This window comes from Egicoccus sp. AB-alg6-2, assembly GCF_041821025.1.
Lineage (GTDB): Bacteria > Actinomycetota > Nitriliruptoria > Nitriliruptorales > Nitriliruptoraceae > Egicoccus.
This window is the reverse complement of sequence record NZ_JBGUAY010000001.1, coordinates 1-226894: the sequence shown is the minus strand read 5'-3', so window position 1 is coordinate 226894 and position 226894 is coordinate 1. Positions and strand designations below refer to the sequence as shown.

Genomic DNA, 226894 nt, shown 5'->3' with positions numbered 1-226894 from the left:
CTGATGGTCGCGCTGACCGTCTACGACCTGCTCAGCGACGAGGACCTGTTGCAGGGCCGGCTCGTACTCGGGACCGGCACGATCGACGCCGACGGCCGCGTCGGCCCGGTCGGAGGCGTTCCCGAGAAGATGCTGGCCGCCGCCGCGTACGGAGCGGACGTCGTCCTGGTGCCCGAGTCGCAGTTCGAACAGGCCATGACCACCGCGCCGGACGACCTGACCGTGATCGGCGTGGCCACCATGGACGACGCGCTCGCTGCCCTCCGCGACACCGCAGGGGACTGACGCGTCAGACGGTCGCCGTCGCGGCCTCGGCGTTCGCAGCGCTCGCCGCGCAGCGGGCGACGAAGGTCCCGAGCAACTGCATCCCGGCGCTGGTGAGCACGGACTCGGGATGGAACTGCACCCCTTCGAGCTCGAGCTCGCGGTGCCGCAGACCCATGATCAGCCCGTCCGACGTCTCGGCCGTGACCTTCAGCACCGGCGGCAGGCTGTCGCGGTCGACGACCAGCGAGTGGTACCGCGTCGCGTCGAAGGGCACCGGCAGGTCCGCGAGCACGCCCTCACGGCGGTGGTAGATGAGACTGGTCTTGCCGTGCACCAGCACGGGGGCGCGCACGATGCGTCCGCCGTAGACCTCGCCGATGCACTGGTGCCCCAGGCACACCCCCAGGAGCGGGCGGCGGCCCGCGACGTGACGAACCACGTCGTTGGAGAGACCGGCGTCGGCCGGGGTCCCCGGGCCGGGCGAGATGACCACGCCGTCGGGCAGGTCGGCGTCGAGTTCGTCGAGCGTGAACGCGTCGTTGCGCACCACCTCGACGTCTGCGCCGAGTTCACCCAGCTCCTGCACGAGGTTGTAGGTGAAGGAGTCGTAGTTGTCGACCACCAGCAGCCGGGGGCGCGGCGCGGTTCCACCCATGTCGGTCACCTTCCCGCCAGTTGGCGTCGCAGTTCGTCGCGGTCGAGGTCGCCGGCGCTGGTCTCGGGAAGCCGGTCCACGGCGATCACGCGATCAGGAACGGCCACGGGGTCGAGAAGATTCCGGCAGTGCTCCACCATGGCGTCGCTGTGCACCCGCCCGCGCCGGCGCGGCACGACCGCGCCGAACAGCAGGTCACCCACCGTCACCACGCCCGCTCGCGCGACGGCGGGGTGCCGGCTGAGCGCCGCCTCGACGTGGCGGGGCGAGACGAACTGGCCCTCGCGCTTGACGACCTCCTCGACGCGACCGACGTGGGTGAAGACCCCGTCGGCGTCGACCGTCGCCAGGTCACCGGTGACCAGCCACCCGTCCACGAAGGTGGCCCGGCTGAGCTCGTCACGATCGAGGTAGCCCTGCGCCACCTGCGGCCCGTGCACGAGCAGCATGCCCGGCGTGTCCGGCGGGAGCACGCGTCCGAGGTCGTCCGGGTCGACGACCACGGCCACGGTGCCGGTCACCGGAAGGCCGATGGTGCCGAACGTCGCCCGGCCGTAGACCGGCTGCGCATGGGTGAGGGGGGCGGCCTCGGCGAGGCCGTACCCCTCCCGTACGCGCGCCCCGCCGGTGCGCCGCTCGACCTCGGCGGCCAAGCCCGGGTCCAGCGGCGCGCCGCCGGCGACACACACCCGCAGCGACGTCAGGTCGCGCCGTACGGCGTCGCGGTCGGCCAGCAGGGCGTGGAGACGGGCCGGCACGGTGGGGAACAGCGTCGGCTTCTCGCGTTCGATGATCCGGGCCAGCTCACCCGGTTCGGGGCGGTCCACCAGGACCAGCGTTGCCGCCGACAGCAGGCCCGCCAGCAGGCCGAGGGTCAGCGGCAGGACCTCGTGCAACGGATCGGCGACCAGCACGCGCTCGCGTCCCGCTTGGACGTCGGGAACCCACAGGCGGGCCTGGAACGCGTTGGCGACGAGGTTCGCGTGGCTGAGCACGACCCCCCGCAGGTCCTCGCCACGCGCCCGGTAGACGTAGGCGGCCTCGGCGTCGGCGGCGACGACCGGCGGCAGTGGCGTCGACGCGTCCTCGAGGAGCAGGTCCGCGAGGGTGACGTGGTCACCGCCACCACGGACCGGACGGCGGGGCAGACGGATGCGCCGCGTGCGTGCCGGCCACTCGCCGCCGGTGACGCACACCGCGACCGGCGGCAGCGCGACGTGCTGCCGCAGCTCGTGCAGGAGCCGGGGGGCTCCCACCGCGGCGTCGACCCGGGCGTCCTCGGCGACCGCACGCAGCCGCTCCGCGGGCAAGGCGGGTGACACGGGGATCACCACGGCGCCGAGGCGCCACAGCGCGAGCAACAGCACGGGCGCGGCAGCGGAGTTGTGCAGTCCGACCAGCACGCGGCTGCCGACCCCGAGGCCCCGCCCGGCGAGCCGGCTCGCCACCGCTTCGACCCGCTCGCGCAGGGTGACGAAGTCGATGGTCGCACCGTCGGCGATCAGGGCCGGCGTGGAGGGGAAGTCGCGGGCCGCGTCGTCGAGCAGGCGGGGCAGGGCCACCGCCGGCAGGCGATACGTCGGCGGCACGCCCGGCGGGTAGGCCTCGAGCCAGGGGCGCTCGAGCGACGCCGGGTCCGGCGGTCCGGCCACCGCGGACTCCTGGAACGGAAAATGGGACGACGAGCCCCGAAGTGTAGGGCCAGACGCGGCTAGCGTGTGCCCGGCCCATCGTCAGGACCGCCGTGAACGCCGCTCCCTCCGCGCTGCGCGACCTGCGTGCCGAGGTCGACGTCGCACTGGAGGTGGCACTCGGCGATCGCCTGGCGCGCCTGCCCGAGTACCACCCCTCGCTCGCGCCGGTCGGGGACGAGCTGCGGTCATTTGTCCGGGGTGGCAAGCGGATCCGGCCGGTCCTGCTGCTCCTCGGGCACGCCGCCGCGGGTGGCGAGGGCAACGCCCGCGTGATGGGGCCCGCCATCGCGCTCGAGCTGTTGCACACCTGCGCGCTCGCGCACGACGACGTGATCGATCGCGCCGACAGCCGCCGGGGCGAGGCGACCGTGCACCGCGTCTTCGAACGGATGCATCGCGACGCCGGATGGGACGGCGACGCCCGGGCCTATGGTGAGGCGGTGGCGATCCTGCTCGGCGACCTCGCGTTCGTCCTCGCCGACGAGCTGTTCCTTGCCGCCGAGGTCGCACCCGAGCGGCTCCTCGCCGCGTTCGGCACGTTCACGCGCCTCCGCGAGGAGGTGATGGCCGGCCAGTACCTCGACCTGTGGGCCGCCACCAGCCGCACCACCGACCGCGCCCTCGCCGAGCGCATCGCGGCCATGAAGTCGGGCTGGTACTCGGTCGCCCGGCCGCTGGAGGTGGGCGCCGTCCTCGGTGGCGCGGACGACGGGCTCGTGGCCGGGCTGGCGCGCTTCGGGGACCCGCTGGGGCGCGCGTTCCAGGTCCGCGACGACCTGCTCGGCGTCTTCGGCGAGACGGCCGAGACCGGCAAGTCGACCCTCGGCGACCTCGCCGAGGGCAAGCGCACCCTGCTGATCGCCGAGGCGGCCGCCCGGCTCGACGCGGACGCCTGGCGCTGGCTGGATGCCGCGCTCGGCGATCCGAACCTCGACGAGGCCCGCGCCGACGACGTGCGCGACGCCCTCGAGGCGTCGGGTGCCCGCGCCGCGGCCGAGGCCTACGTCGCCGACCAGGTCGCGGCCAGCCTCGCCGAGCTCGAGCGCCTGCCCCTGCCCGAATCCACGGCCGTCGCGCTCCGGTCGCTCGCCGACTACCTCGGTGCCCGTACCAGCTGAACCGCCGCCCCCAGCGTCGGGTCCTCGAGTCGCTGCTCGACCCACGGGAACACCGTCGTGAACAGGATCACGACCACGACGGCGATCAGCACGACCAGCAGCGTCGCGCGGAGCCACCTGGGCATCCGCCCGCCATCAGCGTCACGAGGCAAGAGGTTCCTCCACCAGTTCTCCCCAGGCGATCAGGCGCTGGGCCGCGCTGAAGCGCGGATGACAGGTCGTCAGGGTGATGGTCGGCGCTTCGGTCCCCCATGCGCCGTCCCCGATGACCCAGATGTCGGTCGGCGCGACCACCCGCTGCTCGCGATAGGCGTAGACCCACTCCTGACCCGACCGGTCGACGACGTGGATCGTGTCGCCCTCGGCGAGCTCGTCCAACGCCCAGAACGGGCGCCCGTAGGTCGTCCGGTGTCCGGCGATGGCGAGGTTGCCCGGGTCGCCCGGGGCGGCCGACTGGGGATAGTGGCCGGGTCCGAGACGCAGGTGGTCGAGCGTCACGTCACCGACGACGTAGAGGACGTCGTCGGCGACGACGCGCTGTCCGTCGCGCTCGAACCACATCGCCAGGAACGCCTCGCCGGTGTCGACGGGCTCGGCCTCACCCTCGCCGTCGCCGTCGCCGGGCAGCGTGGTCACACCCTGTTCGGGGACCTCGAACCCGCCGCCGACCGACACGCCGTCGCCGGCGTCGTCGACGTCACCGGGCTCGGCCTGCGGCGACTCCCACGCTTCGGCGAGTTCGCGCTGCGAGGCGTTGGCGGACAGGTCCGTGAACCACAACAGGTACACGACGTACAGCAACACGACGGCGCCCGAGACGACCAGCGTCCAGCCGAGCCCACGAGCGATGCGTATCACCGGTGTCCCTCGTCGAATTGCGTCCCCGGCGGGCGCACCCGGCCGAAACCGAAAGGGTAGCCAGCACGCCCGGTAGGCTGCCGCGCGCATGCCGTCCGTCAGCCGAGGCCTTTTCGATGCCGCAGAGCAAGCACCGCCGCAAGGGACGCAACCGTCCGCGGGCGTATCAGACCAGCCCGCCGGCGAAGAATCCCGCGCCCTCCGCGCCGTGGGTGCCCAAGGTCGGTGTCGGACTGCTCGTCGCTGGCGTCGCGGTCATCCTGCTGGCGTATCTGCCGACCGCCCAGGACTGGCTGGCGACGGTGCCGCCGCTGTACGGCAACTGGGGCCTGGTGGTCGGATTCGCGTTGCTGATCGCGGGCTTCGGGTTCCTCGTCCGCTGGCGCTGACTGCCGGCGGGTCGCGCGCGTTTCCCCAGGTCAGGGGCAAAATCGGGGAGATATCCCCAGTTTTCCCCTGTCCGCACGTCCACATCCTGTGGATAACAGTCGGATGGGTCGAACGTCCCTCCACACGGTTTTCCACAGGGTCGTGGACAACCGCCCGGCCGCGACGGGGCTACGGTCGTGGTTGCCGTCACTGGGCGCGTGCGCGAACGATGCACCGGAGGAAGGGGCGCGAATGCCGGTCTACGAGTACGCCTGCGCCGACTGTGGACAGCACACCGAGCGGCTGCTGCCCTACGCGCGTGCGGCCGACCCGGGACCCTGCCCGGACTGTGCCGGGCCTCTCGAACGCCGCTTCAGTCGCGTGGCCGTCCGCCTCAACGCCTGGGGCTTCTCGCGTACCGACGGTTTCGTGCCCGATCGCCCCGGTCGCGGGGACTTCCGGACCGTCGCCGAACGCGCCGATCGCATCGCCGAGGGCGGTGGCTAGTTGAGGATCTCGGTGCGCTCGTGCATGCGCTGGCCGCAGTGGCTCGGTGCGCGCGACGTGCCCCGCACGATCAGCAGCACCTCGGTGCCGCACTCCTCGCACCAGAACAGGGTGCGTTCGCCCGCAGCGACGGGCGTGGCGACGACGTCCTCGGCCGGCATGCCGGGCGCCTTGGCGTCCTGACCCAGCGCCCGCAGGGAACCGAGCAGCCAGGTCAGCAGGACCCAACCGAGCAGCGGGGCGAAGACCCACCGCCATCCGAAGAGCACGCCGACCGCGACCGCCAACCCGGCGGCGGGGATCAACAGCAACAGCACGTGGCGACCTCGTTGGCGACGACCTCGCACCAGTGTGCCCGACCGTCAATGGGTGGCGCGCCACTCGTCGGACCAGGCGTCCTCGCCGAGGTGCCAGCGACTCGTGCGGTGCACGAGGGCGTGCAGGCTCGCGACCAGGCCGGTGTCGGAGCGGACCTCGATGAGGTACGCACCGGTGCGTTTGGTGCGATGGCGCTCGTGGCCCTCGGCAACCAGGCGGTCGCCCGGCGCCGCTGACGCGAGGAACTGCACGTCGACGCTGAGGGCGACGGCCAGCCGACCCCACGAGTTCGACGCGACGGCGAACGCGACGTCCCCGAGCCCGAACCCGACGCCCCCGTGCAACCAGCCGGCGAAGTTGCGGTGCTGGTCGGTGACGGTCAACCCGACCCGGGCCCAGCCGCCGCCCCAGTCCTCGAGCTCTGCCCCCAGGCGGCCCGCGAACTCGTCGCTGTGCCACAGCTGGTCGAGGTCGGCCCGGTTCGGGATCGACTGGGCGTCGGGGTCTGAGGTCATCGCTCAGCCGAGGCGTTCGATGATGGTGGCGTTGGCCATGCCACCGCCTTCGCACATCGTCTGCAGGCCGAAGCGGCCGCCGGTCTGCTCGAGCACGTGCAGCAGCGTGGTGGTCAGCTTGGCGCCCGAGGCCCCCAACGGGTGGCCGTTGGCGATCGCGCCACCGTTGACGTTGACCTTGTCGAGGTCGGCTCCGGTCTCCTGCTGCCAGGCGAGCACGACCGGCGCGAAGGCCTCGTTGACCTCGAAGGCGTCGATGTCGTCGACGGTCATCCCGGCGCGCTGCAGCACCTGCTGCGTGGCGGGGATCACCCCGGTGAGCATGAAGATCGGGTCGTCGCCGGCGACGGCCATCGTGTGGATGCGCGCGCGTGGGGTGAGCCCGAGTGCCTCCGCCCGACTGCGCTCCATCACGAGGACGGCGGCCGCGCCGTCGGAGATCTGGGACGCGCCCCCGGCGGTGACCACCCACTGGATCTGTGGGAACCGCTCGGCGAGACCGTCGTCGTGGAACGCGGGGCGCAGACCGGCCAGCGATTCGGGCGTGGAATCGGGGCGAATCCCCTCGTCGGCCGTCATGGTCTCGCCGGTCGGGCCCTCGCCGCGGTCGACGGCGACCGGCAGCAACTCGGCCTCGAAGCGACCGTCGGCGGTCGCCGCCGCGGCACGCTGGTGTGAATGCGCCGAGAAGGCGTCGAGATCCTCGCGCGACAGGCCCCACTTGGCCGCGATCAGCTCGGCCGAGATGCCCTGGTTGACCAACCCTTCGGGGTAGCGCTCGAGCAGTCGCCGCCCGAACGGGTCCTGGCCCATGGTGGACGAGAACATCGGCACCTTCGACATGACCTCGACCCCGCAGGCGACGGCGACGTCGTAGCTGCCGGCGAGGACACCCTGGGCGGCGAAGTGCAGGGCCTGCTGCGACGAGCCGCATTGGCGGTCGATCGTGGTCGCGGGCACCGCCTCGGGGAAGCCGGCCGCCAGGACGGCGTTGCGGGCGACGTTGAAGGCCTGCGCACCCGCTTGCGACACGCAACCGGCGATCACGTCGTCGATCTCGGCGGCGTCGATCCCGGCACGGGCCACCAATCCACGCAGCGTCTCGGCCAGCAGGTCCACCGGATGCCAGCCGGAGAGCGCGCCGCCGGGCTTGCCACGCCCGACCGGGGTCCGGACCGCCTCGACGATCACTGCTTCACGCATGTGCATGCCTCCTGCCGGCTGACGGCCTCCCGCCGTGCGTCGAGGCTACCCCGCACGGCGACCCAAAACGGAACGCGGAGGTCCGATCCGTTCCGTCACGGCAGCAGCGCCACGCTCGCGCCGCCCCGCCGCGGATCTCCGGCGCGGGCCCCGTCGGGTCCCGCGACATGGGTGCCGCCGAAGTACAGGTCGGACACGCGCCAGACGTTGACCTCGCGCTCGGTGGCGAGCTCCGCGATGGCCGCCTCCGCGAAGCCGGGCTCCACCTGCACGACGGCGCCGTCCCAGTGGATGCGAGGAGCGCGGACCGCGGCCTCGACGTCGAAGCCGTGGTCGACGAGGTTGACCACCACCTGGGTCATCGCGGTGCGGATGCGTTCTGACCCGCCGCTGCCCAACGCCAGTGGCGGCGCATCAGGCCGGTACAGCAGCGAGGGGGCCATCATCGAACCGACCCGGCGACCAGCCGGGTGCCGCAGCCTCGGGGGCTGCGCGCCGACGCGCAGGTGCGGGTTGAGGTCGGACTCGCCCGTGATGTTGTTCGCCATCACCCCGGTGTCGCCGAGGATCACGCCGCTGCAGCTGCCGTTGGACGTGGTCATCGAAGCCAGGTTGCCCTCGGCATCGCAGACGCTGACGTGCGTCGTCCCCTTGACGGCGGTCGGGGACGTGTGGTGGCGCCACACGTCGTCGAAGACCTCGGCGAGGTCGCGGAGGCGCCGGCCGCTGCCGAAGGCCGCCGGCTCGCGGGTGTCCAGCAGTTGCAGGCCGCGACCGATGAGCGTGCCGCCGAGCGAGGGCAGCGGGTTGGTCACCAGCACCGCGTCGCGATAGGCGACCGAGAGCGGTTCGCGCTCGACGACCTCGTACGCGCGCAGGTCCTCGGCGCTGAGCAGGCCGCCGTTGGCGGCCATGTCGGCAGCGATCGCCGCGGCGATGGGTGCGTCGGCGAACCCTGCGGTCGTGCCGGCCGCGACGGCATCGAGGAAGTCGGCCAGCTTCTGGTTGCGGACGGCTTCGTCGCCCGCCAGGCGCCGCCCATCGGGACGAAAACGTCGTGCGCCCTCCGGCGACCGGGTCAGGATCGGTTCGAGCAGGTGCACGACCGCGGTCTGACCGGGGCCGAGCACCACGCCGTCGGCTGCCATCCGGCGCGCGGGCTCGACGACCCGAGCCAACGGCAACCGCCCCAACCGGTGGTGGACGTGCAGGTAACCGGCGAGGCACCCCGGCACGGCGACCGAACCGTGACCGACGTGGAAGACCTGGTCCGCGGCGCCGAACCGCAGCGTGACCGCGTCCAGCCGCGGCTCCACCTCGTCGTCGACGCCGCGGCCGGGCGTGTCGACGAAGAAGTCGAACAGCACCTCCTCGCCCGCCGCGGTGTGCGCCAGCAGGAACCCGCCGCCACCGAGACTGCTCAGGCACGGCTCGACCACCGCGGCCGCCAGTCCCGCTGCGACCGCCGCGTCGAACGCGTTCCCGCCCGCCTCGAGGACGTGCGCGGCGGCCGCGACCGTCTCGGTGTGGCCGGCCGCGACGACCCCGAGCGGCGGCGTGGTCGCGGTACCGATGGCGGTGCTCCCGATCCTGGAGGGCAGCGCAGCCTGCCATGCTCGTCCGACGACCGGTGCCTTCCGCCCGGACCGAACAGGAGCTCCACCATGGCCGACCAGGACATCGTCGACCTGTTGCTCGCCGATCACCGTGAGTTCCGCGAGCTGTTCGACGAACTCGCCCGCAGCGAGGACGACTTCAAGCAGGAGCTGTTCCACTACCTCGTCGCCCGCCTCGCCAGCCACGAGGCCGCCGAGGAGTCCGTGGTCCACCCGGCGTTGCGTGACGACGTGCCCGGAGGCGAGGACGTCGCCGTCGAGGTGCTGCGCGAAGAGGCCGAGGCCGAGAAACTGCTGCACCGCATGACGAAGATGGACATCCCGAGCGAGGAGTTCACGACCGCGCTCGCACAGCTCGACCGCGACGTCTCGGCCCACGCCGAGCACGAAGAACGCGAGGAGTTCCCGCGATTGCGCGAGCACCTCGACGCGGAGCACCGACGCAAGATGGGTGCGGCCTTCGTCACGCTGCGCGAACACGGGCCGACGCGACCGCACCCCAACACGCCACAGGCCCCGGAGGTCCGCGCCGCCGTCGGACCCCTGGCAGGCGTGTTCGACCGTGCCCGCGACAAGGCTCGCGAGGTGTTCGGGAAGTCTTGACGACGGTTGCCGGCTACAGAGCGTTAGCCTTTCTATACTTTGCTCGCAAGCGGTCGCAATGTCGCGTGCGAGGAGATGTCCGTGCCCAACCCCTTCGAGGATGCCACCGTCGACGGGGCACTGGATCCTGCCGCGAACCCGTTCCGGCCCGGCATGGGACGTGTGCCACCCGACTTCGGCGGTCGTGAACCGGCCCTGCGGCGCGCCAAGGTCGTCGTCGACCGGCTCGCCCGGCCGTCGGCACCGCAGCTGGTGCTCTACCGCGGGGTGCGGGGCGTCGGAAAGACCGCCCTGCTCGCCTACGTGCGTCTGCAGGCCGCGCAGCGCGGCGTGCACACCATCGCGATGGAGGCCGACCGCGGTGACCCCGACCTCGTCGCCGCCCGCGAGACCCTGCGGCGGGGCGCAGCGGCGCTCGTCGAACGGGCCGACGACGCCCTGGTGCGACGCTGCGGCGGCCTGCGACGTGCCAGGGACGGCAGCGTCGAGGCCAAGGGAAGCGGCACGCCGGCCGCCACCGTCGAGCGCCTCGTCGCCGACCTCGGCCTGCTGGCCGCCGGACTCGGTCAAGGGGTGCTGCTCACCGTCGACGAGGTACAGGAGGCCGAGCAGACCCTGCTCAAGCCGCTCCTGCGAGCCGCGCACCTCGCCTCGCAGGAGGACCGGCCCCTGGGCGTGTTGCTCTCCGGTCTGCCGTCGGCTGCCGAGACCCTGTTCGACGAGGGCCAGACCTACACCGAACGGCTCGAACGACTCGAGCTCGGCCTCCTCGACCGCGAAGGCACCGTCGAGGCGATCCGCCGGCCGTTCGAACGCGAGGCCGACGTCCTCGTCGACGACCACGTCCTCGATCATGTCCACGACGAGTCCGGCGGCTACCCCTGGTTCGTGCAGCTGTGGGGCGCCGCGCTGTGGGACGTCGCCCGCCATCCGCAGTGCGTCGACCTCGAGGACGCCCGTGCCGCCGGCGTCGAGGTGCACGAGCGCGTCCAGGCGTTCTTCGCCGACCGCTGGCGTCGTGTCCCGTCGGGCCGTGGGGCGTTGCTCGCGGTGGCGCTGGCCGAACAGGGCGGTGATGCGGAGATGGGCGACCTGACCGAGGTGCTGGACCTGACCCACCAGGCGCTCTCGCCCGCCAGACGAGACCTCGTCGAGCGCGGTCTGTGCTGGTCGCCCGGCCGGGGGCGCCTCGCCTTCACGGTGCCCGGATTCGCCGAGTGGGTCACCCGGACGCGGCCGGACCTCGGATGAGCGGCCCGTCGGTGCTGTGGCTGCACCCGGCCCGGGTCCCCGCGAGCGTCCCGGCGGTTCGCATGGCGGTCGCCGACTGGGCTCGGGCGACGGGCGTCGACACGGATGTCGAGCACGACCTGCTGGTCGTCGTGACCGAACTGTCGGCCAATGCGGTCCGACACGGCCGCGGCGCGCGGTTCGAGACGCAGGTGTCGGTCCTCGGCGACGCGCTGCAGGTACGTGTCACCGATGCCGGCGGCGCCGCACCGGCCATGCCCCCCGTACCCGGCGGCACCCTGTCCGAGCACGGACGGGGGCTGGCACTGGTGCGGGCCATGGTCGATCGGTTCAGCTGGCGGGCCGACGAACGGGGCACGCGGGTCGAGGCCCTGCTGCCCGCCGTGCCCCGTCCACCGACCAGCGTCGACGTCGCTACCCTTCGCGACGTTCCGGGCCCGTAGCTCAGTTGGCAGAGCGCTGCCTTTGCAAGGCAGATGTCGTCGGTTCGATTCCGATCGGGTCCACCCTGCGTCGCGTCACCGCCGACCGTCGTTGTCGCGGTTGGTGCGCCCGCAGGCGCGTTCCCGTCATCGCGCAGCACCCATAGGCAAGTAACCACTTGCCTGCAAGTCGTGGCTTGCGTACGGTGCGCCCATGGCTGACGTGTTCGACGCTCTCGGTGCCCCCGCTCGACGGGCCATCATGGACGTGTTGTCAGCGCGCGACGACCAGACGTTGTTCGAGATCGTGAACCGCCTGCTGGTGGACCACGACGTGGACCTCACGAGACAGGCCATCTCGCAGCACCTACAGGTGCTCGAGGAGGCCGGACTGGTGCGCTCCCGACGTGAAGGTCGTTACCGGTTCCACACCCTCGAGATCGGCCCGCTGCGAGACGCAATGGCCCGATGGCTGAACAAGGAGTGACGATGCGCATCAACCTCGCGAGCATCTTCGTCGACGATCAGGCCGAAGCCCTCGCCTTCTACACCGACATCCTCGGGTTCGAGCCCCGGTCCGACATCCCGCTCGGCAACGGTGACCGCTGGTTGACGGTCGGCACACCGGGCGAGCCGTCGGTGGAGCTGCTCCTCGAGCCGTCCTCGCACCCGGCGGTGAAGCCGTTCCGGGACGCCCTGGCCGCAGACGGAATCCCCGCCACGCTCTTCGCGGTGGACGACGTACGGGCTGAGCACGACCGGCTCGTCGCGGCCGGCGTCGTGTTCACCCAGCCGCCGACCGAATTCGGGCCCGTCACGACCGCCGTGTTCGACGACACCTGCGGCAACCTCATCAGCATCGCCCAGCAACACTGACGCGTCACGCGGCGTGACGGGTCAGCGCTCGACCGGTGCGGGCAGCAGGCGATCGAGCAGCTGCTGATCGGGGATCAGTCCGGCAGGTCCGAAGCGCCGGGCGGCCTCGACGAACGGCGGCGCGCAGTCGGCGAGTTCGCGGAAGATTGCGCGTGCGTCGTCCTCGCGCCCAGCGAGACCGAGCACGATGGCACGCCACATCAGCATGTCCGGCTCCTCGCTGGGGTCTTCCTCACGCATCCGATCGAGGTCCACGACGGCGGCGTCCGCCTCGCCGTTCAGCGCCCGCTCGAACGCCGCGACCACCCGGTGGTAGCGGCTGCTCTGGTCCACCAACCGGTGCAGCTCCCGCAGCGGGTCGGGGTGGTCATCGACCCGCAGGTTGACCACCATGTCCCGCCATGGTCGACCCGTCCGCTGCTCGCGGACCACGAGCACGGCCGCCGAACGTCGACCGCGGAAGTCACCGCCCGCCGACTCCGCGGCGTGCAACGCGGCCATGAGGCGCCGTGCCAACGACCCCGTCGTCGCTTCGAACGCCTCCACCATCGCGTCCCAGACCGCCGAGGACGTGACCATGTTCGCCAGGGCGCAGCAGTCCTCGCCGATGCGGTGTCCCGCCGCGGCCACGCAGTCCTCGCCGGTGTAGACGTCCATGCCACCGTCGGCGTCGACCATCGCGACCTGGCGGCGACCCGGGTGGGGATCCACGCTGCGCAGCGCAGCGAGCACCTCGGGCGCGGTGAGACCGCCCCGCAGCATGTCCAGCCCCAGCTCGCCGTACATCGGCTCGCCCATGGACTGGGTCGCGATGACGCCGTAGCCGGGCAGGGCCCATGGCACGCTGGCGCCGACGGCGAGCGCCTGTGTCTGGGTGGCGACACCCATCTGCCCGGTCCGGGGATCGCGGGCGACGATCGAGTAGGTCACGATGAACAGGCCTTGTGGAGGTCGGGTGTCGTGGCACGTTCGTAGCCGTCCCGGCCGTCGTATGCCGCCACGGACCCTGCCCGGAGAGGCAGGCGACCGCCCGGGGAGCGCGACGCGACCGGCGGGGCAGCGGCGTAGCCTCGTGCCGCGCCGCTGCCGACGAACCAGGGCCGAGGGACCGATGACCGACCTGCGTGACCAGCCGATACCGCGCCGCGACGCGTTCGCGTACTGGCGGACGATGCCGACCCGCTGGCACGACAACGACCACTACGGGCACGTCAACAACGTCGTCTACTACGCCTGGTTCGACACGACCGTCAACGGCTACCTGATCGAGAACAGCGGCGTCGACACCCGTGACCTCGACGCGGTCGGGCTGGTGGTCGAGACCGGCTGCCGCTACCTGCGCCCGGTCTCGTTTCCCGACGAGCTCGAGATCGGCCTCGCCGTCGAACGCCTCGGGTCGAGCAGCGTGACGTACCGGCTGGCCGTCTTCGCCGCCTCGTCCGATGCGGCGGTGGCACTGGGCCGCTTCACCCACGTCTACGTCGATCGCGTCTCCGGCCGACCTTCCGCCGTTCCCGCCCCGGTCCGTGACACGCTCGCGCCGCTGCTGTCGACCTGAACCAGTCGCGGATGGCGGCCGGTCGTTCCACGTCGCTCGGGATGGTGGCACCGCGGCCGGGACCGCGCACCTGCGGCTGGGCGCGGCCGCGTCACGTTGTGCGCCCGCAACCCCAGACCTGAGGAGGTCCCATGGCGAACCTGTGGTTCCTGGACGGCGACGAGCATGCGATCGCGATCTCGGAGCAGGCCGAGGCCGGCGACTTCGTCGTCCGCCGCGTCGGCGCACTGCTGGAGGTCGGCGAGATCGCCGACGGCGACGAGCCGCAGGTGGCCTGGTTCGGCGAGGTCGAGCAGGCACTGCTGCCGGCGATGGACGCCGTCGAGACCGCCGAGGAGCGGCGTGGACCGCTGCAACGCATCCCCGACGACGGCGACCTCCGCGCCGCCATCGAGGGCATCGAATCGGCCGAGCGCACCCGCGGGGGCTGATCGGGGCCGAACCCTTGGATTCGACCCGCCGGCGCGGCAGGATGCGCCGGCGGGTCGCGTCGTGCGGGGGACGATCGACGCCCGATCCCCCGACCGCACGAGGACGTCGCCGTGGACCCCTACGTCCCGATCGCCGCGGGCATGCGGGGCGTGTGGCACGGGCTCCGACTCGACGTCCGCGCCATCGGCTACCACCACATTCCGGGTACCGGCGGAGCCATCCTCGCCAGCAACCACATCTCGTACCTCGACTTCTGTTTCGTCGCGCTGGCGCCGCCACGCCCTCGTCGCCGTGTGCGCTTCCTCGCCCGCCATGACCTGTTCCGCGGTCGCGTGGTCGGGCCGGCGCTGCGGGCCATGGGCCAGATCCCGGTCGACACGCACGGTGACCCGATCACCGCGTTCGCCCAGGCCGAGCAGGCGCTGCGACGAGGTGAACTTCTCGGCATCCACCCCGAGGGCACCATCAGCCCCTCGTTCGTGCCGCGCCGCGCCCGGACCGGAGCGGTCCGGCTGGCACGACGCACCGGCGCGCCGATCGTGCCGGTTGCCGTCTGGGGCAGTCAACGGTTGCTGACCAAGTGGCAGCCTCGCCGGCTGCGACCGGGCGTGTGCGTCACCGTCCGCTACGGCGCCCCCTGGCACCCGCCGGCCGACATGGCGCCGGCGCGAGCCAGCGCGGAACTGATGCGCCGCATCGACGAACTGCTCGTCGTCGAGCAGGCCGGCTACCCGCAGCGTCCGCGCAGCGCGGCCGACCGCTGGTGGGTGCCGGCGCACCTCGGGGGCCGTGCACCGACGCCCGAGGAGGCGGATGCCCGGCTGCGTCGGCAGGTCGAGGAACGGCGCGTCCACCGCCGCGGCGCCACGGCACGCTGACGTCGCCGGTCAGTCCCACGCGACCGGTCGCAGCGGCTCGCTCGCGGGCGCCTCGAGGACGGCGCCGTCGGGGGCGAACCGGGAGCCGTGGCAGCCGCAGTCCCAGGTCTGTTCCTCGCGGTTCCACCGCACCAGGCAGCCGAGGTGGGTGCACGTTGCGGACACCGCGTGCACCGTCCCGTCGTGGGTGCGGGCGACCGCCGTCGGGGTGGTACCGCGCCGGACCAGCCGACCTTCGCCGGGTTCGAGCGGCAGGTCGCTGACGGGGCGGGCACGGACCCGGTCCCCGACGAACAGGCCACCCACCCGCAGGTTCGCGCGCAGGATCTGCTTCCAGCCGGCCGGGGGCTCGACGCGGCCGGTGTCGAAGGCGCCCGCGAACGGGTCGCGACCCTCCTTGATGCGGGTGACCATGGCCTCGGCCGCCGCGGTGCCGAAGGCCAGGCCCCACTTGCCGAAGCCGGTCGCCGTCCACAGCCCCTCGCCCGGCAGCGGCCCGACGTAGGGACGCCCGTCGGCGGGCATCTGGTCCTGCGCCATCCAGGCGTGATCGACGTCGGTGACCCGAAAGTGGTCGCGGACCCAGGTCTCGAGCCCGTCTCGGCGGCCCTGCAACGCCTCGCTCGCGGCCGTCGGCTCGCTCATGCCGACCGCGATCAGGTGTTCACCGGAACGCGCGGTGCGGCTCGAGCGGATCGACCAGGTGCGCTCCTCCTGGAACAGGTACATCCCGCGCGGCACCGGACCGTCCAACCGGGCGGAGATCCCGACGGCCGACATCGCCTTGGTGCGGCCGAACAGGATCCGGGCGTCGCGGTGCGCCGGCAGACGGGTCGCGATCACGACGTGGTCGGTACGCACCTCGGCCTGGTCGGTCAGGACGCGCCAGCGGCGCGCACCGCGCTGCTGGGGCACGACGTCGACCACGCGCGACTGCTCGTGCACGGCGCCGCCCAGCGCGAGCACGGCAGCCGCGAGACCCTGGCAGTACAGCACCGCATGCAACTGCCGCTGGTCGGGCATGGTGAGGCAGGGACGGCCGGCGAACGGGACCTCGTCCGGCGCCGGACCGAGCTCGACCTGCAGACCGGCCTCGCGCGACGCTGCCGCCTCGCGCTCGAGTCCGCCCACCTTGTCGTCGGTGAGTGCGACGAGGTGGGCCGGCACCTCCTCCCGGTCGCAGGCGATACCGAAGGTCTCGACCAGCCGGTCGAACACCTCGATGCCACGCACGTTCGCCCGCGCGTAGTGCCGGGCCGCGTCCGCGCCCACCTCGTCGCGCAGCCGGGCGAGCCGGGTCTCGTTCTGCGCGGTGAGCTTCCCCGTCGTACCGCCGGTCGTTCCAGCCGCCAGGGCGCGGGCCTCGAGCAGGACCACGCGCAGCCCCGCCTCCGCGGCGAGCAGCGCCGTCGTCAGTCCGACGATGCCGCCACCGACCACGGTCACGTCGGCATCGGCCAGACCCACCAGCGACACCAGGGCAGGCGCCTCGGCGGTGTCCCGCCAGTAGGCCCGGTCGGCAGGTGGCTGTTCGGCGTCCATCGATCGCGCTCCGGGTCCGGCGGCACAGGAAGCCACCTCAGCCGGGCGGGTGCCGCCGTGCACCGCGCGGACCCGGCCGGCCGAGCGAGGCCGTTCGTTCCGCCGTGCGGCGTTCGGGACGCACCCGTGGCCCATTGGACACATGACCGGCTCACCTTGACGCAGTTCGTGCGCCAAGGTGGAGGCAACGTCGTCGAGGCCCGAAGGTTTGGCATGTCCCGAGAGCTGACCTGCTGCAACGACACCTACGTGCGCGGCCCCGATGCGGTGTGGCGCTATCGGTGGGGTGACCCGGTGCCCGGGGCGACCGACCTGACGCTCGCGGACGTCTTCGCGATCCACCTCGGCCCCAACGACAACGTGCCGATGCGCAAGCTCAGCGAGGACGAGGTCGCCTGGGTGAAGGGCGAGGCGACCGATCTCGACAACGTCCTGGTCCGCCCGCCACGCAACGGCCGTTCGGCGGGCGTGGGGGACCTCGTGGTCGGGATGCAGGCCCCCGAGCTGCACGTGCTGACCATGCTCACCGTCGCCGACATCGGACAACTGGCGGGCGTCTCCAAGGCCACCATCGACAGCTACCGCTACCGCGGCTACCTGCCGGAGCCACAGGCCACCCGCGGACGCACCCCGCTGTGGGCGCGGCCGGTCATCCGCCACTGGCTGGACCACCGGCCCGGCTGCGGTTGGCGCACCGACCTGTACGGGCCGACGTTGACCGCCGAACCCGCGGGCTGACGCACGCACTTCCGCTGAGTTTTTTTCGAGCCGAGGATCCTGAGCATGGCCAATCAACACCTGGTACGCGCCCTGGTCGCCCGTGACGACGCGCCCCGTGTCCGTCGCGAACTGATCGACGAACTCGACCTGCCCGCCGACCACATCACCCTCACCGAACCCGAGGCGGCCGACTACCGCGACGAGGGCCCCGACCACGAGGTCGGACGCCTGGCCGAGGTCGGACGCCGTCGTCTGTGGATCGGCGCACTCGCCGGTGCCGCACTCGCGCTCGTCGTCGTCCTCGTGATCCCACCGCTGCGGGACTTCCTGCCCTTCAGCCTGATCCTGCTCTTCGGTGGCGCCTGGGGCGGCGCGATCGCGTTCACGGCGCGTGGGATGCAGGTCGGCAAACGCGAGGACGACCTCGGCGAGCGCATCCACCACGTCGGCGACGACGACGCGCGCCAGTTGCGCCTCGTCACCGTCAGCGTCGACCGGGACCGCGAACGTGTCGTCGAGGTGCTCCAGCGGCTTGGTGCGACCCTGCTCGACGCGAACCACCCGAAGGTCGGCCAGGGCCCGGACTCGCGCCCCGCCAACCCCGGCCAGGGTCCCCACAGCGGCGACGAACGCGACTGAATGCGGCGCCGCCCCACCCTGTCGGGACGCGCGGACACTTGCCCGACCGTAACCGGAGGCGCACCCTGGTCGCGCGACCAGAAAGTCGGCCGGGCCACCTCCTCCCGGCCGCGCTCCGCCGGGCACAGGCTTCAGGTGTTGGTCAGACTCGGCGCAGACGGGGGAGTGACGATGACGACCATGAAGTCCGGGCAGGATCTGCTGCACGTCCTCGCGCGTGACCACCGCCGCTTCGACGAGCGGTGTCGCTCCTTCCTCGACGCGCCGACGCGACGCGGCGAACGCCTGCTGCGGGGCCTCGCCATCGACCTGCTGGCCCACGAGGCCGTGGAACAACTGCTGCTGCACCCGCTCGTCGCCGACCGCCTCAGCCAGGGGCCACGACTGTCCGCAGCACGGGTCGAGGAAGAGGACCTGCTGGAGCGGCTGTTGATGGGCGCGCTCGACCAGCCCCTGGCATCCGACGCCTTCCGCACCGCCTTCCGCACGGTGCACCGGCACCTGGTCGAGCACACCGATCGCGAGGAGCTCGAGGTCTTCCCGTACGTGCGCCACGTCGTCGAGCGACGGGACCTGCGGGAGCTCGGTCGGCTCTACACGACCCTGATGGTCCGCATCCCGACGCGCATGCAGTGCCGCCTCGAAGCGCGGGACGGACAGGTGCGCCGTCCGCTGCTGCGCATCCGCGACGTCGGCTGCGACGTGATGCGTGAACTCGGGCACGAGCTGCCCGCAGGCGCCGACCCGGGCCGCGATGACCTGCACGCGCCGATCCGCGGCGTACTCATCGACCTCAGCGAGCCACGGGTGTCGACGCTGACGCCTCGAGCCGGTGCAGCCACCGAAGCGTGAGGCCGACGGCGGCACCGGCGTAGACCAACAGGGCCCCGACCTTCATGAGCGCGCCACCGACGCGCTGCTGCTCGAGTGCGAGGCTCCCACCGGCGGCGTACCAGCCGTAGAGCGGTTGCGGCGCGGTGAGCAGGAGCACCCCGAGCCCCGCGCCGACGATCGCGCTGCCCGCCAGCGTCACCACGGCATGCCCGAGGCGGCGGTCGTCGGCCGCCGCACGCGACACCGCCGCCCACAGCAGCACGGCGCTCAGCAGCAACGTGGCGTGTTCGAACACGTGCACCCCTTGATCGCCCAACGCCGCGTCATAGGCGGCAGGGACGTGCCACGCCAGCATCACGGCCATGGCGCCCGCGCCGGCCAGCAGCACCGGCACACCGGGATCGGTGCGCAGCACCGGCAGCGGCCGGCCGCCGCCGCTGGCACCGAGCCACAGACGCCGCAGCGGCGCCGAGGCGGCCAGCAGCGGGGCGGCGAGGAGCACGAGCACCTGGTGCTGGGCCATGTGCCACGCGAAGGAGCGGTCCGCCGCGGCCTCGACGGCGGGGGACAGGGCGAGGAGCACCAGGACCAGTCCGGCCGGGAACATCCAGGCGCCGTCCCGACCGCGGTGGCGACCGCCGCCGGCGGCCTCGCGTTCGTGGCGTGCCCCGCGCAGATGGAGCGCCCCCAGGCCGACGGCGGCGAGCACGAGCGCGGTGTCGGGCAGCATGGTCAGCCGTGCTCGAGCAGGAACGCCGCGATGTCGGCGGCGTCCTCGTCGGTCACGCCGACGTCGGGCATGCCGGTGTCCGCGGCGTGCGCCTGCGGATCCTGGATCCATGCCGCCAGCATCTCGGGCGTGTTGGGGAGCACCCCGGCGATGATGCGCTGCTCGGCCAGGTCGTCGAGCTTCGGGCCGACCCGGCCGCTGGCGCCCCGTACGGCCGCGTGCTGGTGGCAGGCCCCGCAGCCGTAGGCGACGAACGCCTCGCGGCCGTTGTCCGCGTCGCCGAACTCCACGCCGGCGGCCGCACCTGGCCCGGTGGTCCGCTCGCCCCGACCGCCGTCGCAAGCCGAGATCGCCAGTGCTGCGACGACGGCCACGACGACCGGCAACCAACCCGGGGCGCGGGAGGACGCGGACGGGCGCGTGCGTGCACTCATGGGATGGCCCCCTTCGCGCAGGCGTCCACCAACAGGACTCCCGAGCCCTCCAGCAGGATGGCCCCGAGGAAGAACACGTCCAGCGCGATGCCGAACCAGAGGCTGAACCGCACGGAGGGGTCGGTGACGCGCTTCGCCCAACGCAACGACAGCACCAGAGCGACGATGGCCAGCAGGGCGGCGACCAGCGTGACCAGGTGAAGGATCCAGTCGCCGACTTCGCACGCGGCCGGCACGAACAGATACCCGAGCCCGAACCGCAGCGCCCACGCGATGGTCCCACCGAAGATCAGCAGCGTCAGCACCACCCATCCGGGCCGTACCTGCTCGACGTCGGCGGTCGTACGCATCGATCTCACCCCCACCACACGGACACGCCGGCCATCACCAGCACGAGCGAAACGAGCGAGACGGCCGTCGCCCAGGTCCACAGACGCACGACCTCGAGTTCGGCGTCGTGGCCCGTGCGGACGACGCCGCGAACGCCGACGTGCCAGGCCGCCACCCACAGCATCAGGGCGAGCGTGACCAGCAACGTCAGCCCCAACGCGCCGGTGAGCCACCACATCGACCAGTACGCGTGCTCGGCAACGGGCAGGTCGGCGAGCAGGGTGAAGGCCAGGTGGAGCCCGGCGCCGACCGCGGCAGCGATCCCGCCGACCACGAGCAGCACCGTCGCCGCGCCCTTCCCCGCACGCGTGCGGCGCTCGGCGACCGACGCCAGCACACCGGCGGCCAGGGCGAGCCCAGCGGCGACGACCGCCGCGGTGAAGTCGGGCGGATCGACCGCGGCCGGCGGCCACGTCGCCGTCCGCGAACGCAGGTAGATCGCGGCGACGAGGACGGCGCCGACGAGGTGACCGAGCGCGATGACCCCCAGCACGGTGCCCCACCAACCGATGCTGCGCCCGCCCTCGGTGAGCACCCGGAACGTGCGCACCCGCTGTCCCGGCTCGAGCCCGGTGGCGTCAGCGATCTCGTGCTCGCGGACGTCGGGCCGACGAAGGTCGACCTGCGCCTGCGGCCACACCCAGGCGACGATGGAGACCGCGACGCCGACGAGGCCGACCCCGGCGAGCCACCACAGGTCGAACAGCACGCCGATGAGCACCACCAGCAATGCCACGGTCAGCCACAGCGGCCACAGCGAGTGTCCGGGGAGCACCGCCACCGCCGCCGGCCGACCATCGACGACGGTGGTGAGCACGCTCTCGCGCTGGCCCTCCGGCGGCTCGCCGAGCCCGGCGTACCACTCGGTCAGCTCGACGGGGTCCGGGCCGAGGTTCGCGCCCCACCGTGGCTCGGCACTGTGGACCACCGGGATGGTGGCGAAGTTCTCGTTGGGCACCGGTGAGGCCGTGGACCACTCGAGGGTCGGCGCCCCCCACGGATCGTGGCCGGCCGGCGCCCCACGGCGCCAGGCGACGGCGAACGCCACCACGCTGACGCCCACGCCGAGCCCGAGGATGCCCGAGCCGAGGGAGGAAGCCAGGTTCCAGCCTTCCCAGCCGAGGCCTTCCTCGTAGGTCCAGATCCTGCGCACCATGCCGAGGAAGCCGACCACGTGCTGCGGGACGAAGGTGACCAGGAAGCCGACCAGCATGAGCCAGAAACTCACCTGGCCGGCGCGCCGGCTGACATGCCGCCCGGTGACCTTGGGGAACCAGTGGTAGAGACCGGCGAAGACCGGGAAGACGTTGCCGCCGATCAGCACCGAGTGGAAGTGACCGACGACGAAGTAGGTGTCGTGGGCCTGGAAGTTGAACGACACGACGCCGACCATCACGCCCGTGATGCCGCCGAAGACGAAGATGACCAGGAATCCGATGGCGAACAGCGTCGCGGGGTCGAAGTTGGCCCGTCCGGTCCAGAACGCCGCGATGAACGCCAGCACGATCACCCCGCTCGGGATGGCGATCATGAAGCTCGCGGAGCTGAAGAACTGCAGCGCGAGGTGGGGGATGCCGGTCGTGAACATGTGGTGGACCCACAGCCCGAAGCTGACGATCGCGATCGCGAGGAACGAGGCGACGACGAGCCAGCGCATCGGCAGGCGGCGGCGGGTCGCGACGGGAATCACGGTGGCCAGGATGCCCAACGCCGGCAGCAGCTGGATGTAGACCTCGGGATGCCCGAACCACCAGAACAGGTGTTGCCACAGCAGGGGGTCGCCGCCCGCCGTGCCGTCGAAGAACGGTGTTCCGAGCTTGCGTTCGATCTCGAGCAGCAGGCTGGTGACGACCAGCGGCGGGAAGGCGACCAGGATCATCGACGCCGTCGCGAGGTTGGCCCAGGCGAACAGGGGCATGCGCGCCAGCGACATGCCCGGGGCCCGTGAGCGCAGCACCAACGCGATGATCTCGAAGCTCGCGACGATGGCCGAGATCTCGGTCAGGGTGACGCCGAGCAGCCACAGGTCGATGTTGAGGCCGGGGGAGAAGGCCGAGGCGGTGAGTGGCGGGTAGGCGTACCAGCCGCCGTCGGGAGCGGCACCGAAGAAGAAGCTCGACAGCAGCAGCAGGGCGCCGGCGAGGTAGAGCCAGTAGCCGAGCGCGTTGACCCGGGGCATCGGCATGTCGCGCGCCCCGATCTGCAGGGGCAGGAAGTAGATCGCCAGCCCCTCGAGCATCGGCACGGCGAAGAAGAACATCATCAGCGTGCCGTGCATGGTGAACAGCTGGTTGTAGACCTCGGGCGAGAGCACGTCGCTCTCGGCGGTCGCCAGCTGTGCACGCATCAGCAGGGCCATCGCGCCCGCGATGAGGAACATCGCCATCGACGTGACGATGAACCGCAGGCCGACGGTCTTGTGGTTGCACTGGCCCAGCCAGCCCGTGATGCCGGGTTGGCGGTCCCACGTGCGGTCCAGGGTGGCGAGGTCGACCTGTTGCAGGCTCATGTCGGACATGACCGGCCGCTCATTCGAGGCTCATGAGGTAGTCGATGAGCAGGTCGAGTTCCTCGCCGGCGATCTGGGTGCCCGGCATGAGGTTGCCCGGCTTCTGCGCCTGGGGGTCGACGATCCAGCCGCCGAGGTTGCCGCGGTTGTTGGCCAGGATCCCGCCGGCGATCGTGCCGCGCGAGGCGAGGTGGGTCAGGTCGGGACCGATGGCGTTGGCGGCGTTGTGGCCGTCCACGGTGTGGCAGTAGACGCAGGACGAACTGAGGAAGACCTCGCGGCCGCGCACGATGCGGTCCTCGGTCGGGACCTCCTGCGGCCGGGCCTGTTCGTGCAGCCAGACGTCGAAGTCGTCGGGCTCCTCGGCGATCACGTGCACGATCATCTGGGCGTGCGCCAGACCGCAGAACTCGGTGCAGCGGCCCCGGTACCGGCCGGCCTCGTCGGTCTCGAGGACCAGTTCGGTGGTGTGGCCCGGCGTGGCGTCGATCTTGCCGGCCAGCTTCGGCACCCAGAAGCTGTGGATCACGTCGGTCGAGGTGATGCGCACGTGGACCGGCTCGCCGGTCGGGATGTGGATCTCGTTGGCGGTGATCACGCCGTGCTGGGGGTAGTTGATCCGCCACCAGAACTGCTCCGCGACGACCTCGACGACCAGCTCGTCGCCGTCGGTGCCGGGACGATCCGAGACCCGGGCACTCAACGGGACCGTCAGCACGTTGAGCACGAGCAGGACGACCACAGGCAGGGCGATGCCGCCGTAGATCACCAGCCGGCGGCTCACGGCGGGTTCGGTCCCGTCTGCCGTGTCGACCGGTGCGTTCCGACGCGAACGGACGACCGCGACCGCCGCGGTCACCATGGCCGCCACGTAGACCGCCAGCCCCATCCAGAACAGGATCCACCACACGGTGGAGGTGGTCACCGCGGAGCGACCCACCGGTTCGAGCCAGGACTCCGGACCAGCGCATGCCGTCGCCGACAACGCGAGCACGGCCACGACCCCGCGACGGCGGCTCATCCTGCGACCACGGTGACGAGGCCGACCATCTCGCTGCCGTGGATCGTGCAGGTGTAGGTGAAGGTGCCGGCCTCGTCGAAGGTGTGGGCATACGTACCGGTGCCGACCACGACCCCCGAGTCGAACGCACCGGTGGGTTCGCGGTCCGTACCGATGGCCGTCGCGGTGTGCTGGGTCACGCCGGTGTTCTGCCAGATGACGCGACCCCCGACCGGGATCTCGACGGCGGCCGGTTCGAACCGCAACGCCGCGGTCATGGCCACGCTGGCGTCGTCGGCGCCACGGGCGGCACAGGCCGAGGCCGCCACGGTCAGCGGCAGCATGCTCCAGGCGCGACGGCGACGGCGGGTCACGACATCAGCTCGCCGGGGTTGCGCAGGTACTGCGACTTGATCGCCTCGAGCGCGTAGTACATCCACGCGGTCACCGTGGTGGTCGGGTTGGCGCCGGGGTTCTGCGGGAACAGGGCGGCCCCCGTCACGAACACGTTGGGTGCGTCCCACACCTGCCCGTAGCGGTTGGTGACCGAGTTGCCCGGGTCGTCGCCCGCGATGCAGCCGCCCTGGATGTGGGTGGTCTGGTAGCGGCCGATGTTGTAGTCCTCGATCTCGGGCTGGTCGGTGCGTTCGGTCGGCCCCATCTCGTCCATGATCTCGGAGCAGCGCTCGGCGAGGAAGGCGTGCAGACGGCGTTCGTTGTCGGTCCAGTCGAACGTGATGCGCAGCAACGGGCGGCCGAGGAAGTCCGTGAAGTTCGGATCGAGGTCGAACCGGTTCTGTTCGTAGGCGAGGCTGTCGCCCTGGATCGCGAGGGGGATGAAGCTGTCCCAGTTGCGCATGCGGTCCTTGAACGCCTGCCCCCACTCGCGGGGGTCGCCGTCGGCGTTCTCCTCGCCGGTGGTCGCCGCGTGGGGAATTCCCTCGACGTTGCCGATCGGGAGGCGTTCGCCGGCGTACGGAAAGATCTGGGCGCCGCCCACAAAGCCCAGTCCGGTGTGGTCGAAGTTGTCACCCACGTACTCGTAGACGGCGTGCGTGGTGGCGGTGTTGCCCATGAAGGTGTTGAACCGTTCACCTTCGAACATCCCGATGGAGGGCAGCTGCAGGATCTGATGGGTGGCGTTGCGCCCGAGTTGCCCGCGCGCGTTGCCGATGCCGTCGGGGTGGGCGTTGCTGCGTGAGAGCATGAGCAGCCGCACGTTGCTCATCGTGTAGCCGCTCACGAGGATGATCCGCGCCGGCTGGAAGTGCTCGCGCCCATCACGGCCGAGGTAGGTCAGTCCCGTCGCCCGGCCGGTGTTGTCGGTCTCGATGCCGGTCACGTAGCAGTGCGTGCGGATCTCGTAGCGGCCGGTGTCGAAGGCGAGCGGCAGGAAGGTGGTCTGGGGCGACAGCTTGGCGTCGACCTCGCAGCCGTAGCGGGTGCAGTACCCGCAGTACAGGCAGCCGCTACGGGGCTTGCCCGTCATGTCGGTGTAGCCCTGCGACAGGATCGACGACGGTTGCAGGAACGGTCGCAGGCCGAGACGTTCGGCGGCTTCGGCGAACCGACTGCCGGCGCGGGTGGGGGCCAGCGGCGGGAGCGGATAGGGCTGGCTTCGCGGCCCCTCGAACGGATTTCCGCCCTCGAGCAGCTGTCCGTTCAGGTTGCCGGTCTGACCGGACATGCCGGTGTCGATCTCGAACTGGGTGAAGTGCGGTTCGAGGTCGTCGTAGGAGACCGGCCAGTCCTGGTTGCTGTGCCCCTCGGGGAGCGCGTCGGGGCCGTAGCGCTCGGTGTGGTGGGTGAGCCAGTCGTAGTCGGAGGGCAGGAAGCGCCACATCACCGCCGACCAGTGCGTGCCGGCGCCGCCCATGTTGGTGCCGGGATGGAACGCGCCGTACTGGCGCATCGGGAGCGCCGGCGCGGCCGGGTCGGGCCGCCAGGTCCAGCTCTCCTTCTCGATCTCGTGCAGGAGTTCGTGGCGGGAGGTGAACCGCAACTCGTCGTGGTTGTGGGCGAAGTCGGGCCAGGTCCACTTCGCCCCGCCCTTCTCGAGGCTGACGACGCTCAGGCCCTCCGCCGTCAGCTGCTGGGCGGTGATCGCGGCGGTGAAGCCGGCGCCCATGGTGACGACGTCGACCTCGGGGTGTTCGATGGCCACCGGTGGGCTCCTGACGTCAGTCGAGCGGGCCGTTGGGATGCCGCCGGCGGATGGAACCCAGCGCGGCACCACCATGGTCGTGATGGTCGTCCTCGCGGTGCGCGCCGTGCATCATCGGCAGTTGGGCGAGTCCCTGCGGCGGACGGGAGAAGTTGGGGTCGAGCAGCTCCTGGGGGCTGTACCCACGCTGCGAGCCGGGGAAGCCGATGTGCTCCCACCCCACGAGGTCACGGTTGCCGCCGTACACCGGGTCGGCGAGGAACCCCTCGACGACATGACCGCGTACGAGGTCGAAGAAGGTCGACGCCGGCACCTCGTCGAACAGCTCGCCGACGTCGTCGTCCTCGTCGTCCTCGAGCGCCCGGAGCAGGGCGTCCTGGTCGTCGTCACCGAGCTCGGCGAACGCGGATCCGTGCCGCTGCTCCGCCAGGGCGTCCAGACGGGGCAGACCCATGCGGTAGATCTCGCGGGGCGGGATGCCGCTCTGCCAGCCGTAGCGGTCGAGCTGGTCCTCGCGGACCCAGATGACCCCGGGTTCGGGTGGTGGTTCGGTGTCGCCCTCGTAGGTCTGTGCGAATGGCCGCTGCGTGTACGTGCGTTGCGGGTAGCTCTCGTGCGTGGCGAGGAGGCGGTCGATGTACTCGACCGCGCCGGCCTCGACCGCGCCGGGGTCGTCGGCGTCACCGGGAATGACGCGTGCGGCGATGGCCGCGACGATCGCGATCTGCTGGGGGTCGAGGAACCGCCCCAGCCGGTCCCCGGTTGCCGCCTCCGCGACATCGAGCCCGGGCTGCGGAGCGGCCGACGGCCCCTCCTGCGGAACGGCCGGGGTCCCGCGGCCGGTCGTGCAACCCGGGACCACCGCGGCGGTCGCCAGGGTCCCGGTGACCGCCAGGAAGGAGCGTCGGCTCAGCCGGCTCCGTTCCGGGCGTTCGTCGGCCGGATCACGATCCGCGCCGGTCTGGACGCTCGTGGGCAGGGGCCGCTCCTGTTGCGCCACCCGCTCCCCTTCGACCGGAACGACGCTAGGAGCGTGTGACCTGAACTCCTCCTGAAGCCAAGTTCGGTGGGAGGTGATCCTTGATCAGTGCAGTACGTCGAGGTTCACAACTCCTCGTCCGAGAGGCGCGGCCGGTCCGCGTAGTCCTCGCTGATGCGCTTGCCCTGGTCGACGTCGACCCCCTGCGTCTCGGGCAGGTCCTCGCTGGTCGGGCGAGGGAGTACGGCGTCGTCCTCGCTCACGAACGGGTCGGCGTCCTCGATCTCGTCCTGCTCGGCGAGCTCCTCGAGCGTCTCGACCGGGATGAGGTCCTCGCGGGGCGGTTGGTTCTCGGTCAGTCGGTCGGTCTCGTGCGAGGAGCCGCCGTGGATCGGGTCGTGGTCGCTCATGGTGGACCTTTCAGTTCGACAGGACCCCATCCAATCCGGCGTCGTGCTGGTTCGCGTCGGGGTGCTCCGACCGCTCGACCGGCTGACCGACCTCGCCGTGCAGCAGACAGGCGGCCCGATGGCCCTGGCCGACCGGCTGGAGGTCGGGATCGACGACCCCGCACGAGCCGAAGACGTCGGGGCAACGGGTGCGGAAACGGCACCCCGAGGGCGGGTCCATCGGGCTCGGTACCTCGCCGACGAGCCGGACGCGCTGCCGTCGGCGTTCGGCGGCGGGGTCGGGGACCGGTACGGCCGACAACAAAGCGCGCGTGTAGGGGTGCTGCGGTCGGGCGATGACCTGTCGCCGGTCGCCCTCCTCCACGACACGCCCGAGATACATCACGGCGATGCGGTCGGCGACGTGCTGGACGGCCGCGAGGTCGTGGGCGATGAACAGGTAGGTCAGCCCGAGCTCGGCCTGGAGTTCGTCGAGCAGGTTGAGCACCTGCGCCTGGATGGAGACGTCCAGGGCAGCGATCGGTTCGTCGCAGACGAGGAAGTCCGGTTCGACCGCCAGGGCACGCGCGATACCGACCCGCTGACGCTGCCCGCCCGAGAACTCGTGGGGGTAGCGCTCGGCGGTGTCGGGATGAAGCCCGACGCGTTCGAGGAGGTCGCCGATGCGCGTGCGGCGCGCCTGCCGGCCCTGGTGCAGGTCGTGGATGTCGAGCGCCTCGCCGACCGCGTCGCCCACGGTGCGACGCGGATCCAGCGACGCATAGGGATCCTGGAAGATCATCGCCGCCCGTCGCCGGAAGCGGCGGAGGTCCTTGCGCGAGAGCGTGGCGAGGTCGGTGCCGTCGAAGTGCACCGCGCCCGAGGTCGGCTCGATCAGCCGCAGGATGGCCAGCCCGGTGGTCGACTTGCCGCAGCCCGATTCGCCGACCAGGCCCAGGGTCTGGCCGCGCTCGATGGTGAGGCTGATGCCGTCGACGGCACGGACGGCCCTGCCGTGGTCGCGCCGCATGCGGGCGCGACCACCCACGGGGAAGTGGACGTGGAGGTCGTCGACGTGGACGAGCGGGTCACTCACGTCGGCTCCTCGTCGGTTGCGGCGAACGCGGAGGTGCCCAGCGTCGCCGCCTCACGGCGTTCGGTCTCGGCGACCTCGTAGAAGGCGCGGACCCGGTGACCGGGGGCGACCTCCTGCAGCGGCGGGCGCTCGTCGGCGCAGCGGTCGTCGCCGCGGAAAGCACAGCGTGGATGGAAGGCGCACCCCGGCGGCAGTTCGGTCGGCGCCGGCGGCAACCCCGGGATCGAGGTCAACTCCTCGCGGTCGAAGGCGCCCAGGATCGGCAGCGAGCGCAGCAGACCGACCGTGTAGGGGTGGCGCGGGTCGGCGAACAGTTCGTCCACCGGCGCCTCCTCGACGATCTCGCCGGCGTACATCACCAGAACCCGGTCCGCGATCCCGGCGACCACACCGAGGTCGTGGGTGATCCAGATGACCGCCATGCCGAGCTCGTCCTGCAACCGGTCGACGAGTTCGGTGATCTGTGCCTGCGTCGTGACGTCGAGGGCGGTCGTCGCCTCGTCGGCGATCAGCACCTGCGGGTCGCACGAGAGCCCGATGGCGATGACCACCCGTTGCCGCATGCCGCCGCTGAACTGGTGTGGGTAGTCGTCGAGTCGCTTCTCGGCGGCCGGGATGCCGACGGTACGCAGCAACTCGACCGCGCGGTCCCGGGCCTCGGCCTGCGAGACGCCCAGGTGGTGGCGCATGCCCTCGGTCAACTGGCGCCCGATCGCGTGCACCGGGTTGAGCGAGGTCATCGGGTCCTGGAACACGAAGCCGACCTGCCGCCCCCGCACCGACAGCAACTCGCGTTCCGAGAGGGCCAGCAGGTCCTGGCCGGCGAGGTGGGCGGTGCCGGACACCCGCCCGGGCGGCATCGGGATCAGCTTGGTCAGCGCCATCGTGGAGACGGACTTGCCAGACCCCGACTCGCCGACCAGCGCCAGCGTCTCGCCGCGTCGCAGGTCGTAGTCGACCCCGCGGACGACCCGGGCCAGGCCGCGCTTGGTCGCGAACGACACCTCGAGGTCGCGCACGGACAGGACCACCTCGTCGTGGCTCATTCGACCCCCCGCGACTCGATGATCGAACGCTGTTGCGGATCGAGGGCGTCGCGCAGGCCGTCGCCGACGAGGTTGAACGACATCACGGTGAGGAAGATCGCGGCGCCGGGGAAGACCGACAGCCACCAGCCCTGTCGCTGGTAGGACTGCGCGTCGGCGAGCATGTAGCCCCAGGCCGGGTTCGGTGGCTGCACGCCGACGCCGATGTAGCTGAGCGCCGCCTCGGTCAGGATCGCGAACGCCAGGCTCAACGACGCCTGCACGATGATGGGTGCGGCGACGTTGGGCAGGACGTGGCGCATGACGATGCGCCCGTCGCCGGCGCCGAGGGATCGGACCGCCCGCACGTGCAGGTCTTCGCGAACCGAGAGCACGCTGCCCCGAACGACGCGGGCGAAGATCGGGGTGAACACGATGCCGATCGCGATCATGGTGTTGCGCAGGCTGGGGCCCAGTACCGCGACCAGGGCGATGGCGAGCAGGACCACGGGGAAGGAGAACAGCACGTCCATCGTGCGCATCCACAGCGTGTCGATCCAGCCGCCGCGGTAGCCGGCGAGCAGGCCGATCAGCGTTCCCGCCACCAGGGAGATGCCGACCGCGACGGCGCCGACCTGCAGCGACACCCGGGAGCCGATCACGACCCGGCTGTAGATGTCGCGCCCGAGGTTGTCGGTACCGAACCAGTAGGCCGCGGACGGTCCCTCGAAGCGTTGGGCGAGGTTCTGCTCGTTGATGGGGTAGCGCGCCAACTGCGGAGCGAACAAGGCGACCAGCAGCAACGCCAGCAGCAACAGCAGGCCGAACGCGGCCAGCCGGTTGGCGAGCAGCACCGACAGGGTCTGACGCCAGCGCGGGACGCGGGCGGTCGTCGGTGCCTCGAGCACCGTGTCACCCCCGAAACCGCCGGTGCCGGCGTCGACCTGGCTCACGCTCGCCTCCTCACACGCGGATGCGCGGGTCGAGCCGGGCATAGGCCAGGTCGACCAGCAGGTTGATGAGCAGGAAGATGGCCGCGATCAGCAGCACCGCCCCCTGCAGGACCGGATAGTCGCGGCTGAACACCGCATCCAGCGCCTCGCGTCCGAGCCCGGGCCAGGAGAACACGATCTCGACCACGACGATGCCCCCGAGCAGGGTGCCCATCTGCAGGCCGGTCACCGTGATGATCGGGATCCAGGCGTTGCGCAGGACGTGGTGGCGCAACACGTACCGCCACGGCAGGCCCTTGGCGCGCGCCAGCCTGACGTGCTCGGCGTTGAGCGCCTCGAGCATGCTGGAGCGCACGAACCGGGTCAGGATCGCGCCCGTGACGACCCCGGCGGTCAACGACGGCAGGACCAGGCGCTGCAGGCCGGCCGCCGGATCCTCGAGGATCGGGCGGTAGCCGCCGACGGGCAGCCACCCCAGCGTCTGCGCGAACACCAGGATCAGCAGGATCCCGTACCAGAAGTCGGGGACCGACACGCCGATCTGCGCGAACGTGTTGGCGACGTAGTCGGCGGTCTTCCCCTGCCGCACCGCCGAGATGATGCCCGCGGGCAGCGCGATGACGAGCCCGACGAGCAGGGCGCCCAGCGTCAGCGTGGCCGTGGCGGGAAGGCGGGCACCGAGTCGGGTCGTGACCGGCTCCCCGGTGCGGAAGCTCACCCCGAGGTCACCACGCAGCGCGCGGCCCGCCCAGTCGAAGTACTGCACCAGCACGGGCTGGTCCAGGCCGGCGCGTTGCACCAGCGCCTCGTACAGCGCCGGGTCGTAGCGGGTCCCGAGCGCGGCGAGCACCGGGTCGCCCGGCACCAGGTGCATCAGCGCGAAGACCACGATCGAGACGCCGACCAGCGCGACCAGCGCCTGGCCCGTGCGCCGCAGCACGTACCGCCCCACCTGGTGCTCCTGGTCGTGCCGCGGCGAGGGCCCGCGCCCCCGCCGCGGTGGTCGTCAGCGGTTGAGGCGGGTGGTGACGAAGCGGACGGCATCGGGACGCACGTCGTAGTCGCTGACGTCGTGCGACCAGGCCTGGATCACGTCGGGGTTGTAGAAGTAGATGTACGACGCCTGGTCGACGATCAGTTCGGCGGCCTGGTCGTAGATCTCCTTGCGCGCGTCGTCGTCGAGTTCGGCCCGGCCCTCGTCGAGCAGGCGGTCGACCTCGGGGTCGCTGAAGCCCTGGAAGTTGCTGCCGCCCTCGGAGTGGTGTTGGGCGTAGTAGAAGTCGTCGGGGTCGAGGTTGCGCAGCCACCCGAGCATGAAGGCGTCGAAGTCGCCGGCGCCCTGGTCGGCGAGCCACGTCGTGAAGTCCTCGGTGCGGATCTGCACGTCGATGCCGACCTCGCCGAGCTGGCTCTCGATGACCTGTGCCGCGGTGACGGACTCGGGGTGCTCGTTGGAGACCATGAGGTCGATGGACAACCCCTCGACACCGGCCTCGTCGAGCAGACGTTGCGCTTCCTCGGGGTCGTGCCCGAAGGGCGTGTAGTCGTGGTGCCAGAAGCTGCCCTCCGGGATGGCCGTCTCGGTCGGGGTCGCCGCCTCGAAGTGGGTCGCTTCCGCGATGTCCTCCGGATTGAGGGCGAACGCGATGGCGCGACGGACCTCGACCTGGTCGAACGGCTCGCGGTCGTGGTTGAGCGCCATGTACCAGTAGTCGAGGCCCGCGACGCGACCGATGACGACGTCGTCGCCGTTCTCGAGATCGACGACCTGCTCGGGAGGCACCGAGTCGATCCAGTCGACCTCTCCGGTCTCGAGGTTGGTCAGCTTCACGCCCTCGTCGGGGATGATGCGGAACTCGATGCCGTCGAGATGGGGGCCCTCACCCCAGTAGTCGTCGAACGCCTGCAGTTCGATGACGTCAGCGCCCGACGACGTCAGCTGGAACGGTCCCGTCCCGATGACCTCGTCACCGAGCGTCCCCGCTTCGATCTGTTCGGCGGGCACGATCGCCATGCCCTTGAAGCCACCGAGCTGCTCGAGGATGTTGGGCGCCGGCTGTTCGAGGTTGACCGTGACCGTGGCGTCGTCGGTGGCCTCGAAGCTCATCCCCGTCAGGCGCCAGTTGTTGGCCCCCTCCTCGGCGATGTATTCGTAGGTGGCCACCACGTCCTGCGCGTCGAGGGTCGAGCCGTCGTGGAACGTCACCCCCTCGCGGAGGGTGAAGACCCAGGTCAACAGGTCGTCGGAGGTCTCCCACGACTCGGCCAGCGCGGGCTCCATGGTGAGGTCGTCGCCGGGCTGCACCAACGTGTCGTAGACGTTCTCGAAGATCGTGAACGCGAAGCCCGACGTGGTCGTCAACGGGTTGAGCTGATCTGGCTCGCCACCGATCGCGGCGATGAGGGTCCCGCCCTCGGCGGCTGACTCGCCGTCGGCATCGCCCTCGGCGTCCCCGTCGCCGCCGGGATCGGTCGTGTCGGGCTCGGCCCCCGGATCGTCGAGATCGACGCCACCGCCGCCGTCCCCGCATGCGGCGAGCACCAGGGCGATGGCGGCGGTCAGGCTCAGCAGGCGGATACGCACGGGTCCCCTCGATTCCACGGTCGTACGACGACCCTAGGAAGGGCAGGCGCCGCAGCGACCACGGTCGTTCGGGCAGGGGGAGCCTGTGGACAACCTTGTGGGCATGTGGACGAGCGACAGCCGTGAACTTCCACACCTGTGGTCACACCTGTGGAAGTCGTACGCACGTTCGACGGCGGCGCCGGGCCCGCTTACGCGAAAGCCCGGCGACCGTCGGTGCGGTTGCCGGGCTTCGAGCGGGTGGCGTCGGTTCAGACCGAGCGGGGTTCCTCCCACAGGGCCTCGTCGAGCTCTTGGTCACGCTTGCGCTTGAGCGCGACGCCGACACCGGCCAGCACGGCCAGCAGCAGGGCGAACTTGCCCTTGCCTCCGCCGGTCGGCTCGGGCTCCTTGCCGACCCGGGCCTTGGCCTCCTTGCTGACGGCGTCGAAGGTGTCGTGGGCCTGGGCGGTGAGCTGCTTGCCCTTCTTCTCGGCCTGCTTGCGCAGGCCTTCGGCCTTCTTCTCGAGCTTCGCGACCTTCTTGCTGAGCTTCTTCGACGTCTTGGCCATCGTGGGCTCCTTCGCGGGCGCGGATGCGGACTCGTCTGCGTCGAGCCTAGCCATCGGTGCGGTGGGCGCACCCCGGTCGTTGCCGACGTCCGGTCAAGGCGACGCGTAGGGGCCCGCCGACATCGGCGGGCCCCTGCGTCGTGCCGGTGTGGGTCAGTCGACCGCCGTGATGCGGCCCTCCACCTGCGGGTTCACGGGGGAGTTCGCCTCGAGGTAGCCGATGATGTAGTTCTCCAGCGGATCACCCAACAGGACCACGTCGTCCGCGATGTTGGGGTAGCCGTCCCCGCCGAGCGACATGAAGTCGTTCATGGCGATGCGGTAGGTCGCCGAGGCACTGAGGTCGACCGGGGTGCCGTCCTCGTGGTCCACGTGACCCCAGTACTCGACCGACTCGACGACACCACGGGGGAACCCGTTGTTGTCGTCGGGGTCGACCGACGCGTCGATGGAGTACTCGATGCGCAGGCCCGAGACCTGGATGAAGCGCCCGCCGCCGATCTCGCGGACACCGTTGGCGAGGATCGCCTCGAGTGTCGGACCGTCGATCTGGGCCACGGCGACCGTGTTTCCGAACGGCCACACCTCGAGGACGTCTGCCCGCGTGATCTCGTACAGGTCGCCGTCGCGCTGATCGTCCTGGGTCAGGTCAGCGCGCAGGCCGCCCGAGTTCTGGAACGCGAAGTCGATGTCGTCGAGCTGGTCGCGCAGCGCGTCGGTCGCCAGGTTGCCCTGGGCGGACTCGGCCGAACGGGTCGTGCGGGGAATCGCCACCTCGCTGGTACCGACCACCTCCTCGAGGAAGGGTCCGGCCAGCTCCTGGTAGTGCGCCACGATGGCAGCGACCTCGGGGTCGGGGGTGACGTCGCTGCTGACGGCGCGGTTGTCGGCCATCCGGTAGACGACCTCGCCGTCCGCGTCCAGCAGCAGGGTGATCTCGGTGAACATCGTCCCGTACTGGTACGCCGAGGTGACCAGGGGTCCCTCCTCGAAGTCGCAGACGTACGACTCGTGGGTGTGGCCGGTGACCACGACGTCGACCGCCTCGTCGAAGGCGTCGATGATCGGGGCCGCCGCACCTGCGAAGTCCGTGCAGGCGTTGGCTCCGCCGGACTGGCGGCCGCCCTCGTGCATCAGCACGACGATGAGGTCGACGCCCTCGTCCTCGAGTACGGGCACCCAGTCGTTGACGGCTTCGGCTTCCGGCAGGAAGTCGAGACCGACGACACCGTCGGGGTGCACGACGGTCGGGGTGTCCTCGACGACGACGCCGAGGAAGCCGACGTCGAAGCCGCCCATGTCGTAGATCGCGTACGGCTCGGCGAGCGTGTCACCGCTGGCCTCGTCGATCACGTTGGTCGACAGGGTCGTGAACTCCTGGCCCTCGAACGGCTCGCCACCGCGGTAGGAACAGTCGTCCTCGAAGCAGCCACCGGCGGCGCGACGCTCGATCTCGTCACGGCCGCGGTCGAACTCGTGGTTGCCGACCGTCTGGACGTCGAGGCCCATCGCGTTCATGACCTCGACCGTGGGCTCGTCGTAGAACAGGTTCGACAGCACCGGGGTCGCGCCGACGAGGTCACCCGCGTCGACGTGGAGCGTGTTGGGGTGCGCGTCCCGGATCCGGTTGAGATGGGTCGACAGGACGGCCGCGTTGCCGATACGGCCGTGGAAGTCGTTGGTCGCCAGGAAGCGGACCTGCTCGAGGTCGGCGATGTCGAGGGCGCGGTGCACCAGCGACGCCGTCTGCGCCCGGGTCACCGAACGGAGCGGTTCGTAGGTGGTCGTGGTCCGGCCTTCGACGACGTCGACGCGCTCGAGCACGTGGACGTTGCCGGCGTGGTAGCCCGCGACGTCGGTGAAGGGACCGACCTCGGCGGGGCTGAGCCCGAGCCAACGCGCGATGATGGTCGCCGTGTGGTCGCGTCGGATCGCCTCCGCGGGACGGAACGTGCCGTCGCCGTAGCCGAGCACGATGCCCGCCCGCGCCAGCGCGCCGATGGCGCCCTCGTGGGCGATGCCGGCCGTGTCGCTGAAGCCGGCGGGAACCACCGGGTCGAGCTCAAGGGTGCGGGCCATCATCGCGGCCAACTGACCACGGTTGATGCTCTGACCCGGGCGGAAGGTGCCGTCGTCGTAGCCCCGCAACACGCCCATGGCGGCGAGCTCTTCGATGGCCGGTCGGTGAACGTTGTCGTTGGGGACGTCGCTGAATCCAGCGCTCTGCGCCAAGGATGCCGAGGGCAGCAGCGCCAACAGCATCGCGGCCGTGAGCAGGCCGATGAGCGCGATGCGCATCCGGTCGGGGGCGGCCCCGACCAGACTCCGTGCTCGAGAGGTGTTCATACCTGTCCTGTTCGTTTCGAAAACGGTCCGCCCGGATACGCGCCCGAGCGCCACGAGCACTGGCACGACAGGAATCCGACCGACTCCCGCGACCAGTCGGGCAAACCTACTCCCCGCCGGAGCCCGTCAGGCGGGGTGAGCGCGCCGTGACACAACCGACGGTCAGAGTTGCCCGCGGATCTCCCCCGCGGGGAAAGCGGCGGTGTGCACGTTGACATAGGCATCGCCCGCGGCGATCGCCGCTGCCAGCGAGTCGAGCGTGTGGCCCGCCAGTGGACCCACCAGGTCCGCCGCGGTGATGGTCCCGCTGGCGAGCACGCCGTTGGTCCTGCCCGGCAACAACTGTGGCGGCGGGCCGGACGGATACAGCCACACCACGACGGGGCCGTTCTGTCCGGCCGGTGCCAGGTGGATGTGCGCCATGGTGACGTCGTGGAGGTTGGTCACCACCAGCCGGTAGGTCATCGTCGTGCGATCGGCGTTGAATCGCACGATCGCGGTACCTGCGGCATGGCTCTCGACCGCCGGCACCTCGTTCGCGCCGGCGAGCCTGGTGGTGGACGTCTGCGGCGTCCCGGGTCCGGCCGCAGCCAGCGGCAACGGGGCGGCGAGGAGTGTCGCCGCCAGGCTCAGAGACAGCAGCAACGCCAACCGGGTGCGCATGTCGATCCTCCGCGCCGGTGGCCCGCCCCGGGGCCCTCGCTCCACGGTCCGCCGATCGGAGGCTGCTGTCAATGCCGCACGGCGGACATCGTGGTGCCAAGACGAACGAGCGGGTCCCGGGGGACCCGCTCGCCTCGCGGTGCAGTTCGTGTCGTCGGTGGGCCAAGGAGGACTTGAACCTCCGACCTCACCCTTATCAGGGGTGCGCTCTAACCAAGCTGAGCTATTGGCCCGTGCGAATGCGGGGCGACAGGCGCCCCGCGGCGCCGCGAAGCGTACCGATCCGCCCGCGGGGTGGCGAACCCGGGTGGTCCGATCTCAGCGGGGTCCGAACAGGTCGTCGTCACGGTCTGCTGCGGCACGGCGATCACCGTGCTGGGCGCCCTCGTCCACGAAGCCGTCGGTCCAGGACGTGGGCTCGGCGTCGGCGTCGAGCCGGGCCGCCGGCGGGCGGGCCGTGGTGTCGGCGCCCGGTGCCCAACCGAGTCCCGGGCGCTGGGCCGGGTCGTGACGCACCGCCGAGGTGGTGCCCGGTGCGGTCTTGCGTGCTGGACGGGTGCCCTCCTCGACGACTCCGAACGTGAGCCCACCCGTCAGGTCCGCGATGAGGTTGTACAGGAAGGTGAGGAAGACCATGACCGCGGTCTGGACCACCACCCCGAGCAGGCCGAGCAGGATGAAGGCGCGGAACAGGTTGCCGGCATTCACGCCGCAGGCGGTGAAGCCGACGTCCAGCGCGATGGAGCAGGCCTGGTCGACCAGTTGCAGCCGGTCGATGATCATCCAGACGACCACGGCGACGAGCATGCCGACCGCCAACAGCGCCAGGTTGACGACCACGGCGAACTTGAGCACCGACCACGGGTCGATGCGTTTGACGGTCATTCGGCGTCGCGCCACGATCTCGTCCCCTGCAACAGGTCGTTCCCTCGTGCGCGGGCGCAGGAGGTCGTCGGAGCCTACTCCGACGGGGTCTCGGCGTCGGAACCCTCCGTACCGTCCGCGGTCGCCGCCGTGGCGTCGTCCTCGTCGTCGACCACGAGGGCCACCGCGACCACACTGGCGCCGTCACCGGGCTTCATCAGGCTGACGCCCTGCGTCGCGCGACTCATCGGCCGCACGTCCGCCAGCGTCATCCGGATGATCACGCCGGTGTCGCTGACCAGCAGCATCTCGGCCTCGTAGGGCACCACCAGGGCGCCGGCGAGTCCGCCACGCGCCTCGGTGAGCCGCGCCGTACGCACGCCCTGGCCTCCTCGACGCTGGGTCGGATAGTTCACCATCGGCGTGCGCTTGCCGTAGCCGCGGTCGGTGACGACCAACAGGTAGGTGTCGTCGTCGTCGTCCTGATTTCCGACGACCCCCATCGCCAGCACCTCGTCGTCGGGGCCCTTGAGCCGCATGCCGCGGACGCCGGCCGCGCTGCGGCCCATGGTCCGGGCGTCGTCCTCGGCGAAGCGGATGGCGTAGCCCTTGCGGGACACGAGCACCACGTCCTGGTTGCCGTCGGTGATGGCGACGCCGATCAGTTCGTCGTCGTCGCCGAGGTTGATGGCGATCAGTACCGAGCGGGGCGAGTCGAAGGCGTCGAGGCGCGTGCGCTTGACGGTGCCCTGCTTCGTGGCGAACACCAGGTGCCGTTCGCCGGTGAAGTCCTTGAGCGCGAGTACGGCCGCGACGGTCTCGCCCTGCTCGAGCGCGAGGCCCGGGACGTTGGCGACGTACACGCCTTTGGACGCCCGCGACTTCTCGGGCACCTGGTAGGCCTTGATGCGGTAGACGCGCCCGCGGTTGGTGAAGAACAGCAGGTGGTCGTGCGTCGAGCAGGTCAGAAGCGAGGCGACGATGTCGTCCTCCTTCATCTCCGCCCCACGCACGCCCCGACCGCCACGCTTCTGGGTCCGGAACGCGTCGAGCGGGGTGCGCTTGACGTAGCCGGCCCGCGACAGGGTGATCGCCACCTCGCCGACGGGGATCAGGTCCTCGACGGTCATCGCCCCCTCGTCGGGGACGATGCGGGAGCGGCGCTCGTCGGCGAAGCGGTCGCGGACCTCGGACAGCTCGTCCTTGATGATGGCGCGGACGCGGGAGGGGTCCGCGAGGATCTCGCGGAGTTCGGCGATCAGCCGCTGCAGGTCGTCGTACTCGTCCTGGATGCGCTGGCGTTCGAGCGCGGCCAGGCGGCGCAACTGCATGTCGAGGATCGCCTGGGCCTGGATCTCGGACAACTCGAAGCGGGTCTGCAACTCGGCCTTGGCCGCGTCGGCGGACGCACTGCCACGGATCAGCGCGATGATCTCGTCGATGTGGTCGAGCGCGACGAGCAGCCCCTCGAGGACGTGGGCCCGGTCCTCGGCCTTGCGCAGCCGGTAGCGGGTCCGGCGCGTGATCACGTCGACCTGGTGGCTGATGTAGTGGCTCAGCGCCTGGTCGAGCGTGATCGTGCGCGGGATCCCGTCGACGAGGGCGAGGATGTTGGCCCCGAAGGTGTCCTGCAGCTGGGTGTGCTTGTAGAGCTGGTTGAGCACGACCTGCGCGTTGGCGTCCCGCTTGAGGTCGATGACCATGCGCATGCCCTCGCGCGAGGACTCGTCGCGCAGGTCGGCGATGCCGGTCAGGACCTTGGCGTTGACCAGCTGGGCGATCTTCTCGAGCAGCTTGGCCTTGTTCACCATGTAGGGGATCTCGGTGACCACGATGCGCTCACGGTCACGTCCGCGCTCGGGTTCCTCGATGGTGCACACGGCCCGGACCCGGATCGAGCCCTTGCCGGTGGTGTAGGCGTCGTAGGCGCCCTGGTTGCCGAGGATCAGCCCGCCGGTCGGGAAGTCGGGGGCCGGCACGTACTGCATCAGGTCGACGGCCGTCAGCGTCGGGTCGTCGATCAGCGCGATGGTGGCGTCGATCACCTCGCCGAGGTTGTGGGGTGGGATGTTGGTCGCCATGCCGACGGCGATGCCGGTGGACCCGTTGACGAGCAGGTTGGGGAAGCGGGCCGGCAGGACGACCGGTTCCTGTTCGTAGCCGTCGTAGTTGGGCACGAAGTCGACGGTGTCCTCGTCGATGTCGCGCAGCAGCTCCATCGCGAGCCGTGACAGCCGCGACTCGGTGTAGCGCATGGCCGCCGCGGGATCGCCGTCGACCGAACCGAAGTTGCCGTGCCCGTCGATGAGCTCGTAGCGGATGGAGAAGTCCTGCCCCATGCGGACCAGCGCGTCGTAGATCGCCGAGTCGCCGTGGGGGTGGTACTTCTTCATCACGTCGCCGACGGCGGACGCGCACTTGCGGTAGGGCCGGTCCGGGCGCAGCCCGGTCTCGTCCATGGAGTGCAGGATGCGCCGGTGCACCGGCTTGAGCCCGTCACGGGCGTCGGGCAGGGCACGTCCGACGATGACCGACATGGCGTAGTCGAGGTAGGACGAGCGCATCTCGTCCTCGATGACCACCGGCTCGACCCGCGCGGCCAGGATGCTGCCGGACTCGTCGAGCGGGGTGCCGTCCGCGGCCCGGGCGACGGGGTCCCCGGGGGTCGGGCCCGGGGTGCCGATGGGCGTGACCTCGGCCGCCTCGTCCTCGGGGCGGGGGTGGTCGCCGGGGTGGTCACCGGGCGGGAGCGTGGGTCCGTCGGACACGGTGGTCCTCCGTCGGGGTCGTGGACGTCGTCGGGGCGGTGCGGGCGGTGGCGGCCGTTGTCGCGGTCACCGCTCGTCGTCGCCGAACGCGGGATCGTCGGGGTCCGCCGGGGTCCCGTCGGGCCGGTCGGGAGGACCGGGGAACCCGGGTGAGGGCGGCGTGGCGGTGTCGTGGAAGGTTTCGGAGCGGCGGGCGGCAGCCAGGATCAGCAGTCCGGCGATCGCGGCCACGGCGGCGCCGGCGAGCAGCGATCCGCTCGCGTCGAAGCCGAGGAACATGCCGAGGCCGGCCACCGTCGCGAAGCCGATGAAGGCCGCCAGCAGCGCGGCGCGCACGGTGCGGTCCATCAGCGGTTCCCTCCGTCGGCGCCGACGCCCGCGTCGTCGGGCGCGCTGCCGCGACGTCGCAGCGCCGCCACCGCGATGACGGCCAGCCCGGGGACGCCCGCCAGCAGCACCACCAGCAGCAGCCCGGAGACCCCGGCCGGGTCCCCACCCACCAGTTCCGGTGCCGTCGCCACGACCAGCAGCGCCAGCGCGAACACGCCGGCACCCAACCAGGACAGCGCACGCCCCATTCAGACGTCCAGGGTCGCGTACTTGGCGTTGCTCTGGATGAAGTCACGCCGGGACTCGACGTCGTCGCCCATCAGGATCGTGAACATCTCGTCGGCGACGGCGGCGTCGTCCATGGTCACCAGTTTCAGCGTTCGCTTCTCGGGGTCCATCGTGGTCTCCCACAGCTGGTTGGCGTCCATCTCACCGAGCCCCTTGAACCGCTGGACGTCGATCTTCTTGTCCTTGGGCATCTGCGCGAAGATCGCATCACGTTCGGCGTCGGAGAAGGCGTAGAACACCTCCTTCTTGCGCGTCGGATGCGTGATCTGGAACAGGGGCGGCTGGGCCAGGTAGACGTAGCCGGCCTCGATCAGCGGCTTCATGTGCCGGAACAGGAAGGTCAGCAGCAGCGTGCGGATGTGGGCGCCGTCCACGTCCGCGTCGGCCATCAGCACCAGCTTGTGGTAGCGCGCCTTGGCGACGTCGAAGTCGTCGGCGAAGCCGGTGCCCATCGCCGTGATCAGCGCCTGCACCTCGGTGTTGTTGAGGATCTTGGGCAGGCGCGCCTTCTCGACGTTGATGATCTTGCCGCGGATCGGCAGGATCGCCTGGGTCCGGCGGTCGCGGGCCATCTTGGCCGAGCCGCCGGCCGAGTCACCCTCGACGATGTAGAGCTCGGACTCGGCGGGGTCGCGTGACTGGCAGTCGGCGAGCTTGCCCGGCAGCGAGGTCGACTCGAGCAGGGACTTGCGGCGGGTGAGGTCGCGGGCCTTGCGGGCGGCGATGCGTGCCTGCGCCTCGCCCTCGGCCTTCTGCACGATCAGCTTGCCCTCGCTGGGGTGCTCCTCGAGCCATTCGGCGATCCGGGCGTAGGTGGTCGTCTGCACGAACGACTTCACCTCGGTGTTGCCGAGCTTGGTCTTGGTCTGCCCCTCGAACTGCGGGTCGCCGACCTTGACCGACACAATGGCGACGAGGCCGCTGCGCAGGTCGTCGCCGGTGAGCGACTCGACCTCCTTGGAACGCAGCAGGTTCTTGTCCTTGGCCCACCGGTTGATCACCGAGGTGATCGCCGTCCGGAATCCCTCCTCGTGCGTGCCGCCCTCGTGGGTGTTGATCGTGTTGGCGAACGACAGGATCGAGTCGTTGTAGTCGTTGATCCACTGGCAGGCGAGTTCCACCGACTGCGGCCCGTTGGGTCCCTGCTCCTCGGACTCGAAGTGGATGACCGGGTGCAGCCCGTCCTTGGCCTTGGTCGTGCGGATGTGGTCGACGAAGTCGCGCAGGCCGCCGGGGGCGTGGAAGACGCTGACGCGGGGTTCGTCCGCGGCGACGTTCTCGGGCAGTTCGGCCGGGTCGACGGGGCGTTCGTCGGTCAGGGTGATCCGCAGCCCGGCGGTCAGGAACGCGGTGTCGCGCAGACGTCGCGAGATCGTGTCCAGCGAGAACTCGATCTCCTCGAAGACCTCGGGGTCGGGCCAGAACGTGATGGTCGTCCCGGTCGTCGACCCGGCGACCGTGTGCTCGGCCGCGTCGGCGTCTCCGACCCGCTCGACCGGGCCCTGCGGCACGCCCCGCACGTAGGACTGGCGGTACAGGCCGCCGTCCCGTCGGACCTCGGCGACCAGCAGCTTCGACAGGGCGTTGACGACCGAGATGCCGACGCCGTGGAGGCCGCCGGAGACCGCATAGGCCTGCGAGTCGAACTTGCCGCCGGCGTGGAGGACGGTGAGCACGACCTCGAGGGCGGAGCGGCCCTCCTTCTCGTGCATGTCCACCGGGATGCCCGAGCCGTCGTCGCCGATACGCACCCCGCCGTCGGCCAGCAGGCTGACCTCGATGGCGCTGCACCGCCCGGCGAGCGCCTCGTCCACGGAGTTGTCCACGACCTCCCACACCAGGTGGTGGAGGCCGCGGGGGCCGGTGGAGCCGATGTACATGCCGGGACGCTTGCGGACCGCCTCGAGGCCCTCGAGGACGGTGATGTTCTTGGCGCTGTAGTCGCCGTTGCCGGCGCTGGAGGTGGCGGCGGGCACGCCGGACGCAGGGGCAGAAGCCAAGGCAGGAGCCTCTCGTAACGAGAAGAGTGCCGCACACCGACGGGTCGCGGCAGGAATCGGCAGCCTACCAGAGTCGGGTTTGCTCCCAGCGGCGTTGAGACGCGCTGTGGAGCGCCGACCCCCCGGGTTCGTACCCCACCCCGTGGGCACGTCGGCGGGGCGTCAGGCTGCGATCGGTCAGCTGCCGGGTCATGCGCCTTCGAGTTGGTCGACGGTCTTCGGCCAGTCGTCCTTGAGGATGCGGGACAGGCCGCGGTCAGCCAGCAGCTTGCCCTCGGTCTGACAGCGGGGACAGTAGTTGGTCTCGTTGTCGGCGTAGCGGATCCGCTGGACCGGGGTCGCGCACACCGGGCACGGCTCGCCGTACCGCCCGTGGACGGCGAAGTCGGGCCGGAACGCGGTGACGTGGTCGGGGAAGCCGTCGCCGGTCGCCTCGCGCAGGCGAGCGACCCATCGCTGCAGGATCTCGCTGGTCGTCGCGTGCAGCCGTGCCAACTCCTCCTCGGTGAGTTGGTGGGTGCGCTTGACCGGCGAGAGGTGGGCGGCGTGCAGGATCTCGTCGCTGAAGGCGTTGCCGATGCCCGAGAAGCGGCGCGGATCGGTCAGCGCGCGCTTGAGCGTGCGGTTCTCGAGCCGCAGCTGCTCGGCGAATCCTGCCAGGTCGACGGTGATGGGGTCCACGCCCCCGCGGTCGTGCTCCTGCAACGCCGACTCGCCGCGCACGAGGTGCAGCGACGCCCGCTTCTTGGTTCCGGCCTCGGTCAGCACCAGCGTGCCGTCGCCGAGTTCACCGCCGGTGAAGTCGAACGCCGCCATCCCGACCTTGCCCGGCACCTTGGCTCCCGGCTCCCGCCACCGCAGCCGTCCGGCGATCATCAGGTGCAGGACGGCGAACAACCCGGCATCGGCGTCCGCGACGGCGTCCGACGGCGCAGCGTCGTCCTCGAAGGCGAACACGATGCGCTTTCCGAGCCGCCGCAGGCCGATGACCCGACGCCCCTCGACGGCGGACACGGGTGGGTCGAAGGTCTTGAGCAGGGAGAACCCGGTGATGCGGAGCCGCTCGAGGCGCGCCCCGACCACCCGCGGCCGCAGCGCGGCGAGGTAGTCCTCGATGTCGGGCAGTTCGGGCATGGGCGCATCCTGTCCGGCCGGCGCGCCGGACGCAACGCCCGTCAGCGCTGGGCGAGCGAGTCCGCCATCACCTGCACCTGGCGCATCTCCAGCCGACCCGACGCCCGGCCCACGACGGAGCCGTCGCGGTCGATCGCGACCCAGAACGGTGTGCCCGACATGCCGTAGACGTCCGCGATGGTGCTCTCGGCGTCGTCGAGGATGGTCGCGCCGGTGTAGCCCTCGTCGTCGAGCCAGTCGGTGGGTGGCCAGTTCGGCCGGGTGGCATCGAGGCCGGTGATCACCGCCGTGAGCTCCACCTCGTCGGGGAGGTTGCCACCCTCGAGCCACTCGACCAGTTCCGGGAGCTCGGCCTGGCAGGCAGGGCACCACGAGGCGAGGAAGACCAGCAACTGCGGCGCACCGCTGCCGCCGATGGTCACCTCGTCGCCGGCGACCCCTTCGCCCTCGACGACCGGTGCCGGCTGTCCCAGGGCCGGGTCGTTGGCCGGGTCGCCCGCGAAGTCGGGCAGCGGATCCGAGGCGACCTGCGGGCTGCCGGCGAGTTCCTCCACCGAGACCGCCGAGCCGGTGCCCGATGCGGTCATGACCGCGATCAGGACGGCGAGGGCGAGCACGGCGAGACCACCGAGGAGGAGCGGCATCCGCGAGGGTGCGGCCTTGCTCCGGGCGCGCGTCGGCTTCTTCGTGGCGGACATCTGGAAACCTCCCAGGACGAGGTCAGGCCCGCGGATCGCCGGAGCGGGCGATCAGGACGAGCAGGGTGATGGTCACGAAGCCGATGAGGGCCATCGTGGGGATGGTCAGGAACCCGAACTCCTCGACCCAACGGATCGCGCACGGGGCGCTGGGGTCGCACACGCCCGAACCGAGCGCCGGCATGCGCTCGACGGCGACGTGCCAGGCGGCGATACCGGCGCCGATGACCGTCAGCGGCGCGACCGTGGTCCACGCCGCCTGGTCGCGACGGAGCGTCGCGACCCCGAGGACGACCACGAGGGGGTACATCGCGATGCGCTGGTACCAGCACAGGGCGCAGGGCAGGTAGCCGGCCACCTCAGACAGGTACAGCGAACCGCCGGTTGCGACCACCGCGACGGCGGTCGCCAGTGGCAGGGCCAACTCGCGGAGCAGCTCGGGTACACGGCCGCGGACGAGCGCGACGAGACAGGACAGCGACACGCCGATGGCAACCAGGGCGAGCAGCGCCAGGGTTCGTTCGACGACGGCGGTCAGCAAGGGCGTCACGTTCGAGGTGGCAGGCGAGCGAGGAGCGGGCGACGGACAGGGTGCCGGACCGGCGCGGTACGCCGCGAGGGCACAAGGGTCTGCGTCGCCGGGACCTTTGGTCGGCGTCTCGCGGGGTCAGGACTCGGGAGTGGTGCGGCCCTCCAGCGGGCCGACCGTCAACCGCAGTTCGCGGATCGCCTGCTCCCCGAGGATCCTGCGGGCATTCGTGAGCAGTTGGGGCGTCAGGTAGCGCAGTTGCGTGGCCCACACCTGGCTCTCGGCGCGGATCACGAGGGTGCCACCCGCCAGCCGGACCGGTTCGCAGCGGCCGAGCAGTTCCGGCCCCACGATCTCGTCCCAGCGTGTCCAGGCGTTGGCGCCCCGCAGGCGCTCGTCCCAGCCGCGGCGCGACACGAAGGCCTGCAGGCTCTCGCCGATCGGGGTCGGGGCGCTGATTCGCCGGATCCCGTCGGTGTCGGGCTCCGCGACGGTCCACTCGTCGTCCGTCGGCGGCGCCGGGTCGAACGCCCGCCGTTCCTGTTGTGCGCGCTCCCGGGCCTGTCGGGCGCGCTTGCGGGCGTACACGGTCGCGTCACGGTCCTGCCAGCCGGCACGGCGATCGACCGCCATCGGGTCCTGTCGTCCGCTGGCGGGCTTTCGCGGACGGTTCCCGCGGGAGCTCACGGGGTCCCCACCGGGCGCCGTCGCGCCGTCGAGCGGCCGCCCTCGAGCCGGACGTCGATCTTGGCCCCCTCGAGGGGCACGTCCTCCTCGACCGCAGCCGTGACCAGGACCTGGTCGAATCGTTCGCATGCCGCTGCCAGGCGCTTGCGGCGCGTGGTGTCGAGTTCGGCGAAGACGTCGTCGAGCAGGACGATGGGCCGGTCACCGACGTCGGCGAGCACCTCGAACGTCGCCAACTTGAGGGCAAGCGCCAACGACCACGCCTCGCCGTGGCTCGAGTAGCCGCGCGCGGGCAGATCACCGATGTGCAACTCGAGGTCGTCGCGGTGGGGTCCGACGAGGCTGACACCACGCGCCAACTCGTCGCCGGCGACGCGTTCCAACGCAGCGCGCATGGCGATCGCGATCGGTCCGGGGTCGGGGACCACGTCATCACTGCCGGGGTCGCGGTCGAGGTCCCCGGCGGACGACCGGTACGTGAGCCGGATGGGCTCCGGACGGTCGGCGAGGTCCCGGTAGAAGTGGTCCACCGGTCCCGCCAGCGTGCGTACCGCCGCAAGTCGCGCCGCGACGATCTGCGTGCCGTGCTGCACCAGTTGCTCGGTCCACACGTCCAGCGTCGCGGTCGCGGCCTGACGCGCGGATGGTGGCAGGCTGCGTGCCTGCTTCAACAGCTGGTTGCGTTGCCGCAGGGCGCGGTCGTACTCGCTGCGGGCCGCCGCGAACGCCGGCCGCCGCTGCGCCAGCAGCTCGTCGAGGAAACGCCGCCGCTCGGCCGGGTCGCCGCGGATGATGGCGACGTCCTCGGGGGCGAACAGCACGACCCGCAGCACGCCGAGTGCCTCGGCCGCGCGGCGCACGTCGTGGCCGTCCACCTTGGTGCGTGTGCGCCTCCCGGCGCCGAGTTCGAGCTCGAGCGTGCGGCGACGTCCCTCGTCGGTGTGGACCTCGAGACGCACGACGCCGAGGTCGGCACCGGCGCGCACCAGGGGCCCGTCACCGGCGACCCGGTGCGAGGCGCCCGTGGCGGCGCGGTGGACGGCCTCGACCAGGTTGGTCTTGCCCTGGGCGTTGGGCCCGACGAGCACGGTGACGCCGGCGTCGAGCTCCAACGCCACCTCGGCGTAGGACCGTATGTCGCGCAGTTCGAGGCGGCGGAGATGCACGGAGGGAGCGCTCAGCTGACCCGCATCGGCATGAGCAGGTAGGTCAGGTCGTCGACCTGACCGTCGTCGGCATGGGGCCGCAGCACGGCGGGTTTGAGGCCGTCACGGAGTTCGACGCGGATGCGTTCGGTGCCGGTCGCCTCGAGGCCCGACAGCAGGAAACCGGGGTTGAAGGCGATGGTCAGGCCGTCGCCGTCGATCTCGGCCGGCAGCGCCTCGGCGGCGTCGCCCATCTCCTGGTTGCTGGCCTGCAGGTCCACGCTGCCGTCGCCGAACGTCAGGCTCACCGGGGTGTTCGCCTGACCCATGGCCACGATCGAGACCCGCTGCAGCGCCTCGACCAGCGCGGCGCGTTCCACCACGACCGCGGTCTCGTGCGCGTCGGGAAGCAGTGCCCGGTAGTTCGGGAAGGTGCCCTCGATCAACTTCGTGGTCAGGCGCCGATCGCCGAACAGGAACGACACCTGGCCGGCCTCGAGCACCACGGTGACGGCGCCGCCGACCTCGCTGGCGGCCTTCGCCGCCTCCTGGAGCGAGCGTGCCGGGACCAGCGCCGTGCCCTCGACCGCCTGGTCCCAGGTCAGCGAACGCACCGCGAGCCGGTAGCTGTCGGTGGCGGCCGCGGTGAGGGTCTCGCCGGCTGCCTCGAGGTGGACGCCGGTCAGGACGGGCCGACCCTCGTCGGAGGAGGCGGCCCGAGCGACCTGGGACACCAGGCGGGCGAAGGCGTCCGCCTTGACGATGCCCTGCGGGGCGTCCTCGGCCGGCTGGGCCAGCACCGGGAAGTCGTCGGCCTGCATGCCGCGGACGTGGAAGGTGGCCCGGCCGCAGGTGATCTCGACCCGGTCGGGTTCGCCGGTCACCTGCACCGGCGCGTCGGGGAAGCGGGCGACCAGTTGCGCCAGCAGCCGGCCCGGGAGCAGGACGCGGCCGGGCTGGTCGATCTGCACCGGGATGGAGATCTCCGCGGCGACCTCGAGATCGGTGGCACGACAGGTCAACCGTCCGTCGGCGGCCTCGAGCAGCACGCCCGACAGCGCGGGCAAGGTCACCCGGGCCCCCACCGTACGTGTCGCCCACGAAACGGCTTCGGCGAACTCGGCTCGCTCGGCACGCAGCTTCACGCGGCTTCCTCTCTCGAGTGCAGTTGTGCACACCGCTTATGAAAGACGGAAGAGAACATCTCAGATCCGTCTTCGTAATAGGGGGTGTGGATCGTGTGGATGGGGGGTCGTCGGTGCTGGTCAGAGCAGGTTTGCTGGCTGTGGCCGGACTGGGGACGACGACGACGTCCGTCCCCAGGCGGGCGAATCACATCGTGGTGCTTCCACCGACGCACGTCATTGTCCACCACGTGTCCACGACTCGTCCACCAGGAGGCGACCGACCGCGTCCCCAGCTCGTCCACCGCGATGGGCGTCGCGTCCACGACCCGCCCACATACCGTCCCGAGGGTCGTCCACGGGATGTCCACAGCTACCTGTGGAAACTGTGGATGGCTCACGGACGCCGTGCCCGCGTCTTGATGCGGTTGGTGAGCTCCTGCACCTGGTCGTAGATCGCGCGACGCTCCTTCATGAGCCCGGCGATCTTGGACTTCGCGTGCATGACCGTGGTGTGGTCGCGCCCCCCGAACGCCTTGCCGATCCGTGGCAGCGACAGATCGGTGAGCTCACGGGTGAGGTACATCGCGATCTGTCGCGCGGTGACGAGCTGGCGGCTCCGGGAGGGCGAGCACAGGTCCTCGACGGTGAGCGTGAAGTAGTCCGCGACCTCGTCCATGATCAGTTGGACCGAGACCTCCTGCTCACGGTCGTCGGGGAACAGGTCCTTGAGGACCATCTCGGCCATGGCCGAGTCCGCCGAGGAGCGCTGCAGGCTGGCGAAGGCGCTGACCCGGATCAGGGCGCCCTCGAGCTCGCGGATGTTGGACTCGACCTTGGAGGCGATCAGCTCGAGCACCTCGGGCGGCACACCGAGACGGTCCGACTCCGCCTTCTTGCGCAGGATCGCGATGCGGGTCTCGAGATCCGGCGGCTGCACGTCGGTCATGAGTCCCCACTCGAACCGGCTGCGCAGCCGGTCCTCGAGGTGGGGGATCTGCTTCGGTGGCCGGTCGCTGGAGATGACGATCTGCTTCTCGGCGTTGTGCAACGCGTTGAAGGTGTGGAAGAACTCTTCCTGGGTCCGTTCCTTCTGCTCGAGGAACTGGATGTCGTCGATGAGCAGGACGTCCGCCTGCCGGTAGGTCCGCTGGAAGGTCGTGATCCGGTCGTCGCGGATGGCGTTGATGAACTCGTTGGTGAACTGTTCGGTGGTGATGTAGCGCACGCGCAACCGCGGGTACAGGTTGCGGACGTAGTGGCCGATCGCGTGCAGCAGGTGGGTCTTGCCGAGGCCCGCCCCCCCGTAGATGAACAGCGGGTTGTACGACTTGGCCGGAGCCTCGGCCACCGCGTTCGCCGCGGCGTGGGCGAACCGGTTGGACGAGCCGATGACGAAGTCGTCGAACGAGTACTTGGGGTTGAGCTGGGTCTCGGGCTCGACGTCGTCGGCGCGGGGGGCGCGCTCGGGGACCGAGACGATCGGTCCAGCGGGGCGGCCGGGCGCCTGCAGGGGGCGCTGCTCGTCGCCGGCGGTCGGCGCCGGCGGCTCGGCCTGGGGCCGCTCACGCATCGGATCGAGCGAGGGCCTGGGGTCGTCGACGGTGGTCACCGACGCATAGGCCGGCCCGTCGAACTGCTCGGAGGCCGCCGGGGGCGTCTGCTCCGAGGCGCCGGTCGGCGAGCGATCTCCGTCGCCGGTCCCGAGGTGGTCGATCGGTTCGGGCCGCGGCTGCACGGTGATCACGACGTGGAGCGGGCGCCCGGCGGCAGCCGACAACGCCTGACGGATCCGGTCGCCGCAGCGGGTGTCGAGCCACTCGCGCGCGAACGAATGCGGGCTGGCGAGCACGACGGTGTCGTCGCTGAACCCGACCGGTTGCGTCGCGGCGAGCCACTGCCGCTGCGCGGGCGAGGAGACCGTCCCCATCACGGCGTCGAGACTCTGCCCCCAGAGCGTCTCGAGGTCGAGCGTCGAGGGTCGTGACACGCCTGCTCCTGCCGATCGGGTGGCAGACCGCCGGGATCGGCGATCCGAGAGCGACCACCCGTCTCCGTCAGCGGCGCTACACCCCCCGCAGGACGCTGTCCACAACAGCGTCCACAGGTGTGGAAAGCGCAGCTCGCCGGTCGACGTGAAGCAGCCGCGGGGGGAAGGTTCGTCTCGGCTTCGACGACGGCCGGCGCGAGAGATCCCCACGTGGTCGTCGCCTCGACAAGGCGAACGGCTCGGGACCGTACACCGATGGACCGAACCCCCGCAAGGAGTTATCCACACGAGTTCACGACGCACGCCACGCGCGCGCACGACGTGGTCGTTCGGCGCCGTCGCGTGGCCCACCGGACCCGGCCCCCACGCGGCTGGCGCACCAGATCGCGGGGTGCCGGGGCGCGGGCGTCGGCCCGACGGTTGCCCGTGTCCCGGGCGGCCCGGTACGCTGCTCCGACGTCCTGCCTGCACCGATGCGGCTCGCGGTCCATTCTCTCCTCTTTTCGGACCGGACCCGAGTCCCCGCGTGCACCCATCACCGCACCCCAGGGGGGCCGGTCCGTGAAGCGCACCTTTCAGCCCAACAACCGCCGACGCTCGAAGAAGCATGGCTTCCGAGCGCGCATGTCCACGCGCGCCGGACGTGCGATCGTCAAGAACCGTCGGCGTCGTGGTCGCGCGTCGCTGAGCGCCTGATCGTCGTGGTCCCGCTCGCAGTCGACCGGCTGCGCGAGGGACGAGACATCGCAGCGGTCCTCCGCGGCCGGCGCCAGCGTGCCGGCCGCCTCGCCGTGGTCCACGTCCGTACCGAGCGCTCCTCCGGCCCCCCGCGTATCGCGGTCGTGGCCTCACGACGCGTGGGCACGGCCGTTGCGCGCAACCGGGCCAAGCGGCTGTTGCGCGAGGCGTCGCGCCACCTCGTCTGGCGGCCGGGCGTGGATGTCGTCCTCGTCGCACGTTCGACGTGCGCGGTCAGCAGGCTCGCCGACGTGCGCGCGGAACTCGAACAGCTCGCGCGCAACCTCGACGCCCTGGACGCGTCGGCATGACCGCCGCGTCGGCACCGACGGGTTCTGGGCGGCGTTCGCCGCTGGCCGTGGTGCTGCTGGCCGTGGTGGGCCTGTGGCGGGCGACGGCCGCCTTCCGGCAGCCGCGCTGCCGATTCTCCCCCTCGTGCTCGACCTACGCGGTGCAGGCGATCGGTCGTCACGGCGCCCTGCGAGGTGGCTGGCTGGCCGTTCGGCGCCTGGGTCGTTGTCATCCCTGGAACGTGGGCGGGATCGACCCCGTACCCGCGAGGAAGTAGAAGGCTGTGGGCTCGCTCTGGCAAACCGTCCGCGATGGCACCATCGGGGCGCTCGACGCGCTGCTGACTCTGCTCCACGATCTCGTGGAACCGGTCTTCGGCATCCACGCGTGGGGTTGGGCCATCATCGCGCTCACGGTCCTCGTTCGCGTGTTCCTGCTGCCGCTGGCCATCAAGCAGACGCGGAGCATGCGGGCGATGCAGGCGCTTGCGCCACAGCTCAAGGAGATCCAGAAGAAGTACAAGGTCGACCGCGAGCTGATGCGGAAGGACCCTGAGCAGTACAAGGCGAAGCGCCAGAAGCTCAACGAGGAGCAGATGGCGCTCTACCAGCGCGAGGGCGTCAACCCCGCCGCGAGCTGTCTGCCGTTGCTGCTGCAGGCGCCGATCTTCCTGGCGCTGTTCTGGACCCTTCGCCATGCCGGCGAGGTCGGCGGCACGCTGCGGGGGGCCGAGTTCTACTTCTTCACGACCGTCGGTGAGGGCGGCCTGGAGATGATCGTCCGGGACGCGGGCTGGCCCGGCTGGCTGTTGATCGTGCTGATGTCGGGCACGATGTTCTGGTCGCAGAAGCAGATGATGGCCCGCAATGCGGCCCAGATGGCCGACAACCCGATGGCCCAGCAGCAGAAGCTGCTGCTCTACATCATGCCGCTGTTCCTGGCCTTCATCTCCTTCAACTTCCCGCTCGGGATCCTGCTGTACTGGGTCACGACCAACTTCTGGCAGGTGGCACAGCAGGCGATCATCCTGCGTGAGGTCAAGCACGAGGCCGAGACCGGCACGCTGGGCGACCACCCGGGTGGCGAGGCGGCGAAGCGGTCGCCCAAGGCCTCCAAGCCCAAGGGCGGTACGTCGTCGCCCAAGGGCGGGTCGTCCCCGAAGGGTGGGTCTTCCCCGAAGGGCGGATCGACGGCCAAGGGCCGATCCGCGCCGAAGGGCGGGCCCTCGCCGTCGAGCAACGGCAAGCCGTCGGGCGACGCCCGCCCTGACCACGAGACGTCGAATCGGCCCGGATCATCGCGCTCCGACGGTTCGGGCGCAGATGCAGCGGCCTCGAGCGACAAGGACCCGCGTCCGCCGAAGAAGCGCGATCACCTGCCACGTCGCGGTGACCAGCGCGAACGCTGATTGGAGTGTGTCGAATGAGCCGCCGTATCGATTTCCAGGCCGAAACCCTCGAACTGGCGCTGACCGGCGCCGTCGCGGAGCTGCTCGACTGTCCTGAGGACAAGGTCGTGCTGCGGGTCGACGCGCCTGGCGTCGACGATGTCCGGGGCCAGGTGCGACTCGACCTGCGCATCGATGCGCCGCGTCACGTCGACAGCCGCGACGACCGTGGTGACGTCGAGGACGGGTCGGGTGACGAGCCGGAGTTGCTCACCCCCGAGCAACTCGACGAGGAGGCCGACGCCGCGGCGGACTTCCTCGAGGGGCTGCTCGACGCCCTCGAGCTGCCCGGCGACCTCCGCATCCGCGTCCATGGCGACCACGCCGAGGTCGAGGTCGTCGAGATCGGGAGTGGGGCCCTGATCGGACGTCGGGGTCAGACCCTCGAGGCCATCCAGGAGTTGGTGCGCTGCGCCCTGCAGCGCGAGTTCCAGCGTCGCTCCCGCGTCAAGATCGACGCCGAGGGCTACCGCTCCCGCCGGCTGGAGAAGCTCATCGAGAAGGCCGAGGAGGCGATCGACGAGGTGCTCGACACGGGGGAGCCGGTGCGACTCGAGCCGATGGATGTTTTCGAGCGCAAGGCCGTCCACCACCTGGTGGCGGAACGCGAGGGCGTCGCCAGCCGCTCCCAGGGCCGCGAGCCGGCCCGCCGGGTGATCATCGAACTGGACGAGTAGGCCGATGGCGAGCGACACGACGACCCGGGCGCAGCCCGGGTCGTCGTTCCACGTGGAACGTGAGGTCGCTCTTCGCCTGCTGACCAGCGCAAATGCAACAGGATGGCGCCAACGGGGCGATGCGGCCTCGCCGAAGGCCCGGGCACCCCGAAGCGTGGGCCGGAAAGGCGGTTCGGACGCAGCTGAGCCAGGGGAGGGGGTCGTGCGGTAGATGTACGAGGCGGATCCCGCATCGATTTATCGACAAATCAACGCAGAGTCGGCGGTACAAGGTCCGAGGGTTGCGACGGTCTGTCGCTGTGTGCTCTCGCCGAGTCCCGCCCGGCTTTCTGCTCCGGCTCGCGATCGGCCCTGCAGGGGACCATTTTTCCCGCCCCGGATGCCCCATCGAGCCACTCTCCACCGCGCCCCCACCGCCACGTGCGCCCGGTAGAGGCTGGGCTCACCCCGCGTGGAGGCCATGTTCCACGTGGAACGAGGTCTCTCGGTGCGGGTACAGAGGATCTTCATTACCGCGATGTTCCACGTGGAACCACACGCCATCGCCGTTCCACCGGGAACGACGGTGGTCACGCGCTTGGGTAGGGTTCCGCACATGGTCGATTCCACCCCAGCCATGCAGGCAACCGCGCTCGAGGCCTTCGTGGCTGCCGTCGAGGCGTCACCGCACAACCTCGTGTCGCGTCAGGCGCGTCAGGAACTGCGCGCGCGACATCTGGCCGAGTCGATGGCATTCGCGCGGGGCCTTCCCTCGGGTCCGGCACGTGTCCTGGATCTCGGGTCAGGGGGCGGATTTCCGGGCGTGGTCGTGGCGATCGTTCGCCAGGATCTTCGCGTTGCGCTGCTCGACAGCACCACGAAGAAGGTCGAGTTCCTCCGTGGCGTCGTCGCCGAGCTCGAGCTCGACGTCGAGGTGCACCACGGGCGTGCCGAGGACCTCGGCGGGGGGGCCCTGCGAGCCACCTTCGACCTCGTGACCGCGCGTGCGGTCGCACCGCTGGAGCGCCTCGTTCCGTGGGCGTTCCCGTTTCTGCGCGCTGGTGGGCAACTGCACGCCATCAAGGGCGAGCGCTGGGCCCAGGAACTCCGCGAGGCGGAACCCGTTCTGCGACGCCTGGGTGGCCGGGTGCTCGCCACCCCCGCGGAGAACGACGGCGCCGGGATCGGCCCGTCGCCCCGCGTTGTTACGCTCGTGCGCTCGTAGACCAGAGGTGACGTCGGTGGCCTGGAAGTTGGGAAGAAGCCCCGTGCAGCAGCGTGCATCGGAGACGCCGTCGACGGCGACACCCCCACCGGGGCGTGTCCTTCCACCGCCCCCGCGCGACCTCGTCGACGCGGTCACCACACCCCGCGCGCCGGAACCCGGCGAGCAGGCCGGGCGGGCGACGGTGATCTGTGTCGCCAATCAAAAGGGCGGCGTCGGCAAGACGACGACCACGGTGTCCCTGGCCGCCGCCCTCGCGCAACTCGGTGCGTCGGTCCTCGTGGTCGATCTCGACCCCCAGGGCAACGCCACGACGGGGTTCGGGCTGCGCGTGGCCGAGGGCGAGCCCAGCACGTACCAGGTGCTCGTCGACGGAATGGCGGTCCGCGACGCCGTCCAGGCCACCGACGTGCCCGGGCTGGCGGTGCTCCCCTCCTCGCTCGATCTCGCTGGCGCCGAGGTCGAGCTCGTGCCGGCCTTCTCCCGCGAGCTTCGTATGCGCAGAGCGCTCGAAGATGCGCGTTCCTCGTACGACGTCGTGTTCGTCGACTGTCCCCCTTCCCTGGGGCTGTTGACCATCAATGCCCTGGTGGCCGCCGACCAGGTGCTGGTGCCGATCCAGTGCGAGTACTACGCCCTCGAGGGCCTGGGACAGCTCATGCGGACGGTGCAGTTGGTGGGGGACAACCTCAACCGGGACCTCGAGCTCGGTGGTGTGGTGCTGACGATGTTCGACGGGCGCACCAACCTGTCCCAGCAGGTCGTCGAGGAGGTCCGCGGCTACTTCGGAACGCGCGCCTACGCCACCGTCATCCCGCGCACGGTGCGTCTGTCCGAGGCGCCGAGCTTCGGTCAGCCGATCACGGTCTTCGATCCGCACAGCAGGGGTTCGCGCGCCTACCAGCGGCTGGCCCGCGAGGTCGGGGAGCGACTGGGACTGCCGATCGCTCCGGTGGAGGACTCGCCGCTCGACCGACTGCTCGGGGGCGCCGCGCCCGTGCGTTCGACGGCCCAGGAGGAAGTGTGATGTCACGACGTGGTGGTCTCGGCCGCGGGCTGGCGGCCCTCATTCCGCCGGGTGAGGGAGACGCCGAGTCCCGCGCGACTCTGGCCGAGCTCGCGCTCGACCACATCGTCCCCAACCCACGTCAGCCGCGTGACGTGTTCGACGAGGACGAGCTCGCTGGCCTGGCGACCTCGATCGCCGACATGGGCGTGCTGCAGCCGTTGGTCGTGCGACCAAGAAGTGATGGACGGTACGAACTCGTCGCGGGTGAACGCCGCCTGCGCGCGTCCCGTCTCGCCGGACTGGAGCGGGTCCCGGCGGTGGTCCGGCACACCGAGGACGCCGACCTGCTCAAGGAAGCCCTGGTCGAGAACATCCACCGGGTGCAGCTCAACCCGTTGGAGGAAGCCGCCGCCTATCAGCAGCTGCTCGAAGACTTCGGGTTCACCCAGGAAGAGCTGGCCGAGCGCCTCGGCAGGTCACGGCCGGCGGTCAGCAACGCGTTGCGGCTGCTGACCCTGCCGGCGCAGGTGCAGCGTCGCGTCGCCGCGGGCGTCCTCAGCGCTGGGCACGCGAAGGCACTGCTGTCGATCGACGACCCGACCGAGATGGCCCGCGTGGCCGATCGCGTCGTCGCCGAGGGCCTGTCGGTGCGCGCCACCGAGGAACTGGTCCGCCTGCGCTTCCTCGACGAGGACGTCGAGTCGCGCGACACCCGCCGTCGGAGCCGTCGGGTGGTGGCCCCGGGGCTGGTCGAACTGCAGGACGACCTCTCGGACGCGTTGCGCACCCGCGTGAAGATCTCGATGGGCCCCCGCAGTGGCCGGTTGCAGATCGAGTTCGGCTCGGTGGACGACCTGGAGCGGGTGGTCGCGGTGATCGCCCGCGGGCTCGAGGGCGACGGCAGCGGGTTGCCCGCCACGGCGGCCGCCGTCACCAAGGCGCAATCCGCCCGCGGCGACGCCGAACTCGACGCCGTGCTCGACCGCATCGACGACGTCGACACCGAGCCGGCGGAACGCGCCCCGGGTGACGCCTAGCGCTGATCCCCGGCCCCGAGCTCGAGGCGCAGGACGTCACCGTCGTCGGATCCGAGCAGTGCCTCGGTGGCCAGGTCGACGAACAGGCCGTGCTCGGCCACACCCGGCACCAGCGCCAGTTCCACGTCCATGACGGCCGGGTCCTCGATCCCGCCGGGCAGGCGGGCGTCGAGGACGAAGTTGCCGTTGTCGGTGGTGTACGCCGTGCCCGGTGCCTCCTCCCGCGTCCGCACCTCGAAGCCACGTCGCTCGAGCCCGTGGCGGACCGGTCCCAGGGCGAACGGCACCACTTCCACGGGCAGGGGAAAGGCATCCCCGAGGCGGTCGACGAGCTTGTCCGAGGTGGCGATGACCACGAAGCGCGACGCCAGGGACGCGACCACCTTCTCGCGCAGCAACGCGCCTCCGCCGCCCTTGATCAGGTGCAGGTCATGGTCGAGCTCGTCGGCGCCGTCGACGGCGAGGTCGAGCTCGGTGGTCGTCGCCACGTCGAGCAGGCGGATGCCCAACTCCCGGCAGCGGGCCGCCGTGGCCTCGGAGGTGGGCACTCCCGCCACGTCGAGGCGCCGCTCGGCGAGCGCGTCGAGGAAGAAGGCGACCGTGGAGCCGGTGCCGAGGCCGAGGCGCATCCCGTCCTCGACGACCTCGGCGGCGGCGCGCCCCGCGGCGCGTTTGGCAGCACTCAATGTGAACTCCTCGAACCTCGATGACGACCGTGCCGTCGGTGCCGTCGGTGCCGCCGGCGCTCAGCCGCGCCAGTCGTTGAGCAACAGCGGCAACTCGCCGAGACCCTCGAGCACCAGGTCGATCTCGAGGTCGTCGTCCGGCTCCTGCAGGTGACCCCACGGTCCCCGACGCAGCCAGCAGGTGCGCATCCCGAACTCGGTCGCGGGCGCGATGTCGTTGTCGACGCGGTCTCCGACGTAGAGCACGTCACCCGCGTCGTCGGTGTCGAGCGCCCGCAGGACCGCGGCGAAGAAGGCCGGATCGGGCTTCTCGGCGCCCAGTTCCTCGGACGTGGCGAGCAGCTCGGTCGGCAGCGCGAGCCGCCGCAACTGCTCGGTGCGCATGGCGGGCTGGTTGCCGGCCAGGGCGACGGCGAACCCCAGGGCGCGCAACTCCTCGAGGCAGGGACGCACGTCGGGGTACAGGTCCTGCTCCTGCAGGCCACCGAACCGGCGCTCGTGCTCGTCGAGGAACTCCTCCCACTGGATGTTGGGTGCCAGGTGCGGGAAGACCACGTGGTGGTCCTCGCCCTGTGCGATCGCGGCGCCGAGCACCGCCCCGAACGTCAGCGGGGACACGCCGAGCAGGTCGGCCCAGATCGACCACACCCGCGTCTCGTCCACCAGCACCTCGCCGATGTCGAACACGATCGTGCGTGGCGCCGGACCCTCGGGGTCGGGGATGGCCTCGGGATCGAAGTCGAGTTCGCGCAGATGCTCGTCGACGGCATCCGGCGGGGGCACGGCCTTGGGGTCGATCGGGATCTCGGAGGTCGTCATCCGGTCGTGCTCGTGTGGTGCCGGCCGCTGGCCAGGGCGAGGCCGAGCAGGGTCTCGCAGAGCTCGCCGAACGCGATCCCGTCCGCTTCGGCGGCCAACGGCACCAGGGAGGTGTCGGTCAAGCCGGGGCAGGTGTCGAGCTCGAGCACCCACGGCGTACCCCGGTCGTCGACGATCAGGTCGGCCCGGGAGATGTGGCGGGCGCCGATGGCCGCGTAGGCACCGACCGCGGCCTCGGCGCAGGCACGCGCGGCTGCGTCGTCGAGCCGGGCCGGTGCGTGGAACTCGGTCGCGCCCGCGGTGTAGCGGGCCGCGAAGTCGTAGGCGCCCTCCTTGGGCTGGATCTCGACCGCGGGGAGCGCACGCCCGTCGAGGACGGCGACGGCGACCTCGGTTCCCGCGATGAACTGCTCGAGGAGAACCGCGTCCGCGTAGCTGAACGCCCCGACGATGGCCTGCGGCAGTGCTGCGGCGTCGTGCACGATGGTGAGGCCGAGCGAGGAGCCACCGGTGGCCGGCTTGACCACGACCGGCAACCCCAGTGCGTCGGCGACCCGATCGACGACGGCGACGGCGCCCATCTCGCGGAACGCCTGCTGGGTCAGGGTCACGCCGCGGGGGACCTGGAGACCGGCGCGGCGGTACAGCCCCTGGGCGATCGGCTTGTTCCATGCCAGCGAGCTGGCGAGCACGTCGGGACCGGTGTAGGGCAGCCCGACGAGTTCGAGCAGCGCCTGGACCGTGCCGTCCTCGCCGGCGGAGCCGTGGAGCGTGAGCACGGCGGCGTCGAACCCGCCGCGCTCGAGCACCCGCACCAGCTCGCCGTCGACGTCCAGGCGGGTCACCTCGTGGCCGCGGTCGGCGAGCGCGTCGGCGACCCGGCTCCCCGAGCGCAGGCTGACCTCGCGTTCGAGCGAGATGCCGCCCGACAGGACGGCGACGTTCGACGGCACGGGCGACCTCCTGGCGGGTTCAGCCGACGGCGCCGCGGCCCTCGTTGGGGCGCGACGCGGCTGCGGGGGCATGCGCACCGTAGACGGCGCGCACCAGTTCGAGCTCCTCGTGCAACAGCGCACCGAAACGCTCGACGCCCTCGACGATCCGTTCGGGGGAGGGCTGCGAGAAGCACAGCCGCAGTTGGTCGCCGCCCGAGCCGTCGGCGTAGAAGCCCCGTCCCGGCACGTAGGCGACCCGGTGGTTGATCGCCTTCGCGAGCAGGTCCGAGGTGTCGATGCCCGCCGGCACGGTCATCCAGATGTAGAACGCGCCGGATGGACGGGTCCAGGTGACCCCGCCGGGCATGTGCTCGTCGAGGGCGCCGAGCATCGCCTCGGCCTTGTCCTGGTAGACCCCGCGGAACCGCTTGACCTGCTCCCGCCATGGCTGGGTCGCCAGCCAGCGTTCGACGACCATCTGCGTCAGGGTGGCCGGACACAGGTCGGCGGCCTCGCGCAGCAGCACCAGCTTGTCGCGCACGGGGTGCGGCGCGGCGATCCAGCCGGTGCGCACGCCGGGTGCGAACGTCTTGGAGACGGTGCCCACGTAGACGACGCGGTCGGGGACCAGCTGGCGGATCGAGGGCTGGAGGCGGCCGGCGAAATCGAGCAGGCCGTAGGGGTTGTCCTCGAGCACCAGCAGGTCGTACTGCTCAGCGAGCTCGGCCAGCCGATGACGGCGATCGATCGACAACGACACCCCGGCGGGATTCTGGTGGTTGGGGATGGTGTAGACGAACTTCGCCCGCCGCCCCTGGGCCGACAGCTGCCGCAGCAGGTCCTCGAGGGCGTCGACCTGCATGCCCTCGGCGTCCATCGGCACGTGGCGCACGTCGGCCTGGTGGCTGCTGAGCGCCCCGATCCCGCCGACGTAGGTCGGGCCCTCGGCGATCACGATGTCGCCGGGATCGACGAAGCACTTGGCGATCAGTTCAAGGGCCTGCTGGCCTCCGGCGGTGACGACCAGGTCGTCGACGTGGCCGGGCACGTTCTCGTGCGCCATCACCGCGACCAGCTGCTCGCGCAGTTCGGGACGACCCTGGCCGATGCCGTATTGCAGCGCGATCGCACCGCTCTCGCGGATGACCGCCGCCGCCACGGCCTCGGCAGCCTCGAGGTCGAGCGCCTCGACGGCCGGGTTGCCGCCGGCGAACGAGACGATCTCCGGCCGCGCGGTCAGGGCGAACAGGGCCCGGATCGCCGACGCGCTCATGCCCTGGACACGGCTCGCGTAGCGCGCCAGGTAGGGGTCGGTGTCGAGCCGCACACGCCTCTTTCGGATCGTGCACCCACGCTCGGGGGGTGCGTGACCGCATCGCCGGTAGCATCGAGCGTAGCGAGCAGGCGGAACGAACAGGCAGCGGCCATGACCGAGGTGCAACTGGCTCCACCGGCCACCCGCCACGTGGCCGCCGGTGGCTGGCGACGCGCCGTCGTCGGTCTCCTCGTGGGTGGGCTCGCCGGGGCCCTGGCACTGCGGGTCGTCCCACGCGATCCCTGGTCGCATCCGCACCGGAGCTGATTCGAGGTGTCCCGCCGCCTGGTCAGTCTGCACGGCGACGTCGTCGAGGAGCTGCCGGCGCACTGCCGCGAATGCCTGTTCTGGGAGTTGGGTGGGCGTTGTCCCGCCGACGGCCGCTCGGGCGACGGCGCGGCGGACTGGACCCAGCCGCTGACGCGAAAACAGGCCTGGGCGTCGTCGCTGGTCCAGGAGGGGCGCAACCCGGGGCGGGTCGTGAAGGTCGACGACGAGGTGGTGGCACACGCCGTGTTCGGTCCGGCCGACGCGTTCGCGCCCCGTCCCGCGCTGCTCCCGAGGGTGTCGCCGGGTTCGTTGCTGTTGGCGACGGTGTGGGTGCAGCCGCAGTGGCGGGGTCTGGGTCTGGGACGCCTGCTGGTGCAGGCGGCGCTGAAGGAGGCCATCCGCCTCGACATCGGGGCCGTCGAGGCCTACGGCGACCGGCGCTGGCGCGAACGGGCCTGCTATCTGCCGGCGACGTGGCTGCTCCACGAAGGCTTCGAGGTCCACGGCGAACATCCTCGGATCCCCTTGCTGCGCATCGACGCCCGCCGCACCCTCCGGTGGGCCGAGTCGCTCGAACACGCGCTCGAGGAGATGCTCGCGCACCTGCCCCGACGCGTGCGGGCACCCGTCCCCGTGCCGTCACCGGCGGCCCATCCGGCGGCCCGGGACGACGATCCGACGGGGGTACGCTGAGCGGCCGCTTCCGGCGCGCCGACTCCTCGACGTCGCCCTGTCCCACCACCGGTGTTGCGTGCGCGCCTATCGCGACCTGTTCGCCCATCCCGAGGCCCGCTGGCCGCTGATCGCCGCGACCGTCTCCCGGCTCACGCCGGGCATGATGGCGCTGGCGATCGTGCTGATGCTGCGCGGCAGCGGGTACAGCTTCGTGGCCGCCGGCCTCGTCACCTCCGGACACCAGATCGGCGTGGGCATCGGCGCCCCGGTACAGGGGCGCCTCGCCGACCGCATCGGTCAGACCCGGCTGCTGGTGCCCGATGCGGTGCTCTACGCCGCCGGGACCCTCGCACTGGCGCTGCTGGTCGGGCGAGGGGCGCCGGTCGGGGGGCTGGTGGCCGTGACCGTGGTGACCGGCCTGTTCCTGCCGCCGGTCACCGCCTGCTCACGGGTCCTGCTCTCGACGTTGTTCCCGACCGGCAGGATGCGGGAAGCCGCGTTCGCCGTGTCGTCGATCGGGGTCGAGCTCGGTTTCGTGCTGGGCCCGCTGGCGGCCGCCGCCATCGACACGCGGGTCGGTGGCGGCGCGGCGGTGGTCGTCGCGGGCGCCATCGCGATGCTCGGGGGCTTGTCGTACGCCGGCACCGAGACCGTCCGCTCCCTGCCGCCGCGTGCCCATGCCGTCGGGGTCGGCGGTGCCCTGCGCTCGCCCGGTGTCCGGGTGATGGTGGTGGCGTTCGGGTGCATGGCGGTGGTGTTCGGGGTCATCGACATCGTCGTGCCCGCCGTCGCGGAACTCGCAGGAAGCCCCGAGACGGCCGGCGGTCTGCTCGCCGCCATCGCGGGCGGCAGCCTGCTCGGCGGGCTCGTCTACGGGGCCAGGTCGTGGCCGGGGACGCTCGAGCTGCGGTTGCGGGTGCTCGTGGTCGTCCTGGCCAGCGGGTTGGCGTTGCTGCCCCTGGCGCTCGGCTCGACGAGGTCGTTCGCGGTCGCACTGTTCCTCGGCGGCGTCTTCCTCGCCCCCACCACGATCTGTGCCTTCCAACTGATCGACGACCTGGCCCTGGCCGGGACGCAGACCGAGGCGCAGTCGTGGACCCAGTCCGCGGTCGTGTTCGGGGTCGCCGCCGGAGCCGCGCTCTCGGGCGCCGCCGTGGACGTCCAGGGGCCCGCGCTGGCGCTGCTCGCGGGTGCCGGCTGCGTCGCGCTCGGCGCGGTCGTCATCAACGCACGCGCCGGACTGCTGCGCCCACCCGTCGCGGTGCGGTAGCGATCAGGCCGTGGCGCCGACAGGCACGCGCGCGCCGGTCAGGAACCCGACCAGGCCGTCGGCCAGCGCCGCCGCGATGGCGCGCTGGTGGGCCGGATCGGCCAGGGCGCGGCCTTCCTCGGGATGGGTCAGGAAACCGGGCTCGACCAGCACCGCCGGCGCACGAGACTCGCGCAGCAGCGCCGTCGTCGACGGGTGCGTGCGGCAGTTGAGTGTCCCCGTCCCGGCGACGACGTGGTCGAGGGCGAGCTGGGCCAGCAGCCGGCCACGCTCCGACACGGCACCCTCGTGCCCGAAGTAGTAGGCGGCCGCACCATGCGCCGCCGGCGAGGGCATGCCGTTGCAGTGGATCGACAGGATCGCCTCGACGCCCTCCTCGTTGGCGTGCTGGGCCCGCTCGGACGGCGTCGGTGAGGTCGCGGGACCACGGGCCAGGATGACGTGCGCCCCCAGGGCGGCCAGGCGGCCCTCGAGCAGCGCGGCGATCTCCCACGTGACCTGCTGTTCCTCGATCCCGTCGGGGTTCACGAACCCCGGGAGTTCGGGACTGTGGCCGGGATCGATCATGATCCGCACCCCGGCGACCGAGAGGCGCGGTGCCGAACGCAGCCATTCACGCTCGCGGACGGCGTACGCCGGCGCCTCCTGGTGTTGGCGGTACAGCCGGCGCAGCAGGTCGATCGTGTCGGGACCGGCGATGCCGTCGCTGGTGAGCCCGACGTTGAGCTGGAAGTCGCGCACCGCCTCGAAGGTCTGCGAGCCGTACAACCCGTCCTCGTAGCCGGCGTCGAAGCCGAGTTGGTTCAGACGCCGTTGCAGGTCCCGGACGTCGTCGCCCTGCAGGATGGGTCGCGTGACGTAGAGCATGCGGTCGCCGAGCCGGAAGGACGCACCGACCAGGGCGTGCCAGGTGTCCGGGCCGACGATGCCGTCCGCGGGAAGCCCGCGCTGCTGCTGGAAGGCGCGCACCGCCGCGAGCGTCCGCGACGCGAAGACGCCGCTGTCGCCGTCGCAGGGCAGGCCGAGGTCGCCGAGACGTCGCTGCACGTCCTCGACCTCGACACCGGCGGATCCGACCTGGATGAGTTCCATACGCGGGCAGAGCGTAGGGCGTCGGGTGGTGGGCGCGGCCACGTCCACTCGCCTCACACCGGCCGGACCCAGCGGTCCTCGTGCTCGACGAACCCCATGCGGGCGAGATAGCGGCGGTGCAGTCCCGTCGCGCCGACCGCGGTGACCTCGCGGAAGCCGGCCTCGCGCAGCGCGCCCGATTCGCCGTACAGCACCTGTCCGGCCGTGAAGTCCCGGTGCTCGGGCGTGACGTAGTCGAGGTCGAGGTGTCCGACGTCACCGGCGGGCCGTGCGAGCACGACACCCACCGGCGTGGCGTCGCGCAGGACGAGCCACGCCAGGTGGTCGTCGCCGACGCCGGCGAAGTGGGGCTGGGACTCGAGGATGTCGTCGTGGTGGAAGGCCAAAAACCGCTGCAGGAACGCCGCGCGAGGCGCCACGCCGACCACCTCGAAGTAGGCCGCCCCGGCGCGATCGCGCAACAGGCGCGTCAGGTAGTAGACGTTGATGCACACGATCGCGGCGTTGGCGATCACGACCGGTGGTGAATCGATGAGTACGCCGTAGGTGGTGAACACCAGCGAACCGACGAGGTTCACCACGCGCAGCCGCAGCACCGAGGCCATGAGCAGGCTGACGACGATCAGCGCCGACGCCAGGTAGCCGATCAGTTCCACGACGTCTGGCACGGACGGTCCTGTTCAGCAGCAGAGGGCGAGCACGGCGGCTGCCCCGTGCGCGGGCACGGGGCAGCGGGGATGCATTCGGTGCGGAGCGGGGGTGGGCCGTTCTAGCCGACGTAGTCGGCGAGATCGGCGAGGAGCGCGGACTTCGGCTTGGCGCCCACGATGCGCTTGTCGGGCTGGCCGCCCTTGAAGACCATCAGCGTCGGGATGGACATCACGCCGTACTCGCGCGCGGTGCCGGGGTTCTCGTCGACGTTGAGCTTGAGGACCTTCAGCTTCTCGCCGTGCTCGTCGGCGATCTCGTCGACGATCGGACCGACCATGCGGCACGGGCCGCACCACTCGGCCCAGAAGTCGACGAGGACCGGAGCGTCGGCGTCGAGAACCTCGTTCTGCCACTCGCCGTCGGTGACGGGGGTCGCGCCCATGTGCTGCATCCTTGTTCGGTGTGGGAGGTGGGTGTCGTCAGGACGAACGTGTGCGGTCCCGACGCTATTCCGGCCGTGGGGTCCGTCAGCGCGGGTCCTGGGGGGCAACCGCGGTGTGCTCGGCCAGGAACCGTTCGGCGTCGATCGCGGCGCGGCAGCCGGTGCCCGCCGCCGTGATGGCCTGACGGTAGACCTGGTCCATCACGTCGCCGCAGGCGAACACGCCCGGGACGTTGGTCGCCGTCGACGGCTGGTCGACGAGCAGGTAACCCTCCTCGTCGCGGTCGAGCACCCCGTCGAACAGCCAGGTGTTGGGGATGTGCCCGATGGCGAGGAACAGCCCCTCGCACGGGAAGTCGCGGGTGTCGCCGCTGGTCGTGTCGCGCATCAGCACCGAGGAGACCTGTCCGTCGGCGCCCCGGACCTCGGCGATCTCGGCGTTCCAGACGAACTCGATCTTGTCGTTCTTGAAGGCACGCTCCTGCATGATCTTCGAGGCGCGCAGCTCACCGCGGCGGTGGACGACGGAGACCTTGGCGGCGAACTTGGTGAGGAAGATGGCCTCCTCCATGGCGGAGTCCCCACCACCGACGATGACGACGTGCCGGTCCTTGAAGAAGAAGCCGTCGCAGGTGGCGCACGCCGACACGCCCGATCCCCACAGCTCGGTCTCGCCGGGGACGTCGAGACGGCGTGGCTTCGCACCGGTGGCGACGATCAGCGAGCGGGTCGTGATGGTGGCACCCGACGCGGTGGTCAGCGTCTTGAGTGGACCGGCCAGGTCGACGGAGGTGACGTCCTCGGTGACGAAGCGGGTCCCGAACCGCTCCGCCTGCGCCCGCATCTGCAGGATCAGTTCCGGGCCCATGATCCCGTCGGGGAAGCCGGGAAAGTTCTCGACGTCGGTGGTCAGGGTCAGCTGCCCGCCGGTGGGGCCGCCGTCGATGACGCCTTCAATCAACAGCGGCTCGAGGGCGGCACGGGCGGTGTAGAGCGCCGCGGTGAGACCGGCGGGCCCGGAGCCGATGATGACGACGTCGTGGACACGGTCGGAGACGGACATGCGGACAACCTGTGCTCGAGCGGGCGGGAGGTGGGTCACGGCGGACGTGCATGCCGTCCGACCGTTCCCGAGCCTAAACGGCGCTGCCGTCGGCGGCATTCCCCGGCCGTGGGGTGTCGCCGCGCTCGCTCAGGGGCGGGTCGCGAGCACCTCGCAGGTGTCGCGGTCGAGCGCGACGACCTGCGGGCGCGTGTACGTGCCGGTGGCCTCGTCGAGCGTGACCAGGCCGAGCACGACGGCGGACCGGCCCGAGACGGAGGCCAGTTCCACGTAGGCCGGGATCGCGTCGGCGCGTCCGTCGAGATGGGCCTCGGTGCAGCTCGCGGCGGCGGTCCGGTCGTCGGCGGTGACCTCGCCGGCGACGCGGAAGCGCTCGTCGCCCGTGGCGGCGGCGAACGGCGAGTCGCGGATCACCTGGGTCCAGTCGCGGGCCAGCGCGGCGCCGGTGGTCTCGTCGAGCCGACGGGCACCGACCTCCTGCAGTTCGACCGCCAGCAGGATCTCGTCGAGGTCGGCCTCGTCGAGGTCCCGGTCGTCGGCGAAGATGGTGGGTCCGTCCGCGACGGCGCCGTCTGCGGCGGGTGCGTCTCCGAGCGCGGCGTCGCTGGCCTGCTCCTCGGTGGCCTCGTCGCCGGCGTCGTCGGCGTCGGACTCGGGCGCCATCATCGTGCCCGCTTCGCCGTCCTCGGCGCTCTCGAAGGTCTCGGCGCCGCCGGCGGTGTCCTCCGCGGGTGACGCCATGTCGGCGCCCTGGTCGCCCGCGCCCCCCAGGGTGGAGACCCCGACGACGGCGGCCACGGCCACGACCGCGGCGGCGGCCGCACCTGCCAGCCCGGTCCAACGCGGCGCCTGGCGGGCCGCACGTCGCGCCGCGAGGTCGTCGTTGCGGCCGAGCTCGGCGGCCGCGGCCACCCGGGGATCGGCGGCCACCTCGACGGTCGCCGGGGTGAACAGGTCCTGCAACTCGGCGTCGACCGCGGTGCGGAGCCGGTCGGTGAAGCCCTCGGGAAGGGTGGTCGCGGCGATGCCGTCGAGGGCGACGTCGGCGCGACGGGCGGACGCGAGCTGGGCGCGCAGGGCAGCGTCCCGGTCGAGGTCCGCCTCGAAGGCGGCGCGCTCGTCCGGGGGAAGGTCGCCGGACAGGTAGTCGGCGATGCGCTCGGCGGCGTCCACGGGGGGTGGCTTCCTCGGATGCGTACGGGGTGGTCAGGGGTGCCGGTGGGCCGGCTCGTGGTGGTGGGACGTCAGCGTGGCGGCAGTGGTTGCGTCGCGCACGGTCACGCCCCGGTGGGTGGGCCCCTGGTCTGCAGGTCGGAGGGTGCGGGCCGCCCGTCCGCGTCGTCGCGGGGGCGGAACCGCGGCGCATCGCCGCCGGGCGCGTCGGCGTCGCGCAGGAGCTCGCCGAGACGGACCCGGGCGCGGGAGACCCGGCTCTTGACGGTGCCGACGGGCAGGTCGACCGCGGCGGCCGCCTCGGCGTACGACAGGCCCTCGACCGCCACCAGCAGCAGCAGCAGGCGTGACTGCTCGTCGAGCTGGGCGAGCGCGGCCTCGACGGTCATCGCCGTCTCGCGTGCGGCGATGACATCGTCGGCACGCGGCTGGTCGCCGACGGCGGTGATGTCCTCGACCGGGGTCGAGGGACGTCGGGCGTCGTAGCGCACGTGGTCGGTGCAGACGTTGCGCGCGACGCGGTAGAGCCAGGTGGACAGCTTGGCGTCGCCACGGAAGGTGGCGGCTCCGCGTGCCAGGCGTACGAACGTCTCCTGGACCGCGTCCTCCGCATCGGCGGGCGAACCGAGCACGCGCACGCACACCGCGTACACGCGGCGCTGGTAGCGGTGCACGAGTTCGTGGAACGCGGCCTGCCGTTGGCCGTCGGGCAGGCTCGCGTCGGTGAATCGCGCGAGAACGGCCTCGTCGGCCTCGTCGGCGTCGTGGTTCGTCATCGCCTACCCGGGCTCACGACGGACCGAGCAGCTGGATCTCGGCGACCTCGGCGGTGAAGAGACCGCTCGCGTCCGGGGACAGGCCCGAGATCCACAGCATCCAGTAGCGATGGGTGGTCGGGGCGAGCTCGAACGGCTGCGACGCACGGATGTCCGTCTGCGCGACCCGGTGCTGACCCCAGCCGTCGAGTCCCTGCGCCGCGTCGGGAAGCTGATCGGCGGCGTAGATCTCGACGTCGACGCCGCCGCGGACCAACTGCACGACGACCGTGCGTACCTCGACCGGCTCACCGAGGTCGATGACCAGGCCGACGCCGTCCTTGCGCCCCTCGAAGTGCGCGTCGGCGTAGCTCTCGGTCCCCCAGGAGGTCTGCAGGTCGCCGTCGACCGCCAGGGACGCCTCGGCGGCGTTGTCGCCGAGGCCGGGCTCGCTGGGATCGAACACCACCGCGCTCGCGGCCCGCCACTCCACCGCCGCGGACGACGTCCGCGGCTCGGGTGAGCGCATCGCCAGCACGGCGAAGACGGTGACCAGCGTGATCACGACGCTGCCGACCACGGCGGCGACCAGGCGGGTGGTGTACTCGCGCCGGGTGGTCGGTACGGGACCGGAGAAGCGGGCCTCGTCGCCCGAGCCGTCGGGATGCCCCCGCTCGCGGGTGGCGTCGACCAGCGACGCCGTCAGCTCGCTGGGTTTGACCGTCACGAGCTCGCCCAGGACGGCGGCCATGGTGGTGCCGTCGTCGAACCGCTCGCCGCGGTCACGCCGGGTCGCGCGGACCACCACGTCGTCGAGTCCGCGGGGGATGTCGCTGACCAGCTGGCGTGGCGGCATCAGCTCGTAGCTCAGCCGCATCGCCGCGGTGGCCGTCGGCGTGTCGCCGCTGAACGCGGGGCGGCCCGTGAGGCACTCGTACAGGACGACGCCGAGGGCGTAGATGTCTGCCCGGGCGTCGACGTTGGCGTCCTCGAGCTGCTCGGGGGCGACGTAGGCGGCGGTCCCGACCACCGTGCCGGGGCTGGTGAGCGTCGCGTCGGCCCCCGACAACGCCTTGGCGATGCCGAAGTCGGTCACCTTCACGGTGCCGTCGGACGCGAGCAGGATGTTGGCCGGTTTCACGTCGCGGTGCACGAGACCGTGGGCGTGCGCCTCGCCGAGCGCGGCGGCGACCTGCTCGCCGATGGCGGCGACGACCATGGGCTCGAGCTGTCCGTGTTCTCGCAGCACGTCACGCAGGCTCGGCCCGTCCACGTGCTCCATGACGAGGTAGACCAACTCGTCGTCGCGCCCCGTGTCGTAGATCCGCACGGCGTTGGGGTGGTTGAGCTGGGCGGCGGCGCGGGACTCGCGCTCGAACCGCTCCACGACGGTCGGGTCGGTCGCGTGGTGGGGGTGCAGCAGCTTGACCGCGACCGAACGCGACAGGTTCTCGTCGAAGGCGCGCCACACGATCGCCGCGCCGCCCGAGGCGATGGGTTCCTCGAGGTGGTAGCGGCCGCCCACGTGGGAGCGGTCGGGCCACGGGCGGTGCTCGCCGTCGGCGACGGCGTTCGGGGGGATCGCGGTCGACACGTCGTCGAACGACTCGGCACCCATCAACGTGGGCGCGTCGTCGTCGGACGTCGCCGGGCCGGCGCGTTCCGGGAACTCCTCTACCAAGAACCCTTCTCCACGGACCTGTTCCAGGGCAGCCGGGGTCGATACCGGTCGCCGACCGCGTACTGGTGGGGACCGGACTGTACGCGCCACCGTGTCAACCGTCGGCTGCGATTGCGTCGCCGCTCGATGACCCCGTACAGGTGGGCCGTAACGTGCGGTATCCGCACGTCACCGGCGGTGGGCGTCCACCGGATCGACGACCTCGAGCCGGGGCCGGGGTGGCCGCCGCCGCCGCACGGCGCCGGCGAGCAGCAACAGCAGCACCGCCGCACCCGTGGCGGCCAGCGCCGGACCCGAGATGGCCGCCGACCGCACGGACAGGGTGGTCCGTTCGAGCGTGTGGGTGCCGGTCGGGTCGGTGACGCGGACGGCGACGCTGAACGTTCCCGTCGACAGCGCCTGCGTCCGGAACGACACCGTCTGCGCCGCGCCTTCACTGAGCACGATCGTCTCCGAGCGCTGCCCGTCCGGCCACAGCAGTCGTCCCTGCGAAGCGACTTCCACCCGGACGGCGATCGGTCCACCGCGGGTGCGTTGCAACGTGACCGGGATCTGCCCCGTGTCCGAGGTCAGCGTGACCCGCGAGCCACTGGCGACGACCACGTCACCGAAGGTCTCCTCGACCGTCCGGTGCACGTCGCGGACCAGGGCCTCGGCCTCGCCCCGGGCACCGTCGAGGTACCACCTCGACGTGGCACGCAGCAGCGCGTCCCGCAGTTCCGCCGGTCGTCGGCCGCCGATCGTGTTCGCGCCTTCTGGCAGTGCGCTGCCGACGGCACCGAGCTCGACGGCGGCGGCCTCGAGGCCGCCGGCGAACACGGGGTCGAGCATCGCGGTGGGTGTCTCGGCCAGTTGCAGCGGGTCGACGTTGCGGCGTCCGAGCGCCGCCTGCTGGCTCGGCGTGGTCAGCAGCAGCCAGGACGCGTCGTCGAGGTGGTGCAGGAGCCGGTCGGCGTACTCGGCGCTCGGTGCCCACGTGTCGGGCGGCAGCAGGAGCAGGCTGCGCCCGCTGATCGTGGGGTTCTGGAACCACAGTTGCGCGGTCTCGGCGACGATGCGTTGCACGTCGGCGACCGGCCCGTTCCCCGACGGCGGGGCCGCCAGCGTGGCGCTGATCCGGCCGTCGGCCACGATGCCGGTGAACAGCCGTCCCGACGCTGACCGCAGCTGGTTGAGGGCCGTGAACGGGTCCGCGGCCCCGGTGTCGACCGCGTTCGGCGGGAGCAGGATCTGCTCGCCGGGGACCAGATCGAGCACCTCGGGGGCCAGGGGACCACCCGCGAGGTGGGTGGCGGCGTCCGGCGCCCGGTCGAGCAGCGAGGCCAGGCGCCGGCGACCCTCCACGGCGGCCTCGGCGCCCAGGCTCCGCAGCTCACCGCCGTGCCGGGTCAGTCCCGTGATGTCGGCGTCGGCGTAGGTGCCGGTCACCGGCGCGAAGGTCACGTCGCGGCCCAGCGCCCGCAACCGCTGCAGCGTGGCACGTGCCAGTTCCGCGGGCGGGTCCTCCGGATCGACCTGGCGCGTCTCGGCCGAACCGTCGGACTGGCGCCCCACCGCCGTGAAGCCGTCGGCGCGGTCGCGCAGGTCCTCCAGCAGGTGCACGGCCGGCGCGAGGACGACCGGGGCATCGGGATTGCGCTCGAGGGTGCGCATCAGGACGTCGAGCCGGCCACCCGGTTCGACGGGCTGATCGACGTTGAGCGGGTAGTTGCCCTTGGCGCCGCGCCAGGGGCGGTCGTCGACGGGCCACACGAAACTGGTCAGCAGCGGTTCGGTGACGGGCCGGTCGAGCCACACCACGGCGGTGTCCGCCTGCGCCAGCACCTCGGTCCCCCGCAGGACGGCGACGGTCAGCGGGTGGACCCCGCCACCGCCCCACGTGACGTCGTCGGGCCCGAACCGGGCCGACACCCCCGCGATCGAGCCGGGGGCGACGGCGTCACCCTCGCGCAGGAGCCCGTCGTACAGGACCTGCTGGGGGTCGGTGTCGGGACGGCCGTCGAGGGCGCGCTGCAGCGCGGCGCGCGAGGTGACGGGTGCGTGCAGCTGGATCACCAGCCGCAGCCGGTCCAGTGGGGTCCGGGCGGCGTTCTCGACGAGGACGCGGATCGTGAGGTCCTCGACCGCCTGGGGCTGCATGCGCGGGTCGAGCTCGCTGGTGTCCACGACCGCCGTGCCCGGCCCCAGGACGCCGACCAGCTCCGAGATGACGAGACGCACGGCCCCGGACGCGGTCTCGGACACCGGGTCGTCGGTCGGTTCCTCGGTCTGGGCCGGCGCGGGAACGGCGACGGCGAGGCACAACCCGACCACGGCCAGCACGGCACCGGTACGCCGGGCACCGGCCCGTGAACGACCGACACGGGGCCGCGGGCGCCGGCCGCGGCCCTCCCGGAATCTCACCGGTCGGCCCCGAGATCGAACGAACGGACCGGCTGGACCAGCGCCGGCGTGGTCGCGGCGGCCTTCTCGACCAGCTTGCGCTCGTTGCGGTGGGCCAGACGCACGATGGCGATGTCGGCCGGGACCCATTCCACGTGTTCCGCCTCGTCGTCGCGGGCACCTGCGGCCTGACCATCCCACCACATGAAGAAGTAGTGGACGAACTTGTGGTAGCGGACCTGGTCGGGTCGCCAGACGAACCAGTAGTCGATGGTGCCGAGCAGTGGGCCGATGATGGCGCCGTGCCCGGTCTCCTCGCGCACCTCGCGGAGCGCGGCCTCCTCGTCGGTCTCGCCCGCTTCGATGCCGCCCTTGGGTAGCGTCCACTGCGGCTTGCCGGCCGCGTTGCGTCTTGCGATGAGCAGAACCCAACGCCGGCCGTCTGGCCGGTCGTCGCAGACCACGCCACCCGCCGAGGTGGCGTGTCGCGTCGGATACCTGGGCATGGATCGAGGGTAGCGAGCAACGACTCGGGCCGGCCGGCTCCAGCACGGCACAGGAGACAGCATGCGGGCGTTGGTCCAGCGCGTCAGCGAGGCGTGGGTGACGTCGGCCGCCGATCGGGGCGGACCGGTCGAGGAGGTGGGCCGCATCGGTGCGGGCCTGCTGGTGCTGCTCGGCGTCACGCACGACGACGACGCCGACACGGCCCGCCGGCTCGCGGACAAGCTGTGGCACCTGCGGATCTTCGAGGACGCCGACGGGGCCATGAACCGCAGTGCCGCCGAGACCGGGGCGGGGGTGCTCGTGGTGAGCCAGTTCACCCTGTACGGCGATGCACGCAAGGGCCGCCGCCCCTCGTTCGTGGCCGCGGCGCGACCCGAGCACGCCGAGCCGATGGTCGACACCGTCGTCGATCGACTGCGTGAGCTCGGCGCGGACGTCGCCACCGGCCGGTTCCGGACCGCCATGCAGGTCGGTCTCGTCAACGACGGCCCCGTGACGCTTTTGGTCGAGATCTGACCCGCGACCTCCCGTCGTAGCGTCCGCGGGGCGCATGACCGGCCACGTCCGGCTCCCAACGCTCAAGGCGGGCGCGGCGGTGGTCGATCATCCGGCGAGGCACTCGTCTGCCGCCCGTCCCGTGTCCACGCGCTCGAAGGCGACCCGTCGTGCCAACCGTCGACGACTACCTGCGTCTGCTGGTCGAAGCAGGCGGCTCCGACCTGCACCTCAAGGCCGGCGGCCCCGCCTTCATCCGGGTCGACGGCGAGCTGCATCCCGTCGCGCAGCTCCCGAAGCTGTCGCCGGACGACACCCTGCAGATGGCGGCGCACATGATGGACGCCCGCGTCCGCGCCGTGTTCGACCAGGAGCGCGAGGCCGACTTCGCCTACGCCATCCCCGGGCTCGGTCGCTTCCGCGTCAACGCCTTCCGGCAGCGGGGGTCGGTCGGCCTGGTGTGCCGGCGCGTGCTGCCGGGTTCGGCGGACTTCTCCGCGCTCGGGTTGCCGGCGGCGGTGCGGAAGCTGGCCGAGGAGCATCGCGGACTGGTGCTGGTCACGGGCCCGACCGGGTCGGGCAAGACGACCACGACGGCCGCCATGCTCGGGCACATCAACGCCAACCGTCGCTGCCACGTCGTGACGCTGGAGGACCCGATCGAGGTGGTCCACGCGGACCGGCTGGCGATCATCGATCAGCGCGAGATCGGCGTGGACACGACCGACTTCGTCACCGGCATGAAGGCCGTATCCCGCCAGGACCCCGACGTCATCTTCATCGGCGAGATGCGCGACCTCGAGACGGTCACGGCGGCGCTGCAGGCCGCCGAGACCGGCCACCTCGTGATCTCGACCCTCCACACCACCGATGCGCGCGAGACCATCAACCGCGTCGTCGACCTGTTCCCGAAGGAGCAGCAGCACCAGGCGAGGCTGTCGCTCGGCAACTCGCTCAAGGGCATCGTCTGCCAGCGGCTGGTCCCGCGGGCCAGCGGGAGCGGGCGCATCGCGGTGGTCGAGACGATGGTGATGACCTCGCGCATCTTCGAGTTCGTCACGGATCCCGCCCAGCTGCCGCGCCTCGAGGAGGCGATCGCCGAGGGCGCGTACTACGGCATGCAGACCTTCGACCAGCACCTGCTGCAGCTGTTCGCCGACGGCGAGGTGTCGCTGCGGGACGCGTTGGCCGCCGCCACGAACCCGCACGACTTCCGCGTCTCCCTACGCGGGCTCGGCCTCGCCACCGCCTGACCCGCGTTCGGCGGTCGGGCCCACCGGGACCGGGTCCGCCGCGTGGGCGACGAGCGCGACGTGCAGGTTCCGCCCGGCCTCCTCGCCGGCGTCGAGCACCTCGAGGTCCCCGCCGGGACCGGCCACGTGGGCGTGCACGGTCGTCAGCCGCAGGCGTCGCTGGAACCAGTTCGCGGTGCGGCTCGCGGCCTGGACCTTCACCACCGGAGCGATGCCGGTCGTGATCGACAGCGCACCCCGCCGTGAGGCGACGATCCGGTCGGTGAGTGCATGGCCGAGGTGTCGGTGCTCGACGATGCCGAGCAGCGCCGCGAGCGGGAGCAGTACCACGACGCCGACACGCGCCCAGCCCGGCGCCACGAACGGCACGAACGGGACCTCGTTCCACGTCCACACCAGGGCGACGAGCACCAGCGGCGGGCGCAGCCACCGGAACACGACCCGGCGGCGCGCCTGCGAGGGATGCGCGACCAGATCGGGGACCCGCGGTACGCCGGGGAGGACCGCGCCGACGAAGGCGTCGACCGCAGCGTCGGCGAGCAGTGGCACCGTGACGCGGCGGTCGGCGTCACCGGACCCACCGGCCGAGTGGATCCGGACGGTCGCGTAGCCGAGCAGGCGCCGGAGCCAGTTGCGCTGGATCTCGATCAGTTGCACGCGGCGCAGGGGCACGACCGAGTCGCGCGTCGCCAACAGTCCTCGGCTGATGTGGAGGTCGTCACCGACACGGGTGACGCGGAAGTTGGCATCCTGCAACACGCCGACCACGACGGCGGCGACGACCGCCAGCACGAGGACGGCCGCCGCCAGCAGCAGGCCGGCCTGCAGCGTCAGGTCCGCCCATCCGGGCCGGCCCCCGACACCGTTCTCCACGAGCCGCTCGAACACGTCGTCGAGGAACTGGCTGAACACCTCGCCGGCGAACTGCAGGGCACCGGCGATGACCGCCGGGAAGAACAGCAGCCGCCCGCCCGTCACGGCGGCCAGAGCGACGTGCGTCAAGGGAACGGCCAGGACCTCGTGCTGCGTGGGGACGGCCGGCTCGTCGCCCGCGACGTCGTCCGATCCGGCGCCCCGGGTCGTGCCGCTGACGCGCGCCTTGCCCTCGCGGATGGCGTCGCGCAGCGCGACGGCTTCGTCGTCCTCGATCACCCGCAGGTCCACCTCGACCTCCGCGGAACTCCCGGCCGTCTCGACCCGCAGGGCCGCGAGCCCGAGCAGGCGCTGCACCGGGCCGCGGTCGATCTCGACCTGCTGGACGCGGGCGACGTCCAGCGACCGTGCGCTTCGGCTGAGCACCCCCTCCTCCACGCGCAGGACCTCCCCGTCGAAGGAGAAGCTGAACCGCTGCCACGCGAGATAGCGGTAGCCGAGCCCGACGAGCCCGGCGGTGCCGAGCACGCCGATGCTCACCAGGCGGCCGGCGCCGAGGGTGGCGATGACGGGGAAGGCGAGTACCTGGAGCAACTGGCGCAGGTTCACCCCGAGCAGAACCGACGCCGGATGCAGCCGCCTGGGCCGGACCCACCGGCCGACGTCCGTGCCGGGTCGGTCGCCGGTCGCGTGACCCCGCGTCGACGCCGCGCCCGGTGGAGGTGGGGGTACCGCCGGTGGAGGTGGGGGGACTGCAGGAGGCGGTGGTGGCGGTGACGGCGGATCAGACGGCATCGCGCAGCTCGCCTTCGTGCTCGCCGACCGCCGCCGCCGCCCGCGCGAGCAGCTCGATGCGGACCTTGGGAGCGTCGGCCGCCGCGATGCCGGGGAGGCCGGCGCTGCCGGAGGCCGAGGCGGTCGTGACCTGCAGGCTGGCCAGTCCGAGCAGGCGGTCGAGAGGACCCTGGATGACGTCGATCTGCTGGATCCGGAAGTAGGGCACGGCCTGGTGGCGGTGCACCACGACGCCGTGGTGCAGCTCGAGGGCGAGGTCGGTCAGTCGCCAGCGCCACCGCCGGTACTTGGCGCGGGGCCACCAGGCGACCGCCAGCAGGAACAGGAGCACGGCGACGCCCGTGGCCACCAACCCCCAGCGTCCGACGACGAGCGGGGCGACGACCGCAGGGATGCCGAGCGGCAGCAGTACCGCGAGCCCGTTGCCGGCACGCCACACCTGCACCACGCGGGGGTCGAGCGCACGTTCCCGCTCGTCCATGGGGACGCGTGGGGCCGGACCGGCGTGCGGCGTGGGAGACGGGCGCGGCGGGTCGACGGGCGGCCGTGGGCTCCCGGGCGGGGTGACGTCTTCGTGCGGCACGCGTGCTCCGTCGGCAGGCGAGGTCGCGACCTGGCGGCCGCACCGTACTGGTCGGTCCGCCTGACAGCCCTCGCCACGATGCGATGCGGCGACGCAGGCTGGGTCGCCCGCCGCCGGGCCGCGTAGCCTGCGCAACCCCGTGTTCCCCGCCGACGAGCCGTTCCCACCGTGTCCGATGATCTCACCCGCGAGCAGGCGGCCCAACTGGGGCGCCTCGTCGACGTGCACCCCGAGGCCCGCGAGCTCGGCGAACGGTTCGCCGCAGCGGGCCACGAGCTGCACCTCGTCGGTGGCACGGTGCGCGACACGCTCCTGGCCGGTGGCGATCCCGGCGCGCTCGCCGAGGTCGACCTCGACTTCGCCACCTCGGCACCACCGGCCACCACCGAAGCCATCGTGCGGCCGTGGGCGACGGCGGTCTGGCTCACCGGGGCGGAGTTCGGCACCGTGTCGTGCCAGCGTGAGCAGGACGACCGCCCGACCCGCAAGATCGAGATCACGACCTACCGCAGTGATGCCTACCGGCGGGGGTCGCGTCACCCGCAGGTGCGGTTCGGCGACGACATCGAGGCCGACCTGGCGCGGCGTGACCTGACCGTCAACGCGATGGCGGTGCGGGTACCCGACTTCGCGTTCGTGGATCCCCACGGGGGTCTGCGGGACCTGCGCCGTCGGCTGCTGCGCACCCCCGTCGAGCCCGCGACCTCGTTCGGTGACGACCCGCTGCGGATGGTGCGTCTGGCACGTTTCGCCGCGGTGCTCGACGCGGAGGCCGCGCCCGAGGCGGTGGAGGCCGCGACGCGGATGGCCGACGAGCTCGCCACCGTCTCGGCCGAGCGCGTCCGGGACGAGCTCGTGAAGCTGATGACCGGCGCGGCGCCCCGCGCCGGCATCGAGCTGCTGGTGCGGACCGGGCTCGCGCGGCACGTACTGCCCGAGTTGGAGCTCCTCGAGGCGTGCCACGACCCGCAGCATCGCCACAAGGACGTCTATGCGCACACCCTCGCGGTCGTGGAGAACGCGATGGCGCTCGAGCGGTCCGGGCCCGACTTCGTGCTGAGGTTCGCCGCGTTGCTGCACGACATCGGCAAGCCCGACACCAAGGAGCTGCACGGCGACGGCACCGTGAGCTTCCACCACCACGACGTCGTCGGCGCCCGCATGACGCGACACCGCATGCGCGAGTTGCGGTTCGACAAGGACACCACGAAGGCCGTCAGCGAGCTGGTGCGGATGCACCTGCGGTTCCACACCTACAAGATGGGGTGGACCGACGCGGCGGTGCGGCGCTACGTGCGTGACGCCGGCGACCTGCTCGACCGACTCAATGCGCTGACCCGGGCCGACGTCACGACGGGCAACCCGAAGAAGGCGGCCCGCATCCAACGGCGGGTGGACGACCTCGAGGAACGCATCGTCGAGTTGCGCGAGCAGGAGGAACTCGACGCGATGCGGCCGCCGGTCGACGGCAACCGGATCATGCAGCACCTCGGCATCCGGCCCGGCCCCGTCGTCGGCCAGGCGTGGGCGATGCTGCTCGAGGAACGGCTCGAACGGGGGCCGATGACCGAGGACGAGGCGCTCGCCGTGCTCGACGCGTGGTGGACGGCGCATCCGGATCGTCCCGACGTCGACGGCGGATGACGGCGCCCCTGCCGCCGAGCTGGCGCGACGTCGACGACCGGCCAGCCGCCGTCCCCGACGTGCCCGGGAGCGACGCCGAGGCGTTCTATCTTCCGATCGGCGAGTTCCAGGGCGGCGAGTACCGCCGCAACGCCTTCGCCGCCGGCACCGCCGAGGAGGTCGAGGCGCTGTGGCGCCTGGCCGCGCTGACGCCCGGTCATCGGGTCCTCGACGTCGGGTGCGGTGACGGTCGGCACCTGCGCGCGCTCGCGTCCCGGGGCATCGTCGGCACGGGGGTCGACGTCTCGCCCGCGCTGATCGACGCCGCCCGCGCGGCCACGCCGGGGGACGCGCTGGAGTGGCTGGTCGGTGACGCCCGCCGCCTCGACGCTGCCCTCGGTGATCGGCGTGGTGGCTACGACGTCGCCTGGTCGCTGTGTCAGGGGGGCCTGGGAACGTCGCCGGTCACCGATCCCGAGGTGCTGCGGGGGCTCGCGGCGATGGTGCGTGCGGGCGGGCTGGTGGTCGCGACCTTCTTCTCGGCGCTGTTCGCGGCACGCCATCTCGCGCCGGGCGACGCCTTCGACCCGGTCCACCTCGTGCACCACCAGCGCGCCGAGGTCCGCGGCCCCGACCACGCCCGTGCCACGTTCCCGCTGTGGACGGTCAGCTATACGGTGCGCGACGTGGTCCGGTTGTTCGCCGCCGCGGGCCTCGCCGTCGTCGAGGTCCGTGGGGTCGAGCCCGGCGCCTACGGGCGGCGGAGGCCCGGTGAGGTGGGGCTCGACGACCCCGAGCTGCTCGTCGTCGGTCGTCGCGGACCCGCGACGCGGGGCGTCGACGCGAGCGCGTGACCGTCGGGTCCGAGCCGTGTCACAGACGCGTGCGCAGATCGGGCCACCGCCGGACGACGCGCCGGCGCACGGCCGAGCGTGGCAGTGGCCCCCAGGTCCGGCTGTCGGTCGAGGCACGGGGGTGGTCACCACGGACGTCGACGCCGCCGGCCTCCACCGCGTGGACCCGCTTCACGACGAGGTGGCCGCGCTCGTCGGGATCGCGGACGACGACCACGTGTCCGGGACGGACCGGAGCGAGGGCGGGCAGGGTGACGACGCGATCACCCGGCCACAGCGCCGGCAGCATGGAGGGCCCACGCACGACCAGGACGGACCGGTTCGCGGCCAGGACCGCGAGGTAGGTGGCGGTGGCCACGATGGTGGCGGCCGCCGTCGGCCTGTTGCGAAAGAGTCGCAATTGTGGCGTTGTGGGGCGTTTGGCGGCCATGTTGCCTCGTCCGTCCGTCTCGATCGCCGGCACGGGCCGGCAGGACACAGGACTACGCTGCTGCACACCGACACGTCAACCCCGACCCGACGCCAGGAGCCCGCATGCTGACGACGTTGCTCCATGCACTCAACCCCGTCCGCGACCTGCGGACGGTCGACGCCCACTGCGATCTGATGTGCGGCGTGTACAACCCGGCGCAGGCGCGCATCGAGGCCGAATCGGTCCATGAGATCGCCAAGAAGTACCAGGACTCCGACGACGAGGTCTTCCGGCAGCGCTGCGTGCTCATCAAGGAGGAGCGCGCCGACCTCGTGAAGCACCACCTGTGGGTGCTGTGGACGGACTATTTCAAGCCCAACCACGTCGAGGAGTATCCCCAGCTGCACCAGCTGTTCTGGGAGGCCACCAAGGCCGCCGGCGACGCGAAGAAGACCATGGACCCGCAGGCCGGCGCCGACCTGCTGGCAAAGATCGACCAGATCGCGGACATCTTCTGGGCCACCAAGGGGGGAAAGCCCGACTGGATGACCAGCTGACCCGCTGACGTACCACCGACACACCGACGGGACCCCGCGAGCGGGGTCCCGTCGCCGTTTCGCCCGGTGGCGCTCAGGCCGGCGCGGACACGTCCAGGCCGAGGTGGTGGGCGTGGAAGGCCAGCACGTCGGCACGCTCGTCGAGCAGCTTGCCGACCGGCTTGCCGGCGCCGTGTCCAGCCGAGGTGTCGACCCGCAACAGGATGGGCGCGCCACCGCCGTCGGCGTGCTGCAGGGCAGCGGCGAACTTGTACGAGTGCAGCGGAACCACCCGGTCGTCGGTGTCGCCGGTGGTGATCAGCGTCGGCGGATAGGCCCGGCCCTCCTCGATGTTGTGGTAGGGCGAGTAACGCAGCACCACCTCGAGGTCGTGGGGGTCGTCGGGGTCGCCGTAGTCGGAGATCCAGGCCCACCCGATCGTGAAGCGGTGGAACCGCGTCAGGTCGAGCACGCCGACCTCCGGCACCGCGCTGCCGAACGCGTCGGGCTCCTGGGTGATACACGCGCCCACGAGCAGCCCGCCGTTGGAGCGCCCCTCGATGCCGAGGTGGTCGGGAGCCGACCAGACCGCAGCGGGATCGGTGTCCTCGGTCAGCGCGACGGCGGCCACCTCGTCCCGCCGGCGCCCGGTCAACCAGGCCGCACACGCCAGGGCGTCGTCGAAGACGTGCTGCTTGTGCTCGCGCCGACCGTCGTCGTGCCAGCTGCGGCCGTACTCGCCACCGCCGCGTAGACAGGCGACGGCGAGCAGCCCACCCGCCTCGACCCACGCCCGCCATCCCGGCCGGTGCATCGGCGTGACCGAGATGTCGAAGCCGCCGTAGCCCCACAGCACCGTGGGGACCGTGCCGGTGGGCGCGACGTCTTCCCGGTGGACCAGGAACAGCGGGACGGCCACCCCGTCGTGCAGGATCTGCAGTTGCTCCGTGACGATCGGAACGGGATGGATGGTCGCCGGGGTTCCGACGGGCTCGGGGGTCTGGGTCATGGCACCGGTGGTGAGGTCGTGGTACAGCACCCGCGCCGGTGCGTCGAAGGTCTCGTAGGTGAGATCGATGCTCGTACGACGCCGGCCGCCGGCGACCTGCATGACCGTGCCGGGGCCGGGAAGGTCGACGTCGTGGAGGTGTTCCCCGGTGCGGGCGTCGTGGACCGCCACACGGGCGGTCGCATGCCGCAGGCGGCGGCACACGAGCCAGGCGTCGTCGTCGGGCGTGGCACCGCCGACCAGCTCCGCGCCCTCGAGCCGCTCGACGCCCTCCGCCACCACCTCCTCGAACACCGGTGCGTCGTCGGTCGTGGGACCGGCGGCGTCGTCGCGGTGGGATGCCAACGGGACGGCGACGATGCGCCCGAGCGGTGCGTCGTGATCCGTGCTCAGCAGCAACCGGTCGTCGAGCACCCCGAGGACGTGGTAGGCGGCGTCGCCGCGGTCGAGCACCGGTCGGACCTCGCCGATCGCGGTGCCGTCGATCGCGGCGACGTGGATGCGCGTCTCGGGGTTGGTCCCGTGGCTGACGGTCAGCAGCAGCCAGCGGCCGTCGTGCGACACCTGCGGATGGAACATCCACTCGGGCTGGTCGGGACGGCGGTGCAGGACGACGTCCGACGCCGCGTCCTCGCCGAGGCGGTGCAGGCGCAACTGCTGGTCGCGGTTGGCCGCCGCGTGCTCCTCGCCGGCGGCGGGCGGCACGAACGCGCCGTAGAGGAAGCCGGAGCCGTCGGGCAGCCAGGCCGCCGTCGAGAACTTGGCCCACTCGACGACATCGTCGTGCACGCGGCCGCTCGCCGTGTCGGCCACCCGCCACGTCAGCCAGTCGGACCCGGCGTCGGAGCGCGCGAACGCGAGCCGCTCGCCGTCGTCGGAGACGGCGAGGTCGCTCAACGAGGCGGTGCCGTCCTCGGTCCAGTCGTTGGGGTCGACCAGCACCTGCCACCCCTCGGTGGGCGGGGCCTCGCCGCCGGCCCCGGGCGCACACCACAGCACGTCCTGGTCCTGCAGGCCGTCGTTGCGCAGCTGGAACCAGGTGGTTCCGCGGCGCCAGGGAGCGCCCCGACGGGGGTGGTCCCAGAGCTCGCCGAGTCGGGACCGGAACGCGGCGCGCGCCGGAAGCTGCTCGAGGTGGGCGAAGGTGGCCCGGTTCTGGGCCTCGACCCATGCGGCCACCTCGTGCGACGCGGACGCCTCGAGCCAGCGGTACGGGTCGGCGACGGCACGGCCGTGCAGGTCCTCGACGACGTCGTCGCGGTGGGTGGGGGGCGGTGGGCTGCTCGGCACGGCGGGTCCTCGTGTGGTCCGTCGACGGACCGGGGACGCTAGCGAGCGCGCCGCACCCCCTGGCCGTACGCTTCGCGGATCGTGCCGCGGCGTGGTGCCGCGGCCCGGGCAGGAGCCAGCCACCGGTGCGCAAGGGCCGGATCGACTACCGCATGCAGCGCCGTTCGGCGCTGCGGGCCGTCGCCGCGGGCACGCGCTCCCGTGAGGACGTCTGCGACGCGCACCCCGACCTGTTGCGTGCCGGCACCCACATCGGCACGCCGCTGGACGACGCCTGCCCCGTCTGTGACGCGACCGAGCTGCGGCACGTGCACTACGTCTTCGACGGCCGGACGCCGAAGTCGCAGGGCGGGCGGGCCGTGCCCCGCGAGGCGCTGGCCCGGCAACAGGAACGCTACGGCGACCTCGACGTCTACACCGTCGAGGTGTGCATCGCCTGCCACTGGCACCATCTCGTCGAGTCGTTCCTGCTGCTCGCCCGAGACCCGGACTCCGCTACCTCGGGCTGAACAGGCCGAGAACGACCAGCGCGAGCCCGACCAGCACGACCGCCGACGTGTCGAACACGTACCAGCCGCTCACCACCAGGATGGCGCCGGCGGTCAGCAGTGCGGGGCCGGCGATCCGGGCCGCGTCCGCGGCGGCCTCCTCGTCCTCGCTGCCGCCGACCACCAGCCGGCCGGCCCGGTCGACGTGCCCGCCGCGCGGTGCGTCGTACCAGCCGGGCGCCGTCCCGCCCGAGGCGAGGACCTCGAGCATCACGTCCTCGGGCAGCCCTCGCACGAGATCGCCCCACGCCAGGGTCAGCTCCGCCCGCAACTCGTCGCGCCAGTCGGGAGCCACGAGGACACGGACCCCGCCGGGTTCGGTGCGCGTCTCGAAGGCGATCCTGCGTTGGGTGAGCATGGCCTCGATCTTCGCGGCCATGGCGGCGTGGAAGGTGCCGAGCGGCGCGGTCGGACCCACCGGTTCGGCGACGAGGACGGCCTCTGGATCCGCGACGAGGTCGACCCCACACGCGGCGCAGCGGCGTGCGTGGGGTTCGTACTCGTCTCGGCAGCGGGGACAGTGCATCGGTGCAAGGCTACGACCCCGGCGACCTCGAGGGAGCACCGGCCGTGACCGAGCGCATCTACAGCACGCGGCAGTACGAGCGCGAGACGACCGCGACGGTCGTGGACGTCGACCGCGACGACGGCCGCGTCCTGCTCGACCGCACCGTCTTCTACCCGGGTGGCGGTGGCCAGCCGCACGACGTCGGTGACCTGTGGATCGGCGACGACCGGCTGCGGGTCGTCCGGGTCGGCGACGACGGACGGGGCGTCTGGCACTGGCTCGATCCGGGGGACGGACTGCCGGGAGCGGGCCAGCAACTGTCCGCGCGGGTGGACTGGGACCGTCGGTACCGCCTGATGCGCACCCACACCGCCATGCACGCGCTGTGCGGCGTGGTCTGGAGCCGGTTCGCCAGCCCGGTGACCGGCGGCAACATGGAGCCGGGGGAGGGACGCCTCGACTTCGAGCTGCCCGCCTGGGATCCCGAGGACCGCGACCCGCTCGAGGACGAACTCAACCGCCAGCTCCTCGCCGCGCGACCGGTCGAGGTGTCGTTCCTTCCGCGGGACGACGCGGACCGGGATCCGTCGCTGATCCGGACGAAGGTGTCGCTGCTGCCGTCCTCGCTGCGGCAGGTGCGGGTGGTCGACATCGTCGGTCTGGACCGTCAGGCCGACGGCGGGACCCACGTGGCCGACACCACCGAGGTCGGCCGGATCCGGATCGTGAAGGTGGAGTCGAAGGGCAAGGGTTTCCGCCGCATCCGCCTGCGTCTCGACGACGCGTGACCCGAGCGCTCGGCTACTCCTCCTCGTCGCCGAGGTCGGGCAGCACGAACCGGTCGGCGGGAAGTTCCTGCGGCGCGACCGTCGCCGTGTCGCAGTCGGGACAGCGCGATTCCCAGGGGCGGGCCTGCCGGCGGCAGTCCGGGCACACCCGGACGTCGAGGTCGAGGTGCAGGCCGGGCGCACCAGGCAGGGCGTCGTCCTCGTCGTCCTGCTTCTTCGGATCGAGGAATGGCATCCAGGACTCCTTCCCGGGTGGTCCGGACGGGGCCGTCAACGCAGGACGCGTCGCAGCACCAGCACGTCGTCGGCGTAGCCGCCGGGACTGCGGTCGGCGACCCACTCCAACTCCGTCACCGGACACCGGTGGACCTGGCGACCGAGGCCGTCCGTCCGACCGGCCGCCAGGTGGCCCCGCAGATAGTCCTGTGCCACCCGACCACTGAGGACGTTGAGGACCTCGCAACGACACGATTCCATCGAATTCGTTCCTTCCCGAGGCCGAAACGGGCGTCAGAGCCGGCAATCGGCCGATGGGGGGGTCGCTGTCAACGTCAGAGGCGCGTCCAGGTGGCCGCCGAAGATAGCTCTGAAACCGCATGGCGTCTGGTCCGGGTCTGCCCGGATCATGCGCGTCGACCGGCGAGAGCCGGCGACCCGGTGCGCCAGGGAGTGTGCCGGTGGACGAGCCCGTCGCGAGCACTCGCGGCGGGCCCTTCATGCAGAGGAACTCGATTGGCACGCACCGTACTCACCGGTGCCGTGATCGCGTTGCTGGCGGCCGGACTGGCCGTCGTCGGGGGCGCGCTCGGCATCACCACGCTCTGGCCGGTCCTGCTGGCCGTGGCGATCGGCCTGGCCGGCGGTCGGACGACGGCGGGCCGCGTGGTCGCCTACGTCACCGGCGCCGCCGCCTCGTTCGTCGCGATGGCCGTCACCGCCGGCGTGCTGCCGGCGCTGCCCGCAGCCACGGCCGTCGTGGTGGTGGTGGCCATCCTGGTGCTGACCGCGATCGCCGCGGTGACGGGCGACCGGGTGCCGCTGTGGGCCGGTCTGGCCGGGTACGCCGCCTTCGCCGCCTTCTACGAGCCGCTCTTCGCGGCTCGTCCCACCGCCTTCCTCGCCGAAGCGCCGGTGGCGCTCGTCACCGTCCTGCTCGCGACCGCGCTCGGCGCGATGGCGACCATGCTGGTCGACCTGCTCACCTCCAACGTCTCGGACGACCGCGTCGTCGCCGACGACCTCGCCGACGGAAAGGTCGTCTGATGCGCATGTTCCGACGCGTCCTCACCCTCGGGATCGTGGCCGGCATGGTCGTGATCCCCGCCAGCCTCCCCGCACTCGCCCAGACGGGCCGTGCCGCCGACGTCACGCACCGCCAGTCGGTGCTCACCGAGGTCTCGCCGACCGGCGCCGTGAAGTCCTCGCGGGTCTTCACCCAGCTCACCGTCGCCGGTGACGGCGACGTCGAGGTGGCGCTGCCGGCACAGGCGACCCGTGGACTGCGCAACCTCGACGGCTTCGGCAAGCCGCGTGTCGACGGCGACCAGGTGGTCTACCGCCTCGCCGCCACGCGCGACGGCGCCTCCGAGCGCAGCGTCGCCGACAACACCGCGGAGCTGCCCGTCAGCCTCGAGATCGCCTACGAACTCGACGGTGCGCCGATCGAGCCGCGTGACCTCGTCGGGAAGACCGGGACCGTGACGGTGACCTACACCGTCCGCAACAACACCGCCGAGCCCACCGAGATCCGCTACTTCGACGGTCGTCAGCGCGAGCGCTTCGAGACCGTCGACGTCGCCGTACCGATGGTCGGCTCGCTGTCGACGACGCTGGACCCCCGGTTCGTCGACATCAAGGCGCCAGGGGCCTCGATCGCCGGTGACGGCCGGGGTTCGACGGTCGTGCAGTGGTCCCTGCTGCTGTTCTCGCCGCTCGGTTCCGAGGAACAGTCGGTCAGCTACACCGCCCACGTCAGTGACGCGCTGGTGCCCGAGGCCGTCGCGCAGATCCTGCCGGTGGACTCCAAGTCGTTCGGTTCACTGCGCTCGACCGCAGCCTCCTACAAGGGTGCCGTCGAGTCGACCCGCACCCTGACGATCAACGGTGTACTCATCGACGGCAACGTGCAGTTGCTCGCCGACGGGGCCGCCAAGCTGCTGGACGGCCTCGGCCAGCTCGCCGACGGTGCGACCCAGCTCGCCGACGGCCTGAACGAGACGGCGGCGCCCGGTGCGCGTCAGCTCGCCGACGGCACCACGACCGCCCGGGACGGCAGCCGTGAGCTCGCCAACGGTCTGAGCGCCCTCGGTGCCGGTGCCGGGCAGCTCGCGGACGGTTCCACGCAGCTGCGGGCCGGTGGCTCGAAGCTCGCCGGTGGGCTCACCGAGCTCGCCGCCGGCGCCGGGACGGCGAAGGACGGTGCCGACCGCATCGCGGGCGGGCTCGCCGACGCGAATGCGGCCTTCGAGGCCCGCATCCTGCCCGGTGCGGCCGCGATCAACGGCGGCCTGGCACAGATCGGTGCCGGGATGGAACAGCTCGGCGCCGGCACGGCACAGGCGGCCCCCGCGGTCGCCGGCCTGCCGCAGATCGCCGACGGGGTCGGGACCTTCGCCGGCTCGATCTACGCCGGCGCGGACGCCTGCGACCTCGCCAAGGTCCAGGCCGGCCAGTGCGGCCTGCTCGGCTCGCTGCAGGTCGCCAACGCGCTGCTGCAGCAGGCACTCCCCGGCCTGACCCAGGCCTGCACCGCCAACCCGGCGCTCGCGCCTGCCTGCCAGGCGGTCGGTGGCGCGCAGCAGATCGTGGGCGGCTCGACGACGAAGCTGACGGCCGGCAAGCCGGCTGCGGACCAGCTCGTCGCCGGCGCCGCGGCCCTCAAGGGCCTGGTGCCACTGCTGGAGGCGTACGCCACCAACTTCGGCACGGCCGACGCCCCGGGCCCGCTGCTCAAGGGCGTCCGCGATCTCTCCGCGGGTGCTGCGCAGCTCGATGCCGGTCTGAAGCAGTTCCAGTCCGACGCGATGGCGCCGCTGGTCGCGGGCAGCAGCCAGCTCGCCCAGGGCCTTCCCGCCCTGGCGGCGGGGGCGCAGGCGGCGAGCAAGGGCGCCTCGGACCTCTCCGACGGACTCGGCAAGTTCGACGACGGCACCCAGCAGCTCGCTGCGGGCGCGGGGAAGGCGGTCGACGGGGCCACCCGTCTCGCCGACGGCCTCGTGCAGATCGACGACGGCGCCAACCAGTTGGCGGACGGTCTCGGCGATGCCGGTGACGGCGCCTCACAGCTGGCCGAGGGCCTGACGGCAGCCGAGGACGGCGGTCAGCAGATCGCCGACGGCACGGTGCGTCTGTCCGAGGCCGGCATGCAGAAGCTGATCGAGGGTGTCAGCGACGCCTCCGCCGGATCGTCGCTGCTGTACAACACCATCAAGGCGATCGACGCCCGTGGCAGCAACGGGGACGGCCTCGCGTACGGCACCGTGGATGGCGCCGACGCGAGCGCGGTCTACAAGTTCGAGATCGCCGGCGTCGGGAGCTCCGACGACGGGGCCGCCACCGCCGCCGTTCGTGCCGCCATCGCGGCGGGGGCCTTCCTCGCCGCAGGGGTGCTCGGGCTGGCCATGCGTCGACGGCTGGCCTGACGTCCGTCGCACGCCGTCGAGGGGGCGGGACCATCAGGTCCCGCCCCCTCGACGTGCTCCCCGTCCGTGCGGTCGACGGCGAGCGGATAGTTTCGGGCGCACCGAGACGTGCACCGAGGAGCGAGTCGTGAACGAGCCGGCCCGGTGGTACCACCTGCAGGGCGAGGACCAGCACGGGCCGTTGGACCTCGACACCATGCGCCGGCTCGTGCTGCACGGAACCGTGGTTCCCGACACCTACGTCTGGGCCGACGGCATGCCCGACTGGTTGCCCGCTCGCGAGGTACCGGCCGTGACGCCCCCGCCCGAGGTCCGCGAACAGCTCGAGCACTGGCGCTGACGACGTCGAATCCGGGGGCCTCGTGCGCCGGCGGCAGCGTCTGAACGTCGGCCCGGTGCGACCCCGGCGCTACGTTGGCGGGCATGAGCGACCAGAACCCACATCCGAGCCCCGCACCCGACCTCGACCCGCCGGCGACGCCCGTCGCGACACCATCGGCGGACGCCAACGCCCTCGACGTGCTGCGTGCCCGCGGCTTCGTCCAGGACGTCACCGACGAGACCGGCCTGCGCGAGCTCTTCGACGCCGGGCCCGTGACGTTCTACGTCGGCTTCGACCCGACCGCGGCCTCACTGCACATCGGCCATCTCGTCGGGATCATGGCGATGGCGCACCTCAAGCGCCTCGGCCACCGGCCGCTGGCGTTGGCCGGCGGAGCCACGGGCCGCATCGGGGATCCCTCGTTCCGTGACACCGAACGCGAACTCCTCGACGACGACGCGCTCGACCGCAACCTGGCCGGCATCCGTGCCCAGCTCGACCGCGCGATCGGGTTCGACGACGGGGTCGGGGAGCTCGTCGACAACTACACCTGGACCAAGGACCTCTCGGCGCTCGCGTTCCTGCGCGACGTCGGCAAGTTCTTCTCGGTCAACCAGATGATCGCGCGCGAGTCGGTCAAGAAGCGCCTCACCGAGCGTGAACAGGGCATCAGCTACACCGAGTTCAGCTACCAGCTCCTGCAGGCCTACGACTTCGCCGTGCTCGCCGACCGCTACGACTGCCGGCTGCAGGGTGGCGGCTCCGACCAGTGGGGCAACATCACGGCCGGGGTGGACCTCACCCGCCGGCTGCACGGCACCACCGTCTACGGCATGGTCTGGCCGCTCATCACCCGCTCGGACGGCCGCAAGTTCTCCAAGTCCGACGGGACCGCGATCTGGCTCGACCCGGATCTGACCTCGCCGTACGCGTACTACCAGTGGTTCCTCAACGTCCCGGACGCGGACGTGGTGCGCTTCCTCAAGCTCTTCACGTTCGTCGACCTCGACGAGATCGCCGAACTCGAGCAGCGCCACGCGGCCGACCCGGCCGCACGCGAAGCCCATCGGGTGTTGGCGCGCGAGGCGACCCGGGTGGTCCACGGCGACGCCGGGGTCGAATCCGCCGAGCGCGCCACGGGCGTGCTGTTCGGGGACCAGCCGTTCTCCGGCCTCGACGACGCCACCCTGGCGGCGGCCTTCGAGGAGGCGCCGTCCGTCGTGCTCACGCGGAGTCGGCTCGACGACGGGCTGGGGGTGCTCGAACTGCTGACCGAGGTCGGCGCGACGACGTCCAACGCCGAGGCGCGTCGCCTCGTCGACCAGGGCGCCGTACGGATCAACAACGCGCCCATCGACGACTCCCGCGCGCGGATCGGGCCCGACCACCTCGCCAGCGAGCGCACGCTGGTCATCCGGGTCGGCAAGAAGCGGTACTTCCTGGCCCGGTTCCACTGAACCGTGGAACAGACGGTCCTGCGCGGCCTGGCGGGGTTCCGTTGGGCCGCGTGGTGCTGGATGGCGATCGTGCTGGTGCTGGCCCGGCGTGCGCTGGACCACCCCGTCGCCGCGGTCCTGCTCGTCGGCGCGGCGCTCGGCATCACGATCTGGGTCACGCGGCTGCTTCGCCGTGACCCGGGCCGGCTGTGTGCGCCGGCCGTGGTCGGCAGCGAGGTGGGGGTCGCGCTGGCCCTGCAGCTGGCCGACGGGTTCGTGTACCGGGCATCGCACGTGTTCTCCGGCGAACAGCCGCTGGGGGTGGCCTGGCCCATCGCGAGCGTGTTGGCCGCAGGCGTCGCCTTCGGACCGGTCACCGGCGCGGTCACCGGAGTGGTGATGGGCGCCGGCCGTGCCGTCTCCTCCCTCCTGCACGCGCCCGCCCCCGCCACGGAGGTGGTGCTGCTCGGTCTCGAGCCGGTGCAGCTGCTGTCCCTGCTGACCACGACCGTCATGTACGCCCTGGCCGGTGGTGCCGGCGGTCACGCGATGCGCCTGATCCGCGCCAGCGAGCTCCGTATGACCACCGCCGAGCGTCAGCTGGCCGAGTCGCGGGCGCGCGAGGACGTCGCCCGCCGGCTGCACGACGGCGTCCTGCAGACCTTGGCCCTGGTGGAGCGCCGCAGCGACGATCCGCGCCTGGTGGCCCTCGCCCGCGAGCAGGACCACGACCTGCGGCGCTTCCTGTTCGGCCTGCCCGACGTGAGCGCGACCGCCACGCTGGAGCAGGACCTGCGTGCGGCGGCCCTCCGGTTCGAGCAGACCTTCGACGGCCGGGTGGAGGTGCTGGTCCCCGACGACCTTCCTGCCGTCCCCGACCAGGTCCACGCGGCGCTGGTCGGCGCGGTCGGCGAGGCACTGACCAACGCCGGCAAGCACGGCCGTGCCGAACGGGTCGTCGTCTACCTCGAACCCGACGGCGACGGGGTGTTCTGCTCGGTGCGCGACGACGGGACCGGCTTCGACCCGGCGCAGGTCGACGAAGGAGTCGGCCTGACCCGATCCGTGCGCGGCCGGATCGACGAGGTCGGAGGGCGCGTGGAGGTCGACGCCATCCCCGGCCACGGCACCGAGATCCGGTTGCGGGTGCCGGCGCGTCCACCGTCCGGCGCGCCCCCGTTCAGCCGTCCGGTCGGCTGAGCACGCGGCGACGCCAGCGACGCACCTCCCCAGCCGTCCGTAGCCGCACCACCGATGCCCCGGCCGGCGGATCGTCCAGCAACCGTTCGCGGTACTTCGTCCGGTGCGCGGCGTGCTGGGTCACCGACCACATCACGATGTTGCGCGCTGGATCGAGGGTGACCAGGTTGCGCCACTGCTCGCGGTTGCCGTTCCACAGCTCGCGCCGGGTCGCGACGCGCGCCACGGTGCGTCGCACCACGCGGGGCGTGACCGTCCGTCGGGGCAGGTCGAGCCACACGATGGTGTCGGCCCGAGCCCAGACAAGGTCGAGGCCCTCGTCTCCCGGTGCGGTCGCGCATCCTACGCTCGCAGCCTCGAGGACAGGACGGCGGGTGGAACAGCAGGCACGCGTACGGCGGCCACCGATCCGGGTCGTGCTGGCCGACGACCATCCGGTGTGGCGGGACGGGGTGCGTGCCGACCTCGGCAGCGGCTTCGAGGTGGTCGGTGAGGCCTCCGACGCCGACGAGGCGATCGCCGTCATCGGCGCCACCTCACCCGACCTGGCCGTCTGCGACGTGCAGATGCCCGGCGGTGGTGGGCTCGCCGTGGTCCGGGCCTGCGCCCGACGGACGCGCATCGTCATGCTGACGGTGAGCGAGCAGGAACGCGACCTGCTGGACGCGGTGGCCGCGGGCGCCGTCGGCTACCTCACCAAGGCCACGCCCGGCGAGCAGTTGCGTGCAGAACTGCGGCGTGCGGCGGCGGGTGAGCCGGTCTTCTCACCCTCGCTGGCGATGCTCGTGCTCGGGGAGTTCCGGCGCCTCGCCAAGCAGGCGACCGGCACCAACCCGCTCACCGAGCGCGAGCGTGAGGTGCTCCAGCACGTCGCGCGCGGCTATCCCTACCGCGAGGTCGGTGAACGGCTGCACATCTCGCCCAAGACGGTGGAGAACCACGTGCGCAACATCCTCGACAAGCTGCAGCTCTCCCGCCGGCAGGAACTGGTGCGCTACGCGATCGAGCACGGGTTGGAGTGAGGGTTGGGCGGCCGCCGCACGGGCGCGGCTCGGCCACTCCACCTGTGGCGCAGGACGCCGATGGTCGACTGACCCCCATATTCGGCCCGGCGATGACGTCCGACTCGACCAGTTCGCGCCGCCGCGCGCTGCTGCGCCGTGCGGCTGACGTGCTGCTGCGTCCCGCACCCGTGAACGGCCAGCGCGTCCGCGGCCTGGCGCTGGCGAGCCTGCTCGTGCTCGGGGGCGTCATCGGCCTGGCCGCGCTGACGTTCTCGGGCGACCGCTCGCTCCCGGCCGGCGCGATGTCGGCCATCGGTGTCGGGGCGGTCCTGCTCGGTCTCGCGCTGGCACGGTGGTGGGAGCGCATCCCGCCCTGGGGCTTCCAGCCGGCCCTGGCGCTGTCGACGTCGGCGGTGTGCGGCGCGGTCTACCTCGCCGGCGCCGGGACGGCCGGCATGGCGTTCGCGAACCTGTTGTTCTTCGTCGCCGTGTACGTCGGGTTCTGCTTCTCGCTCGCCGCAGCCGCCGCACACGGCGCCTACGCCCTCGCCTTGCTGGGCCTGGTCCTGCACCGCCTCGACCAGCCCTACCACCTCGAGGTCGTGCTGCTCGCCGGCGTCGCGGGCACGATCGCGGGTTTCAGCAACGGGCTCGCGCACGTGCGCAGCCGCAGCGAGGTCGATCCGCTCACCGGTGTGTTCAACCGCCGCGGGCTCGAACGCGTACTTCGCGACGAGGCCGAGCGCGCCGACGCCGACGCCCGTCCGCTCGCGGTCGCGCTGCTCGACCTCGACGACTTCAAGCGGCACAACGACCTGCACGGCCACGAGCAGGGCGACCGGACGCTGATCGCCTGCGTGCGCGCATGGCAGGCGCTGCTGCCGACCAGCGCGACCATCGCCCGCCTCGGCGGGGACGAGTTCGTGGTGGTGCTCCCGGAGCTGAAGTTGAGCGCGGCGCGGCGGCTCGTCGACCGGCTGCGGCGTGCGGTTCCCCTACCGGTGCGCTGTTCGGCCGGCGTTGCGGCGTGGCGACCCGGTGACACGCAGTCGTTGATCCTCGGCCGTGCCGACACGGCGCTCTACGGGGCGAAGGAGAGCGGGCGGGACCAGACCCATGTCGTGGGCGACGAGTCCGCGCGCGCCGCCGAGCTCTGGCGTGCGCTGGAGGAGGGGGAGCTGCTCCTGCACTTCCAGCCGGTGGTGTCGCTGGCGACGGGCCAGACGATCGGCGTCGAGGCCCTGATCCGGTGGCAGCATCCGGTCGAAGGTCTGCTCGGGCCCGTGCAGTTCCTGCCCGTCGCCGAGCGCAGCGGCGCCATCCACGCGCTCGGCCGGTGGGTCCTCGACGAGACGTGCCGGCAGTTGCACGCGTGGCGCACCGGCGTCCCCGCCGCCCGTCATCTCGTCGCCGCGATCAACGTGAGCACGACCCAGCTGCAGCGGGCCGAGTTCGTCGGGGACGTCGCCGCCGCGCTGGCGCGGCACCGTCTCCGCCCCGGCGCGCTGACGATCGAGATCACCGAGGGCGCCTTCGAGGGCGAACCGCAACGCCTCCTCGACGCGCTCGAGGCGCTGCGACGCCTGGGCGTCTGCCTCGCCATGGACGACTTCGGCACGGGGCACTCGTCGCTCGCACGGCTGCAGACCATGCCGTTCGACGTGCTCAAGATCGACCGGTCCTTCGTCGCAGGACTCGGTACCGGCGACGCCAGTGGCGCGGTCCTCGCCGCCATCGTCGCCCTGGCCGAGAGCCTCGGCATGCGCACGGTCGCCGAGGGCATCGAGACGGCCGAGCAGTTCGAGGTCGTGCGCCACAGTGGCTGCACCTGGGCGCAGGGCTTCGGCATCGGGCGACCGGTCGCAGCGGCGTGCCTCACGCAACGCCTGCTCGACACCTCGTCGGCCGGGGTTGCGGCGGTCGCCGCCAGCGGCTGAGATCCGTTGCCGGACCAGGAGACGGCATGGCGGAGTTCATCGGCGCGGTCGACCAGGGCACGACCAGTACGCGGTTCATGGTCTTCGACCACGCCGGCAACGAGGTCGGCCGCCACCAGCTCGAGCACGAGCAGATCCTGCCGCGGGCGGGCTGGGTCGAGCACAACCCGGTCGAGATCTGGGAACGCACCTCGTCGGTCCTGCGCACGGCCATGCACCGACTCGGGCTGCGCGCCGGCGACCTGGCGGCGCTCGGCATCACCAACCAGCGCGAGACCACGGTGGTCTGGAACCGCCGGACCGGGCGGCCGTACCACAACGCCATCGTGTGGCAGGACACGCGGACCGACCGCATCGCGTCCCGGCTCGAGCGGGACGGCCACGGTGAGCTGATCCGCCGCAAGGCCGGACTGCCGCCGGCGACCTACTTCTCCGGCGGCAAGATCCAGTGGCTGCTCGACGAGGTCGAGGGACTGCGCGACGACGCCGAGCGCGGCGACGCCGTCTTCGGCACCACCGACAGCTGGCTTCTGTGGCACCTGACGGGTGGGGTCGACGGCGGCGTCCACGTCACCGACGTCACCAACGCGTCCCGCACGATGTTGATGGACCTCGAGACCCTCGACTGGGACGACGAGCTGCTGGCCCTGTTCGGCATCCCCCGCTCGATGCTGCCCGAGATCCGGCCCTCGTCGGACCCGGCTGGCTACGGGGTGACGCGCCCGGACGGACCGCTCGAAGGCGAGGTGGCGCTGACGGCGACGCTCGGGGACCAGCAGGCAGCCATGGTCGGCCAGGTCTGCTTCGCACCCGGCGAGGCGAAGAACACCTACGGGACCGGCAATTTCCTGCTGCTCAACACCGGCACCGAGCTGGTCCGCTCGCCGTCGGGACTGCTGTCCACGGTGGCGTACCGGTTCGCCGACCAGCCGCCCGTCTACGCCCTCGAGGGGTCGATCGCGGTGACGGGGTCGGCGGTGCAGTGGCTTCGCGACCAGCTCGGGATCATCAGCGGTGCCGCCGAGTCCGAGTCGCTGGCCCGCCAGGTCGACGATGCCGCAGGGGTGGTGTTCGTCCCGGCCTTCTCGGGCCTGTTCGCGCCCTACTGGCGTTCCGACGCCCGGGGCGTCATCGTCGGGCTGTCGCGGTTCCACACCAACGCCCATCTCGCACGCGCCACGCTCGAGGCGATCTGCTACCAGTCCAAGGACGTCGCCGACGCCATGGCCCAGGACGCGGGCGTCGGCCTCGAGGTGCTGAAGGTCGACGGCGGCGTCACGGCCAACGACCTGTGCATGCAGATCCAGGCCGACGTGCTCGGGGTTGCGGTCAGCCGACCCGCCGTGACCGAGACGACGGCGCTGGGCGCCGCCTACGCCGCCGGGCTCGCGGTCGGTTTCTGGCGCGACACCGACGAGTTGCGGTCGAACTGGCGCGAGGATCGACGCTTCGAGCCGGCCTGGGACGACGCCCGCCGCGCGGCGGGACACGCCCGGTGGAAGAAGGCGGTCGAGCGCACCCTCGACTGGGTCGAGGTCGACTGATTCGTCTGCGCCGGGTGCCCGCTGGGCGGCGTCCCGGTACCGGGCAGTGGTGGACGCGAACCGTCACCCGGCGCCGGCTCCGCCGTCCGGTTTCCACAGTCGGTCGGGATTCCACGGGCGCCGTGTCACGGTCGGCGCCTACGGTCCCGGTTGTGAGCGGACGGGGTGTCCGGTACCGTGCCAGAGCCTGCGTCCGGCGTGCGCTTCGTGCGTGCGTCGGCGGAACGACGTTGTTGCGTCGTTCCCGGGCAGCACCCCTGCTCCCATCGGTGGTCCCGAAGCGTGCGCGCACGCGGACCACGTCCGTGGGAGCCACCCCGCCGCCGTCGGGCACTCCGGTGCACCGAAGGCGGCATCGGCCGCGCCACCCGGCGCAGTCGGAACAGACCACGGGAGGTGCACCATGCGCCGCTACGAGATGATGATCATCGTCACCGACACGCTCGAGGAAGAGGCAGCCGTCGCCGCCTTCGACCGGGCCAAGGACATCCTCGCCCAGCAGGGCGGGACGCTGCTCGACGAAGCCTGGTGGGGCCGCCGCAAGCTCGCCTACGAGATCAACAAGCGCGACTTCGGCTTCTACGGTGTCCTCGACTTCGAGGCCAGCACCGAGGCCGTCGACGAGCTCGAGCGTCTGCTCAAGATCTCCGACGACATCGTGCGCTTCAAGACGGTGCGTCCCGAGATCCGCGTCCGCAGCGCCTGACACGTCCGGCCCGCGTCCGCTCACGCGACCGACTGACCAGCCGCTCGACGCGAGGAGCCCATTGTGGCGTTCGAGAGCAACTTCATCACCTTCATCGGCAACCTGACCGACGACCCCGAACTGCGCTTCACCGGTGGCGGGGCCGCCGTCTCCACGTTGCGCGTCGCCTCCAACCGCCGGTTCACCGACCGGTCGGGCCAGCAGCAGGAGGAGACCACCTACCTCAACGTCAACTGCTGGCGTGACCTCGCCGAGAACGCGGCCGAGTCCCTGCACAAGGGGGACCGCGTCGTCGTCATCGGCCGGGTCCGGGTCCGCAGCTACGACAACGCCCAGGGACAGACCGTCTGGGTCACCGAGATCGAGGCCGACGAGATCGCCCCGAGCCTGCGGTGGGCCCGGGCGCAGGTGTCGCGTACCAGCGGCTCCGGTTCCGGCAACGCCGGTGGCAGCAACGACTTCACGCCACCGCCGCCCTCCGACGACGACGTCCCGTTCTGATTCACGACCCGACCACTGACCTTCGCCCGAGCGCGCCGCGCCGGGCCATCGAGGAGTAGCCAATGCCTCCCAAGCCCAAGAAGGATCGCAAGCCCCGCAAGGACAAGCCCTGTCCGGTGTGCACCCAGGGCATCGAGTACGTCGACTACAAGGACCTGTCGCTGCTCAAGCCGTTCCTCAACGAGCGCGCCAAGATCAAGGCCCGCCGTACGTCGGGGGTCTGCGCACAGCACCAGGCCCAGCTGTCCGGGGCGATCAAGAACGCCCGCGAGATGGCGTTGATCCCGTACACGAGCCGCTAGGAGTCGCCCGATGAAGGTCATCCTGAAAGACGAGGTCGACAACCTCGGGTTGGCGGGCGACGTCGTCGACGTCGCCGACGGCTACGGCCGCAACTTCCTGCTGCCCCGCGGGCTGGCCATCCTGGCCACCAAGGGCGCGATGAAGGAAGCCGAGGCACTCACCCGGTCCCGCAAGGCCAAGGAATCCAAGACGATCGGGTCGGCCCAGGCCGCCCGTGACGCCCTGGAGGCCCGCACCTTGCGGATCGAGGCCCGCGTCGACGAGCGCGGCAACCTCTACGGATCGGTCAGCGCCAACGACGTGCAGCGGGTGCTGCGCGAGCGTGGCCACGAGATCGAGCGCAAGCGCATCGAGCTCAAGGGCACGATCAAGGCGATCGGGACCTACGAGATCCCGGTCCGCGTGCACCCCCAGGTCACGGCGAACGTGCAGGTCGAGGTCGTCGACGCCGAGGGCCGCATCAGCCTGCGCGACGGCGCCATCATCGACGCCGAGGCGGTCGCCGAAGCGGCTGCGGACGTCGCAGCCAGCAGCGACACGGACGTCGAGGCACTGACCGAGCAGGCGCTCGAGGCAGCCGCGGAGTTCGAAGAGCAGCAGACGCAGGCCGAGGACGCCGGTGACGAGACCGAGGGCGCAGCCACGGTCGTCGCCGGGGACACCGAGGGTGAGGACGCCGAGGAGGCGTGAGGAGGATCACGTGAGGTGGTCGTCGTCGACGGACGCGCTGAGCTCGTCCACGGACGCACACCCGCATGAGTGACTTCCCCCCGCCCCCGAGCGGACCACTCGACGCACCACCAGCATCGGCACCCACCCGCAACAACGGGTCGGCGGGGCGCGGCTACGACCGCGTCCCGCCCCACTCGTTGGAAGCGGAGGTGTCGGTGCTCGGCGCGGCGTTGCTGTCGCGCAACGCGGCCAGCGAAGCGATCGAGGTGCTCGAACCCGAGCACTTCTACCGCAACGCCCATCGGACCGTCTTCGAGGCGATCCGCGACCTGCTCGCCGCCGGCGAACCCATCGACACGGTCACCCTGACCGAGTGGCTCGCGCGGCGCGACCGCCTCGACGAGGTCGGCGGCCCCGCCGCGCTCCACGACCTGACGGTCGCGGTGCCGACGGCGGCCAACGCGGCCTACTACGCCCGCATCGTCCGCGACCGCGCGCTGATGCGGCGGCTCATCGATGCCGGGACCGAGGTCGCCAAGCTCGGCTACGAGGCGACCGACGACGCCGACACGGTCGTCGACCGCGCCGAGTCCATCATCTACGAGGTCGCCCAGACCTCGACCACGTCGGACTACGCCAAGCTCGGGGACCTGCTCAACGAGTCGTTCGAGCAGATCGAGAAGCTCGCCGAGCAGGGATCCGAAGTCACCGGGCTGTCCACCGGTTTCGACGACCTCGACCGCCTCACCGCCGGCCTGCAGCCCCAGAACCTGATCATTCTGGCTGCAAGACCCGCCATGGGAAAGTGTACGCCTGGCGCACTCCGAGTTCTTTGTGCGCGCAGTGGAGCATACCGACGGCTGGACGAGCTCATCGACGAGCAGCCAGACGGCTTCGAGGTCCTGGCACGCGATGCCCGCGGTCGCCTCATCCCTGCACGCGTCAGCGAGTTCCACGACAACGGCATCCGGCAGACGTTCCGATTGCGGACGCGCTCGGGCCGCACGGTCCAGGCGACGGCCAACCATCCCTTTCTCACGTGGGACGGCTGGCGCGAACTGACGGATCTCGCGCCGGGAGACCTCGTTGCCACTCCCCGCGTGCTCCCGGTCAAGGGGCAGCAGGAGTTCGCGGACGCCGAAGTCAAGTTGCTCGGCTATCTGCTGGGCGACGGGTGCCTGACCAAGGACGCGCCCGAGTTGACCACGGAGTCGGCCGCAGTCGAAGCCGAGGCACTCGCCTGCGCTGCCGCGTTCGGCACCGTCGGGGTGGTCCAACCGAAGCGCGGAACCACCGCGCGCACGATCCGGTTCAGCCTCGCGCACGATCGGGTGACACGGGCGCACGTCGCCGAACTCGCGGGCTCGACCGACTCGGTCGTCAGCCAAGCGCTGTCGGGTCGACCGGGCCTGTCCCTGGGGCTCACCGACCGTATCGCGGCCGCAGTCGACGAGCTCGGCTACACGGGCCGCCACCCCGCCAACTGGCTGCAGCAGCGGGTGATCGAGCTTGGACTCGCCGGACGAACGAGCCACACGAAGTTCGTTCCGGGGCCGATCTTCACGCTGCCCCGTGAACAGCTCGCGCTGTTCCTGTCGCGGTTGTTCGCCACGGATGGCAGCGCCTGGGTGTCCGAGGAGCACGGTTACTTCGGCATCAGCTACTGCTCCGTCTCCGAGCGGCTCATCCACGACGTACAGCACCTGCTGCTGCGCTTCGGGATCCTGTCGCGCATCCGTGAGCGTCAGGTCAAGTACCTCGACGGCCACAATCGTGCGTTCGAACTCGAGATCCGTGACGCGGCCAACGTCCGGACGTTCCTCACCGAGATCGGAATCTTCTCGAAGGAGGAGCAGTGCGCGAAGGTGCTCGAGTACGCCGAGCGCCGCGAGGTGTCCCACACCAACACCGACCTGCTGCCTGTCGAGGTGTGGGACCTCATCCTGACGGAGAAGGGCGAGCGGTCCTGGGCCGACGTGTCCGAGGCAACCGGCCGGCCCCGCAACCACAACTGGCACGTCGGCAAGCGGCGTCCGTCACGCCGCTTGGTGCTCGAGCTCGCCGACGCGCTCGGCAGCCAGGCGCTGCACGACGTCGCAACCTCCGACATCTACTGGGACGAGATCGTCTCGATCGAGCCCGCTGGCGAGGAACGCGTCTTCGACCTCACCGTCCCGGGTCTGCACAACTTCGTCGGCGACGACTTCATCTTGCACAACTCGTCGCTCAGCCTCGGGATCGCGCAGTTCGTGACGGTCAGGCTCAAGCGGCCGGCGATCATCTTCAGCCTCGAGATGAGCAAGCTCGAGATCGTCAACCGCATGCTCTCGGCCGAAGCCCGCATCGATTCCTCCAAGCTGCGCACCGGCCGGCTCGAGGACACCGACTGGCGCAAGCTCGGTGACGCGCTCGGTGCGCTCTCCGAGGCGCCGCTGTTCATCGATGACACCCCGTCGATCTCGCTGATGGAGATCCGGGCCAAGTGCCGTCGCCTGAAGCAGAAGCACGGCCTCGACCTCGTGATCGTCGACTACCTGCAGCTGATGCAGTCCCACAAGCGGACCGAGTCACGCCAGCAGGAGGTCTCCGAAATCTCGCGAGGCATGAAGATGCTGGCGAAGGAACTCGACGTCCCGGTCATCGCCCTGTCGCAGCTTTCGCGCCAGCCCGAGTCCCGTACCGACAAGCGCCCTCAGCTCGCCGATCTCCGCGAGAGCGGGAGCATCGAACAAGATGCCGACATCGTCAGCTTCATCTATCGCGACGAGGTCTACGACGAGGACAGCCCGGACAAGGGCATTGCCGAACTGATCGTGTCCAAGCACCGAAACGGCGCAACCGGCGTGGTCAAGCTCGCCTTCCTCAACCACCTCACCAAGTTCGCCAACCTCGCCCGCGGTTCGGGCGGCGCTCCCGGCGGCGGTGGCGCAGGCGGGATGCCGACGCCCATGTGAGTCGCGTCAGGTCGAGCGGCTGCACCGCGACGCCGGGCCCGTTCGCTTGAGCGGCGCATCCGGGCGCCGACCGGAGCGGTCTGTCGTCACCCGGAGTTCTCGGCATGTCCAGCCCGCTGCAGCGGATCCTCGACGAGGGCCTGCTGCGCACGGTCTTCCAACCGATCGTCGACCTCGCCACCAACGAAGTCGTCGCCTTCGAGGCGCTGACCCGCGGGCCTCGCGGCTCGCTGCTCGAACGCCCCGACCTGCTGTTCGCCGCGGCGCACGACGAAGGCCTGCTTGCCGAACTCGACCGCGCCTGCCTGGACGCGGCCTTCGCGAACGCGTGCCGGCTGGCCCTCGGGGCTTGGACCGGGCTGTTCGTCAACGTCGAACCGCAGGCCCTCGACGCACGCCATTCGTTCGCGGACGCCGAGGCGCCCGACGCATTGATCGTGGTGGAGTTGACCGAGCGTGCCCTGCTCGCCCGGCCGGCTGACCTGCTCCACACCGTGGCCCTGGCCCGGCAGCGGGGCTGGGCGATCGCTCTCGACGACGTCGGTGCCGACCCCCGCAGTCTGGCGCTGCTCCCGATCGTCCAGCCCGACCTCGTGAAACTCGACCTGCGACTGGTGCAGGACCAACCCGACCGCCGGACCGCCGAGATCGCGACGGCCGTGCAGGCCGAGGCGGAGCGCTCCGGCATGCGCATCCTCGCCGAAGGCGTCGAGACTGCGGCCCACCTGCAGTTTGCCCGCTCGCTGGGGGCCACGCTGTCGCAAGGCTGGTACCACGGCCGGCCCGAGGAGGACCCACCCGCGCCCCGGCCCGGACGTGTGGATCTCACCTCCCTGCTCCGCGACGACACCCGCCCGGCACGGCACGAGACGCCGGCCCGACTGGTGCACCCCCGGCGCGAGCTGCGAGAGGCCACCAAGCCCCTGCTGATCCAGATCAGCCGGCACCTGGAACGCCAGGCCCGTGAGGCGGGCGAGACGGCGATCGTGCTGGGCACCTTCCAGCACGTGCGCTACTTCCACGGCAACGCCGTCCGCCGGTACGTCGAGCTCGCCTCGGTCTGCTCCTTCGTGGGCGCCTTCGGCGTCGACATGCCGATCGAGCCGGTGGCCGGCGTGCGTGGGGGCATGCTGGCGGCCGGCGACCCGCTCGAGGGAGAGTGGGACGTCGTGGTCATCGCTGCCCACTTCGCCGGTGCACTCGTCGCCGTCGACCGCGGCGACACCGGCGTCGAAGCGGAGCGCCGCTTCGACTACCTGGTCACCTACGACCGCGACGTCGTCCAGGACCTCGCGCGGTCGCTGCTGGTGCGGATCTGGCCCGACCTCGGCGATCAGCCGCTGGCCCTCGCGTCCGTCGGCGCGTCGCCGGAGGGGAACACGTCGAGCTGGACGATCAGGGGCGCGACGCCGGCCGGTTCCGTGCCCGCCTCGCGCCGCTCGACCTGGAGTTCGCGGTAGCGGTCGACGACCGCGACCAGCTCGTCGCGCAAGGCCCGGGTCTCGTCGAGGGTCAGGCGGAAGCGGGCCGTCATCTCCATGGTGGCCGACACCCAGTCCTCGCCCCAGGCGGCGCCGTCGCGGTGCCAGCGGCGCAGTCGGTCGATCCGCGCGCGCAGGACCTCGTCGAGGACCATCTGGGCGTCGTCACGGGTGTCAGGTCGCTGGAGCAGTTCGAAACCCTCCAGCGTCCAGCCCCCACGCGGGACCTGCCAGTACCGGTCGCGTCTGGATCCCAGTTCCTCCGCTTCCTCGATCAGTCCCTGGTCGGCCAGCTGTCGGAGGTGGTAGCTCGTCGAGCCGCTGCTCTCGCCGACGAGGCGACCCAGCCCGCTGGCCGTCGACGGTCCATGCTCGATGAGAAGCTCGACCAGCTGGAACCGCAGCGGATGAGCCAGCGCCTTCAGCGCGGCCGCATCGAGGACGCGGTCGTCGGGCATGGTCCTCGCCGTCGGGGCGGGGTTTGCGTCGTCGGTTCGGGTCACGGCCGCCTCGAGAGGAGAACGCCAAGAGAACTTTGCAAAGAAGTCTTTGCAAAGTTCCCTTTGCGGTGTACGGTGGCAGGACTGCAAAGGATTCTTTGCGGTCAGACTAGCCAAAGGGGACGCCATGCACCCGCGTCTGCTCTCCGACCTGGCGGCACTCGAGATCGCCGCCGCCCACGCCGACGCGGCGCAGCGGCGGCAGCGACGTCGCCTGCGCCGCGCCGCCTCGGCCCGCCGCCGCGCCACCGCGGCCCCGCGGCGCGTCCGGAGGGGCCAGGGCGTCGGACCGGCGCCCCACGCGCCGGCCGACCGCCGCCCGGCACGCCAGTGACGGCCACCACCGCGGGGGTGGGGGTGCGCAGCGGTTTCGGGCGGCTGTGGCTGGGCGCCGGCGCCTCGAACCTCGCCGACGGGATCCTGTTCGCGGGACTTCCCGTCCTGGCGCTGCAGGTCACGGATTCGCCTGCGCTGGTCGCGGGGGTCGCGGTGGCCATCCAGCTTCCGATGGCGTTGACGGCGCTGCCGGCCGGGGTTCTGGCCGACCGGCTCGATCGAAGGCGCCTACTCGTACTCGGCAACGTCGTCCGGGCGCTCGGACTGCTCGCCGCGGTCATCGCGGTGGTCGTGGGTGAACTCCACCTCGCCGTCGTCTACGCCGTCGCCGCGCTGGCGGGTGCCAGCGAAATCGTGGTCGACACCACCGCACAGACCACGGTCCCCTCGCTGACCGATCGGGACGACCTCGGCCGTGCGCACGCACGTCTCGGCGGGACGCAGGTGGTGATGAACGATGCCGTCGGCGCCCCCGTCGGCAGCTTCCTGGCCGGCATGGGCGCCACGTTGTTCCTTGCGGCGCCGCTGCTGCTGTTCGCGCTGGCTGCCGCCCTCGTGCTGCGCCTGCGTCTGCCGACCGCCCCGGCGCGCGCCTCGTCGGGCCCGCTGTTCGTCGGTCTGCGGTCCGACCTCGGCGGCGGGATGCGTTACCTGGCCGCCAACCCCCTGCTGCTGCGCCTCGCCGTGGTCGCCTGCATCTTCAACTTCGGCAACATGGCGTTCGTGGCCGTGCTGCCGGTGTACGTCACGGGACCGCTCGGGCTGCCCGCCGCCGCCTACGGGTTGTTCTTGACCGGCGTGGCCGCCGGCGGCGTCGTGGGCTCCGTCGTCGCCGACCGGGTCCTCCGTCGGCTCGGGCTCGCTTCGGTGCTGCGGACGGCGAGCGTCGTGATCGCGGGCATCTTCGGTGCGCTCGGGCTGTTCCCGCGCCTCGACGTCGCCATCGTCGCCATCGTCCTGGCCGGCATGGTCGGCATGGTCTGGAACGTCGGCAGCCGCGTGCTGCGCCAGACGATCGTCGCCGACGAGGTGCTCGGGCGCGTGACCGCCACCGTGGCGTTCGTGGCACTCATCGCCGCACCCGCCGGCGGGCTGCTCGGCGGTTTCGTCGCCGAGCACCACGGCGTGCGCTGGCCCGCTGCGGTCTCGGTCGGCGCGATCCTGTTCGCGCGGTTTCTGCTGCGTCCCGTCACCGCCGAGACGGTGGCCGCGGCGACCGCGGGCGCGACGGTCGAACGCTGATCAGGCGGGTCGTTCGGTGGGTCGCACCTGCCGCTCGAGGAGCCGCGAGAGCACCAGCACCGAGCGCGTCCGGGTGACGAAGGGCTCGCTGCGGATCTGCTCCAGCGTGACCTCGAGGTGGGTCGTGTCGCGGGCCCGCACGTGCACGAGTGCGTCGGGGTCCCCCGTGATGGTGTACGCGCCGACGACCTCGGGATGGCGCGAGAGGGCCGTGCCGATGCGCGACGGCGGGGTGCGGCCCTCGCAGAACAGTTCGATGAACGCCTCGGTGTCCCAGCCGAGGGCGCTCGGATCGATCACGGCGGCGAAGCGTTCGATGACCCCGGCATCGAGGAGACGGTCGACCCGGCGCTTCACCGCCGGCGCCGAGAGCCCGATCGCGTCGCCGATCGCCCGGAAGCTGGCGCGGGCGTCAGCGGACAGCCACGCAACGATTCGCTGGTCGAGCTCGTCCAGACGCACGATTACACTCCTGGTTCGCAATGGATGCGGCTGCTTGCGCCGGCTCGACGATCCTATGGTGCGCGATCCCCCCGACCGGTCACTTCCAGGACGACGCTCGTGACGCCATTCGCCTCTCCGGACGCCGTGCGGCCCGCTGCCCACCAGGGCGACCGCGGGGCGCCCCAGGCCGACCCCGCCCGCAGCGACCGCCGTGCGACCCTCCGTCGCTACCTCATGACCCCGCCGACCCATTTCGAGGTCGCCTACGCCATCAACGCGTGGATGGACCCCTCGCAGCCGATCGACCGGCAGCGCGCCATGCGCCAGTGGGAGGACCTCGTCGCGGTCTACCGCTCGCTCGGTCATGAAGTCGTGCTCGCCGAGGCCGCACCGAAGCTGCCGGACATGGTCTTCGCCGCCAACGGCGCCGTGGTCGTCGGTGGCATCGCGGTCGGTGCGCGGTTCGCCACGCCGCAGCGTGCCCCCGAGGCCGCGCTCTACCGCGAGGCGCTGTTCGCCGCCGGTGTCGCGGTCGTACACGAGCCCACGCACGTCAACGAGGGCGAGGGCGACTTCGTCGTCGTCGGTGACACCATCCTGGCCGGCACGGGCTTCCGCACCGACGTGCGTGCCCACGACGAGCTCGCCCGGCTGACCGGCCGTGAGGTGGTCTCGCTGCGGCTGACCGATCCGCGCTTCTACCACCTCGACGTCGCCGTCTTCGCCCTCGACGACGACAACGTGGCCTACTATCCGGGCGCCTTCGACGCCTCCGGTCGCGCGGAGCTCGAGCGCCGCTACCCGGACGCCGTCGTGGTCAGCGAGGCGGACGCGCTGGTCTTCGGCCTCAACTCCGTCAGCGACGGCCGACACGTGATCGTGGCGCACGAGGCGGAGCAGCTCATCCGTGACGTCACCGAGCGCGGCTACGTGCCGATCCCGATCGACCTCTCCGAGCTGCGCAAGGCCGGCGGCGGCGCCAAGTGCTGCACCATGGAGCTGCGTTCCGCACCCGACACCGATGGACAGGAGTGGTCATGACGGTCGCCCAGGACCTGCACGAACTCGAGGCGCACGCCGCCCACAACTACCACCCCCTGCCCATCGTCATCACCGAGGCCGAAGGGGCCTGGGTGACCGACGTCGAGGGCCGTCGCTACCTCGACGCCCTGGCCGGCTACTCGGCGCTCAACTTCGGCCACCGGCACCCGCAGCTGATCGCGGCCGCCGAGGCACAGCTGCGACGGGTCACGCTGACCAGCCGTGCGTTCCACCACGACCAGTTCGCCCCCTTCTGCGCCGACCTGGCCCGACTGACCGGCATGGACGCGGTCCTGCCGATGAACACCGGCGCCGAGGCCGTCGAGACCGCGATCAAGCTGGCCCGCCGGTGGGGCTACCGCGTCAAGGGCGTCGAGCGGGACCGCGCCACGATCGTGGTCGCCGACGACAACTTCCATGGCCGCACCACCACCATCGTCGGCTTCTCCACCGACCCCGACGCCCGTGAGGACTTCGGCCCGTTCGCGCCAGGATTCCGTTCCGTGCCGTTCGGGGACGCAGCCGCGATCGAGGCGGCCATCGACGAGACGACCGTGGCCGTGCTGCTCGAGCCGGTGCAGGGCGAGGCCGGCATCCGCGTTCCGCCGCCCGGCTACCTGCGTGAGGTCCGGCGCATCACCCGAGAGCGCGACGTGCTGTTCCTCGCCGACGAGATCCAGTCGGGGCTCGGCCGCACGGGAACGACGTTCGCGTGCGACCTCGAGGACGTGGTCCCCGACGTGTTCCTGCTCGGCAAGGCGCTCGGTGGCGGCGTGGTCCCCGTCTCCGCGATCGCCGCGAACCGCGAGCTTATGGACGTGTTCACGCCCGGCTCGCACGGCAGCACCTTCGGCGGCAACCCGCTGGCCTGCGCCGTCGGCCGCGCCGTGATCGCCATGCTCGAGACGGGCGAGTTCCAGGCGCGGGGCCGCGAGCTCGGTGCCCGCCTCGACGCCGGCCTGCGGGCGCTTCCGCAGGACCGCGTCGTCGAGGTGCGCACGATCGGCCTGTGGGCGGGCATCGAGTTGGCGCCGGGCAACCGGGCGCGCACCGTGTGCGAACGCATGCTCGCCGAGGGCGTCCTGGCCAAGGACACCCACGAGACGACGGTCCGGCTCGCCCCGCCGCTGGTCGTCACCGAGGACGAGGTCGATCACATCGTCGAGGTGCTCGGCGCCGCCATCGGCTGAGCATCCCCTTCCCGTCACGACGGTGACGGGGAGCGCCCCCCGGTCCGTTCGAAGGTCTGGGCCGGGAGGCGCCCCGCGGGCGGTACCGTGCCGGGCAGGAGGATGCCCCATGCACGACTGGCAGACCGGCCGCCTGGTGGTCGCGACCCCCGCGCTCGAGGACCCCAACTTCGAGCGCTCCGTCGTACTGATCCTCGACCACGACCACGACGGCGCCCTTGGCGTCGTGCTCAACCGGGCCTCGGACCTCGCCATCGACGACGCCCTGTCGGGCTGGGTCGATCTCGTTGCCGCGCCGTCGGTGGTGTTCGGCGGCGGCCCGGTCGAACCGACCGCCGTGGTCGCCCTCGGTCGTGCGACGGCCAGCGTGCCCGCCGACCAGGGACTCTCGCCCCGCCTCGACCGCGTCCGCCTGGTCGACCTCGGCGACGACCCCGCCCTCGCCGCCGTCGACCTCGAGCGCGTCCGCGTGTTCGCCGGCTATGCCGGCTGGGGCCCCGGACAGCTCGAGGCCGAGGTGGACGCCGGTGCCTGGTTCACCGTCGACGCCGACCCGGCCGACGTGTTCACCGCCGATCCGGGCCGACTGTGGCAGGCGGTCCTCCGCCGCCAGCCCGACGAGTTGGCGCTGTTCGCCACCTTCCCCGAAGATCCCAGCCTGAACTGATCGGGGCAGCAGGCCGCGGCTCCCGGCTCAACGATCCACCGTGCCTGGTCCGTCCCCGGCGACGGGATCCTGCGGCTCCGCGCAGTACGCCGGGTCGCCGCCCTGGCGTCCGTGGTAGTGCAGGGTGCGACCGTCCGCCTCGACGACGATGCGGTAGCCCTCGACCAGTGCCTGGGTGTAGAACTGGTCGGGCTGCGGGCAGCCCAGCGATCCGTCGGGCCAGGTGACCGCCTCGTCGAGGACCACCCGGACCTCGCGCTCGTCCACGCCGGTGCGCTCCGCGGCGTCGGCCACGGCCAGTCGAACCGCTCCGTCCGCCGCCTCGTGATCCGACATCCCGTCGCCTCCGTCGCTCCCGCCGCAGCCGCCCAACGCCAGGGCGATCGCCGCGATCGTGCCGACGACCGGCATCGTGCCGAGGCGCATGACTCCCCGAGTGCGGGCGGAAGGGTTGGCTGCCGGCCACCGTAGACTGCCCCGACCTGCGCCACCACGGCAAGAGTGCGTCATGAGCGACCCGTCCTGGTCCTTCCTGATCGTCGGCAGCTTCGCGGCGGTCGGCGCCGCGATGGCCCTCGGCACCCTCGCGGCCTTGCTGCGCTATCGCCGGACCGGGGAGTTCCCGGGAGCAGCCGCGGGCGAGTCCGTGCCCCGCGGCCGGCTGGTCGCGTTGTGGGCCAGGGTCGGGGTCGGCGCCGTGCTGACGGCCATCGGCGTGGTGGCGCTGCAACGCCAGGGGCTGCTGTAGCGACCACCTCGGCTAGCGTGCCGACGGAAACGGAACGGGACGGCTCGAATCGTTCCCTCGTCGCCGGAGCGCTGCATGGACCGTCGCATCTTCACCGAGGACCATGCGGCCTTCCGCGCCACCGTCGCCCGCTTCGTCGACGAGGAGATCGCGCCCCACCACGCCGCGTGGGAAGACCAGGGCCTGGTCCCGCGGGAGCTCTGGAAGCGCGCGGGCGAGCTCGGACTGTTGTGCACCGACGTGCCCGAGGCCTACGGGGGCGGGGGCGTCGCCGACTTCCGCTACAACGCGATCGTCACCGAGGAGCTGTGCCGGATCGGCGCGAGCGGGGTCGGCTTTCCCCTGCACAACGACGTCGTCGTCCCCTACCTGCTCGCCCACGCCAACGACGAGCAGAAGCGGCGCTGGCTTCCGGGCATGGCGGCCGGGACGACCATCACGGCCATCGCGATGACCGAACCGGCGACGGGCTCCGACCTGGCCGCCGTGACCACCACCGCCATCCCGCAGGACGACGGCAGCTACCTGCTCAACGGCGCCAAGACCTTCATCACCAACGGCATCAACGCCGACCTCGTCATCGTGGTCGCCAAGACCGATCCGTCCGCCAGACACGCCGGGACGAGCCTGGTGGTCGTCGAGGAGGGCATGCACGGATTCACGCGCGGCCGCAAGCTCGACAAGATCGGCATGCACGCGCAGGACACCGCCGAGCTGTTCTTCGATGACGTGCGCGTCCCTGCGGACAACCTGCTGGGCGAACCGGGCCAGGGGTTTCTCTACCTGATGCAGGCGCTCCCGCAGGAGCGGCTGTCGATCGCGGTTGCCGCCGTCGCCGGGGCCGAGGCGGCCGTCGCGCAGACCGTCGAGTACAGCCAGCAGCGCGAGGCGTTCGGCCGCCCCATCGGCTCGTTCCAGAACTCGCGGTTCGTGCTGGCCGAACTGCACACCGAGGTGACCATCGGGCGCCAGTTCGTCGATCGCTGCATCGAGCTCCACAACGCCGGCGAGTTGAGCGTCGACGAGGCGGCGATGGCCAAGTACTGGACCACGGAACTGTTGGGCCGGGTCGTCGACCAGTGCGTGCAACTGCACGGCGGCTACGGCTACATGCGCGAGTACCCCATCGCCCGGGCGTTCGTCGACGCGCGGGTCCAGCGCATCTACGGCGGCACCAACGAGATCATGAAGGAGATCATCGGGCGGGCGATGGGCCTGTGAGGATCAGCTCCGCGCCCACGGCGCGCTGTGCATCGCCGCGAGGTAGCGCTTGAGACGTTCGCGGGCGGCCTTCAGGTCGGCCTGCACGCAGTGGTGCAGGATCAGTCCGTCCATCGTCGCGATCAGGTACCGCGCCAGCTGTTCCCGCTCGATCTCGTCGAGCGTGCACGGGACCGAGGCGAGCACACCGGCGACGGTGTTGGCCAGCCGCTCGTAGTGCCAGGCCGCCAGCGGTTCCAGTTCAGGGTCACGCATGGCATGGATGACCAGCTCGAACTGCGCCAACTGCACGTGGGGCGTGCCTTCGACGTAATCCCAGTAGGCCTGGACGATGGCCTCGAGCGCACTGCCGAGGCTCTCGCCGTCGGCGGCCACGGCGGCGCGCAGGGCCTCGTCCATCTGGTTGGCCATGCGTTCGATGACGGCACGAAGCAGCTCGTCCTTGGAACGGAAGGCGTAGTGGAAGGCACCGAGCGCCATGTCGGCCTCGTCGGTGATGCGACGGGTCGTGGCGGCCGTCAGGCCTTCGGTGGCGAGAATTGCCAGGGTGGCGTCGACAAGTTCCTCGCGGCGCTCGTCCACGCTTCGCCTGGTGCGTTGCACGGTCAAACCGGCTCCGGACCGGACCCGCAGCGGTCTCGACGGGTCCGGACGGGAACTGTAGCCACCTGCCGGGTTGGTCGGACGTCCACGGCAATTCCGCGCGTCGCTGTGCGCCACGGATAGCGTGCCCCGGTCGCCGCCGCCTCGCGGCAAGGATGCATCGCCGTGTTCGGACCCATCGACGTCGTCGCCGCGGCCGCTGCGGCGGTCCCCGTCGGTCTGCTCGTCGGCCTGGTCGTGTGGCGTCGGCGACGCGCTGCGCACCGCGCGACCCGCGACGCGTGGATCGACGGAGCCCTCGTCGGCTGGCTGGTGGCCGTCGGCGTCGCGACGTTGTCGCCGCTGGGCGAGTTCGGCCAGCTCACGCCTGCGCCCGAGGTCGTGCTCGATCCGTTCGCGCGCCTGCCGGGTGCGCCGGCCGAGTACGCGGTCGTCAACCTGCTCCTGCTCGCGCCAGTCGGCTTGCTGCTGGTGCTTCGGGGCCTGCGCGCGAACCTTCTCCGCGCCGTGCTGTTCGGGGCGGTTACCTCACTGACCGTCGAGGTCCTGCAATTGTTCCATCCGGGGCGCGGCACCAACGTCGACGACCTGATCCTCAACACCGTCGGCGTCGTGCTGGGGGCCGTGCTCGGGCTGCTCCTGCGCCCGCTCCGGCCGAGCCTTCGTCACCGAAGCGGAGGCAGGCCCCGTCGCGAGCGGGTCGACGGGCGTCGGGAACCGTGACTCGAGCGTGCGGCGGATGACGAACAGCGGGCGGATCTGGACCACGAGCAACAGCAGCCACACCAGCGCGAACACGGCCAGCGCCACGGCCGTGATGCCCGGCGTCGTCGACCCCAGACGCGAGGCCAGGAACGCGGCGAAGCCGGCCGCGAGCGCCGCGTCGACCGTCATCACGAGGGTTGGCGTGGTCACCAGGAAGTTTCCGAGCGACGCCTTCGCGGGATGGCCGAGACCGTAGGTCGCCGCGATGCCCGGCTCGTCGTCGGCGGCGCCGGCCGTCAGGTACGGCGCCAGTTCCGGTGCCACGTCGAGATAGGCCCGCCGCAGCCGGTTCATGGCGATGACCAGGTAGACGTCACTGATGTTGATGTGGACCAGGCGGACGTAGGTGGCCAGCCCGAGCAGCCACACGGCCGGCAGGGCGACCAGCGACACGAGGGTGAACGTGGTCCCGAACGTGCTGGCGTCCGCGGTCAGCGCCAGTGCGACCAGCGTCGCCGACACCACCGTGAGGAAGATCGTGGTCCGGGTCATCGACTCCTGCCACATCATCGATCGGGTACCGAGCAGGCTCCAGTGCTCCGTGGCCAGGAAGGTGGCGGCGGAGCTGCTTCCCGCAGGCGGCGCCTGGGAGGCGTCCGGGCGCGGGCTGGCGACGTCCACGGCCGCCCCGATCGACGCGGACACCCGAGCATGAACCGACCACGCGGCGATGTCCAACCATGGCCGCGTTACACGTCGTGGCCGGTGTCGCGACATCCCCGCAGAACACCGCAGAACTGACCGCCAGCCGCGACACGGGCGATCAGCGGTGACACGAAGCCGCCGGGGTGGAAGGGCGGAGTGGATGGAGCGGGTGAGGGGAATCGAACCCCCGTCACCAGCTTGGGAAGCTGGGGCTCTACCATTGAGCTACACCCGCGAGGATTGCGGAAGGTACTGCCCAGACGGCAGCGGTGGCAATGCGACACGAGCCCATCGCCAGCGCCGTCCCGACGCGCATGCGGAGTCCGCGTGATCCTGTCCGACCGCTCCATCCGTGACGCCCTGGCATCCGGCCGGCTCGTGATCGACCCGCTCGACGACGGTGCGGTCCAGCCCTCCAGCGTCGACGTCCGGCTCGCGCCGCAGTTCCGCGTCTTCGCCAACCACCGCTACGCGGTGATCGACGTGCGGGCCGAGCAGTCGGACCTGACCGATCTCGTCGAGGTCCCGCACGGCGAGCCGTTCGTGTTGCACCCGGGCGAGTTCGTGCTCGGCTCCACGGTCGAACGGATCGGGCTGCCCGACGACCTCGTGGCGCGGATCGAGGGCAAGAGTTCGCTCGCGCGCCTCGGCCTGGTCATCCACAGCACCGCCGGCTTCGTCGACGCCGGCTTCGACGGGGACGTGACCCTGGAGTTGTCGAACGTCGCGACCCTGCCCATCCTGCTCTATCCCGGGATGCGCATCGCCCAGTTCGCGTTCTTCCAACTCGACCGGCCCGCGGAACATCCCTACGGCAGCGACACGCCGGGCTCGAAGTACCAGGGCCAACGCGGTCCCACGGCGTCCCGGTACCACCTCAACCGCATCGAGGATCCTAGGCCCGTCGCATGACTAGTGACATGTGACCATCCCCTGGTACGGTGGGCGTACGGGGAACGGTTCCTTGTCCCGGATCCACCCTCGTCGTACCACGACCCTTCCGCGGCAGTACCTGCCGCCCGGCGGCCGGACGTCCCCTCCGACCGCTGCGGACGATCCCCTGTCGGGCGGGTCGACCGGGCCCCCGGCGATCTCCACGCCGGGGGCCCACTCTTTGTCGGCGACCGGGCGGAGCTCCGCGGGCATTAGCGTGCACCCCCCGGTAGCTGCTCGAGGACCACGCGCGAGGTCGACGTGTCACGTGCCCCATCCCGCCGCTCGGTGCCCGCCATCGTCCTGGTCGCCGCGGCGGCCGCCCTCTGGGGCACGGACGCGCTGTTCCGCCGCGCGCTGGCTCTCGAGTTGCCCGCCGGCGTGGTGGTCTTCTACGAGCACCTCTTCCTGACCCTGGCCTGCCTGCCGTTGCTCGCCCGCGTGCCATGGCGGCAGGTGCGGTGGAGCCCCCGTGTGCTCGGCTCGCTGGTGCTCATCGGTGCCGGTGCTTCGGCCACCGCGACGTTCCTGTTCACCCTGGCATTCCGCTACGGCGATCCCACCACGCCGCTGCTCCTGCAGAAGCTGCAACCGCTGATCGCCGTCGGCGCGGCGTGGCTCCTGCTCGGCGAACGGCCGCGGGTCCGGCTGGGTGGGTTTGCGGCGCTCGCCATCGTCGGCGCCTACCTGATCAGCGTGCCCGATCCGGCGCGCACGAGCGTGGCGCAGCTCGCTCCGGCCCTGTTGGCCGTCGGGGCGGCCGCCCTCTGGGGCCTGGGGACGGTGCTGGGGCGTGGCCTGTCCACGACGTTCGCCCCTGCTCAGCTGACCGCGTTGCGATTCGCGATCGGATTGCCGGCCAGCGCCCTGGTGGTGCTCGTCGACCAGGGGCCGGCCGGCTTCGCGGCGGTCACCACCACCGACCTCCCGGGCCTCGTGGCTCTGGCGGCCGTCCCCGGCCTGCTCGCCCTGTGGCTGTACTACCGCGGGCTCGCCGGCACCCCCGCGTCGGCCGCGACGCTCGCCGAACTCGCCTTCCCGCTCAGCGCCATCGTCATCAACCGCATCGCCTTCGGCACCACCCTCACCACGACCCAGTGGATCGGGATGGGCCTGCTCGCCGGCACGCTGGTCGCGGTCAGCCGCCTGTCACAGCGCGGCTACGAACACGTCGGCGTCGAGGCGCAGCCCCCGCAACCGGCGCTGCAGCGCTGACGCAGGGCCGGTCATGCCTGCCCGGCGGGCTCCTGGGTCGGCGCGTCCTGTCCGCCCCCGGCGCCGGCGACACCCTGGGCCGCCATCGGCAGCAACCGCCCGCGCTGCAGCACCTCGGAGATGTCGAGCACCTCGACCTTGCCCTCGGCCAGCGTGCCTTCCTGCACCTTCTGGGCGATCCCGTCCGAGAGCATGGTCGTGCAGAACGGACAGGCCGTCGAAATCAGGTCGGGGTCCATCTCGAGCGCTTCCTCGACCCGCTCCATGTTGACGCGCTTGCCGATGTTCTCCTCGACCCACATGCGCGCGCCACCGGCGCCGCAGCAGAAGCCGTTCGAACGGCAGCGACCCATCTCGGTCGGCTGGAGACCGGGCACGGAGTCCACGACGGCCCGCGGGGCCGAGTACACCTCGTTGTGTCGCCCGAGGTAGCACGGGTCGTGGTAGGTGATCTTCGCTTCGATCTCCTTGGTCGCGACCAGGCGCCCGTCGTCGATGAGCTTGGCCAGCACCTCGGAGTGGTGCAGGACCTCGAAGTGGCCGTCGAAGTCGGGATACTCGTTCTTGAGCGTGTTGAAGCAGTGCGGGCACCACGCGAGGATCTTGATGTGGTCGCCCGAGGCGCGCGGGTTGGTGGTGTCGGCGCCCACCGACTTCAGCGTCTCGACGTTCTGCATCGCCAGCATCTGGAACAGGTACTCCATGCCCAGGCGGCGGGCCGGGTCGCCGTTGCAGGTCTCGTTCTTGCCGAGGATGGCGAACTTCACCCCGGCGTCGTGCAGGAGTTGCGCGGTCGCCTGGGTGATCTTCTTGGAGCGGTCGTCGACCGCCCCTGCGCACCCGGTCCAGAACAGGTACTCCAGTTCGGGCGCGGCCTCGGTGCCCGGCTGCAGGACCGGGATGTCGAAGTCGAGCTTGTCGGTCCACTCCTCGCGCTTCGACTGTCCGACGCCCCACGGGTCGCCGGCGTTCTCGACGTTGCGCAGCATCACGCCCGCTTCCTGCGGGAAGCTCGACTCCATCATGGTCTTGTAGCGCCGCATGTCCATGATCATGTCGACGTGCTCGATGTCGACGGGGCACTCCTCGACGCAGGCGCCGCAGGTGGTGCACGACCACAGCACGTCGTAGTCGATGACGGCGTTCTCCTGCCCGGGGGTGTCACCGACGAGCTGCATGTTGATGACGTCGGCCGCCTCTTCCTCGGACTCCTTGCCGAGCAGGAACGGCCCCTTGGCGTAGAGGTGGTCGCGCAGGTCCATCACCAGCATCTTGGGGGAGAGGGGCTTGCCGGTGTTCCACGCGGGGCACTGGGACTGGCACCGGCCGCACTCGGTGCAGGTATACATGTCCAGGACGTGCTTGAACCCGAAGTCCTCGACGACGCCGACGCCGAGGACCGTGTCCTCGTCCATGTTCTCCATGTCGATCAGCTCGGTGCGTAGCTTGCCGAGCGCCTTCGGCTGTCGCGCGAACAGCTCCTGGAACGGGATCGTGGCGATGTGCAGGTGCTTGGAGTTGAGCGTGAAGAGCAGGAACCAACCGACGATGCCGAGGTGGCCGATCAGCATCAGTGCGCTGGTCAGCTCGAGCACAAACGGGTCCATCCCCTCGAACAGCGCGCCGGCGCGGATCGACAGGAACGCCGCCTCGGTCGGGGCGTGGTCGAGGGCGGCGCGGATGCCGTGGGCGACCAGCAGCGTCCACACGACCAGGAACTCGCCCATCAGGACCCACCAGCCCTGGTTGAGGTTGGATCCGGCGAAGCGGCTGCGGCGTCCGACGCGGCGCGGGTCCAGTGCGAACCGGATGCCGGCGAAGATCGCGATGCCGAGCGTGGTCAGCAGGATGAACGAGTCCTGCAGGAAGCCCAGCACGTCGTAGGCGGTGACCCCGAACAGGGCGATGCGGTTGAGGAAGGGGATCTGGAACGTCGGGTCGAACAGCTCGCCGACCGCTTCGATCAGCGTGGTCTGGATGACCAGGAACGACCAGAAGACGAAGAAGTGGGCGATACCGGGCAGCGACCATCGCAGCAGCTTCTGCTGGCCGAGGATCTTGGTGAACAGGTACTTGACGTTGCCGACGATCGCGTCGCGGGTCACGCGCTCGGGCTGCGGCCGTGCCTTGCGGACCAGGCCGTAGAGGAACTGCACGCGTCGGGCGGCGAGCGTGCCGACCACCGCCACCAGCGCCACGGCCCCACCGATGCGGATGAGCGTCAGCAGCAGTTCCTCGTTCACGCGCGGTTCCCCTCTCCTGGATGTCCCGTCCCGGGGACACCTCACGCCGGCCGAGCCCGACCGATCGCGCGAGTGTAGGTCTGGCCCACAGGCCACCCAAGGTGACGCGCACGTCGAACCGGCGACCGGATCCCGTCGCGGCGAGCGCTACTTGAGGTGCTGGCCCTTGTCCGCGTAGCGCTTCCGGCGGAACACGTCGGTCCGGGCCGAGGCGACCCGGTCGAGGATGAGCAGCCCGTCGAGGTGGTCGAGTTCGTGCTGGAAGGCGCGTGCCTCGAAGCCTTCCGCCTCAACGACCCGGACCTCGCCCTCGGGGGTCGTGCCGCGGACGACCACCTCGGTGGCTCGCCGCACGTCGCAGGTGTAGTCGGGGACCGACATGCAGCCCTCGCGGCGGTAGTCCGACCCGCTGGCGAGCAACAGTTCGGGGTCGAACAGCACCACCAGGCCGTGGTTGCCCGGGGGTGGCTTCTTCATCACCGACACGTCCAGCGCGAAGGCGCGCAGGGGCACGCCGATCTGCGGGGCGGCCAGCCCGACGCATCCCGGCGCGTCGTACATGGCGTCGACGAGGTCCTGGCCCAGCTGCCGTTCACGCGGGCCGATCTCGCCGACGGGGCCGGCAAGTCCCTTGAGGACCCGTGCGGGGTAGTGGACGACCCGTTTGACCGCCACGCTCAGTACGTCTCCGCCTCGATGGTGCGCAGCGTGTGGTCGACGCCGAGCTCACCGCAGACCGCCGACAGGCGTTGCTCGAGGGCGTCCTCGTCGTCCGCGACGACCTCGATGACCATGGCGTAGACCGGTTCGTCGTGGCCGATGACCTGGGTCTCGAGATCGGTGATGTTGGCGCCGAGGTCGGCGATGGCACGGGTGACGCCCGCGACGATCCCGGGCCGATCGGCGCCGTACACCGACAACAGGTGCGTGGGTTCCTGGGGCCGACGCCGGCCGTCGGCGCGACTGACCGAGATCGCCAGCCCGAGCGGCGAGGTGGCCTCCTCGAGGGCGTGACGCAGTTCGTCGGCGTCGTCGTCGCCGGCCACGATGAGCACGATCGCGAAGTGGCCACCGAGGATCGTCATCGCCGAGTCCTCGACGTTGCCGCCGCGCTGGTGCAGCACCTCGGCGACGGCGGCGACGATCCCGGGACGGTCGGCGCCGACGGCAGTGACGGCGAGCTCGGACACGAAGTTCTCCTGGAGCGAACGGCAGCAGTCGAGCGTAGACCATGCACGCTCCCGGCTGTCTCGCCACGCGTGCCGGCCACCCGCCGGCAGCGCCCAGATCCGCCGTGCCGCCGGGTAGCGTGCCGCCATGCCGCCGTTCCGTCTCCTCGTCGTTCTCGTCCTGTTGCTGACCGGGTGCGCCGACAGCCTGGCCGCCGGCGGCGCGGACCACGAGCCGCCTCCCGACTCGCCATCGGTCACGGCCGACGACGCACCCGAGCCAGCGCCCGTCGAGCCCACGACACCGGCCGAGCCCACGACGCCGGCCGAGCCCACGAAGCCGGCCGAGCCGACGACACCGACGGTGCCGCCCCTGCACCCCTCGGTGGACGCCTATCCCGAAGCGCTCGTGTCGCTCCGGAGTGGCGAGGTCGCACTCGACCTGCCGGTGAAGCTGGCCGACGACGCGGAACGACGGTCTCATGGCCTGATGGAGGTCGAGGACCTGCCGGAGGGGACCGGCATGCTGTTCGTCTTCGACCAGGACCGCGACGGTGGCTTCTGGATGAAGAACGCCCTCGTGCCGCTCGACATCGCGTTCGTCGCCGCGGACGGCGAGATCCACACCATCCTCGCCATGGAGCCGTGCGACGCCGACCCCTGCCCGACCTACCGGCCCGACCAGCCGTACCGCTCGGCGCTCGAGGTACCGCAGGGCTGGCTCGACAACACCGGGATCGGGGTCGGCGACCGGCTCGACTGGCAACCGCTCGACACGACCACCGGATGACGAAGGAGCCACGGATGCGGATCGCCTACATCGGCCTGGGTGCCATGGGACGCCCGATGGCCGCCAACCTCGCCGGCACGTTCGATCTGCGGGTGTGGAACCGGACCTCCAGCGTGGCGCACGACCATGCCCGCGCACACGGCAGCACGGCCGTCGATGAACTGACCGAGCTGGCCGACGCCGACGTGATCTGCACCTGCCTGCCCACGACCGTCGAGGTCGAGGCGGTGGCGCAGGTGCTCGCGCCCGCACTCGCCGAGGGCACCGTGTGGCTGGACCACACCAGCGGGGACCCGCAGCAGGCCCGGGACCTGGCCGCGCTCCTGGGCGCCGAAGGGGTCGACTACCTCGACGCGCCGGTGTCCGGCGGGACGGGCGGCGCCGAGGCCGGCGCGCTGACCGTCATGGTCGGCGGGGACGCCGACGCGCTCGACCGGGTGCGAACGGTGCTGGACGTGGTGGCGGCCCGCGTCGTCCACGTCGGTCCCTCCGGTGCCGGCATGGCGGTCAAAGCGGTGAACAACGCCATGCTCGCGGCGTCGCTGTGGGCGGCCGCCGAGGGCTTTGCCGCGCTGCAGAAGGCCGGTGTGGCGACCTCCGTGGCCCTCGAGGTCGTCAATGCCTCGTCGGGTCGGTCCAACGCGACCGAGAACCTGTTCCCGGAGCGGGTCGTCACCCGCGCGTTTCCCAACACCTTCGGCCTGGCGCTGCTGGCCAAGGACGTCGGCCTGGCGCGGGCGACCCTCGACGCCGCGGACGTGGACGGCCCGGTCCTGCACCTGGTCGATCGCCTGACCGCCGAGGCCGCGGAGACGCTGGGCGCCGACGTCGACCACACCGAACTCGTGCGGATGGTGGAACGAACCGCGGGCGTCGAACTGCGGTGACGACCGCGCCGCGACGTAGGCTGCGCGGACGTCGTCGCGAGCGGGAGGCGGGCACATGGAGGCATGGCAGGTCGTCGGGTTCATCGTGCTCGCGTTGCTGCCCCTGGTGCTGATGATCGACTTCTGGCCCGACCGGGAACGCCTGGACTACCGCGGTCGCCCGCTGCCCCGGCCCTGGCGTCGGCAGTACCACCCGCGGGTCGACGGCCACGACGAGCACCACTGAGCGTCGCCGCGGCCATGCCCGTCGAAAGCCTGCGTCGAACCGACTCAGATTTCCTGCCTCGCTGAGCTGCGGACGGGTTGCGTAGCCGGATCGCTGGCGTACCGTTGTGCCCGAACCGCGGGCCACCGCCCGCCGCGCCGGAAAACGACCCTGCTGCGAGGAGGCCCCACATGGCCAAGGCCGTCGGAATCGACCTCGGGACGACCAACTCCGTCGTCTCCGTCATGGAAGGTGGCGAGCCCACCGTCATCGCCAACGCCGAGGGCGCGCGCACGACGCCGTCCGTCGTCGCCTGGTCAAAGTCCGGTGAGGTCCTGGTCGGCGAGGTGGCCAAGCGCCAGGCCGTCACCAACGCCGACCGCACCATCCGCTCCGTCAAGCGCCACGTCGGCACCGACTGGAAGACCGACATCGACGGCAAGAACTACACGCCGCAGGAGATCTCGGCCCGCATCCTCATGAAGCTCAAGCGCGACGCCGAGTCCTACCTCGGCGACGACGTGACGCAGGCCGTGATCACCGTCCCGGCCTACTTCGACGACGCGCAGCGGCAGGCCACCAAGGAAGCCGGTGAGATCGCCGGCCTCGAGGTCCTGCGCCTGGTCGCCGAGCCGACGGCCGCCGCCCTCGCCTACGGCCTCGAGAAGAGCGACGAACAGACCGTGCTGGTGTTCGACCTCGGCGGCGGCACCTTCGACGTGTCGGTGCTGGAGATCGCCGAGGGCGTCTTCGACGTCAAGTCGACCGCCGGGGACTCGCAGCTCGGCGGAGACGACTGGGACCAGGTTCTCATCGATTGGATGGTCACCACCTTCAAGAACGACCACGGCGTCGACCTCTCCAACGACCGCATGGCCCTGCAGCGCCTCAAGGAGGCCGCGGAGAAGGCCAAGATCGAGCTGTCGTCGTCGCAGGAGACCTCGATCAACCTGCCGTTCTTGACCGCCACCGACGCCGGCCCGCTGCACTTCGAGCAGACGCTCACCCGCGCGAAGTTCAACGAGCTCACCAGCGCCCTGCTCGACCGTCTGCGGGGACCCTTCGAGCGCGCCGTCAAGGACGCCGGCGGCGTCGGCCAGATCGACCACGTCATCCTCGTCGGTGGCTCGACCCGCATCCCCGCCGTGCAGGACCTGGTCAAGGAGCTGACCGGCGGCAAGGAACCCCACAAGGGCGTCAACCCCGACGAGGTCGTCGCGGTCGGTGCCGCCCTGCAGGCGGGCGTGCTCAAGGGCGACGTCAAGGACGTCCTGCTCCTCGACGTCACCCCGCTCTCGCTGGGCATCGAGACCAAGGGCGGTATCACCCACAAGCTCATCGAGCGCAACACCACGATCCCGACCAAGCGCTCCGAGGTCTTCACCACCGCGGACGACAACCAGCCCTCCGTCGAGATCCACGTCCTGCAGGGTGAGCGCGAGATGGTCGGCGACAACAAGTCGCTCGGCAAGTTCATGCTGACCGACCTGCCGCCGGCCCCGCGCGGTATGCCGCAGATCGAGGTCACCTTCGACATCGACGCCAACGGCATCGTGCACGTGTCCGCGAAGGACCTCGGCACCGGCAAGGAGCAGTCGATGACGATCACCGGTGGCTCCGCGCTGCCGAAGGACGACATCGAGCAGATGATCAAGGACGCCGAGGCGCACGCGGACGAGGACCGGAAGCGCAAGGAGGCGGCCGAACTGCGCAACCAGGCCGACACGCTGGCCTACCAGACCGACAAGACCCTCAAGGAGCACGGCGACAAGCTCGACGCGTCCGTCAAGGCCGACATCGAGCAGGCACTCACCGAGCTCCGCGAGGCACTGAAGGGCGACGACGCCGACGCCATCAAGGCCAAGATGGAGGGCCTCGCGTCCAAGTCCCAGCAGCTCGCCGAGGCGATCTACCAGGCCAACGCCGACCAGGGTGGCTCCGCCGAGGGCGGCGCTGCCTCGGCCGACGCCACCGGCACCGACGACGACGTCGTCGACGCCGAGGTGATCGACGAGGGCGAGGACGAACAACGGGCCGGCTGACGCCGACCGCGCCCGAGCACGGGGCGACCAACGGGCCGGCTGACGCCGACCGCGCCCCGAGCACGGGGCGAACAACGGGCCGGCTGACGCCGACCGCGCCCCGAGCACGGGGCGACCAACGGGCCGGCTGACCCCGGCTGCTGCACCGCACCACACCCACCAACCGAGAGGAGGACGTGATGACCACGCTGTCCCGCCGCTACGAACCCCACCGCGACGTCGCGTCGCTCCACGACGAGGTCGAGCGCATGTTCCGCGAGGCGTTCGGGTCGGGCACCGCGACCGCCGGTGCGTTCAGCCCGGCACTCGACGTCGAGGAGACCGAGGACGTCTTCACGCTGCACGTCGAGCTGCCCGGCGTCACCGCCGACGACGTCGAGGTGTCGCTCGAGGAGAACGTGCTGACCATCGCCGGTGAGCGCCGCTTCTACGACGAGAAGGCCGCTGACGGCTTCCGGCGCATCGAACGCCACTTCGGGCGCTTCCACCGCGCGGTCCGACTCCCCGACCGGGTCGACGGAGACAAGGTCTCGGCGACCTATCGCGACGGCCTGTTGACCATCACGGTACCCAAGGCCGAGGAGGCCAAGCCGCGCCGGATCACGGTCAAGGCCAGCTGAGGAACACGACGGGGCGGCGCCAGGTGCGCCGCCCCTCCCACCATCACCCGATTCTTCCGCCAGGAGCACTTCGTGACCGACGCCGGTGACCCGATCCCGATGGACGAGACCGACCAGGCCGAGCCGACCGCGCTGCAGGACGTCAGCGATGCCACGGCTGACGGCGGCACCGAGGCCGGTGCCGAGGCCCCGGTCGACGAGGATGCCACCAGCGACGCCGAGCCCGAAGACCCCCGGTCGGCGGACGACCTCCGGGCCGAACTGCAGGCGGTGCAGGCCCAGCGCGACGAGTACCTCGACGACCTCAGGCGTGCCCGCGCAGAGTTCGAGAACTTCCGCAAGCGCACCGCACGCGAGTCCGCGGGACAGCGCGACGTCGGGCGCGCCGACGTCGCCGGCGCGCTGCTCGAGGTGCTCGACGACCTCGACCGCACGCTGGAGGCCGCCGAGCAGTCCACCGACGACAGCCTGGCCAAGGGCGTCACGCTGGTGGCCGACAAGCTGGTCAGGACCCTGCAGGGGATGGGGCTCGAGCGGCTCGACGAGACCGGCGTGGCGTTCGATCCGAACCACCACGAAGCGGTGAGCCAGCAGGCCGCCGAGGAAGCGTCCGACCACCCCGTGGTCGCGCAGGTGTTCCGCCCCGGCTACCGCCTCGGCGACCGGGTGCTGCGCCCGGCCATGGTGGTCGTCGAACAGTAGGAGCCGGACCGATCCCCGGAGGAGGTGAACCGCGTGGCACCACAGCGTGAATGGCTCGAGAAGAACTACTACGACGTCCTCGGCGTCGCGCAGGACGCCTCGGCCGACGAGATCAAGAAGGCGTACCGCCGCCTCGCGCGCGAGAACCATCCCGACGCCAACCCCGACGACGGTCAGGCCGAGCGACGGTTCAAGGAGGTCGGCGAGGCGTACTCGGTTCTCGGCGACCACAGCCGTCGGCGCGAGTACGACGAGATCCGGCGCCTCGGCGCCACCGGGTTCGGTGGCGGAGGTGCGCCCGGCGGGTTCGGCTTCGACGGTGGTGACCTCGGCGACCTGCTGTCGCAGATGTTCGGCAACGGCCGCGGCCAGGCCGGCCCGACCGCCGGGTTCACCGGCTCGCCGTTCGCCGGCCGCCGGACCCAGTCCCGCAAAGGCGCCGACCTGCGCGCCGACGTGCACCTGACCTTCGAGGACGCGCTCGCGGGCGTGCGCACGACGCTGCGCGTCACCGGCGACGGCGCCTGCGAGACGTGCAAGGGCAATGGCGCGGCACCGGGCACCGTTCCCGTGACGTGTGGGGTCTGCGGCGGTCGCGGCCAGATCGCCATCGACCAGGGACCGTTCTCGTTCGCGCAGCCCTGTCAGGCCTGCGGAGGGCGGGGCCAGCAGATCCCCAACCCCTGCGGCACCTGCGGTGGCAGTGGGCGCGTCGTCAAGCCCCGTGAGCTCAACGTTCGGGTACCCGCCGGCGTCAAGGACGGCGCCGTGATCCGGGTCCCCGGTCGTGGCGGCCCGGGATCCGGCGGCGGGCCGTCGGGGGACGTCCTCGTCAGCGTCCACGTCGCGCCCCACCCCCACTTCGGTCGCCGCGGCGACGACGTGACGCTCGAGGTGCCGATCAGCTTCAGCGAGGCCGTGCTCGGTACCAAGGTCACCGTTCCCACTCCCAGCGGCCACGCGCGCACCATCAAGGTGCCGGCCGGCACCTCCAGCGGTCGCACCTTCCGCATCCGCGGCGAGGGCGCGCCCAGCCGGGGAGGTGGTCACGGCGACCTGCTCGTGACCGTCAAGGTGCACGTCCCGGGCAAGGTCGGCCGCGACCAGAAGCGGCTGTTGCAGGAGCTGGGCGAGCTCGACCAGACGCCGATCGAGCGGGAGCGACTCCTGTTCGGCTCCGACGTCGGCAGCTGAGGAGATCATCGTGGCTGCAGCCCCGACCGACGAGCAGGCGCCCACCGCGGGCGCCGAGCCGCAGCGCTTCCTGGAGCCGCACGCCGCTCCCAACTGGTCGTGGTCACAGCGCCGGGACGAGCCCGCCGAGCCCGCCGACCGCTTCCGGCAGACCGACGACGACGACGCGCCGCTGTACGTGATCTCCGTGGCGGCCGAACTCGCCGATCTCCACCCGCAGACGCTGCGGGCCTACGAGCGCGAGGGGCTGCTGCACCCGGCCAGGACCGAGGGCGGGACGCGTCGCTACTCGCGCCGCGACGTCGAGCGGCTGCGCTTCATCCGCACGCTGACCCAGGACGAGGGACTCAACCTCGCCGGCGTCCGGGTCGTGCTCGAACTGGGCGAGAAGCTCGAGGGGGCGCGCCGCCGGATCGGTGAACTCGAGGAGATGGTGCGCGTCCTCGCGGCACGGGTCGACCAGCGTCCCGCCGGTGACCGCTTCGAGATCATCAAGGCGCCGACCCGCGACGTCGAGGTGCACCAGCTGCGCCGACGGACGGGGCAGCGGCCGGCCGGCAGCCACCCGCCCGCTCAGCGGGCGACGCCGATCCCGCCGCCCGACCGGCATGTCGCCGAGGGCTGAGGGTGGCTAGCCCGCCGTCAGCTCGAGGGCCGCGGCCAGGTCGGCCCAGAGGTCCTCGACGTCCTCGATGCCGGCCGACAGTCGCAGCATGCCCGGGGTGATCCCGCCGGCGGCGCGCCCCTCGTCGCCGACGATGCGGTGCGTGAGTCCGGCCGGGTGCTGGAGAAGCGTGTCGGTCGAGCCCAGGCTCACGGCCGGCGTGATGAGCTCGACCGACTTCATGACCCCGGCCGCGGCGTCGTGGCCGCCGACGAGCTCGAAGGCGAGGATGCCGCCGGGCCCGTCCATCTGGCGTCCGACGAGCCCCGACGGGTCGCTGCCCGGCAGTCCGGGGTAGTGCACGGCGGACACGGCAGGGTGTGCGTGCAGCCGCCGGGCCAGCTCCATGGCATTGGCCTGGGCGGCACGGACCCGCAGGGGCAGCGTCGGCAGGCTGCGGTGCAGCAGGTAGGCCGCCTGGGGGTCCAGCAGCCCGCCGGTCAGGATCCGGACCTGCCGCAGGGCCGCCGCGCGCTCGCCGCTGGTCGCCACGACGCCCGCCATGACGTCGCCGTGTCCGGACAGGGCCTTCGTCGCGCTGTGCAACGACCAGGCGACGCCATGGAGCAGCGGACGTTGCAGGATCGGGGTGGCGAAGGTGTTGTCGACCACGACCGGAACGTCGCCGGCGGCGGCGACCAGCGCGTCCAGGTCGATCAGTCGCAGGGTCGGGTTCGCCGGTGTCTCGGCGACCACCAGCGCGGTGTCGTCGCGGATCGCGTCGGCCACCCCGTCCGGCGAGGCCCAGGTGACCTGGCAGCCCAGGAGGTCACTGCCGAGCAGGTGATCGGTGCAGCCGTACAGCGGCCGCACCGCGACGACGTGACGGCCGACGGCGCCCGCCGCCAGCAGCACCGCGGTCATCGCCGCCATCCCGGATCCGAAGGCCACCGCCTCGTCGGCCTGCTCGAGTTGCGCGATGCCGGCTTCCCACCGGGCGACCGTCGGATTGTGCAGGCGTGCGTAGACCGGCGACCCCTCGGGCCGTCCACCGGCCGCCATGGCGTCGAGGCTCGCCGTGCCGGCGTCCAGGCTCGTCAGCGGGTAGGTGGTGGAACGGTCGAGCGGCGGCGTGTGCACCCCGAGCGCTCGGAACTGCTCCCGCCCCGCATGGACGGCGGTCGTGCTCATGCCAGCCGACACCGGAGATCCTCCCCTGGGAAACAATCCTCGGCATCCTCTCACCGGCTAGGTTCGCCGTCCATCGGACATCTTCCGGAATGAGGCCTCGATGTACCCGTTGGACCGGACAGATCGGGTGTTGCTGCACGCCCTGCAGGCGGACGCGCGCGCGACGGTCAAGGAGTTGGCGGCGGCCAGCGGTCTGTCGCCGTCGGCGGCTCACGACCGGGTGCGGCGGCTGCAACGCGCCGGCGTGATCACCGGACATCTCGCCGCGCTCGATCCCGCCTCGGTCGGGATCGGGCTGCAGGCGTTGATCCAGGTGCAGCTGCGGCAGCACTCCCGTGCATCGCTGGCGTCGTTCCGTGCGCATGCGCTCTCGCTGCCGGAGACCCTGGCGGTGGCCCACGTGACCGGCGCCATGGACTTCCTCGTCCGGGTCGGCGTGCGGGACAGCGACCATCTCCGCGACCTGGCCCTGGACGCTTTCACGACCCGCCCGGAGGTCGCGCGCCTGGAGACGGCGATCGTCTACGAGCACGTGCTCGCCACGCACTGGCCGATCGTGACCCGCGACGACGCGTGAGACCGTGCCCGGTCGGCGACGAGGAAGCCCTGCGTTCGGCCGGCGCAGGTTCTCCGCGCCGCCTGCCCGCAGGACCGTCGCGATCGACGGGCGTCGTGCGTACGTTGGCCCGTACTCCGCCCCGACACTGGCCCAGGAGGTGAGGTGACATGGACTTCGAGCGCTTGACCCACAAGTCCCAGGAGGCGCTACAGCAGGCCGGTGGCATCGCGCGCGACCGCAAGCACCCCGAGGTCGGCTCCGCACACCTGCTGCTCGCACTCGTGTCCCAGGCGGAGGGCGCCGTCCTCCCGGTGCTGCAACGTCTCGGGGTGACGCCGACGTCGCTGCGCAACCGCATCGGGGAACTGCTCACCGCCATGCCGGCCGCGTACGGCTCGTCGGGCGACGTCCGCATCAGCACCGGGCTCGGCCAGTCGCTGGAGCGCGCCAGCGAGGAGGCCGCGCAACTCGGCGACGACTACGTCTCGACCGAGCACCTGCTGCTCGCCCTCACGGACGGCGGGGACCGAACCGCCTCGCTGCTGCGCGAGGCCGGGATCACCCGCGAGGCCATCCTCGAGGTGCTGCGCGACGTCCGCGGCGCCCAGAAGGTGACGTCGAAGGATCCCGAGGCGACCTACGAGGCGCTCGAGAAGTACGCCCGCGACCTCACCGCCCTGGCACGTGAGAACAAGCTCGACCCCGTGATCGGCCGCGACGAGGAGATCCGCCGGGCGATCCAGGTCCTCGTCCGCCGCACGAAGAACAACCCGGTCCTGATCGGGGAGCCCGGTGTGGGCAAGACCGCCATCGTCGAGGGGCTCGCGCGCCGCATCGTCGAGGGCGACGTTCCCACGCTGCTGGAGAACAAGAAGCTGGTCGAGCTCGACCTGTCAGCGATGGTTGCCGGCGCCAAGTACCGCGGGGAGTTCGAGGAGCGCTTCAAGGCGGTCCTGAAGGAGATCGAGGCCTCCGACGGCGAGATCATCACCTTCATCGACGAACTGCACACCCTGGTCGGTGCCGGGGCGGCCGAGGGCGCGATGGACGCCGCCAACATGCTCAAGCCGCTGCTCGCCCGCGGTCGCCTGCGCATGATCGGCGCGACCACCCTGGGCGAGTACCGCAACATCGAGAAGGACGCGGCGCTCGAACGCCGCTTCCAGCCCGTCCACGTCGCCGAGCCGTCCGTCGTCGACACCGTCGGCATCCTGCGCGGTCTCAAGGAGCGCTACGAGGTCCACCACTCGGTCCGGATCACCGACGACGCCATCGTTGCGGCCGCCAGCCTGTCCGACCGTTATCTGACCGACCGGTTCCTGCCCGACAAGGCCATCGACCTGCTCGACGAGGCCGCCGCACGGCTGCGCATCGCCATCGATTCGCTGCCGCCCGAGATCGACGAGGTCGACCGCCGTATGCGCCAGCTCGAGATCGAGCGGGTCAGCCTGTCCAAGGAGGAGACCGAGAGCGCCCGGTCGCGACTGCGCGATCTCGACGCCGAGCTCGCCGACCTGCGCGAGCGCGACCGGGCGATGCGCGCCCGGTGGCAGAACGAGAAGGACGCGATCGAGCAGTTGCACGCTGCGAAGGAGGAGCTCGAGCAGGTACGCGAGGAGGCCGCGATGGCCGAACGCGAGGGCGACTACGAGCGCGTGTCGGAACTGCGCTACGCCCGGATGCCCGAGCTCGAACGTCGCATCGCCGAGGCCCAGCAGCGGATGGCCGAGCAGCGTGCCGCCGGCGAGAGCCTGCTCGAGGAGGAGGTCACCGAGACCGAGATCGCCGAGGTCGTGGGCCGCTGGACGGGCATCCCGGTGGCCCGGCTGATCGAGTCGGAGGCCGCCAAGCTCGTCACGCTCGAGGACCAGCTGCACAAGCGCGTCGTGGGCCAGGACGAGGCCGTGGAGGCCGTCGCCAACGCCGTGCGTCGCAGCCGGTCGGGCATCGCCGACCCCGACCGTCCGCTCGGCAGTTTCCTCTTCCTCGGCCCGACCGGGGTCGGGAAGACCGAGTTGGCGCGTGCACTCGCCGAGTTCCTGTTCGACGACGAGCGGGCCATGATCCGCATCGACATGGGCGAGTACCAGGAGAAGCACACGGTCGCCCGGCTGATCGGGGCACCTCCCGGCTACGTCGGCTACGACGAGGGCGGCCAGCTCACCGAGGCCGTTCGTCGCCGGCCGTACCGGGTCGTCCTGCTCGACGAGGTCGAGAAGGCCCATCCCGACGTGTTCAACGTGCTGCTGCAGGTGCTCGACGACGGGCGGCTCACCGACGGGCAGGGCCGCACCGTCGACTTCCGCAACGTGGTCGTGATCATGACCTCCAACCTGGGCTCACAGCACATCCTGGATCTCACGATCTCGCAGGAACAGCTGCGGGACCGGGTGATGGCCGACGTCCAGACCCACTTCCGGCCGGAGTTCCTCAACCGCATCGACGAGACGGTGATCTTCTCGCGCCTCGCCCCCGAGCAGTTGCGCGCGATCGTCGACATCCAGCTCGGACGCCTGCGTCGTCGGCTCGCCGAACGCGACCTCGGGCTCGAGGTCACCGACGCCGCGATGGACTGGCTCGCGCAGCGCGGGTACGACCCGCTCTACGGCGCGCGGCCGGTCAAGCGGCTCCTGCGGCGTGCCGTCGAGGACCCGCTGGCCAAGGCGCTGCTCGACGGCAAGATCGTCGACGGGCAGCAGGTGGTCGTCGAGGTCGACGACACCGGCGAACTGCAGCTCACCGGTCGCAGCGGGGACTACTCGACGAGCCAGATGAAGTAGCCGGCGAAGACCACCAGCAGCACCCACATGATCGGGTGGACCTCGCGCACGCGGCCCTTGAACAGCATCATCAGCGGGAACAGCAGCAGGCCGAGCGCGATGCCGGTCGCGATCGAGTAGGTCAGTGGCATCGCCAGCACCGTCACGAAGGCCGGGATGGCGTACTCCATCCGGTCCCACTCGATCTGTCCCAGCCCACGCGCCATCATCACCCCGACCAGGATGAGCGCGGCCGCGGTCACCTCGGCGCTGATGATCAACAGCAACGGCGAGAAGAACAACGCGAGCAGGAAGAAGCCGGCCGTCGTGACCGCGGTCAGGCCCGTGCGTCCGCCCGCGCCCACACCGGCGGAGGACTCGATGTACGACGTGGTCGTCGAGGTGCCGAGGGCTGCACCACCCATGGTGGCGACCGAGTCCGACACCAACGCGCGGTTGCCGTTGGGCAGCGTGCCGTCGGCGTTGAGCAGGCCGGCCTGGTTGGTGACCGCGATCAGGGTGCCGGCGGTGTCGAAGAAGTCGACGAACAGCATCGTGAAGACCACGACCAGCATCTGGACGGTGAGCAGTTCACCGAAGGCGCCGAAGGCGGCACCCAACGTCGGGCCGACACTGGGCACGCTGGAGACCACGCCGCCGAACTCGGTCACGCCGAAGACCACGCCGACGACGGCCGTCGCCGCGATGCCGTAGAAGATCGCGCCACGGAGGCCGCGCATCAGGAACAGGGCGGTGACCAGGATCCCGAAGATGGCCAGCAGGGTGGTGGAGGACCCGAGGTCGCCCAGCGCGACGGTCGTGGCCTCGCTCGGCACCACGATGCCGGCGTTCTTGAGTCCGATGAACGCGATGAACAGACCGATGCCGGCGCCGACGGCCAGCTTCAGTTGCAACGGGATCGCGTTGATGACCGCCTCGCGCGCCCCGGTGAGCGTGAGCACGAAGAAGATCGCGCCGGACACGAAGGTGCCGGCCAACGCCGTCTCCCACGGCACGCCGAGGCCCAGCACGACGGTGTAGGCGAAGAATGCGTTGAGACCCATGCCCGGCGCCTGCGCGATCGGAAAGTTCGCGTACAGGCCCATGACCAGCGTGCCCAGCGCGGCCGCCAGGCAGGTGGCGACGAAGACCGCGCCGACGTCCATGCCCGCGTCGCCGAGGATCAGCGGGTTGACGAAGACGATGTACGCCATCGCCAGGAACGTCGTGAGCCCGGCGATGACCTCGGTCCGCACGTCGGTGCCGTGCTCGCGCAGCTTGAAGAAGCGGTCGAGAGGCGACGGGGCGCGGCCCGGGGCCTCGGTGGTGCGGACGTCCTCGCTCACGGCGCGCTCTCCTGGTGCCGACCTGATGCCGAGTGGTGCGGAGCCCGAGGCCGGACAGTGGCCGTCGGTACACCAGACACCCTAATCGGCGGCGACGGCAACGCGGCGCAACGCGCTGTCCTCGCCCGATCCGCGCGGTCCTCGCCGCTAGGGTTCCCGGCGTGGAGGGGACCCTGGGGCAGCGCAGTCGTCGACGGCTCGGCATCGTCGGCGTGCTCCTGCTGTGCGGACTCGTCGCGCTGGCCCTGCAGGGCCCGCCCCGGGACCGCGTCCCGGACTTCGCCGCCAACGACGTCAGCGTCATCGCCCACTCCGGCGCCCAGGGGCACGCGCCCACCAACACGCTGGTCGCGTTCGACGTCGCGCTCGAGCAGGGCGCGCACGTCCTGGAGATGGACCTGCAGCTCACCGCCGACGCCGAGGTGGTCGTCATCCACGACGGCACCGTCGACCGGACCACCGGTGCCACCGGCGCGGTCGTCGACCTGACCCTGGCGGAGCTGCGGGCACTCGACGCCGGGTGGTACTTCGAGGACGCCGACGGCGCGTATCCGTTCCGCGGTGCCGGTGTCCGGATCCCGACGCTGCGTGAGGTGCTCGACCGCTATCCCGACACGCACCTGGTCGTGGAGCTCAAGACGGAGTCACCGGTCGCGATCGCCGAACCGGTGATCGACCTGCTGCGCGCGTACGGTCGCGACGACGGCAGCGTCACGGTCGCGAGCTTCTCGACCGACTACCTCGAACCGGTCCGGGCCGCCCTGCCCGACGTGCCCACCAACATGCCCGAGGGCGAGACGACCGGCTTCTACGTCCGCCAACTCGTCGGGCTGCACCCCTGGTGGACGCCGCCCGGCGCGGTGTTCCAGGTCCCCGAGTTCCACGACGGCCGGCGCGTCGTCACGCCCCGCTTCGTGCGTGCGGCGGAACGCCTGGGCGTGGACGTACAGGTCTGGACGGTCAACGAGCCCGAACAGATGCACCGCCTCCTCGACGCGGGCGTGCACGGCATCATGACCGACTTCCCCGACCGGCTCGTGCAGGTGCTCGAGGAGCGAGCGCTGGCCGAGGCGGCCGATCCCGGGGGGTACGGCGTCCAGCTGCAGCGTGCGGCGGACCTGCAGGCCGGGCCGGGCTGGCGGACCACGGTGTTGCACGCGGTCACCTTCCTCGGCGACGAGGAGTTCTACCTGCTCGCCTTCCCGTTGCTGTACTGGGCCGTGAGCCGCCGCCTCGGCGTCCGCCTCGGCGTGATGCTGCTCGCGACCGCCAGCATCAACTCGATCGGGAAGTTGGTGGCCGTCACGCCCCGGCCGGCGTTCCTGGACCCGTCGCTGGAGCGGGTGCCGGAAGCCACCTATGGCATCCCGTCCGGACACGCCCAGAACGGCGCCGCCGTGTGGGGCCTGCTGGCGGTGCGTCTGCGACGCTGGTGGGTCCGGGTCGCGCTGGTGGGGCTGATCCTGGCCATCGGCTGGTCGCGGATCCACCTGGGCGCGCACTTCGTCGAGGACATCCTGGTGGGCTGGGCGGTCGGCGCGATCCTGCTCGTGCTGTTCCTGCTGCTCGAACCCCGCGTGCGCCGATGGGCGGCCGCCCGTGGCCCCGTCGAATGGGTCATGGCGGCCGTGGTCGCGTCCTGGACGCTCATCCTGGTCGGCGGGCTGCTCTCGGGTCGGCTGCGCGGCATCGACCCGGGTTGGCCGGGCCTGCTCGACCCGGCCGAGGCGAGCGGGTTCGCCGACGTCGTGACCCCGGCGGCCACCCTCGCGGGACTCGCCATCGGGCTCGCCCTGCTGCTGCCCCGCGGCGGCTTCGACAGCGGGGGACCGCTGGGCCGGCGAGCCGGACGCGTCGCCGTCGGCCTGGTCGGCGTGGTCGTGCTGTGGCAGGGACTCGGCGCACTCTTCCCGGACGGCGGCGACGTCGTGGCACTCGTCCTGCGCTACCTGCGCTACCTCCTCGTCGGGGCCTGGGTCGGTGGTCTCGCGCCGCTGCTGTTCGTGCGCCTCGGCCTCGCGGCCCCGGCGCCGGCACCCACGACGACGGGCCCGGACGCGCACGCCCGACGGGATACCTTGCGCGCCTGAGCACCCCAGGAGGACCGCCGTGGCGAAACGGGCGCAGGCATCCGATCGCGACCCCTTCGCTCCCGTCGAGGCGTCGCCCCGGTTCGCGACTCCGCTCGCGGTCCTTGCGCTGGCCTGTGCCGTGCTCAGCGTCGTCAGCTACGCCGAGGTGTTCCTGGGCCCGCTCGGCATGGCGCTCGGGCTCATCGCCCACGTCAAGGGCAGCCGGCTGGGCATGCCGGCCGCGATCGTCGCCGCCCTCGCCATGATCGTCGGGATGTCGATCACCTTCTTGTTGCGCTGAGGTCGTCCCCGCGACGGCCCCCCGCGGACCACGTCCGGGGGAGAGGGGCGGCGAGGCGGCCGGCTCGGGCGCGTCACTACGCTCGCGGCCCGTCGAGGAGAGGTGGTCGAGTGCAGCCTGGTTACGACCGTGCCCTGTACGCGGTGCGCTTCGGTGACCGTGGGGGCGCTGCCCTCGACGCGCAGGCGGCCGCCCTCGTCTGGAGCGGGATCCAGCAGGTGGGTGCCGCCGGAAGCGCGGCCGACCCGACCGACCTCGGGGTGCTCGTCGACGGGCGCACGCAGCAGCGACTGGCCGACGCGATACCGGGCGAGTCGATCCAGCTGGTCCTGCCGCTGAGCGGTGGTGCCGCCGAGTTCAGCCTCGCGCCGGGTGACGACTTCGGTGCGTTCGTCGACCGGTTCTCCCCGCGCATCGCCCAGGTCGAGGTGCGATGGGGCCCCGACCTCGACCCCGACGCCAAGAAGGCCCAGGCGCTGGAGCTGACCCGCCTGTCGGCGTGGCTGCACGAGACCGACCGGGTGCTGCTCGTCGACCTCGAGCCCACGGGTCCGTCGGCGTCGGACGCCGACCGCCTCGACACCTGGTTGAAGTCGGTCCGGGAGGTGCGCGAGGTCGGCATCGAGGCCGACCTGTGGGCGCTCCCGGCCCCCCGCGACGTCGAGGAGGCCGCGGCGGTCGCCGAACTCGTCCGGGACGCCGGACGCGACGACGTCGGCGTCCTCGTGCGCGACGGCACCGACGCGACCGACCACGACGTCGTGGCCGCGCTCGGCCGCGTCGCCGGCGTCGCGGGCTACCGCGGTTTCGTGCTGGGCCCCTCCATCTGGTCGGATGCGCTCGCGCAGTGGCGCACGGGCGTGCTCGACGACGACGCGGCGGCGACCGCGATCGCCGACCGGCTGCGCCAGGCGATCGCCGCGGCGACGCGCGTGGCGTGATCGCCACGCAACGCCGCGCCCCACCCGGGCCCGGCCCGCACCCAGGCGAAGCACGACGCGCGTGCCGAGCACGCGAGGAGATCTCTCGAGATGGCGGTCATCAAGACAATCGACCTGGTCGGCGTGTCCACCGAGTCCTGGCGCGACGCCGCGCACAAGGCACTCGAGGAGGCCACCAAGACCCTTCGCAACGTGGAGGGGTTCAGCGTGCTCGACACCTCGGCGGTGGTCGAGGGCACCGAGATCAGCGAGTACCACACGCACGTGCGGATCAAGTTCCGGATCAGCCGCTGACCCCGCCGCTGATCCCGTAGGGCGACCGGACACGCTCGGGATCCCGATCCGGGAGTGTCGAGGCGGAGCCGGGTCAGACCACGTCGTGCCGCGCCGCGACGGCACGGTCCAGGCTGGCCGGGATCTCGGTGAGCGCGCCCCGGTGGACGACCGCGCCCGGCAGCCTCGCGGTGTCGGCGGGCACGAAGCCACTTCCGCCGAGCACCACCCCCGCGCGCACGAAGGCCGGGCCCCCGGCCAGGAACGCCTCGGCATGCTCGCGGAAGACGGCGCCGACCAGCACGACCTCGGGATCCAGTTCCTCGACGGCGCGCTCGATCGCGGGCGTCGGCGTGCGTGCGCCGAGATAGTGGACCCGCCAGCCGGCGTCCGCCGCCACGGCGGCCGCCGCCAGCAGTCCCAGGTCGTGCTCCTCGCCCTCGGGAGCGACCGCGACCACGCCCGCGCCCGTGGAACGCGCCTGACCACGGAGCAGGCGCTGCAGGCGGGGACGCAGCGTGTTGGTCGCGAAGTGCTCGCGGGCGATGACGCGCGGGTCCTGCTCCCAGCCGTCGCCCAACTGGCGGAGCACCGGCAGCAGCACCTCGTCCAGGGCGCGCGGGATCTCGAACCGTGCCATGACGTCGTCGACGACGCCCTCCGCCGCCGGCGCGTCGAAGGCGTCGATCGCGGCACGCAGGCGCTCGATCAGGCTCGTCGCCGCCGTACCGTCCCTCCCGACCGGTCGTAGCCGGGTGACCGTCGCGGGCGCACGCAGCACCTCGCGGGCCGCGGCGGCCGCCGACCAGCCCTGCTCGAGAAGACCGGTCATGGCCACGACCCGATGCACGTCACGGTCGCTGTAGAGGCGGTGCCCGCCGTCGGTCCGGTCAGGGGACAACAGGCCGTAGCGTCGTTCCCACGCCCGCAGGGTCGGCACGGCGACGCCCGTACGGCGCGAGACCTCGCCGATGCGCAGGACGGCACGTGGATCGGTCACGGAGCGGGGTCACCCTCGGTCTGGGTCACGGGACGCGCGGGGTTCGATGCTGGCGGTCGCGACGGACGGGCCACGCATCTGGCCCAGGCTACGTTGGGTGCCATGGACGTCCAACCGCTCGAATCGCTGCAACCCGGCCAGCCGCTGCTCTTCGGCGGCGACCGGGTCACGCACGTCGACCCGCGTCTGGCGGCCGCGTTCTCGGCAGGTGACGCGCTGGTCGTGCTCCAGGACACGGGTGAGATCCTGCACCTGCCCGAAGCGGACCGCGTGGCGGCGCGGACCGCCGTCGAAGCCGCGACGGCGGCCTTCGCCGCGATGGGCGAGATCGACGACGACCGCCTCGATGCGTTCTACACCGCGTTCGCCGACCACCTCGAGGACGAGGAGCGGTTCGCGCCGATCGCCGCCGCCAACGCCGACGACGTCGCCGCCGCGCGCGACCGCGGCCGCTCGACCACGCGCCTGGTCCTCACCGACCGGATGCGGGCCGACATGGTGGCCGGACTGCGCAACTGGACCCGGATCCCCTCGCCCCGCGGGCGGGTCCTCGACACGCTCGACCACGACGGCTGGACCCTGGAGCAGGTCAGTGACCGGCTCGGCGTGGTCGCGTTCGTGTTCGAGGGACGCCCCAACGTCTTCGCGGACGCCTGCGGCGTGCTGCGCGGGGGCAACACCGTCGTGTTCCGCATCGGCTCCGACGCCCTCCGGACGGCACGGGCGATCGTCATGCACGCGCTCGATCCGGCCCTCGAGGTCGCCGGCCTGCCACCGGGTGCTGCCTCGCTGGTCGACGCGCCGTCGCACGCAGCGGGCTGGGCACTGTTCGCCGACCCACGGCTGGCGCTGGCCGTCGCCCGGGGCTCCGGCGAGGCGGTACGCCAGCTGTCGGCCGTGGCACAGCAGGCCGGCAACGCGGTGTCCGCGCACGGCACCGGTGGCGCCTGGCTGGTCGCGACCAGCGACGCCGACGCGGAACGGTTCGCCGCCGCGGTCCGACACTCGCTCGACCGCAAGGTCTGCAACACCCTCAACGTCTGCTGCATCGCCCGTGACCGCGCCGAGGACCTCGTGCCCGTCTTCCTCGACGCACTGGACCGGGCCGCCGCCGAGCGCGACGCGAACGCGAAACTGCACGTCCTGCGGTCCAGCCTGGCCTTCGTCCCCGACGAGCGGTTCGCCGCCGAGGTCGCGATCGAACGCGCCACGGGTACGGCACAGGAGCCGTGGGCGCAGCCGCTCGACGACGCCGACCTCGGTACCGAGTGGGAGTGGGAGAACAGCCCCGAGGTGTCACTGGTGGTCGTCGACGACCTCGACCACGCCGTGTCGCTGTTCAACCGCCACAGTCCCCGGTTCGTGTTGTCGGTGCTCTCCTCCCACCCGGCCGACCTCGACCGTGCCTGGCGGCTCGCCGAGGCGCCGTACGTCGGCGACGGCTTCACCCGCTGGGTGGACGGCCAGTACGCGCTGGGTACGCCCGAGCTCGGGCTGTCGAACTGGGAACTCGGGCGCCTCTTCGGCCGCAGCGGCATCCTTTCCGGCGCCGCGATCCACACCGTGCGTTCGCGGGTCCGTCAACACGACCCGGACCTGCACCGCTAGTGCCCTCCACCCCGCACCGCCCCGACGGCGCGGCCGGACGGGCGGCGTCGCAACGCTGGTCGCGTCGGAGCGGCCCGCTGGGTGCGATGGACCTGCTCGCGGCACTGGCGGTCGTGCTGACGGCGCTGAACCTCCGGCCCGCGGTCACCAGCTTCGGTGCGCTGCTGCCGGATCTGCGCCAGGACATCGGCATGCCGTCGGCGCTGGCCGGGGTGGTCACCACGCTGCCCCCGATCTGCTTCGGCGTGTTCGGGCTGCTGATCGGCCGGTGGGCCCGGCGGCGCGACACGGCCCTGGTGTTGAGCGCCGCGATGGTGCTGACCTCCGTCAGCCTCCTGGGTCGGGTGCTGGTCGACCGGCCCGAGGCGGTCCTGGCGTGGACGGTGCCCGCCCTGGCCGGCATGGGGATCGGCAACGTGCTGATGCCGGTCGCCGTGAAACGCTGGTTCCCCCGCCACGTCGGCCGGGCGACCGGGCTGTACTCGATGGCGCTGGCGGTCGGCACGGCCATCGCGGCCGCGGCATCCGTGCCGATCGCCGAGGCGTTCGGCTCGTGGCGCGCCGGTCTGGGCGTTTGGGCCCTGCCTCCGCTCGCCGCCGTGCCGGCGTGGCTGTGGCTGCGCGGGCGCGCGCCGACCGACGATGCCCCGGCGACGGACCGCCCGTCGGACGCGGACCGCCCGCCGCTCACGAACGACCCGCCGGACACGGACCGCCCGCCGGCGACCGACCGGCGAGCGACGGCGAGCGACGCCGCGCCGGTCGTCGTGCGGCCCGCCGTGCACCGGCAGTTCAAGGCCTGGGCCCTCGCCGGCTACTTCGGGCTGCAGAGCCTCGGCGCCTACGCCGTGATGGGATGGCTGCCGTCGATCTACCAGGACGCCGGGGTCGATGCCGCCCGGGCCGGGCTGCTGCTGGCACTGGTGACCCTGATCGGTGCGCCGATCAGCATCGTGCTGCCCGAACTCGCCGCGCGGCGCGACGACCAGCGCATCTACGTGGTGCTGCTGGGCAGCCTGGCCGTCACGGGCTACCTCGGCCTGCTCGTGGCACCGGCCGCCCTGCCGGTGGTGTGGGCGGCCCTCGTCGGGCTCGGGATGGGTGCTTTCCCGCTGGCGCTGGTCCTGATCGGCCTGCGGGCCCGGGGACCGGAGGGCACCGCGAGTCTGTCGGCGCTCAGCCAGGGCGTCGGCTACCTCATCGCCGCGAGCGGGCCCGTCGCGATCGGGTTGCTCCACGACGCCACCGGCTCATGGACGCCCCCGCTGCTGGTGCTGGTCGGCCTGCAGGTGCCCCAGGTCGTGCTGGGACTGGTCGTCGCACGGCCCGGCAACGTCGACTGACAGACCGAATGCGCCGGCGGCCGCCCGGAGAATCTCGGCGCTCAGAGCAGGTCGCGGCCTGCCGCCCAGGCGGTCAGCTCGTGTCGGTTGGACAGCTGCAGCTTGCGGAGGACGGCCGACACATGGGTCTCGACCGTCTTCACGGAGATGAACAGCCGGCTGGCGACCTCCTTGTAGGTGTAGCCGCGGGCGATGTGGCGCAGCACCTCCTTCTCGCGGGTCGTCAGCTGGTCCATCTCGGGGTCGTCGCTGGTGACGCCGGGCGGCAGGTCGCCGGCGAAGGCGTCGAGCACGAACCCGGCCAGCCGCGGCGAGAACACCGCATCGCCCTGCTGGATCCGGCCGATGGCGACCACGAGGTCGTCGGGAGCGATCGTCTTGGTGACGTACCCGCGGGCGCCGGCCCGGATGACGGCGATGACGTCCTCGGCCGCGTCGGACACCGACAGGGCCAGGAACCGCACGTCGGGCAGGCTCTCGTGCACCGCCTGGATGACGGCGCGACCACCGCCGCCGGGCATGTGCACGTCGAGGAGGACGACGTCCGGCTTGGTCTGGCGGATGCCCTGGATGGCGGTGTCCACGTCGCCGGCGTCGCCGACGATGGTGACGTGGGGTCCGAGTTCGGCGCGGACCCCGGCCCGAAACAGGCGGTGGTCGTCGACGAGGAAGACACGGATGGCGCGAGTCATGGGTGGATCTCCCGTGGGTGGGACGCGTGGTGGTCGTTGGCGGCTTCGCCGTCCGGCTGGGGCGGACCCTGCGGTTGGCGGCGTCGCGGCACGCACAGCTCGATCTCGGTCCCCTCGCCCGGACGTGACCGCACGCGCCCGTGGCCGCCGTGGCGGTCGAGCCGGCCGATGATCGACTCGCGCACCCCGCGGCGGTCCGCCGGGATGGCGGCCAGCTCGAAGCCCGCGCCGCGGTCGCGCACGAAGGCGGTGACCTGGTCGTCCTCGACCTCGACGTAGACCGAGGCCGTGGTCACGCCGGCGTGCTTCGCCACGTTGACGCAGGCCTCGCGCATCGCGGCCAGGAGTGCGAGTACCGGGTCGTCGACGGCCGCCTCGCCGACCACGACCACGTCGACCTGCAGGTCGTGCACCGCCTCCACCTCCTCGACGACCTGCTCGACGGCCGCGCCGAGGTGGGTCTGCTCGTGGAGGCGGTCGCGCTGGCCGTACAGCCAGCCCCGCAGCTCCCGTTCCTGGCTGCGCGCCAACGCCACCATGCGCCGGGGCTGGTCGGCGTTGCGTTGGATCAGGGCGAGGGTCTGCAGCACCGAGTCGTGCAGGTGCGCGGCCAGTTCCGCCCGCTCCTCCTGCCGGATGCGTTCCCGACGCTCGAGGCCGAGCTGGTCGACGAGGCGCCACAGCCAGGGTCCGAACAGCAGGCCGAGTCCGACGAGTGCGGCGAGGACGGCGAAGCCCAGCTCGCGCAGGGCGTCGAGCCCGTCCTGGCCGGCGAGGAAACCGGCCACCGCCCCGGCCACCAGCAGCGTGCCCACCAGCAGCCGCACGGGCGAAGCAGGCCCGGGCGCGGCACTGGACAGCGCGTGACTGCCCGGGATGCGGGCGGTGACCTGGGACCAGCGCGATCGGTCGGCGTCGTCGCCTCGGGTCCAGACGATCGCCGAACCGACCGCCGCCAGCGTCACCGGGAAGACCAGCGCGTCGCCGAACCACAGGCCGAGGCCGCGCAGGAGCAGCAGGACTCCGAGGCAGATCAGGCCGAGCGACGTGGCCTGCTGCAGGGTCGCCGGCCGTCGCGGCACGCCCGGCGCGGCGACCGGGGTGAAGGCCCACAGCACGCCGTACAGCAGCACGCCGGCGCCACCGGCCAGGCTGAGCACGACGAAGGCGATGCGGATCAGGACCGGGTCCACACCCAGCCGGGCGCCGAGACCCGCGGCCACGCCGCCGATCACCCGGCTGGGTCCCAGTGGCTCGGGCAGCCTCGCGGCGGGCGGCTCCCCCCGTCCCCCGCGGTCCGCACGCGGCGGTGGGGGCGGGTACGACGGCACACCGCCCGGCGCGGGCGGCGGCGCGGTGTCCGGGCCGGGAACGTGGTCGATGGCACTGCCTCGCGTGTGCGTCCATCAGCAGCGTCGCACATGGTCCCGCCGTGCGGCACCGGAGCCGCCCCGGAGCTGTCGCCGCGCGCTCAGGGTCGTCCCAGGGTGGTCCCCGATGGCCGGAGGGGGCGTGCCGGCGCACCATGGGACCACCGCGCCTGCGGTCGCCTGCCGTCGCCGACCTCCACCTCGAGTCTGCCGTGTCCTCCTCCGTCCCGCCGCCACCTGCGCCTCCGCTGCGTCGTCGTCGCGAGGGGCGGCTGCTCGCCGGCGTCCTCGCCGGCCTCGCCGACCACCTCGGCATCGACGTCGCCGTCGCCCGGGTCCTGTTCGTCGTCCTCACCCTGCTGACCCAGGGGGTGTTCCTGGTCGCCTACGTGCTGGCCTGGATCTTCGTGCCGGAGGAGACCGAGGAGGAGAGCCGCGCACCGCGTCCCCAGCGGCGCGAGCAGTTGGGTGGCCGCGACCCGCTGTTCTGGGTCGGTGTCGGCACCCTGATCGTCGGCGCCCTGTGGCTGATCGAGGGCCCCTTCCACGGTCCCGGACCCTTCCGGGTCGGCGCCGACCGTTCCGTCCTGGTCCCGCTCGTCCTGATCGCCGTCGGCGTCGCGCTGTGGCGCGCCGCCGACCGCGCCCCCACACCCGTCCACCACACGGCACGGCCCCCGGAGACCGCCATGAGCAGCACCGATCCCTCGCGCGCGGACACCGTGCGCATCGACGGCCCCGGGGCGTCCTGGGCCGGGTCCGGCGAGCGGGCAGGCGACACGCACGTGCTGGATCCCTCGCCGTGGTCGGCACCGCCGTCCGGCCCTCCACCGGGACGTTCCGGTGGAGGCGACGACGGGCGCGACTGGACGCCGCCACCCATGCCGCCGTCGCGCAGCGTCCTGACACGAGTCACGTTGGGCATCGCCGCCGTGACGGTCGGCGTGCTGTGGTTGCTCGACGTCGCAGGAACCCTGGTGATGGGTCCGGGCCGACTCGTCTCCGCGGCGATGCTGGTGATCGGCCTCGGTCTGCTGGTCGGCAGCGTCGTCGGCCGTGGGCGCGGCCTCATCGGCGTCGGCCTGCTCCTGGTGCCGGTCCTGCTCGTCCTGCAGGTGCTGCAACCGTTCCCGGCCGACGTGTTCGGCGGGAACGGGCAGGCCGTGGGAACGCAGGTCGAGCGGCCCGACGACGTCTCGGTCCTGCGCGAGAGCTACCAGGTCGGCGCCGGGGAGTTGCGGCTGGACCTCAGCCAGATCACGTTCACCGAGGACGAGCGCGTCGCCGTCAACGTCGGGTTCGGTCAACTCCACGTGATCGTGCCTGCCGACGTGACCGTCGAGGTCGTCGGTCGCGTCGGTGCGGGCGAACTCCACCTGCTCGACCGCACCAACGACGGGGTCGGACTCGAGCGCACCGTCGTCGACGAGGTGGAGGGGTCCGAGGCGCGACTGACCCTCGCCGTGGCCGTCGGCTTCGGTGAGGCCAACGTGACCCGTGCCGCCGCCGCGACCCCGGAGGACGACGGCGACCGCACGACCGACACCGCTCCCGAGACCGCGCCCGACGACGAGGAAGGGCTGTCCTGATGCGCACCCACCGATTCGACCTGCTCTCCTTCGTCTTCGGCGCCCTGTTCGCCACCGTCGGTGTCCTCGGACTCACCGACGTCGCGGTGCTCACGTTCGCCGACCTGCGCTGGATCGGCCCCGGCGTCCTGGTGCTGATCGGCGTGGCGCTTGTGGTGTCGGCCGCCCGTCGTGACGACGGTGCGGTGCCCGCCGAGGCGACCGCGGACGGTCGGAACCTCGACGACGACACCCGCGACGACACCTGAGCCACGGCCGGCGGCGGGCACCCCGTGGGGAGTCCGCGGCCGGTAGGCTCCCGACACGGCGGCCCGGGACGACTCCCGGCACCGGCCCCGAGGCGACCTCCGTCGTGTTGCGGGCGCACGTGACGGCCGCCGGAGACGTGCCGCCAGATCGTGCGCGCTCCGCCGCTGACCGAAGCGAAGGACATCGCGTGCCAGCGACGATCATCGTCGGCGCCCAGTGGGGCGACGAGGGCAAGGGCAAGGCGACCGACCTGCTGGCCGACACGACCGACCTGGTCGTCCGCTACCAGGGTGGCAACAACGCCGGCCACACCGTCATCGTCGGCGACCAGGTGTTCAAGCTGCACCTGATCCCCAGCGGCATCCTGTATCCCCACGTGACGCCGGTCATCGCCGACGGTGTCGTGGTGGACCCCGAGGTCATGCTCGAGGAACTCGAGGGGCTCGAGGCACGCGGCCTCGACCCCTTCACGCGGGTGAAGATCTCGGGCAACGCCCACGTGATCATGCCCTACCACCGCGAGCTCGACCTGCTGACGGAGCGTCGCCTCGGCAAGGCCAAGCTCGGGACCACCAAGCGCGGCATCGGGCCGGCATACGCCGACAAGGCCGCCCGCATCGGTCTGCGGTTCCAGGACCTGTTCGACGAGAAGATCTTCCGGCAGAAGCTCGAGGCCGCGCTCGAGCACAAGAACGAGCAGCTCGCCAAGATCTACAACCGGCTGCCCATGAACGCCGAGGAGATCGCCGAGGAGTACCTGGGCTACGCCGAGCGGCTTCGGGGCACCCTCACCGACACGACTGACCTCATCCACACCTCTCTCGAGGCCGGTCGCCACATCATCCTCGAGGGCGCGCAGGGCACGCTGCTCGACCTCGACCACGGCACATATCCGTTCGTGACGTCCTCCAACCCCGTCGCCGGCGGGGCGCTCACCGGGGCCGGTCTCGGCCCGCGGCACGTCGACCGCGTCATCGGGATCACCAAGGCCTACGTCACGCGCGTCGGCGCCGGTCCCTTCCCGACCGAGTTGTTCGACGACATCGGCGAGCGGATGACCGACGTGGGTGGCGAGTACGGGACCACCACCGGCCGCCGCCGGCGTGTCGGCTGGTTCGACGCGGTCCTGGCCCGCTATGCCAACCGGGTCAACGGGTTCACCGACATCTTCCTCACCAAGCTCGACGTGCTCAGCGAGTTCGAGACCCTGCAGGTCGCGACCGCCTACCGCCACGGCGGCGAGGAGTTCCATCACTTCCCGCCCCACCAGTCGATCTTCCACCACGCCGAGCCGGTCTACACCGAGGTGCCGGGGTGGGGCGGCGACATCTCGGAGGTCACCGAGTACGACGACCTGCCGCAGGAGGCGCGCGACTACGTCGACCTGCTCGAGGAGCAGTCCGAGACCCCGATCACGTGGGTCTCGGTCGGCCCGAAGCGGTCGCAGACCCTGATCCGCCGCGACGTGCCGCTCGTGCCGGCCACCAGCGCGTGATGCGTGCACCGTGACGCGCACGGAGTCGCCTCGGAATGCACGCATCCGCCGCGAGAGCCACGATCGGCGGGCGCGCCTACGCTGCCGGCGACCGTGACGAGGAACGAACGTGGGTAGGCGGGTACTGGTGGTCGGCGGCGGCGGGCGCGAGCACGCGCTCGGCTGGCGGCTGTCCACCTCGCCCTCGGTGTCGGTGATCGAGTCCGCACCGGGCAATCCCGGGCTGGCCGAGCTCGGGCCGGTGCACGCCATCGACCCGGCCGACCCCGAGGCCGTCGCCGTCCTCGCCGAGGAACGCGACATCGACCTGGTGGTCGTCGGTCCCGAGGCGCCGCTGGTCGCAGGCGTCGTCGACCAGCTCCAGCAGCGCGAGATCCCCGCGTTCGGGCCCGTGGCCGCAGGCGCCCGTATCGAGGGATCGAAGCAGTTCGCCAAGGAGATCATGGTGGCGGCCGGAGCGCCGACCGCCGGCTACGTCGCCACGGGGGACCGTGAGGTCGCCCAGGCGGCGCTGGAACGTTTCGCGCCGCCGTACGTGGTCAAGGCCGACGGTCTCGCCGCCGGCAAGGGCGTGCGGATCTGCGACGACCTCGACGACGCCCGCGACGCCGTGGACGACGCGTTGGTGCGTCGCGTCTTCGGCGAGGCGGGCGCCAACGTCGTCGTCGAGGAGTTCCTCGACGGGCCCGAACGCAGCCTGTTCGGGGTCTGCGACGGCGAGGACGTGGTGCTCCTCGCACCCGCGCAGGACTACAAGCGCGCCCTCGACGGCGACGGGGGCCTCAACACCGGCGGGATGGGGGCCTACACCCCGGTGCCCGGCTTCGGGCTCGCCGACGTCGCCCGCCTGCGTGAGCTGATCTTCCTGCCCGTCCTCCGTGAGCTGGCGCGTCGTGGCTCGCCCTACCGGGGGCTGCTGTACGCCGGACTGGTCGAGACGGCGACGGGACCGCGACTGCTGGAGTTCAACGCCCGCTTCGGCGATCCCGAGACGCAGGTCGTCCTGCCGCACCTGGCCAGCGACCTCGGCGAACTGCTGTGGGCGTCGGCGACCGGGACCGTGCGTGACGTCGAGGTGACCTGGCACGAGGGCGCCGTCGCGACCGTCGTCCTGGCCAGCGGCGGATATCCGGGCCCGTACGACACCGGGGTGCCGATCGACGGGGTCGGTGCCGCCGACGCCCTCGACGGCGTGCAGGTCTTCCATGCGGGAACGGCGCGCGACACCAGCGGCGCCTTGCACACCGCCGGTGGACGGGTGCTGGACGTCACCGCTCGTGGCGTCGACGTGACCGATGCAAGGGCGCGGGCGTACGACGCCGTGCGGTACATCTCGTTCGACGGGATGCAGCACCGCACCGACATCGCCGCCGGCATCTGACCCCGGGTTCAGTTCGGGTCGCCGTAGACCAGGACGTCGGTGCCGATCGGCATGGCGTCGTTGGCCCAGATCCAGTCCATCGCCTCGATGCTGACGCGCACGCAGCCGTGTGACGCGGCCTGGGCAGGCACGACGTCGTAGCCGTGGAACGCGATGCCGTCGGTGTGGAAGTACTTGGGCCGGTACAGCTCGCCGAGGTGCGAGGTGCGCCAGTCGTTGATCTCGCGGTAGATGTGCCAGTCGCCGTTGGGCGTCTCTGCCCAGTACTCGGTGCCCTCGTGGGTGTAGTAGCTCTCGTCCCCGCCGGAGGCGTGGAAAATCATCCCGGGGACCCCGTCCTCAACGAGCATGACGATCTGGCGGTCCTCGTCGAACTCGACCACGTAGCCCCAAGTGCTCCGCGTCGCCGGTGTCCGCGGCGCCGCGAGCGCGCCGCGGGTGAGCGGACCGTAGATCCCGTCCCGGGCCAGCCCGTGGACCTTCTGGGCCGCGAGGACGGCCTGCTCGGTCAGGTTGCCGTAGACGCCGTCCACCGGTCCGACCCAGTAGTCGTTGGCGGTGAGGTACTTCTGCAGCGCGGTGACGGTCGGCCCGCTGTCGCCCGGCTCGAGAAGCAGGGCGATCTCGGTACCGGGCACCAGTTCGAGCGCGCGGCCGATGAACGAGGCCATCTGGTCTCGACGGACGTCCTCGGTCGGGCAGTATTGCAGGCCCAGGTCGTCGCAGCCGCCGCTCACGCCGGCCGCGCCCAGGCGCTGGGCCGCGTCGCCGTGCGTCCCCCCGATGTCGTGGAACCAGGTCGTGTCCGTCGCTTGGAGGTCGAACGCGCGGGCGAGGAAGCTGGCCATCTCCTGGCGTTGCACGGGAGCCGACGGGCAGTAGCGGCCGTCCTCACAGCCGGTCGTGATGCCCTCCGCGTGGATGGCCGCGATGGCGCCGCTGTGCGGGTTGCCGGCCGGGACGTCGGCGAAGCTCGTGGTCCCGGACGTGTCCAGGCCGAGGGCGCGGGCGAGGAACGAGGCCATCTGGTCGCGGCGCACCAGCTCCTGCGGGCAGTAGCGGTCCGCGGTGCACCCTTCGGTGATGCCCGCGTCGCTGATCGCCGCGATCGCCTCCGCGTGCACCCCCGACACGTCGTCGAAGTCCCCGGTCTGCGCGGCCGCCGGCAGGGCGGGCAGCAGGACGGCCAGGACCATCGCGAGCAGCGTGAAGGTGGTGCGACGTGGCATGGAGGCTCCGAGATCGATTGTTCCCACCGTACGGACCCGAACGATCACCACCCCGTCCGCTCGGCGGGGCTGGTCCTGACGCCGGCCTGTACAGGCCGGCTAGTTATCTGGCATAGTGACGCCAGGAAGTGGGCGTCACGCAGGAGCGGCATGGATCCGGCGGCGATCGGGCAGCGCGTGCGGCGCATGCGCCGTGCCCTCGGCCTGAGCCAGGCCGAGCTGGCTGACCGGGCCGGCATCAGCCGCCAGGCGCTGGGCACCCTCGAGGCCGGCCGGCACCTGCCGCGGGTCGACGCCGCCGTCGCCCTGGCCGGCGTGCTTGGCACGACCGTCGAGGACCTGCTGGCCGTCGGACCCCCGCGGGCACTGCACGTGCTCGGCGACGCCCTCGCCGACGGCCAGGCCGTCCGGGTCGTCCAGGTCGGTGATCACCACGTCTGCATCCCGACACCGGGCACCGACGACGGCGAGGTGTGGTCGGCACCGGACGCGGTCATCGACGACAGGCGGGTCGCACTGTTGCCCGGCGCGGACACCGACGGCTTCCTCGTCGCCGGCTGCGACCCGTCACTCGGCATCGTCGCGGCACTCGGCCCGGAACGCGGCAACGGCCGTATCGTGCCGGTCCTCGCGTCGTCCTCGGCGGCCAGGCTCGCGCTCGTCACCGGTCGTGCCCACGCCGCGGTCGTCCACGATGTCCAGGTGGCCGGACCGCAGCACCCCACCAGCGTCCACCGCCTGCCCCTGGCGGCGTGGCGAACCGGTCTTGCCGTACCGCAGGGCGCCGAGGCCGCGCTGGCCGCGGCAGTCGCCGGAGAGGGTCCCGTGGTGCAGCGTGACGCCGGCGCAGCGGCGCAGGCGGCCTACGAGCGGGCCCTGCTCGCGGAGGGGCGGCCCTGCCCCGACGGGCCGTTGGCGACGGGGCACCTCGATGCGGCCAGGCAGGCGAGCGTCGGCGGGATCGCCGCGGTCACCATCGAGCCCGTGGCGCTGGCCGCTGGCATGGTCTTCCACGCGCTCGAGACCCACCGGGTCGAGGTCTGGATCGACGCCCGCTCCGCGGACCACCCCGGCGCCGTCGCGCTCGGTGAACTGCTGGCGTCGGCGCGGCTGCGTCGGCGTCTGGCGATCCTACCGGGCTACGCCCTCGAGGCGGCCTGAATGGGGCCCGTCCGGTTTCGGCCCGTGTGCCTGCTGCTCGCCATCGGCGTGCTCGGCGTGGTGGGGTGCTCGGGTGGGGGCGCTGGCGCGGCCACCGACGACCCGCTGCTGGTGGCTGCGGCGTCCGACCTGCGTCCGGCATTCGCGGAGCTCGGGGCGGCATTCGAGGCCGAGGCCGGCGAGCGGGTCGTGTTCAACTTCGGTTCGTCGGGGCAGTTGGCGCAGCAGATCATCGAGGGTGCGCCGATGGACCTGTTCGCGTCGGCCAGCGTCGCTTACGTCGAGCGGGTGCTCGAGGCCGGGGTCGGGGACGCGGCGACGCAGGCGACCTATGCCCACGGGCGCCTCGCGATGTGGTCCCCGGCGGCGAGGTGGCGCGAATGGGACGACCTCGAGGAGTTGGCGGCCGACGATCGCATCCGCACCGTGGCCATCGCCAACCCCGAGCATGCGCCGTACGGACTCGCCGCCCGGCAGGCGCTGGAGTCTGCGGGCGTGCTCGACCGCATCGGGCCGAAGCTGGTCCATGGCGAGAACGTGTCCGACGCCCAGCGCCTGGCCGCCACCGGCAACGCCGACGTCGCGATCGTGGCGCTCTCGCTCGCCCTGGCGGCCGACGAGGCCGGTGAGGGGGACTGGCAGGCGGTCGACGCGGGACTCCACGAGCCGTTGCAGCAGGACCTGCTGATCGTCGCGTCCGACCCGGATCGGGCGCGACGGGCGGCGCGGTTCGCCGCGTTCGTCAACGGCGAACAGGGGCGGGCGGTGATGCGCAGGTTCGGGTTGTCGTTGCCCGGCGAGACGACCCCGGACGAGGGCGGGTCGGGCGCGGAAGGCCCGGACGCCATGGGCGACCACTGATCGTGGACTGGTTCCCACTGCTGCTGTCGTTGCGTGTCGCCGTCCTCGCGACGCTGTTCACCACCATCATCGGGGTCGCCGGCGCCTACGCCCTGGCGCGGTGGCGGTTCCCCGGCCACGGCTTGGTCGAGGCGGTCGCGAGCCTGCCGATCGTGCTGCCACCCACCGTTCTGGGCTACTACCTGCTGGTCACGATCGGACGCACTTCACCGATCGGGCGCGCCTGGGAGGCCGTCACGGGCTTTCCGCTGGTCTTCACGTGGCAGGCGGCGGTGATCGCCGCGACCATCGCCAGCCTGCCGTACTGCCTGCGGACGGCGACCGCCGCCATCGCCGCGGTCGACCGCGGCTACGAGGAGGCCGCACGCGTCGCCGGGCTGCACGGGCGGCGGTTGGCGTTCATGGTGACCCTGCCGCTGGCCGGACGCGGCATCGTGGCCGGGATCTCGCTCGCGTTCGCGCGTGCGCTCGGCGACTTCGGCACCACGCTGCTGGTGGCGGGCAACATCCCCGGCCGGACCCAGACCATGCCGATCGCGGTCTACGACCGGGTGCAGGCGTTCGACTACGCCACCGCCGGAGTGCTCGCGGGGGTGCTCTCGGCCGTTGCGGTGGCGATCCTGCTGCTGGTCCGCCGGCTCGAGCGGGCGGCACTGTGAGCCTCGAGGTCGACGTCCGCGCCCGGGTCGGCGACTTCGAACTCCACGCCGACTTTGCGCTCCCCCCCGGCCTCACGGTGCTGTTCGGGCCGTCCGGCGCTGGCAAGACCCGGCTGCTGCGGCTGATCGCCGGACTGGACGACCCCGTCGCGGGACGCATCAGCCTCGATGGCGTCGGCTTCGTCGACACCGTCGCGGGCCACCGGTTGCCCGTGCACCGTCGTCGCATCGGCATGGTCTTCCAGCAGGCCTACCTGTTGCCGCACCGCACGGTGCTGGCCAACGTCGCCCTCGCCGCGGCCAGCGGGACGCGCGAGCAGCGCCGGCGCATCGCCACCGACTGGCTCGAGCGCACCGGCGCGGCACCGTTCGCCGATCGCCGTCCGCACACGCTCTCGGGCGGCCAACAGCAGCGGGTCGCCCTCGCCCGCGCCTTGGCGGGAGCCCCCCGCCTGCTGCTGCTCGACGAGCCGTTCAACGCACTCGACCTGCAGCGGCGGCACCGACTGCGGCGGCTCGTCCGTGACCTCGTCGACGAGACCGGCATCCCGGCGCTGTTCGTGACCCACGATCCCGACGAACTGGCGGTGCTCGCCGATCAGGTGCTGCTGGCCGAGCCCGGCCGGATCACCGACATCTCGGGTGTGGCGGAGGTCACCGAACGCCTGCGACGTCCGGGCGGCTGACTCAGTCGCCGGTCGGTGGCAGGCCGACCCAGCGGTGGGCCCCGTCGGCGGTCACCTCCCGTTTCCACACGGGCAGCCGGTCCTTGACCCGTTCCAGGGCGTCCTCGCAGGCGGAGAAGGCCTCGGCGCGGTGTGGCGCGGTACACACCACCAGGATGGTGTGGGCACCCACCGGCAGCTCGCCGGTGCTGTGCAGCAGGGCGATGCCGCGGACCTGCGGATGGTCGGTGGCGATCTCGGCGGCCAGGTCGGACAGCATCCGCTCGGCCATCTCGTCGTAGGCCGAGTAGTCGAGGCGCACGACGTCGTCGAGGTCGCCGGCGTGGTCGCGCACGCTGCCGAGGAAGACCGCCGTCGCCCCGACATCGGGGGTGCTGACCGCCTCGATGGTTGCCTCGACCGGTAGGGGAGGCCGGCGCAGCCCGGTGACCACGCGGACGTCGTCGGTCGCTGCCCCGCCCGCCACCGGCGGCAAGACGGCCACCTCGCGCGCCCCGGCCAGCGAGCGGTCCTCGCCAGCGACCTCGAGGTCGACCGCGACGTTCACCCGCGCCAGCAACGGCGCCAGCGCCGGGTGCTTCGCGGCCAGTGCCGGTCGCAGGTCCGCGACGGTCGCGTCGTCGGCCACCTCGACCCGTGTCCTGGCGCCCCCGGCGTGCTCCGCGAGACCGCCGAACAGCCGCACCTCGACCTCCACGGCACGCCCTCCCTCGTCCGCGACCGAGGCTACTGCCTGCCGCGAGGGGTACCGTTCGGCCATGGAGAGCTCCGTCGCGTCACCGTTGCTCGACCGGTTGGGCCGGCCGGTCCGCGACCTGCGCCTGTCGGTCACCGACCGGTGCAACCTGCGTTGCCGCTACTGCATGCCGCGTGAGGTGTTCGGGCCGGAGTACGCCTTCCTCGAACGCGACGAGTTGTTGCGCTTCGAGGAGCTGACGCGGCTCGCGCGGATCTTCGTCGGGCTCGGGGTCCGCAAGCTGCGGTTGACGGGGGGTGAACCGTTGCTGCGCCGCGACCTGCCGGACCTGGTCGCCGCGCTGTCGGCCATCCCCGCGCCCACGGAGGACCAGCCCGGACTCGCCGACCTCGCCCTCACCACCAACGGCGTGCTGCTCCGCCGGTTCGCGCCGGCGCTGGCCGAGGCCGGCCTGCGTCGGATCACCGTCAGCCTCGATGCGCTCGACGACGCGACCTTCCGTCAGCTGGCCGACACGAACGCACCGGTCGGCACGGTGCTCGACGGCATCGTGGCCGCGCGCGAGGCCGGGTTGGACCCGGTGAAGATCAACTGCGTGCTGCAACGGGGGGTGAACGACGGTCGGCTCGAGGAGTTGGCCGGCTGGGCCCGCGACACCGGCGTCACCCTGCGGTTCATCGAGTTCATGGACGTCGGCACCACCAACGGCTGGTTGCGGGACCGCATGGTTCCCGCCGCCGAGGTGGCCGAGCGCATCGCGGCCCGCTGGGCCATCGAGCCGGTCGAGCCGACGCACCACGGGGAGGTCGCCGAGCGTTACCGCTACCTCGACGGGGCCGGCGAGGTCGGCATCATCGCGTCGGTCAGCCGACCCTTCTGCGGCGACTGCACCCGTGCGCGTCTGTCGGCGGTCGGCGAGCTCTACACCTGCCTGTTCGCCGCCAGGGGCACCGACCTCCGCGCCCTCGTGCGCGGCGGCGCGTCCGACGGGGAGCTGACCGCGGCGGTCGCCGCTGTCTGGTCCGCGCGAAGTGACCGCGCCTCGGAGCTGCGTGCCGAGGCCGGTCTCAGCGGCCCACGCGTCGAAATGTCCTACATCGGCGGGTAGGGGCCAGGGAACCGGGCGGCGATCATGTCGATCGCGAACGTGACGCCTGTCGGGCGTCGTCCGTTCCACGCCGCACGGTCGTTCGACCCGTCCGCCCTGAGGGTGCTGACGGCGCTTGACGTCGTCTCATTTCGATGTGATGATGTCCCAATGAGTGGTACAAGAACCTACCGAATGTCGGCGCGCGCTGCTGCGACCGAGGCGACGAGGAAGCGGATCGCCGAAGCCGCGGAGCGGGCGTTCATGGAGCGGTGGTACGACGACGTCACGATCCGCGACGTCGCGGCCGCGGCGGGCGTGGCGCTCCAGACCGTGCTGAACCACTTCCCGACCAAAGACGCACTGTTCGCGGCTGCCGCCGAGCGCTTGGCATCCTCGATCGAGAATGCCCGTTGGCCGGCGACGCCGGGTGCGGTCCGCACCGCGGTGACCACGCTCGTGGACGACTACGAGCGAACGGGCGAGAGCAGTCTGCGGATGCTCGCTGTCGAGGAACGCGTGCCCGCCGTTCGGCCTTGGCTCGACTTCGGTCGACGGCGCCACGAGGCGTGGGTCGAGCAGACCTTCGCCGCTGCGCTCGATGGTCTTCAGGGTAAGCGTCGGACGCGCCGCCTCGCCCAGTTGGTCGTCGCCACCGACGTCTATACCTGGAAGCTGCTCAGGCACGACAAGCGCCTGAGCAGGCAGGACACCATCACTGCGGTGTGCGAACTCGTCACCGCGCTGCACGAGCTACCCGAAGCGGGGGCAGGGTCATGAGCGAGTTCTTGATGACGGCCTGGGACGGGGCCGGGGCTGTTCCGCCGCTGATGAGCGTGGCGCGAGCGCTGGTAGAGCGGGGCCATCACGTCCGGGTGCTGGCCGATCCGGTGCTGCGGGCAGACGTCGAAGCGACCGGGGCGGTGCACGTGTCATGGACACGGGCGCCTCATCGCAAGGAACGTTCCCGCTCTACGCTGTTCGTCGGAGACTGGGGTCCCGACGCGTTCGCCGCCATGCGCGATCGGTTGGCGATCGGGCCCGCCGCCGCCTTCGCGGCCGACGTCCGCGCCGAACTCGAGCGTCGCCCGACCGCAGCTCTGCTGACCGAGTCACTGTTGTTCGGATCGCTCATCGCAGCCGAAGCCGCCGGGGTGCCCTGCGTTGTCCTCGGCACCACGATCAACATGGTCCCTGCCGACGGCGTGCCCCCGTTCGGCCCCGGCCTGCTCCCGGCCGCCGACGACCAGGAGCGCGAGCGTGACCGGAAGGTGGCCGAGCGGAACGTGCAGATGTGGGACGTCGCCCTGCCCGCTCTGAACGCCGCCCGTGCCGAGCACGGCCTGCCACCGCTCGACCACGTCCTCGACCAGGCACGCAGCGCCGCGCTCGTTCTCGTCCTGACGAGCGCAGCGTTCGACTTCCTTGGCCCGCTGCCCCCGGTGGTCAAGCACGTGGGCCCGCGGCTGGACGATTTGCTCGACTGCGGCCAGTGGGCGCCGCCCGCGGGGGACGAGCCGCTCGTCCTCGTCGCGCTCAGCTGCGACTTTCAGGACCATGAGGACGTCCTTCGAAGGGTGACCGACGCGATGGGCCGACTGCCGGTCCGGGCGGTGGTGACCACCGGTCGGGGCGTCGACCCCGATGCCATCGACGCTCCGAGCAACCTGCAGGTCCTCCGCCTCGCCCCGCACCGGCAGATCCTGCCCGAGGCGGCGCTGGTCGTCACCCACGGCGGACACGGCACGACGATCAAGGCCCTGGCCGCCGGGGTGCCCCTCGTCTGTCTACCGCTCGGCCGGGACCAGCTCGACGTGGCCGCCCGGGTGGTGCACCACGGCGCCGGTCTTCGACTGGAGCCGTCCGCGGCTGCCGAGGAGATCGCCGCCGTGGCGATGAAGGTGCTCAGCGAGGAGTCGTACCGGCAGGCGGCCGTCCGACTGGCCCACGAGATCGCGGACGAGGTGTCCGAGGACCGTGCGGTCCGCGAGATCGAGGCGCTCGTCGAGCCGCATCCACCGGTTACGTGACGATCGTGGCGCGCGGTCTCGCTGAGGTGTGGCCGGGAGTCGCCGCAGGCGAAGCGCTACGTCGCCTCGAGGCCGAGCTGGCGCAGGAATGTCGCGGTGTCGAGGTAGTCGCGCGTCTCGACGATGAGGTCGTCGGGGCCGAGGTCCAGCCACCAGCTGGCGGGCAGCGCGACGGTGCGTCCCGTCGCCGGCACCGGCTCGCCTTCACCCAGGTCTAGCGGCCCGGTGTTCACCGCCTCGATGACGACCTCCAGGGCGCTGCGGTCGCCGTCGACCAGCACCGAACGCACGTCGACGGAGATGTCCGAGAACGCGTCGAAGAGCGCCTGCTCGCTCTGCCGGATCGCCTCCCGTCCACGGACCGGTTCGGGGTACAGCGGGTGGTGCCCCACGGCGTCCTCGGCGAACAGCGCCGCGAACGCCTCGCTGTCACCCGCCTCGATCGACTCGATGAACTTGTCGACGACGTTTTCGAACCGCTCCATGGTGTCCTCCTCGTGGCAGCCCGCTCCGCTGCGGGCGGTCTGGTAATGATGGGCAGAACAACACCTGATCACCATGCCAGGAATGTGGTGTTCCTCAGCCCGAGAACCGCGGCTAGCCGCCTCGCGGGCGAGGGCCACGACGTCGTGAACTTGGCACGGTCGGGAAGGCGGCATGTCGGCGCTCCACGAGGCAACCGGCGGGGATCCGTCCCGGAGTCCACGCCGGCATCTGAAGCTCGCAAGGACGGACCACGATGCAGGACGCACCCGGACGACGCGACCGGTACCCGATGGCTGCCCCATCACGTCGTCTCGTCGGTGTCGTGGCGGCCGCGGCGCTGCTCGGTGCCTGTGGCGAGGTCTCCGATGGCGACGGTGTCGTCGCCCCGTCGGCCGACCACGAGGATCCCCCGTCCGCCGCAGGCGCGGCCGCCGGCATCGCGCCGAGGTGCCAGGACGTGGCTCCGCTCGAGGCACAGCGGCCAGAAGGGGTGGAACCGCTCGGCACCACGGGGGCGCCGCTCGACGACACGACGACGGGCGGCCCGACGGTCGAGACCCTTGCCCCGGCGGTACAGCGCTGGGCGCGCGAGCACGCCGGCGACGACTTCGCCGGGCTGTGGTTCGACCAGGACGCCGGTGGACTGGTCGTCGCGTTCACGGGTGACGTCGAGGCGTACGCCGCCGGCGTCCGTGACGCCGTGCACCCCGCCGTCGCCGTCGCCGATGCCACGTTCGGCGAGGCCGAACTCCAGGCACGGCAGGAGCGGATCTGGTCCCAGGAGAACCCCTCCGGTGAGCCGGTACCCGGCCTGTTGACCTCCAGTGGGCTGGACGTCATGCGCAACCGGGTCGCGCTCGGCCTCTACGACCCGCCGCCCGAACGGCTGGAGCAGCTGAGCGACGACCATGGCGCCGACGCCATCTGCTTCGAGATCCAGGAGCCCCCGCCGCCGCCGTCGCGTGCCGCCACGACGCTGGCGAAGCTCGACGGTTGGGGTCAGGGGCCGCCGTCCGAGCCACGTTGGGGCTTCCTCGAGATCGCGTGGGACGAGGACGCGGCGGCGGAGCTGTGGGACCTGCACGTCGGCGACCGGACGCCGGACACCGACGACGATCCGCCCGCGACCGGCGGTGTGTACGGCGAACTCGATCAGGTGGCGTCCGAGCGACAGGCCCTCGCCGTGTACTTCGGTGGCGAGTCGGGAAGCTGCCCCGCGTACGTGATCAGCGTGACGACCGTCGATGCCGGGTATGTCGCCGTCGACGAAGGCGCGGTCGGCGCCGGTGCTTGCACCGACGACTTCAACCCGTACCGCGTCGTGCTCGCCGTCGACCGCGACCGGTTGCCGGACGCCGACGACCTGCCGTTGCGGGTCCCGCACGACGACGACCCCCGCGACGGCCGCCCCGCCGACGTCGCCACGTTCTCGTCGGACTGACGCCGGTCGGAGCGGATGCAGCGGAGCGCTCCGTGACGACGTGCGCCGCCGCTGAAAGAGCGGGTGACACGGAAGCGGCCACGACTTACGGTTGGCCGGCGCCCGGGAGCGGGCCGGGGGGCGGGACCTCCGGCGGGAGGGGGCGTTTCGAACGCATCGTGTGTCGCGCGGGGGCGACCCGTCGGCGCGGCCTGCGAGGGCTCGACCACGGGAGGGCACGATGACCAGAGTCCAGATAAAGGTGGACGGCGCCACGCACGACGACGACGTCGAGCCGAGGCTGCTGCTGGTCCACTACCTGCGCGACGTGCTGGGCCGGACCGGCACCAACATCGGCTGCGACACGTCCAACTGCGGCGCCTGCACCGTCCACCTCGACGGTCAGTCGGTCAAGAGCTGCACGATCCTGGCCGTGCAGGCCGACGGCGCCGAGGTGCGCACCATCGAGGGACTGGCGCAGCCGCCCGCCGACGGTGACGCGACCAGCGGGTGGCACCCGCTGCAGAAGGCGTTCCACACCGAGCACGGGCTGCAGTGTGGCTACTGCACCCCGGGCATGATCATGTCGTCGATCGACCTGCTCGAACGCAACCCCGACCCCACCGAAGAGGAGGTGCGGCACGGTCTCGAGGGCAACCTGTGCCGCTGCACCGGCTACGTCAACATCGTCCGTTCGGTGTTGCGCGCCGCTGCCGAACTGCGCGGCGAGCCGATGCCCGACCCCGACGAGGGGACGGTCGGCGAGGCCGACGTGGTGTCCGACCCCGACCACGTCGAACAGCTCGAGAACCTGGAGGTGGCGCCGTGACCACGCTCGAGACGCCTCCAGCGGACGCCGTCGTCGGCGTCACGAAGCTGCGCAAGGAGGATGCCCACCTCGTCACCGGCCGCACCCGTTGGACCGACAACGTCCAACTGCCCGGCATGCTGCACGTCGCCGTCGTCCGCTCGCCGATGGCGCACGCCCGGGTCACCCGGGTGGACGTCTCCGCCGCGCTGGAGCAGCCCGGCGTCGTCGCGGCCTACACCGGCGCCGAACTGCAGGAGCACTGGGCCGGCGGCCTGCCGTGCGCCTGGCCGGTGACCGAGGACATGCGTGCGCCCGTCCACCTGCCGATCGCGACCGACGAGGTCCGCTACGTCGGGGACGCGGTCGCGGTGGTCGTGGCACGCAGCCGCTACGAGGCTGCGGACGCCACCGAGTTCGTCGACGTCGAGTACGACCCGCTCCCGGTGGTGACCGACATGGAGGCGGCGCTCGCCGATGGCGCCGACCTCGCCGACACCTCGCTGGATGCCAACGAGTGCTTCACGTGGCCGATGGTCAACGGCGACATCGACGCCGCGTTCGACGGCGCCGCCCACGTCGTGTCCCGTCGCTTCGTCAACCAGCGCCTCATCCCGACGGCGATCGAGCCGCGGGCCGTGGTCTGTGCCCCGCCCCGCGACCAGCGGGAGTACACGATGTGGTCGGCCACGCAGGTGCCCCACATCCTGCGGCTGATGCTCGCGCTCACCTGTGGCGTTCCCGAGCACGAGTTGCGGGTCATCGCGCCCGACGTCGGCGGCGGCTTCGGGTCGAAGCTCAACGTCTACGCCGAGGAAGCGATCTGCCTCGTGCTCGCGAAGCTGCTCGACCAGCCGGTGAAGTGGACCGAGTCGCGCACGGAGGGCTATCAGGCCACCATCCACGGTCGCGACCAGATCCAGGACCTGTCGCTGGCGTTGGATGCCGACGGTCGCATCCGGGGCCTGAAGGTGAAGCTGTTGGCCGACATGGGCGCCTACCTGCAGCTGGTCACCCCCGGCGTACCGCTGCTCGGTGCGTTCATGTTCAACGCGATCTACAAGATGGACGCGCTGTCGTTCACGTGCACCGGCGTCTTCACCAACAAGACGCCGACCGATGCCTACCGCGGTGCCGGCCGGCCGGAGGCGACCTACGCGATCGAGCGGCTGATCGACGAGGCGGCCAACGAGCTCGGCATGGAGCCGTTCGAGCTGCGCGAGCGCAACTGGATCCGGCACGAGGAGTTTCCCTACGAGACGATCGCCGGGATCACCTACGACTCGGGCAACTACGAGGCCGCGACCGCGAAGGCCAAGGAGTTGTTCGCCTACGACGAGCTGCGGGCCGAGCAGACCCGTCGTCGCGAGGCGAACGACCCGGTCCAGCTCGGCATCGGCATCTCCACCTTCACGGAGATGTGTGGTCTGGCCCCGTCGCGCGTCCTCGGCTCGCTGTCGTACGGCGCCGGTGGGTGGGAGTACGCCAGCGTGCGCATGCTGCCGTCGGGCAAGGTCGAGGTGGTGACCGGTACCTCGCCCCACGGTCAGGGACACGTCACGGCGTGGTCACAGATCGCCGCCCAGGCGCTCGGGGTGCCCTACGAGGACGTCGAGGTCCGTCACGGCGACACGGCCGTCGCCCACAAGGGCATGGACACCTACGGCTCGCGCTCGCTGGTCGTCGGTGGTTATGCCGTGCAGGTCGCCTGCGACAAGGTGGTGGCCAAGGCGAAACGGGTCGCGGCACACCTGCTCGAGGCCAGCGAGGACGATCTCGAGTTCGACCGGGGCACGTTCGCGGTCCGCGGGTCCCCGGACGCATCGAAGACGATCCAGGACGTCGCGCTGGCGGTGTTCGCGGCCCATGACTACCCCGACGACATGGAACCCTCCCTGGACTCGGACGCGACCGTCGACCCCGAGAACTTCTCCTACCCGCACGGCACGCACCTGGCCGCGGTCGAGGTGGACACCGAGACCGGCCACGTCCATCTGCGCGACTACGTGTCCGTGGACGACGTCGGCCGCGTCATCAACCCCCAGATCGTCGAGGGGCAGGTCCACGGCGGGTTGGCGCAGGGCATCGCGCAGGCCCTGTTCGAGGAGGCGATCCACGACGACGAGGGCAACCTGCTGACCGGCTCGCTCGTGGACTACTACGTCCCGTCCGCCGCCGATCTGCCCACCTTCCGCACCGACCGCACGGAGACGCCGGCGACGACCAACCCGCTGGGCGTCAAGGGGGTGGGCGAGGCCGGCACGATCGCCTCGACGCCCGCGGTGATGAACGCCGTCGTCGACGCGCTCCGACCGTTCGGGATCAACGACGTCCGGCTCCCAGCGTCACCGAGGAACGTGTGGGAAGCGCTGCAGCGAGCATCCGGTGCGACCGACGGGGGTGCGGCATGATCCCGGCGACCTTCGACTACGTCCGGGCCGAATCGGTCGACCACGCCGTGTCGGTGCTGGCCGAGCATGGCGACGAAGCCAAGCTGATCGCTGGCGGGCACAGCCTGCTGCCGCTGATGAAACTGCGGCTGGCGGCGCCCGAGGTGCTGGTCGACCTCGGCCGCGTCGAGGCGCTGCGCGGCGTGCGCGAGACCGACGACGGCCGGCTGGCGATCGGCGCGATGACCCGGCACCAGGACGTCATCGATGACCCCCTCGTCCAGCAGCACTGCGGCGTGCTGGCGCACGTCACGGCCATGGTCGGTGACGCACAGGTTCGCCACCGCGGCACGATCGGTGGCGCACTCGCGCACGGTGACGCCGCCGGCGACCTGCCCGCCACGGCACTGGCGCTCGACGCCACGTTCGTCTGCCAGGGCCCCGGCGGCCAGCGCGAGGTGGCGGCCGCCGACTTCTTCGTCGACTACCTCGACACCGCGCTCGAGGACGCCGAGGTGCTGACCGAGGTGCGGTTTCCGCGCCTCGACGGCGCCTGGGGCTGGCGGTACGAGAAGTTCGTCCGGGTCTCGCAGGCCTGGGCCATCGTCGGATCGGTCGCGATCGTCCGTCGCGACGACGGCCACGTCGGCGAGGCGCGCGTCGGGCTGACCAACATGGCGACCGTGCCGGTGCGGGCGCGTGCGGTCGAGCAGGCACTGGCCGGCGCCGGGACGGACGCGATCCGTCGTGCGGCGGAGTCCGCCGCCGAGGGCACCTCGCCCTCGGCGGACCTCAACGCCTCACCGGCCTACCGGGAGCACCTCGCACGGGTCCTGACCCGACGGGCGCTGGAAGCCGCCGCCTCTTGAGCGAGGACGACCACGCCGAAGCGGGCGCGCCGGGGGCGGCATCGGCCGCTCCCGGCGGCCGCCTGCCGGTCGACGTCACCGATCCGGGGTCGCTCGCCGAACGACTGGCGCAGGTGGGCTATCTCGCCGACCCCGGGCTGGCGACGGCGGCGTACCTGACGTGCGTGCTGCGACGGCCGCTGCTGCTGGAGGGCGACGCCGGTGTCGGCAAGACCGCCACGGCGGCCGCGTTGGCCGCGGTCCTGCAGGCTCCGCTGCTGCGGCTGCAGTGCTACGAGGGCATCGACGCCGCCCAGGCCCTGTACGACTGGAACTTCCCGGCCCAGATCCTGCACCTGCGTGCCGCCGAGGCCGCGGGAGGGCGGCGCGACGAGCACGTACTCGAAGGCGAGCTGTACGACCGCCGGTTCCTGGTGGCACGACCACTGCTGCAGGCGCTGGAGACCGACCCGGTCGTGCTGCTCATCGACGAGGTCGACCGGGCCGACGACGAGTTCGAAGCCCTGCTGCTGGAGGTCCTGAGCGACTTCACGATCAGCGTGCCCGAGCTCGGCACGATCCGGGCGGCGACACCCCCGGTGGTGGTGTTGACCTCGAACCGCACCCGCGAGGTCCACGACGCACTCAAGCGCCGCTGCTACTACCACTGGCTCGACCATCCCGGTTTCGCGCGCGAGGTCGAGATCGTCCGTACCCGGTTGCCGGGCGTTTCCGAGCGGCTCGCCAGGGAGGTCGTGTCGGCCGTGCAGAACCTCCGTGGGCAGGACCTGCTGAAGGTCCCCGGTGTGGCCGAGACCCTCGACTGGACCCAGGCGCTGGTGGCGCTCGGTGCCGACCACCTCGATGCCGACCTGGCGGTGGCGACGCTCGGGTCGGTGCTCAAGTTCCGTGAGGACCAGGAGCGGGCGCGTGCACTGGACGTCGCCGGACTCGTCGCGCGCGCCGTCGCCGGTGACTGAGGTGAGCCCGCCGTCGTTGGCGCCCGTCGCCGTCGGATTCGGGCGGGCGCTGCGCGCGGCCGGGGTCGACGCCGACCCGCGGCGTGTGCAGGCCTTCGTCGCGGCGCTCGAGCAGGTGCGACCCGACCGGGTGCGGGACGTCTACTGGGCCGGGCGGGTCACGTTGTGTGCCGGCCCCGACGACCTGCCCCGCTACGACCGCGTCTTCGACGCCTACTTCGCCGGCGTCACCGTCGGTGGACGTGCCCGCACCAACCGGCGGGTCCAGGTGACCGCGGACGCACTGGGCGTCCCCGGCGCCGGTGACGTCGGGGAGGACGCCCCGTCCGTGACCACCGTCACCCGTCACGCCAGTGCCGTCGAGGCGCTGCGTCACCGCGACGTCGCCGACCTCACCGAGGCCGAGCGCCGCGAGTTGCGGCGGCTGCTGGCCCGGTTCTCCCTGGCCGGCGAGGTCCGTCGCAGCCGGCGCCGGCAGCGCGCGCACCGCGGCCGGATCGACCGGCGCCGGACGGTCCGGCGGTTGCTTGCCGCCGGCGGGGAACCGGCACGGCTGCCCACCACCCGTCCACGCCCGCGGCCCCGACGTGTCGTCCTGCTGATCGACGTCAGCGGTTCCATGGCCGGGTATGCCGACGCGCTGCTGCGGTTCGCCCATGCCGCCGTCCGGGGACGCGAGGCACCGACCGAGGTCTTCACGCTCGGAACCCGGCTGACACGCGTGACCGACGCGCTCGCGCACCGTGACGCGGACACGGCGATGCGGGCGGTGTCGGCGGCGATTCCCGACTGGTCCGGGGGCACCCGGCTGGGGCCGACCTTGCGCGCCTTTCTCGACCTCTGGGGTCAGCGCGGCATGGCGCGTGGGGCGGTGGTGGTCGTGCTCTCCGACGGGTGGGAGACCGGCGACGTGACCGAGCTCGGTCAGCAGGTCCAGCGCCTGGCCCGGTTGACACACCGCCTCGTCTGGGCCAATCCCCGCGCCGGTCGGGCCGGCTTCGCGCCCACCGCGGCGGGCATGGCCGTGGCACTGCCGTACTGCGACCACTTCCAGGCCGGGCACTCCCTGGCGTCGCTGGAACAGCTGGCCTCGGTCGTCGCCGGGGCCGCCGTCTCCGGCCCCCGCTCGACAGGGCGGGAAGGGCCTGGCCCGCGTACCGTGGCGGGTGCGGCGGGCGACCGGGAAGGGGTGCACGATGCGTGACGAGCTCGCGGTCCTGCGCCGGTGGCAGGCCGACGGCGCCACCATCGCCCTCGCCAGCGTGGTCGCGACCAGCGCCAGCGCGCCCCGCCAGCCCGGCGCGGCCCTCGCGCTGCACCCCGACGGCGAGGTGCTCGGCAGCGTCTCGGGCGGTTGTGTCGAAGGTGCGGTCGTCGAGGTGGCCACGCAGGTGCTGGCTTCCGGCACCGCCCAGCGGGTGCGCTATGGCATCTCCGACGACGAGGCGTTCGCCGTCGGACTCACCTGCGGCGGCACCATCGAGGTGTTCGTCCGTCGGGTCGCGCCGTCCGATCTCGACCTCGTCGCCGTCGCCGCGCGCATCGAGGCCGACGAGCCCGTCGCCGTCGCCACGATCGTCGAGCACGACGCGCGGCCGGACCTGGTCGGCCGGGCGATGGTGGTGACCGACGCCGACACGACCGGCGGAACGGGTGAGCACTTCCTGGATCGGGCCATCGTCGAGCACGCCCGCGGGATGCTGGCGCAGGGCGAGACCGGGCTGCGTCACGTCGGCCCCCGCGGCGAGCGCCGGATGGACGACGTGGCGGTGTTCGTCGAGTCGTTCGCGCCCCGGCCCCGCATGCTCGTCTTCGGCGCGATCGACTTCGCCGCGGCGGTGGCCACCATCGGCCGCTACCTCGGGTTCCACGTCACCGTCTGCGACGCACGGGCCCGGTTCGCGACCGCGCTCCGCTTTCCCGACGCCGACGAGGTCGTCGTCGACTGGCCACATCGCTACCTCGCCGCCACCGAGGTCGATGCGCGCACCGTCGTGTGCGTGCTGACCCACGACCCGAAGTTCGACGTGCCCGTCCTGCAGGTCGCGCTGGACACCCCCGCCGCCTACATCGGCGTGATGGGGAGTCGCCGTACCCACGAGGACCGTCTCGCGCGACTGCGCGAGGTCGGCGTCGACGAGGCGGACCTGCGGCGCCTGCACTCCCCGATCGGTCTCGACCTCGGAGCGCGCACGCCGCAGGAGACCGCCGTCTCGATCGCGGCCGAGATCGTGTCGCTGCGCCACGGCGGCAGCGGCCGCCCACTGCGCGAGACCGAGGGAGACATCCACCGCGACGTGGATCCCGTCCACGCATGATCCGCACACCACCCGTCGTCGCCATCGTCCTTCACCCCGCCCACCCCCACGATCACCCCAGGAGTCCGCCGTGGAGTTCACCAACGAGTTCAGCGTCCCCACCGACGTGGACACCACCTTCGCCACCCTCACCGACCTCGAGCGCGTGGCGCCGTGCCTGCCCGGCGCACAGCTCGAGGAGGTCGACGGCGACGTCTACACCGGGCGTGTCAAAGTGAAGGTCGGTCCCATCTCGATGACCTACCGCGGGCAGGCACGCATGGTCGAAGCCGACGCCGAGGCGAAGCGGGCCAGGATCGAGGCCAGCGGCAAGGAGGCCCGCGGCGGCGGCACCGCGAAGGCCGACGTCGTGGCCACCCTGCGCGAGGGCGGCGAGGGCACGCTCGTCTTGGTGACGACCGACCTGACCGTGACCGGCAAGCCGGCTCAGTTCGGCCGTGGCGTCATGGAGGAGGTCGGCACGAAGATCATCGACAGCTTCGCCGAGCGACTGCGGCTGATGCTGCAGGAGGAGCAGGGAGCCACCGAAGCGGCCGCCACCTCCGCCTCGACCGAGCCCGCTCCCGGCCGCGGCGAGGCGGCCGCGACCGGCGCTGCCAGCGTGGGCGCGGCCGCCGCCCCGGCGCCGGCCGCGGACGGTGGGACGCGACGACTCGACCAGGATCCCTCGCGGGAGGACGACGCGCTCGACCTCTTCGACGTGGCCGGTGGTGCGACGCTCAAGCGGGCCTTGCCGCTCGTCGGCGTCCTCGCCGCGCTCGCCGCCGTGTGGCTGCTGCTGCGACGGAAGCGCGACTGATGCCCGCCCGGCTGCCTCAGTGCCCGGTGTCCCCGGCCAGCAGGTCCAGGGCGTGGGGCAGCAGATCCAGGATGGCGGCCAGGCTCTCGATGGCGCCCTTCGGGCTGCCCGGCAGGTCGACGATCAGCGTCGCTCCCCGCGCGCCGCACACCCCGCGGGACAGGTCCGCCATCGGCGTGACGGCACGCCCCGCAGCCCGCATCGCTTCGGCGAGCCCCGGTGCCTCCCGATCGATGACGTCGCGGGTCGCCTCCGGGGTCACGTCACGAGGGCCGAAACCCGTCCCGCCGGTGACGACGACGAGTCGGGCGCGGCCCGTGTCGCAGATCTCGCGCAGCAGCGTGGCGATGCGGCCGCGCTCGTCGGGGACGACCTCTCGTGCGACCACCTCGAAGCCGGCCGTGACGAGTTGCTCGCTCACCGCCGCGCCGGACCGGTCCTCCCGGTGGCCCGTGGTCACCCCGTCCGACGCGGTGACCACGACGGCTCGCCGGCGTGCGTCCGTGTGCATGTGCGGTCCGATCCCGATCGTGGCCGCGAGCGTAGGGGGTGGGGCGTGACGACTCCGGCCGCGCCGACCGTCGCCGCCGGCCTGGTGCTCGCGGCCGGCTCGGCGACCCGCTTCGGTGCGACCAAGCAGGTGGCCGAGGTCGACGGGCGGCCCATGGTCGCCCATGCGGTGGCGGTGGCCCACGCGGCCGGCCTGCGACCGGTCTACGTCGTCGTGGGTCACGACCGCGGCGTGGTCGCGGCCGCCGCACGTCAGGCCGGCGAGGTGGAGGTGGTGGACAATCCCGACCACGCGGCAGGCCAGGCCGGCTCGCTGCGGCGGGGTATCGAAGCGGTCGCGGCCGGCCCCGACGTCGACGTCGTCGTCGTCCTGCTCGCCGACCAGCCCGGTCTGCGTCCGGCGGTCGTCTCGGCCGTCGCCGACGCCGCCGCCGCCGCTCCCGACGGCATCGCCCGGGCCCGCTACCGCGACGGCGACGGCCATCCCGTCGGGCTCGGCCACCAGGTGTGGCCGCGACTGCTGGACCTCTCGGGCGACGAAGGCGCGCGGCAGCTGTTCGAGGGGTACGACGTGGCGACCGTTTCCGTTGCGGAGGACACCCCGCGCGACGTCGACACGCCTGGCGACCTGGCTCGCGCGCGCTCCCACCAGCCCGGCGGGCGCCGCCCGTCGGCGCAGTAGGCTCGCGCTCCTCCGACCGGCGAGCCCGCGATGCCCCTGGATGCGCTGCCGCACCTGCGTTCGGGAAAGGTCCGCGACCTCTACGACGTCGACGACCACCACCTCCTGCTGGTCGTCTCCGACCGGGTGTCGACCTACGACGTCATCCATCCCACGCCCGTGCCGGACAAGGGCCGCGTGCTCACCGGCCTGGCCGCCTTCTGGTTCGACCACCTGCGCGAGTTCGGTCCGCACCACCTCGTCTCGACGTCGACCAGGGACCTGCCCGACGCCGTCGCCGACGAGGCCGACCACCTGCGGGGCCGGTTCATGCTGGTCCGCAAGGTCGAGATCGTGCCCTTCGAGTGCGTCGTCCGCGGCTATCTGGCCGGTTCCGGCTGGCAGGAGTACCGCGAGCGAGGCACGGTGTGCGGCCTCGTTCTGCCCGAGGGGCTGGTCGAGGCGGACCGCCTCCCCGAGCCGATCTTCACGCCGGCGACCAAGGCGGAGCTGGGCGCGCACGACGAGAACGTGCCCTTCGAGGTCGTCGAGGCGGCCGTCGGCGCCGAGTTGGCCGACCGGCTGCGCAGCCGGTCGCTCGCCCTGTACCTGGCGGCGGCTGTCCATGCCGCCGAGCAGGGCATCCTGCTCGCCGACACGAAGTTCGAGTTCGGCCTCCTCGACGGCGAACTGGTCCTGGCCGACGAGATCCTCACGCCCGACTCCTCGCGGTACTGGCCCGCCGACCGCTGGACCCCGGGCGCCACGCCGCCGAGCTTCGACAAGCAGTACGTACGTGACTACGCGACCGCGACGGGGTGGAACCGCACCCCACCTGCGCCCGCGCTCCCCGACGACGTCGTCGAAGCGACCCGGGCGCGCTACGTCGAGGCCTACGAGCGCCTCACCGGCCAGCCCTTCACCGCCTGGCTCGAGCAGCCGTAGCCCAACGCGGGACCGCCGTCGCGGCCGGCCTGGCAGGTTCCCCGGGATGCGGTCGGGCGGCGGGGTTCGGACTCGTGTGTCCGTCCGGTCAGGAGACATCCCGCGGCTGGTTCCGAACCCCAGGTTGTATGGACAACCAGCACACGCGACGAAGGAATGCGCACATGGCCCGGATCGGGATCGTCTACCACTCGATGTACGGCGCGACCTACGAGATGGCCAACATCCTCGCCGAGGGCGTCTCGAAGGCCGGCGGTGAAGGTGAGCTGCGTCGCGTGGCGGACCCGCTGCTGCCCGACGAGGTCAAGCAGATGGAGGGCGTCGCGGCCGCCATCGAACGCCAGTCGCACGTCACCGAGGCCACGGTCGAGGAACTGCCGGAGTTCGACGCGATCATGTTCGGCTCACCGACGCGGTACGGCTCGAAGACGGCGCAGCTGCAGAACTTCATGGACCAGACCGGCCCGTTGTGGCAGGACGGCAAGCTCGTCGGCAAGCCGGCCGGGTTCTTCACCGGCGCCGCCACCCTGCACGGCGGTCACGAGTCGACGATCCTGTCGATGTCGACCTTCGCCTACCACCACGGCATGGTCATCGTGCCGGTGGGCTACGGGCTGGCCGAAGAGGTCGGCTCGACCCGTACCGGCGGCAGCCCGTACGGGCCCACCCATTGGAGCCCGATGGGCGGCGACAAGCAGGGCATCGACGAGGACGAGCGCGAGATCGCGTTGAAGTACGCCGCGCACTTCAACGAGGTCGCCGACAAGCTCGCCGCCTGATCTTTCAGACCCGCGCCGGTGCCTCTCCCAGCACCGTGCGCGCTCCCGCGCCGGCCTCTCCCAGCCGAGCGCTTCCGCCGCCCCCGGTCTCTCCCGCCGGGGGCGGCACTCGTCGTCCGTCGGCCGCCTAGGACAGGGTGATCGCGCGACCCTCGGCCAGTGCCTCCACGATGGTGGCAGCGCCCACGATCGACGCGCCGGGGACCAGTTCCTGCTCCCCGGTGATGCCGCGCTTGAGCGCGCAGGCGCTGCAGAGCCAGATCTCGCCGCCCGCGTCCGTGAACTGCCGCACCAGGTCACCGAGCGGCGGCATCCCCTCCTCCTCGATGCCGTCGGCGACGCCCGGTACCCCGAGGTTGACGGCTTCGACCGTGCACACCACCACGGCGCGCTTGCCGCTGACGGCCGCGGTCGCCGCCGCGATGAACGGCACCGTGGCGCGTTCGGGCTGGTCGGCGCCGTGGGAGTTGCAGAACAGCAGGGTGTCCGCCATGGAAGGTCCTTCGTCCGGGGATGGCCACCACACCGTAGGCGGCCGGGATTTCAGGAGTCGGACGCCGTGCGCGCGGAAACGCTTCACATCCTCCTACCCGCGTAGTAGCGTCCGGCCGGCAGCCGTGCGACCGTACGGCGCCTCGCGATCGCCGCGCCCCGGTGGGGAATCAGGCCGGTGCGGCGACCACGACCACCTCTTGGGAGGAAATTCATGAAGCGATCGTTGTGGCTGCGCCGCATGGCGGCCGTCACCGCGCTCGCGCTCGCAGCCGCCGCCTGTGGCGGCAATGGTGATGACACCACTGCAGAGCCCGAGCCCGCCGACACCGAGGAAGTCGAAGAGCCCACCGACGAGCCCGAGGAAGAGCCCGCCGAAGAGCCCGAGGATGGCGGCGAGGGCGACGAGGAGCAGTCCGTCGAAGGTGACGGCGTCCTCAACCTCGGCTACATCCTGCCCGAGTCCGGTCCGCTCGCCTTCCTCGGCCCCCCGCAGATCCAGGCCGTCGAGCTCGCCGTCGCGGACATGAACGCCGCCGGTGGTGTGCTGGGCGAGGACGTGACCCTGGAGTCTGGTGACGAAGCTGGTGACGCCACCATCGCCTCGGAATCCGCGCAGCGTCTGATCGGTGCCGGCGTCAACGCCGTCGTCGGTGCTGCCTCCTCCGGCATGTCGCTGTCGTTCGTCGACGCCCTGACCGGCGCCGGCGTCGTGCAGTGCTCGGCGTCCAACACCTCGCCGACCTTCACGGGCGGCGACTACAACGGCATGTACTTCCGTACCGCGCCGACCGACGCCCTGCAGGGCCCGGTCCTCGCGGAGACGATCGTCGCCGACGGCAACACCAACCCGGCCATCCTGGCCCGCGCCGACGACTACGGACAGGGCCTGATGGAGGCCACCGTTGCCGAGCTCGAGGCCCAGGGTGCGACGGTCGCCGCCGCCATCACCTACGACCCCGAGGCCGCGAACTTCGAGGCCGAGGTCAACCAGGTCGCGTCGGCCAACGCCGACTCGGTCGCGCTGATCGCCTTCGACGAAGGTGCGCAGATCCTGGCCAGCCTGATCGAGGCCGGCATGGGTCCGCAGAACATCGCGATCTACGGCGCCGACGGTGTCGCCTCCGACTCGCTGTGGGAGGAGGTCGACCCCAACGACGAGTCGATCCTCGAGGGCATGAAGGGCACCCGTCCGGCCGCTGACGCCGACGAGGGCTTCATCAGCCGCTTCCAGGAGGAGACCGGCCTGACCGACACCACCTACGCCGCCGCTGCCTACGACTGCGCGATCCTCATCGGTCTCGCCGCCGAGGCTGCCGGTTCGGACGACGGTGCCGCGATCGCCGCCGAGATGGTGAACGTGAGCTCGGGTGACACCGAGTGCTCGAGCTTCGAGGAGTGCAAGCAGGCCCTCGAGAACGGCGAGAGCATCGCGTACCAGACCGCATCGGGGGTCGTGCTGACCAGCACCGACACCGGCAACGGTGAGCCCGAGTCGGGCTCGTACGACATCTGGGAACTCGGTGCCGACGGTGGTCTGACCGTCCTCGAGACCGTCGAGTCGAACTTCTGATCCGACGTCCCGGGTAGCACGACCGAAGGGCCCCGCCGATCCGGCGGGGCCCTTCGGTCGTGGTCGCTCCCGACCCCGCAGGCGGCACCGGCCGGCCGCCATGTCGCGCGGGGTCGTCCATGTCGCGCCCGCCCCGCACCGGTGCGGCTCTGGCGCGGCATAGACGAGGAGCGGCGACATCGCCTGCGGGTCGTGGACCTTGCCGCCGGGGCGGCGACGCTCGCGGGGTCAGGCCGGGCTGGCGACGACCACGACGTTGCGTTCGTAGTGACCGGTGTCGCGGTCGAAGTCGCCACCGCAGGTGATCAGGACCAGTTGCGGGTCACCGGCCCGGGTGAAGAGCGCCTCGACCGGCAGGGTGTCCTTCGGGTAGGTGGTGCGCCCGGTGACCAGCCAGCGGCGCGTGGTCCCGGTGTCGTCGTCCACCTCGATCACGTCGCCGAGTTCGACCTCGCCCAGGTCGAACAACGCCCCGCGCCCCTGCGCACGCGAGTCGACGTGCCCGGCGAGCACCGCGGAGCCCTGTGCCGTGCCCGGCGCGACGCCGGGCGCGAACCAGCCGACCTCGCGCACGTCCGGCGGCAGTTCCATGGCGCCGCTCGGTTCCAACGCCACCGGCACGACCGGCGCGTCGACGTCGATGCTCCCGACGCGCACCCGGACGGGGGTCCCGGGCGTGGCGGGGACGCCCGTCGGCGGTGACGCCGTGCGCTCGGCGTCGGCCAGGGGCGTCGCCGACGATGGTGGCGGGGTCGCGTCCGTCGTCGGGGCCCCGTCCGGGGCCGGGATGGCCGGCCGGAAGCCGAACGAGGCGGGCGCAGCGCCCGTCCGTTGCTCGGGCACCTCGCCGATGGTGGTGGACGTGTCGTCGGCCAACCCGAGTGCGGCGGCGATCAGCGCGACCCCACCGAGCGCGAGGCTGACGGACTCCCAGCGTCGGCGGACACGCCGGCGGGGAGGAGGAGCCGGAACTCCTCCTCCCCTGGCGGGAGCGGTGGTCTCAGCGACGGCGACGTACCGCAGTCGCGGCCACCGGCGCCATCAGCAGGGCGAGGCCGGCGAGCAGCAGGCTGACCAGGCCGAGGTTCGTGCCGGTGGCGGCGAGACCGGCGGAGCCGGCATCGACGCGGGTGGGCATGTCCTCGGTGTCGTCTTCCGTGCCGTCGTCGCTGCCGCCGTCGGAGCCGCTGTCGCCAGCGGCCGCGGCCGTGGTGGCCGTCACGACCTGGAGGGAGTCGTCATCGGCGGAACCGATCGCATAGGCCAGCACGAGGGTGCCGTCGGGAACGGTGACGTCACCGATCTCGAGCGCGACGTCCCCACCAGCGGGTGCGACGCCGACACCGGGAACGGTCGTGCCGCCGGGGACGTCGATACGGGCGGTGTCGCCGTTGGCGGCGCCCGCGAGTGCGACCTCGCCACCGGCGACGACGTCGACCGGACCGAAGGCGGCGGCGTGGAAGACCTGGATGCCGGTGGCGTCGGTCTGGTTGACGTAGGCGGCGAGCGACGGGGCGTCACCGGCCTCGTCGAGTTGCGCGACGACGGATGCGCTCATGCCGGCGGCCAGCTCGGGAGTGCTGAGGGTCAGCACCGGGTCACCGGAGGTGTCGGCACCGGCGGTGAACACCTCGAGGTCGTAGGCGCCGGGCGGCACGTCGAGGCTGCCGACGTCACCGAACTCGAAGGTCACGAGGGGAGCGTCGTAGCTGCCGGCGACGTAGACGTCCACGGCGGTCGAGTCGGCGCCGAGCGTGTCGAAGACGCTCTGGGGGATGCCGTGCACGGCGACGACCTCGGCGGTGTCGTGGCTGTCGGCGAACGCGGCGGTGGGGGCGAGGACCAGTACGGCTGCCGCGGCGGCGGCGAGCGCTCGTTGCTTCATCTCGAACATCCTTGGCGTCGGGGGTGTGGCGTGCCCCGGATTCGTTCGCAGAGCAACGACCGGACGTGCGGGTGGTCGCTGGGCGGGCACCGGCAAACTGGTCGGTCGTCCGCACCGAAGGCGGGCCGGTCCGTGTACGCCACAAGCCCCTGGCGACCGTGGTGGCCGGGGGGCTTGCGAGGACCAGTGGGGGCTGCGGAGCGGACGTGACCCGCCCGCCGATCCCATTCGTGCGGGTTACCCCGGGCGTAACCACCGCCTGACCCGCACAAGTGCCGGCGGACACCTCACGGGGCCGCCGGGACGGCCGAGGCCAGCGGCCTGCGCCGGGCGGGGGCCCGCGGGGGCGTGCGGGGGCGTACCCGGGCTCAGTCCGCCTGTTGGGCCAGGGTGCCGAGGTAGAGCTCGATGACCTTGGGGTCGTGCAGCAGTTCGTGGCCGCTTCCGGTGTAGGCGTTGCGGCCCTGGTCGAGCACGTACCCGCGGTGGCAGATCTGCAGGCATCGGCGGGCGTTCTGCTCGACCATGACGATGGAGACGCCGGTGGCGTTGATCTCGCGCGCGCGCAGGAACGCCTCGTCCTGCAGGGCGGGGGACAGGCCGGCGGACGGCTCGTCGAGCAACAGGACCGAGGGCTGCATCATCAGTGCCCGTCCCATGGCGACCATCTGCCGTTCACCGCCCGAGAGGCCGCCGGCCCGCTGCCGCCGTCGGTCGGCGAGCAGCGGGAACAGGTCGGCCACGTAGGCGAACCGGTCGCGGAACTGCTTGGGCTTGAGGTAGAGCCCCATCTCGAGGTTCTCCTCGATGGTGAGGCTGGGAAAGACGTTCTGGGTCTGGGGCACGTACCCGACGCCCTGGGCCACCAGCCGGTTCGCGGGCGCGTTGGTGATGTCCTGACCACGCAGCCGGACGGCGCCGGAGCGGATGTCCACCAACCCGAACAGCGACTTGAGCAACGTCGACTTGCCGGCGCCGTTGGGTCCGATGATGCCGACGAACTCGCCTTCGGCGAGGGTCAGGTTGCAGCCCGACAGGATGTCGATGCCGGGCAGGTAGCCGGCCGTGACGTTCTCGGCGATCAGCAGCGGCTCGCTCACGCCTGTTCCTCCACGTCGTGGCTGCCGGCACCGCTCGCATGGTCGGGGTGCCCGGGCGTCAACTCGTCGGCGCCCTCGTCCTCGCTCGGTGGCGCCTCGGCCACGACCGGTGTCGGGGCGGCCGCACCGGCGAACGGGACGGGTGTGAAGCGGCTCTCGTCGCCGTGGTCGGCGCCCAGGTAGGCGTCGATGACGGCCGGGTCCTTCGACACGGCTTCGGGCGGCCCCTCGGAGATGATGCGACCCTGCGCCATGACGACGACCCAGTCGCTGATGTCCATGACGACGTCCATGTCGTGCTCGACGAACAGCACGGTCATGCCGAACGAGGGCAGGTCCTTGACGTGCTCGAGCAGCGACTGCGTCAGCGCCGGGTTCACGCCGGCCATCGGCTCGTCGAGCATGACCATCGCCGGGTTCACCATCAGCGACCGGGCCATCTCGAGCAGCTTGCGCTGACCACCCGAGAGGGTGCCGGCGAGCTCGTTGCGCATGTGATCCATGCGGAAGCGGGTGAGCAGTTCGTCGGCGCGCTGCTCGATCTCGCGCTCCTGGCTCTTCCACGTCCCCGGCCACAGGGAGGCGAGGAACTTCTCGCCGCGCTGGTCGGTCGCGCCGAGCTTCATGTTCTCCAGCACCGTCAGGCGTGTGAGCGCCTTCGTGAGCTGGAACGTGCGGACCATGCCGTAGTTGGCGACCCGGTGCGCGGGGACCTTCGACAGGTCGTGCCCGTCGAAGTTCCACGAGCCCTCGTTGGGCCGGTCGAACCCGGTCATGAGGTTGAAGAAGGTCGTCTTTCCGGCGCCGTTCGGACCGATCAGCGACGTGATCGCGCCACGCTGGAGCTCGAGGTGCTCGACGTCGACGGCGCGCAGGCCGCCGAAGGATCGGACCACGTTGTCGACGACCAGGATCGGGTCGGGCTTGGGCACGCCGGGACGCGGCTCGACGTCGGCGAGTGCGCGGGTCGCGGGGGTGTCACGCATCGAGCATCATCTCCCGCTTGTTCCCCATGATCCCCTGCGGCCGGAAGGCCATCAGCAGGATCAGGATCAGGCCGACGAAGGCGAGACGAACCGCACCGAGCGCGGCGCTGCCGAATCCCGTCTGGCGAAGCAGGCTGTCCATCGCCTGAAGCACGAACCAGAACAGGATGCTGCCGAACACCGGACCGAGCACGGTCGCCGCGCCGCCGAGCAACAGGATCGCGTAGGCGAAGAAGGTCAGCTGCGGCAGGAACTGGTCCGGCGTCATCGCACCCTGGTTGAGCACGAGCAGGATGCCGGCGACACCACCGAGCACGCCTCCGAGGACGAGGCTCTGCATCTTGTACGCAAAGACGTTCTTGCCCAGCGAGCGGGCGGCGTCCTCGTCCTCGCGGATGGACTTGATCACCCGCCCCCACGGTGAGCGCATGAGGGCCCAGACCATGAGGGCCGCGATGGCGACGACGGCCCAGGCCACGAGCATCACCCACAGGCGGGTGTGCGAGAACGTCACCGGGCCGATCCCGTAGGCGCCCTCGGGAATCGGGTTCGCCCGGACGAAACCGCCGGAGAACCCCGACCCGCCGACCTGGCTCGGGATGCCGAACGCGCCACCGGTCGTGGTCGCCATCGGCGTGGATCTGAACACAAAGCGCAGGATCTCTGCTGCGGCGATGGTGCAGATGGCGAGGTAGTCGGCCCGCAGCCGCAGGGTCGGGAAGCCGAGCAGCAGCGCCAGCGCCACCGCCGCGAGCATGCCCAGGATCACCCCCAGCCACAGCGGCAAGCCGTGGATCGACACGGCGATGCCCATGCCGTAGGCACCGACGAGCATGAAGCCGACCTGCCCGAAGTTGAGCAGTCCGGTGAAGCCGTAGTGGATGTTGAGGCCGATGGCGGCCAGCGCGTAGACGGCGGCGACGGGACCGATCCCGGTGCGCAGGCCGTCCACGAGGACACGCGTGAAGTCGACGTCCATCAGCCGATCCTCTCTGCCCGGCCCAGCAGGCCCTGCGGTCTGACGAGCAGGATCAGGATCAGCACGGCGAGCGCCCACACGTACTTGAGCTCGGTCGAGAACCACAGCGTCGACAACTCGGTGATCAGACCCACGACGATGGAGCCGAACATCGCGCCGTACGCGGTCCCGAGACCACCCAGGATGACCCCGGCGAACATCAGGAGCAACAGACGGAAGCCCATCAGGTAGCTGACGTTCTCCACCACCCCGGCGAGGACGCCACCGAAGCCGGCCAGGCCGCCGCCGATGACCCAGATGATCAGGATCACGCGCTGGACGTCGATGCCGGACGACTCCGCCAGGTCGCGGTTGTCGGCGACCGCCCGCATGGCCTTGCCGATGCGGGTGCGCTGCAGCATCGTGGCGACGCCGACGAGTGCGATCGTCGCCAGCAGCATGACGATCAGGTCGCGGGGGGTGATGCGGATCGGACCGAAGGTCAACGCCTGCTGGATGGTGTAGTCGTAGTAGGGGCGGCTGGAGCCACCGAACCAGACCTGCAGCGCGTTCCGCAGCAGCAGTGCGAGGCCGATCGAGATGACCAGCATCTGGATCAGCCCCGTGCGCCGGCGCCGCAGCGGCCGCCACAGGCCGAGTTCGATCGCACCCCCCGCGAGCGCTGACAGGGCCGTCGCAGCGAGACCCGCCAGGATCAGCGTGATGCCCAGCCCCCCGGCGGCCGAGGGCGCATTGAAGAAGAACGCGATGATGGCGCCGAGCGCGACCAGTTCGCCGTGCGCGAAGTTCACCAGGCCGGTGGTGCCGAAGATCAGCGACAGGCCGATCGCGGTGATGGCGATGATCAGGCCGAACCGCAGTCCCGAGACGGCCTGGGTCAGGAAGCTGCCGAGGAAACCGCCGCCCGCCGCGCCCTCGCCGAGGGCGAAGATCAGGGTGCGGTTCTGGCCGGAGCGGACGTTGACCTCCAGGGGATTGCGGTCCGCGTCACGCAGGTCGACGCCGTCGGGGAGGGTGCCCTCGTCCAGGGTCACGACGTAGTCGCCGGGTCCGGGCAGCTCCACTTCCCAGGCGCCGTCGGCGTCGGTGACCGCCTCGCCCACCTCGGCGGCGTCGCTGGTCGCCACGCTGATGGTGACGTCGGGCACGGGTTCGCCCTCGCCGTCACGCAGCGCGCCGCGGATGGTCTCGCCACCCTGCGCGAGGACCAGGGACGCGCCGTCCCCGGTCGGTGGTGGTGCGACGTCCTCGGCCAGCGCCGGCCCTGCCAACGTGGTGAGGATCGTCAACGCACACAACGCGAACACGATGGTTCGCATGCGGGCAGACACGTGCTTGCTCCCCTGCCGTCCCAATTGAGGTCGGCGGAGTCTAAGTGGCCGCCGGGCCGGTGTCCGACGGACGGTGCAGCGGGTGCGCGCGGACCGTGCGCGAGTTGCCGCCAATCACGGACGAAACCTGCGAAACGGCCATCGAACTGCATTGCTTCGCCCCACCGAATCCGTTGCGGTGACGCCGCTACGCTGGCCCGGTCGGTCGTCGGCCGGCCGCCCGCGTCGCCGTCCTGACACCTTTCGAGGGGTCGATGATCGAGTTGGATCCGCAGCTGCTCACGTGGCTCGTCCTCGCCAGTGCCGCGCTCAGCGTGGCGCTGGCGCTGGCCGTGCTGGCGTTGGGGCTGCGACTGCGCAACCTGCGGCGCGAGCAGCGGCGGGCCTTCGACCTCGCCTCCGGCGAGGACGTCGTCGGTGCGCTCGGCCGCCTCGACACCGAGGTGGCCGCCGTCCGCCGGGACGTCGGGTCGGTGCACGCCAACACCGAGCACCTGCGCGAGCTGCTGCGGAGCACGGTGTCGAAGGTAGGGGTGGTCCGCTACGACGCGTTCGACGACATGGGCGGCGCCCTGTCGTTCTCCGCCGCCCTCCTCGACGAACGCGGCTGTGGGGTGATCGTGTCCGCGATCAACGGCCGCACCGAGACCCGTTGCTATGCCAAGCCCGTCGTCGGCGGCCTCAGCGAACATCACCTCTCGGCCGAGGAGCAGGCCGCGGTCGACGCCGCAGTCGAGGGCCGCGGGGCCTCGGTCGTCTCGTCGGGACGCAGTCGCCGCCGTCGCAGCGCCTCGTGACGAAGGAGTACGCGTGACCGATCGCATCGCCTACCTCGGCCCCGAGGGGACCTTCACCGAGACCGCCGCCCGCCTGGTCGGTGGCGACGTGGACGACGACGCGCTGCTCACCTGCGGGGATGTCATCGAGGTGCTGCGTTCGGTCGAGTCCGGCGAGGCGGTCCGCGGCGTCGTCCCGATCGAGAACACCCTCGAGGGGTCCGTGACCGCGACGCTCGACGCGTTGGCGTTCGACACCGACCTGCTGGTGCACGGCGAGCTCGAACTGCCGGTCGCGCTGGTGGCCGCCGCCTCGGACGAGGTGGCGCTCGACGAGGTCACCGAGGTGCATTCGCACCCGGTCGCCCTCTCGGCGTGCCGACGGTGGCTCTCGCACAACGTCCCCCAGGCCGAACGGGTCGCGTCGGCCTCCACGGCACGGGCGGCGGCCGACGTCGCCGAACGCGGCGGTTCGCGCCTGGCGATCGTCAACCCCATCGCCGCGGAGCGTTACGGCCTGCAGGTCGTCGCCCGCGAGATCGCCGACCGCACCGGCAACTCGACCCGGTTCGTGGTCGTCGGCACCCATCTGCCGGCGCCGACCGGCTGGGACAAGACCTCGGTGGTCGTGTTCATCGAGGAGAACCGGCCCGGCGCCCTGCTGCAACTGCTCGAGATCTTCGCCGAACGCGACCTCAACCTGACCAAGATCGAGTCGCGCCCGACCAAGCACGAACTGGGCGAGTACTGCTTCTTCCTCGACGTCGAGGGTCATCTCGCGGACGAACGCGTCGGTGACGCGCTCGCGGCCGTCAAACGCACCCACCGCGACGTCAAGGTGCTCGGGTCCTACCGGCGTTCGGGTGCGAGGCGGACCGCCGAGGCCGACCGGATCGCCGCCGACGACGCCGCCTACCGCGATGCCGCTGCGTGGCTGTCGACGTGGCGGGACCGCATCGACCGCGACGCACCGACCGGGGTCTGAACGCGCCCCGCTTCGGGGCGACGCGACGCAGGGGTTAGCCTCGCGCCATGATCGATCCCCGCCTGCTCCGCGACGACTTCTCGTCGGTCGCCACCGCCCTCGCCCGTCGCGGCTACGACCACGACGACCTCGCCGCCCTCCGCGACCTCGACGAACGTCGTCGCGCGCTGGTCGCCGAGGTGGACCGTGCCCGTGCCGAGCAACGCTCGGCGTCGAAGTCGATCGGGCAGGCGTCGGCGGAGGAGCGGCCGGGGTTGATCGCCGCCGCCGCCGAACGCAAGGCGACCGTCGTCGATCTCGAGAAGCAGTTGGCCGCGGTCGAGGCGGAACACTTCCGTCGCTTCGCCGCCGTGCCCAACCTGCCGCAGGCCGCCGCCCCGGACGGGGTCGAGGGCGACGGCAGGGTGCTGCGCACGTTCGGCGACAAGCCGACGTTCGACTTCCCCGTCCGCGACCACGTCGAACTGCTCGAGTCCGCCGACGCACTCGATCTCGCCCGCGCGGCCAAGGTCTCCGGTGCCCGCTTCGCCTACCTGAAGGGTGAGGGTGCGCTGTTGGAGTTCGCCCTGGTCCGGTATGCGATCGACATCGCGATGCGGCACGGCCACGTCCCGGTGATCCCGCCGGTCCTCGTCCGCGAGGAGGCCATGTACGGCACCGGGTTCCTGCCCACCGACGAGCAGCAGATCTTCCTCACGCGCGACGACGACTTCTATCTCGTCGGCACCTCGGAGGTGCCGTTGGCCGCACTGCACATGGACGAGGTGCTCGACGAGGCCGAGCTGCCGATTCGCTACGTGGGCTACTCGCCGTGTTTCCGGCGCGAGGCGGGCACCCACGGCAAGGACACGCGCGGGATCCTGCGGGTGCACCAGTTCGAGAAGGTCGAGCTGTTCTCGTTCGTCCACCCCGACCTCGCCGACGACGAACACGAGCGCCTGCTGTCGATCGAGGAGGAGGTCTTCACCGGGCTCGGGGTCCACGCCCAGGTGGTGGACATCCCCGTCGGCGACCTCGGCGCGCCGGCGGCGCGCAAGTTCGACATCGAGGCGTGGCTGCCGGGACAGGACGCCTACCGCGAGGTCACCTCCTGTTCGAACACCACCGACTACCAGGCCCGTCGGCTCAAGGCCCGGATCCGTCGCCAGGAAGGCGACAACCTGCTCGTCCACACGCTCAACGGCACGGCACTCGCGGTGCAGCGGGCCATCATCGCCCTGGTCGAGACCCATCAGCGCGAGGACGGCAGCGTCGCCGTGCCCGCGGCACTGCAGCCCTACCTGGGCCGCGAGGTCCTGTTCGCCCGCTGACCGGACAGCCGCGTCGCCACGCGCGACGGCCCGGGTCCGGGGCGGGCCTGCGGTAGCGTGCGACCCCCTGGAGGGTTGGCAGAGCGGACGAATGCACCGGTCTTGAAAACCGGCGGGCGCCTCGCGCGTCCCGAGGGTTCGAATCCCTCACCCTCCGCCCGGTTCGAGGCGCCATCGGTCGGTCCTGTCGTCGGCCAGCAACGCTCCTAGACTCGGTCGTGGACCGACCTGGGAGACACCGTGCTCGATCCGATCGGTGAGCACGAACTGCTGCTGTTCTGGACGCAGTTCACCTTGCTCCTGGTGGTCGCCCGCAGTCTCGGCCACCTGTTCCGGCGGGTGGGGCAGCCGGCGGTCGTCGGCGAGCTCGCCGCCGGGCTGCTGATCGGGCCTTCGGTCTTCGCACGGGTGCTGCCCGGAACCGCCGAATGGTTGTTCCCCGGGTCGCTGGCGGAGAGCGCCCCGATCCTGACCGTCGCCTGGCTCGGCGTGGCGTTGCTGCTGGTGGAGACCGGCTTCGAGACCGACCTGGCGCTGCTGCGGCGGCTCGGCAAGCAGGCCGCGGCCGTCTCCATCGGCAGCCTGGTCGTGCCACTCGTCCTGGGCTTCGTCGTCGGGTGGCTGATGCCGAGCGCGCTGTTCGTGGGGCATGCCGGCAGTCGGTTCACCTTCGCCGCCTTCATCGCCGTCGCGATGTCCATCTCCGCGCTTCCGGTCGTCGCGCGCATCCTCGGTGAGATGGACCTGATGCGGCGCAACATCGGCCAGGTCACGGTCGCCGCGGCCATGGTCAACGACCTCGTCGGCTGGATCCTGCTCGGCATCCTGGCCGGCATCGTCACCTCCGGCGGCGTCGATCTGCAGGCCACCGCGTTCACGATCGCCGCCATCGCCGGTTTCTTCGGCTTCGCCCTCACCGTCGGCCAACGCATGACCAACACGGTCCTGCGCGTGTCACGTCAGGTCAGTGACGGGCTGACGGGTCCGCTGACGGTGACGATGGTCGTGGTGCTCGTCGCCGCGACCATCACGCAGGCCATCGGCGTCGAGGCGGTGCTCGGCGCGTTCGTCGCCGGCATCGTGATCGGCCGTTCCCCGTACCAGCACCCCGAGGTCCGGCGCATCATCGAGCTGCTGGCCGCGGCCGTGTTCGCGCCCATCTTCTTCGCCTCGGCCGGCATCTACGTCGATCTGGGCGCGGTCGCCTCGGGCGAGGGGCTGTTCTGGGCGGTGGTCGTCATCGCGGTCGCCACCCTCACCAAGCTCGTCGGCAGCTACGCCGGCGCCCGGCTCGGTGGCATGCCCAATCGCTACGGCCTCGCGATCGGGGTCGGGCTCAACGCCCGCGGGGCGATGGAGATCGTGCTCGCCACCATCGCCTTCGGGCTGGGGGTGTTCAGCCAGGACGCCTACACGATCGTCGTGCTGATGGCGATCGTCACGTCGCTCATGGCGCCGCCACTGCTGCGGCGTGCACTGCGGGGCGAGCAGCCGAAGGGCGAGGAGGCGCAACGTCTCGCGCGCGAGGAGATCCTGGCCGGCAGCGTGGTCGCCTCGACCAGCCGCGCCCTCCTCCCGACGCGCGGGGGGATGAACTCCCGGCTCGCGGCGGAGGCGATGGACCTGTTGCTCCTGCCCGAGGCGGCGGTGTCGGTCCTGACCGTGCACACGCCGGGACTGGCCGACGACGCGTGCCGCTGCGACGAGGCGCAGCGTGAGATGAGCGAGCAGCTGACCGACCGCACCCTCGAGCGTCGGCGCGTCACGTCCGACGATCCGGCCGAGGCGATCCTGCAGGAGGCCGAGCTCGGCTACGGCCTCGTCGCGCTCGGGATGACCGAGGAGTTCCGCGACACGCACGAGTTGTCGGGGGTACTGCGCGAGTTGATCTCGCGCACGCGGGTCCCGCTGCTGCTGGTCCGCGGAGCGCAGCGCGGTTTCGAGATCGCCCACACGCGCCGGATCCTCGTGCCCGCCACCGGTGTCCGGCACGGGCGCGCTGCCGAGGAGATCGGCGCGGTGCTCGCCACGCGTCTGGATGCCGCCCTCGACCTCGTCCACGTCGTGGCGCGCAGCGACCGCGGCGCCGACACGGGGCAGCGGCAGCCCGTGGCCGTCGGTCATCCGGGGGAGGGCTCCGAGGTCGCGGCGCAGAGCCTGCTCGACCAGGCGGTCGAGCGGGCCAGGAGGTTCGGCGTCGAGGCGAGGAGCTCCGTCCGCACCGGCGCCGTGACCCCCGAAGCGCTGCTGGCGGCTGGGACGGACCTCGGCTCCGACCTCATCGTGATCAGCACCCGCTCCCGCGCGGTCGAGGGGCGCCCGTTCCTGGGCCACGGCGCCGAGTACCTGCTCGAGCACGCGCCCCAGACCGTCGTCGCGGTCATCTTCCCGCCGGAGGGCGAGAACAACTCGGGTTGATACCGCCTCAGGTCGTCGGCCAGCGCCGCTCGATCTGGGCGTTGAGCGCCGCTCCCAGCAACACCGCCAGCCCGGTCACCCACAGCCACAGCATCGCGACGATCGGACCCGCGAGCGGTCCGTAGGCCGAGTCGTTGTTCAGCACCCAGGTGCCGTACAGCCGCAAGCCCGCACTACCGAGCAGCCACACGATCGTGGCCAGCGCCGCTCCCGGCAGGTCGCGCTGCCACGGGGTCTGGCCCGGGACGCCGAGGTGGTAGAGCACCGCGATCGCCAGGGTCGCCAGGACCAGCGTGGCCGGCCAGTACGCGGTCCGCCACACGGTCGCGATCCCGAGTGCGTCGGTGCCGGCCCATTCGGCGATCCGTTCGCCGAATCCCGGTCCGGCAAGCAGCAGGGGCAGCAGGATCGTCCCGACCACCAGTGCGCCGAGTGTCAGCACGAAACTCAGCAGCCGCGTCTTCCAGGCCGCCCGCAGGTCGGTCCGGCCGTACACCAGCTCCAGGGTGGTGAGCACGACCCTGACCGCACGCGAGGCGACCCACAGGGTGGTCAGGAACGCGAACGAGACCAGGCCGGCGGTGCTGTCCGCGACCAGTTGCGTCAGCACCGGTCGGACCACCCGCTCGAGCGTCCGACCGGTGAGCGCGACGCTGGCCACCTCGACGATGCGGTCGATGAGCGTGGCCTGCCAGTCCGAGCCGACCGCACCTCCGACCAGCGTGCCGGCCGCGAGGATGGTCAGCATCAGGGCCGGCAGCGACAACAGGGTCCAGAACGCGATCTCGGCCGCCAGACCCGGCAGACGCTCGCTCCCGACGCGGTCGATCGTCGACACGGCGAGCTCGGCCGCGGGCCGTACGCGGTGCGGCGTGCGGTCGATGAGGCGACGGGAGAGGGGGTGCACGGTGGGCCGACGTTCGCGGGAACGGCAGCCTAAAGGGCGCACCCGGTCCCGGATCGCAGTGTCGCCGAACCGTTGCTACCCTGCGCGAGCCGCGCGCCGGGACACCCGGTTCGCGGGCGCCTGGAGGCTTCGCCTAGTCTGGTCTATGGCGCGGGATTGCTAATCCCGTTGGGTCTTTCAGGCCCTCGAGGGTTCAAATCCCTCAGCCTCCGCGGAAACACCGCAATACCTTGCGCTGGTAGCTCAGTCCGGATAGAGCACCTGACTACGGATCAGGCGGCCGGGGGTTCAAATCCCTCCCAGCGCGCAACACGGATCCGGCCCCAGATGCGTCTGGCGGCCGGATTCGACGTTTCCGGCGCGCGGGAACGGCTCGGCAGGGTGCGGGTCAGCGTCGCGCCTCGGGTGCGGTCCCGGTGCCGACGTCGATGGTCAGGGCCGGTGCCGCGCTCCCGCGTCGTCGCGCGACCTGGCGAGCGCCTCCGGAGGGCGGACCAGCGGATGAGCCGGCCGCCACGGAGGCGGCCGCGGTCGCAGCCAGCGCGTGTCGCACCTGGTCGCGCAACAGCCACTCGTGCTGCCGGTACTGCTGGACGTGCCAGTAGTTCGACTCACCCTGCAGCGTCGCCAGGATCCCCTCGACGGCCGACTCGCCACGCCGGCCGGGTTCGCCGAGGGCCTCGCCGACGGCGGCGCGCAACGCGGGGCGCTCGGCACCACGGCTCCAGACGGCCTCGAGGTCGGACGCGGTGCGGATCCCCAGCCGACGCAGCTTCTGGCGCCGGGCCTTCCCCTCGTCGTCGGCCAGGCGCAGGTAGAGGAAGCCCTGGTCGAGCCAGTCGATCAACCGGTTCAACGGCACACGGGTCCGCAGCATCACGTCGATGAGGTTGCCGGTGGTCAGGTTCTGGATGTCCTCGATGCCCTCCTCGAGCAACCGCGCCTCGTACCAGATGCTGAGCCCGTCGATCTCGTGGAGGGGATGCTCCTCCGCGAACGACGGGATCAGCCGGGCGACGGGGCGGGTGAGCGAGGTCAGCAGCAACCGTAAGCCGGTCTGCGGGAAGAAGCCGATGAAGAAGGCGAACACCGCCTCCGTCTCGTCCGAGAACTGCCACACCTGGTGGACGGCGGTGACCGTCATGGCCACCACGATCACACGTACCACCGCCGACACGTAGGCCGCCGGCTTGAGGTCGTCACGGAAGTACCGGCGGACGAGGTCCTGGAGGATGAAGACGTAGGCGCCGACGAAGCCGAACTGCAGCGCCGAGGTCGCGATCTGTGACCGGCCGGCGAACATCGGTCCGCCATCGGCGACGTCGCGCAGGAGCTCCGGTTGGAGGGTCAGGGCCCAGCCGACACACAACACGATCGTGGCCAACGCCACGGGCCCGAACGTGCGACCGAGCTCCCGCCATCCGTCGGAGGCGCCGATGAGGGCCCGTGTACTGACCGAGGCGGGGCCGAAGACCGCCTCGAACTTCCGCCGGTACAGATTGTCGGTCGTGGTCGTCTGCAGGGCGTCGTGCTCACTACGCCATGGCTGGTAGTAGCTGGTGTGCTGTGGGGGCGCCGGCAGGTTGCGGTACTCGTCGGCGTGGATGCGAAACAGGTTCAGGACGTACTCGTCGTAGAGCCCCTGACCGCGATGCACCACGAACTCGAGGTAGAGCCACCCCGGTACCAGCGCCAGCACGGCCACCAGGAGCAGCTCGAGCCCCGCCATCCGCCAGTAGGCATCGAGGAGTGCGCCCGCGGCCAACACCGCGGCGATGCCGGCGACCAGGACCAGGGTCAGCCCCACCCGCCCCGCTACCGCGGTCGAACCCGCGGCAATGTTGGGCCGCCCGGGCGGTTCGCGCCCGTCGCGCTGGGCGTCGTCCATCGCCCCACCTCCGCCCGCGTCCGCCGCTCCCTGTGCGACCGGTCGTGCGGCGGCCGCCGCAGCGCACCGATGGCCCCGGCTACGAGCTGGTCCCCAGCATCCTCCTGCGATGCGTACCGGTCAACGAGGGCGGCCCGATCACCCCACGCCGGTCGGCACCCGTGACGTCACGCCTGACCCTTGTCGACGGTCGGCAGCCGGTTCATACTCGGTCGTGGCAAGGGGGAAACGGGTGCGAACCGGCCAGGCGACGCGCGCGAGCCGACCTGCGCAGTTCCGCATGGTGCGGTGGCTGCCGCTGCCGTGGATCGCGGCGATGTGTCTGCCGCCGGTGGGCATCCTCGTACGGGTGACCCGCGACTCCGAGCGGCTGCGCCGGCACGAGCTCGCCCACTGGGAGCAGTACCGGCTGCGCGGTGTGGTCGGCTACTACGTCGGCTACCTGGCGGCATGGGCTCGGTCGGGGTTCTCCTATGCCAGACATCCGTGGGAGATCGAAGCACGGGCCGCCGAGGCGGCGTGATCTGCCTCTGGTCTTTCTAGCCATTTCGAGCTACGCTCGGCAGGTTCGGTCGGTGGGCCGGGCAGGGGGAACGACCGGAAGTTCAGGCGGCGACGAGCCGTGGCCTGGGGGCCCGTATGGTCGGCGTGGAGCACTTCGGGGTGGCGGTTGTCGGCTCCGGCTTCGGCGGCTCCGCCAGCGCGTTCCGGTTCGCCGACGCGGGGCTGTCGGTCTGCGTCCTGGAGCGCGGCAAGGCCTACGCACCGGGTGACTTTCCCCGCTCGCCCCGCGACATGGCCGCCAACTTCTGGGACCCCAGCAAGGGCCTGCACGGCATGTTCGACGTGTGGTCCTTCCGCGGGATCGACGCGGTGGTGAGCAGCGGCCTGGGAGGCGGTTCGCTGATCTATGCCAATGTGCTCCTGCGCAAGGACGAGCACTGGTTCGTCCACGAGCAGCCGCTCGGCACCGGGTACGAGCACTGGCCGATCTCCCGAGCCGATCTCGATCCCCACTACGACCGCGTCGAGGCCATGCTCGACGCCCAGCGCTATCCGTTCGACCGGCCGCCCTACGCCGACACGCCCAAGACCCGCGCACTGCGTGAAGCGGCCGGGCAGCTGGGTCTCGGCTGGCAGCTCCCCAAGCTGGCGGTCTCGTTCGCCGGTGCCGGCGCGCATCCGGGCGATCCGCTACCGGAGGCCCCGTATCCGAACATCCACGGCCGGCGTCGCAGTACGTGCCGACTCGTCGGCGAGTGCGACATCGGCTGCAACGTCGGTGCCAAGAACACGCTCGACCACACCTACCTGTCCGCCGCCGCGGCCCGCGGGGCGCAGGTCCGCACGGGATGTGAGGTCCGACACTTCGCCCCGCTCCCCGGGGGCGGCTTCCGCGTCGACTACGTCGAGCACGACCCGGCCCGCGAGGGCGAGCCCAAGGCCACCGGCAAGCTGCCTTTGCGCACGCTGACCGCGGACCGTCTCGTCCTCGCCGCCGGCGCCCTCGGAACTCCCTACCTGCTGCTGCGCAACCGCCGTTCGTTCCCAGGGCTCGGCCCGGCCCTCGGCACCCGCTTCTGCGGCAACGGCGACCTGCTCGGGTTCATGATCGGCACCCGGACGCCCGATGGCGCGGTGCGTCACCTCGACGCCAGCCGGGGTCCGGTCATCACCAGCACCATTCGCGTCCCCGACGAGGTCGACGGGGGCAGCGGGCGCGGCTACTACCTTCAGGACGCCGGGTACCCCCAGTTCGTGAACTGGCTGCTCGAGGCGTCCCAGGCACCGGGCAGCGTGCGGCGTGCCGCCCGGTTCGTCCTGCACCGGCTGTGGGCGACCGTCAGCCGTACCCCCCGCAGCGACATCGGGGCCGCGCTGAGCGACCTGCTGGGCGATGCCTCGCTGTCGTCGAGTTCGATGCCGTTGCTGGGGATGGGGCGCGACGTACCCGACGGCGTCATGCGGCTGCGCAGGAACTATCTGAACATCGAGTGGACGACGGCGACCTCGCAGTCCTACTTCGACGCGGTGCGCTCCAGCATGCAGGACATCGCCAGGGTCCTCGGCGGGCAACTGCGTGACAACCCCACCTACCGGCTCAAGCGCGTGGTGACGGTCCATCCACTCGGCGGGGCACCGATGGGTCGGCACGTGGGCGAGGGCGTCGTCGACGGCTACGGCGAGTCCTTCGCCTACCCGGGGTTGTTCGTCGCCGACGGTGCCGCGATGCCCGGCCCGGTGGGTCCGAACCCTGCCCTGACCATCGCCGCCTTCGCCGACCGGATGGCCGAACGCATCCTCGAACGGGCCGAGGTCGCGGGCACGTCCTCGCTCGAGCCGCGCCACCGCACGCAGGAGATGCCCGTGCCCGCGACCACGCCGACCAGCCTCGAGTTCACCGAGGACATGAAGGGTTTCGCGGCCCCGGGAGCGACCGACCACGCGGTCGGCTTCGACGAGGGCAGGCAGCAAGGCCACGCGTGCATGTTCCATCTCACGATCCGCATCGCGGACGTGGACGCGTTCTTGCAGGATCCGACCCACGAGGCGATCGCCGAGGGCTGGGTCGAGTACGGCCCGCTCGGAGGGCGACTGCCGGTCGTCCGGGGCATCTTCCACCTGTTCGTCGAGGAGGACGATCCGGCCCGGCGCCGCATGCTCTACCGGCTCTTCCTCGTCGGGCCGGACGGCGACGCCTTCACCCTCAACGGCTACAAGGACATCCACGACGACCCCGGGTTCGACGTCTGGCGCGACACCTCCACCCTCTACACCCAGCTGCTGCGGGGCCACGTCGGCCCACTCGAGGAGGACGGCGCCGACGTCCTCGCCTCGGGGGTGCTGCACATCCTCAAGCGCGACTTCGCCCGTCAGATGACCACGTTCCGGACGGAAGGTCCGACGGCCCAGGCGCGGGCCCGGGCGCTGTCCGACTTCGGCCGCCTGTTCCTCGGTGAACTGTGGCGGCTCTACGGCCCGAAGCTCGGTGGGGCGGGGGCACGACGATGACCCCGCCGCCCCCGAGGCCGACCTCGACCGACCCCGAGGCCCTCGGGTTCGAGATGGCGTCGATGGTCGAGTGGTTGTCGCCCCGCGAGCTCATCGACACGGGTCAGCGTGCCGTGCTGTCGGGGCTGTTCGGCGCCTACGCCGACAAGCGGGAACTGCTCGGGGCACTCGGCGTCGATCCGCCCCAGGACGTCAGCGACCGCGCCGCGGTGTGGATCGACTACGTCGCCGACCTCGGCGACGGTTTCGACGCCACCTACAGCGTCGCGTCGCTGCTCGCGGCCGGCAAGCTCGATGTCGCGGGCGTGGACGGCCAGCCGACCACCACCACGCGGGGGGACGTGCTGGTCATGGGAGGTGACCAGGTCTATCCCAGTGCCAGCGTCGAGCTCTACGAGCAGCGCCTGGTCGGCCCGTACGGCGCCGCTCTGCCCTACACGGTCACCGATCACCCGACCCTGTACGCGATTCCGGGCAACCACGACTGGTACGACGGGCTGACCGCCTTCCTGCGGGTGTTCGGTCAGGGCCGCTTCATCGGCGGTTGGCAGACGCGTCAGCGCCGCAGCTACTTCGCGGTGCAGTTGCCGCACCGCTGGTGGTTGTGGGGTCTCGACATCCAGTTCGAGACCTACATCGACGCGCCGCAGCTGGACTACTTCCGCCGCATCGCCGAGGAACGCATGCAGGCGGGCGACGAGGTCGTGCTCTGCTCCGCCAAGCCGACCTGGGTCGGGGCCAACACCAAGGAGCCCGAGAGCTACGCCCACCTCGACTTCTTCGAACGCCACGTCCTGACACCGGTCGGAGCTCGCGTCCGCGTGGCGCTGAGCGGCGACGCGCACCACTACGTCCGCTACACCGAGATCGACGGGGACCGGCAGAAGATCACGGCCGGCGGCGGGGGCGCCTATCTGTCGGCCACGCACCGCCTGCCCCCGAACCTCGAACTTCCACCGGCCGCATCCCGGGCGCGGGGCAAGACCACGCCGTCGGCCGCCTACCGGATGGCGGCCACCTACCCCGACCGCGAAACGTCCCAGCGCCTGCGTTGGCGGGTCGGCGGCCTGCCGTTCGACAACCGCGGCTTCTGGCGGTTGGTCACCGCCCTGCACGCCTGGTTCTCTCTGGCGGTGTTGTGGTGGGCGCGGAGCACGGGGGCGGGCCTGACGGCCGAACTTCGCGACCTGACCTTCGGTGCGGCCGTCGCTCGCATCGCGACCACACCGGCGGCCAGCGTCGTGACCGCCTTGATCCTGTTCGGGATGCTGCTGTTCACCAAGGATCACCGCTGGCGGTGGCGGCTGGGCCTGGGTCTGCCGCACGGCATCGCCCACGTCCTCGTCGCCGCCGGGACCATCACCCTGGCGGCGAACGCGCTCTCGCGCCTCCCGGACGCCCTCTACCTGCCGGCGTTCGTGGTCGCCTCCGGCATCGTGGGCGGTCTGGCCAGTTGCTACGTCTTCGCCGGCTACCTGCTCCTGGCGGACACGACCGGTCACAACACCAACGAGCTCTTCGCCGCGGCGCGCATCGAGGACCACAAGTGCTTCGTCCGGCTGCACGTCGCCGAGGAGGCGCTGACGGTGTACGCCATCGGCGTCCCAAAGGTCGCACACCGTTGGCGCGTCCGGGCGGGCGCCTCGCCCGAGGACTCCTGGCTCGAACCCGACGGTGACGAGCTCGAGCCCCAGCTGATCGAGGCGCCGATCAGACTCGAACGGGGGGTGGTCGGATGAGTGCCGTCGCGACCGGAACACGCCAACGTCGGGAGACGGTGCCCTTCCTCGCCGGTGACGGCAAGCCGCTGCACCTGGTGCGGGTACGAGGCGGGCGCGAGCCCACGCGCGGCCCGGTGCTGCTCGTCCACGGCGCCGGGGTGCGCAGCGCCATCTTCGAGCCGCCCGTGCCCGTGACCCTGGTCGACGCCCTGGTCGACGACGGCTACGACGTGTGGCTGGAGAACTGGCGCGCGAGCATCGACGTGGAGCCGTGCGAGTGGACGCTCGATGACGCCGCGGTCCATGACCACCCCTCGGCGGTGAGAACCGTTCTCGCGCACACCGGCGCGTCCGAGCTGAAAGCCATCGTGCACTGCCAGGGCTCCACGAGTTTCGCGATGGCGGCCGTGGCCGGGTTGTTGCCCGAGGTCACCACCATCGTGAGCAATGCCGTGTCGTTGCACCCGGTCCTGCCGAAGGTCTCGCAGGTCAAGATCCGGGCGGCGACACCGGTCATCGGACGACTCACCCCCTATCTCAATCCCGCCTGGGGTCTCGAGGCGCCCGACGCGACCGCCCGTGCCATCGTCGGGCTGGTACGGCTGACCCACCGCGAGTGCGACAACATCGTCTGTCGCATGGTCAGCTTCACCTACGGCACGGGGTTCCCCTGCCTGTGGTCGCACGCCAACCTCGACGCCGCCACCCATGACTGGATCGCGCACGAGTTCGCCGAGGTGCCGGTGTCGTTCTTCCGGCAGATGGTGCGGTCGGTCGTCCGCGGCCACCTCGTCAGCGGTGACACCGGCGGCCCACTGCCGGTCAGCGTGGTGGCCGGACCCCCCCGTACCGAGGCGCGATTCGTGTTGCTCGCCGGCGGCGACAACCTCTGCTTTCTCCCCGAGAGCCAGCGTCGCACCTACCGGTTCCTCGACACCCATGCGCCGGGCCGCCACGCCCTGCACGTGCTGCCTGGTTACGGCCACCTCGACGTCTTCCTCGGACGGCATGCCGCCCGCGACGTCTTTCCCCTCATCCTCAAGGAGCTGGTCGCATGATCCCAGCACGGCAGCGCCGCCTCGCCGGCCGTCACGCCCGCGTGGACGGCATCCCCTTCCTGTTGCCCGTCGACTCCAGTGACTCGCCCGTGCTGATGGCCGGCTTCAGCATCGACGCCGACCGCGCCCGTGCGCTGATGCCCGGAGAAGAGCTGCATCCGCTCCGCCTTCCCGGCGGTCGTGGCCTGCTGCTCATCACGGTCATCGACTACCGGGTCACCGACATCGGCACGTACATCGAGTTCAGCATCGCGATCGCCTGCACCCGCGGGCTCCGCCGGGCGCCGATGGTGCTCCCGGGCCTGTTTCGCCGCGCGTTCGGAACCGGGCAGTACGTGGTGGATCTGCCCGTCAGCACCGAGGTCTCGGTCAAGGGCGGCAAGGGGATCTGGGGCATGCCGAAGCACCAGGCGAACCTCGACTTCACGATCGCCGAAGACGAGGTCGCGAGCCAGTACGACCTCGACGGCCAGCTGGCGATGCGGATCGAGGTGGACCGGCCAGCGGGCGTCCGGCTGCCGGTTCGCGCCAGCGCGGTCAACTACTGCCAGTTCCGCGGCCTGTTGATGAAGTCCACGATCTACTTCAGGGGTGGCATGCACGTCGCCCTCGGACGGCGGGCGAGCGCCCGGCTCTACCTCGGCAGCCACCCCAGGATGGATCCGCTGCGGGAGCTCGACATCGCCAGCGATCCCGTGTTCGCTGCCTGGCTGCCCACGACCAGCGGGGTGCTCGACGACCACTTCGAGGGGTGGTTCCTGACGTCCCCCGAGCCGGTGACTCAGGTGCCCGAGGGGCTCGAGACCGTCGCCGAGCTGGGTCGGAGCGAGGACTGGCTGGAGCCGCCGAAGGTCGGGAGGTGAACGACGGGCTGACGGTCGGCGCCGCCCTGTTCCTGCTGCTGTGCACGTCGATGTACCTGGGCACGGGCTGGTCGCTGGTGCTGTTCTCGTTCCCGACCGCCGACGCGCTGCGGACCGACAACTACTACTCCCACTTCGTGCCGCAGGTCGAGGCGGCGACCCGGTTCTTCACCGTCATGACCGGGTTGATGCTGGTGGCGGGCGGCGTGCTGCTGGTCACCGAATGGGACAGCCCCCGTCGCTGGGTGCCGGTCGTGGTGCTCGCCGGTGTGGTCGCCGCGACCCTGCTCACCACCCGCTACATCCTGCCGTTCAACCGGGAGATGAAGGCCGGTATCACCGACGAGGCACGCCTGCGGCACACGTTGTCGCGGTGGATGCGGCTCAACCGCGTGCGGGTGGCGCTGTGGACCGTGCAGTGGGTGGCGATGGCCGCCTGGTTCACCTGGTTCGCGGTCCGATGAGCACGCTCGCCGTCCGCGTCCGCCAGGACCTGCTCCGCAGCGCCGTCCTGACGATCGCGGCCATCACCGTGGTCTCGGGACTGTTGCAACTGCTCGCCCCCGCCTTCGTGCTCACGTTGGTCGGCGGTTCGACGACGCCGACGACCGAGCACTTCTTCGCCATCATCGGCATGTTCATGGCCATCGTCGGCGGACTGGTCCTGCACGCCGAACTGGCCAGCGACTCCCGCGAGGTCGCGTTGCTCTGGGGTGCGCTGCAGAAGTACGGGGCCGCGATCGCGGTCGCCCTCGGCGTGGGGAGGGGCCTGTTCGGGGCGCTCGCACTGCTGGTCGCCGGCTTCGACCTCGTCTCGGGAGGACTGATGACATGGCACTGGCGCCGAACCCGCCACTGAGGTCGCTGGCCCTGGTGCTGTTCTACGGCTACGTCCTGCTGCTGATCGCCGCCGGGGCATGGGGCATCGTCGGTGCCCGGGTCGACCTGCCGTGGCTCCTCGGCGTCCACCTCGAAGCGTTGCCCGACCGGGCTCGGGCCGACCTGCTGAGCCAGTACCGCTTCCTTCGGGCGATGGAACTCGCGTTCGGCCTGTTCGCCCTGCGTTTCCGCCGCGAGATCTTCACCGCCGGCGTGCACAACGGGCTGTTCCTGTTCGGTATGGGCGCCGGCGTGGTGGCGCGGTTGTGGAGCCTCGCCGCGGACGGGCGGCCGAGCATCCTGATGCTGCTGTTCCTCGGCTGGGAGCTGGTCGGGGTGTGCGTGATCGCGGTGACCACCCGTATGGCGCGACAGGAGGACGGACGATGGCGGACGACACGGGCGCAACGTCTGGGACCGACACGAGCCAACGGCGTGCGCTGATCCTGGCCGGCGGCGGCATGCGGGTCGCCTGGCAGGCGGGCGTCGTGCTCGCGCTCGACGAAGCCGGTCTGCGTTTCGCCCACGGGGACGGGACCTCCGGCGGCATTCTGACGCTCGGCGCACTGCTGTCCGGGGTCAGCCCCGCGGAGCTGTGTGCGCGTTGGGAGCGGCTCGACGTGTGCCGCTTCGTCTCCATGATGCCCCTGGCCGACTATCTCGGCGGCCCGACCAACCTGCTGGCCATGGGCGACGCCGACGGCATCGTCGACCACGTCCTCCCTGACCTGGGCATCGATGTCGCCCGCATCAACGCCTGCACGGAGCTCGAGGGCACCTTCAACGTCTGCAACTTCACCACGAAGACCTGCGCGGCGATCCCCCATGATCGTGTCGATCAGGACCTGCTCGTTGCCGGCATCTCGCTCCCGCTGTTCATGCCGCCGGTGGAGGCGCACGGATCGCTGTGGACGGACGCGGTGTGGGTCAAGGACGCGAACCTGCTCGAAGCGGTCCGGCGCGGGGCCGACGAACTGTGGCTGCTGTGGTGCATCGGCAACACCCCGAGGTACGGCGAAGGGCCACTGGAGCAGTACGTCCACATGATCGAGATGAGCGCCAACGGGGCGCTGTTCGCCGAGCTCGAACAGATCCGCGAGATCAACGACCGCCGGCTCGCGGGCGAGCCCGTGCACGGCAGCACACGGCCCATCAGGCTGCACGTCGTCAAGCCGGCGTTCCCCCTGCCGCTCGATCCCGACTTCTACCTCGGCCGCATCGACGCCGGAACGCTGGTGGCGATGGGCTACCGGGACGCGCGCAACTACCTCGCGTCGTCGACACCGGCCGGGGTCGCGCTCGACGAACGCGCGACCGCCATGCAGGACCCACCGGTCGGCGTGCGCTTCCGTGAACGCATGCAGGGATCCCTCGCGCTCGACCTTGGCGATCAGGCAGCCGAGCGAGGCGACGCGACGCTCGACCTGACCGTGGAGATTCGCGACATCGCCGGTTTCGCCGCGGATCCGGGTCAGCCGGTCCAGCTCGTCGGTCGCCTCGACCATCCGGCGCTCGGGCGACCCCGCTACCTCGACGCCGGCACCTTCTCGGTGCGGCTGCCTCGCGATGGAGGCACGGGACGCGAGCTGATGTACGAGGCGGTCGTGCGGCTCGACCGACGACCGCTGCACGTCCGCGGCGTGAAGCTCCTGCGCGACGACCGTGGCTTCGACCTGTGGGAGGATCTCGGGACCTTGCGACTGCAGCTGACCGAGGGTGACGACGGTCGTGGGCCCGTGGTCGGTGACGGCGAGCTCCGCATGGGCGCACGCCAGGCGCGGCAGCTGGTGACGTCGGTCGAGCCGACCGGCTGCCATGGGCTCCAGGATCGGGGGGCGGCAGTCAGCGCCTTCGGCAGGGTCGCCCTGGGTGGGCTGTGGGACGTCTACCGCCGGAGCGCGAGCGGCTGAGGCGCCGCCCACGCGCGGCGGGATCAGCGTCGATCGCGCACGAACTCGAACCGGACGCTGCCGTCGTCGGGCAGCGCGACGACGACGCCGTGGCGGCGCTCGAAGCCGTCCGAGAGCAGGAACACGCGCTCGCCGATCCGGTCGAGCAGTCGCAGGCCGTCGTAGCGGTACAGGCCCGCGGGCGCCGGTTGCGTGGGGGCATCACCGTCGGTGTCGGGCGCCGCAATCTCGGCGTCCCCGTCCTCCGGTGCGACCCGTTGCTCGCTGACGCCGGGGGCGTCGATGGCGAGGCGCGCCGGGCTGTAGACGACCACGCTCGGCAGCTCGTCGACGCCCTCCATCAACTCCACGGCGAGGCGGACGCCGCGGAAGGTGGCATAGTTGGTGACCGCCCAGAACAGGCTCAGCACGACGATGATGCCGACGAGCGTCTTCGCAAGCTCGCTCTGGCCGGTCGAGCGCTCGACGCGATGGGGCACGTCCGCGAGCGACGCGCGCAGGTCGATCGCGTAGGCGGACAGGAGAACGCCGCCCCCGAAGCTGAGCGGAAAGCCGAACAGCCCGAAACGTGGCCACAGCCGACCCAGGCCGTACACCGTCACGGGCAGCAGCAGCCAGGCGAGGGCGAGGACCCTGGTGGTGCGCCGCAGGGCCGGCCACGCGGCATCGACCGCGAGCCGGTGGCGGATCCGTCCGTCGATCCAGATCCAACCGAGCCCGGCGAAGGCGCCGACCCCGATCGGCACGAACAGCGCGTCGACGCTGCGGAGCACGTAGTCGACCGTCGACATCCCGAAGATGCTCACGTCCACGCCGAGGACGCGCGACTGGGTCTCCGCCCGCTTCCACCCGAAGTACACCAGCAGGCCCGTCAGCACCGTGACGTTCGCTCCGAGCGACACCAGGTGCTTGCGGAGCTCCGCGTTGCCCGCTCCGTTCGCGCTCAACGTGGCGACGTCACGGTGCATCACCGGTGACGTCGGCCCCGGTGCCCTCGCCGTCCTCGACGCTCTCGCCGTCCTCGACGCTCTCGGTCGGACCGACCTCCGCCGACGCTCCCGCCTCGTCGACGCCCGCGGTTCCGGGCTCGGTCGTGGTTCCGTCCTCGGACGGCTCGGACGGGTCGACGACTTCGTCGTCCGTCGGCGCGTCGAAGCGAAGCTCCTCGAGTGCACAGGGGCCTGCACCCGGGTCCACCATGCGGATGACGGCATCCCAGACGTTGCAGACGCGTGAGTGCAGCGGCTGCTCGACGGCGAAACTCCACTCGTGTTGCCGCGCGCGTTCGTAGCTGGCGCGTCCGCCGGCCCGGTCGCCGGCACACAACCGTGCACCCGCTTCGAACAGATGGACGCTGCGTTCGCCGGTGCCGAACGACGAGGGATCGAACCAACCCTGGGCCGGGTCGAGCAGCGCGGCACAGCTCCGCGGATCGAGGTCGTCCAGGATCTTGTAGATCGGATCCTCGTTGACCGAGGGCGAGCCGGGGCCGGCAGGCGGGAGTGCCCAGTCGATCTCGTCGAAGGGATCGCCCTCGTCACCGCGCGCGGCGGGGTCAGCGGCGTCGGCGGCGTCGGTGGATCCGGTGGAGTCGGTGGCGTCGCCGCGGTCACCGCCCTCGGTCCGGCGTTCCTCGTCGGATGCGGACTCGTCCGCCTCGCGCGGGGAGGCCGTCACCCGCGCCTCCTGCTCGCCGGCATCCAGGACCGGTGCGGCGCGGCAGGAGACGGCGAGGACCAGCAGGAGCATCGACGCGCCCCGTCCAGAACGAGCAGACATGGCAGTCCCCGCCGTCCGGTGGTGCCCCTCGCGTCACGTCGAAAACCGGTCCGCCGTGCGGACGCGGCGAACCGGCGCTGGCGCGAACGCTTCCACCGGTCACCATCCGCCGACTTGTCACCCGCGTCAATGATCCGTCCGCAACGCGGAGGGCGCAGGAGGGCGTCAGGCCGCGAGCGCGGATCTCATGCTTCCGGCTGAGCCGTGACCGCCCTGCCGTCCCTACGCTGCGTCCATGGTCGGTCACGGCATCTCGGCGTTCTGGGACGAACCGCGTCCCACGTATGCGCCCGCCCGCGTGTGGCGCGACTGGGCCCTCGTCGGCGCGGTCGCGGTCGCGTCGGTCGTCGAGGTGGGGGTCCGCGAGGATCGGACCGGACTGCCGGTCGCCCTGGCGGTCAGCGCCGTGGTCGGCCTCACCCTGCTGTGGCGGCGCACTCGCCCCCTTGCCGCCGTCGCGGTCGCGTTCGGCACGCTCATCGTGTTCGACGTGGCACGGATCTTCGTGATGGAGGCGAGTGGGCTGGCCAGCATCGCGGCGGTGCTCGTGCTGCCCTATGCGCTGTGCCGTTGGGCGTCAGGCCGCGAAGCGGGTATCGGGCTCGTGGTCATCATCGCCTGGCTCGGGATCACCCATGTCGCGGACCCGACGAGTGTGGCCGAGGTGGTGGCCGGGTACGGGTTCTTCCTGTGCTCGGCGGCGGTGGGCGCCTCCATCCGGTTCCACGACACCACCCGCCAGCGCGACGTCGAGCAGGCGAGGCTCCGGCAACGACACGACCTGGCCCGCGACCTGCACGACGCCGTCGGCCACCACGTGTCGGGCATCGTCCTCCAGGCCCAGGCCGGACGCGCGCTGGCGGACAACGACCCCGAGCGCGCACTGACGGTGCTCGCCACCATCGAGGAAGCCGCCTCCCGGGCGTTGGAGGAGATGCGCGCCGTCGTCGGCGTCCTGCGTGACGGCAACGGACCGGATCTCGCCCCCCAGCCGGACGTGCACCACCTCGAACAGCTCGCCCGTCACGACGGCTCGCCACGCATCGAGGTGGCCCGCTGCGGCGACTTCGCCGACCTGCCGCAGCCCGTCGGTGTCGCCCTGTACCGCATCGCCCAGGAGGCGGTCACCAACGCGACCCGCCATGCGCACAACGCCACGCGCGTGACCATCGAGGTCACCGACAGGCTCGGCGAGGTGCGCCTGACCGTCCGCGACGACGGCGATCCGGTGGCGGTGCGCCACCCGACGACCGGGCCGGGGTTCGGCCTCGTCGGCATGCGCGAGCGCGCCGCGCTGCTCGGCGGCACGGTCCATGCCGGCCCCGCTCCCGACCGTGGCTGGATCGTGGACGCGACGCTGCCGCGGCGGACTCGGGCCGTGGACCCCGCGGATGCCGCGGATGCCGCCGAGCGGTCGGTGTAGACGTGGCCATCCGCGTGCTCATCGCCGACGACCAGGACATCGTGCGGGCCGGGCTGGCCATGCTCCTCGGCGCCCAGCCCGACATCGAGGTCGTCGGCGAGGCCGCCGACGGTCTGCACGCCGTCACCCTCGCCCGTGAGCTGCGGCCCGACGTGTGCCTGTTCGACATCCGCATGCCGTACCTCGACGGCATCGAGGCCACCCGGCAGCTCGCGGGTCCCGGTGTCGGTGAACCGCTCGCGATCGTCGTCATCACCACCTTCGACCTCGACGAGTACGTCCACGGCGCGTTGAAGGCCGGCGCCCGCGGATTCCTGCTCAAGGACGCCGGCCCCGCACTGCTGACCCAGGCCATCCACGCTGCCGCGCGAGGTGACGCCCTGATCGCCCCGAACATCACGGTGCGGTTGCTCGCGACCTTCGCCGACGCCCACACCGGTCCGCCGCCGGCACCGCCCGTCGAGCCGCTCACCCCCCGGGAGGAGGAGCTGTTGGTCCGTGTCGCGCGTGGGCGAACCAACCGCGAGATCGCCGACGAACTCCACATCAGCATCAGCACGGTCAAGACCCATCTCGCGGCCCTGATGCGCAAGCTCTCGGCACGCAACCGCGTCGAGATCGCGATGTGGGCCCACGAGACCGGCCGGCTCCGCGTCTGAGGTGGAGGCGGGACCTCAGCGGCCTTCTTCCTTCCGGGCCAGGACGGAGACACTCTTGACGCCGAAGGTGTCACTGGCGCCTCGCGCCTGGTCGGAGAGGAACTGGTACGGGTTGCTCTTGGTCAGTGCGACGTGCAGGCCCGCGCCTTCCATCGCCTGTTGGTAGGCACGCTGCTGCGGCGCACCGCCGATGCAGGATGCCCACAGATCCACGTTGGAGACGATGGCCTCGGTCAGCGGTACGTCCGTGACGATGTCGGCGATCGCCAGTGCGCCGCCGGGGCGCAGCACGCGGGCGGCCTCGGCGAACACCGTGTCCTTCTCGGGCGCGAGGTTGATGACGCCGTTGGAGATGACGACGTCGAAGCTCGCTTCCTCGAACGGCAGGTGCTCGATGCGGCCCTGCTGGAACGTGACGTTGCCGATGTCGTGTTCCGCGCGCAGACGCTCGGCCTTCGCCAACTGCTCGTCGGTCATGTCGATGCCGACGACGCGTCCGTCGCTCCCGACCTGCTGCGCCGCGAAGAAGGCGTCCATGCCGGCGCCCGAGCCCAGATCGAGCACCTCGAGGCCCGGTTCGAGCCGGGCGAGGTCGAAGAAGTAGCCGACCCCGGCGAAGGACTCGATCGCACCATGGGGGAGCAGGTCGAGGGTCTCTGGCGGATACCCGAGGCGTTCGGCGAGTGGCCGCCCGGTCTCGAAGTGGAACTCGTCGTGCGGGGCCTCCGCAACCGCCCGATACATGGCCTTGACCTTGACGAGCAGTTCCTCGGGGTCGATCGGTGTGGGGGTGGCGGCAGTCATGCGCTCCTCCTCGTCTCGTTGGCGCTCCGTGCGCCGCTCAGCGATCAGACGACCTCGAGCGTCGTCTCGATCTCCACCGGGTTGGCGAGCGAGTCGCGCACCGGCGAGGTGTCCTGCACGTAGCGGCACAGCTCCTCGAGCTGTTCCGGGGTGGCGTTGGGGCTGGAGACCCGGCCCGTCGCGCGGACACGGGAGAGCCCGGGCCGGGCGCCCTCGAGACCGAGGAACGCGCGCACGTCGAAGTCGCCTTCGATCTCGTACTCCATGCGGGTGATCTCGATGCCCTTGGCGGCCGCATTCGCCACGTAGCCGACCGCGTAGCAGAAGGCGAGTCCCTGCAGGAGCAGTTCGACGGCGTTGGGGCCCTTGTTGGCACCCAGCAGAACGGGTGGCTCGTCTCCGTGGAGGACGAAGGAGGCCGCTCGGCTCTCGTCCTCGGCGCCGGCGTGTGTGAACGTGCCGATGTGGCCGACGTTGTAGGTGCCGTCCTGCCAGGTGCTACGGGCACGGAACGTGAACGTCGCCAGGCTCGGGTCGTCGCCGATCGCTTCGATGGTCTCGACCAGCCGGCTCAGGTCGATCCCGTTGTCCGTGCTTCGGGTGTTCGTCGTGGTGGTCACGGTCGGTTCTCCTTCATGGTCTGGTCTGCGCTCGCACGCATCGATGGCCACACCGCCGACCGCAACGCGCAACGCCCCACGCCTCGTGTGGCTCGCTCCGGCGGTCGCGACGTGTACGACGACCCTACGAAGGGCGGTCTGCGGTGCCATCGGTGCCCGTACCCAGATCGGCTTTGCACCGCACGGGTTTTTCGGCGATCGCAGCCCTAGGTGATGCCGAGGTCGGCGCAACGCGCGACGGCCTCCGCGCGCGACGACACGCCGAGCTTGGTGAAGATTCCCGCCACGTGATGCTCGACGGTTCGGGGCGAGATGTGCAGCAGTTCCGCGATCCGCGCGTTGCCGTGTCCGCGCCGTACCTCACGCAGCACCTCGAGCTGTCGTCCGGTCAGCTGCGCGGGGTTGGCCTGCGTGGCCGCGAGCGGGCCGCGGGGAACGGGCAAGCCGACCTCGTGCAGACGGCGACAGACCCGCTCTTCCAGCGGGACGGCATCGAGCGAGCGTGCGATGGCCAGGGCTTCGGTCAAAGCTTCCGCGGTGTCGAGCAACGACAGCATCAGGGCGCGGTCGTGGTGCCACCCCACCGCCCCGAATGCATCCGCCGCGCCCTGCCAGTCACCGGCGATCATCGCCGCGTGCGGTGCCGGGGCCTTGCCCGAGAACAGCGTCGATATCCCGCACACGGACGCCCAGCCAGCGATCCTGCCAGCGCCACAGCCCGCCGCGAGTGCCTGGCTCCCGACGATGTCGGCCACCTCAGCGAACCGCTCGATGGGAAGCGGCGCGTCGCACGTCAGCGCCCGTTCGATCTGCAACTCGAGCACCGGTCCGATCCGGCTCAACTTGCCCGTTCGGTCTGCCGCGACGGCGACGCGACGGAGCCACTCGTCGATGTCGCCCTCGCCACGGCGCACGGCGAACTCGGTGCGCACCATCCTGGCTTGCTGTTCGGCGATGGTTCCTGGCGAGACCGTGCGGATGTCGTCGGTCGGTAGGCGGCTCAGCGCCCGCCCGGAACGACCGGCACGCAGGTCGAGCCAGGACAGCAACCCGTCGACGAAGGTCGCCATGCCGTCCAACTCGTGCTCTCTGGCGTACGCGCTGCTCTGCTCGGCGTGTGTCCGCGCCAGATCCGGCTTCACCCACAGCAGGTTGATGTACGCCAGCGCGACGAGCGAGAAGACCGCCTGCTCATGGAGACGCGCTCGGCAGGCGACCTCCAGGCCCTCCAGCACGGGATCGACGTTGTCGATGTCGAGCTGCAGCTGCGCGCCGCCGATCGCGCCAATGGCACGGGCCCGGATCTCCGGATCCGATCCGGCGAGCTGCATCGCCCGCTGCCCCCAACGCAGCGCTTCGTCGGCGCGGCTGGCGAGCATGCTCAGTTCAGCCGACTGGGCGTACGCGCGGGCGAGCTCGAGGGGTGCCCCCGACGCCTCGAGGCTCCGCACCCCCGCACACGCATCGCGCCACGCCGCCTGACCGTCGCCCCCGAACCAGTGGAGATGGGCACGGAAGCTCGAGCAACGACCGTGCGCCGCCGTGTCCCCGAGCTGCTCCGCCAGATCGATGGCGCGCGACACGGCTGCGATCGCCTCGTCGAGGTGGCCGGTCAGCCAGGCGCTGTGCGCGAGCTCCTCGAACAGCGCCGCCTGCTCCACTGCCGATCGTCGTTCGACGGCGAGATCCGCCGTCCGCTGGTAGTGCGCGAACGCCTCGCGGTTCGCCCCGGTCGCGGCCGCGTGACGGGCGGCGAGCAGCGCGTGCCCCGCGACCACCTCCGTGTCGCCCGCGCCCTCCGCGTGGTGCACGACCTCCGCCGGATCGGCGTCGACCTGCAGCAGGGCATCGAGGATGCGCCGGTGCAGGAGGCGACGGCGGCCGTACGGAAGGCTGGAGCGGATCGCCGCCCGGGTGAGTTCATGTCGGAACCGCACGTACTCCGCATCGCTCGTCAGCAGGCGGCGTCGCTCGGCCGGCGCGGCGGCGGCGACCCACTCGGGTTCGGCGAGATCGAGCAGGCGGATGGGCACGCGTCCAGGCACCACCGAGATCAGCTCCAGCAGGGCGCGGGCCGGGGCGTCCAGACGAGCCACCCGGCCAAGCACCGCGTTGGCAAGTGACGGCGGCGGTGGTTCCGTGCCGTGCGCCAGCAGTTCCATCACGAAGAAGGGATTGCCACGGGTCAACTCGTAGATCCGCTCGGTGTCGTCCCCGGCGAGCTGTTCGACGGCGGCACGCGAAAGCGGCGCGAGCTCGACGTGGAACGTGGTCGTGCGCTGCATGGCGTCGATGGCCGGGCGCAGCGGGTCGTCCGGCTCCAGTTCGCCCGGCCGGAGCGTGAGGACCAGCAGCACCGGTAGCTCCCGCAGGCGCCTGGCGACGACGGTGAGCGCATCGACCGTGGCCTGATCCGCCCAGTGGACGTCCTCGAGGGCCAGGACCGTCGGCGTCGGCCCGGCACGGAGCTCGCGAAGCAGCCGCGTGGCGAACTCACCGGGGATGCTCCCTCCACCGAGGGTTTCGGCGAGATCCGGCGAGAGCGCGTCCGCGAGGTCGCGGAACGGACCCAGCGGGCGCGGGATGGCCAGGTCGTCACAGAGGCCGACCAACACCCGAGCCGAGCGGTCGCGCTCGCGCGCGAAATGCGAGAGCAGCGCCGACTTCCCGATACCCGGTTCACCGCTGATCAGTACCAGCGAGCCCCGCCCACGCCGTGCCTCCTCGAGCGCAGCATCCAGCGCACGAAGCGGCGCCTCGCGCTCCAACAGCTCGTGCGTGCTTCTCGCCGTGATCGGCGTCACCACCCGACGGCGACATGGCCGGCTCTTTCGAGTCTAAGCCGGCCACGTCGAGATCGAAACCGACCGCAACGACCAGCCGACGTGACGGCTCAGACCTCGACGCGGACGGGGTGGTGCATCGTGATCTGCCGGTCGGCGCGCGCGGCGACGATGCTGACGGCGACGGCGAGGAGGAAGAACCGGGTGGGCAGCGGCGTGAAGCACACGACCGACCCGGCGACGAGCCAGCGGGCGTCGGCCGCGGTGAGTCGCTGCTGCCGTCGCATCGAGATGGTCCAGGCCAGGGCTCCGGCACCCAGGGTGCCGTAGGACAGCAGGAACCCGGCCAGCACCGACGGGTGCGCCTGCTCGAGCAACGCGGGCGCATGCGCGGCCAGAACCGGCAGGGTGAAGACCATGTCCCACATGCCGCCCGCGGCGAGGACGCCGCCGGCCAGCATCACCAGGAACGGGATGTCGCCGCGGCGGACGGTGTCACCGGCGCCCCGGCCGACGTGCAGGCCGACCGTGCCGATGACCAACGCCACGCCAGCGAGCAGGCCCGCGACGGCGCCCGCCGTTCCGACCGGGTTGAGCATGCCCGGGCTGGTGACTTCCGCGCCGATCACCAGCACCACCGACGCGATGGCGAGCGGACCGGCCCACATCGCGACGGAACGACAGCGGGCGGGCAGTGACGTGGCGTTCATGGCGGCTCCTCGAGTTCATCGGTGTCCGGCCGCCGGGCGACGGCCATCCGACGAGGACGCTACGGACGCTCGGGTCCGGCTCCCTCGGTCCCCGGTGCGGAACACGCCGTCCTCGCGGCCGAACCAACTCCTCCTCGAGAAGGACCCCGGGAGCACGGCGCGGTCGTATTCTCGACCGATGGGTGCACTGGTGGGTCCTTCACGCAGGGTGGACCCCGTGCTGCGCGCATGGTGGCCGGTACCGCTGGTGCTCGTGCTGGACCAGATCACGCCGGGGATGGCGGGCGTGGGCACGTTGGCGCCACTACCGGCCGCGCTGTTCTCCCTCGGTCACGCCGTGCCGCTGCGCTGGCGGGGGACCCGGCCGGTCCTGGTCGCTGCCGCGGTGGTCTCGACGTCGCTGCTCCAGGCGCTGTCGACCGGGCCGACCCTGGCGTTCGGCTCCTGGGTGGCACTCATGGTGGCCGTGTTCGCCGTCGCCAACGGCGCACGACGGGCGGTGGCGGCGGGCACCCTGGCGGGGGTGCTCGCCGTGGTCGGCATCATCGCCGCCTTGACCGAGCCGGAAGCTCCGCTCGTCGACGCGGTGTTTCCGATCGTCTACTTCGGTGGAGCGTGGGCTGCCGGCCGTCTGGTCCGCAGTCGTCGCCTCGCCGCGGTGCGACTTGCCGCACTGGCCGACTCGCTGGCTCGGGAGCGTGAGGAGACGGCGAGGTTGGCCGTCGCCGCCGCGCGTGGCCGCATGTCCCGTGAGGTCCACGACATCGTGGCGCACTCGCTGGGAATCATCGTGCTGCAGGCCGAAGCCGCGGACGCGCTCCTCGAGCGTGATGCCGCCGCGGTCCGCCGTCCGCTGACCATCATCCAGGACACCGGTCGCCAGGCCCTGGACGAGCTACGGCGCATGCTCGACCTGCTGGGCGCCGACGACGGCACGAGCCCGCTGCCCGGCCTGGTCGACGTGCCCGATCTGGTCGCCGGGTTCGTGCGGGTCGGACTCCCGGTGGCGCTGGAGGTGAACGGCGATCTCGACGCGGCGCCGCCTGGCCTGGGACTGACTGTGTACCGGTTGGTGCAGGAGTCGCTGACCAACGTGCTCAAGCACACCGACGCCGCCGGATGCACCGTCGCCGTGACGGTCGGCCCTGCGCTGGTCGAGGTGGTCGTCGCCGACACCGGGCCACGACGCTCCGACGGCCCGGCGGTCACGGGCAGTGGGCGTGGACTCGTGGGGATGCGCGAGCGCGTCGAGTCCTTCGACGGCGAGCTTCTCTGCGGTCCGACCGCCGATGGCGGGTTCGAGGTGACCGCGCGGCTGCCGTTGGTCTCGGAGGCGGTCGTGTGATCCGGCTGGTGTTGGCCGACGACCAGGAGCTGGTCCGCGAGGGACTGCGCACCATCCTCGGGTCCGAGCCCGACCTCGAGGTGGTCGGGGAGGCCGCCGACGGCGACGAAGCCGTGCGACAGGCACGCCTGCTGCGTCCGGACCTGGTGGTCATCGACGTCCGCATGCCGGGCACCGACGGGCTCCAGGCGACCCGGACGCTGCTGGAAGCCAACGGCTGGCGACCCCGCGTGCTCGTGCTCACGACCTTCGACCTCGACGAGTACGTGTTCGAGGCGCTGCGGGCCGGTGCCAGCGGTTTCGCACTCAAGTCGGCGCCCCGGCACCAGCTCGTCGCCGCGATCCGGATGGCCGCCGAGGGCGACCTGGCGTTGGCCCCGGCGGTCACCCGCCGGCTGGTCGAGCGCTTCGGCGCCACCGAGGTGCGCCCGACGCTGCCGGCAACACTCACGGTCCGGGAAGCCGAGGTCCTCGAGCTCGTGGCGCGTGGCCTCTCCAACGCCGAGATCGCCGCCCATCTGCACCTCGCGACGACCACGGTCAAGACCCACCTGAGCAGCCTGTTGCTCAAGTTGCGGGTTCGCGACCGCATCCAGCTCGTCATCACCGCCTACGAGCACGGCATCGTCGCGCCCGGCGCCGACCGACCCGACCGATCGGGTCGGCCGTCGTGATCGTCGAGCACGACGACCGCTGCGGCTACTCACTCGCCCACGGCGAGGCTCTTCCGCCAGTAGCCCATGAAGGCCACCTGGTTGCGTCCCATACCGAGATCGCGGACCAGCTGCCGGCGCAGCTGCGCGACCAGGTGGCACTCACCCGCGATCCAGGCGTACAGGCCGGGGATTCCTCCCGTCGTGGGGGTGAGGTCGTCGCCGGCGGCTGAGTACGTCGGCGTCTCCCACACCGTCTCGTGCGCGTCTTCGTCGACGATCTGGCCCGGTTTCGCCGTCGCCCGGTGACCGAGGTGGGCGAGCACGGCCGGAATGAGTTCGTGGCCAACGTCGGTGCCGTTGCGTGGGAGCCAATGGAGATCGATGCCCGACGGCCTCCGGACCTCGAGCACGTCGTCGTCCCGTGGCACCTCGCAGAACGCGGCGCCGGTCGTCTCGCCGGGGAGGTCCTCCAGAATGCGGGAGAGCGCGGGCACCCCGGTCTCGTCCGCGGCGAACAGCAGCCGGGTGGCGTCCCCAGGGGCGAACTCGATGCCCCCGAAGGGATGGCCCCGGCGTGGCGCCAACAGCAACACCTGGTCGCCGACGGCGGCGGTACTCGCCCAGGTGGACGCCGGCCCGGTGGACCCGGGAGCGAGGTGGAGCACGAAGTCGACGACCAGACGGGTCTTCGTGCCGGTGCCGTGCACGTCCCGAACCGAATAGGTGCGCAGCGCACCGCGCTCCGACTCGGGCAGGGCGAGCCATACCGCGTACCAGTCGGCGCCGGCAGGGGCGAGGTCGGGCAGCACCCCGGAGGCGGGCGGGAAGACGATCTTGATGCGCTGGTCGTACCACGGACCGTCGACGCCGATGTCGGCGAGCTCCGGCCCGCCGAACTCGACGCGCACGTAGCTGGGGGACGGCGACGAGACGGCCGTGACGCGAACGGCGGCCAGGACGAAGGGTGCCACGGTCACGAGATCCGCTCCAGCCTGGTCGAGCCCTGCGGCTTGACGTGATGGCGGCCGATGGGGAGCACCAACGGCTTGCCGGTGACCGGGTCCGCGATGACCGAGCCCCGCATCCCGAACACCGCTCGCACGTTCGACTCGGTCAGCACCTCGTGGGGGTCACCCGCCGCGTAGATGCCACCGTCGGCGACCGCGATGAGGTGGTCGGCGTACCGGGCGGCGAGGTTGAGGTCATGGAGGACCATCACGATCGTGGTGCCGCGATCGCGGTTGAGGTCGGTGAGCAGGTCGAGCACCTCGATCTGATGGTTGACGTCGAGGAACGTGGTCGGCTCGTCGAGCAGCAGGATGTCGGTCTCCTGCGCGAGCGCCATGGCGATCCACACCCGCTGCCGTTGCCCGCCCGACAGTTCGTCGACCGGACGGTGCGCCAGGTCCATGGTGCCGGTGGCGGTGAGAGCGGCACCGACCGCGGCTTCGTCGGCCGCGCTCCACCTCGACATCAGTCGCCGATGCGGGTGGCGGCCCCGCGCCACCAGATCGCCGACCACGATGCCCTCTGGGGCGATCGGGGTCTGTGGCAGCAGGCCGAGGGTGCGCGCGACCTGGCGCGTCGACAGGCGATGGAGGTCGTGACCGTCCAGGACGACGCTGCCCGCCGCGGGCGCCAGCAGTCGTGACAACGCGCGCAGGATGGTGGACTTGCCGCACGCGTTGGCGCCGACGATGACGTTGATCCGGCCGCAGGGCACGTCGAAGTCGAGTGCTTCCACGACCGTCCGGTCGCCGTAGGCGAGCGTGGCCGCCCGGGTGGCGAGGGCGTGTTCGTCGGTCACAGGGACGCTCCGGATCGATTGATGCGCACGAGCAGGTAGACGAGGTAGGGGGCGCCGAGGGCCCCGGTGACGACCCCGACCGGGTAGCGGGCGCCGAAGGCGTACTGACCGGCGAGGTCGGCAAGCAGCACCAGGAGCGCGCCGACCAGTGCCGACGGCACGGTGAGCGACCCTCCCGCACCGACCAGGCGCGCCGCGATCGGTCCGGAGAGGAAGGCCACGAAGGCCACGGGGCCGGCGGCTGCGGTGGCGAACGCGATCAGTGCCACGGCGGCGAGGATGGTCAGCAGCCGCGTGCGTTCGGTGCGTACGCCCAGTGCGGCGGCGGTGTCGTCCCCGAGCCGCATGGCCTGCAGGTCGGTCGTCCGTGCCAGCAGCATCGGCATCGCGACGGCGACAGCCAGCAGCAGCGGGAGCACGTCGCTCCAGGTCGCGCCGTTGAGGCTGCCGGTCAGCCATCGCATCGCGACCTGCAGGTCCCAACTCGCCGCGCGCAGGAGCACGTAGGCGACGACGCTGTCCAGCATCGCCGAGATGCCGATCCCGATCAGGATCAACCGGGTTCCGACGACGCCGTCCTTGAACGACAGCACGTAGATCACCGCGGCCGTGAGCAGGGCGGCCACAACCGCGACGAGCGACACCATGCCCCGATCGAGCCGCAGGACGAGCAGCCCGAACACGGCCGCGGCACTGGCACCCGAACTGATGCCGATGATGTCGGGGGCCGCCAGCGGGTTGCGGAGCAGGGTCTGGAAGGTGACCCCGGCCGCGCCGAACGCCGCCCCTGCCAGCAGCGCGAGGGTGGCCCGGGGCAGCCGCAGGACGCCGACGGCGAAGCTCGCCCCCGGGACCGTCTCCCCCGTGACGACGCGAACCACGTCGGCCAGGGGATAGAAGGTGTTGCCGACCATCAGGCTGATGACGAACACGACCGCGGCGAGGGCCGCCAGCGCGACACTCCGGCCGGCACGGTGGCGGGCCCGGCGGATCCGCTCGCGCGCGATCGGGCCGGCCGCGACGCCGGTCACAGCGCCCTCGGCTTCTGTCGGCGCACGATGGCGATGAACACGGGAGCCCCGAGCAGCGCCGTGACGATGCCGACGTCGACCTCCTCCGGTCGAGCGACCACCCGACCGAGGACGTCGGCCGCGGTCAACAGGCCCGCCCCGACCAGTGCCGCGGACGGCAACGACCAGCGGTGGTCGAGCCCCACCAACAGCCGGCACAGGTGCGGGACCACGAGGCCGACGAAGCCGATGGGGCCGGCCACCGCAGTCGCCGCACCACACAGGATCACGGCCCCCGCGGCGGCGAACAGTCGGGTCGTCGCGACCCGCTCACCGAGGCCGGCCGCGAGGTCGTCGCCCAGGGCCAGGGAGTTGAGCCCTCCTGCCGCAGCGAGGCAGACGAGCCCCCCGACGAGCACAAACGGCACGAGCAGCCCGATCTTCGCGAAGCTCGCACCACCGACCCCGCCGATCTGCCAGAACCGGAACGCCTGCATGACGTCGATACGGGGCAGCAGGATCGCGCTGACCATCGACGTGAACGCGGCTGACGTGGCGGCGCCGGCCAGCGCCAGCTTCAGCGGTGTCGCGCCGCCGCGACCCAGCGAGCCGACGGCATAGACGAAGACCGCCGACGCCGTGGCGCCGGCGATCGCCAGCCAGATGGTGGCGAACGGGGAGGAGACGCCGAAGAAGGCCAGGCCGACGACCACGGCGAGCGCGGCCCCGGGACTGATTCCCAGGATGGCGGGATCCGCCAGCGGGTTGCGCGTCACGCCCTGCAGCACGGTGCCGGCCAGACCGAGCGCGGCACCGACCAGGAGCGCGAGGATCGTCCGGGGGATGCGTTTGAGCACGGCCGCCTGCGCGATGCCGTCCTCGGTCCCCGTGAACGCGCTGCCGATCTCCGCCAGGCCCACCACGCGGGTCCCGAAGGCCACCGACGCCACCACGATGGCGGCCGTGGCGACGAGCGCCAGCGTCAACCAGGCCAGCCGCGGTCCGACGACCAACCGGACCTCGGCGTCGCGCGCCGCGACCCCGGGCGGCGTCACCTCGCCCGGGACGACCCCGTGCGGCATCGCCGGCGTCATTCGACCGTGGCGGCAGCCGCGGCGAGAAGGTCGACGTAGTCCTCCAGTGCCCAGGCGATCGACAGGGGCGAGGGATTGGCCGCCGCGGCCAGTGGCGTGGACTCCTCGAGCACGACCACCGAACCCCGGGCGATGGCGGGGATCTGTGACAGCAGCGGATCGGACTGGTACCGCTGCAGGGTGGAGCCGTCCGCGGCGCCGTAGGTCACCAGGATGTCGACGTCGTCGAGCTGGTCGCCGGCCTCGGCACTGATGGTCTCGTAGAAGGTCTCGGAGGCCGCCGAACGCTCCTCGACCACCGACGGCACCTGCATCCCGACCTCGGCGAGGAAGGCGGCGCGGGTGTCGTGAGTGGTGTAGAAGCCCACGGTGCTCAGGTCGTTGGGGTCGAGGTAGGAGAACATCACCCGCTTGCCCTCCAGTTCGGGGTGCTCGGCGAAGGCCGCCGCCACGTCCGCCTCGTAGTCGGCGACGAGGCGCTCACCCTCGGCGGACATCCCCATCGCCCGGCTCGACATCAGGATCATGTCCTGGACCGAGGTCGCCCACGGCAGCTGCGGGTAGGCGACGACCGGTGCGATCTGGCTCAGCGTCGTGTAGTCCTCCTCGGTGAGGCCGGAGTAGGCGGCGAGGATCACGTCGGGGTTCGTGTCGGCGACCGCCTCGAAGTCGATGCCGTCCGTCTCGTCGTACAGCACCGGGACCTCCGCGCCGAGAGCGCTCAGCCGCTCCTCGACCCAGGGCATCACACCGTCGCCGTCGTCGTCGCCCCAGGTGACCTCGGCCATGCCGACCGGGACGATGCCCAGCGCGAGCGGTACCTCGTGGTTGGCCCAACTCACGGTCGCGACCCGCTGCGGTTCGGACGCGATCACCGTCTCGCCGAAGGCGTGCTCGATCGTCACGGGGAACGCATCGGCAGCGGCAGTCTCCTGGCTGGTCGCCGCGGTGGAGGCGGCGCGGTCGCCGGCGTCGGGGCCAGAGCCCGAGGCGCAGCCGACCACGAGGATGGCGCACGCGCAGGCGCCGAGTCGGAACAGGAGCACGGATCTTCCTTGGAAGCGGGACGGTGAGGGCGACCTTACCTAAGTAAGGCGACCTTAACCATGGCGCCGGGGAGTGCGCAAACCGCTGCGGTGCGCCCCGGACACGGCGTTCCGGCGCCGGCCCCGGCGCTAGGCTCCGGCGACGCCGGCGACGCGAGTGTGAGATGGCCCGTACCCCAGCGTTGACGCCGCCGCCCGGTCGCCGCCCGTCGATGACGGACGTCGCCAAGCTCGCCGGCGTGTCGCACCAGACCGTGTCGCGGGTGCTCAACCATCCGCAGACGGTGCGGCCGGCCACGCTCGAGAAGGTCAAGGCCGCGATCCGCGAACTCGGCTACCGGCCCAACACCTCGGCGCGCGCCCTGGTGACGCGGCGTACCCGGTTGATCGGGGTGGTCAACCCTGGTGAGGCCAGGTTCGGCCCAGCCAACATGACCATGGCCATCGAGGAGGCCGCCAGCGAGGCCGGCTACGCCACCACGCTGGCCGTCATGCGCGATGCGCGGGCCGAGACCGTCGAGCGGGCCCTGGAGTTCTTCCTCGAACTCGGCGTCGAGGGCATCGTGTTCGTCGCACCGATGAGCCAGGTGGCTCCCGCGGCGATGCAACTGTCGACCACCCTGCCCGTGGTGATGATCGCCGCCGGCCTGCGCGAGAGCACCTCGCTCCACGTCGTCGCGGTGGACCAGGAGGTCGGCGCCCGCATGGCGACGCGCCATCTGATCGACCTCGGCCACCGCGACATCGTCCACGTCGCCGGCCCCAACGACTGGTTCGACGCCCGGTCGCGCATCGTCGGCTGGCGCGACGAGCTGCTCGAGGCCGACCTGCCCGTGCCCCCGATGGTCGCCGGCGGGTGGGATCCGGTCCACGGCTACGAGATCGGCCGGCGGCTGGTCGCCGAGCGGCGGCTGCCCTCGGCCATCTTCGCCGCGAACGATCCCATGGCACTGGGCATGATCCGGGCGTTCCACGAGGCGGGGGTGCGGGTGCCCGACGACGTCTCGGTGGTCGGCTTCGACGACGTCGAGGGCGCGGGCTACTTCGAGCCGCCGCTGACGACCGTGCGGCAGCCGTTCGCCGCGGCCGGGACGCGCGCGATCCAGGTCCTGCTCGCGGCCCTCGACGGCGCCCCCGCGTCGCGCACGCTGATCGCGCCAGAGTTGATAGCACGGGCTTCCACACGCCGATTCCAGGCGGGTTGACCGTCTGGCCCGGACGCGCCGTGACACCGCACGGCGCCGACCAGGGGCATTGGTCCCATGATGTGAGCGTTAACATTTTGGCAATGTGAGCGCTAACATCGGGGGACCACTTCCGGCGGTGTGGTGACCGTCGGTGGACCGGGCAAGGGAGCCGACGTGGAGCTTGACCGCGCCGTCGTCATCGGGATCGACTACGGGACCCTGTCGGGCCGGGCCGTCGTCGTGCGCGTCCGCGACGGCGAGGAGCTCGGCAGCGCCGTTCACGACTATCCCCATGGGGTGATGGACGAGCGGCTGACCGCAGGTGACGGTCGCGCGTTGCCGCCGGACTGGGCCCTGCAGGTCCCGGCCGACTACGTGGCGGTGCTGCAGCAGGCGGTTCCCGCCGCCATGCGCGAAGCCGGCGTCGCCCCCGACGACGTGATCGGTATCGGCACGGACTTCACCGCGTGCACGATGGTGCCGACCACCGCCGACGGCACGCCGCTCAACGAACTCGACCGGTTCCGCGACCGCCCCCACGCCTACGTCAAGCTCTGGAAGCATCACGCGGCCCAGGGACAGGCGGACCGGATCAACGAGCTGGCCCACCGCCGGGGCGAGCCGTGGATCGACCGCTACGGCGGTGCGATCTCCTCCGAGTGGGAGTTCGCCAAGGGCCTGCAGTTGCTCGAGGAGGACCGCGAGGTCTACGACGCGATGGTCCACTGGGTGGAGGCGGCCGACTGGATCGTCTGGCAGCTCACGGGCCGCTACGTCCGCAACGCCTGCACCGCGGGCTACAAGGGCATCTACCAGGACGGCGCCTACCCGTCCCGCGAGTTCCTGGCCGAACTGGCCGCCGACTTCGCCGACTTCGCCGACACCAAGGTCGCCCACGAGATCGGCCAACTCGGCCGGCCCGCGGGCCGCCTGAGTGCCCAGGCCGCCGCCTGGACCGGCCTGCCGGAGGGCATCGCGGTCGCCGTCGGCAACGTGGATGCGCATGTGACGGCCGCGGCTGCGAACGCGGTCGAGCCGGGCCAGATGGTGGCCATCATGGGCACCTCGACCTGCCACGTGATGAACGGCGACACGCTCGCGTCCGTACCCGGGATCTGCGGCGTCGTCGACGGCGGCATCCTCGAGGGCTTCTGGGGCTACGAGGCCGGCCAGTCCGGGGTCGGCGACATCTTCGCCTGGTACGTCGACCACCAGGTCCCCGCCGACTACGCGGCCATGGCCGCCGAGCGTGGCGTCTCGTTGCACGACCTGCTCACCGAGCGCGCCGCCGAGCAACCCGTTGGTGCCCACGGGCTGGTGGCGCTCGACTGGCACTCGGGCAACCGGTCGGTCCTGGTCGACCACGAGCTCGCCGGGCTGGTGGTGGGCATGACCCTCGCGACCCGACCCGAGGACGTCTACCGGGCGCTGCTGGAGGCCACGGCCTTCGGCACCCGCACCATCGTCGAGGCGTTCGCCGACGCCGGCGTTCCCGTGACCGAGCTGATCGTGGCGGGCGGCCTGCTCAAGAACCGGTTCCTGATGCAGCTCTACGCCGACGTCACCCGGTTGCCGCTGTCGACGATCGCCTCCGAGCAGGGCCCCGCGCTGGGCTCCGCCATCCACGCCGCCGTTGCCGCGGGCGCCTATCCCGACGTCCGGGAGGCCGCCCGCGCGATGGGCCGGCGGGTGGTCGCCGCCTACACGCCCGACGAGGACGCGGCGCTTCGCTACGACGCCCTCTACGCCGAGTACCGGCGCCTCCACGACTACTTCGGGCGGGGCGAGAACGACGTCATGCGGCGACTCAAGGCGATCCGTCGGCAGGCGCTCACGGCCCCGGGACGGGTGGAGGCCACGGCATGAGGTTGCGGCTCGACGAACTCGACGCCGACGTGCGCCAGCGCGTCGCGGACACGCGGGCGCGGGTGGCTGCGCTCCACGCCGAACTGCCGCGAAACGGGCTGGTCGTGTGGACTGCCGGCAACGTGTCCGAGCGTGTGGCCGGCGCGGATCTGTTCGTGATCAAGCCGTCCGGGGTGTCCTACGACGAGCTCGATGCGGCCAGCATGGTGGTGTGCGACCTCGACGGCGGCAAGATCGACGACGGCACCTCGGCCCGGCTGCAGCCGTCGTCGGACACGGCCGCGCACGCCTACGTCTACCGCCACATGCCCGAGGTCGGCGGGGTGGTGCACACCCACTCACCCTACGCCTGCGCCTGGGCCGCCCGTGCCGAGCCGGTGCCGTGCGTGCTGACCGCGATGGCCGACGAGTTCGGCGGCGACATCCCGGTCGGCCCGTTCGCCCTCATCGGCGACGACTCGATCGGCCGCGGCATCGTCGACACCTTGCGCGGATCCAACTCGCCCGCCGTGCTGATGCAGAACCACGGGCCGTTCACGATCGGCAAGGACGCCAAGGCGGCCGTCAAGGCGGCGGTCATGTGCGAGGACGTCGCCCGCACCGTGCACCTCGCTCGCCAATTGGGCGAGCCGGTGCCGATCCCCGCCGGTGACATCGCGGCGCTCTACGACCGCTACCAGAACGTCTACGGCCAGCGCGACGACGAGGGCGAGGAGCAGCCGGCATGAACGACCCCTTCGCGGGCAAGCAGATCTGGTTCCTGACCGGCAGTCAGGACCTGTACGGCGAGGAGACCCTGCGCCAGGTCGCCGAGCAGTCCCAGCAGGTGGCCGCCGCCCTCGACACCGCCGACGAGGTGCCGGTCACGGTCGCGTGGAAGCCGGTGCTCAAGGACCGCGACGCGATCCGGCGGATGGCCCTCGAAGCCAACGGCGACGACGACTGCCTCGGCGTCATCGTGTGGATGCACACCTTCTCGCCCGCCAAGATGTGGATCCTCGGCCTGGACGCCCTGCGCAAGCCGCTGCTGCACCTGCACACCCAGGCCAACGTCGAGCTGCCATGGGCAGACATCGACATGGACTTCATGAACCTCAACCAGGCCGCGCACGGCGACCGGGAGTTCGGCTACGTCGCCACGCGTCTGGCGACGGGCCGCAAGACGGTCGTCGGGCACGCGACCCACGCCGTCGTGCAGGCCAAGGTCGGGACCTGGGCCCGTGCCGCCGCCGGCTGGCACACGCTGCAGCACCTGCGCCTGGCCCGCTTCGGCGACAACATGCGCAACGTCGCCGTCACCGAGGGCGACAAGACCGAGGCCGAGCTACGGCTGGGGGTGTCGGTCAACACCTGGGGCGTCAACGACCTGGTCGCCGAGGTCGACGGGGCCAGCGACGCCGACGTCGACGCGTTGGTGGCCGAGTACGACGATCGCTACGAGGTGGCCGCGGAGCTGCGCCGGGGCGGCGAGCGCCACGAGGCGTTGCGCTACGGCGCCCGGATCGAGCTGGGCCTGCGCGCCTTCCTCGAAGCCGGCGACTTCGGTGCCTTCACCACCAACTTCGAGGACCTCGGCGGCCTCCGCCAGCTGCCCGGCCTCGCCGTGCAGCGCCTGATGGCGGACGGCTACGGCTTCGGCGCCGAGGGCGACTGGAAGACCGCCCTGCTGGTGCGGGCGGCGAAGGCGATGGGTCACGGCCTGCCCGGCGGTGCGTCGCTGATGGAGGACTACACCTACGAGCTCTCGCCGGGGAAGGAGAAGATCCTCGGCGCCCACATGCTCGAGATCTGCCCGTCGCTGACCACCTCGACCCCACGTCTGGAGATCCACCCGCTCGGCATCGGCGGTCGCGAGGACCCCGTCCGGCTCGTCTTCGACACCGATCCGGGTGACGGGGTGGTCGTGGCGATGTCCGACCTGCGCGAACGCTTCCGGTTGACCGCCAACGTCGTCGACGTCGTGCCACCGGACGCCGAGCTCCCCAACCTGCCCGTGGCGCGCGCGGTCTGGGTCCCACGACCCGACTTCGCGACCTCGGCCGAATGCTGGCTGACCGCCGGTGCGGCGCACCACACGGTGCTCACCACCGCGCTCGGCGTCTCGGTGTTCGAAGACCTCTCCGAGATCGCCGGCATGGAGCTGGCGGTCATCGACGACGGCGTCACCCCCCGCGACTTCCTGCGGGAACTGCGCTGGAACCAGGCCTACTACCGGCTCGCACAGGGGATGTGACCGCACCAACCGCATGGCCCCGCGCCGTCCCGGCGCACCACCCGCCCTCGTCCGGCGCCTGCTCGGTCGAGGTGGATCGCCCGCAAGGGCCTCACCCCGCAGGCACCTTCAAGGAGCAGCACCGATGATGCGAAACAAGACACTCCGAACGATGACGGCGGGGCTCGTCCTCGCCTTCGGGCTGGCCGCCTGCGGTGGCACGGGTGCCGGAGGCGAGACCGACGCCGGCGGTGACACCACGGCCGGTGGCGAGACCGACGCCGGTGGCGAAGGCGGCCTCATCGGCGTCGCGATGCCGACCGAGACCTCCGAGCGCTGGATCGCCGACGGCGCCGCCGTCGAGAGCGGCCTGCAGGAGGCCGGCTACGAGGTCTCGCTTCAGTTCGCCGGCGACGACATCCCGACGCAGTCGCAGCAGATCGACCAGATGATCACCCAGGGCGTCGACGCCCTGATCATCGCCGCCATCGACGGCACGGCGCTGGCCGGCCAGCTCCAGGCGGCCGCCGACGCCGGCATCCCGGTCATCTCCTACGACCGGTTGATCCGTGACAGCGAGCACGTCGACTTCTACGTCACCTTCGACAACTACCAGGTCGGTGTCCAGCAGGCGACCTCGCTGCTCGTCGGCCTCGGCATCCTCGAGGAGGACGGCACCGAGACCGGCGAGGAGGGTCCGTTCAACGTCGAGTTGTTCGCCGGCTCGCTCGACGACAACAACGCCCACTTCTTCTGGCAGGGCGCGATCGACACCCTGCAGCCCTACTTCGACGACGGCACCATCGAGGTTCCGTCGGGCCAGATGGACATCGAACAGGCCGCCACGCTGCGCTGGAGCCAGGAGACCGCCCAGCGCCGCATGGAGGACCTGCTGACGGCCGCCTACTCCGGGGACACCGAACTGCACGGCGTGCTGTCGCCGTTCGACGGCATCTCCCGTGGCATCCTGACCGCGCTGCAGAACGCCGGATACGGCCCGACCATCGCCGACGGCATGCCGGTCGTGACCGGTCAGGACGCCGAGATCGCCTCGGTCAAGCTGATCAACGACGGGGTGCAGTTCGCCACGATCTTCAAGGACACGCGTCTGCTCGCCGAGCAGGCCGTCGTCGCCGCGCAGGCCTACCTTGCCGGTGAGGAGCCCGAAGCCAACGACACCGAGACCTACGACAACGGCGTGAAGGTCGTCCCGTCGTACCTGCTCGAGTCCACGATCGTCTACGAGACCAACATCGAGAGTGCCCTGGTCGAGACCGGGTACTACACGCAGGAGCAGGTCGAGGCCGGCCAGTGACCTGACCGGTCGGGACGTGGGGGCCGGCGCGACGCCGGCCCCACGTGCCACCCGCACCGGCACGGAAAGGAACACGGATGGGCGACGCCATCCTCGAGATGCGCTCGATCACGAAGACGTTCCCGGGCGTCAAGGCGCTCGAGAACGTGAACCTGACCGTGCAGCGTGGCCACATCCATGCCATCTGTGGCGAGAACGGGGCCGGCAAGTCGACCCTCATGAAGGTGCTTTCGGGCGTCTACCCCGCCGGGAGCTACGACGGGGAGATCCACTTCGACGGCGAACTCGTGACGCCGCAGTCGATCAACGACTCCGAGGCGCTCGGGATCGTGATCATCCACCAGGAGCTCGCGCTCGTCCCCTACCTGTCGGTGGCCGAGAACATCTTCCTCGGCAACGAGGTCCGCACCCGCGGCTTCATCGACTGGCACGAGACCAACCGGCGCGCCGGTGAACTGCTGCACCGCGTCGGCCTCGACGAGAACCCGACCACGCCGGTCGGCCAGCTCGGGGTCGGCAAGCAACAGCTGGTCGAGATCGCGAAGGCGCTGTCGAAGGACGTCAAGCTGCTGATCCTCGACGAGCCGACCGCGGCCCTCAACGACCAGGACTCGGCGCACCTGCTCGACCTGCTGCGGCAGCTCAGGGCCGAGGGCATCACCTGCATCATGATCTCCCACAAGCTGGGTGAGCTGGTCGCGGTGGCCGATGCGACGACGATCATCCGCGACGGCCACTCCATCGAGACCATCGACATGTCGGGCCCGGACGCGACCCAGGCCCGCATGATCCGCGGCATGGTCGGCCGCGACCTCGACCACCTCTACCCGGAGCGCACCCCCGACATCGGCGAGGAGGTGTTCCGGATCGAGAACTGGACCGTGATGCACCCGACCCAGGCCGGCCGCGTCATCGTCTCCGACGCCAACCTGTCGGTCCGCGCTGGTGAGATCGTCGGCATCGCCGGCCTCATGGGAGCGGGCCGCACCGAGCTCGCCATGAGCGTCTTCGGCCGCACCTACGGGCGCGGCGTCGAGGGCCGGGTCTACATGCACGGCCGCGAGGTCGACACGCACACCGTCGACGCCGCCATCGAGAGTGGCATCGCCTACGTGTCCGAGGACCGCAAGCAGTACGGGCTCAACCTCATCGACGACATCAAGCGCAACGTCAGCGCCGCTGCCCTCGGCAAGTTGTCCAGCAACGGCTGGGTCAACGGCAACGAGGAGATCGCCGTCGCCGAGCGCTACCGCCGCAACCTCAACATCAAGGCGCCGTCGGTGATGTCGGTGGTCGGGCAGCTGTCGGGCGGCAACCAGCAGAAGGTCGTGCTGAGCAAGTGGCTCTACACCGACCCGGAACTGTTGATCCTCGACGAGCCGACCCGCGGCATCGACGTCGGTGCCAAGTACGAGATCTACACCATCATCAACGCCCTGGCAGCCGAGGGGAAGGCCGTGCTGGTCATCTCGTCGGAACTGCCGGAGCTGCTCGGCATCTGCGATCGCATCTACGCGCTGTCAGCCGGTCGTATCACCGGCGAACTCCCCGTCGCCGAGGCGACCCAGGAGCGGCTCATGGAACTCATGACCAGGGAAAGGGACCAGGCCTGATGGCGACCCTCCTCAACCTCAAGGAACTCGTGACCGGGAACCTGCGTCAGAGCGGGATCTACGTCGCGTTCATCGCCATCGTCGGGTTCTTCGCGGTCCTGACCGGCGGCATGTTGCTCAGCCCGGGCAACCTCACCAACATCGTGCTGCAGTACTCCTACATCCTGATCCTCGCGATCGGGATGGTCATCGTCATCATCGGCGGCCACATCGACCTGTCGGTGGGCTCGGTCGTCGCGCTGACCGGCGCGGTCTCGGCCGTCCTCGTGATCCGCAACGGCTATCCCTGGTGGGTCGGCGTGCTCGGTGCGCTGCTGACGGGCCTGCTCGTCGGCGTCTGGCAGGGCTTCTGGGTCGCCTACGTCGGCATCCCCGCCTTCATCGTGACCCTCGCGGGCATGCTGATGTTCCGCGGCCTGACGCTGCAGGTGCTCAACAACGTCTCGCTGTCGCCGTTCCCGGCCGAGTACCAGCGCATCGCCAGTGGCTTCCTCAACGGGCTCCTCGGTGGGCAGGGCTACGACCTGTTCACGATCGTCATCGCCGCGATCGCCGTCGCCGGCTACGCCTTCAACGCCTTCCGTCAGCGACAGCGTCGCATCGCCTACGACCAGCCGGTCCCCGCCCTGCCGCTGTTCGTCCTCCAGACGGTCGCGGTCGCGGCGGTCGTCATGGCCTTCGCCTACCAGCTCTCCCGCAGCCGCGGCCTGCCGATCGTGCTGATCCTGCTCGCCGCGCTCGTGCTCACCTACGGCGCGATCATGCGACGCAGCGTCTTCGGCCGGCACGTCTACGCGATCGGCGGCAACCTCACCGCTGCCCGCCTGTCCGGGGTCAAGGTCCGCAAGATCAATTTCTGGATCTTCGTCAACATGGGCCTGTTGTCCGCGGTCGCGGGCATCGTGTACTCGTCACGCTCCAACGGCGCCCAGCCGGCAGCCGGCAACATGTTCGAGCTGGACGCCATCGCCGCGGCCTTCATCGGTGGGGCCGCCGTCACCGGTGGCGTCGGAACCGTGATCGGCGCCATCGTGGGTGGTCTGATCATGGGCACCATGAGCAACGGCATGCAGTTGATGGGCGTCAACCAGTCGCTGCAGGCGGTCGTCCGCGGCCTCGTGCTGCTGCTGGCCGTGGCGTTCGACGTCTACAACAAGCGGCGCGCCTCCGGCGAACGCTGATCCCGGCGACGCCAACGCCGGGCCGGGCGCCGCCGTGCACCGCGACGGTCGGTGTCGGTTGCGCCCGGCCACCCCGTCATGGCCGTCGCGATCGTGGCGGGTTCGGCCCGGTGGTCGACCCAGGCATCGGCACCGGCGTCGAACGCCAACGAGAACGCGTTGCTGTCGGTGTCACCGACGGCGACGACACGCAGGCCGGGGCGGGTGCGGCCGAGTCGCCGGATCAGGCCGATCCCGGCCTCCAGTGACGTATCGGCGGGCAGCGGCACCACGACCACCTCGATGCCCTCGAGTTGGCTCGTCTCGACGTCGGGATCGGTGACGATCGCGGCGGGGACGCCGGCCAGGGCGGCGGCACGCGCGAGGCGGTCGGCCGCCTCCTCGCCCGCCTGGAGGTACAAGACGTCAGCCGATCCGGTCGCGACGGACGATCGTGCAACGGTACGCGCCGGCTGGCGCGCTGACGGTCACGACGTCACCGGGTCGACGTCCGAGCACGGCCTGCGCCAGCGGTGCCTCCGCGGAGGTGCGGTGGTCGTCCAGGGCCGCTTCCAGCGGGTGGACCACGAGGAACGCCTCCCGCGAGCCGTCGTCGAACGCCACCTCGACCTCGTCGCCGAGTTCGACGATGGTGGGGTCGTCGACGACGTCGCCCGGCGCGACCGCGTCGCGCAGCGTGCGGGACAACTCGTCGGCCTGGTCGCGCAGCGTGCGCTGCTCGGCGATGAGGTCGTCGGTGCGGCCGCGGGCGAGCTCACGCTCCAGGCTCTCGAGGCGTGCGGCGAGCCGGTCCATGCGCGCCTGGAGCCAGGCCCGGCCCTCGGCGGTGAGGACGAGCGGCAGTTTGGCGGGGACGTCGGCGGCCATGCCGCACCTCCACGGATCTCTCGGGAACGCGCCGCGGGTGGGCGTCGTGAAGCAGTGCTTCATGGTACTGCCGCAACGTGAACGCGCTAGGGGCGATGGATGCTCCAGAGCAGGCGCGCGGTCTCCGCGCCGGGATTGCTCCAGCCCCGGACACTGGCGGTCTCCGCCACCAGCGCGTCGCCCTCGTGGAGGGTCTCGGTCCGCCCGTCGAGTTGCAGGTCGACCACGCCACGCAGCACGAGGACCGATTCGGGTCGCTTGACCGCGAACGGGCCGTGCGACCCGGACGCGCCACCGGCGAGGTCCAGCGCCCACACCTCGCCGGCCACGGGGTCGTCGAGGAGACACTCGCCGGTGAGTCCGTCCTGCAGCCGTGTCCGGTCGCGCCCGCTGCGACGGGCGATGCGATAGCCGGCTTCCGGCCGCTCGCCGGGCCCGAACGGCACCCCGAGCACCTCCCAGAGGCGCACCAGGGTGTCCCCGCCCGGCCCGCGTACGCCGCGCTCGACCTGGGACAGCGCCGACGGGGTGATCCCGACCCGACGCGCCACCTCGGCCTGCGACAGCCCGCGGGCCAGACGCTGGTCGCGGATGACGGTGCCGAGCAGCTCGCCGGTGTTGCGGGGGCTGTCCACGGCCGCGAGGTCGCCGTCGACGACGACGGCCCGCACGCGCCGCCCGACGACCTGCTCCCCGCGTCCGTCGGCCTTGCGCACGGTGACGAGGCTCGACTCGGCGTCGGTGGTGAAGTCGACGACCACCTGGGTGATCTCGGTCAGCCGCCGCAGGAACGCGGGGCGGTGCGCGCCGGTGTGCAGCGGCCACACGGCGAGGCTGCGGCGTCGGTACAGCCGTGGGCAGGTGGAGAGAAACAACTCCAGCGCCGCGCCCGGCCCCCAGGTCCGCTGCACGCCGTCGAGGTCGTCGATGACGAACGCGGCCCCCTCGCCGACGCGGTCGTCCGCCGCCTCCAGCATCGCCATGGCGGCGCCGAAGTCGGCGCCGGGAGGCAGCGCGTCGTCCAGCGTCGGGGGCGAATCGCTGCCGACCGCGGACCAGTCGAGGACACGGGTGTCCGGCGGGACAGGCCCCTGCCAGGGTCGCGACACGTTGACGAGCACGAGCGGCACCCGGCCCCGCGTGGCCGCGACGAACCGCTCGACGAGCAGGTCGAGCGGTGCCGCGTCGTCGCCCTGCAGGACGAGGTTGTCCCCGATGTGGACCCCGTCGATGAGCGCATCGACGAGGTCGGTACCGCTGGTCCGGGCCTGCATCGCTCGCCTCGCCTCGTGCGCCCTGTCGGTCACCCGATGCTACGAGAATCCAGCGGCACGCCGGGTCAGGACGCCAGTTCCGTGGGACGTACGCCGGCCCGGTCCTCGAGCGCGGTGGCGATCCGGTCGACGCCGAGCACCATCGCCGCCGTACGCAGCGGCAGTGCGCGCCGCTCGGCCACCTGCCAGACGTCGTGCAGCGACCGGCGCATGTGGCGCTCGAGCCGCTCGGCGACGTCGGCCGCGGTCCAGCGTTCGCCGGCGAGGTTCTGCTCCCATTCGAAGCAGGACACCGTCACGCCCCCGGCACTGGCGAGCACGTCGGGCAGCACGGCGATGCCACGGTCGGTCAGGACGTCGTCGGCCTCGAAGGTGCAGGGTCCGTTGGCGGCCTCGGCGACCAGGCGAGCGCGCACGCTCCCGGCGATGTCGGCGTCGATCGCTCCCTCGAGCGCCGCGGGCACGAGGATGTCGCAGTCGAGTCCGAGCAACTCCGTCTGCGTGACGACGTCACCCGGGTGCTCGACGACCGAACCGGCATCGGCCTTGGTGGCGATGACCGCCTCGATGTCGAGCCCTTCGGGGTCATGCACACCGCCGCGGCTGTCGGAGACGGCCACCACGCGCATGCCCTCGGCGGCCAGCATCGAGGCGAGGTGGGCGCCGGCGTTGCCGAACCCCTGGATGACGACGCGCGCGTCGGTGGGCAGGCCCATCTTCGCGGCGCTGGCGAGCACGACCGCCCGGCACCCGGCCGCCGTGGCCGTGTCGCGGCCCAGCGATCCACCGGCGGCCAGCGACTTTCCGGTCACGACGGCGGGCGCGGCGACCCCGGTCACTCGCGCGTACTCGTCCGCCATCCAGTCCATGTGCTGCTCGCCGGTGTTCACGTCGGGTGCGGGCACGTCGAGGTAGGGGCCGATGCCGGACGCGATCGCCCGGGTGTAGCTGCGGGTCAGCGACTCGAGTTCGGTCGTGCTCAGCCGCTTCGGGTCGATGGTGACGCCACCCTTGCCGCCTCCGAGTGGGAGGTCCATGGCCGCCGTCTTCACGCTCATGAGCGTGGCCAGGCCCGCCACCTCCTCCGCCGTCACGTCCGGGTGGAAACGCGTGCCACCCTTCGCCGGCCCACGCGCGGTGGAGTGGGCGACGCGGTAGCCGGTGACGACCTGCATCTCGCCGTGGTCGTCGACGTAGGGGACCTGGACGGCGACGGCGCGCTCGGGCTGGTGGAGCACGGCCCGCAGCCACGCATCGAGCGACAGCTCGTCGGCGGCGAGGTCGATGGCGTGCAGCGCCAGGCGGTGCAGGTCGATGCCCATGCGGAGGACCTCCGGAGTCGGGGCCCGCACGGCACGGTCGCACGGCAGCGTCGACCATCCCCGCGCGGGAGCGAGCGGTGGCGACGCGCCGTTGCGTCACGGGGAAGGCTAGCCGTAAAGCTACGCTTCATGCAGGCAACGACGTCACCGACGCACGGTCCGGCGAGTCCTCGACGGCGGCGAGCAGGCCCGCGAGCGCGGGCAGGAACTGCTCGACCGCGCGCCGGGCCAGGCGGTCCCGTCGGTGGCGGTCGATCCGATTGGTGGTCACGTCGACCCCCGGTTCGCGCGTGGACCACACCGCCAGCCGGGTTCCCGCCACCGTCGGCGTCGCGACGATCAGCAGGACCATCGTCGGCCAGCCGGTCTCCTCCTCCTCGCGGTGCCACCAGCGCGAGGTCGGCTCGACCGCGAACGGAAACCGTCCCGCCGGCGGCCACCGACCGGTGTCGTCGTTCCAGCTCACCCGGAGGAGGCCCATGCCGTCGCCCTCCAGCCGCGTGTCGAGACCTGGTTCCGTGGCCATCCGGAACCCGACGCGGTCCTCGGAGGTCGCGGCGAGGGCGGTCCGGGTCGCGGCGTCGACGAGCGTGGACGCGTCCCGGCGCAGACGGTCGACCACCTCGTCGATGGGGCGGCCGAGATGCTCGACCCCATGGAGGTGCAGCGGCTGGTTCATCGCAGGGCTCCGGAGCGTTCGGGGACGACGGCCGCGGCGGAGGCGGCCGACAACTGGGTCGCCAGTTCCTGCAGGAAGGACCGGACCGCGACGGCGAGCAGGCGACGGGCATGGGTCCGGTGGACGCTCGTGATCCCGAGTCCCGTCTGCGGGGTGCGCGGGGACACCAGCGTGATGCGGCTGCCGTCGCGGCCACGCGGGCTCACGGCCAACCAGGCCGTCATCGACGGCCATCCCGTGACGTCCTCGGGGCCGGACCAGCGCAGGCGGACCTGGCCCGGCTCGTCGTCGGCGCCGACGGTCGTCTCGACCGTCGGCAGGACGTGCATCGGCAGGCCCCAGTCCGCGAACCGGGGCGCGCAGCGGCCGATCGCATCCGCCGTCGCGACCGTGACGACGGTGGGGTCCGCCAGCAGGCGCGTGAGCGACTCGGAGGGCGACAGCGACAGCGGGACCGCGGCATGGGCGAACAGCGGGGTGGTCATGCGAATCCCTTCCCGGCTAGCGCGCGTGTCGGGACAGGCGCAGCCGCCATCGGTCGGGGCCGCGCTGCAGGTACTCGACCGTGAAGGCCCCGGGCTGGCGTTCCTCGAGCTGGGCGAGCATGGGAAGCGGGTCGTGCGGCGCGACGAGCACCAGGGCGTGCCCGAGGCCGACGGCATCCAGCGCGCCGAAGATGGCCGCGTGCCGGACCGCACGGGGGATCAGGCGTGCGTCGAGTTCGGGGTCGGCGCTCTCCGCCTCGTGACAGTCACACGTGTGGCCGTCGGCCACCGGGTCGGTAGCGGGTGCCTCGGTGACGTCCAGGTCGGCGGCGAGCGGGAGATGAGCGGTCATCGTCGAAGTCCTTCGTCGGCGTCAGCGACACACGCGTCGCCGAACCATGATTTAGCAGCTAATGATTTCGAGGGTCGTGGCCCGATGTCGCCCTCGATAGGGCCGAAGGTCCCTGAGGGGCGTTCCTGGCAACGTTTACTATCCGACTAAGTAATCGGGTATCCACGTATCGGCGGCGCCGGTCGCTGCCCGGTGCCGGGAAGACGCCGATGAAGCCGTCCAGCGCGCTCACCGCCACGCCCGTCGACCGCCGCGTGACGCGCGGGGACACATCTGCCGGGGCGTCGACCGGAATCCGTCACCGCCGGCTGTGGCTCGCCGGCGGCGGGCTCGGCCTGCTCACCGGGACCTCCACCGGACTCGCCCGCGGCGGGGTCGAACACGGCCCCGTCGCTGCCGACATCCATGGTGTCGTGATGGTCCTCGGCTTCCTGGGGACGCTGATCGCGCTGGAGCGGGCCGTCGCGCTGGGCCGGCGCTGGGGTTACCTGGCTCCTGCACTCGGCCACCGCGGCGGTGCTGTTGCTGCCGTTGCAGCGACAGCTGGCCGGCGTCCTCCTCGTGCTGGCCGGAGCGGTCGTCACCGCCACCTACCTGGTCCTCCTGCGCGCCGGTGGCGTCCACGCCCACCTCGTGGTGATGGCCGTCGGCGCCGTGACCTGGGTCGCCGCGGCCGCGTGGTGGCTGGCCGGCGCCGGCCCCGTCCGGATCACGCCCCTGCTGGCGGCCTTCCTGGTGCTGACCATCATCGGTGAGCGGCTCGAGCTCAGCCGGCTGACCCTGCCTGCGCCGGCCAGCCGCAGGCGATTCCTCGGCGCGGTCGCACTGTTCGTCCTCGGCGTCGCGCTCACCCCGTTCCGACTCGGGACGGGACTGGTGCTGGGCGGGCTCGGCATGCTCGGGCAGGTCGCCTGGCTCTGGCGCCATGACCTCGCCCGGCGGACGATCCGACGACCGGGTCTGCCTCGCTTCTCGGCCACCTGTCTGTTGGCCGGCTACGTCTGGCTGGCGGTCAGCGGCGGGCTGTGGGTCGCCATGGGGCTGGGAGCGCGGGGCCCGCTCCTGCACGATGCGCTCGTGCACAGCCTGTTCCTCGGCTTCGTCCTCTCCATGGTGATGGGCCACGCGCCCATCATCGTTCCCGCCGTGCTGCGCACGTCGCTGACCTACCACCCCGTGGCGTACGTGCCGCTCGCCCTGCTGCACGTCTCCGTCGCCGTCCGCATCGGCGCCGATCTCGTGGGTTCGTTCCCCGGGCGGCTGGCCGCCCTGCACGGCAACGTCACGGCACTCGCCCTGTTCGTCGTCCTCACCGTGTGGGCGGTCAGGAGGACCCCGCGCCTCGCTCCGGGAGGTCCGCGTTGACCACGTCCCGTACCTCGTTGCCGATCTCGACGCCGGGTCACGGGCGCGCCCGTGGCGCGTCGCCCTTCGGGGCCGCGGCGCCGAGCATCACGATCGCACTCGTCTACCTCGTGACGGTGATCGTCTGGCTCGGCGTCGGCGACGGCCTGCCCGGCGGCCGCTGGCTGGCGGTGCACCTGTTCACGCTGGGCGTCCTCACCAACCTGGTGCCGACCTTCAGCGAGCACTTCGCACGCACCGTGACCCGGACCGCGGGCGAGCGGGCGTGGTGGTGGCCGCTCGTGACCAACGCCGGCATCCTGGCGGTCGTCGTCGGCCTGCCGAGCGGGCAGCGCTGGCTGCTGGTCGCAGGCGCCACCATCCTGACCACCACGGTGTTTGTGGCCTATCGCCGCATCCGCAGGATGCGTCACGCGGCCGTCGGCGCACGCTTCGCGTGGATCGCGCGGGTCTACGAGCGCGCGCACGGCGCCTTCATCCACGGTGCTCTCCTCGGCGCGCTGCTGGGGTCCGGCGTGCTGTCGGGACGCTGGTACGGCGGAGCCCGCATCGCCCACCTGCACGCCAACATCCTCGGATGGGGCGGGCTGACGTTGCTGGCCACGTTGGTCTTCTTCGGCCCGACCATGGCGAGGACCCGCATCGAACCGGGGGCCGACGCCCGCTCCGCCCGCTGGCTGCGCCATGGGGCGACCGGCCTCAGCGCCGCGGTGCTCCTGCTCGTGCTGACCGGCCTCCCCGGCTGGGCGGGCGGGGGAGCCCGGATCGCCGCCGCGGCCGGCCTCGCGATCTATGCCGCCGCCGCCACGGCCGTATGCGCCGCCGTTGCGCGCGCCGTGGCCACGGCGCCGCGCAGGACCGCCCCGCAACCCCTGGTGCTGAGCGTGGCCGTGATCTTCCCGCTGGTCGCCTGGGCCGATGTGGTCGTCCTGGCGGCGGGCGCCTACCGCTGGCTCGACGCCGTCGGTGTGGCGGCCCTGACCGGCGTGCTCGCCCAGGCCATCGTCGCGACCCTGGTCTATCTCGCGCCCATGCTGCGGGGACGGACCACCGGGGCGCGGGACCTCGTGCGGGAACGCCTCGAGGTCGGCGCCCGCGCCCGCGCGGTGTTCCTCGGCACCGGGATCGTCGCCTGCGTCCTCGCCGCTGCCGGGGTCGCCGACGTGGCATCGCTCCTGTCGCTCGGCTGGGGCCTCATCGCGGCCGTGGTCGTCGTCACCCTGCTCACCGCGCTCCTGCCGGTTCCCGAACCTGCGCAGCGTGCTGGAGGCTGACGGCTTCGAAAGCGATCGTCGGGCGTCGAGAGACCCGCCTGTCCGGCCGCACCTCTCCGTCAGCGAGGTGACGCGAACGTCGGCGAGTTCGGCCGCGCCGTCACGGTCACGGTTAGCCTCGCGGCACGGCGACCACGGAACCGGTGATGAAGCTCACACTCGGCAAACGCGCCGACTACAGCGTCCGCGCCGTCCTCGACCTCGCCCGCCACCACGGCGACGGGCGCCGCACGACCCGCGCGATCGCGGCCGAGATGGCCATCCCGGTCAACTACCTGCCGGCGCTGCTGGCCGAGCTGGTACGGGCGGGTCTGGTGCGTTCCGTCGCCGGCCGGGGTGGGGGCTACGTGTTGGCGCGCGCCCCCGAGCAGGTCTCGCTGCTCGAGGTGATCGAGGTCGCGGAGGACGAGCCGACCCGCGAGTGCGTCCTGCGGGGTGGGCCGTGTCGATGGCAGGACGCCTGCGCCGTGCACGAGCCCCTCAGTGAGGCCCGCGAAGCCCTGCGCAGCTCGCTGGCCGCGACCAGCTTCGCGGACCTCGTCGCCCGGGACGCCGCGCTCGACGTCGAACACGCCGCGACCGGTCACGCACACGACCGCTGAGGGACGCGGCCCGACGTCAGCCGACGGTTTCCGCGACGGCGGCGAGCAGCCGGTCGATGTCGGCATCGTCGGTGTAGGGCGCGATGCCGGCCCGCACGGCCCCGTCGTCGCCGAGTCCCAGGTACCGCGCCGCCTCGATGGCGTAGAAGTGGCTGGCCGGCGCGTTGACGCCCGCGTCGGCGAGGTGGCGCGCCACGTCCTGCGGGCGGCGACCGGCGACGACGAACGCAACCGTCGGGGTGCGGCGTGGAGCAAGCCCCAACCGCCGGACACCGTCGAGCCGGTCGAGGCCGTCCTCGAGCCGGACGGCCAGCGCCGCCTCGTGTGCCTCGAGGAGCGCCATGGCCTCCAGCAGGCGGGTACGGCGCGTCCCGCTCCCGCCGGCGATGTCGGCCAGGAAGTCGATGGCGGCGGTGGTGCCCGCAAGCAGCTCGTAGGGCAGGGTGCCGAGTTCGAACCGCTCGGGCACGGCGTCGCTGGACGGCAGCAGCTTGTCGGGCCGCAGGTGTTCCAGCAGGTCGGGCGCTGCCGCCATCACCCCCAGGTGCGGACCGAGGAACTTGTAGGGCGAGCAGCTGAACAGGTCGGCGCCGAGCGCTGCGACGTCGACCGGGGCGTGCGGCGTGAGGTGGACCCCGTCGACGTGGACCAGCGCGCCGACCTCGTGTGCGGCGGCCGCGATCGCCGCGACGTCGGGACGGGTCCCGAGCAGGTTGGAGGCGCCCGTGACGGCAACCAGGCGGGTACGGCCGCCCAGCAGTCGGGTCACCGACGCCGTCGGCAAGGCGCCGGTGTCGCGGTCGAAGTCGGCCCAGCGCACCGTCGCGCCGGCGGCCTGCGCGGCCAGCACCCAGGGCCGGATGTTGGCGTCGTGGTCCAGCCGTGTGACGACCACCTCGTCGCCCGGGCGCCACTGCCGCGACAGGGTGCGCGCGAAGTCGAAGGTGAGCGCGGTCATGGAGCGGCCGAACACCACGCCGTCGTGCTCGGCACCGAGCAGGTCCGCGACGGCCTGACGTGCCTCGCCCACGATCCGCTCGGCGCGTCGTTCCGCGCTGGTGAGGTGGCCGCGGTTGGCGACGGCGGACGCCAGGGTGCGGCCCACGGCCTCGGCGACCTGGCGTGGAACCTGGGAGCCTCCGGGGCCGTCGAAATGGGCAGCGCCCTCGTCGAGGGCGGGGAAGCTGGACCGGATGCGGTCGAGGTCGTAGCGCATGGCGGCAGTCAAGCAGCCGCTCCCCACGGCGGCCCGGTCCGAACGCCTATCGTGACGGCGCGGGGAAGCGGACGGGTGGCGGCACATGAAGGGCTGGGCGTGGAGCGGCTGGAGCGGCGGGGGCGGCAGCGGGCGACGAGCGGCGTGCTGGCCGCGCTCGTGCTGATGGGGTGCACCGGCGGCCCCGGTGCCACGGAACTGGCCGCCGAGACGGCGGCGATCGCCGCCCGGGAGGCGGCCGACGCGGCCGCGGCCGAAGCGGCGGAGGCCGAGGCGAACCGGCAGGAGCAGACGCGACGCGAGGAGGAGAGGGCGCGTGCGGCCGCCCAGGAGCGGGCCGAGCAGGAGCGGGCCGAGCAGGAGCGCCTGGAGCAGGAGCGCCTGGTGCAGGAGCGTCTCGAGCAGGAGCGTCTCGAGCAGGAGGAGGCCGCCCGAGCCGAGGAGGAGGCCCGTCGCGAGGCGGAGGAGCGGCGGGAGCGCACCGTGCAGGCGCAGCAACGCCTGCAGGAGTTGGGCTACCTGGTCGGGGCGGCCGACGGAGCGCAGGGCCAGCAGACCACCGCGGCCGTCATGGCGTTCCAGGCCGTGAACGGGCTCCAGGTCGACGGGATCGTCGGTCCGCGGACGCTGGCGGCCCTCGCCGACCCACCCGCCGTCCCACACCTGCAGGGCGGACCCGACGACCGCATCGAGATCGACCTCACCCGGCAGGTGCTGCACCTGGTCGAGAACGGCGTGCGCGTCGTGACGATGAAGGTGTCGTCGGGCAACGGTGCGACGTACGAGGTCAACGACGGGACGTCGGCCGAGGCGCGGACGCCGGTCGGCACGTTCAGGATCCAGCGCCGTATCGCGGGGGTGCGCGAGTCCAGCCTCGGCCTCGGCACGCTGTTCGACCCGATGTACTTCCACCTCGGCTACGCGATCCACGGCTCCAACAGCGTGCCCGCGGGACCGGCCAGCCACGGGTGCGTGCGCGTGTCGCGGGCCGACGCGATATGGCTGTTCGACCGGGTGCCCGACGGCTTCCCGGTGCAGCTGTACGGCGGCACCCACGTCTTCGCCCCCTGACACGACGGCGGCCCGCGCGGTTCGCGCGGGCCGCCGGTGACAC

227 protein-coding genes, 6 tRNA genes and 1 pseudogene (1 of these 234 cut by a window edge) are annotated in these 226894 nt (G+C 71.7%); 128 read left to right on the top strand and 106 right to left on the bottom strand.

What is annotated here, in order from left to right; translation table 11 throughout:
- Positions 1 to 285, top strand: the final stretch of a protein-coding gene (locus tag ACERMF_RS01170; RefSeq protein ID WP_373667181.1) for a PDZ domain-containing protein. 795 nt of this gene lie to the left of the window's left edge; the window shows 285 of its 1080 coding nt (coding positions 796-1080); the start codon falls outside the window, past its left edge; its stop codon occupies positions 283 to 285.
- A gap of 4 nt (positions 286 to 289) precedes the next feature.
- On the opposite strand, the gene ACERMF_RS01165 is transcribed toward ACERMF_RS01170, so the two are convergent.
- Positions 290 to 922 (bottom strand): aminodeoxychorismate/anthranilate synthase component II, encoded by a 633-nt coding sequence (locus tag ACERMF_RS01165; protein WP_373667180.1) that lies wholly within the window; start codon positions 920 to 922, stop codon positions 290 to 292.
- A gap of 5 nt (positions 923 to 927) precedes the next feature.
- The gene (locus tag ACERMF_RS01160) at positions 928 to 2574 is read right to left on the bottom strand and encodes a class I adenylate-forming enzyme family protein (RefSeq protein WP_373667178.1); all 1647 of its coding nucleotides are present in this window, start codon (positions 2572 to 2574) and stop codon (positions 928 to 930) included.
- A gap of 92 nt (positions 2575 to 2666) precedes the next feature.
- Here ACERMF_RS01160 and ACERMF_RS01155 point away from each other — a divergent pair, with 92 nt between their 5' ends.
- A complete protein-coding gene (locus tag ACERMF_RS01155; RefSeq protein ID WP_373667177.1) occupies positions 2667 to 3734 on the top strand; it encodes a polyprenyl synthetase family protein in 1068 nt (355 codons plus the stop codon).
- On the opposite strand, the gene ACERMF_RS01150 is transcribed toward ACERMF_RS01155, so the two are convergent.
- Together ACERMF_RS01150 and ACERMF_RS01145 are read right to left on the bottom strand one after the other, a co-directional pair.
- Positions 3710 to 3859 (bottom strand): hypothetical protein, encoded by a 150-nt coding sequence (locus ACERMF_RS01150; protein ID WP_373667176.1) that lies wholly within the window; start codon positions 3857 to 3859, stop codon positions 3710 to 3712. The genes ACERMF_RS01155 and ACERMF_RS01150 overlap by 25 nt on opposite strands.
- Before the next feature lie 16 nt (positions 3860 to 3875).
- Positions 3876 to 4592, bottom strand: coding sequence for a class E sortase (locus ACERMF_RS01145; protein WP_373667175.1), 717 nt, complete (start codon positions 4590 to 4592; stop codon positions 3876 to 3878).
- Between the two features lie 116 nt (positions 4593 to 4708).
- On the opposite strand from ACERMF_RS01145, the gene ACERMF_RS01140 reads away from it, so the two are divergent.
- Both ACERMF_RS01140 and ACERMF_RS01135 read left to right on the top strand, forming a co-directional pair.
- Positions 4709 to 4981: a cell division protein CrgA gene (locus tag ACERMF_RS01140; RefSeq protein WP_373667174.1), complete on the top strand. Its 273-nt coding sequence runs from the start codon at positions 4709 to 4711 to the stop codon at positions 4979 to 4981.
- Positions 4982 to 5213: 232 nt separating this feature from the next.
- A complete protein-coding gene (locus tag ACERMF_RS01135) occupies positions 5214 to 5468 on the top strand; it encodes an FmdB family zinc ribbon protein (protein WP_373667173.1) in 255 nt (84 codons plus the stop codon).
- Here the strand turns inward: ACERMF_RS01135 and ACERMF_RS01130 are convergent.
- The 4 genes from ACERMF_RS01130 to ACERMF_RS01115 form a co-directional block, all read right to left on the bottom strand.
- Positions 5465 to 5785 (bottom strand): hypothetical protein, encoded by a 321-nt coding sequence (locus tag ACERMF_RS01130; protein ID WP_373667172.1) that lies wholly within the window; start codon positions 5783 to 5785, stop codon positions 5465 to 5467. The genes ACERMF_RS01135 and ACERMF_RS01130 overlap by 4 nt on opposite strands.
- Before the next feature lie 45 nt (positions 5786 to 5830).
- The gene (locus ACERMF_RS01125; RefSeq protein ID WP_373667171.1) at positions 5831 to 6301 is read right to left on the bottom strand and encodes a PaaI family thioesterase; all 471 of its coding nucleotides are present in this window, start codon (positions 6299 to 6301) and stop codon (positions 5831 to 5833) included.
- Positions 6302 to 6304: 3 nt separating this feature from the next.
- Positions 6305 to 7504, bottom strand: coding sequence for an acetyl-CoA C-acyltransferase (locus ACERMF_RS01120; RefSeq protein WP_373667170.1), 1200 nt, complete (start codon positions 7502 to 7504; stop codon positions 6305 to 6307).
- 95 nt (positions 7505 to 7599) lie between these two features.
- Entirely contained in the window at positions 7600 to 9210 is a 1611-nt protein-coding gene (locus ACERMF_RS01115) for a gamma-glutamyltransferase (protein WP_373667169.1), read from the bottom strand.
- On the opposite strand from ACERMF_RS01115, the gene ACERMF_RS01110 reads away from it, so the two are divergent.
- From ACERMF_RS01110 to ACERMF_RS01085, 6 genes are all read left to right on the top strand, one after another.
- Positions 9169 to 9723, top strand: coding sequence for a hemerythrin domain-containing protein (locus tag ACERMF_RS01110; protein ID WP_373667168.1), 555 nt, complete (start codon positions 9169 to 9171; stop codon positions 9721 to 9723). The two genes, ACERMF_RS01115 and ACERMF_RS01110, sit on opposite strands and share 42 nt — an antisense overlap.
- A gap of 81 nt (positions 9724 to 9804) precedes the next feature.
- Positions 9805 to 10974: an AAA family ATPase gene (locus ACERMF_RS01105; RefSeq protein ID WP_373667167.1), complete on the top strand. Its 1170-nt coding sequence runs from the start codon at positions 9805 to 9807 to the stop codon at positions 10972 to 10974.
- Entirely contained in the window at positions 10971 to 11417 is a 447-nt protein-coding gene (locus ACERMF_RS01100) for an ATP-binding protein (RefSeq protein WP_373667166.1), read from the top strand. The genes ACERMF_RS01105 and ACERMF_RS01100 overlap by 4 nt, the downstream gene beginning before the upstream one ends.
- Positions 11408 to 11480: transfer RNA gene (locus tag ACERMF_RS01095), tRNA-Ala, on the top strand. The genes ACERMF_RS01100 and ACERMF_RS01095 overlap by 10 nt, the downstream gene beginning before the upstream one ends.
- A gap of 130 nt (positions 11481 to 11610) precedes the next feature.
- Positions 11611 to 11883: an ArsR/SmtB family transcription factor gene (locus tag ACERMF_RS01090; RefSeq protein ID WP_373667165.1), complete on the top strand. Its 273-nt coding sequence runs from the start codon at positions 11611 to 11613 to the stop codon at positions 11881 to 11883.
- Positions 11884 to 11885: 2 nt separating this feature from the next.
- Complete coding sequence (locus ACERMF_RS01085) at positions 11886 to 12272, top strand: VOC family protein (protein ID WP_373667164.1); 387 nt, start codon at positions 11886 to 11888, stop codon at positions 12270 to 12272.
- Between the two features lie 21 nt (positions 12273 to 12293).
- On the opposite strand, the gene ACERMF_RS01080 is transcribed toward ACERMF_RS01085, so the two are convergent.
- Positions 12294 to 13202 (bottom strand): DUF1028 domain-containing protein, encoded by a 909-nt coding sequence (locus ACERMF_RS01080; protein WP_373667163.1) that lies wholly within the window; start codon positions 13200 to 13202, stop codon positions 12294 to 12296.
- A gap of 181 nt (positions 13203 to 13383) precedes the next feature.
- Between ACERMF_RS01080 and ACERMF_RS01075 the strand changes: the two genes are divergently transcribed.
- The 3 genes from ACERMF_RS01075 to ACERMF_RS01065 all read left to right on the top strand — a co-directional run bounded on the left by ACERMF_RS01075 (position 13384) and on the right by ACERMF_RS01065 (position 15140).
- Complete coding sequence (locus ACERMF_RS01075; RefSeq protein ID WP_373667162.1) at positions 13384 to 13830, top strand: acyl-CoA thioesterase; 447 nt, start codon at positions 13384 to 13386, stop codon at positions 13828 to 13830.
- Between the two features lie 131 nt (positions 13831 to 13961).
- A complete protein-coding gene (locus tag ACERMF_RS01070) occupies positions 13962 to 14261 on the top strand; it encodes a hypothetical protein (RefSeq protein WP_373667161.1) in 300 nt (99 codons plus the stop codon).
- 111 nt (positions 14262 to 14372) lie between these two features.
- Positions 14373 to 15140, top strand: a complete 768-nt coding sequence (locus tag ACERMF_RS01065) for a lysophospholipid acyltransferase family protein (protein WP_373667160.1) — start codon at positions 14373 to 14375, stop codon at positions 15138 to 15140.
- Between the two features lie 9 nt (positions 15141 to 15149).
- On the opposite strand, the gene ACERMF_RS01060 is transcribed toward ACERMF_RS01065, so the two are convergent.
- Positions 15150 to 16682 carry an FAD-dependent oxidoreductase gene (locus tag ACERMF_RS01060; protein WP_373667159.1) on the bottom strand — a complete coding sequence of 511 codons (1533 nt, stop codon included), beginning with the start codon at positions 16680 to 16682 and terminating at the stop codon, positions 15150 to 15152.
- A 213-nt stretch (positions 16683 to 16895) separates the two neighbouring features.
- Between ACERMF_RS01060 and ACERMF_RS01055 the strand changes: the two genes are divergently transcribed.
- The 3 genes from ACERMF_RS01055 to ACERMF_RS01045 all read left to right on the top strand — a co-directional run bounded on the left by ACERMF_RS01055 (position 16896) and on the right by ACERMF_RS01045 (position 18893).
- A complete protein-coding gene (locus ACERMF_RS01055) occupies positions 16896 to 17420 on the top strand; it encodes a helix-turn-helix transcriptional regulator (RefSeq protein WP_373667158.1) in 525 nt (174 codons plus the stop codon).
- 45 nt (positions 17421 to 17465) lie between these two features.
- Complete coding sequence (locus ACERMF_RS01050) at positions 17466 to 18041, top strand: hypothetical protein (RefSeq protein WP_373667157.1); 576 nt, start codon at positions 17466 to 17468, stop codon at positions 18039 to 18041.
- A 171-nt stretch (positions 18042 to 18212) separates the two neighbouring features.
- Positions 18213 to 18893 carry a hemerythrin domain-containing protein gene (locus ACERMF_RS01045; protein WP_373667156.1) on the top strand — a complete coding sequence of 227 codons (681 nt, stop codon included), beginning with the start codon at positions 18213 to 18215 and terminating at the stop codon, positions 18891 to 18893.
- Here ACERMF_RS01045 and ACERMF_RS01040 read toward each other — a convergent pair.
- The 30 genes from ACERMF_RS01040 to dnaA form a co-directional block, all read right to left on the bottom strand.
- Complete coding sequence (locus ACERMF_RS01040; RefSeq protein WP_373667155.1) at positions 18835 to 19605, bottom strand: cytochrome c oxidase assembly protein; 771 nt, start codon at positions 19603 to 19605, stop codon at positions 18835 to 18837. The two genes, ACERMF_RS01045 and ACERMF_RS01040, sit on opposite strands and share 59 nt — an antisense overlap.
- Positions 19606 to 19607: 2 nt before the next feature.
- Positions 19608 to 20039 (bottom strand): cytochrome c family protein, encoded by a 432-nt coding sequence (locus ACERMF_RS01035; RefSeq protein WP_373667154.1) that lies wholly within the window; start codon positions 20037 to 20039, stop codon positions 19608 to 19610.
- A complete protein-coding gene (locus ACERMF_RS01030) occupies positions 20036 to 20389 on the bottom strand; it encodes a hypothetical protein (protein WP_373667153.1) in 354 nt (117 codons plus the stop codon). The genes ACERMF_RS01035 and ACERMF_RS01030 overlap by 4 nt, the downstream gene beginning before the upstream one ends.
- A 5-nt stretch (positions 20390 to 20394) precedes the next feature.
- Entirely contained in the window at positions 20395 to 22947 is a 2553-nt protein-coding gene (locus ACERMF_RS01025) for a cbb3-type cytochrome c oxidase subunit I (protein WP_373667152.1), read from the bottom strand.
- A 10-nt stretch (positions 22948 to 22957) separates the two neighbouring features.
- Positions 22958 to 23959, bottom strand: a complete 1002-nt coding sequence (gene coxB, locus ACERMF_RS01020) for a cytochrome c oxidase subunit II (RefSeq protein WP_373667151.1) — start codon at positions 23957 to 23959, stop codon at positions 22958 to 22960.
- Positions 23956 to 24312, bottom strand: a complete 357-nt coding sequence (locus ACERMF_RS01015) for a plastocyanin/azurin family copper-binding protein (RefSeq protein WP_373667150.1) — start codon at positions 24310 to 24312, stop codon at positions 23956 to 23958. Before ACERMF_RS01015 ends, coxB begins: the two co-directional genes overlap by 4 nt.
- On the bottom strand, positions 24309 to 26102 hold the full coding sequence (locus ACERMF_RS01010; protein ID WP_373667149.1) for a GMC family oxidoreductase: 1794 nt from the start codon (positions 26100 to 26102) through the stop codon (positions 24309 to 24311). Before ACERMF_RS01010 ends, ACERMF_RS01015 begins: the two co-directional genes overlap by 4 nt.
- A 16-nt stretch (positions 26103 to 26118) precedes the next feature.
- Positions 26119 to 27102 carry a gluconate 2-dehydrogenase subunit 3 family protein gene (locus ACERMF_RS01005; protein ID WP_373667148.1) on the bottom strand — a complete coding sequence of 328 codons (984 nt, stop codon included), beginning with the start codon at positions 27100 to 27102 and terminating at the stop codon, positions 26119 to 26121.
- A 104-nt stretch (positions 27103 to 27206) separates the two neighbouring features.
- Positions 27207 to 27491, bottom strand: coding sequence for a hypothetical protein (locus tag ACERMF_RS01000; protein WP_373667147.1), 285 nt, complete (start codon positions 27489 to 27491; stop codon positions 27207 to 27209).
- Positions 27492 to 27501: 10 nt separating this feature from the next.
- Positions 27502 to 28566 (bottom strand): ABC transporter ATP-binding protein, encoded by a 1065-nt coding sequence (locus ACERMF_RS00995; RefSeq protein WP_373667146.1) that lies wholly within the window; start codon positions 28564 to 28566, stop codon positions 27502 to 27504.
- A complete protein-coding gene (locus tag ACERMF_RS00990) occupies positions 28563 to 29612 on the bottom strand; it encodes an ABC transporter ATP-binding protein (protein ID WP_373667145.1) in 1050 nt (349 codons plus the stop codon). The genes ACERMF_RS00995 and ACERMF_RS00990 overlap by 4 nt, the downstream gene beginning before the upstream one ends.
- Positions 29609 to 30499 (bottom strand): ABC transporter permease, encoded by an 891-nt coding sequence (locus ACERMF_RS00985; protein ID WP_373667445.1) that lies wholly within the window; start codon positions 30497 to 30499, stop codon positions 29609 to 29611. The genes ACERMF_RS00990 and ACERMF_RS00985 overlap by 4 nt, the downstream gene beginning before the upstream one ends.
- Before the next feature lie 55 nt (positions 30500 to 30554).
- Entirely contained in the window at positions 30555 to 31496 is a 942-nt protein-coding gene (locus ACERMF_RS00980; RefSeq protein ID WP_373667144.1) for an ABC transporter permease, read from the bottom strand.
- Between the two features lie 54 nt (positions 31497 to 31550).
- Positions 31551 to 33128 carry an ABC transporter substrate-binding protein gene (locus tag ACERMF_RS00975; protein ID WP_373667143.1) on the bottom strand — a complete coding sequence of 526 codons (1578 nt, stop codon included), beginning with the start codon at positions 33126 to 33128 and terminating at the stop codon, positions 31551 to 31553.
- A 251-nt stretch (positions 33129 to 33379) separates the two neighbouring features.
- The gene (locus ACERMF_RS00970) at positions 33380 to 33679 is read right to left on the bottom strand and encodes a hypothetical protein (protein ID WP_373667142.1); all 300 of its coding nucleotides are present in this window, start codon (positions 33677 to 33679) and stop codon (positions 33380 to 33382) included.
- 153 nt (positions 33680 to 33832) lie between these two features.
- Positions 33833 to 36025 (bottom strand): 5'-nucleotidase C-terminal domain-containing protein, encoded by a 2193-nt coding sequence (locus tag ACERMF_RS00965; protein WP_373667141.1) that lies wholly within the window; start codon positions 36023 to 36025, stop codon positions 33833 to 33835.
- A 162-nt stretch (positions 36026 to 36187) separates the two neighbouring features.
- On the bottom strand, positions 36188 to 36688 hold the full coding sequence (locus ACERMF_RS00960) for a CHRD domain-containing protein (protein WP_373667139.1): 501 nt from the start codon (positions 36686 to 36688) through the stop codon (positions 36188 to 36190).
- Positions 36689 to 36846: 158 nt separating this feature from the next.
- Positions 36847 to 36921, bottom strand: a tRNA-Ile gene (locus tag ACERMF_RS00955).
- Positions 36922 to 37006: 85 nt separating this feature from the next.
- A complete protein-coding gene (locus ACERMF_RS00950) occupies positions 37007 to 37588 on the bottom strand; it encodes a DUF3566 domain-containing protein (protein ID WP_373667138.1) in 582 nt (193 codons plus the stop codon).
- Positions 37589 to 37647: 59 nt separating this feature from the next.
- On the bottom strand, positions 37648 to 40155 hold the full coding sequence (gyrA, locus tag ACERMF_RS00945; protein ID WP_373667444.1) for a DNA gyrase subunit A: 2508 nt from the start codon (positions 40153 to 40155) through the stop codon (positions 37648 to 37650).
- A 231-nt stretch (positions 40156 to 40386) separates the two neighbouring features.
- On the bottom strand, positions 40387 to 40668 hold the full coding sequence (locus tag ACERMF_RS00940) for a hypothetical protein (RefSeq protein WP_373667137.1): 282 nt from the start codon (positions 40666 to 40668) through the stop codon (positions 40387 to 40389).
- Positions 40668 to 40898 (bottom strand): hypothetical protein, encoded by a 231-nt coding sequence (locus ACERMF_RS00935; RefSeq protein WP_373667136.1) that lies wholly within the window; start codon positions 40896 to 40898, stop codon positions 40668 to 40670. The genes ACERMF_RS00940 and ACERMF_RS00935 overlap by 1 nt, the downstream gene beginning before the upstream one ends.
- Positions 40899 to 42938, bottom strand: a complete 2040-nt coding sequence (gene gyrB / locus ACERMF_RS00930; protein WP_373667135.1) for a DNA topoisomerase (ATP-hydrolyzing) subunit B — start codon at positions 42936 to 42938, stop codon at positions 40899 to 40901.
- Between the two features lie 189 nt (positions 42939 to 43127).
- Positions 43128 to 44072 (bottom strand): Fpg/Nei family DNA glycosylase, encoded by a 945-nt coding sequence (locus ACERMF_RS00925; protein ID WP_373667134.1) that lies wholly within the window; start codon positions 44070 to 44072, stop codon positions 43128 to 43130.
- A 41-nt stretch (positions 44073 to 44113) separates the two neighbouring features.
- Positions 44114 to 44770 carry a TlpA family protein disulfide reductase gene (locus ACERMF_RS00920; RefSeq protein ID WP_373667133.1) on the bottom strand — a complete coding sequence of 219 codons (657 nt, stop codon included), beginning with the start codon at positions 44768 to 44770 and terminating at the stop codon, positions 44114 to 44116.
- A 22-nt stretch (positions 44771 to 44792) separates the two neighbouring features.
- Positions 44793 to 45311, bottom strand: coding sequence for a disulfide bond formation protein B (locus ACERMF_RS00915; RefSeq protein WP_373667132.1), 519 nt, complete (start codon positions 45309 to 45311; stop codon positions 44793 to 44795).
- A gap of 126 nt (positions 45312 to 45437) precedes the next feature.
- Positions 45438 to 45932 carry a DUF721 domain-containing protein gene (locus tag ACERMF_RS00910; protein WP_373667131.1) on the bottom strand — a complete coding sequence of 165 codons (495 nt, stop codon included), beginning with the start codon at positions 45930 to 45932 and terminating at the stop codon, positions 45438 to 45440.
- Positions 45933 to 45982: 50 nt separating this feature from the next.
- The gene (gene recF, locus ACERMF_RS00905) at positions 45983 to 47152 is read right to left on the bottom strand and encodes a DNA replication/repair protein RecF (protein WP_373667130.1); all 1170 of its coding nucleotides are present in this window, start codon (positions 47150 to 47152) and stop codon (positions 45983 to 45985) included.
- Between the two features lie 11 nt (positions 47153 to 47163).
- Positions 47164 to 48276: a DNA polymerase III subunit beta gene (gene dnaN / locus ACERMF_RS00900; protein ID WP_373667129.1), complete on the bottom strand. Its 1113-nt coding sequence runs from the start codon at positions 48274 to 48276 to the stop codon at positions 47164 to 47166.
- A 376-nt stretch (positions 48277 to 48652) separates the two neighbouring features.
- Positions 48653 to 50245 carry a chromosomal replication initiator protein DnaA gene (dnaA, locus tag ACERMF_RS00895; protein ID WP_373667128.1) on the bottom strand — a complete coding sequence of 531 codons (1593 nt, stop codon included), beginning with the start codon at positions 50243 to 50245 and terminating at the stop codon, positions 48653 to 48655.
- A gap of 561 nt (positions 50246 to 50806) precedes the next feature.
- Here dnaA and rpmH point away from each other — a divergent pair.
- From rpmH to ACERMF_RS00855, 8 genes are all read left to right on the top strand, one after another.
- Positions 50807 to 50941 (top strand): 50S ribosomal protein L34, encoded by a 135-nt coding sequence (gene rpmH / locus ACERMF_RS00890; RefSeq protein WP_130648299.1) that lies wholly within the window; start codon positions 50807 to 50809, stop codon positions 50939 to 50941.
- Positions 50942 to 50946: 5 nt separating this feature from the next.
- Complete coding sequence (gene rnpA / locus ACERMF_RS00885) at positions 50947 to 51294, top strand: ribonuclease P protein component (RefSeq protein ID WP_373667127.1); 348 nt, start codon at positions 50947 to 50949, stop codon at positions 51292 to 51294.
- Positions 51291 to 51551 (top strand): membrane protein insertion efficiency factor YidD, encoded by a 261-nt coding sequence (gene yidD, locus ACERMF_RS00880; RefSeq protein WP_373667126.1) that lies wholly within the window; start codon positions 51291 to 51293, stop codon positions 51549 to 51551. Before rnpA ends, yidD begins: the two co-directional genes overlap by 4 nt.
- 6 nt (positions 51552 to 51557) lie before the next feature.
- Positions 51558 to 52682, top strand: a complete 1125-nt coding sequence (locus ACERMF_RS00875; RefSeq protein WP_373667125.1) for a YidC/Oxa1 family membrane protein insertase — start codon at positions 51558 to 51560, stop codon at positions 52680 to 52682.
- A gap of 14 nt (positions 52683 to 52696) precedes the next feature.
- Positions 52697 to 53398: a protein jag gene (locus tag ACERMF_RS00870; protein ID WP_373667124.1), complete on the top strand. Its 702-nt coding sequence runs from the start codon at positions 52697 to 52699 to the stop codon at positions 53396 to 53398.
- 595 nt (positions 53399 to 53993) lie between these two features.
- Positions 53994 to 54602, top strand: coding sequence for a 16S rRNA (guanine(527)-N(7))-methyltransferase RsmG (gene rsmG, locus ACERMF_RS00865; RefSeq protein ID WP_373667123.1), 609 nt, complete (start codon positions 53994 to 53996; stop codon positions 54600 to 54602).
- 184 nt (positions 54603 to 54786) lie between these two features.
- Positions 54787 to 55629, top strand: coding sequence for a ParA family protein (locus ACERMF_RS00860; protein ID WP_373667443.1), 843 nt, complete (start codon positions 54787 to 54789; stop codon positions 55627 to 55629).
- A complete protein-coding gene (locus ACERMF_RS00855; protein WP_373667122.1) occupies positions 55629 to 56648 on the top strand; it encodes a ParB/RepB/Spo0J family partition protein in 1020 nt (339 codons plus the stop codon). Before ACERMF_RS00860 ends, ACERMF_RS00855 begins: the two co-directional genes overlap by 1 nt.
- On the opposite strand, the gene rpiA is transcribed toward ACERMF_RS00855, so the two are convergent.
- From rpiA to ACERMF_RS00835, 4 genes are read right to left on the bottom strand one after another with little or no spacing between them, the layout of a single operon-like run.
- Positions 56645 to 57334, bottom strand: coding sequence for a ribose-5-phosphate isomerase RpiA (gene rpiA / locus ACERMF_RS00850; RefSeq protein WP_373667121.1), 690 nt, complete (start codon positions 57332 to 57334; stop codon positions 56645 to 56647). The genes ACERMF_RS00855 and rpiA overlap by 4 nt on opposite strands.
- 60 nt (positions 57335 to 57394) lie before the next feature.
- Entirely contained in the window at positions 57395 to 58153 is a 759-nt protein-coding gene (locus ACERMF_RS00845) for an HAD family hydrolase (RefSeq protein ID WP_373667120.1), read from the bottom strand.
- Positions 58150 to 59106, bottom strand: coding sequence for a D-alanine--D-alanine ligase (locus tag ACERMF_RS00840; RefSeq protein ID WP_373667119.1), 957 nt, complete (start codon positions 59104 to 59106; stop codon positions 58150 to 58152). Before ACERMF_RS00840 ends, ACERMF_RS00845 begins: the two co-directional genes overlap by 4 nt.
- A gap of 19 nt (positions 59107 to 59125) precedes the next feature.
- A complete protein-coding gene (locus tag ACERMF_RS00835) occupies positions 59126 to 60415 on the bottom strand; it encodes a PLP-dependent aminotransferase family protein (protein WP_373667118.1) in 1290 nt (429 codons plus the stop codon).
- A 99-nt stretch (positions 60416 to 60514) separates the two neighbouring features.
- On the opposite strand from ACERMF_RS00835, the gene ACERMF_RS00830 reads away from it, so the two are divergent.
- The 3 genes from ACERMF_RS00830 to ACERMF_RS00820 are packed head-to-tail and all read left to right on the top strand — an operon-like array spanning position 60515 to position 62618.
- Entirely contained in the window at positions 60515 to 60670 is a 156-nt protein-coding gene (locus tag ACERMF_RS00830) for a hypothetical protein (RefSeq protein WP_373667117.1), read from the top strand.
- Between the two features lie 6 nt (positions 60671 to 60676).
- On the top strand, positions 60677 to 61366 hold the full coding sequence (locus tag ACERMF_RS00825) for a GNAT family N-acetyltransferase (protein WP_373667116.1): 690 nt from the start codon (positions 60677 to 60679) through the stop codon (positions 61364 to 61366).
- A 58-nt stretch (positions 61367 to 61424) separates the two neighbouring features.
- Positions 61425 to 62618 (top strand): MFS transporter, encoded by a 1194-nt coding sequence (locus tag ACERMF_RS00820; protein WP_373667115.1) that lies wholly within the window; start codon positions 61425 to 61427, stop codon positions 62616 to 62618.
- A 3-nt stretch (positions 62619 to 62621) separates the two neighbouring features.
- Here the strand turns inward: ACERMF_RS00820 and ACERMF_RS00815 are convergent, their stop codons facing one another.
- The 9 genes from ACERMF_RS00815 to ACERMF_RS00775 form a co-directional block, all read right to left on the bottom strand.
- Positions 62622 to 63710 (bottom strand): N-acetylmuramoyl-L-alanine amidase, encoded by a 1089-nt coding sequence (locus ACERMF_RS00815; protein WP_373667114.1) that lies wholly within the window; start codon positions 63708 to 63710, stop codon positions 62622 to 62624.
- Between the two features lie 53 nt (positions 63711 to 63763).
- A complete protein-coding gene (locus ACERMF_RS00810; protein WP_373667113.1) occupies positions 63764 to 64378 on the bottom strand; it encodes a YgjV family protein in 615 nt (204 codons plus the stop codon).
- Positions 64379 to 64479: 101 nt separating this feature from the next.
- Positions 64480 to 64803 carry a thioredoxin gene (gene trxA / locus ACERMF_RS00805; RefSeq protein ID WP_373667112.1) on the bottom strand — a complete coding sequence of 108 codons (324 nt, stop codon included), beginning with the start codon at positions 64801 to 64803 and terminating at the stop codon, positions 64480 to 64482.
- Positions 64804 to 64888: 85 nt separating this feature from the next.
- Complete coding sequence (trxB, locus tag ACERMF_RS00800; RefSeq protein ID WP_373667111.1) at positions 64889 to 65866, bottom strand: thioredoxin-disulfide reductase; 978 nt, start codon at positions 65864 to 65866, stop codon at positions 64889 to 64891.
- Between the two features lie 129 nt (positions 65867 to 65995).
- Positions 65996 to 67039: a hypothetical protein gene (locus ACERMF_RS00795; RefSeq protein ID WP_373667110.1), complete on the bottom strand. Its 1044-nt coding sequence runs from the start codon at positions 67037 to 67039 to the stop codon at positions 65996 to 65998.
- Between the two features lie 104 nt (positions 67040 to 67143).
- Complete coding sequence (locus ACERMF_RS00790) at positions 67144 to 67815, bottom strand: RNA polymerase sigma factor (RefSeq protein WP_373667109.1); 672 nt, start codon at positions 67813 to 67815, stop codon at positions 67144 to 67146.
- Between the two features lie 13 nt (positions 67816 to 67828).
- Entirely contained in the window at positions 67829 to 69475 is a 1647-nt protein-coding gene (locus ACERMF_RS00785; protein WP_373667108.1) for a protein kinase, read from the bottom strand.
- Between the two features lie 168 nt (positions 69476 to 69643).
- On the bottom strand, positions 69644 to 71797 hold the full coding sequence (locus ACERMF_RS00780) for a DUF6049 family protein (RefSeq protein ID WP_373667107.1): 2154 nt from the start codon (positions 71795 to 71797) through the stop codon (positions 69644 to 69646).
- Between the two features lie 77 nt (positions 71798 to 71874).
- Positions 71875 to 72363: an NUDIX hydrolase gene (locus ACERMF_RS00775; RefSeq protein ID WP_373667106.1), complete on the bottom strand. Its 489-nt coding sequence runs from the start codon at positions 72361 to 72363 to the stop codon at positions 71875 to 71877.
- A 61-nt stretch (positions 72364 to 72424) separates the two neighbouring features.
- Between ACERMF_RS00775 and dtd the strand changes: the two genes are divergently transcribed.
- Complete coding sequence (dtd, locus tag ACERMF_RS00770; protein ID WP_373667105.1) at positions 72425 to 72880, top strand: D-aminoacyl-tRNA deacylase; 456 nt, start codon at positions 72425 to 72427, stop codon at positions 72878 to 72880.
- A gap of 149 nt (positions 72881 to 73029) precedes the next feature.
- Positions 73030 to 74112 carry a type IV pilus twitching motility protein PilT gene (locus ACERMF_RS00765; protein ID WP_373667104.1) on the top strand — a complete coding sequence of 361 codons (1083 nt, stop codon included), beginning with the start codon at positions 73030 to 73032 and terminating at the stop codon, positions 74110 to 74112.
- On the opposite strand, the gene ACERMF_RS00760 is transcribed toward ACERMF_RS00765, so the two are convergent.
- Positions 74083 to 75594, bottom strand: a complete 1512-nt coding sequence (locus tag ACERMF_RS00760) for a PH domain-containing protein (RefSeq protein WP_373667103.1) — start codon at positions 75592 to 75594, stop codon at positions 74083 to 74085. The genes ACERMF_RS00765 and ACERMF_RS00760 overlap by 30 nt on opposite strands.
- A gap of 175 nt (positions 75595 to 75769) precedes the next feature.
- Positions 75770 to 76261 carry a PH domain-containing protein gene (locus ACERMF_RS00755; RefSeq protein ID WP_373667102.1) on the bottom strand — a complete coding sequence of 164 codons (492 nt, stop codon included), beginning with the start codon at positions 76259 to 76261 and terminating at the stop codon, positions 75770 to 75772.
- 270 nt (positions 76262 to 76531) lie between these two features.
- Between ACERMF_RS00755 and ACERMF_RS00750 the strand changes: the two genes are divergently transcribed.
- Positions 76532 to 78007, top strand: a complete 1476-nt coding sequence (locus ACERMF_RS00750) for a CCA tRNA nucleotidyltransferase (protein ID WP_373667101.1) — start codon at positions 76532 to 76534, stop codon at positions 78005 to 78007.
- Positions 78004 to 78840 carry a class I SAM-dependent methyltransferase gene (locus ACERMF_RS00745; protein ID WP_373667100.1) on the top strand — a complete coding sequence of 279 codons (837 nt, stop codon included), beginning with the start codon at positions 78004 to 78006 and terminating at the stop codon, positions 78838 to 78840. The genes ACERMF_RS00750 and ACERMF_RS00745 overlap by 4 nt, the downstream gene beginning before the upstream one ends.
- Before the next feature lie 19 nt (positions 78841 to 78859).
- Here ACERMF_RS00745 and sodX read toward each other — a convergent pair whose 3' ends face one another.
- Positions 78860 to 79270 (bottom strand): nickel-type superoxide dismutase maturation protease, encoded by a 411-nt coding sequence (gene sodX / locus ACERMF_RS00740; protein WP_373667099.1) that lies wholly within the window; start codon positions 79268 to 79270, stop codon positions 78860 to 78862.
- Positions 79271 to 79374: 104 nt separating this feature from the next.
- On the opposite strand from sodX, the gene sodN reads away from it, so the two are divergent.
- Positions 79375 to 79809, top strand: a complete 435-nt coding sequence (gene sodN, locus ACERMF_RS00735; protein WP_373667098.1) for a superoxide dismutase, Ni — start codon at positions 79375 to 79377, stop codon at positions 79807 to 79809.
- 73 nt (positions 79810 to 79882) lie between these two features.
- On the opposite strand, the gene ACERMF_RS00730 is transcribed toward sodN, so the two are convergent.
- On the bottom strand, positions 79883 to 82087 hold the full coding sequence (locus tag ACERMF_RS00730; RefSeq protein WP_373667097.1) for a prolyl oligopeptidase family protein: 2205 nt from the start codon (positions 82085 to 82087) through the stop codon (positions 79883 to 79885).
- 125 nt (positions 82088 to 82212) lie between these two features.
- Here ACERMF_RS00730 and ACERMF_RS00725 point away from each other — a divergent pair, with 125 nt between their 5' ends.
- A complete protein-coding gene (locus tag ACERMF_RS00725) occupies positions 82213 to 82596 on the top strand; it encodes a DUF5318 family protein (protein WP_373667096.1) in 384 nt (127 codons plus the stop codon).
- Here ACERMF_RS00725 and ACERMF_RS00720 read toward each other — a convergent pair.
- Complete coding sequence (locus ACERMF_RS00720; RefSeq protein ID WP_373667095.1) at positions 82583 to 83053, bottom strand: hypothetical protein; 471 nt, start codon at positions 83051 to 83053, stop codon at positions 82583 to 82585. The genes ACERMF_RS00725 and ACERMF_RS00720 overlap by 14 nt on opposite strands.
- Positions 83054 to 83205: 152 nt before the next feature.
- On the opposite strand from ACERMF_RS00720, the gene ACERMF_RS00715 reads away from it, so the two are divergent.
- A complete protein-coding gene (locus ACERMF_RS00715) occupies positions 83206 to 83931 on the top strand; it encodes an alanyl-tRNA editing protein (RefSeq protein ID WP_373667094.1) in 726 nt (241 codons plus the stop codon).
- A 13-nt stretch (positions 83932 to 83944) separates the two neighbouring features.
- Here ACERMF_RS00715 and ACERMF_RS00710 read toward each other — a convergent pair whose 3' ends face one another.
- Positions 83945 to 84166 carry a hypothetical protein gene (locus ACERMF_RS00710; RefSeq protein WP_373667093.1) on the bottom strand — a complete coding sequence of 74 codons (222 nt, stop codon included), beginning with the start codon at positions 84164 to 84166 and terminating at the stop codon, positions 83945 to 83947.
- A gap of 35 nt (positions 84167 to 84201) precedes the next feature.
- Positions 84202 to 84408 (bottom strand): hypothetical protein, encoded by a 207-nt coding sequence (locus ACERMF_RS00705; RefSeq protein WP_373667092.1) that lies wholly within the window; start codon positions 84406 to 84408, stop codon positions 84202 to 84204.
- A 255-nt stretch (positions 84409 to 84663) separates the two neighbouring features.
- Here ACERMF_RS00705 and ACERMF_RS00700 point away from each other — a divergent pair, with 255 nt between their 5' ends.
- From ACERMF_RS00700 to ACERMF_RS00680, 5 genes are all read left to right on the top strand, one after another.
- Positions 84664 to 85194, top strand: a complete 531-nt coding sequence (locus tag ACERMF_RS00700; RefSeq protein ID WP_373667091.1) for a hypothetical protein — start codon at positions 84664 to 84666, stop codon at positions 85192 to 85194.
- Positions 85194 to 87572, top strand: coding sequence for a hypothetical protein (locus ACERMF_RS00695; RefSeq protein WP_373667090.1), 2379 nt, complete (start codon positions 85194 to 85196; stop codon positions 87570 to 87572). The genes ACERMF_RS00700 and ACERMF_RS00695 overlap by 1 nt, the downstream gene beginning before the upstream one ends.
- A 127-nt stretch (positions 87573 to 87699) precedes the next feature.
- On the top strand, positions 87700 to 87912 hold the full coding sequence (locus tag ACERMF_RS00690) for a DUF4339 domain-containing protein (RefSeq protein ID WP_373667089.1): 213 nt from the start codon (positions 87700 to 87702) through the stop codon (positions 87910 to 87912).
- An 83-nt stretch (positions 87913 to 87995) separates the two neighbouring features.
- Positions 87996 to 89351 carry a tyrosine--tRNA ligase gene (gene tyrS / locus ACERMF_RS00685; RefSeq protein ID WP_373667087.1) on the top strand — a complete coding sequence of 452 codons (1356 nt, stop codon included), beginning with the start codon at positions 87996 to 87998 and terminating at the stop codon, positions 89349 to 89351.
- 3 nt (positions 89352 to 89354) lie between these two features.
- Entirely contained in the window at positions 89355 to 90530 is a 1176-nt protein-coding gene (locus tag ACERMF_RS00680; protein ID WP_373667086.1) for a sensor histidine kinase, read from the top strand.
- Here the strand turns inward: ACERMF_RS00680 and ACERMF_RS00675 are convergent.
- A complete protein-coding gene (locus ACERMF_RS00675; RefSeq protein WP_373667085.1) occupies positions 90511 to 90771 on the bottom strand; it encodes a hypothetical protein in 261 nt (86 codons plus the stop codon). The genes ACERMF_RS00680 and ACERMF_RS00675 overlap by 20 nt on opposite strands.
- Positions 90772 to 90904: 133 nt before the next feature.
- On the opposite strand from ACERMF_RS00675, the gene ACERMF_RS00670 reads away from it, so the two are divergent.
- The 9 genes and pseudogenes from ACERMF_RS00670 to ACERMF_RS00630 form a co-directional block, all read left to right on the top strand.
- Entirely contained in the window at positions 90905 to 91552 is a 648-nt protein-coding gene (locus tag ACERMF_RS00670) for a response regulator (RefSeq protein ID WP_373667084.1), read from the top strand.
- 92 nt (positions 91553 to 91644) lie between these two features.
- Entirely contained in the window at positions 91645 to 93471 is a 1827-nt protein-coding gene (locus tag ACERMF_RS00665; protein WP_373667083.1) for a putative bifunctional diguanylate cyclase/phosphodiesterase, read from the top strand.
- A 26-nt stretch (positions 93472 to 93497) separates the two neighbouring features.
- Complete coding sequence (gene glpK / locus ACERMF_RS00660) at positions 93498 to 95015, top strand: glycerol kinase GlpK (RefSeq protein ID WP_373667082.1); 1518 nt, start codon at positions 93498 to 93500, stop codon at positions 95013 to 95015.
- 403 nt (positions 95016 to 95418) lie between these two features.
- The gene (rpsF, locus tag ACERMF_RS00655; RefSeq protein ID WP_373667081.1) at positions 95419 to 95721 is read left to right on the top strand and encodes a 30S ribosomal protein S6; all 303 of its coding nucleotides are present in this window, start codon (positions 95419 to 95421) and stop codon (positions 95719 to 95721) included.
- Between the two features lie 63 nt (positions 95722 to 95784).
- Positions 95785 to 96222, top strand: a complete 438-nt coding sequence (ssb, locus tag ACERMF_RS00650; protein ID WP_373667080.1) for a single-stranded DNA-binding protein — start codon at positions 95785 to 95787, stop codon at positions 96220 to 96222.
- A gap of 62 nt (positions 96223 to 96284) precedes the next feature.
- The gene (rpsR, locus tag ACERMF_RS00645; protein WP_373667079.1) at positions 96285 to 96524 is read left to right on the top strand and encodes a 30S ribosomal protein S18; all 240 of its coding nucleotides are present in this window, start codon (positions 96285 to 96287) and stop codon (positions 96522 to 96524) included.
- Between the two features lie 10 nt (positions 96525 to 96534).
- Positions 96535 to 97215: a 50S ribosomal protein L9 gene (rplI, locus tag ACERMF_RS00640; RefSeq protein WP_373667078.1), complete on the top strand. Its 681-nt coding sequence runs from the start codon at positions 96535 to 96537 to the stop codon at positions 97213 to 97215.
- A 65-nt stretch (positions 97216 to 97280) separates the two neighbouring features.
- On the top strand, positions 97281 to 100151 hold the full coding sequence (gene dnaB, locus ACERMF_RS00635; RefSeq protein ID WP_373667077.1) for a replicative DNA helicase: 2871 nt from the start codon (positions 97281 to 97283) through the stop codon (positions 100149 to 100151).
- 104 nt (positions 100152 to 100255) lie between these two features.
- A pseudogene (locus ACERMF_RS00630) lies at positions 100256 to 101350 on the top strand (EAL domain-containing protein); the annotation flags it as partial.
- A gap of 134 nt (positions 101351 to 101484) precedes the next feature.
- On the opposite strand, the gene ACERMF_RS00625 reads toward ACERMF_RS00630, so the two are convergent.
- A complete protein-coding gene (locus tag ACERMF_RS00625; RefSeq protein WP_373667076.1) occupies positions 101485 to 102090 on the bottom strand; it encodes a helix-turn-helix domain-containing protein in 606 nt (201 codons plus the stop codon).
- 169 nt (positions 102091 to 102259) lie between these two features.
- Between ACERMF_RS00625 and ACERMF_RS00620 the strand changes: the two genes are divergently transcribed.
- Positions 102260 to 102466 (top strand): hypothetical protein, encoded by a 207-nt coding sequence (locus tag ACERMF_RS00620; RefSeq protein WP_373667075.1) that lies wholly within the window; start codon positions 102260 to 102262, stop codon positions 102464 to 102466.
- Entirely contained in the window at positions 102463 to 103710 is a 1248-nt protein-coding gene (locus tag ACERMF_RS00615; RefSeq protein WP_373667074.1) for an MFS transporter, read from the top strand. Before ACERMF_RS00620 ends, ACERMF_RS00615 begins: the two co-directional genes overlap by 4 nt.
- Here the strand turns inward: ACERMF_RS00615 and ACERMF_RS00610 are convergent, their stop codons facing one another.
- Positions 103711 to 104172 (bottom strand): Lrp/AsnC family transcriptional regulator, encoded by a 462-nt coding sequence (locus ACERMF_RS00610; protein WP_373667073.1) that lies wholly within the window; start codon positions 104170 to 104172, stop codon positions 103711 to 103713.
- 99 nt (positions 104173 to 104271) lie between these two features.
- Between ACERMF_RS00610 and ddaH the strand changes: the two genes are divergently transcribed.
- The 3 genes from ddaH to ACERMF_RS00595 all read left to right on the top strand — a co-directional run bounded on the left by ddaH (position 104272) and on the right by ACERMF_RS00595 (position 107052).
- Complete coding sequence (gene ddaH / locus ACERMF_RS00605; RefSeq protein ID WP_373667072.1) at positions 104272 to 105195, top strand: dimethylargininase; 924 nt, start codon at positions 104272 to 104274, stop codon at positions 105193 to 105195.
- Complete coding sequence (rocD, locus tag ACERMF_RS00600; RefSeq protein ID WP_373667071.1) at positions 105192 to 106385, top strand: ornithine--oxo-acid transaminase; 1194 nt, start codon at positions 105192 to 105194, stop codon at positions 106383 to 106385. The genes ddaH and rocD overlap by 4 nt, the downstream gene beginning before the upstream one ends.
- A 109-nt stretch (positions 106386 to 106494) precedes the next feature.
- Entirely contained in the window at positions 106495 to 107052 is a 558-nt protein-coding gene (locus tag ACERMF_RS00595; protein ID WP_373667070.1) for a YqgE/AlgH family protein, read from the top strand.
- 27 nt (positions 107053 to 107079) lie between these two features.
- Here ACERMF_RS00595 and ACERMF_RS00590 read toward each other — a convergent pair whose 3' ends face one another.
- Positions 107080 to 107478 carry a hypothetical protein gene (locus ACERMF_RS00590; RefSeq protein ID WP_373667069.1) on the bottom strand — a complete coding sequence of 133 codons (399 nt, stop codon included), beginning with the start codon at positions 107476 to 107478 and terminating at the stop codon, positions 107080 to 107082.
- 82 nt (positions 107479 to 107560) lie between these two features.
- Here ACERMF_RS00590 and ACERMF_RS00585 point away from each other — a divergent pair, with 82 nt between their 5' ends.
- Entirely contained in the window at positions 107561 to 107800 is a 240-nt protein-coding gene (locus ACERMF_RS00585) for a hypothetical protein (protein WP_373667068.1), read from the top strand.
- A 75-nt stretch (positions 107801 to 107875) separates the two neighbouring features.
- On the top strand, positions 107876 to 109021 hold the full coding sequence (locus ACERMF_RS00580) for an acyl-CoA dehydrogenase family protein (RefSeq protein WP_373667067.1): 1146 nt from the start codon (positions 107876 to 107878) through the stop codon (positions 109019 to 109021).
- Between the two features lie 3 nt (positions 109022 to 109024).
- Here the strand turns inward: ACERMF_RS00580 and ACERMF_RS00575 are convergent, their stop codons facing one another.
- On the bottom strand, positions 109025 to 109603 hold the full coding sequence (locus tag ACERMF_RS00575) for a TetR/AcrR family transcriptional regulator (RefSeq protein ID WP_373667066.1): 579 nt from the start codon (positions 109601 to 109603) through the stop codon (positions 109025 to 109027).
- 186 nt (positions 109604 to 109789) lie between these two features.
- Here ACERMF_RS00575 and ACERMF_RS00570 point away from each other — a divergent pair, with 186 nt between their 5' ends.
- Positions 109790 to 110347, top strand: coding sequence for a VanZ family protein (locus ACERMF_RS00570; protein ID WP_373667065.1), 558 nt, complete (start codon positions 109790 to 109792; stop codon positions 110345 to 110347).
- A gap of 848 nt (positions 110348 to 111195) precedes the next feature.
- Here ACERMF_RS00570 and ACERMF_RS00565 read toward each other — a convergent pair.
- A tRNA-Gly gene (locus tag ACERMF_RS00565) sits at positions 111196 to 111269 on the bottom strand.
- A gap of 92 nt (positions 111270 to 111361) precedes the next feature.
- Between ACERMF_RS00565 and dcd the strand changes: the two genes are divergently transcribed.
- Together dcd and ACERMF_RS00555 are read left to right on the top strand one after the other, a co-directional pair.
- The gene (gene dcd, locus ACERMF_RS00560; protein ID WP_373667064.1) at positions 111362 to 111946 is read left to right on the top strand and encodes a dCTP deaminase; all 585 of its coding nucleotides are present in this window, start codon (positions 111362 to 111364) and stop codon (positions 111944 to 111946) included.
- A 282-nt stretch (positions 111947 to 112228) separates the two neighbouring features.
- Complete coding sequence (locus ACERMF_RS00555; protein WP_373667063.1) at positions 112229 to 113182, top strand: DMT family transporter; 954 nt, start codon at positions 112229 to 112231, stop codon at positions 113180 to 113182.
- A gap of 11 nt (positions 113183 to 113193) precedes the next feature.
- Here the strand turns inward: ACERMF_RS00555 and ACERMF_RS00550 are convergent, their stop codons facing one another.
- The 3 genes from ACERMF_RS00550 to ACERMF_RS00540 all read right to left on the bottom strand — a co-directional run bounded on the left by ACERMF_RS00550 (position 113194) and on the right by ACERMF_RS00540 (position 116615).
- Positions 113194 to 115425 (bottom strand): (Fe-S)-binding protein, encoded by a 2232-nt coding sequence (locus tag ACERMF_RS00550; RefSeq protein WP_373667062.1) that lies wholly within the window; start codon positions 115423 to 115425, stop codon positions 113194 to 113196.
- A 147-nt stretch (positions 115426 to 115572) separates the two neighbouring features.
- Entirely contained in the window at positions 115573 to 116100 is a 528-nt protein-coding gene (def, locus tag ACERMF_RS00545; protein WP_373667061.1) for a peptide deformylase, read from the bottom strand.
- A gap of 2 nt (positions 116101 to 116102) precedes the next feature.
- The gene (locus ACERMF_RS00540) at positions 116103 to 116615 is read right to left on the bottom strand and encodes a glycine cleavage system protein R (RefSeq protein ID WP_373667060.1); all 513 of its coding nucleotides are present in this window, start codon (positions 116613 to 116615) and stop codon (positions 116103 to 116105) included.
- Positions 116616 to 116742: 127 nt separating this feature from the next.
- Between ACERMF_RS00540 and ACERMF_RS00535 the strand changes: the two genes are divergently transcribed.
- From ACERMF_RS00535 to ACERMF_RS00500, 8 genes are all read left to right on the top strand, one after another.
- Positions 116743 to 117384: a DUF192 domain-containing protein gene (locus ACERMF_RS00535; RefSeq protein WP_373667059.1), complete on the top strand. Its 642-nt coding sequence runs from the start codon at positions 116743 to 116745 to the stop codon at positions 117382 to 117384.
- A gap of 14 nt (positions 117385 to 117398) precedes the next feature.
- A complete protein-coding gene (locus ACERMF_RS00530; protein ID WP_373667058.1) occupies positions 117399 to 118271 on the top strand; it encodes an NAD(P)-dependent oxidoreductase in 873 nt (290 codons plus the stop codon).
- A 55-nt stretch (positions 118272 to 118326) separates the two neighbouring features.
- Positions 118327 to 118497, top strand: coding sequence for a hypothetical protein (locus ACERMF_RS00525; RefSeq protein ID WP_373667057.1), 171 nt, complete (start codon positions 118327 to 118329; stop codon positions 118495 to 118497).
- A gap of 170 nt (positions 118498 to 118667) precedes the next feature.
- On the top strand, positions 118668 to 120518 hold the full coding sequence (dnaK, locus tag ACERMF_RS00520; RefSeq protein ID WP_373667056.1) for a molecular chaperone DnaK: 1851 nt from the start codon (positions 118668 to 118670) through the stop codon (positions 120516 to 120518).
- Positions 120519 to 120697: 179 nt separating this feature from the next.
- A complete protein-coding gene (locus tag ACERMF_RS00515) occupies positions 120698 to 121138 on the top strand; it encodes an Hsp20/alpha crystallin family protein (protein WP_373667055.1) in 441 nt (146 codons plus the stop codon).
- Between the two features lie 72 nt (positions 121139 to 121210).
- Positions 121211 to 121840, top strand: coding sequence for a nucleotide exchange factor GrpE (locus ACERMF_RS00510; RefSeq protein WP_373667054.1), 630 nt, complete (start codon positions 121211 to 121213; stop codon positions 121838 to 121840).
- A gap of 33 nt (positions 121841 to 121873) precedes the next feature.
- On the top strand, positions 121874 to 123034 hold the full coding sequence (gene dnaJ, locus ACERMF_RS00505) for a molecular chaperone DnaJ (RefSeq protein WP_373667053.1): 1161 nt from the start codon (positions 121874 to 121876) through the stop codon (positions 123032 to 123034).
- A gap of 10 nt (positions 123035 to 123044) precedes the next feature.
- A complete protein-coding gene (locus tag ACERMF_RS00500; protein WP_373667052.1) occupies positions 123045 to 123659 on the top strand; it encodes a heat shock protein transcriptional repressor HspR in 615 nt (204 codons plus the stop codon).
- 6 nt (positions 123660 to 123665) lie between these two features.
- Here the strand turns inward: ACERMF_RS00500 and ACERMF_RS00495 are convergent, their stop codons facing one another.
- The gene (locus tag ACERMF_RS00495; RefSeq protein ID WP_373667051.1) at positions 123666 to 124829 is read right to left on the bottom strand and encodes a PLP-dependent aspartate aminotransferase family protein; all 1164 of its coding nucleotides are present in this window, start codon (positions 124827 to 124829) and stop codon (positions 123666 to 123668) included.
- 100 nt (positions 124830 to 124929) lie between these two features.
- On the opposite strand from ACERMF_RS00495, the gene ACERMF_RS00490 reads away from it, so the two are divergent.
- Both ACERMF_RS00490 and clpB read left to right on the top strand, forming a co-directional pair.
- Positions 124930 to 125406, top strand: coding sequence for an Lrp/AsnC family transcriptional regulator (locus tag ACERMF_RS00490; protein WP_373667050.1), 477 nt, complete (start codon positions 124930 to 124932; stop codon positions 125404 to 125406).
- A 149-nt stretch (positions 125407 to 125555) separates the two neighbouring features.
- Positions 125556 to 128168: an ATP-dependent chaperone ClpB gene (gene clpB, locus ACERMF_RS00485; RefSeq protein ID WP_373667049.1), complete on the top strand. Its 2613-nt coding sequence runs from the start codon at positions 125556 to 125558 to the stop codon at positions 128166 to 128168.
- Here clpB and ACERMF_RS00480 read toward each other — a convergent pair.
- Entirely contained in the window at positions 128144 to 129493 is a 1350-nt protein-coding gene (locus ACERMF_RS00480) for an NCS2 family permease (protein WP_373667048.1), read from the bottom strand. The genes clpB and ACERMF_RS00480 overlap by 25 nt on opposite strands.
- A 161-nt stretch (positions 129494 to 129654) precedes the next feature.
- On the opposite strand from ACERMF_RS00480, the gene ACERMF_RS00475 reads away from it, so the two are divergent.
- The 4 genes from ACERMF_RS00475 (at position 129655) to ACERMF_RS00460 (ending at position 133101) form a co-directional block, all read left to right on the top strand.
- Entirely contained in the window at positions 129655 to 131583 is a 1929-nt protein-coding gene (locus ACERMF_RS00475; protein ID WP_373667047.1) for a glycerophosphodiester phosphodiesterase family protein, read from the top strand.
- Positions 131584 to 131602: 19 nt separating this feature from the next.
- Positions 131603 to 131866: a hypothetical protein gene (locus tag ACERMF_RS00470; protein ID WP_373667046.1), complete on the top strand. Its 264-nt coding sequence runs from the start codon at positions 131603 to 131605 to the stop codon at positions 131864 to 131866.
- Positions 131867 to 131976: 110 nt separating this feature from the next.
- On the top strand, positions 131977 to 132807 hold the full coding sequence (locus ACERMF_RS00465; RefSeq protein ID WP_373667045.1) for a 2-deoxy-5-keto-D-gluconate 6-phosphate aldolase domain-containing protein: 831 nt from the start codon (positions 131977 to 131979) through the stop codon (positions 132805 to 132807).
- A gap of 90 nt (positions 132808 to 132897) precedes the next feature.
- Positions 132898 to 133101 (top strand): dodecin family protein, encoded by a 204-nt coding sequence (locus ACERMF_RS00460; protein ID WP_373667044.1) that lies wholly within the window; start codon positions 132898 to 132900, stop codon positions 133099 to 133101.
- Between the two features lie 73 nt (positions 133102 to 133174).
- On the opposite strand, the gene ACERMF_RS00455 is transcribed toward ACERMF_RS00460, so the two are convergent.
- Positions 133175 to 134080, bottom strand: coding sequence for a MerR family transcriptional regulator (locus ACERMF_RS00455; protein ID WP_373667043.1), 906 nt, complete (start codon positions 134078 to 134080; stop codon positions 133175 to 133177).
- 102 nt (positions 134081 to 134182) lie between these two features.
- On the opposite strand from ACERMF_RS00455, the gene ACERMF_RS00450 reads away from it, so the two are divergent.
- Together ACERMF_RS00450 and ACERMF_RS00445 are read left to right on the top strand one after the other, a co-directional pair.
- Positions 134183 to 135688: an aldehyde dehydrogenase family protein gene (locus ACERMF_RS00450; RefSeq protein ID WP_373667042.1), complete on the top strand. Its 1506-nt coding sequence runs from the start codon at positions 134183 to 134185 to the stop codon at positions 135686 to 135688.
- Positions 135688 to 137031, top strand: a complete 1344-nt coding sequence (locus ACERMF_RS00445) for a CynX/NimT family MFS transporter (RefSeq protein WP_373667041.1) — start codon at positions 135688 to 135690, stop codon at positions 137029 to 137031. Before ACERMF_RS00450 ends, ACERMF_RS00445 begins: the two co-directional genes overlap by 1 nt.
- A 41-nt stretch (positions 137032 to 137072) precedes the next feature.
- Here ACERMF_RS00445 and ACERMF_RS00440 read toward each other — a convergent pair whose 3' ends face one another.
- Positions 137073 to 137723, bottom strand: a complete 651-nt coding sequence (locus tag ACERMF_RS00440; protein WP_373667040.1) for a response regulator — start codon at positions 137721 to 137723, stop codon at positions 137073 to 137075.
- Positions 137720 to 138958 (bottom strand): PspC domain-containing protein, encoded by a 1239-nt coding sequence (locus ACERMF_RS00435; RefSeq protein ID WP_373667039.1) that lies wholly within the window; start codon positions 138956 to 138958, stop codon positions 137720 to 137722. Before ACERMF_RS00435 ends, ACERMF_RS00440 begins: the two co-directional genes overlap by 4 nt.
- 347 nt (positions 138959 to 139305) lie before the next feature.
- Here ACERMF_RS00435 and ACERMF_RS00430 point away from each other — a divergent pair, with 347 nt between their 5' ends.
- From ACERMF_RS00430 to purD, 4 genes are all read left to right on the top strand, one after another.
- Positions 139306 to 140682 (top strand): PspC domain-containing protein, encoded by a 1377-nt coding sequence (locus ACERMF_RS00430; RefSeq protein ID WP_373667038.1) that lies wholly within the window; start codon positions 139306 to 139308, stop codon positions 140680 to 140682.
- A complete protein-coding gene (locus ACERMF_RS00425; protein ID WP_373667037.1) occupies positions 140682 to 140930 on the top strand; it encodes a hypothetical protein in 249 nt (82 codons plus the stop codon). Before ACERMF_RS00430 ends, ACERMF_RS00425 begins: the two co-directional genes overlap by 1 nt.
- Before the next feature lie 188 nt (positions 140931 to 141118).
- The gene (locus ACERMF_RS00420; RefSeq protein WP_373667036.1) at positions 141119 to 142426 is read left to right on the top strand and encodes an adenylosuccinate synthase; all 1308 of its coding nucleotides are present in this window, start codon (positions 141119 to 141121) and stop codon (positions 142424 to 142426) included.
- Between the two features lie 109 nt (positions 142427 to 142535).
- Positions 142536 to 143807 (top strand): phosphoribosylamine--glycine ligase, encoded by a 1272-nt coding sequence (gene purD, locus ACERMF_RS00415; RefSeq protein WP_373667035.1) that lies wholly within the window; start codon positions 142536 to 142538, stop codon positions 143805 to 143807.
- An 8-nt stretch (positions 143808 to 143815) separates the two neighbouring features.
- Here purD and ACERMF_RS00410 read toward each other — a convergent pair whose 3' ends face one another.
- Positions 143816 to 145036, bottom strand: a complete 1221-nt coding sequence (locus ACERMF_RS00410) for a peptidoglycan-binding protein (protein WP_373667034.1) — start codon at positions 145034 to 145036, stop codon at positions 143816 to 143818.
- A gap of 150 nt (positions 145037 to 145186) precedes the next feature.
- On the opposite strand from ACERMF_RS00410, the gene ACERMF_RS00405 reads away from it, so the two are divergent.
- From ACERMF_RS00405 to ACERMF_RS00390, 4 genes are read left to right on the top strand one after another with little or no spacing between them, the layout of a single operon-like run.
- Positions 145187 to 146197, top strand: coding sequence for a helix-turn-helix transcriptional regulator (locus ACERMF_RS00405; RefSeq protein WP_373667033.1), 1011 nt, complete (start codon positions 145187 to 145189; stop codon positions 146195 to 146197).
- On the top strand, positions 146198 to 147058 hold the full coding sequence (gene modA, locus ACERMF_RS00400) for a molybdate ABC transporter substrate-binding protein (protein ID WP_373667032.1): 861 nt from the start codon (positions 146198 to 146200) through the stop codon (positions 147056 to 147058). It abuts the gene before it with no gap.
- Positions 147059 to 147060: 2 nt separating this feature from the next.
- Complete coding sequence (gene modB / locus ACERMF_RS00395) at positions 147061 to 147717, top strand: molybdate ABC transporter permease subunit (protein ID WP_373667031.1); 657 nt, start codon at positions 147061 to 147063, stop codon at positions 147715 to 147717.
- Positions 147714 to 148403: an ATP-binding cassette domain-containing protein gene (locus ACERMF_RS00390; protein WP_373667030.1), complete on the top strand. Its 690-nt coding sequence runs from the start codon at positions 147714 to 147716 to the stop codon at positions 148401 to 148403. The genes modB and ACERMF_RS00390 overlap by 4 nt, the downstream gene beginning before the upstream one ends.
- Before the next feature lies 1 nt (position 148404).
- Here ACERMF_RS00390 and ACERMF_RS00385 read toward each other — a convergent pair whose 3' ends face one another.
- The gene (locus ACERMF_RS00385; protein WP_373667029.1) at positions 148405 to 149163 is read right to left on the bottom strand and encodes a molybdenum cofactor biosynthesis protein MoaE; all 759 of its coding nucleotides are present in this window, start codon (positions 149161 to 149163) and stop codon (positions 148405 to 148407) included.
- On the opposite strand from ACERMF_RS00385, the gene moaA reads away from it, so the two are divergent.
- From moaA to ACERMF_RS00370, 3 genes are read left to right on the top strand one after another with little or no spacing between them, the layout of a single operon-like run.
- On the top strand, positions 149162 to 150208 hold the full coding sequence (gene moaA / locus ACERMF_RS00380) for a GTP 3',8-cyclase MoaA (RefSeq protein ID WP_373667028.1): 1047 nt from the start codon (positions 149162 to 149164) through the stop codon (positions 150206 to 150208). The two genes, ACERMF_RS00385 and moaA, sit on opposite strands and share 2 nt — an antisense overlap.
- A 24-nt stretch (positions 150209 to 150232) precedes the next feature.
- Entirely contained in the window at positions 150233 to 150967 is a 735-nt protein-coding gene (locus ACERMF_RS00375) for a TetR/AcrR family transcriptional regulator (RefSeq protein WP_373667027.1), read from the top strand.
- On the top strand, positions 150964 to 152217 hold the full coding sequence (locus ACERMF_RS00370; protein WP_373667026.1) for a glycosyltransferase: 1254 nt from the start codon (positions 150964 to 150966) through the stop codon (positions 152215 to 152217). Before ACERMF_RS00375 ends, ACERMF_RS00370 begins: the two co-directional genes overlap by 4 nt.
- A 56-nt stretch (positions 152218 to 152273) precedes the next feature.
- Here the strand turns inward: ACERMF_RS00370 and ACERMF_RS00365 are convergent, their stop codons facing one another.
- Complete coding sequence (locus ACERMF_RS00365) at positions 152274 to 152702, bottom strand: ester cyclase (protein ID WP_373667025.1); 429 nt, start codon at positions 152700 to 152702, stop codon at positions 152274 to 152276.
- A gap of 254 nt (positions 152703 to 152956) precedes the next feature.
- Here ACERMF_RS00365 and ACERMF_RS00360 point away from each other — a divergent pair, with 254 nt between their 5' ends.
- The 8 genes from ACERMF_RS00360 to ACERMF_RS00325 all read left to right on the top strand — a co-directional run bounded on the left by ACERMF_RS00360 (position 152957) and on the right by ACERMF_RS00325 (position 162266).
- Complete coding sequence (locus tag ACERMF_RS00360; protein ID WP_373667024.1) at positions 152957 to 154144, top strand: hypothetical protein; 1188 nt, start codon at positions 152957 to 152959, stop codon at positions 154142 to 154144.
- Between the two features lie 220 nt (positions 154145 to 154364).
- Positions 154365 to 154952 (top strand): (2Fe-2S)-binding protein, encoded by a 588-nt coding sequence (locus tag ACERMF_RS00355; protein ID WP_373667023.1) that lies wholly within the window; start codon positions 154365 to 154367, stop codon positions 154950 to 154952.
- Positions 154949 to 157342, top strand: coding sequence for a xanthine dehydrogenase family protein molybdopterin-binding subunit (locus tag ACERMF_RS00350; RefSeq protein WP_373667022.1), 2394 nt, complete (start codon positions 154949 to 154951; stop codon positions 157340 to 157342). Before ACERMF_RS00355 ends, ACERMF_RS00350 begins: the two co-directional genes overlap by 4 nt.
- Entirely contained in the window at positions 157339 to 158190 is an 852-nt protein-coding gene (locus tag ACERMF_RS00345; RefSeq protein ID WP_373667021.1) for a xanthine dehydrogenase family protein subunit M, read from the top strand. Before ACERMF_RS00350 ends, ACERMF_RS00345 begins: the two co-directional genes overlap by 4 nt.
- Positions 158187 to 159149, top strand: coding sequence for an AAA family ATPase (locus ACERMF_RS00340; protein ID WP_373667020.1), 963 nt, complete (start codon positions 158187 to 158189; stop codon positions 159147 to 159149). The genes ACERMF_RS00345 and ACERMF_RS00340 overlap by 4 nt, the downstream gene beginning before the upstream one ends.
- Before the next feature lies 1 nt (position 159150).
- The gene (locus ACERMF_RS00335; protein ID WP_373667019.1) at positions 159151 to 160353 is read left to right on the top strand and encodes a VWA domain-containing protein; all 1203 of its coding nucleotides are present in this window, start codon (positions 159151 to 159153) and stop codon (positions 160351 to 160353) included.
- Entirely contained in the window at positions 160346 to 161467 is a 1122-nt protein-coding gene (locus tag ACERMF_RS00330) for an XdhC family protein (protein ID WP_373667018.1), read from the top strand. Before ACERMF_RS00335 ends, ACERMF_RS00330 begins: the two co-directional genes overlap by 8 nt.
- A gap of 70 nt (positions 161468 to 161537) precedes the next feature.
- Complete coding sequence (locus tag ACERMF_RS00325) at positions 161538 to 162266, top strand: SRPBCC family protein (RefSeq protein WP_373667017.1); 729 nt, start codon at positions 161538 to 161540, stop codon at positions 162264 to 162266.
- Between the two features lie 16 nt (positions 162267 to 162282).
- Here ACERMF_RS00325 and ACERMF_RS00320 read toward each other — a convergent pair whose 3' ends face one another.
- Complete coding sequence (locus tag ACERMF_RS00320) at positions 162283 to 162777, bottom strand: molybdenum cofactor biosynthesis protein B (protein WP_373667016.1); 495 nt, start codon at positions 162775 to 162777, stop codon at positions 162283 to 162285.
- A 45-nt stretch (positions 162778 to 162822) separates the two neighbouring features.
- Here ACERMF_RS00320 and ACERMF_RS00315 point away from each other — a divergent pair, with 45 nt between their 5' ends.
- The 3 genes from ACERMF_RS00315 to wrbA all read left to right on the top strand — a co-directional run bounded on the left by ACERMF_RS00315 (position 162823) and on the right by wrbA (position 165161).
- Complete coding sequence (locus tag ACERMF_RS00315) at positions 162823 to 163458, top strand: NTP transferase domain-containing protein (protein WP_373667015.1); 636 nt, start codon at positions 162823 to 162825, stop codon at positions 163456 to 163458.
- A 30-nt stretch (positions 163459 to 163488) separates the two neighbouring features.
- On the top strand, positions 163489 to 164382 hold the full coding sequence (locus ACERMF_RS00310) for a phosphoribosylaminoimidazolesuccinocarboxamide synthase (RefSeq protein WP_373667014.1): 894 nt from the start codon (positions 163489 to 163491) through the stop codon (positions 164380 to 164382).
- Between the two features lie 164 nt (positions 164383 to 164546).
- Positions 164547 to 165161 (top strand): NAD(P)H:quinone oxidoreductase, encoded by a 615-nt coding sequence (gene wrbA, locus ACERMF_RS00305; RefSeq protein WP_373667013.1) that lies wholly within the window; start codon positions 164547 to 164549, stop codon positions 165159 to 165161.
- Positions 165162 to 165288: 127 nt separating this feature from the next.
- On the opposite strand, the gene ACERMF_RS00300 is transcribed toward wrbA, so the two are convergent.
- Positions 165289 to 165654, bottom strand: a complete 366-nt coding sequence (locus ACERMF_RS00300; protein WP_373667012.1) for a DsrE family protein — start codon at positions 165652 to 165654, stop codon at positions 165289 to 165291.
- Positions 165655 to 165867: 213 nt separating this feature from the next.
- Here ACERMF_RS00300 and ACERMF_RS00295 point away from each other — a divergent pair, with 213 nt between their 5' ends.
- Positions 165868 to 167226, top strand: a complete 1359-nt coding sequence (locus ACERMF_RS00295; protein WP_373667011.1) for an ABC transporter substrate-binding protein — start codon at positions 165868 to 165870, stop codon at positions 167224 to 167226.
- A 228-nt stretch (positions 167227 to 167454) separates the two neighbouring features.
- On the opposite strand, the gene ACERMF_RS00290 is transcribed toward ACERMF_RS00295, so the two are convergent.
- From ACERMF_RS00290 to ACERMF_RS00265, 6 genes are all read right to left on the bottom strand, one after another.
- The gene (locus ACERMF_RS00290) at positions 167455 to 168102 is read right to left on the bottom strand and encodes a sortase domain-bontaining protein (protein ID WP_373667010.1); all 648 of its coding nucleotides are present in this window, start codon (positions 168100 to 168102) and stop codon (positions 167455 to 167457) included.
- Positions 168103 to 168226: 124 nt separating this feature from the next.
- A complete protein-coding gene (locus ACERMF_RS00285; RefSeq protein WP_373667009.1) occupies positions 168227 to 169111 on the bottom strand; it encodes a hypothetical protein in 885 nt (294 codons plus the stop codon).
- Positions 169112 to 169479: 368 nt separating this feature from the next.
- Complete coding sequence (locus ACERMF_RS00280) at positions 169480 to 170211, bottom strand: ABC transporter ATP-binding protein (RefSeq protein ID WP_373667008.1); 732 nt, start codon at positions 170209 to 170211, stop codon at positions 169480 to 169482.
- Complete coding sequence (locus tag ACERMF_RS00275) at positions 170208 to 171197, bottom strand: ABC transporter ATP-binding protein (protein WP_373667007.1); 990 nt, start codon at positions 171195 to 171197, stop codon at positions 170208 to 170210. Before ACERMF_RS00275 ends, ACERMF_RS00280 begins: the two co-directional genes overlap by 4 nt.
- Positions 171190 to 172176 (bottom strand): branched-chain amino acid ABC transporter permease, encoded by a 987-nt coding sequence (locus ACERMF_RS00270; RefSeq protein ID WP_373667006.1) that lies wholly within the window; start codon positions 172174 to 172176, stop codon positions 171190 to 171192. Before ACERMF_RS00270 ends, ACERMF_RS00275 begins: the two co-directional genes overlap by 8 nt.
- Complete coding sequence (locus tag ACERMF_RS00265) at positions 172176 to 173495, bottom strand: branched-chain amino acid ABC transporter permease (RefSeq protein ID WP_373667005.1); 1320 nt, start codon at positions 173493 to 173495, stop codon at positions 172176 to 172178. Before ACERMF_RS00265 ends, ACERMF_RS00270 begins: the two co-directional genes overlap by 1 nt.
- A gap of 266 nt (positions 173496 to 173761) precedes the next feature.
- On the opposite strand from ACERMF_RS00265, the gene ACERMF_RS00260 reads away from it, so the two are divergent.
- From ACERMF_RS00260 to ACERMF_RS00240, 5 genes are all read left to right on the top strand, one after another.
- On the top strand, positions 173762 to 174304 hold the full coding sequence (locus ACERMF_RS00260; protein WP_373667004.1) for a DUF4446 family protein: 543 nt from the start codon (positions 173762 to 173764) through the stop codon (positions 174302 to 174304).
- A gap of 13 nt (positions 174305 to 174317) precedes the next feature.
- Positions 174318 to 175268: a prephenate dehydratase gene (gene pheA, locus ACERMF_RS00255; RefSeq protein ID WP_373667003.1), complete on the top strand. Its 951-nt coding sequence runs from the start codon at positions 174318 to 174320 to the stop codon at positions 175266 to 175268.
- A gap of 47 nt (positions 175269 to 175315) precedes the next feature.
- Entirely contained in the window at positions 175316 to 176578 is a 1263-nt protein-coding gene (serS, locus tag ACERMF_RS00250; protein WP_373667002.1) for a serine--tRNA ligase, read from the top strand.
- 69 nt (positions 176579 to 176647) lie between these two features.
- Positions 176648 to 176735 (top strand) — tRNA-Ser (locus tag ACERMF_RS00245).
- An 83-nt stretch (positions 176736 to 176818) separates the two neighbouring features.
- A complete protein-coding gene (locus ACERMF_RS00240) occupies positions 176819 to 178996 on the top strand; it encodes a cation:proton antiporter (protein WP_373667001.1) in 2178 nt (725 codons plus the stop codon).
- Positions 178997 to 179003: 7 nt separating this feature from the next.
- Here ACERMF_RS00240 and ACERMF_RS00235 read toward each other — a convergent pair whose 3' ends face one another.
- A complete protein-coding gene (locus ACERMF_RS00235) occupies positions 179004 to 179903 on the bottom strand; it encodes a YihY/virulence factor BrkB family protein (RefSeq protein ID WP_373667000.1) in 900 nt (299 codons plus the stop codon).
- A gap of 122 nt (positions 179904 to 180025) precedes the next feature.
- Here ACERMF_RS00235 and ACERMF_RS00230 point away from each other — a divergent pair.
- Together ACERMF_RS00230 and ACERMF_RS00225 are read left to right on the top strand one after the other, a co-directional pair.
- Positions 180026 to 180115 (top strand) — tRNA-Ser (locus ACERMF_RS00230).
- A 20-nt stretch (positions 180116 to 180135) separates the two neighbouring features.
- Positions 180136 to 180210: transfer RNA gene (locus ACERMF_RS00225), tRNA-Arg, on the top strand.
- Positions 180211 to 180291: 81 nt separating this feature from the next.
- On the opposite strand, the gene ACERMF_RS00220 is transcribed toward ACERMF_RS00225, so the two are convergent.
- Positions 180292 to 181791, bottom strand: a complete 1500-nt coding sequence (locus tag ACERMF_RS00220; RefSeq protein ID WP_373666999.1) for a hypothetical protein — start codon at positions 181789 to 181791, stop codon at positions 180292 to 180294.
- A 232-nt stretch (positions 181792 to 182023) separates the two neighbouring features.
- Here ACERMF_RS00220 and ACERMF_RS00215 point away from each other — a divergent pair, with 232 nt between their 5' ends.
- From ACERMF_RS00215 to ACERMF_RS00175, 9 genes are all read left to right on the top strand, one after another.
- The gene (locus tag ACERMF_RS00215) at positions 182024 to 182314 is read left to right on the top strand and encodes a hypothetical protein (RefSeq protein ID WP_373666998.1); all 291 of its coding nucleotides are present in this window, start codon (positions 182024 to 182026) and stop codon (positions 182312 to 182314) included.
- A 116-nt stretch (positions 182315 to 182430) separates the two neighbouring features.
- Positions 182431 to 184803 (top strand): GMC oxidoreductase, encoded by a 2373-nt coding sequence (locus ACERMF_RS00210; RefSeq protein ID WP_373666997.1) that lies wholly within the window; start codon positions 182431 to 182433, stop codon positions 184801 to 184803.
- A complete protein-coding gene (locus ACERMF_RS00205) occupies positions 184800 to 186542 on the top strand; it encodes a metallophosphoesterase (protein WP_373666996.1) in 1743 nt (580 codons plus the stop codon). The genes ACERMF_RS00210 and ACERMF_RS00205 overlap by 4 nt, the downstream gene beginning before the upstream one ends.
- A complete protein-coding gene (locus ACERMF_RS00200) occupies positions 186539 to 187582 on the top strand; it encodes an esterase (protein ID WP_373666995.1) in 1044 nt (347 codons plus the stop codon). Before ACERMF_RS00205 ends, ACERMF_RS00200 begins: the two co-directional genes overlap by 4 nt.
- Complete coding sequence (locus tag ACERMF_RS00195) at positions 187579 to 188445, top strand: acetoacetate decarboxylase family protein (protein WP_373666994.1); 867 nt, start codon at positions 187579 to 187581, stop codon at positions 188443 to 188445. The genes ACERMF_RS00200 and ACERMF_RS00195 overlap by 4 nt, the downstream gene beginning before the upstream one ends.
- On the top strand, positions 188442 to 188909 hold the full coding sequence (locus ACERMF_RS00190; protein WP_373666993.1) for a hypothetical protein: 468 nt from the start codon (positions 188442 to 188444) through the stop codon (positions 188907 to 188909). Before ACERMF_RS00195 ends, ACERMF_RS00190 begins: the two co-directional genes overlap by 4 nt.
- Entirely contained in the window at positions 188906 to 189304 is a 399-nt protein-coding gene (locus ACERMF_RS00185) for a patatin (protein ID WP_373666992.1), read from the top strand. The genes ACERMF_RS00190 and ACERMF_RS00185 overlap by 4 nt, the downstream gene beginning before the upstream one ends.
- A complete protein-coding gene (locus ACERMF_RS00180) occupies positions 189277 to 189768 on the top strand; it encodes a DUF4345 family protein (RefSeq protein ID WP_373666991.1) in 492 nt (163 codons plus the stop codon). Before ACERMF_RS00185 ends, ACERMF_RS00180 begins: the two co-directional genes overlap by 28 nt.
- On the top strand, positions 189711 to 191234 hold the full coding sequence (locus ACERMF_RS00175; RefSeq protein ID WP_373666990.1) for a patatin-like phospholipase family protein: 1524 nt from the start codon (positions 189711 to 189713) through the stop codon (positions 191232 to 191234). Before ACERMF_RS00180 ends, ACERMF_RS00175 begins: the two co-directional genes overlap by 58 nt.
- A gap of 23 nt (positions 191235 to 191257) precedes the next feature.
- On the opposite strand, the gene ACERMF_RS00170 is transcribed toward ACERMF_RS00175, so the two are convergent.
- Positions 191258 to 192202 (bottom strand): hypothetical protein, encoded by a 945-nt coding sequence (locus ACERMF_RS00170; protein ID WP_373666989.1) that lies wholly within the window; start codon positions 192200 to 192202, stop codon positions 191258 to 191260.
- Positions 192192 to 192983 (bottom strand): hypothetical protein, encoded by a 792-nt coding sequence (locus ACERMF_RS00165; RefSeq protein ID WP_373666988.1) that lies wholly within the window; start codon positions 192981 to 192983, stop codon positions 192192 to 192194. The genes ACERMF_RS00170 and ACERMF_RS00165 overlap by 11 nt, the downstream gene beginning before the upstream one ends.
- A 265-nt stretch (positions 192984 to 193248) precedes the next feature.
- Here ACERMF_RS00165 and ACERMF_RS00160 point away from each other — a divergent pair, with 265 nt between their 5' ends.
- Complete coding sequence (locus ACERMF_RS00160; protein ID WP_373666987.1) at positions 193249 to 194436, top strand: sensor histidine kinase; 1188 nt, start codon at positions 193249 to 193251, stop codon at positions 194434 to 194436.
- A gap of 2 nt (positions 194437 to 194438) precedes the next feature.
- Entirely contained in the window at positions 194439 to 195095 is a 657-nt protein-coding gene (locus tag ACERMF_RS00155) for a response regulator (RefSeq protein WP_373666986.1), read from the top strand.
- Between the two features lie 15 nt (positions 195096 to 195110).
- On the opposite strand, the gene ACERMF_RS00150 is transcribed toward ACERMF_RS00155, so the two are convergent.
- From ACERMF_RS00150 to ACERMF_RS00135, 4 genes are all read right to left on the bottom strand, one after another.
- Positions 195111 to 195899, bottom strand: coding sequence for a methyltransferase domain-containing protein (locus ACERMF_RS00150; protein WP_373666985.1), 789 nt, complete (start codon positions 195897 to 195899; stop codon positions 195111 to 195113).
- A 44-nt stretch (positions 195900 to 195943) separates the two neighbouring features.
- Positions 195944 to 196519, bottom strand: coding sequence for an OsmC family protein (locus tag ACERMF_RS00145; RefSeq protein WP_373666984.1), 576 nt, complete (start codon positions 196517 to 196519; stop codon positions 195944 to 195946).
- Between the two features lie 206 nt (positions 196520 to 196725).
- Positions 196726 to 199323 (bottom strand): AAA family ATPase, encoded by a 2598-nt coding sequence (locus ACERMF_RS00140; protein WP_373666983.1) that lies wholly within the window; start codon positions 199321 to 199323, stop codon positions 196726 to 196728.
- Positions 199324 to 199412: 89 nt separating this feature from the next.
- Positions 199413 to 200012 carry a hypothetical protein gene (locus ACERMF_RS00135; RefSeq protein ID WP_373666982.1) on the bottom strand — a complete coding sequence of 200 codons (600 nt, stop codon included), beginning with the start codon at positions 200010 to 200012 and terminating at the stop codon, positions 199413 to 199415.
- A 217-nt stretch (positions 200013 to 200229) separates the two neighbouring features.
- Here ACERMF_RS00135 and ACERMF_RS00130 point away from each other — a divergent pair, with 217 nt between their 5' ends.
- A complete protein-coding gene (locus tag ACERMF_RS00130; protein ID WP_373666981.1) occupies positions 200230 to 201357 on the top strand; it encodes a sensor histidine kinase in 1128 nt (375 codons plus the stop codon).
- Positions 201354 to 202031, top strand: a complete 678-nt coding sequence (locus ACERMF_RS00125; protein ID WP_373666980.1) for a response regulator — start codon at positions 201354 to 201356, stop codon at positions 202029 to 202031. The genes ACERMF_RS00130 and ACERMF_RS00125 overlap by 4 nt, the downstream gene beginning before the upstream one ends.
- A gap of 29 nt (positions 202032 to 202060) precedes the next feature.
- Here the strand turns inward: ACERMF_RS00125 and ACERMF_RS00120 are convergent, their stop codons facing one another.
- Genes ACERMF_RS00120 through ACERMF_RS00100 form a run of 5 tightly spaced genes read right to left on the bottom strand, consistent with a single transcriptional unit; the run spans position 202061 to position 206970 of the window.
- Positions 202061 to 202990 carry a siderophore-interacting protein gene (locus ACERMF_RS00120; protein ID WP_373666979.1) on the bottom strand — a complete coding sequence of 310 codons (930 nt, stop codon included), beginning with the start codon at positions 202988 to 202990 and terminating at the stop codon, positions 202061 to 202063.
- Positions 202987 to 203820, bottom strand: coding sequence for an ABC transporter ATP-binding protein (locus tag ACERMF_RS00115; protein ID WP_373666978.1), 834 nt, complete (start codon positions 203818 to 203820; stop codon positions 202987 to 202989). Before ACERMF_RS00115 ends, ACERMF_RS00120 begins: the two co-directional genes overlap by 4 nt.
- Entirely contained in the window at positions 203817 to 204851 is a 1035-nt protein-coding gene (locus ACERMF_RS00110) for a FecCD family ABC transporter permease (RefSeq protein WP_373666977.1), read from the bottom strand. Before ACERMF_RS00110 ends, ACERMF_RS00115 begins: the two co-directional genes overlap by 4 nt.
- Positions 204848 to 205912, bottom strand: a complete 1065-nt coding sequence (locus tag ACERMF_RS00105; protein WP_373666976.1) for a FecCD family ABC transporter permease — start codon at positions 205910 to 205912, stop codon at positions 204848 to 204850. The genes ACERMF_RS00110 and ACERMF_RS00105 overlap by 4 nt, the downstream gene beginning before the upstream one ends.
- Positions 205913 to 205920: 8 nt before the next feature.
- A complete protein-coding gene (locus ACERMF_RS00100; protein WP_373666975.1) occupies positions 205921 to 206970 on the bottom strand; it encodes an iron-siderophore ABC transporter substrate-binding protein in 1050 nt (349 codons plus the stop codon).
- A 164-nt stretch (positions 206971 to 207134) separates the two neighbouring features.
- Here ACERMF_RS00100 and ACERMF_RS00095 point away from each other — a divergent pair, with 164 nt between their 5' ends.
- The 7 genes from ACERMF_RS00095 (at position 207135) to mmsB (ending at position 216344) form a co-directional block, all read left to right on the top strand.
- On the top strand, positions 207135 to 208175 hold the full coding sequence (locus ACERMF_RS00095; protein ID WP_373666974.1) for a LacI family DNA-binding transcriptional regulator: 1041 nt from the start codon (positions 207135 to 207137) through the stop codon (positions 208173 to 208175).
- 156 nt (positions 208176 to 208331) lie between these two features.
- Positions 208332 to 210023 carry a ribulokinase gene (gene araB, locus ACERMF_RS00090; RefSeq protein ID WP_373666973.1) on the top strand — a complete coding sequence of 564 codons (1692 nt, stop codon included), beginning with the start codon at positions 208332 to 208334 and terminating at the stop codon, positions 210021 to 210023.
- Positions 210020 to 210751: an L-ribulose-5-phosphate 4-epimerase gene (locus ACERMF_RS00085; RefSeq protein WP_373666972.1), complete on the top strand. Its 732-nt coding sequence runs from the start codon at positions 210020 to 210022 to the stop codon at positions 210749 to 210751. Before araB ends, ACERMF_RS00085 begins: the two co-directional genes overlap by 4 nt.
- Complete coding sequence (gene araA, locus ACERMF_RS00080; RefSeq protein WP_373666971.1) at positions 210748 to 212256, top strand: L-arabinose isomerase; 1509 nt, start codon at positions 210748 to 210750, stop codon at positions 212254 to 212256. Before ACERMF_RS00085 ends, araA begins: the two co-directional genes overlap by 4 nt.
- A 124-nt stretch (positions 212257 to 212380) precedes the next feature.
- Entirely contained in the window at positions 212381 to 213550 is a 1170-nt protein-coding gene (chvE, locus tag ACERMF_RS00075) for a multiple monosaccharide ABC transporter substrate-binding protein (protein WP_373666970.1), read from the top strand.
- A 77-nt stretch (positions 213551 to 213627) separates the two neighbouring features.
- Positions 213628 to 215163 carry a multiple monosaccharide ABC transporter ATP-binding protein gene (gene mmsA / locus ACERMF_RS00070; RefSeq protein WP_373666969.1) on the top strand — a complete coding sequence of 512 codons (1536 nt, stop codon included), beginning with the start codon at positions 213628 to 213630 and terminating at the stop codon, positions 215161 to 215163.
- On the top strand, positions 215163 to 216344 hold the full coding sequence (mmsB, locus tag ACERMF_RS00065) for a multiple monosaccharide ABC transporter permease (protein WP_373666968.1): 1182 nt from the start codon (positions 215163 to 215165) through the stop codon (positions 216342 to 216344). Before mmsA ends, mmsB begins: the two co-directional genes overlap by 1 nt.
- On the opposite strand, the gene ACERMF_RS00060 is transcribed toward mmsB, so the two are convergent.
- The 7 genes from ACERMF_RS00060 to ACERMF_RS00030 all read right to left on the bottom strand — a co-directional run bounded on the left by ACERMF_RS00060 (position 216311) and on the right by ACERMF_RS00030 (position 221323).
- Positions 216311 to 216745 carry a hypothetical protein gene (locus ACERMF_RS00060; protein WP_373666967.1) on the bottom strand — a complete coding sequence of 145 codons (435 nt, stop codon included), beginning with the start codon at positions 216743 to 216745 and terminating at the stop codon, positions 216311 to 216313. The two genes, mmsB and ACERMF_RS00060, sit on opposite strands and share 34 nt — an antisense overlap.
- Positions 216746 to 216749: 4 nt before the next feature.
- Positions 216750 to 217211, bottom strand: a complete 462-nt coding sequence (locus ACERMF_RS00055) for a GreA/GreB family elongation factor (RefSeq protein WP_373666966.1) — start codon at positions 217209 to 217211, stop codon at positions 216750 to 216752.
- Between the two features lie 86 nt (positions 217212 to 217297).
- Positions 217298 to 218485, bottom strand: coding sequence for a helix-turn-helix domain-containing protein (locus ACERMF_RS00050; protein WP_373666965.1), 1188 nt, complete (start codon positions 218483 to 218485; stop codon positions 217298 to 217300).
- Between the two features lie 65 nt (positions 218486 to 218550).
- Positions 218551 to 219807: a Glu/Leu/Phe/Val dehydrogenase gene (locus ACERMF_RS00045; RefSeq protein WP_373666964.1), complete on the bottom strand. Its 1257-nt coding sequence runs from the start codon at positions 219805 to 219807 to the stop codon at positions 218551 to 218553.
- Positions 219808 to 219934: 127 nt separating this feature from the next.
- Positions 219935 to 220486, bottom strand: a complete 552-nt coding sequence (locus tag ACERMF_RS00040; RefSeq protein WP_373666963.1) for a hypothetical protein — start codon at positions 220484 to 220486, stop codon at positions 219935 to 219937.
- Positions 220483 to 220971, bottom strand: coding sequence for a hypothetical protein (locus ACERMF_RS00035; protein ID WP_373666962.1), 489 nt, complete (start codon positions 220969 to 220971; stop codon positions 220483 to 220485). Before ACERMF_RS00035 ends, ACERMF_RS00040 begins: the two co-directional genes overlap by 4 nt.
- A 16-nt stretch (positions 220972 to 220987) precedes the next feature.
- Positions 220988 to 221323 (bottom strand): DUF2249 domain-containing protein, encoded by a 336-nt coding sequence (locus ACERMF_RS00030; protein ID WP_373666961.1) that lies wholly within the window; start codon positions 221321 to 221323, stop codon positions 220988 to 220990.
- A 522-nt stretch (positions 221324 to 221845) separates the two neighbouring features.
- Between ACERMF_RS00030 and ACERMF_RS00025 the strand changes: the two genes are divergently transcribed.
- The 3 genes from ACERMF_RS00025 to ACERMF_RS00015 all read left to right on the top strand — a co-directional run bounded on the left by ACERMF_RS00025 (position 221846) and on the right by ACERMF_RS00015 (position 224564).
- Complete coding sequence (locus ACERMF_RS00025; RefSeq protein ID WP_373666960.1) at positions 221846 to 222688, top strand: hypothetical protein; 843 nt, start codon at positions 221846 to 221848, stop codon at positions 222686 to 222688.
- The gene (locus ACERMF_RS00020) at positions 222685 to 223962 is read left to right on the top strand and encodes a hypothetical protein (protein ID WP_373666959.1); all 1278 of its coding nucleotides are present in this window, start codon (positions 222685 to 222687) and stop codon (positions 223960 to 223962) included. Before ACERMF_RS00025 ends, ACERMF_RS00020 begins: the two co-directional genes overlap by 4 nt.
- A 146-nt stretch (positions 223963 to 224108) precedes the next feature.
- Positions 224109 to 224564 carry an Rrf2 family transcriptional regulator gene (locus tag ACERMF_RS00015; RefSeq protein WP_373666958.1) on the top strand — a complete coding sequence of 152 codons (456 nt, stop codon included), beginning with the start codon at positions 224109 to 224111 and terminating at the stop codon, positions 224562 to 224564.
- A gap of 16 nt (positions 224565 to 224580) precedes the next feature.
- On the opposite strand, the gene ACERMF_RS00010 is transcribed toward ACERMF_RS00015, so the two are convergent.
- The gene (locus ACERMF_RS00010) at positions 224581 to 225780 is read right to left on the bottom strand and encodes a cysteine desulfurase-like protein (RefSeq protein ID WP_373667442.1); all 1200 of its coding nucleotides are present in this window, start codon (positions 225778 to 225780) and stop codon (positions 224581 to 224583) included.
- Positions 225781 to 225855: 75 nt separating this feature from the next.
- Between ACERMF_RS00010 and ACERMF_RS00005 the strand changes: the two genes are divergently transcribed.
- On the top strand, positions 225856 to 226851 hold the full coding sequence (locus ACERMF_RS00005) for a L,D-transpeptidase family protein (RefSeq protein WP_373666957.1): 996 nt from the start codon (positions 225856 to 225858) through the stop codon (positions 226849 to 226851).
- Positions 226852 to 226894: the final 43 nt, after the last annotated feature.

Bases quoted from the DNA above. Each gene is read 5' to 3' on its own strand.
- ACERMF_RS01165 (WP_373667180.1), bottom strand. From the start codon at position 922: ATGGGTGGAACCGCGCCGCGCCCCCGGCTGCTGGTGGTCGACAACTAC.
- ACERMF_RS01150 (WP_373667176.1), bottom strand. From the start codon at position 3,859: ATGCCCAGGTGGCTCCGCGCGACGCTGCTGGTCGTGCTGATCGCCGTC.
- ACERMF_RS01140 (WP_373667174.1), top strand. From the start codon at position 4,709: ATGCCGCAGAGCAAGCACCGCCGCAAGGGACGCAACCGTCCGCGGGCG.
- ACERMF_RS01135 (WP_373667173.1), top strand. From the start codon at position 5,214: ATGCCGGTCTACGAGTACGCCTGCGCCGACTGTGGACAGCACACCGAG.
- ACERMF_RS01125 (WP_373667171.1), bottom strand. From the start codon at position 6,301: ATGACCTCAGACCCCGACGCCCAGTCGATCCCGAACCGGGCCGACCTC.
- ACERMF_RS01120 (WP_373667170.1), bottom strand. From the start codon at position 7,504: ATGCGTGAAGCAGTGATCGTCGAGGCGGTCCGGACCCCGGTCGGGCGT.
- ACERMF_RS01110 (WP_373667168.1), top strand. From the start codon at position 9,169: ATGGCCGACCAGGACATCGTCGACCTGTTGCTCGCCGATCACCGTGAG.
- ACERMF_RS01100 (WP_373667166.1), top strand. From the start codon at position 10,971: ATGAGCGGCCCGTCGGTGCTGTGGCTGCACCCGGCCCGGGTCCCCGCG.
- ACERMF_RS01090 (WP_373667165.1), top strand. From the start codon at position 11,611: ATGGCTGACGTGTTCGACGCTCTCGGTGCCCCCGCTCGACGGGCCATC.
- ACERMF_RS01085 (WP_373667164.1), top strand. From the start codon at position 11,886: ATGCGCATCAACCTCGCGAGCATCTTCGTCGACGATCAGGCCGAAGCC.
- ACERMF_RS01075 (WP_373667162.1), top strand. From the start codon at position 13,384: ATGACCGACCTGCGTGACCAGCCGATACCGCGCCGCGACGCGTTCGCG.
- ACERMF_RS01070 (WP_373667161.1), top strand. From the start codon at position 13,962: ATGGCGAACCTGTGGTTCCTGGACGGCGACGAGCATGCGATCGCGATC.
- ACERMF_RS01060 (WP_373667159.1), bottom strand. From the start codon at position 16,682: ATGGACGCCGAACAGCCACCTGCCGACCGGGCCTACTGGCGGGACACC.
- ACERMF_RS01055 (WP_373667158.1), top strand. From the start codon at position 16,896: ATGTCCCGAGAGCTGACCTGCTGCAACGACACCTACGTGCGCGGCCCC.
- ACERMF_RS01050 (WP_373667157.1), top strand. From the start codon at position 17,466: ATGGCCAATCAACACCTGGTACGCGCCCTGGTCGCCCGTGACGACGCG.
- ACERMF_RS01045 (WP_373667156.1), top strand. From the start codon at position 18,213: ATGACGACCATGAAGTCCGGGCAGGATCTGCTGCACGTCCTCGCGCGT.
- ACERMF_RS01040 (WP_373667155.1), bottom strand. From the start codon at position 19,605: ATGCTGCCCGACACCGCGCTCGTGCTCGCCGCCGTCGGCCTGGGGGCG.
- ACERMF_RS01035 (WP_373667154.1), bottom strand. From the start codon at position 20,039: ATGAGTGCACGCACGCGCCCGTCCGCGTCCTCCCGCGCCCCGGGTTGG.
- ACERMF_RS01030 (WP_373667153.1), bottom strand. From the start codon at position 20,389: ATGCGTACGACCGCCGACGTCGAGCAGGTACGGCCCGGATGGGTGGTG.
- ACERMF_RS01025 (WP_373667152.1), bottom strand. From the start codon at position 22,947: ATGTCCGACATGAGCCTGCAACAGGTCGACCTCGCCACCCTGGACCGC.
- coxB (WP_373667151.1), bottom strand. From the start codon at position 23,959: ATGAGCCGCCGTCGCGGGGTCGTGGCCGTGCTCGCGTTGTCGGCGACG.
- ACERMF_RS01000 (WP_373667147.1), bottom strand. From the start codon at position 27,491: ATGAGCGACCACGACCCGATCCACGGCGGCTCCTCGCACGAGACCGAC.
- ACERMF_RS00990 (WP_373667145.1), bottom strand. From the start codon at position 29,612: ATGAGCCACGACGAGGTGGTCCTGTCCGTGCGCGACCTCGAGGTGTCG.
- ACERMF_RS00970 (WP_373667142.1), bottom strand. From the start codon at position 33,679: ATGGCCAAGACGTCGAAGAAGCTCAGCAAGAAGGTCGCGAAGCTCGAG.
- ACERMF_RS00965 (WP_373667141.1), bottom strand. From the start codon at position 36,025: ATGAACACCTCTCGAGCACGGAGTCTGGTCGGGGCCGCCCCCGACCGG.
- ACERMF_RS00960 (WP_373667139.1), bottom strand. From the start codon at position 36,688: ATGCGCACCCGGTTGGCGTTGCTGCTGTCTCTGAGCCTGGCGGCGACA.
- ACERMF_RS00940 (WP_373667137.1), bottom strand. From the start codon at position 40,668: ATGGACCGCACCGTGCGCGCCGCGCTGCTGGCGGCCTTCATCGGCTTC.
- ACERMF_RS00935 (WP_373667136.1), bottom strand. From the start codon at position 40,898: ATGGGGCGTGCGCTGTCCTGGTTGGGTGCCGGCGTGTTCGCGCTGGCG.
- ACERMF_RS00925 (WP_373667134.1), bottom strand. From the start codon at position 44,072: ATGCCCGAACTGCCCGACATCGAGGACTACCTCGCCGCGCTGCGGCCG.
- ACERMF_RS00920 (WP_373667133.1), bottom strand. From the start codon at position 44,770: ATGTCCGCCACGAAGAAGCCGACGCGCGCCCGGAGCAAGGCCGCACCC.
- ACERMF_RS00910 (WP_373667131.1), bottom strand. From the start codon at position 45,932: ATGGCGGTCGATCGCCGTGCCGGCTGGCAGGACCGTGACGCGACCGTG.
- yidD (WP_373667126.1), top strand. From the start codon at position 51,291: ATGACCGCCGCGTCGGCACCGACGGGTTCTGGGCGGCGTTCGCCGCTG.
- ACERMF_RS00870 (WP_373667124.1), top strand. From the start codon at position 52,697: ATGAGCCGCCGTATCGATTTCCAGGCCGAAACCCTCGAACTGGCGCTG.
- rsmG (WP_373667123.1), top strand. From the start codon at position 53,994: ATGGTCGATTCCACCCCAGCCATGCAGGCAACCGCGCTCGAGGCCTTC.
- ACERMF_RS00855 (WP_373667122.1), top strand. From the start codon at position 55,629: ATGTCACGACGTGGTGGTCTCGGCCGCGGGCTGGCGGCCCTCATTCCG.
- ACERMF_RS00845 (WP_373667120.1), bottom strand. From the start codon at position 58,153: ATGACGACCTCCGAGATCCCGATCGACCCCAAGGCCGTGCCCCCGCCG.
- ACERMF_RS00830 (WP_373667117.1), top strand. From the start codon at position 60,515: ATGACCGAGGTGCAACTGGCTCCACCGGCCACCCGCCACGTGGCCGCC.
- ACERMF_RS00815 (WP_373667114.1), bottom strand. From the start codon at position 63,710: ATGGAACTCATCCAGGTCGGATCCGCCGGTGTCGAGGTCGAGGACGTG.
- trxA (WP_373667112.1), bottom strand. From the start codon at position 64,803: ATGGGCGCGACCCCCGTCACCGACGGCGAGTGGCAGAACGAGGTTCTC.
- trxB (WP_373667111.1), bottom strand. From the start codon at position 65,866: ATGTCCGTCTCCGACCGTGTCCACGACGTCGTCATCATCGGCTCCGGG.
- ACERMF_RS00790 (WP_373667109.1), bottom strand. From the start codon at position 67,815: ATGACGAACCACGACGCCGACGAGGCCGACGAGGCCGTTCTCGCGCGA.
- ACERMF_RS00775 (WP_373667106.1), bottom strand. From the start codon at position 72,363: ATGCCCAGGTATCCGACGCGACACGCCACCTCGGCGGGTGGCGTGGTC.
- dtd (WP_373667105.1), top strand. From the start codon at position 72,425: ATGCGGGCGTTGGTCCAGCGCGTCAGCGAGGCGTGGGTGACGTCGGCC.
- ACERMF_RS00755 (WP_373667102.1), bottom strand. From the start codon at position 76,261: ATGGACGAGCGGGAACGTGCGCTCGACCCCCGCGTGGTGCAGGTGTGG.
- ACERMF_RS00745 (WP_373667100.1), top strand. From the start codon at position 78,004: ATGACGGCGCCCCTGCCGCCGAGCTGGCGCGACGTCGACGACCGGCCA.
- sodX (WP_373667099.1), bottom strand. From the start codon at position 79,270: ATGGCCGCCAAACGCCCCACAACGCCACAATTGCGACTCTTTCGCAAC.
- sodN (WP_373667098.1), top strand. From the start codon at position 79,375: ATGCTGACGACGTTGCTCCATGCACTCAACCCCGTCCGCGACCTGCGG.
- ACERMF_RS00710 (WP_373667093.1), bottom strand. From the start codon at position 84,166: ATGCCATTCCTCGATCCGAAGAAGCAGGACGACGAGGACGACGCCCTG.
- ACERMF_RS00705 (WP_373667092.1), bottom strand. From the start codon at position 84,408: ATGGAATCGTGTCGTTGCGAGGTCCTCAACGTCCTCAGTGGTCGGGTG.
- ACERMF_RS00695 (WP_373667090.1), top strand. From the start codon at position 85,194: ATGCGCATGTTCCGACGCGTCCTCACCCTCGGGATCGTGGCCGGCATG.
- tyrS (WP_373667087.1), top strand. From the start codon at position 87,996: ATGAGCGACCAGAACCCACATCCGAGCCCCGCACCCGACCTCGACCCG.
- ACERMF_RS00665 (WP_373667083.1), top strand. From the start codon at position 91,645: ATGACGTCCGACTCGACCAGTTCGCGCCGCCGCGCGCTGCTGCGCCGT.
- glpK (WP_373667082.1), top strand. From the start codon at position 93,498: ATGGCGGAGTTCATCGGCGCGGTCGACCAGGGCACGACCAGTACGCGG.
- rpsF (WP_373667081.1), top strand. From the start codon at position 95,419: ATGCGCCGCTACGAGATGATGATCATCGTCACCGACACGCTCGAGGAA.
- rpsR (WP_373667079.1), top strand. From the start codon at position 96,285: ATGCCTCCCAAGCCCAAGAAGGATCGCAAGCCCCGCAAGGACAAGCCC.
- rplI (WP_373667078.1), top strand. From the start codon at position 96,535: ATGAAGGTCATCCTGAAAGACGAGGTCGACAACCTCGGGTTGGCGGGC.
- dnaB (WP_373667077.1), top strand. From the start codon at position 97,281: ATGAGTGACTTCCCCCCGCCCCCGAGCGGACCACTCGACGCACCACCA.
- ACERMF_RS00625 (WP_373667076.1), bottom strand. From the start codon at position 102,090: ATGCCCGACGACCGCGTCCTCGATGCGGCCGCGCTGAAGGCGCTGGCT.
- ACERMF_RS00620 (WP_373667075.1), top strand. From the start codon at position 102,260: ATGCACCCGCGTCTGCTCTCCGACCTGGCGGCACTCGAGATCGCCGCC.
- rocD (WP_373667071.1), top strand. From the start codon at position 105,192: ATGACGGTCGCCCAGGACCTGCACGAACTCGAGGCGCACGCCGCCCAC.
- ACERMF_RS00595 (WP_373667070.1), top strand. From the start codon at position 106,495: ATGCACGACTGGCAGACCGGCCGCCTGGTGGTCGCGACCCCCGCGCTC.
- ACERMF_RS00590 (WP_373667069.1), bottom strand. From the start codon at position 107,478: ATGCGCCTCGGCACGATGCCGGTCGTCGGCACGATCGCGGCGATCGCC.
- ACERMF_RS00585 (WP_373667068.1), top strand. From the start codon at position 107,561: ATGAGCGACCCGTCCTGGTCCTTCCTGATCGTCGGCAGCTTCGCGGCG.
- ACERMF_RS00580 (WP_373667067.1), top strand. From the start codon at position 107,876: ATGGACCGTCGCATCTTCACCGAGGACCATGCGGCCTTCCGCGCCACC.
- ACERMF_RS00535 (WP_373667059.1), top strand. From the start codon at position 116,743: ATGCCGCCGTTCCGTCTCCTCGTCGTTCTCGTCCTGTTGCTGACCGGG.
- ACERMF_RS00530 (WP_373667058.1), top strand. From the start codon at position 117,399: ATGCGGATCGCCTACATCGGCCTGGGTGCCATGGGACGCCCGATGGCC.
- ACERMF_RS00525 (WP_373667057.1), top strand. From the start codon at position 118,327: ATGGAGGCATGGCAGGTCGTCGGGTTCATCGTGCTCGCGTTGCTGCCC.
- dnaK (WP_373667056.1), top strand. From the start codon at position 118,668: ATGGCCAAGGCCGTCGGAATCGACCTCGGGACGACCAACTCCGTCGTC.
- ACERMF_RS00515 (WP_373667055.1), top strand. From the start codon at position 120,698: ATGACCACGCTGTCCCGCCGCTACGAACCCCACCGCGACGTCGCGTCG.
- ACERMF_RS00495 (WP_373667051.1), bottom strand. From the start codon at position 124,829: ATGAGCACGACCGCCGTCCATGCGGGGCGGGAGCAGTTCCGAGCGCTC.
- ACERMF_RS00490 (WP_373667050.1), top strand. From the start codon at position 124,930: ATGTACCCGTTGGACCGGACAGATCGGGTGTTGCTGCACGCCCTGCAG.
- clpB (WP_373667049.1), top strand. From the start codon at position 125,556: ATGGACTTCGAGCGCTTGACCCACAAGTCCCAGGAGGCGCTACAGCAG.
- ACERMF_RS00460 (WP_373667044.1), top strand. From the start codon at position 132,898: ATGGCGGTCATCAAGACAATCGACCTGGTCGGCGTGTCCACCGAGTCC.
- ACERMF_RS00450 (WP_373667042.1), top strand. From the start codon at position 134,183: ATGGACGTCCAACCGCTCGAATCGCTGCAACCCGGCCAGCCGCTGCTC.
- ACERMF_RS00440 (WP_373667040.1), bottom strand. From the start codon at position 137,723: ATGACTCGCGCCATCCGTGTCTTCCTCGTCGACGACCACCGCCTGTTT.
- ACERMF_RS00425 (WP_373667037.1), top strand. From the start codon at position 140,682: ATGCGCACCCACCGATTCGACCTGCTCTCCTTCGTCTTCGGCGCCCTG.
- ACERMF_RS00410 (WP_373667034.1), bottom strand. From the start codon at position 145,036: ATGCCACGTCGCACCACCTTCACGCTGCTCGCGATGGTCCTGGCCGTC.
- ACERMF_RS00405 (WP_373667033.1), top strand. From the start codon at position 145,187: ATGGATCCGGCGGCGATCGGGCAGCGCGTGCGGCGCATGCGCCGTGCC.
- modA (WP_373667032.1), top strand. From the start codon at position 146,198: ATGGGGCCCGTCCGGTTTCGGCCCGTGTGCCTGCTGCTCGCCATCGGC.
- moaA (WP_373667028.1), top strand. From the start codon at position 149,162: ATGGAGAGCTCCGTCGCGTCACCGTTGCTCGACCGGTTGGGCCGGCCG.
- ACERMF_RS00385 (WP_373667029.1), bottom strand. From the start codon at position 149,163: ATGGCCGAACGGTACCCCTCGCGGCAGGCAGTAGCCTCGGTCGCGGAC.
- ACERMF_RS00375 (WP_373667027.1), top strand. From the start codon at position 150,233: ATGTCGATCGCGAACGTGACGCCTGTCGGGCGTCGTCCGTTCCACGCC.
- ACERMF_RS00370 (WP_373667026.1), top strand. From the start codon at position 150,964: ATGAGCGAGTTCTTGATGACGGCCTGGGACGGGGCCGGGGCTGTTCCG.
- ACERMF_RS00365 (WP_373667025.1), bottom strand. From the start codon at position 152,702: ATGGAGCGGTTCGAAAACGTCGTCGACAAGTTCATCGAGTCGATCGAG.
- ACERMF_RS00360 (WP_373667024.1), top strand. From the start codon at position 152,957: ATGCAGGACGCACCCGGACGACGCGACCGGTACCCGATGGCTGCCCCA.
- ACERMF_RS00355 (WP_373667023.1), top strand. From the start codon at position 154,365: ATGACCAGAGTCCAGATAAAGGTGGACGGCGCCACGCACGACGACGAC.
- ACERMF_RS00345 (WP_373667021.1), top strand. From the start codon at position 157,339: ATGATCCCGGCGACCTTCGACTACGTCCGGGCCGAATCGGTCGACCAC.
- ACERMF_RS00330 (WP_373667018.1), top strand. From the start codon at position 160,346: ATGCGTGACGAGCTCGCGGTCCTGCGCCGGTGGCAGGCCGACGGCGCC.
- ACERMF_RS00320 (WP_373667016.1), bottom strand. From the start codon at position 162,777: ATGCACACGGACGCACGCCGGCGAGCCGTCGTGGTCACCGCGTCGGAC.
- ACERMF_RS00310 (WP_373667014.1), top strand. From the start codon at position 163,489: ATGCCCCTGGATGCGCTGCCGCACCTGCGTTCGGGAAAGGTCCGCGAC.
- wrbA (WP_373667013.1), top strand. From the start codon at position 164,547: ATGGCCCGGATCGGGATCGTCTACCACTCGATGTACGGCGCGACCTAC.
- ACERMF_RS00300 (WP_373667012.1), bottom strand. From the start codon at position 165,654: ATGGCGGACACCCTGCTGTTCTGCAACTCCCACGGCGCCGACCAGCCC.
- ACERMF_RS00295 (WP_373667011.1), top strand. From the start codon at position 165,868: ATGAAGCGATCGTTGTGGCTGCGCCGCATGGCGGCCGTCACCGCGCTC.
- ACERMF_RS00285 (WP_373667009.1), bottom strand. From the start codon at position 169,111: ATGAAGCAACGAGCGCTCGCCGCCGCCGCGGCAGCCGTACTGGTCCTC.
- ACERMF_RS00275 (WP_373667007.1), bottom strand. From the start codon at position 171,197: ATGCGTGACACCCCCGCGACCCGCGCACTCGCCGACGTCGAGCCGCGT.
- ACERMF_RS00270 (WP_373667006.1), bottom strand. From the start codon at position 172,176: ATGGACGTCGACTTCACGCGTGTCCTCGTGGACGGCCTGCGCACCGGG.
- ACERMF_RS00265 (WP_373667005.1), bottom strand. From the start codon at position 173,495: ATGCGAACCATCGTGTTCGCGTTGTGTGCGTTGACGATCCTCACCACG.
- ACERMF_RS00260 (WP_373667004.1), top strand. From the start codon at position 173,762: ATGATCGAGTTGGATCCGCAGCTGCTCACGTGGCTCGTCCTCGCCAGT.
- serS (WP_373667002.1), top strand. From the start codon at position 175,316: ATGATCGATCCCCGCCTGCTCCGCGACGACTTCTCGTCGGTCGCCACC.
- ACERMF_RS00220 (WP_373666999.1), bottom strand. From the start codon at position 181,791: ATGGACGACGCCCAGCGCGACGGGCGCGAACCGCCCGGGCGGCCCAAC.
- ACERMF_RS00210 (WP_373666997.1), top strand. From the start codon at position 182,431: ATGGTCGGCGTGGAGCACTTCGGGGTGGCGGTTGTCGGCTCCGGCTTC.
- ACERMF_RS00205 (WP_373666996.1), top strand. From the start codon at position 184,800: ATGACCCCGCCGCCCCCGAGGCCGACCTCGACCGACCCCGAGGCCCTC.
- ACERMF_RS00200 (WP_373666995.1), top strand. From the start codon at position 186,539: ATGAGTGCCGTCGCGACCGGAACACGCCAACGTCGGGAGACGGTGCCC.
- ACERMF_RS00195 (WP_373666994.1), top strand. From the start codon at position 187,579: ATGATCCCAGCACGGCAGCGCCGCCTCGCCGGCCGTCACGCCCGCGTG.
- ACERMF_RS00185 (WP_373666992.1), top strand. From the start codon at position 188,906: ATGAGCACGCTCGCCGTCCGCGTCCGCCAGGACCTGCTCCGCAGCGCC.
- ACERMF_RS00180 (WP_373666991.1), top strand. From the start codon at position 189,277: ATGGCACTGGCGCCGAACCCGCCACTGAGGTCGCTGGCCCTGGTGCTG.
- ACERMF_RS00175 (WP_373666990.1), top strand. From the start codon at position 189,711: ATGGCGGACGACACGGGCGCAACGTCTGGGACCGACACGAGCCAACGG.
- ACERMF_RS00170 (WP_373666989.1), bottom strand. From the start codon at position 192,202: ATGCACCGTGACGTCGCCACGTTGAGCGCGAACGGAGCGGGCAACGCG.
- ACERMF_RS00165 (WP_373666988.1), bottom strand. From the start codon at position 192,983: ATGCTCCTGCTGGTCCTCGCCGTCTCCTGCCGCGCCGCACCGGTCCTG.
- ACERMF_RS00160 (WP_373666987.1), top strand. From the start codon at position 193,249: ATGGTCGGTCACGGCATCTCGGCGTTCTGGGACGAACCGCGTCCCACG.
- ACERMF_RS00150 (WP_373666985.1), bottom strand. From the start codon at position 195,899: ATGACTGCCGCCACCCCCACACCGATCGACCCCGAGGAACTGCTCGTC.
- ACERMF_RS00135 (WP_373666982.1), bottom strand. From the start codon at position 200,012: ATGAACGCCACGTCACTGCCCGCCCGCTGTCGTTCCGTCGCGATGTGG.
- ACERMF_RS00105 (WP_373666976.1), bottom strand. From the start codon at position 205,912: ATGCCGCACGGGGTCGTCCCGGGCGAGGTGACGCCGCCCGGGGTCGCG.
- ACERMF_RS00095 (WP_373666974.1), top strand. From the start codon at position 207,135: ATGGCCCGTACCCCAGCGTTGACGCCGCCGCCCGGTCGCCGCCCGTCG.
- ACERMF_RS00085 (WP_373666972.1), top strand. From the start codon at position 210,020: ATGAGGTTGCGGCTCGACGAACTCGACGCCGACGTGCGCCAGCGCGTC.
- araA (WP_373666971.1), top strand. From the start codon at position 210,748: ATGAACGACCCCTTCGCGGGCAAGCAGATCTGGTTCCTGACCGGCAGT.
- chvE (WP_373666970.1), top strand. From the start codon at position 212,381: ATGATGCGAAACAAGACACTCCGAACGATGACGGCGGGGCTCGTCCTC.
- mmsA (WP_373666969.1), top strand. From the start codon at position 213,628: ATGGGCGACGCCATCCTCGAGATGCGCTCGATCACGAAGACGTTCCCG.
- mmsB (WP_373666968.1), top strand. From the start codon at position 215,163: ATGGCGACCCTCCTCAACCTCAAGGAACTCGTGACCGGGAACCTGCGT.
- ACERMF_RS00055 (WP_373666966.1), bottom strand. From the start codon at position 217,211: ATGGCCGCCGACGTCCCCGCCAAACTGCCGCTCGTCCTCACCGCCGAG.
- ACERMF_RS00050 (WP_373666965.1), bottom strand. From the start codon at position 218,485: ATGCAGGCCCGGACCAGCGGTACCGACCTCGTCGATGCGCTCATCGAC.
- ACERMF_RS00045 (WP_373666964.1), bottom strand. From the start codon at position 219,807: ATGGGCATCGACCTGCACCGCCTGGCGCTGCACGCCATCGACCTCGCC.
- ACERMF_RS00040 (WP_373666963.1), bottom strand. From the start codon at position 220,486: ATGAACCAGCCGCTGCACCTCCATGGGGTCGAGCATCTCGGCCGCCCC.
- ACERMF_RS00035 (WP_373666962.1), bottom strand. From the start codon at position 220,971: ATGACCACCCCGCTGTTCGCCCATGCCGCGGTCCCGCTGTCGCTGTCG.
- ACERMF_RS00030 (WP_373666961.1), bottom strand. From the start codon at position 221,323: ATGACCGCTCATCTCCCGCTCGCCGCCGACCTGGACGTCACCGAGGCA.
- ACERMF_RS00015 (WP_373666958.1), top strand. From the start codon at position 224,109: ATGAAGCTCACACTCGGCAAACGCGCCGACTACAGCGTCCGCGCCGTC.
- ACERMF_RS00010 (WP_373667442.1), bottom strand. From the start codon at position 225,780: ATGCGCTACGACCTCGACCGCATCCGGTCCAGCTTCCCCGCCCTCGAC.